Below are 230,686 nucleotides of genomic sequence, written 5' to 3'. Positions count from 1 at the left end.
CTTGATCATTCAAAATGACTTGGGGAATCACTTCAGTCCCACTGTGATCATTGCGGCGATCACGGCAAAAATGGCGAAGCCGAAATTACCAACGCATATTGGGATTTCCGCTTCTTGCACAGGGATTGGCAAAGACTCCGTCATTTTGATGGAACAGATTCGCACGATCGACAAAAGCCGTTTGAAAGAAAAGGTTTGTCACTTAGATGATAAAGTGATGTGTGAAGTCGATGCTGCCTTGATGATCAGTATTGGTGTTGAGCCGACTTTTGCCACATCAACGATCGAGGTGTAAATCTGTCAATGGGGTATGTAGTATTAATAGCAGTTGTCATTTTATTGAGTTTCTTTACGTATAAACATATTAGCCGTTTTCTTTCAGAAACAAAAAAGCGCAACGAAACCATGGAACAAGGATATTATCTTGTGAGTCATACATATGAAGAAAAGCGGGAACAGACACATTATTACGGCGTTTTTCAGCAGGGAGACAAAGAGCTGATACTAGAAATGTCGCTACAACTTTATTTGCAACTGCAGCCGCCGCAACGGGGCATGTTGACCGCCAAAGAAGGCAGAGTGCTTTCTTTTGAAATGTGATCATGTAATGAAAGTAACGCGCACGAGGAAACAGCCCCCTCATGAAAACAAGCAGGAAAGAGCCGCTTTGTTTCGTACATCGGAGCAGGTTCTGTCACTGCTTGTTTTTTTCATGCAGGTCTTTGTGAGAGGTTTCCTATGGCCAAAGATTCAATGAATGGAAGAAAGAGCATCTTCAAAAAAGAGGAATACCACAAAAGCGTGGGGCTAGAATGCTTTGAAGATCAGCCAATGTACGGTTGCTTTTCACAAAGAATTCAGTTATAGTATGTAGCGACTAGTTTGAAAAGAGGGAAAAAAGTGAACCCATCGATTTATGGACTTACCAAATCAGATCTATCTTTGTGGATAACTGAACAAAAAGAAAAGAAATTCCGTGCCAACCAAGTGTGGGAGTGGCTCTATGAAAAACGAGTAACCAGCTTTGAAGAAATGACCAACCTACCGAAACCTTTGATTGAGAAACTGTCGGCAGCCTTTGTGATCAATCCCCTGAAACAGATGGTGGTACAAGAAGCCAGTGACGGAACCGTCAAGTATTTATTCCAATTGCCAGACAATCACATGATTGAAACGGTCTTGATGCGTCAAGAATATGGCATGTCCGTTTGTGTGACGACCCAAGTCGGCTGCAACATCGGCTGTACGTTTTGTGCCAGTGGGTTATTAAAGAAGCAACGAGACTTAACGGCAGGCGAGATCGTGGCTCAAATCATGTTAGTACAACACTATTTTGATGAACGCAATGAGGGGGAACGAGTCTCTCACGTGGTGGTCATGGGGATCGGCGAACCCTTTGATAACTATGACAATGTGATGCATTTCTTACAGATCATCAATGACCCGAAAGGCTTAGCGATCGGCGCGCGGCATATTACTGTGTCAACCAGCGGCTTAGCGCATAAAATTAGAGAGTTTGCGGAGAACGGCTTGCAAGTGAACCTAGCGATTTCGCTGCATGCCCCAAATAACGAAGTCAGAACCTCCATGATGCGGATCAATCGGAGTTTCCCGATTGAAAAGCTGATGGCAGCGGTCGACTATTATTTAGAAAAAACCAATCGTCGGATCACATTTGAGTACATCATGCTGGATCATGTCAATGACCGGCCAGAACATGCCCGTCAGTTGGCTGCTTTATTGAAGGATAAAAAGAAATTGTCCTACGTCAACTTGATCCCATATAACCCAGTGAGTGAGCATGACCAATACGCTCGAAGTAAAAAAGCTGATGTGTTAGCCTTTTATGACATTTTAAAGAAAAACGGCATTAATTGCGTGATTCGTAAAGAACACGGAACAGATATCGACGCAGCTTGCGGACAGCTGCGAAGCAAACAAATGAAAAAAGAAGCCTCCGCTTCTTAAATGCAAAAAGCAAAAGAAGGACTGCACAAGCGCAGTTCTTCTTTTTGTTATTTACTATCTAAGTAATAAAAAAACACCTTAAAGAAAGCGTATTCCTCGAAAGAAAATTCAAAAAACATTGTTTTACAAGAAAAAAATAGATTATACTAAAAGCTGGTATCCATTAAAAATAACTTATCGTGAAAGGATGATTTGATGGAATGGATTAAATTAATTGGTATTCTAGTTATTTTAGTCGGCTTTTTGCTGAAGCTAGATACTATTGCTGTCGTAATCGTTGCTGGTTTTGTCACCGCGCTTGTGTCGGGGATTTCTGTTGTTGATTTTTTAACAATGTTAGGAGAAGCGTTTGTCAATAATCGACTCGTTACACTGTTCTTACTGACACTACCGATGGTCGGCTTGTCAGAACGTTTTGGCTTGAAGCAGCAAGCAGTCATATTGATTGAAAAGATCAAAGGCTTAACACCAGGGAAGTTCTTGAGCTTGTACTTGTTTATTCGAGAACTTGCTGGCTTTTTCTCTATTCGGATCCAAGGACATACACAATTTATCCGCCCGATCGTTAACCCGATGGCGCAAGCTGCTGGGGAAAACAAATTTGGGGAACTGGATGAAAAAGATCAGGAAAAAATCAAAGCTCGGGCTGCCGCTAACGAAAACTTCGGGAATTTCTTTGCGCAAAATACCTTTGTGGCTGCTTCTGGTGTGCTATTGATCGTAGGAACATTGCAATCTCTTGGCTACGATGTGGCAGCTAGTTCGATCGCGCAAGCCTCATTGCCGATCGCATTGATCGTCTTAGTCATTGCTACATTGTCGAACTTGCTCTTTGATCGTAAATTAGCAAAAAAATATGGCAAGAAGGAGGACAAATAGATGGAAGGAATCGTTAACGGATTACTGGAATTCTTTTATATCTTGATCGGATTGCTGTCGATCATGACGGCTGTACGGGTTTTTCGTGAAGCAGACCACCCTACACGATTAGGCACCTCTGCCTTTTGGTTACTGCTAGGGATCGTCTTTGCTTTCGGAAATTTCTTGCCGTATCTTGTGGACGGGATTTTGATCGTTTTGATGGGCTGTTTGACCTTCTTCAAACAAGTGCAGATTGGTAAAATCGTGGACGTGGATGATGAAAAAGCAGAAGCATCGGCTAAACGGATCGGTAGTACGATCTTCGTGCCATGTATCAGTTTAGCATTGATCGCTGTAGTGATTTCTTATACGCCATTAGGGGGCCAAGTTGGGATCGGGATCGCATCGATCTTAGCACTCTTGTTGGCAGTCGTGCTGACTTCCGCTAAACCAAAAACAGTGCTAGACGATTCCGATCGGATGCTTCGTCAAGTCGGAACTGCCGGTATCTTGCCGCAGTTATTAGCAGCATTAGGTGTCATTTTTAACGCTGCTGGTGTCGGTGATGTGATTTCTCAAGGAATCTCTGGTGTCGTGCCAGAAGGCAATCGTTTTATCGGTGTCGTGGCTTACTGTTTAGGAATGATGATCTTTACTATGATTATGGGAAATGGTTTTGCGGCATTTACCGTTATTACTGCAGGCATCGGTGTACCTTTTGTGATGGCGCAAGGCGGCGACCCAGTCGTTGCTGGTGCATTGGCAATGACCGCTGGTTTTTGTGGCACATTGCTGACTCCGATGGCAGCCAATTTCAATGCACTGCCAGTGGCCTTGTTAGAGATGAAAGACCCCAATGGTGTCATTAAAGCACAAGCCCCAATTGCTTTATTATTGTTAGTGATCCACATCGCTTTAATGTACTTTTGGGCATTTTAGTGGTAAAACAAAGAGGGAAGGATGATGGAAATGAAACTATTAATTACTGGATTTGATCCATTTGGCGGAGAAGCAATCAATCCTGCCTTAGAAGCAGTGAAATTACTGCCAGATACAATTCATGGTGCACAGATCGTGAAAGCAGAGATCCCCACTGTATTTGGGAAATCAGCAGCGATCGTCGCAGAGAAAATTGAAGAGATCCACCCAGATGTCGTTTTAAACATTGGCCAAGCGGGTGGACGGTTTGCCATCTCACCAGAACGAGTGGCGATCAATGTGGATGATGCCCGGATTCCTGATAACGAAGGCAATCAACCCGTCGATGAAGCGATCCAAACAGAAGGGAAGCCTGCTTACTTCACACAACTGCCGATCAAAGCAATGGTAGAAAACATGAAAAAAGCAGGAATACCTGCAGCCGTTTCTAATACTGCTGGAACCTTCGTCTGCAACCACATCATGTATCAAGTACAATACATGATCGATACAAAATACCCTGAAATGAAGGGCGGTTTTATCCACGTGCCGTTTATTCCTCAGCAAGTCGTCGATAAAGCAGGACAGCCTGCAATGAGCATCGAAGACATTGCCAAAGGATTGACTGCAGCGGTGGAAGCCATCGTTGATTATGCCGACAAAGAAGATCTAAAAGCAATTGGCGGCGCGATCCATTAATCATTGAAGGACATCCTTTCGGGGGTGCAACAATCGTCTTTAAGGCGAGAAGACCTGATCAGCAAGCATGCGATCAGGTCTTTTTTTGGCCTGTTTTGATAAAAATCATTGGCGATTTCTGTATGTTTACCCTTCTATCAGACATTTCTCATTTTGACGGATCAAATGAAAAAGAAAGACAGAAAACGAATGTAATTTACATTTAACCATGTTTTTTTATTATTTTTTTTGCTTTGTTTCTTATAAATAAAGAAAGGAAAAATAGCATTTAACGAATGTTTGATGAGAGTAAGGTAAGTAAATACCAAGAAAACTTTCTGTCAGAGGTGTTTTTTATCGAAAAAAGGATTGCTTTTTTAATAATTATTAATTAAAATCTTATCTAACTTCAGAAATCGCATGATTATTCTGAAAATTAATTCAATTAAGGGGTAGGACAGGATGAAGAATAAATGGGCCTATGGTTTAGTGGCTGTGTGTGGCGTGGCGTTAGCCGGTTGTACAACGGGCGGAACAAGTAGTTCAAGCAATGACACAGCAGCAAGCGGCGACAGCAGTGCAGAACAAGTGTTTAACGTAGTGGTTTCACAAGAAATGCCAAGTGCGGATCTTTCATTAGCAACCGATACGATCAGCTTCAGTGCATTGAACAATGTATATGAAGGACTGTATCGTTTGGATGCTGACAGCACACCACAACCTGCTGGAGCAGCTGAAGCAGCTGAAGTCAGCGAGGATGGACTGACTTACAAGATCAAATTACGTGAAGATGCGAAATGGTCAAATGGTGACCCTGTTACAGCAGCGGATTATGTCTATGGCTGGCAACGGACAGTCAAACCTGAAACAGCATCAGAATACGCGTATCTATTTTCACCAGTTAAGAACGCAGATGCCATCACAGCAGGCGATACGGATCCATCAGAGCTAGGCATCAAAGCAGTGGGGGATTATGAATTAGAAATCACCCTGGCAAAAGCAACACCTTACTTTGATTACTTATTAGCATTCCCATCCTTCTTCCCACAAAATCAAAAAGTGGTAGAAGAAAATGGCGATCAATATGCGTCAACCAGCGACAATGCTGTCTATAATGGACCGTTTGTCTTGACAGGATTTGATGGACCAGGAACGGATACGGAATGGGCTTATGAAAAGAACGACCAATATTGGGACAAAGATACTGTTAAATTACAAACGATCAACGTAAGCGTCGTGAAAGAATCCTCAACTGCCTTGAACCTTTTCCAAGATGGTCAAGCAGATGATGTCATCCTAACAGGTGAATTAGCGCAACAAATGGCTAACGATGAAGCCTTCGTTTCTCAACCAGAAGCAACGACTTCTTACCTAGAATTGAACCAACGTGATGAAGATTCACCTTTCCGTAACGAAAACTTACGTAAAGCGATCTCTTATGCGATCGACCGTGATGCCTTAGTGACATCGATCTTAGGGGATGGTTCGATTGCTTCAACTGGGTTGGTACCAGAAGGTATGACCTTCAGCCCTGGCGATCATACGGACTTCACGGAAGCAGCTGGCAGCGTCATTGAATACAATGAAGAGCAAGCCAAAGAACATTGGGAAAAAGCCAAAGAAGAATTAGGGATTGATTCATTAGAATTTGATATCTTAGCTTCTGATACAGACTCAACGAAGAAAATCATTGAGTACTTGCAAGATACGATCGAAAAAACATTGGACGGTGTGAAAGTCACGTTAAGTCCAGTACCATTCTCTGTTCGTTTGGATCGTTCAAACGCTGGTGATTTTGATACAGTAATGGGCGGTTGGGGTGCTGACTATGCCGATGCAAGTAGCTTTACTGACTTGTTTACGACAGGCAACTCATACAACCGTGGACAATGGAGCAACGAAGAATACGATGCAGCAGTTGAAGCAGCGGGTACGACCAATGCCAATGACCCTGACAAACGTTGGGAAGATCTAGTCAATGCAGAAAAAATCATTATGAATGAACAAGGTGTCATTCCAGTTTATCAAAAAGCGGAAGCACACTTACGTGCAACAAAAGTCAAAGGTGTTGTTGCTCACGCAGCGGGCGCACAATACGACTACAAGTGGACATCAATCGAATAATCACGAGTAGTTGACTTGAAATGCCGAAGAAAAGGCTGGGACAATTTCTTGTCTCAGCCTTTTGCTTCTCATTTCAATGAGTAAAACTATAAGAATGAAATTAACTAGTAGCAATCATTAAAAAGAGCAATGAAAGGAATAACAAGAAGACACCAGGCCATAACCAAAAGGCGTAGCTCTGTTTGCCGACTTGGGATAATTTCAGATAATCTGTTTTATTTTTGGAAAAAGCTTTCTTCATGGAGTATTGAAAATGGTCAAAGAAACCAGAAGCAAATACCCATAAAAAACCGCCAATGATCAAAAAGAACAGCGCCCACAAGAAAAGGGCATCTGAAAGAGCTGCTATGGAAAATTCATTTTTTATGGCTAACCATCCGCCAGAAATTGCGAGGCATAGGAGGGGTATGAGCCCACTACTTTTTTTTATTTTCATGATCTGACTCCTTTTTAATGATTCGTACTATGTTAATTTACATAATTATTGAATAGAAGTCAAAATACTTAAGGGGGAAACTGCGTGAACAGCTTTTTGAAATATTTATTGAAACGAGTGTTCTACATGGTCTTAACATTATGGCTGATTGCCACGATCACCTTTTTCTTGATGCAATTTTTGCCAGGAACACCATATACGAATGCTGAAAAATTAAGTCCAGAACAAATTGCCTTGCTAAATGAGCAAGCAGGATTGGACAAACCGATCATTACCCAATATTGGCTTTATTTGACCAATTTACTAAAAGGTGACTTTGGGATCTCTTTCCAATTTAAAAACCAGCCAGTTGCGAATTTATTATCAGGAAGAATCGGACCTTCACTGCAACTAGGACTACAAGCGATCATCTTTGGTACGTTCTTTGGGATCATTTTAGGAACGATCTCAGCGATGAAGCAAAATACTTGGATCGATACAACGTCTACCTTAGTGGCGATCTTAGGACGTTCGATCCCTAACTTTGTCTTTGCCGTGTTGCTGCAATACATTTTTGCCATCAAACTAGGGATCTTACCGATTGCTAAGTGGGAGACCTTTGCCAGCACGATCCTACCGACCGTCGCCTTGGCGATGTCGCCGTTAGCGGATTCCGCCAGGTTTATTCGAACCGAGATGGTGGAAGTGCTGCATAGTGATTATGTCGAGTTGGCACGAGCAAAAGGGTTGAGCCGCTGGGAAATTGCCTTCAAGCATGGTTTGCGAAATAGTTTGATTCCGTTATTGACGCTGTTAGGACCGCTAGCTGTCGGTTTGATGACGGGTTCTCTTGTCGTAGAAAATATTTTTGCGATCCCAGGTATCGGTGAACAGTTCGTAAAATCAATCATGACCAATGACTATCCAACGATCATGGCGGTAACAATTCTTTATTCCGCGATGTTGGTCTTTGTTATTCTTGTTGTTGATATTTTATATGGAATCGTTGATCCGCGGATCCGAGTTTCAGAAGGGAGTCGTGGCTAATGGCAGAGAAACCTTACACAGCAAATGATGTTGCTGCCATCGATGCAGCCAAATTTCAACCGTTACAAAAAAATACCAATGAAGAGCGTGAAGCGATCGCAACCCCTTCATTAACGTTTTTCCAAGATTCATGGCGTCGTTTGAAAAAGAACAAAGCCGCTGTTTTCTCAATCATTTTGCTGCTGATCATTATCGCGATCTCAATCATTACGATTTTTGTCTCGCCACATGATCCAACCGCGCAAAATGTAACCTTTACAAATCTGCCACCGAAAATTCCCGGTATCAACATCAATGGCTTAAACGGCTATGCGATGGTGGGAGGCGAGCTAGTAGATAAGTATGCAGCTGCCAATGTTCCTGACGGGACGTATTTCCTTTTAGGAACGGATGGATTAGGTCGTGACTTATTGAGTCGTCTATTCGTAGGGACACGTATCTCCTTATTGATTGCGTTTATCGCAGCGATGCTAGATATCATCTTTGGTGTAACCTATGGCTTGATCTCTGGTCTTTTAGGTGGACGGATCGATAATGTGATGCAGCGTTTCCTAGAAATCTTATCTGGTATTCCCAACTTAGTGGTAATGATCTTGATGCTGGTGGTTTTTGAACCTGGGATCTTCTCGATCGTGGCAGCAATGGCGATCACTAACTGGATTCCAATGGCGCGGATCGTACGGGCCCAAACGATGAAACTAAAAGATCAAGAATTCGTTTTAGCCGCAACGACGCTGGGTGAAAGTCGCCTCAAGATTGCGATGAAACACGTATTACCGAATATTTCCAGCGTGATCATCGTACAAATGATGTTCAGTATTCCCTCGGCGATTTTCTTCGAGGCCTTCCTAAGCTTTATTGGGCTAGGATTAAAACCACCTTCAGCATCTTTAGGGATGTTACTAAGCGATGGCTACAAAACCTTCTTGTTCCTGCCTTACCAAATGTGGGTACCTGCTGTGACCTTGTCTGTGATTATGATTGGGTTCAACTTGCTGGCAGACGGTTTGCGTGATGCCTTTGATCCGAAAATGAAAGAGTGATTGCTATGAAAAAAGTCTTAGAAGTGAAAAACTTAGAAATTTCTTTTGACACCTTTGCTGGGAAAGTCCAAGCGATCCGTGATGTCAGTTTCGATCTATACAAAGGAGAAACCTTGGCGATCGTGGGCGAATCTGGGAGCGGAAAGTCCGTGACGACCCGCAGTATCATGGGGTTGTTAGCCAGCAATGCCAATGTCGATAATGGCCAGATCCTCTTCAATGGGACGGACATTTTAAAAAAATCCGAAAAAGAACTGCAAAAAATCCGTGGCAAGGAAATCGCCATGATTTTCCAAGATCCAATGACTTCCTTGGACCCAACGATGCCGATTGGCAAGCAAGTGGCAGAATCATTGATGAAGCACAACAAAATCAGTAAAAAAGAAGGCTTGCGACAAGCGTTGGAACTATTGAACCTTGTCGGCATCCCGAATGCTGAGAAACGCTTGAAAAATTATCCGCATCAATTTTCAGGTGGTCAGCGGCAGCGGATCGTCATTGCGATCGCGTTGATCTGTTACCCGCAGATCTTGATTGCAGATGAACCAACGACTGCATTGGATGTAACGATCCAAGCACAAATCTTAGAGTTATTAAAAGATATCCAGAAGAAAATCAATTCGTCTATCGTCTTCATTACTCATGACTTAGGGGTCGTTGCCAATGTGGCGGATCGGGTGGCCGTGATGTACGGTGGGAAAATCGTCGAAGTGGGGACCGCAGAAGAAATCTTCTATAACCCGCAACATCCATACACCTGGGGCTTGTTAGGTTCGATGCCGACGTTAGAAGGAACAGGCGATCGCTTGTACGCGATTCCTGGTTCACCTCCAGATTTGTTAGATCCGCCAACAGGCGATGCTTTTTATCCACGGAACGAATTTGCCTTGCAGATCGATGCTGAACAGCAACCGCCATTCTTTGACGTCTCACCGACGCACAAAGCGGCCACTTGGCTGTTAGCGCCGCAAGCACCGAAAGTGACTCCGCCGGATGAGATCTTGATTCGCTGGAAAAAATTCCAAGAAAAAAATACTCAGGCATCTGTCTAAAGGAGGAGAAACGGTTGGAAAAAGTTTTACTTGAAGTAAAGAATCTCAAACAATATTTTAACGTTGGCCGCAAAGACGAAGTCAAAGCCGTCGATGATATCTCCTTCCAAATCTATGAAGGAGAAACCTTTGGTCTAGTCGGTGAATCCGGAAGCGGAAAATCGACGACTGGACGGACAGTGATTCGTTTGAATAACCCTACCGGAGGCGAAGTTCTTTTTGATGGACAAGATGTTATGAAAATCAAAGGCAAGAAACCACTGGCTGATTTTCGTCGAGAAGTTCAAATGGTCTTCCAAGATCCTTATGCTTCCTTGAATCCACGGATGAAAGTTCGGGACATTATTGCCGAAGGGATCGATATCAACGGATTAGCCAAAAATGAAAAAGAACGCAATGATCGGGTGGATGAACTTTTGCGAACCGTCGGACTAAACCCAAGTCACGGGACCCGTTATCCTCATGAATTTTCAGGTGGACAACGTCAGCGGATCGGGATCGCCCGCGCGTTAGCTGTCGATCCAAAATTCATCATCTGTGATGAACCGATCTCGGCATTGGATGTTTCGATCCAAGCCCAAGTCGTCAACTTGCTGCAAGATCTGCAAGAAGAACATAAATTGACGTACTTGTTTATCGCCCATGATTTATCGATGGTCAAACACATCAGCGATCGGATCGGCGTGATGCACAACGGCAAACTGCTAGAAGTAGGCACCAGCGATGAAATCTATCATTACGGGGTCCATCCGTATACTGAAAGTCTTTTATCAGCGATTCCGCTGCCAGATCCTGACCATGAGCGTCAACGCAAGCGGATCAAATACGTCAGCGAACCAAACGATAACCAAGAACGAGCAATGGAAGAGATCGCACCAGGACATTTCGTTTATGCCACGAAAAAAGAAGCCAAGATCTATCAAGAAAAGTTAGCACAAAAAAAGGGGAACTAGCGTCAAAGGTATAGGGAGTGTTAGGAGGAGATGAAACTGGGTGTTTTAAAAGCATACAAATTTCGGATCTATCCTAATGGACAGCAAAAACAGTTTTTCATCGAAACCTTCGGCTGTGTGCGTTTTACGTACAATCAACTGCTGGAGGCAAAGATGGAGGAGCTGGCCAACAATGAAGCAAAGCAAGGGTTGACGCCAGCCAAACTAAAAAAGGAGTATCCTTTTTTGAAGGAGACCGATAGTTTGGCATTGGCAAATGCACAACGGAATCTGGACCGAGCGTTTCGAAATTACTTTCAAAAGCGGGCTGGCTTTCCAAAAATGAAAACCAAAAAAAGTATCTGGCAATCGTATACCACCAATAATCAGCAGCACACCATTTATTTTGAAGACGATCAAATCAAGCTGCCAAAGCTTAAAACATTGGTTCCCGTAAAAAAGCATCGGGCGATCAAAGGGAAGATCAAATCGGCAACGATCTCAGCAAAAAACAACGAAGAGTTTTACATCTCGATCCTTTGTTTGGAAGAGATCCCGCCATTGCCGAAGCAGCAAGCCTCTGTCGCTGTTGTTTATGATCCGCAGCAGTTGGTCAAAGCCAACCAGCCAGTCCCCATCACCTGTGAACATGCTATCCAAACGAAGCAAAAGCTGACGCGAGCAGAACGCAAACTTCAGGTGAAAGCTACGGCGGTCAAACGGAAAAAAATCCTTTTGACTCAGGCGCGAAATTATCAGAAGCTAAAAGGAAAGGTCGCTCGCCTTTATCGTTTTCACTGCTGTCAAAAGCGGGAATTCATCGATCAAGTCAGCTACCATCTCGTAAAACAGTACGATACGATCTATTTGGAACAAATCGCTGAAGATACGGTTTTAAAAGCTGGTCATTACAGCATCAGTGATTGGCATCAATTCGTTCGCAAAATCCAGTACAAAGCGCAGTGGTACGGCAAAGAACTGCGTTTTGTCACGTTGGATACGCAAGACCAACAGAAGCTAGAACGGCTCTCAGGCGAAATGAGCAGCTGAGCCGCTTGAACTGGAAGGAACGCCAGGGATCGCCTAGGGTATAGAAAAAATCTTTCTGATTTTTGTTTCTAGGAACCACGTTCACTAATTATGATTAACCAGCAACCCCCTGCCAAACTACGGTCTGACAGGGGGTTGTATTTTTTTACATTTTGTCACCTAAAAATGCGTCATTTAAGCGATAGATCTTTGAGGGACGCCCGATACCGACGGGCTTTTCGCCAACTTCCGTAAAATATTGGAGCATGGATTTTTTAAAGTTGGAATGATCGATCATTTTAAAATCGATCCCTAAAAACTTGGCGAATACTTTACGGGCTTCCGTGATCGTAAAGTCTTTGCCTAACACGAGCAGCACTTGTGGCTCGTGCTCCATCTTGTTGGCAACCCGTTTGAAAGCTTTGAGGATGATCGCGCTGTGGTCAAAAGCCAACGTATCTTTTCCAACAGAGGCGCCAGTCACTAGGTCAAGAATGATCTCGATCTCGCCGCTGGTCAAATAAATTTGATTGGCTTTTCTTTCTAAAGAGAACCAGCGTACTTGGTTCGCATCGTCACCGGCACTTAAGGGTTCTTCACCGATAAAAGCCAAATAGCTGACGGTGATCACCCAACCGCGAGGATCGCGATCTGGGGTGCTGAAGGTATGCAGCTGTTCGATGTTTTGCTTGGAGATGGTGACCCCGATCTCTTCTTGCGTCTCACGGATCACACTTTGCCCTGTCGATTCATTGGGATTGACGAAGCCTCCCGGCAATGCCCAAGAATTACGGAAAGGGTGGCCTTTTCTTTGGATCAGCGCAATTTTTAATTGTTCCTCTTCTTTGTTGTAACACATCAACACCATATCGACGGTTACGGAAGGTTTCTCGTATTTCGGCTGATCTTGCGCCTGATACCATGTAAGAAACTCTGCTTCTGACGCTTCTTTTTCATAGTAGTGTTTTTCAGCTGATTTTGAGGTAAATTCTTTCATTGGTTTCTCCTGCCTTAGATAAAGTAAGTAGCTGAACGCGACGGTTTTCCTTAACGGAAAAAATAAGGAACGATCAAATTAAGGAAAAATAATGCGAGATAAAGCCAAGAAGATGGCGGGTGTTCTTTGAGTGCTGAATAGCCCCAAAGAGCGATCCAGAGCAAAAAAAGCACACGGAGGACTGCCATCGCTGTTGCAAAGAGCGCAGCATAATCATGGCTATTGAAGTACGCAAACAAAAAGGGGTAACTTGTGGTTGAAAAAAGCAAGTGTCCCACAGAAAGCACAGTTAAAAGCAAAAAATGCTGTTTGTTTTTTCGAGTCATAGCGTTCCTTTCTATAAGTGAAGTCTTCCTCATTATAGCAAAAGAAGTACCTGTTTATCAAAGAGCGACTGTAAGAAGCTTTTTCAGATCCTTTTTCTCAAAAAAAGCAATAAATGACTAGAAATGCTGCTGAAAAGGCACGAAAATAGGTATACTAGAGGAAAGAAGGAGAGCCGCAGAGAATTCTTTCGAGAGGGGGAAAAAAGGTGAAGACGATCAAGTTTCTCGTTTTTCTATTGCTGTTGTTGATCATTAGTGGCTGTACCCGTTCCAGTCAGCTGCAAGAGCAGCCAACGGATTTGATGGTTGGGCAAAGTGTCAATTGAATTCCTGCCGATACGTTTATGGGGCCCCCATTCCCTCAACAAGCAACCCTTCGTCTGGAAGTGGAAACCAGCACAGCAACTTCCGGACGCTTCAAACTGTACAATCATTCCGATCAGAGGGTGATCTATGACAACTATTTTGCAGTGGATGTTTTCGAGGGGGATGAATGGCGGGAACTCCTTTTTAAAGAAGACGTGGTTTTTCAAGACATCGGTCTTTATGCCTCTGCCCACAGTCAAACAACTTTACTAATCAATTGGTCGGAGTATTTTGGCACCTTGTCGAAAGGAACCTATCGCTTGATCAAAGAAGTGACCATTGAAGAAGAGGGACCACAAACGCTGATGATAGAATTTATGATCGAATAATCGCTAGTTGCCGCTTGGAAGACACAAAACGATCAGAAAAAGAAGCAACTCCCTCACTAGCACCCTTTCTATCTAAGCAAGATTCTTCCCCTAGAACATTGAAGTGAACGGCTATCTGCGCTATGATAACTAGTAGAAAAGAAATGCTCAAATCTGCTGCTTTATTTGCTGCGTGTTAAGGACCAAAACGATTCCTTTGTTCCTTGTAGACCATGGAAAAAGGTCTTAGGTTATCCGCTTTTTTGATTAAAATTATAGCATTTTTGGGTTGCGAACTGTATACTACCTAAGTATACACTTTACTAGTGAAAAGGAGGACTTGCGTCCATGGCTGAAAAAGAAACATTCTATATTACGACGCCAATTTATTATCCAAGCGGCAAGCTACATATCGGGAATTCTTACACGACGATCGCTTGTGATGCGGTAGCACGATACAAACGATTGATGGGCTTTGATGTCTTTTATTTGACGGGTGTCGATGAGCACGGTCAAAAAATCGAGAAAAAAGCAGAAGAACTTGGCGTAGATCCGCAAGAATACGTCGACAAAATGGCAGCTGACGTCAAGAAACTATGGAACACACTAGACATCAGTTACGATAAATTTATCCGCACAACGGATGATTACCATAAAAAAGCCGTTCAAAAAATCTTCCAGCAATTGCTTGATCAAGGAGATATCTATCTTGGTGAATATGAAGGGTGGTATTCCGTTTCTGATGAAGAATACTTTACTGAAACGCAATTAGCAGAAGTTTATCGAGATGAAGAGGGCAAAGTCATCGGCGGCAAAGCGCCAAGCGGTCATGAGGTAGAATTGGTGAAGGAATCTTCTTATTTCTTCCGCATGAGCAAATACGCCGATCGTTTGGTTGAATACTATGATGAGCACCCAGAGTTCATTCAACCAGAATCACGTAAAAATGAAATGCTGAATAATTTCATCAAACCAGGCTTAGAAGACCTGGCTGTTTCCAGAACGACCTTTAAATGGGGCATCCCAGTCACTGCTAGCCCTGAACACGTGGTGTATGTGTGGATCGATGCGTTATCCAACTATATTACGGCATTAGGCTATGGCTCAGACGACGATTCCTTGTTCCAAAAATACTGGCCAGCTGACGTGCATATGGTTGGGAAAGAAATCGTGCGTTTCCATACAATCTATTGGCCAATCATGCTGATGGCATTAGACTTGCCATTGCCGAAAAAAATCTTTGGTCATGGCTGGTTGATGATGAAAGACGGCAAGATGTCGAAATCTAAAGGCAATGTCGTTTATCCAGAAATGTTAGTGGAGCGCTACAGTTTAGATGCGTTGCGTTATTATCTATTACGGGCGGTTCCTTTTGGTAGCGATGGTGTATTTACACCAGAAGATTTCGTTTCTCGTTTGAACTACGATCTAGCCAATGACTTAGGCAACCTGTTGAATCGGACGATCGCTATGATCAATAAATATTGTGATGGCTTAGTCCCAGATTATGCCTCAAAAGTGACGCCTTTTGATAGCGAGCTGTCAACGACTGCGGCCAATGTGGTTGGTCGTTACCATGAAGCCATGGATAAAATGGAATTCAGTACGGCATTGTCAGAAGTTTGGACATTGATCTCCCGTGCCAACAAATACATTGACGAAACTCAACCATGGGTATTAGCCAAAGAAGAAGAAAAGCGTGCTGAATTAAACAGTGTAATGGTTCATTTAGCGGAAAGCTTACGCATCGTTGCGATCTTATTGCAACCGGTGATGACAGAAACACCAGCCAATATTTTCCAACAATTAGGACTGGCTTCTGTTGCCATGGATCTGAAAGATTTACGCTTTGGTGAATTTCCAAGCGGCACGAAAGTCGTTGCCAAAGGCACACCGATTTTCCCTCGTTTGGAACTTGAAACAGAAGTAGCCTACATCCAAAAGAAAATGGCTGAAGGGACGCAAAGTCCAGAAGAAACAGTCAAATGGAATCCAGAAGAAACCACATTGCAATCCGAAAAAGCCGAGATCAAATACGAAGACTTCGACAAGATCGAATTAAAAGTGGCAGAAGTCGTTGACTGTCAAAAAGTCAAAGGCGCCGACAAGTTGCTGCAATTCCGCTTAGCTGCGGGAGATGATCAAGATCGTCAAATTTTATCGGGGATCGCTGAATTTTATCCAGAACCGCAAGATTTGATCGGTAAAAAAGTCGTGATCGTTGCTAACTTGAAACCGCGGAAAATGCGGGGACAAGTCAGCCAAGGAATGATCCTTTCAGCAGAAGACAATGACGGTCGTCTGCAAATCGTGGAAGCACCAAAAGGCATGCCAAACGGCTCGATCATCGCCTGATTCTTAGGAGAAATCCTTCTGCTAGTTTCAGCAAAAATAAAATTGCCAGACCTGAAAAGTTTTTGTATAATGTAGGTTATTGACATGAACATGAGGGAGTAATTGGCGGATTTCATCTGCGGCAGTATCACCATCCTGAAAGAAATTTCTGGTGCTGTCTTAAACAGTGAGACTTATGTATGCTTACACAGTGCATACATAAGTCTATTTTTTTTCATATCATGTACAATAAAGGAAGAGTAAATATAAAAGGAGGAGAAACATGTCAGAAGAAAACAAAAAGGAACAGCTATCGCAGGCGTTTTATGCGCAAGAAGCGCAGCATGTTCTGGAAGAAATGCAAACAGATGCCAATGGATTAACGAACGATGAAGCACAAAAACGCTTATCTGAGTATGGTCCCAACGAATTAGAAGAAGGCAAAAAGAAATCGATGGTACAAAAATTCTTTGAACAATTCAAAGATTTGATGATCATCGTTTTGCTAGCGGCGGCGATTATCTCAGCAGTCGTTTCCCATGAAGTCGTGGACTCAATTATTATTTTAGCAGTTGTCATTATCAACGCGATCATGGGTGTCGTTCAAGAGGCGAAGGCGGAGCAGGCGATCGAAGCACTAAGAGAAATGTCTACACCAAATGCCAATGTGTTGCGTAATGGTCATACCGTCACCATCAAGAGCGATGAATTGGTGCCGGGGGATATTGTCCTGTTAGAAGCTGGCGATGTCGTACCGGCAGATTTACGCCTTTTAGAAGCAAGTTCTTTAAAAATTGAAGAAGCTGCTTTGACCGGTGAGTCCGTACCAGTCGAAAAAGAATTGACCGTCATCGAAGGGACGGATGTCGGGATCGGCGATCGCGTCAATATGGCGTACTCAAACAGTAATGTGACCTATGGCCGCGGAAAAGGGGTCGTGGTCAATACAGGGATGGGAACTGAAGTTGGGAAAATCGCTGGCATGCTGGCTAGCGCCCAAGAAACCGAAACACCGTTGAAGCGTAACTTAAATGAACTAGGAAAATTCCTGACGATCGCCATCATTATCATTGCAGTGGTCATGTTCTTTGTTGGAACGATCTTTAACAATACCTCATGGGTCGACATGCTATTGACGTCGATCTCATTAGCAGTAGCGGCGATCCCAGAAGGGCTACCAGCGATCGTAACGATCATCTTAGCCTTAGGTACGCAAGTAATGGCGAAACGAAATGCAGTGATCCGTAAATTACCAGCGGTTGAAACCCTTGGGGCAACCGATATTATCGCTTCTGATAAAACTGGTACGTTGACCTTGAATCAAATGACTGTGGAAAAATTGTATGTCAATGACAAGCAACATGCTGCTTCAGAAGATATTCCGTTAGACAACATGGCATTAAAAGTCATGAACTTTGCCAATGATACAAAATTTGGTGAAGAAGGCAACTTGATCGGTGATCCGACCGAGACCGCATTGGTGCAATTCGGGATGGATCAAGGATTCCATGTGCGGGATCTTGTCAATCAAGAACCACGGGTAGCAGATCTGCCATTTGATTCTGACCGAAAACTTATGAGTACGATCCACCAACAAGAAGACGGTCGCTATTTAGTTGCTGTCAAAGGCGCACCAGATGTCTTGCTGGGCAGAACCTCAAAAGTACTATTGGACGGCCAAGAGCTGCCGATGACCAATGAAGAAAAAGAAAAAATCTTATTCAACAATACCGATATGGCGAAACAAGCACTGCGGGTATTGGGGATGGCCTACAAATATGTAGACCAAGTGCCAGAAAACTTAGAATCAGAAATCGTCGAAAATGATTTGGTCTTTGCTGGCTTAGTCGGAATGATCGACCCAGAACGGGCAGAAGCAGCCGATGCGGTACGTTTAGCCAAAGAAGCTGGGATTCGTCCAATCATGATCACCGGAGACCACCGCGATACAGCTGAAGCCATTGCGGGACGTTTAGGGATTATCAAACCGGGCGATGATGATGCCGTCTTGACTGGCGCTGAACTCAATAAAATGAGCGAAGAAGAGTTTGCCCAAAAGGTAGCGAACTACTCAGTCTATGCACGGGTATCACCGGAACATAAAGTTCGGATCGTCAAAGCTTGGCAACAAGAAGGCAAAGTCGTTGCCATGACTGGTGACGGGGTCAACGATGCACCATCACTGAAGCAAGCCGATATTGGTGTCGGCATGGGGATCACAGGTACCGAAGTTTCTAAAGGTGCTTCCGATATGGTCCTAGCAGATGACAACTTCGCTACGATCGTCGTAGCAGTGGAAGAAGGACGAAAAGTCTTCTCCAATATTCAAAAAGCGATTCAATACTTGCTAGCCGCTAACCTAGGGGAAGTTTTGACCTTGTTCTTAGCAACTTTGTGGGGTTGGGACTCGCTATTGCCGATCCACTTGCTTTGGATCAACCTAGTAACGGATACCTTCCCAGCAATTGCTTTAGGAATGGAGCCTGCTGAAAAAGATCTAATGAAACATGCACCGCGGGGACGCAGTTCCAACTTCTTCTCTGGTGGTGTGATGAGCAGTATCATCTACCAAGGGATCTTAGAAGCGGCAACCGTGCTGTTCGTTTATTGGTCAGCGATCCAATGGCCCGTTCACAATACGTACGATGCGATCCATGCCGATGCCTTAACGATGGCCTTTGCCACGTTAGGATTGATGCAGTTGTTCCATGCCTTCAACGTCAAATCGATCCATCAGTCGCTCTTTAAAGTAGGGGCATTTAGAAACAAAGCCTTCAACTGGGCGATCCTGTTGTCCTTTGCGTTGATGCTGGTGATCTTCATCGTGCCAGGATTAAATGATATCTTCCGTGTTGCACACCTTGACTTGTATCAATGGGGCATCGTTTTAGGCGCCTCCTTTGCGATCATTCCAGTCGTTGAGATCGTCAAAGCGATCCAACGAGCAATGGGACGCAAATGAGCCAAAAATAAACGGAAAAACAATCAATGGTCTGCTGTCCTTCTCCCTGGGCAGCAGGCCTTTTTTGCTGGCTTATTTTCGATAAACCCTGCGGCTGTTACTTGACCTTTTCATTTGCAGTAAGAAACGGTAAAATAGGAGATAATAACAAAGAAAGTAGGGGACCCACTGTGCGACCAAACTTAGGTTTTTATGTACAAACAATCAACGATCTTGTCAAAGAAACAGAAGCGATCGGGGAGAAAATGAATCCCAATTATGAAGAGATCCGCAAAGCGATCGACGAGAAGAAAGAAGCCGAGGTAACACCTGAGCGGCTAGCTGAGATTACCAGAATTTTTAAAGAAGGCACGGACAAATACCGCTTGATGCTGGAAAAAATCAGCAAATTGCGTCCCCCAGCGAATGTGATGGGGATCCATAAAAAATTCGAACGGGCGTATATGAAATATGTTGCTGGCTGTGATGAGATGATTTTGAGTCTGGATAACAAAATCGACCAAGAAGCATTTGATGCGGCAGAAGCCAAACAAGATGAAGCAACGGACGAAATTTCTTTTGCCATCCAACGGATGACGGCTTTATTGTTAAAAAAATGATAAACATTCAAGTTAAACAAGAGTTATTTAATTTAACTGTTATGTTTTTCACATGTAAAGTTTTTTTATCGGAGGTATAATGAATTCACAACCAACAACCTTTTTATTTTTCATTTTACTCCTTTTGCCATCAGGACTAACCAACCTGATGGTTTTTTTGTGTTTCAAGTGTTTTTTAATGTAACGTTTCCAGCGATAACGGGTTTAGTTTGTGAATAAAATATAAAGGAAAAGCAGCAGGGGGTACTGAACTTGCGCTTTTTTGCCGATCAATGCTATACTTAGGGCACTATTAAACGAAATGAGGGATCCTCCATTGAAAAATTAACCAATTTGTTGAAAGCTGCATGAAACTGTTCCTCCAAGGGGATAGTCTGCAGATTTTCAGGATTGGTTGACTTTTTCGATGGGGGATCTTTTTGTGTACCTCTAAAAACTGATTCTGAAAATAACTTTAGGTCTACTCTATTCCGTGAATAGAGACGAGGTATATTTATGTCGAATATCAGTATTAATCATTTAACTTTTGGCTTTGACAGCCAAGAACGGTTGCTTTTTGAGGATGCCAACTTGAACCTTGATACACAATGGAAATTAGGGTTGATTGGCAGAAATGGTCGCGGCAAAACGACCTTGCTGCGTTTGCTGCTCAATGAATTGCCTTATAGCGGCTCGATCACCCATGAGCAGCAATTCGTTTATTTTCCCTTAACCGTCTCTGACGATCAGCAACTGACGCTTTTTGTTTTACAGGAATCTGGCGAATTTGAACAGTGGCGTTTGGAACGGGAATTGAACCTGCTACAACTTGATCCAGAAGTGCTTTGGCGGCCCTTTGCCACTTTATCTGGCGGCGAGCAAACGAAAGTCCTATTGGCGCGGTTGTTCGTTGATGAAGAGAATTTTCCTTTGATCGATGAACCGACCAACCATTTGGATGTGACCGCTCGCGAACATGTTGCCCGCTATTTGCAGCAAAAAACCGGGTTTATCGTTGTGAGCCATGATCGACAGTTTGTCGATGAAGTCGTCGATCATGTATTGGCGATCGAAAAAAGCCGCTTGGTGCTGTACAAAGGGAATTATTCAGTCTATGAGCTGCAAAAGCAGCAAAAAGATGCGTATGAGCAAGAACAAAACAGCAAGTTGAAAAAAGAAATCGGTCGTTTGAAGCAGACGGCAGCCGAGAAAGCGGAGTGGTCCCGAGGACGCGAACGGGACAAATTAGGGTCGCCGACCAAAAAAGGCAGCGGGGCAATCTATGATACGGGGGCGATCGGTGCCCGAGCGGCACGGACCATGAAGCGCTCGAAAGCGATCGTTAAACGGATGGAAGATCAAATTCAAGACAAGTCTGCGTTGTTAAAAGACATTGAGTGGATTGATCCTCTGAAAATGACTCCGCTTGTTAGCCATCATGATGTGTTGCTGGAAGCAGAGCATTTTCAGCTTGGCTATGAGCAGCCTTTGTTTAAACCGCTGACGTTTGCGATCCGTCAAAAAGAGCGCTTGGGGATTCAAGGGGCCAACGGATCTGGCAAGTCCAGTTTGATTGCGAGTATTTTAGGTACTTTCGATGGACAGCAGTCAGGGACGATCAAAACAGCCCATGGGATCACCATCAGTTATGTCCGACAAAACTACGAGGACAACTGTGGGATGCTGACAGAATTTGCCCAAGAGCATGGCTTGAATTATCAAGATCTGCTAAATAACTTAAAAAAGCTTGGCTTGGAAAGAGCTGTCTTTCAAACGCCGATCCAGCAAATGAGCATGGGGCAGCGTAAACGCGTGGAACTAGCCAAATCATTAGCAACACCAGCAGAATTGTTTATCTGGGATGAACCGCTAAATTATTTGGACGTCTTCAATCAGAAGCAATTAGAGGAAGTGATTCATTTGGTGGAGCCTTCTATGCTGATCATTGAACACGACCGTTATTTTCTTGAGCAAGTTTCAACGAAATTGCTGACGCTAACGATCGATGAAGTCGAATAACTGAAGGAAAAAAAGGACGATTGTTTTCTTTGGAAAAAACGCCTTTTTTTTGTTATTTTAATCAGAGAAATACTGGCTTTTTTAATAAACAATTAATAAGGTGTTTTTTGATAAAAAAGAAGTGTAAAAATAGTGTTATTATACACAGCTACGTATATTTGATAAAATTCATTCATTTTTTCATGAAAATTTTCGAAAATTGAAGAAATGTTCGGGATTAGCGGGTAGATTTCCCTTTGAGTCACTCATCGTTTTCTCATTAAAAGGTAAATTAATTAAAAATTCTTTCATAATTCCCATTGGTTTTTACAAAACATTTACAATAATGGTATCGAATAAAAACATTCGTTTGTTATGATTAAAATCGAATTTCTTTGAGCGTTTGACCGAAACATCAAGAGTTCGTTTTTTTTGTGACTTGAAATGCCAGTCAACTATTCGGAGGAAAAAGAGAAAATGGAGGGGCAGTTTTGATAGAAGTAGTCGGGTTGAAGAAGGTTTTCGATAATAAGTTTGAAGCCTTGAAAGCAGTAGATTTTACAATAGAAAAAGGCGATTTGGTTTGTTTGTTGGGACCAAGTGGTTGTGGGAAATCGACGATATTGAATTTGATCGCGGGGTTGTTGAGTCCCACCGATGGCGATATCCGCTTTAATGGTTCTTCCGTTGTTAAGACGGAGCCAAAAGACCGCAATATCGGGTTTGTTTTTCAGAATTATGCCCTTTATCCCCATATGACTGTGTTAGAAAATGTCATGTTTCCACTGACAGTCGGAGAGAAAAAGATCAAGAAAAACGAAGCGCAGAAAATTGCTGAAAAGTTCATGAAACTGACCAATATTGAAGAATTAAGTCAGAAAAAACCAGGAACCCTTTCTGGCGGACAGCAGCAACGGGTAGCGATCACGCGTGCCTTGGTGCAAAGTCCAGAAGTCTTACTGCTAGATGAACCATTAAGTAACTTAGATGCCCGTTTGCGCTTGAAGATCCGTGAAGAGATCCGTCGATTAGTCAAAGAAGTAGGCATCACCACGATCTTCGTGACTCATGACCAGGAAGAAGCTCTTTCTATCAGTGATAAGATCATTTTGATGAACGAGGGGATCATTCAGCAAAATGATGATCCGCAAAACCTTTACTTAGAACCAAACAATCTTTTCGTAGCGAAATTTATTGGTAATCCAATCATCAACATCTTGCCAGTAGAAGTCAAAGAGGGCCAAATGATCCATCCAGCGTTTACGATCCCGGTTGACCGCTTTACTGACATTCGCTTCAAAAAACCATTGACAGACGGCCAATATACGTTAGGTATTCGTCCAGAAGATGTGCTGACCACCTTGCAAGCAGGTTTGTTCCAAACAGAAATCAAGAGTGTAGAGCTGATCGGACGAGAACGAATCTTGAACTTTGATCTGGCTGCAAAACATATGAAATCGATCGTTAGTATTGAAGAGATCATTGAAGAAGGCGCGCAAGTGTCATTTGATTTTCATTACAAAAAAGCCTTTATCTTTGATGAAAAAGGAGAGCGGGTCTACTAATGTTCAAAAAAAATTATAACCCTGAGAATCAACCAAAGGCGTGGCTGTTTTTACTGCCTTCATTGGTCATTATTTTCTTATTCAGTGTATATCCGCTGTTTCGTTCCTTCATCATGAGTTTCCAAAAAGGAACCTTGATTAACCAACAGTATGCTGGGCTTGAGAACTATCAAAGGGTTTTAACGGACCCCGTATTCTTTCGAGCACTGCAAAACACAGCGCTGTTTGCTTTTGCGGTCGTGCCGATCTCGCTGGTTCTCTCATTAGCGATTGCTTGGATCATTTTTGAAAAAGTCAAATACAAAAGTTTTTTTGAAACGATCTTCTTTATGCCTTATGTCACAAGTACGATTGCCATCGGGATCGTGTTTCGTTACTTTTTCAACGGCTCTTACGGGATCATTAATTATCTACTAGGTCTTGTCGGCATTGCGCCAGTCAACTGGCTAGATAATGTCAATATGAGTATGACGACCTTGATCATCTTTGGCGTTTGGACGAGCCTCGCCTTCAACATTATTATCTTGTTGGCAGGAATGCGCAACATCGACAAAGAACACTACAAAATCGCAAAAATGTTTGGCGCCACCGATGGCGAGATTTTTCGGAAAATCACCTTTCCGCAATTGATCCCAACCTTTGCTTTCTTGTTGACGGTCAATCTGATCAGTGCCTTTAAAGTCTATACCCAAGTATATGCCTTGTTTGGCGGCCAGCCAGGGATCGCCCGCAGTGCAACCACGGCAGTCTTTTATATTTATGACAAATTCCATATCGCCGGACGTCCGGGGATTGCAATGGCGGCAACCGTGATCTTGTTCATCATTATTTTGCTCGTCACCTTTATCCAAAATAAACTTTTGAAGAAAGTGGGCGAATAAACGAATGAAAAAAATTGTCACGATTGTTTCGATGCTGTTTTTAGCAATTTTAGCAGTGATCACGCTGTTTCCCTTTGTCTATATGATTTTAGCTGGTCTAATGACCTACAGTGAAGCAACCAGTATTCCACCGACGATCATGCCAGAGTCTTTCCAGTGGAGCAACTACGGGGAAGTTTTTACCCGAGCACCGTTTTTACGCTACTTCTTTAATACGGTCTTCGTTTCCGCGGTGACGACTATCGCGACGCTGATCACTGCGATTCTAGCTGCCTTTGCATTGACTAGTCTTGAATTCAAATACAAACGGTTAGTTATCGGATTGATGATCTCGTTATTGATGGTTCCTTATGAATCGATCATTTTCACCAATTACAATACGATTGCGCGAATGGGCTTATTGAATACGTATAGTGCGTTGATCATTCCCTTTCTGACCAGTATTTTTTACATCTATTATTTAAATGGTTATTTGCAAAGTATTTCCAATACCTTTTACAAAGCGGCCAAAATCGACGGTGCTAGCGATTTGGCTTACATTCGGCGGATTTTGATCCCCATGTCAAAACCAGCCTTAGTGACAGTCGGGATCTTGACTTTCATCTCTAGCTGGAATTCCTTCTTATGGCCGTTGCTAGTAACCAATGAGAAAAAATACCGCCTCTTAAATAATGGGTTGGCTGCCTTTACCACAGAAAGCGGCAGCGATGTTCATTTACAGATGGCGGCAGCGACCTTGACCGTCATTCCAATTCTGATCATTTACTTGATCTTTAGAAAAGAAATTATCAAAGGAGTGGCTAAAGATGGCATCAAAGGATAAAACGACGATTACCTTTCATAGCGGGATCTTAACGATTGGAGGGACCGTCATCGAAGTTGCGTACAAAGATGCCCATATCTTTTTTGACTTCGGTTCGGAGTATCATCCAGAAACACCCTTACCAGATGAAGAATTACAAACGTTAGTTGCGCATCGCTGGATACCAGAACTGAAAAATGTCTACGATCCACGCTTAGACTACACGTACCAAGGAAGCGAAACGAAAGAATACCAAGAAACAGCAGTTTTTCTTTCCCACGCCCATCTGGATCATTCCAAGATGATCAACTTTTTAGACCCAAATATTCCTATGTACACCTTGAAGGAAACCAAAGCGATCCTCGAAGTGTTGAATCAAAAAGGGGACTTCTTGCTGCCCGTTCCTCATGAAGAAAAAAGCTTTGTCCGTGAATTGATCGGCTTAGAACCCCATGATGTGATTCGGGTCGGGGAAATCAAAGTCGAGATCATTCCAGTCGATCATGATGCGTACGGTGCGGCAGCTTTGTTGATTCGCACGCCAGATCATTTTATCGCTTATACCGGTGATTTGCGTTTGCATGGCTATCATCCAGAGCGTACCAAAGAATTCTGTCAGTTAGCCAAACACACGGATCTATTGATGATGGAAGGGGTCAGCATCAGCTTTCCAGAAAGAGAACCGGACCCCAAAGCGATCACAGTGGAAAGTGAAACAGAATTGATCGAGACCTTCGTGCGTCTGGTCAAAGAAAATCCCCAACGACAAATTACTTTCAATGGCTATCCAGCCAATGTCGAGCGCTTTATGGCGCTTGTTGAAGCCGCGCCGCGGACGGTTGTTTTAGAGGCGAAGCAAGCTGCTTTGTTGAAAGAAATTTTCAATAAAGATGTACCGTTCTATACGATCGATGATCAAGTACCAGCGACGCTCGATCCAGCCTTCGCCATTTCTTATCAGGCATTATGTGCCGACACGAGCCAGTACCTTTGGCAAGCAGTCGCGCATTTTGAAAACTTGCAGACGGGTGGTTTGTATATTCACAGTGATGCGCAGCCGTTAGGCGATTTTGATCCAGCTTATCAAGTCTTTTTGGATCAATTGGCAGCACTGGACATCGAATTTGTCCGTTTGCCAAACTCGGGACATGCGAAACCAGCTGATTTAGATCAGATCATTGCATGGATCGAGCCCCAACGATTGGTTCCAATCCATACGCTGAAACCAGAAAATCTGGTGAATCCGTATGGTGAAAGAATATTGCCGCAACGCGGTGAAAAAATTATTTTAGAGTGATAGAGGAGAGGAAAAAATGAAAACAAAGAAACTTGCATTTGCAGCAGCTGCAGCCGCGACATTGGTATTAGGGGCTTGTGGAAACAACAACGATTCATCTGGTTCTACGGAAAGTGATGAAATCGTTACAGAGCTAAGCGAAGATACGACTGTCACCTTTTGGCATGCAATGAATGGTGCGCAAGAAGAATCATTGACGAAATTGACCGAGCAATTCATGGACGAAAATCCAAACATCAAGATCGAATTGCAAAACCAATCAAGCTATCCTGATTTGCAAGCAAAGGTGAATTCAACCTTGCCTTCACCAAAAGATCTGCCAACTATCACCCAAGCATATCCTGGTTGGTTATGGAATGCTGCCCAAGATGACATGCTAGTTGACCTTGGCGAATACATCAACGATGATACTATCGGTTGGGGTGACCAAGAAGAGATCCGCAGTGCCCTTTTAGATGGTGCACAAATCGACGGCGTGCAATACGGGATTCCTTTCAACAAATCTACAGAAATGCTGTTTTACAATGCAGACATGTTAGACGAGTATGGTATTGACGTACCAACAAACCTTGAAGAATTAAAAGAAGCTTCTCAAGAAATCTATGAAAAATCAAACGGTGAAGTCGTAGGTGCTGGTTTTGACTCATTAAACAACTACTATGCCATCGCAATGAAAAATCAAGGCGTTGATTTTGACAAAGACTTGCAATTAGACAGCGATGAATCAAAAGAAGTCATCAACTACTACCTAGATGGTGTTAAAGACGGCTACTTCCGAATCGCTGGTTCTGACAAATACTTGTCTGGTCCATTTGCCAACGAGCAAATCGCAATGTATGTCGGCTCAATCGCAGGGGAAGGCTTTGTTAAAAAAGATACCGAAGGCAAATTTGAATATGACGTAGCAGCTCGTCCAGAACCAATCAACTTGCAACAAGGAACTGACTTGTATATGTTCAACAGCGCAACACCAGAGCAACGCACCGCTGCTTTTGAATACATGAAATACTTAACTTCGCCAGAAGCGCAAAAAACATGGGCGATCGATACCGGCTACATGCCAGTTGTTGAATCTGTTTTGGAAAGCGATGAATACAAAAACAATCCTGAAACAAAAGTCGCTGCCAAATTAGAAGATGCAACCAAAGAATTGTTCTCGATCCCAGTGATTGAAAATGCTGATCCTGCTTACAATGAAATGCGTTCAATCATGGAAAACATTTTGTCTAATACAGATCAAGATGTCGATCAATTGATTGAAAACGCGAAACCACAATTAGAAGATGCTTGGAACCAATAATTCTGAATTTCTTCGTCAAAATAGGGTATAATCAGGGAAACACCTGAGAATGAAAGACAAAAGGGTTTGTGCCATAAGGTTTGAAGACACAAGGAAGCAGAAAATGCTGGCTTTCGAGGGTTTTCGACTTATGCGCATGCCCTTTTGGTCTATTGAGGGGAAAAGGAGTCTTTTGAATGAAAATCACGTTTTTAGAAACGAGCGATATGCATGGCTATGTCTATCCAACCAATTTTGCCGATGACACGGAACAAGGATTCGGCGTGGCAAAAGTTGCCACCAAAATGAAAGAACTGCGCCAAGCAGCCTCCGGGCCGGTCGTAACGATCGAAAATGGCGACTTTATCCAAGGCTCGCCCTTAAGCTATTACATCGCCAAAAGCCAGCACTCCGTTGCCGCATTGACCGCTGTCGTCAACCACCTAGACGTTGATGTCCATGTTTTAGGCAATCATGAGTTCAACTACGGTCTGCCTTATTTGCAAGAAGCGATCGCCAGCTACGAAACGCCGGTGCTTGCAGCGAATATTTTAAATGAAGCGGGAGAACCATTCTTTGGCCAAGCCTACACCATCATTGAAAAAGAAGGGGTAAAGATCGCGATTTTAGGAATGGTGACGCCATATATTCCTCATTGGGAACAGCCTGCGACGATTCGAGGGATGCAGTTTGTCAGCATCGTTGAGACAGCGAAAAACTATGTGCCTTACTTAAGAGAAAAAGCCGATATCGTTGTCGTCAGCTACCATGGCGGCTTCGAGCGTGATTTAGTCACTGGAGAACCGACCGAATTATTGACCGGCGAAAATGAGGGCTATCAATTATTGCAGGAAGTCTCAGGAATCGATGCGTTCTTCACAGGACACCAGCACCGTGAGATCGCCACAAAAATCAATGGTGTCTCCGTTGTACAGCCCGGTTATCGTGGAAGCTTTATCGGCGCCATCGAATTGACGGTTGAAAAAAATCAGACAGGGGTTCATGTCACAAACAGTACGGCTGCGTTGATCCCTGTTGCAGATGCTGTCCCAGATCAAGAGACGTTGGCTTTGTTAGCACCCATCGAAGAAGAATTACAAACCTGGCTAGATCAGCCGTTAGGCAAAGTCAGTGGGGATATGCGAATCACCGATCCGATGGGGGCACGCTTGAAAGAGCACCCTTATATTGAATTTATCAATCGTGTTCAGATGGCTGCCAGCGGTGCCAAAATTTCTGGTACTGCTCTTTTCAACAATGAGGGCAAAGGCTTTGGCGCAACCATCACGATGCGAGATGTGATCACTAATTATATTTACCCAAATACGTTAGCTGTAGTCAAAATAACAGGTGCCGAATTAAAAGCCGCTTTAGAACAAACGGCGGATTATTTAGCCGTTGTTGACGGTCAGATCGTCTTCAATCCTGCTTTTATTGAGCCAAAACCGCAATATTATAACTACGATATGTATGAAGGCATCGAGTATACGATCGATCTTAGTCAACCCGTCGGTCAGCGAATCACCCGCTTGGACTTTGAAGAAAAAGCCATTGCGATGGATCAAGAATTAGAGATCGTCATTAACCAATACCGTGCAGTAGGTGGCGGCAACTACGCCATGTTTTCTGCCGAAAAAATCGTTCGTGAGATTCAAGTCGATATGACGGAACTGATTGCTGACTATTTAAAACAGCATCCTCAAATCGAAGCTACGACGAATCAAAACTTTCTAGTGACGTTATAACAGTAAAACAGCCTGCGATGAAGGAATCATCGCAGGCTGCTTCTTAATTTTCTACATTGCGTACATAGTCATCAAAGTATTTTACCAAATCCGCTTTGACTTGTTGATAGTCTTCTTCGGAATACTCTTTGTCTTCTAGTTTTGCTTCGAAAAACGGCATGGTCAATTCTTCTCGTAAACGATCCAACACTTGTTCTTGGTTCATAACGTCACCTTTTTCACATTTGATTTGATTTCATCATAACAAATGAAATGAGGCTGTCAATGCTTCGTAAGTGTCTTTCATTTTTTCTAAACGATTTTTTAAAGAAACAAAATCATCGTCATCATGAAAAAGGACTTGTTTTAATTCAAAATAATAGATCTCAAAAGCATCAAAGAAAGCAATGACTTCCGCTGTTTGCAGCTCTTTGGCAGTATCGCAGCGAATATAGGCTTTTTCAGCGATCGCATACGTTTCTGCAGTCGTTAATAGGACCAATGATTCATTGTATTTGCGGCTCGTCACTAGTTCAAAGGTTGATTGACATTTATTGTAGATATTAGAAAAATCTTTGAGCACAAGTTCCTTTGGTGTTTTATCAAACATGGGGGAATCCTCCAAAACTTTATTTTTTGAATAAGACGCAGACACATTCTGGTGCGTAGATGTCTTTTTCTAAGACAGTCAATTTGCCAGTGGCTTCATCGCGTTTGTATAACGTTAGGTTATCAGAATTTTGGTTGGCACAAACGAGATAATCGTTTGTCGGGTCCAAATCGAAATCGCGAGGGAAGTCGCCTTCAGTCGAGATTGATTGAACAAAAGTCAGGCCAGCGCCTTCATCGGTTACTTCAAAAACAGCGATTGAATTATGGCCGCGATTTGAGCTGTAAACAAAACGGCCATCGTTCGAGATACGTACCGCAGCGCCACTGTTGAAATCCGTAAAGTCCGCAGGGATCGTTGGCACCTTTTGGATTTTCTCAAAACTGCCATCTGCTTCATTGTAGCGTAAAACAGTCAATGAGCTGTCTAATTCGCCCACTAAGTAAGCGTATTGGTTATTTGGATGGAAGACCAAATGACGTGGACCAGTTCCGTCTTCTGCCACGTAAACGGAAACTTCTGTCAGTTTGCCATCTTCTGAAATATCATAAGTATATACCCGGTCTGTTCCAAGGTCACAAACTGCTAAACGTTGGTCTGGTGTTAAGTCAGTATAGTGGACATGAGGTTTGTCTTGGTTTTCATGAGAGCCGACGGGTTCATCATGGTAGATGCTGTCCGTTGCTTCGATGCTGCCATCCTCTAGAATTTTATAAACATTCACTTCACCTTTATGGTAGTTGGCACCATATAAAAGCTGACGGGTTTCATCAACTGCTACATAGCAAAGTGGTGCGCCTTCTTCCGTTGCGGTATTCAGCAAGGTAAAGTCTGGGGTATAAGCAGCTGCGCCGCCGTTGCCATCTACTTCTGTGACGCTGTAAACTGCTTCTTTTTTACTGCGGGCAAGATAAGTCGGACTTTTTTCTTCCGCGCATAAGGTCAAATCGGTCAGTGTTCCTTTTTCCGTATCTAAAGCGATCGAATAGATCCCTTTACTTTCGCGACGAGTGTACGTACCTAAATAAATCGTTTGCAACATAAAAAAACCTCCTAATAGTTTCATTCCTATTTAATTCTACCATAGAATGCGGTTTTGGGCGGGTAGAAAAACTCTTTATGTTATAATAAACAAGAAGATAGAAAGGGGAGTTTGTCATATGAAAAAAGGGACGATCAAAGAAATCGGTCCACAAGCGATCGATTCGCAAGAAAGAATGATCATCTTTTTTGGTGAAGAAGCGACCGACACACTGCGAGAATATTCAGTCATTCAAACGATTCCAGATTCGCAAGCGTTAGTCGTCACAAAAGGGGACCAGATCACTTTTGGTGATCAGACCTATCAAGTCCAATATGTAGGGACGGTCGTAAACCAAATCCTGCAAACGATCCAGCATGTGACCTTTGTCTTTGACGAAGTGCCGGCTGAAGATCAGCTTTCAAGTGCGATTTATTTAACGCCAACTGTTCTGCCGAAACTAGAAGTCGGCATGCAGGTGACGTACGACTAGGAGGCAAAGAATGTCATGAAAGAAACGCAGAAAAAGCCGCATTCCTGGTTTTGGAAATGGTTTTTAAACAATCAAGCAGTGACCAGCTTGCTGGTCATTTTATTGATTCTCTTGATTTTGCTGCTCTTTACGAAAGTGTCGTATTTGTTTGAACCCGTCTGGCAATTTTTAGCCATCGTCGGATTGCCAATCATTTTGGCGGGGATCTTGTATTACTTGATGAACCCCACCGTCGACTACTTAGAACGCAAGGGAATCAAACGAATCTACAGTATTTTCGGTCTCTTTATTTTAGTGGTTGGTCTGATCGTCTGGGGTGTGGTGGTGATCATCCCTAAGATCCAAGAGCAATCCATGAGCTTTGCGGATAATTTGCCAGGCTACTTGACGATCATCGAGAATAAGGTGAATGAGATCCTCTCTGATCCAATCTTCTCACAAGTCCAAGAGCAGATCGAAGCCTCCAATGAGAAGTTGATTTCTTCTTTGACGGATATCGTCCAAAACCTTTCCCGCAGCACGATTCAAAATCTAGGCAGTTTCTTCGGCGCCGTTGCAACGATCGTTTTAGCGGTCATTACCATGCCATTTATTTTGTTCTACCTACTGAAAGATGGCCGTAAACTAGCCCCTTATTTTGTTAAATTTCTGCCAACCAAAATGCGCCAGCCATCACTGGTCGTCTTAAAAGAGATGAACGATCAAGTATCCTCCTATATTCGGGGACAACTGACGGTGGCGTTTGCGGTCGCAGTGATGTTTATGATCGGGTTTAGTATCATTGGCTTAGATTATGCCATCACACTGGGGATTGCAGCGGGATTTCTAAATTTGATCCCTTATTTAGGATCTTTTTTGGCCATGATCCCTGCGGTCTTTTTAGGAATCGTCGGTGGACCCGTGTTACTGATCCAAGTGCTGATCGTCTTTGTCATTGAGCAGACCATTGAAGGCCGCTTGATTTCGCCATTAGTTCTAGGAAACGAGTTGTCGATTCATCCTGTCACGATCCTGTTAGTCCTCTTGACTTCAGGAAAACTGTTTGGCCTTGTTGGGGTCATTTTAGGGATTCCTGTGTATGCGGCAGCTAAAGTGGTCATTACCCATGTGTTTGAATGGTATACGCGGGTTTCCTCCTTGTATGAAGAGGAAGAACCGATCCCCGAAGCGCCACCAGAGGACACCCCAGAAGTGTAGCAGCTTCGAGTGTAAAAGAGCCCATACGTATTATCTACGGTACAGCCTTTTTCTGTGGGCTGTACCTTTTTTATGCGGATAAAAGAGCCAGCAATCATTGGAAAGTAACGGAAGATTTACAACCTATGAACGATGATTTTTGAGAAATAGACAGCTCTTTATTCAATAGAAAGAGCGAGGGATAGTGGCTTGGATCCAATTGACTTCGAAGGAACAAAAGAATATAATCGATTTATATAAAGAGTTTATATAACGAAACTTGTGCTTAAGGAGGACAATGAATGCCGAAACAACGAATAACAAAGGAAATGGTGGTTGATGCCGCCTTTGAGATTGCTCGAAAAGGCGGTATGGAGCACGTGATCGTCAAGAACATTGCCGAGAAGTTAGGCTGTTCAGTCCAGCCCATCTATAGTTACTGCACCAATATGGAGGGCCTGCGAACAGAAGTAGAGCAGAAAGCACGGCAATTTTTACAAGCGTATCTAGAAGCCCATAGCGACCCCCAGGATCTGTTTCGCAGTACCGGACACGCGTATTTGCAATTGGCGAAAGAAGAACCCCATATTTTGAGTATTTTTGTCTTACAAAAAAGAGCGAATGTTTCGTCATTAGAAGATCTGTATCAGTTGGAGACGAATCCTCAAGTAGCCCAAAGGATTGCCGCCGATTTGACTATCAGTATAGAAACCGCCAAACAGCTACACATGCATATGCTCATTTACACGATCGGAATCGGTACGATTTTCTCAGTAACGACACCTGGTATTCCACTAGATGAAATCTATGCACAACAGGAAAAAGCGTACGAAACGTTTTTAGAACAAGCAATAGCTGGCACAAAACCATAAGGTGCAGTCCTAACTGCAGAGAGGAGTTCCCCCATGAAAAACGGCATGATTGTTTATCAATCGAAATACGGCGCTGTCAAAAAGTATGTCCACTGGCTTCAAGATGCAACAGGTTTTTCCAGCCTAGAAACCCCAAAAGCGAAAATAGCTGAAGTAATGGATTATGACACAATTATCTTCTGTGGGGGAATCTATGCATCGGGTATTGCTGGACTGTCCTTTTTAAAAAAGAATACCAACCAGCTAAAAGACAAAGAGATACTTATCTTTTGTGTGGGAGCCTCTGCTCCTGAAGAAGATGTTGTGAAAAAACTCAGAGAACAGAATCTCACGGGTCCAATAAAGGACATCCCCCTTTTTTACGGCAGAGGACAATGGCAGGAAAGCAAAATGAATTTCTTTGATCGAAACTTAGTGAAAATGTTAAGAAAAGCTGCGGCTAAGAAAGCGCCGCACACCTATGACCCACAGACGAAGGCACTCATGGAAGCCAACGGACAAGATTGTGATTGGACAGATAAAAAGTACTTGGGTCCGTTGGTGGATTATTTGGAGCAGGGACTGTATTGAACGAGCACAAGCGTTTATTGAGGTTTTATGACTCAAATGAGCAATAAGTGTCCAGAGTGTAAGAACAGAACAAAGTTAGTTTATTGCTAATAGATTTTCTGTTGTGACACCCAGAGTCAGCAACTAAGTTCTAAAAAATCGTTCGATCTATTTCTAAAAGCAATGACTAAGTAGAATGCCGATCACGCATGAGAGGATGTCTTATGCGTGACGGTTTTTTGTTTTATAAACTAGATAGCTTATCTCAAAAAAAGGGTAGCTGTTTCCTTTGCTGACAAAATTCTCAGGCACCGTATCTAATGGATTTCTTTTTTGCTTTGCAGGATGAACAGTTTTGTGAAGCTGAGCGTTAAACCTGATCTTTTTAGTGTTTTAAAAATAAGCAGATAAGCTATCACTTTCTGTACAACGTATATTCTTTCTAAATGCAAGATATCTTTCGTTGCGGGGTTTTTTATGGCTTGGGCGGATTTGACACACTGTTGCAAGAAATACATATGGTCGCCGAAAACATTGGTTGCGTATACTGAATGCAAGATAAAAGAAAGCCTTGTGAGGTCAAGAAAATGTGGATTTTAGCAATTGATATTGGCGGTACTGCTATTAAATGTGGGTTAGTGAATAGTCAAGGGGAACGCAGACAATTGACTCAATTTCCTATGAACAAGGAATATGCCACAGTCACGCAACGCATATGTCGACACATCGATGCATTCTATGCCGCAACATTTGATGGTATTGCTATTAGCTCAACGGGACTGGTTGATCCACGAAGCCAAGAAATCGGGATGACATCACCTTTGTATGAAGGATTTGGCAAAAGACTGGTTAGGCATTTGCGAAGCACATACCAATGTCCAGTGGCTGCCGAAAATGATGGCAACTGTGCGTTATTGGCAGAAAAGTGGTTAGGTCACGCTCAAAATTGTGCGTCCTTTGCGACAATTGTCCTAGGTACATCCGTTGGCGGTGGCTTAATGATTAACCATCAATTGGTTCGCGGCAAACACTTACTAGCAGGAGAGTTTGGCTATATGCTTTTTCCGACCGAAACGAAGGATTGGGAACTTTGGAGCATCGCAGGGTCAACCAGAACTCTTGTGGAAGAAACAGCAGAGCGTATCGGAGATCCAACAATCAATGGGCAGCGCATTGATACACTGGTTCAAGAACAAGATCCGCGATGTCTGCCAATGGTCGCTGATTTTGTCGATAAGCTGGCGGCAGCTTGCTATAGCCTGCAGTACATGATTGATCCGGAAATTATCTTGATTGGTGGTGGAATCAGTGCTAGCCGTTTCTTGATCCCTCAAGTAAACGCACGATTGGCTGTGATTGCTGAACAGATTCCAAGTACTGTTATCGTGCCAAACATTTGTGCCTGTCGTTTTGGCAATGAATCAAATTTATTAGGCGCTTGTTATAACTGGTTAAGAAAATACAAGCCTGATAGCTAACTTGTAAAAAAGCATTGTTTTTTATTAAAATAAAGCGTATTTTATTAGAGTATCATACATTCTTTTCTCCTAAATAAGTACCGATAAATGAAAGCGTTTTTGAGCTTTTGAAATAACAGAGAATAGGTGATGCAAGTGAGAAAGTACACGGAACAGAATCGTCAAAAACTATTTAGGGGAATCATTCGTGCCATCAGCTCTTATTTAATCGTGTTTTTAGTGCCTTTTTTAGCCGTGTCATGGATTTGGTATGATACATCTGTCAAAAGTATCAATGAACAAGTACTGCTGACGGCCAGAAATCAATTGATCCAATTGAAATATTCATTAGAAAATACATTTATTCAATTGAATTATCTGACCCAAAAAATGACCAATGATCATGTTGTTTCATTGAAATACCTACAGCATCCTTACTTGACTAAAGAAGCAAAAGAAGCGATGCAGACATATAAAATCACTAACGATCTAGTCGAAGAAGTCTATTTATATTATAAAGAAGCCCCGGCGACCCTTTATTCAACCGTTGGCTCACTGTCAGTCGACACATTCTTGAATAAGGTACTGCCAAAAAACGATATGGACCAAGTTCAATTGGTCGCACAATTGGACTCTCCAGCGCCGACGTTACTGACATTGGAAGGTGCTGGTGGAGAACAGCGATATTCGCGTTTCTTTTATATCGTTCCAATTCAAAGTGAAGAAATGACCGTTTACGGCGCAGCAATCTACGAAATCAAAGAAAACAATTTGAAGAGAATCCTTGATTTAAGCAATAGTGATGGGCTCAGCAATACCTATATCATCAATGATGAGTATCAGTTATTAGCCAGTACCACCAATGATGAGTTAGCACGCTTTTTAAATCATCCTGAGCGAATGAAAAAAGGCATTCAAACAGGACGAATGCGGTTTGAACAATCGACGTATTTTGTTCAAGCAATTGCCAACAAAGAATTGAATATTTCGGTCGTAGCTGTCGCCAATCCGAATCAAGCATTGGCTTCAGTTAACCGTGTGCAAGAACAGTTCGTCCTAGTATTTATCGCCATATTGTTTACGGGGATCACCGCAGTCGTGATGCTTGGTTTACGCAGTTATCGGCCGATTCGCAAAATAGAAAATCTGGTTCAGGAGTTTCATCGTGATCCAAAAATGACTCTTCATTCGATGGATGATGTCCATAATACGCTAGCGGCATTTTTGGTAGAGCACCAAGAACTGCATCAGGAAGTTCGTTTACAAACACCCCATGCGAGAGAACAAGTATTGCGCAAATTAATGAGTGGACGTTTCCGTTCAGAACAAGAATTGGCTCTGCTTTTGGAAGCTGTCCATGTTTGTTTCCCTAAGTCGAATTATTTTGTGATCGCCATTGATACGAAAACTGTTGATACCAAAGCCAAGCAAGGGGATAAGAAATTTTTAATTGATTATATCGAAGAAATCAAAGAGGCTGATTATACGGCATATGCCACTGAAATTTTGTCCACAGAAATGCTGGCATTGACCGTTGGCTTTGTTGATGGCAAAAAACAAAAAGAAATTGTAGATGCTATCGCGGAAAAAATTACCCAAGCGATCTCCCTAACACCCGCAATGGGTGTCGGGATGACGGTGGATCAACTAACGGCTATTAATGAATCGTATATCGAAGGATTGGCGGCACTGGAAAATCAAGGAAGTCAAGGGAAGCAAATCAGCTACTATGCGGAGCTTTCCCAAGAGACCAAACATTTACCGATCAATTATCCAGACAATCAAAAATTAAAATTGATCCAAGCCTTGAATCAAGGAAATATTGAAATTGCCAGTGAAACGATCCAACGTTTGATTGAAGAAGGCGAGAGCAAGCAGACCTCGCCTCGTGTCCAAAAAATGTACGGCTACTACTTGTTGAATACGATCGCGCAAGTCGGCGGTGAATTGGTGGGGGCAGAGGTACTGCATACTGCTTCTGAAAGTGCCGATTTCAACAGCTTGAATCAATTGCAGACGGCCTTGTTAACGATTGCCCAGCAGATTTGTACAAAGGTGCAGAAACAGCCGCTGGATGACGAGTCGGAAATGAATGAGAAAATCTTCAGTTTTATTCAAGAAAATTATCATTCCTCTCAGCTATCGCTAGAATCTGTGGCAGAGGAAGTAGGTGTATCTGTCTCTTATGTCAGCCGTTTTGTAAAAAAAGAAAGCGGCAAAACCTTCTCCAAATATATTCAAGAATTACGGCTGAAAAAAATCAAAGAAGAACTGATTGAAACAGATTTGCCGATCAAAGAAATTATTCGTAACAATGGGTATTATGATGTTTCCAACTATACGAGAAAGTTCCGAAAAATAGTGGGTGTGACCCCAGGGCAATACCGTGAAATGAACCAAAAAATGAGAAATTATTGAAAGTAAGAGGAAGAATGAGATGAATAAACCAGTTGATTTGAAAGAAGCTCAGCAACGAGCTGCCGTCTTTTTTGAGGAGATAGGTTGGCAGTCGGCGAAGGATCCGCTCCCGCAAATAGTGGTCGATCCGCAGCTGGATGCTGATTTTCGATTTGAAAACCAAACAATCAGTGTGTTCTCGCCAGAACACGTCTTTTACGCGTTAACCAAATATGGCCGAGATCAAGCGACAGGTCAATTAGCACAGAAAAGCTATCTAGCAGCGCTTAAAGAACGCTGTCTGATGATCGATATCGGGCGTAAATTTTATTCTCTAACTGATTTGAAAGCAATCGTCCGCAGTATGGCTTGCTTCCAATTTACGCATCTGCAACTTCATTTTTCGGAAAACGAAGGCTTTCGGATTGAATCCCAGCAATTTCCAGAAATCGTTTCGGAAGAATATTTGACCAAGCAGGAAATTCGTGAATTGATTGCGTATGCTCAAAACCATTCAATTGCCATTATCCCTGATTTTGATTCTCCTGGTCATTTGCGGCAAGTATTGGCTCAAAAACCCGAGTGGCAATTACCGACAGCCGATGGCACGCGTGATGATCGAGCACTGAACATTTTGGATTCAGAAGCGGTAGCTTTTATTCAGGAAGTTTATCGGGAATATGCGCAACTGTTTGAAGACAGCACCTATTTTCATATTGGTGCCGATGAGTTTATTGATTTTGATCATTTAGAAAACTTTCCGCAAATGATCGAAGCAGCCCGCGAGCGCTATGGGGAAAAAGCTAGCGGAATCGAAGTCTTTATTGATTATGTCAATGAGCTGGCGGACTTTGTTGAAAGTCTCGGCTTTGTTGTGCGGGTCTGGAATGATGGATTTTACCGCTTGAATCGCCAAGAGCAGACAACATTGACGGAGAATTGCCAAATCTCCTATTGGACCCGTTGGAACCAGAATATGGCGCCGGCAGATGTCTTTTTTGAAAAAGGCTATACCATGATCAATCACAATGATAATTTTTTCTATTATGTCTTAGGAGAAGCGGCAGGCTATACTTATCCAACCTACGAAAAAATCAGCAATGAATTCCAGTTGACGACGTTTGCCAATGGACAACAAGTTGCACAGGAACAGCTTGCACAAACACAGGCGATCGCTTTGTCCGTCTGGGCGGATGTACCTGAGGCTCAGACTAGTCGTGAAGTGATCCAAGCGATTTTTTGGCTCCAAGCGGCCATTAGCCAAAAAGTTTATAATGAACCCAATCGGCCAAAAGAGACAGTTCAAAAGCTCTATGATGGGTGGGAAGCGACATTCAGCTGATTGCTAGAGGAATTGGGTGAAGCAGCAATCCCTGATAATCCCTATTATTTTTTTATGATGAATAAGTTTAACAATAAGGCAAATCAATGCCAGCGGCACACTGTATAGAATGAACATAGCCCCGAGTGAGGGGGAGAAAGGGAGCAAATAAGTGATCATAGATATTCAACCGTTGAAGAGAAAAGATATCCTTGAAATGGATCAAATGTTTTTAAAGCAAGGGTGGCCTTCTCGCCAGCAGCTCTTGATTGATTATTTAAACGAGCAAGAAGCGGGGGAGAGATACGTTTTGCTTGCCAAAATAAACAACAAAACTGCCGGGTATTTGACCTTGATCCCTCTAGCAAAGCACGGACCATTTAAAGGCTTGTATCCAGAAATTGTGGATTTTAATGTTTTTGAATCCTATCAAAATCAAGGGGTAGGCAGTCAGCTTTTAAAAGCAGCCGAAGAAAAGGCACGAGAAATAGCTGCCGTGGTGACATTGGGGGTAGGCCTGCATAATGGTTATGGATCGGCCCAGAGACTGTATGTAAAACAAGGCTATATTCCAGATGGATCTGGTGTTTGGTTCAATAATCAGAATTGTGCGATGAATGCGCCTTGCTGCAACAATGACGATCTTGTTCTTTATTTGTCTAAGGAACTTTGAACCTCCTGTGGTAAGTACCGTTAAGAATGGATTAAGCACGCAACTCGTTTGGATGTTCTCATCACCTGTTCAACAAGCTGGTTGGCTACTTTCGTATAGGCAAATTTGTAGGAGTTCTTGAACAAATAGCCATAAAAAATGACTAAAAGCGATCCGCTTCTAGTCATTTTTTTGTAAAGAAAGTAAGGGCAACGTCTTTATATAAATAAATTCTTCATTTAGGACAGTGCAACGGGTGCTTACATTTCTCTTAAAGTGATCTCGACCACTGGTACCAACACATCTGGTGGGCAGACGGGTAAGCTGAGAACAAGGTCCTCTTTGTTGATGATGGCTTCCGTTGAAGTTAGCACTTCCTCGGGATCAAATCCTCGATAAAACAATTCGGAGCCATCATGTAAGAAACGGATATGCTTTACGCGTCCTGCAAGCCCTGGAAGATGCAAGGATTTGTATGGATAAGAAAAGAGGTGCAAGTAAAGTTTATTCCCGTTTTGGGTGTAACGACTGTCAATAGGCGGTTGAAAAGAGCTGGCATCACAGCCGATAATCGCTTGTTGATGATAATGCATCCATGAACCTATGGCTTCTAAATGGCTGCGAGTTGGTAAGCTGATTTCTCCACGAGCATTTGGGCCGATATTTAAAAGAAAGTTCCCATCTTTTGCCACTGTGTCAATCAGCATTTTGGTCATCATTTCACTGGATTTCCAGTGCTGAGCATCACGATCATAGCCCCACGTTTCGTACATCGTTTGGCACGCTTCCCATATCAAAGGCAATCCATCCGCTTCTAATGGTTTGTCTGGTTGGAATTGCTCAGGGGTGGTAATCCCTCGGCCCAAATCCAGACGGTCATTCAGCAGCATGTTCGGCTGCAGGTTTCGACAAATTTTTTCGATCCGCTTACTATCCCAATCGGCGGCACCTTTGCCTTTAGACCATCCCCAATCTCGATGACTATATGGAAAATCAAACCACATATAATCGATGGTTCCATAGTTAGTCAATAGTTCAGTGACTTGACCAGCTAAAAAATCTTGATAGCGGCGCATGTCACGCTGGTTATTCGTCTGACGGGCTTGAATAGTCTCTCGTTGCGGATGCAGGCCGTCGAGCGTGAAATCTGGATGATACCAATCGATCAGCGAATGATACAGCCCAATCTTAATGCCGACCTTACGAAATGCCGGCAGCAGTTCTGCTAAGAGGTCACGCTTGAAGGGGGTATTGGTCACTTTGTATTCGCTGAGAGCGGTATCCCAAAGGGCAAAGCCTTCATGATGTTTCGTCGTGAAGACCATGTATTGAAAACCGGCCTTCTTTGCGGTTTGAGCCCATTCCTCTGCATTGAAAAGATCAGGATCAAACTGAGAAAAATAGTTCTCGCGATAGGTGGTGGGTTCAATTTTTTCTGTCGTCATAAACCATTCGTGTCGAGCGCCAATACTGAATAGGCCGAAATGGATGAATAAGCCAAACCGATCATGGAGGAACCAGTTTGGGTCAGGGTAGTCGGCAGGCCAATTTTTATACGTTCTCATTAAAAATAACTCCTTTTTCAATCACTTAAAGAAATTCTGTATTCGTCATGACTGTTTCTTGAATTTTCCAGCCATCTGCTTCCTTGACAAAGGTATGGTAAGCCTCTGTGATGTGGTCACGGTAAGAAGAGTCTTTTGGGCTGATCGTTTTCTGTTGAGCCGCGACCAGCATGGATCCTGTCTCTTGTTTAACAACTTCAAAAGAAAGCAGCGTGTGCTGCAGCTGTTCTTCTGCAAAAAAATCAGCTAATTCTTGGGTCGTCTCTGCTCGTGCCGCTGCCACTAGCGTTGCGGCATAGGCTGTCGCGTCTTGGTCAGAGGCTGCTTGTAAATTTTCTTTCAGCACTGCCAAACAAGCCTCCGCCGCTGCTTGATTTGTAATATTGCCTGTCATCTCCAGTTTTTCTGAAGGTTGGGCATGAACTGGAGCAGAAGAATCGGTTGTTAGAAAATAGAGAAAGAATAGGCTAACAATAGCCAGCAGACTCACGATGACGGTTCGGCGCAGCAAGGATGTTTTCATAAGTTCTCACTCCTTCTTTTAAACATCAGAAATTTTCCCCGCACTATAGATTCCATGAAATAAATTGCGACCCACAGAAGTACTGCCGCTGAAAGGGGTCACCATTGGTAAGGACGGTTGAGTCAATTCTTCTAACGTATCGAGCTCCCCGTCCAAGAAGGCAGTAAGCCGCCAGAGTGTCGTATCGCAGCGCATCAGCAAGGCGCCGTATCGCAGATCGATAATTTCAAAACCGAAAGGTCGATTCCAGTCAAACCAGACTTGACGATGGGCTTCATAAAGGGATTGCAAGGTGGATTTATAGACACTGAGCTTATCTACTGCTTGGTGCAGTCCGGTGCGATCTTTGCTTTTATAGGCACTAGTGATCTGGTTGGTAATACAGGCTTTTTGTGCCAAAACATCAGCCAGCTGCTGATAAAAGGCAAACATCGTTTGTGTGTCCCGTGTTGTTTTCACAGCAGCCAACTCTTGAGCCAATGTTTGATAGTGGGATGCTAAAGAAAGATCAGTTAAATTTTCTTGATACAAGCCATACAGCAAGTCTTGGTAGAGCAACAGCTTGCTGGGGTTTTCTCCGTGAGGATTGTTTTTTGGCACACCTGTAGTTTGATCAAAGCGATCAAGCAGTAAAAAGTCGTTGGCTATTGATTGATGAAAAAGCTGAAATTTTTTAGTTAAATTCTCTAACGAAAGGTCGTTTCCAAACTGCACTTCACTGAAATATTGCAAACCTAGTAGCGCAGCAATCACTGGTGTTTCAGCTCCGTCGTCGCCCCAAAGTGTGGCATAGACTTCTTGGACATCGTTTTCTTTGGCGGCTTGCAAGGCGTGACGCATGGTGGCGAAACTTTTGCCGTAGTTCGGCGCCAAACCGTTCCACGTCCAGATACCTCCAGCAAAGACGATCGGCTGTTTTAATTCCCGATGTTTCGCAAACATTCGCTGATAAGAGGCATGATCATGGTGATAATAATCCCAGTAAACCATTTTGACAGCAGGAAGGTCAGAAAATAATTCTGTCGGAAAACACACGTCTGAATCGTAGTAATCACCCGTAGGCGCACCGATTCTAAAAAACATATCGCTCCACATCATCGGCTCAAAACCTATGTTTTGACAAAGCGCAGCTACCTGCTTTAGGTGTGCGGCCATAATCGTGAAACGGTCTTTTAACCCGTGTATTTCTAAATACTTTCCTTTCCCCAATTGGTGTGCTTCATCCATACCGATGTGCAGTTGATCAGTTGCAAAACACGAACGGATCGAACGGATCGCTGCTTCCAAAAAAGTATACGTTTCTTCTTCTCCCACCAGTAGAATATCTTCTGTGTCCCGAATATTTCCAGCGAACTGCCACTTTAAAGGATTCGTCAAATGTGCCAATGTTTGAATCGCTGGAATCAAAGTTACTCCTACGGCTTGGGCATAGGTATCTAGAGCCTTTAACTCTACTTGGGTATAACGACCGCGCAAATGTCCGAAATAAGGGTACTCTGGAATTTCATAAGTATCTTCCATATAGAGCATGAGGCGATTGAGACCCATCTTACTTGTTAATAAAATGAACCGTTCCAGCTGTTTCACGGTCATCACCGCATTGCGGGACAGATCGATCATTGGTCCAATTGCTTCAAAATGCGGCTGTTCTTCTAAGACATAGACTGGGCGGTCTTCATGCACCCATAAAGTTAATGCCCGAAACAAATGCGCTTTTTCTTGATAGTAAATGATCGTTTCTAGTGGGCCGTGGCAAATTTTCAGGGAACCGGGTCGATGAATCAAGCGCAAGGGATGGCCATTCGGCGTTTCCCTCAATTCTAGTTCTTGCAGTGCGTGACTAAAAAAATCATCGAGGTTTTCATTACTTTGGATAAAAATGTCCTTCATCACGAGCGTCCTTCTTTCATCAGTGATTCCGAGCGCTGAATCGCTTGAAAAGAGAACCAGCTACTGGGGAATAGAAAAAAGGGAACAAAGCCGATAACTAATAAGATTGGTAAAAAAGTCAAAATGATAGTAGTCAGTAAGATTCCCAAAATCATCGCAATTGTTTGGGGAACACTGATAACCATTAGTAATATTGCTTGTTTAAAATAGTGAAGAAGCGTCAAATCATAACGTAAATAGACCGGCAGAAGGTACAAGCTGATCAAAAGGGCACTGATAAATAGCAGCAGCAAAAAAAAGTGAATCAAGCTATTTTGGATAAAAGTACTAGAGATACGTAATTCCAACCATAAGAACAACAACAAACCCGCTTGCATGGCGCCTAATTGATTGGCACGACGGAAATTTTTTTTCACGATAGTTTTGAACCAAGTCTTCAAAGACGCTGGTCGTTCCTTTTTTTGGAAGCTATCGAAAAAAGCTTGGATAATCGTAGCGGTGGCAGGAAAAATACCTAAAAATATCCCGTATCGAAATACCCAATAAAACCAGAGTAACTGCAACTTCAGGCAATGAAGTAACCAATCGCCGACTTGATAGGAAACATGATAAATACCATTCGTTTGTTTCATAAGCCCCTCACTTTCTTACGGATACAAGTTTTGTTGTATCCGCTTTATTTGTTGTTCTAATCGTATCATTGATATATAGCCAGTGGGAGTAAATGGAAAAATCACACATCGAAAACAAGAAAAACACAGCAAATGTATTTGAAACGCTACATTTCTCCAAAAACGTTCATCGAAATCAAGCTTTATTCCTTGCACCTTTTATAGACGAAGTTGTTCGTTTTAACATAGCGAAAAAACTTACATATTGTTATAGGACATTTTTTTCGCTTACATTTAGAACAAAGAAAGGAGTGCAAATGAATGACAAATATTCGCGGTGATATTGAAGAAGCCAAAGGGAACATTCAAGAAGAACTAGTCCCAGAAACAGAAATGCTCAAGCAACGTCTGGAATGGTTTCAAGACTTGAAATTCGGAGTAATCTTCCATTATGGGCTGTATGCCGAAGCGGGGATCGTTGAGTCTTGGCAATTATCTGAAAAAGATGAATGGGCTAGAGAAAACCACCCTTATCGAGAAACCATCGAAGCACTGCGTTTGGATTATTGGCAGTTGATCAATCAGTTTGAACCGAAGAAGCTGGATACCCGCAAATGGGCAAAAATCTGTAAGGATGCAGGGTTTAAGTACTGTTTATTCACAACAAAGCATCATGATGGGTTTTCGATGTTCAATACAATGGAATCAGAGTTTAAAATCGGCGGGAAATTAAGTCCCTTTAAACGCGACATATTGCAAGAAGTGTTTACGGCATTTCGAGAAGCAGGGATCGCCACAGGATCCTATTATTCTAAAGCTGACTGGTATTCTCCTTTTTACTGGTTGGATGATGATACCGTCAAAGGCCGTCATGCCAGTTACGATACCCATCTTCATCCAGAAATTTGGGCACGCTATGTGTCGTTTGTGCATCGCCAGATTGCGGAGATTACCTCCAATTACGGAAAAGTCGATTTTCTTTGGTTAGATGCCGGTTGGTGCGGACAAGGCAAAGAAGACCTACAAATGGATCGTTTAGCTGAGATTGCGCGTGAGAAACAGCCGGAATTGATCATCGTTGATCGGATGATGGGGGGCCGTCATGAAAATTATGTGACACCAGAACGCAAAATTCCTGCATTAGCGGAAATTCCTAAAAAAGTTTGGGAAAGCAATATCCCGATTGGAAATGATTGGGGCTATGTGCCGAATGATACTTTTAAGAGCAGCCAAGAACTGCTGGAAACCTTGATTGAGGTAGTCAGCAAAGGGGGGAATTTGATTTTAGGCGTCGGACCAACACCTGATGGCGAATTTACATTCGAAGAGACCCAACGCTTAGAAGAAATCGGCCATTGGTTGGCGCTATATGGTGAAGGCATCTATGAAACGCGGGCAAGACCAACAGCTTGGAAAAATGAATGGTATTTGACCTATCAAAAAGACGGTAAGGCTCATTTTGCATTTCGCAGTATCGCTGCAGTCGCTTGCGAACAGATTCCTTTAACAGAGATCGGAGCAACTGAAGAAGACGAGCTAATTGATCTAGCCACTAAAAAACCGTTACCAGTCTATAAAAATGCGGATGAACCGTATCTCTTATGGTCGGATATCAGTCACCCGAACGTTGGGGCAGTTGGGATTCGCGTTTCGACACATAGGGAAAAAAATACACATTGATTTGAAAGCGAATACAATTCATGATAAGGCTAACACCAAGCAAGGAGGAGGAAGAATGGAAACAGCGCCAATCAGACAAACCGTTTCAGTACCTAAAACAAAGAAACAAGATATAAAAATGAAGATCAAGAAAAATCGGCAATTGTACTTGTTTGTGTTGCCAGCGTTTTTGATTATTTTGATTTTCTCGTATGGACCGATGTATGGAATCATTATTGCATTCAAGGATTATATGCCTTCATTAGGGATTATGGGCAGTCCTTGGGTTGGGTTTAAACATTTTCAACGTTTCTTCGATTCCTATTATTTTTGGGAACTCATCAAAAATACTTTAGGAATCAGTATCTATTCATTGGTTGTCGGTTTTCCGCTGCCGATCATCCTGGCATTGGCTTTGAATGAGATCAAAGACGGCCCGTTTAAAAAAATTACCCAAACAGTCACGTATGCTCCAAACTTTATTGCTGTGGTGGTCATGGTAGGTATGGTCATTGCTTTCTTATCTCCCTCAACAGGGATCATCAATCACCTATTAGAATTTTTGGGTTTCGAGCGGATCAGCTTTATGACCAATCCCCGCTGGTTTAAAACGATTTATGTACTGTCGGGCGTTTGGCAAGGAACGGGATGGGGGTCTGTGATTTATCTGGCAGCCCTATCTGGAGTTGATACGCAACTGCACGAAGCGGCAACGATCGATGGCGCTTCTCGTCTGCAACGCGTTTGGTATATCAATATTCCAACGATCATGCCCACGATGGTGATCTTATTGATCATGAGCTTCGGCAGCTTGATGTCAGTTGGGTTTGAAAAAATCATCTTGATGCAGAATCCTTTGAATATGCAATCCTCGAATGTGATTGCGACCTTTGTTTACCAGCAAGGGCTGTTAGATGCGCAGTACAGTTTTGCTGCGGCAGTCGGCCTATTTAACTCATTGATCAATTCAGTCTTGTTGATCGTAGTCAATCATATCGCCAAACGTTTAAGCAACTCTAGTTTATTGTAGAAGGGAGGACCAAAAGTGAAAACAACGTCTTTAATAAAAGATACCCGTGCTGATAAAATCTTTTTGATCTTTGTTTATGTGTTTTTAGCAATTTCTTTGCTGATCGTTTTGTATCCACTGATTTATATCATCAGTGCTTCAATCTCAAATCCGCATCTGGTAAACTCTGGTGAAATGTGGCTTTTGCCAAAAGGAATCACCTTTGAAGGCTATCGAACACTACTAGGCAATAGCAGTATCTGGCGTGGCTATTTGAACACGATTTATTATACGGTTTTAGGGACATCGATCAATCTCTTAGTGACCTTACCTTGCGCTTACGCCTTATCACGAGAGGATTTTTATGGGCGACGCGCCTTCACCAATTTTATGTTGGTCACCATGTTCTTGTCCGGTGGCTTGATTCCCAGCTACTTGTTGATTCGCAGCTTAGGCATGCTGAATACTGTCTGGGCACTAGTGATTCCAGGAGCCGTCTCGGTTTACAATGTCGTTGTCACGCGAACATTTTTTCAATCCACGATTCCACGGGAGATGGAAGAAGCAGCAATTGTGGATGGTTGTTCTGATTTTCGGCTATTCATGCAGATCGTTTTACCACTATCAACGCCGATCATTGCGGTAATGGCTTTGTTCTATGGCGTCGGACATTGGAACAGCTTTTTTAGCGCATTGATCTATCTTTCTGATCGATCAATGTATCCGTTACAAATGATTTTAAGAGAAATATTGATTCTTCAAGATATGTCATCAAATACCGTCAATAATGTGACTTCAGAAATGGCGAATATGCTATATAGCAAACAACAACTTGCTCAAGTCATCAAGTACGGCGTCATGATCGTTTCTTCATTACCGGTAATTATCGTCTATCCGTTCTTACAAAAGTATTTTGTCAAGGGCATGATGGTTGGTTCAATTAAAGGATAAAAAACTTAAAGGAGGAAGAAAATGAGAGTAAAAAAGAAACTTTTAGGAATAGCAGGTGTTGCTTTGTGCAGTATGCTCGTCTTAGGTGCGTGCGGTAATTCTTCAGATGAAGGTACTGGGGAAAAGAAAGAAGTGGCCATCAATCATGACAGTCAGTTTCCGATCATCAAAGAAGGGGAAGAACTGACACTGAATATCATGGCACCTGGTGTAGGGTTGGCGGAATGGGAAGACATGCCGACATTACAGGATTATCAGGAAAAAACTGGCATCAAACTGACCTATACGACACCGCCATCCGCTGACTTTAGTACGAAACTGAACTTAGCCTTTGCTTCTGGAGATTTACCGGATATCGTTTACGGTGCTGGTTCGCAAGCATTGACTGCTTCGATGGAGATCGATTACGGTTCACAAGGGATCTTGCTTCCCTTAGAGGAGTATATCACGCCGGAAATCATGCCAAACTTGTATGCACTGACGCAAGAAGATCCCTCAATCTTGAAGTCGATCACAACACCGGATGGGCACATCTACTCTCTGCCGATGATCTCACGGAATGCGACATCGATCTGGTGGCAAGGTCCGATGTGGTACAACGGCACGTGGCTCGATAATTTAGGTGTATCAGAGCTGCCAAAAACCACAGACGAATTGCAAGAGCTTCTGACACGTTTTAAAAACGAAGACCCTAACGGCAATGGTCAAGCAGACGAGATCCCATTGACGGATGTTGATATGAACTCGACACGAGTTTGGTTGATGGCTGCCTTTGGCTTACGGACCCGCGGCATCCAAGTGGATGATGATGTGGTCTCCTACACACCGACTTCAGAAAACTACAAAGCATTCTTGGAATATATGAATACATTGTACGATGAAGGCTTGCTGGATAAAGAAGTTTATGGACAGTCAGATGAACAGAAAAAAGCGAAGGGTGAAAACAATCAACTTGGGCTTTTTGCCGACTATTTCAGCTTCTTTACTACTGGTCGCAGTGAGGAAGAGGCTATGAATGATCCAATGTTCCAACCAGTGACTTCTGAATGGGCTCCAGAAGCTAAGATTCCCGGTAGTCCAAGAATTTCACGAGGGACCTTTGCTTTGACCAATGTCAATCCTTCTCCAGAAGCTTCTATGCGCTGGGTGGATTACTTCTATTCAGAAGAAGGCTCAAAATATATCGAACAAGGACCAGAAGGGTTTTTATGGGAGTACCAAGAAAATGCGGACGGTGAAAAAGTTCGTGTCTATGCAGACGGCATCGATACCAACAATACCGAAGACGAACGTGGCAAGATCACACCAGCATACGGATTGACAACGCCAAACCTTGTTATCGATACAACCGGCGAATACCATATCCGTAAAACGGCGAATGAAGAACCGGATACTCGTTTCAACGATTGGGTTGCCAAAGAAACAGCTGAGAAGATGGAAGACATCGCTGAAGTACCATTTCCGCTACTGTATTTAACGATTGAAGAAAACGATAAGGTAGCAGCAACTGCCACTGATTTGACAACTTATGTAGAACAAATGGAAGCCAAGTTTATCACAGGTGTCGAACCGTTAGATAATTGGGACGACTATGTGAAAACGATCGAAGCAATGGGCATTGACGAATACGTCGAAGTCTACCAAGCGGCTTATGACCGTTGGAAAGCAAACTAAATAAAGTGATAAGTGGAAAACGGGCCGAGATGATCAATCTCAACCCGTTTTTTTCAAAAATCTGCTAGAGGAGTCCAAAGAAAAATGAGAGTTATGCAGCCTTATGAGTTTGAACGCATTCGAAAAATTTTATACAAATTAAAACAATACCGCGTACGCCATCAGCAACCGGTAACCCCACTTTTTTTAAAACGAGAGACTTGGGTACCGTATGAGCAAGGGACCTATTTTGGAGAAAAAAATTCCTATTACCAATTGCAAGGTAGCCTTCAAGTTCCCGCTGACTGGGTGGAAAATCTTTGTGTCCTGCAAGTGTACTCAAGCCTTTCAGAGTGGGACAATACCACCAATCCCCAAATAAAAATCTATTTGGACGATACCTATGTCCAAGCCATCGATGTCAATCATCGAGAAATTACATTGACAAAACAATTTCTACAAAAAGAAGTCAAACTGAAGATCGATTTGTTCTCCGGCCGATCCGAAAAACCATTCCCGCTGCAGGTCAATTTATTGGCGTTGGATCCTGCAGTTAATGATGTCTGGTATGATTTTTATACGCTGTTTGATAGTTGGCGTGCCATTCGTGCGTTTGGCGGTGACGAAGCATTTTATCAACAAGTCCTTGGTCAAGTCGCCAATGTCTTGGATTTTCGTACCCCCTACTCAACGGCATTCTATGAAAGTCTCACAAAAGCAAAGCAGCTGCTTTCATCGTGTTACCTACCAGCGCATACACCAAAACAAAAGGTGACGGCTGTCGGCCATACCCACATCGATCTGGCGTGGCTTTGGACGGCGCAGCAAGCAATTGAAAAAGGCGAGCGCAGTTTCCAGACGGTCTTGAAATTGATGGAGGAGTATCCAGATTACACGTTTTTTCAAAGCCAACCACAACTGTATCTCTCCATGAAAACCCATTATCCTGAACTTTACGCTGCAATCAAAGCAAAAATTCGAGAAGGAAGATGGGAAGTTGACGGGGCGATGTGGGTAGAAGCCGATTGCAATTTGACTTCAGGGGAATCGCTGGTTCGTCAGATCCTTTATGGCAAACGGTTTATGAAAGAGGAATTTCAAGTCGATAGCCGCATCTTATGGCTACCGGATGTCTTTGGTTATTCAGCCGCCTTGCCGCAAATTTTACGCAAAACAAATACGCCCTACTTTATGACGACGAAGCTGTCATGGAACCAGTTCAATCAAATTCCTTATGATTCCTTCTATTGGCAAGGAATTGATGGCAGCCGCGTTTTGACGCATTTTATTACCACCATCAGTGAAGGATACAGTCCAAGAGATTATTATACGACGTATAATGGATTGCTAGATCCGTATACGATTAAGGGGAGTTTTGAACGTTATCAGCAAAAAGATCAGCACGACGAAATTTTGATTGCCTATGGGTACGGTGACGGTGGCGGAGGCCCGACGAAAGAGATGCTAGAAGTCCAGAAACGGCTGCAAAAGACACTGCCAGATATGCCGACGATTACTGGCAATCATGTGGGGGGCTTTTTTGATCGACTGGCAGATTCTTTTAAGGAAAAACCTGGCCCGGTCTGGTACGGCGAATTGTACTTTGAATACCATCGTGGAACACTGACTTCGATTGGCAAAAACAAGAAGGCCAATCGCCAAGGAGAATTTTTCTTACAGACGATCGAAAAACTTTATAGTATCTGTGGGATGAATCGCTATCCACAAGCTGAATTAGAACAACTTTGGAAACAGCTGCTGTTCAATCAATTCCACGATATTCTGCCGGGAAGCTCGATCAAAGAAGTCTATGATCAGACGGATCAAGAGTATCGGCAGCTCTTTGAAAAAGGCTGCGAGCTGATCCAAGCTTTGCTTCCAGAAACACAAGCACCCAAAGCTACTCCATGGCATGTCTTTAATCCGCTGGGACAAGAGCGGACGGGTCTGGTCTATTTAGACGATCAAACAGGGGTCAAAGAAGCTTACTCGACTCAGCGGACCCATGATGACCGGCTTTTAGTCAAAATTCCCGCCATGGCTGGCTTGAGCTGCAAAACACTGACCCCTGTCTCAGCTGTGCCTCAATCAAAGCAAGTGGCAATGCGGCTGACGGAATCGTTTGAAACGGTTGATTTTAAAGTGATTTTTGACGAACACTTTGTCATCATCTCTTTATTTGACAAACGGTATCAACGAGAGATCGTACCAAAAGGCGAGCGGTTGAATCAGTTAGTGGCTTATGAAGATCTGCCGATGGATTATGATGCGTGGGATATTGATATTTATTACCAGAAGAAGCCTTATCCTTTGAAGCAAGTTCTCTCAACTGAGGTCGTTGAGCAAGGTGAGATTCGTGATACCTTGAAAATCAAACGTCAGTTTGAAGATTCTTTTATTACCCAATGGCTACATTTTTATCATGGCACCGGAAGAATCGATTTTGAAACAGCGGTTGATTGGCAACAGCATCAATTGCTGCTGAAGGCATTGCTGCCGATTGATGTCAACACATTGGAAGCGACATTTGATATTCAGTTTGGGCAGGTAAAACGACCTGTGCATCAAAACACGACATGGGACCAAGCACGTTTTGAGAGCTGTGGTCAAAAATGGGTTGATCTCTCAGAAGGAAATTATGGGGTTAGTATTTTGACAGATTCGAAATATGGGTTCAATACGGATTATCAAAAGATCGGGCTTTCTTTGATCAAATCGCCGATCGATCCGTATCCAGAAGCGGATCAAGACTTTCATGAGTTTACCTACTCCTTGTACGCCCACGAAGGGACTTGGCAAGAAGCGCAAACGATGGAAGAAGCTTTGGCATTGAATGTTCCCGTTCTAACCGTTCCAGGTGTGCCACAACTATCAACAGAAGCTTTTCTAGCAGTCGATCAAAAGAATGTCTTGCTGGATACGGTGAAAAAAGCCGAAGATGAAGAGGCACTGATCGTGCGGTTGTACGAATATCACAATCAAACCACCGCCTGTCAATTGCGTTGCCAAAAAAGAATCAAAAAAGCGGTTTTAACGAATCTTTTGGAAGAAACCGTCGCTGAACTGCCGATCGAGCCGCTGGATGCCCAAAGCATCACAATCCATTTCCAGCCATTTGAAATCCAGACCATCATGCTTTATTTAGAAGACTAAATAGAAATGGAGAAGCATATGATTGAGACACTTTTACGGCAAATGACGTTGAAAGAAAAAATCGGCCAGCTGAATCAGCGTCTGTATGGTTGGGAAGTTTATGAAAAAACTAACGGAAAAATTATGTTGACTGAAACCTTTAAAAAAGAAGTAGCTCGTTTTGGCAGTCTTGGCTGGATCTACGGCGTGTTTCGGGCTGATCCTTGGTCAGGTAGAAATCAGCAAACAGGCCTGACGACCGCGGAGTCCTATGAGCTATCCCTTATGATTCAAACTTATTTGCAGGAGCACACTCGGTTGGGGATTCCAGCCTTTCTCAGTGAAGAGTGTCCCCACGGGCACCAAGGTTTGGAAGCCACGACATTTCCGGTCAATTTTAGTGTCGGTTCTAGTTGGAATCCCGACCTGTATCAAGCGGCCCAAACTATCACTGCTCAAGAGATTCGAGCAAAAGGGGCCCATGTCGGCTTAGTTTCCGCATTGGACATTACTAGAGATCCGCGTTGGGGACGAACTGAAGAATGTTTCAGTGAAGATCCATTTTTAACCAGCAGCTTTACCAAAGCGGCCGTCAGAGGATTGCAAGGATCAAAAACAACGATAGAAAAACAGAACGTTTTAGCGGTGTTGAAGCATTTTGCTGCCCAAGGTGCAGGAATGGGGGGGCACAATGCAGGACCAGTGGCGATCGGTGATCGGGAATTCCGTGAAATTCATCTGCCACCAATGAAAGCGGGGATTGCTGCTGGGGCTTTGGGGTGTATGGCTGCATACAATGATCTAGATGGCGTTCCTTGCCATGCCAATGCGTATTTGCTGCAAGATGTTTTAAGAGAAGAAAGTGGCTTTGCGGGAATCGTTATGGCTGATGGGTGTGGGTTGGATCGGATTGCTGACTGGCTGGGAAGTCGCTCGCAAGCAGCCGCCAAATCCTTGACCAGCGGTGTAGATGTTAGTTTATGGGACGAAGTTTTCCCTGTATTGGAAGAAGCTGTCCTTGACGGATTGATTGCGGAAACGGTTATCGACGAGGCGGTCCGGCGTGTGCTTCTTTTGAAAGAAAAACTTGGCTTGTTTAAAGAAGCAACGCCCCACGTTTCATTGCCAGACAAAGAAAAGGCCCGACAAGCTTCCTTAAAATTAGCAGAAGAATCCGTCGTCTTACTAGAAAACAATGGCATTTTGCCTTTGAAGAAAACGCGACAAAAAATTGCTGTCATTGGTCCTCACGTTAAACAGCTGTATCATCAGCTGGGGGATTATACCCCATTTAAGGAGGAAGCAATGTGTATGACTCTTTGGGAAGGGTTGACCAAATTAAATACGCATCAAGTGGATTTCGCCTACGAAAAAGGCTGCGAAATCGCCAATGGAACAACGGCGCAACGACGGCAGGCTTGTCAGATCGCAGAAGACGCTGATGTCATCTTAGTGACGATTGGTGGCTCCAGTGCCCGTGATTTCACAACGGATTTTGACAAGAACGGCGCCGCCTTAAGGGGATCTCAGGAAATGACCAGCGGAGAAAACATCGACTTAGCTACCCTCGATTTGCCGCAATGCCAGTTGGATTTACTGTTTGCGTTGAAGAAGAGGAAAAAGCCGCTGATTGGGATCGTGATTTCTGGACGACCGCATTGCTTAGCTCCGTTGAAAGAAGTATTCGATGGACTGCTTTACGCTGGCTATCCCGGCCAATATGGAGGGGAAGCGATTGCTCGGATTCTTTTTGGCGAAACGGTTCCTAGTGGGAAATTAGCAGTTTCTATTCCTGATACGGTTGGACAGCTGCCAGTCTGTTATAATTATCGCAACACAGCGTTTCAAAAAGACTACCTCGATCAAAACGGCGCACCAGTATATTCTTTTGGTTATGGTCTTAGTTATGCCTCTTTTACTTGCAGCGCGGTTTCGGCTGAATATGCAGGTGAAGGCATTATCGTTAGCGGCACACTCGAAAATCATTCTGCAGTTTCTGGCAAAGAAGTCATTCAATGTTATCTAAAAGAGTACACAAAAGCATATGTGCCGAGAAAAAAAGTCCTGTGTGGCTTTCAAAAAGTATGGGTGCCTAATCAAGGGCAAGTAGCTTTTCAACTCGTGATCGATGAAGCATCATTGCAGCAGCTGGCAATTTCTTTGAAAGATACTGCATCGTTTTGTCTGGAAGTCGAAACAGCAGGTCAGCAGTATCGATTTTTATTTCAACGATCCAACCCTGACCGTACGTGGCAGGTAACTCAGAAAGGAGCAAAAGAATGATTCACTTTCCAAAAAACTTTTTATGGGGAGCGGCCGCGTCAGCACCGCAAACCGAGGGGGCTGCGGCTGTTGACGGCAAAAGTCCCTCTACATGGGACAAATGGTTTGAGTTAGAGCCGTCACGCTTTTACGATGGTGTCGGACCAAGCGACACTTCAAATACCTACTATCAATACCGTGAAGACGTGGCAAACATGAAGGCCATGAACTTAAATTCCTATCGGACATCGATTGCATGGACCCGCTTATTACCAGACGGAAAAACATTGAATCAGACGGCAGTAAAGTTTTATCGGGCATATTTTCAGGAAATGCTGGATCAAGGCATCGAACCGATCATTAATTTGTTTCATTTTGACATGCCTTGGTGGCTGATGGAGAAAGGAGGCTGGGAAGCCAGGGAATCCGTTGACCATTTTGCATTTTATGCAAAAACTGCTTTTGAACAATTCGGCGATTTAGTGAAAAAATGGGCGACCTTTAATGAACCATTGGTGCATATTGAATGTGGGTATTACGGAGATGCTCATTGGCCGCAAGTGCGTGATTTCAAGCGGGCGATCCAAGTGGGGTATCATACTTTGCTAGCTCATGCGAAGGCAGTTGCTGAGTTTCGTAAACTCGCACTTCCTGATGGAGAAATCTGTATCATCTTGAATTTGTCACCTGTTTATCCAAAAAGCCAAGAAGCGGCTGATCGAGAAGCCGCTGAATGGGCGGACCTCTTGTATATTCGCAGTTTTTTGGACTGTGTCGTTTATGGACAATTTCCTGAAAAACTAACGAGCTTGTTCAAGGAGCATCAATTGACCCCTGAATATGAGGCAGCAGATGCGGAAATTTTTCGTGAGGATACCGTAGATTTTATCGGTTGCAATTATTATCAACCGTTGCGGATCCAAGCGCCCCTTCCGCAGAATGCAGCATCCCATCCCTTTGAGCCGCGTCAGTTGTTTCGTGGGTACGATTGGCCAGAGAAAAAAATCAATCCTCATCGTGGCTGGGAAATCTATCCAGAAGGGATCTACGATATTGCGATGCGTCTGAAGAATGACTATCAAAACATGCCATGGTTTATTTCCGAAAATGGCATGGGGGTGTCAGAGGAAGAACGGTTCATGGACGCCACGGGACAGGTCAATGATACGTACCGGATTACCTTTGTTGAAGACCATTTGCGTCAGCTGCATCGCGCGATCGAAGATGGGTCACCTTGTTTCGGCTACCATATGTGGACCTTTATGGATTGCTGGAGCTGGTTGAACGCTTATAAAAACCGCTATGGTTTTTATCGAGTAGATTTGAAGAATAACTTCGAGCGTTATCCCAAAGCATCCAGTTTTTGGTTGGCAGAAGTAGCTGCTAAAAATGCCATTGATTGATCAAAGTGTCCGATTAGAAGCAAAAATACCGCAGGAACATGTTCCTGCGGATTTCTTTTGGGTATGAACATTTTACAAATACTTCTCACGAAAATCAGCGATGGCTTGGCGTGACGCATAGATATTTCGTGCCAACTTTTCATTTTTACTTAAAAAGACATAGAAAAGGACATCGACCGCCAATAGGTGGGCGATGATTGAATTGGTAGCGGCACTCCGCTGGTTGGCTTCTTTGGAACGGGACACTTGTAGGGGAACATCCGCCAACTTCGTCAACGGGTTGCTGCCAAAGCGGGTGAGTGACAGGATCGGAACGCCAAGATTTTTAGCGATTTCGGCTAAGTGAACCATCTCAGGCGTGTGTCCACTGTTGGAAATGACCCAGACCAGACTTTTTTTCTCGTTTTTGACAAGTTGCGGCAACAAGAGATTGTAGTCATTTTCAAACACGACGATCTTGCCTAAACGAGTCCATTTTTGTTGGATATCTTGTGCGATCAATGAGGAAGCACCGATCCCGCAGACAAAGATGCGTTCACGAGTCGCGATCAGTTCAGCGGCAGCCAACATCAGCTGTTCTTCTAATAATTGAGCCGTCTCATTCATAGTCACCTGGGCATTGTGGCTCAATTTTGAGGTGATGGCATGAAAGGGCTCGTTTAATTCAACATCGGCATAGCCTAAATGCTCATTGGCATTGTGGCGCAAGCCGGATTCGGCAGATAATTGTATTTTTAAATCTGTCAAACTAGCAAAGCCGGTTTTTTTCGCAAAACGGACAACGGTTGGTGCACTGATCCCAGTGGCTTCTGCTAATTGACTCGCAGTCATCGACGGCACTTTTTCAGGATTGGCCTCCATGAATGCGAAGAGTTTCTTCTCAGAAAGCGATAATTCATTTTTCATGCTCTCGATTCGGGAAAGAACGCTCATCCTTACACTTCCTTTAGATAGAGTAGTATCCTAAGTATAACATAAGTTTTGGAGGAGCTTTCAAAAGAAACGAAAAGAATAGGTAGATAAACTTGCTTTTTTACTTAGAATCAAGTAAAGTAATTACGTGTGAAAAGCACAGTACCTGTTACTTGGTTTAACGAATCACCAACGTTTTACTCAGTCGCAGGGGAAAAAGAAAAAGAGGTGAAAAACATGGCAATTTCAAAAGAACGCAAAAACGAAATCATCAAAAAATTTGCACGTCATGAAGGAGATACTGGTTCTCCAGAAGTTCAAATCGCTGTTTTAACAGAAGAAATCAACCATTTGAACGAACATGCACGTATGCACAAAAAAGACCACCATTCATACCGTGGGTTGATGAAAAAAGTTGGACATCGTCGTAACTTATTGGCTTACCTACGTCAAAAAGACGTACAACGTTACCGCGAATTAATCCAAGCTTTAGGATTACGTCGTTAATCAAACAAAGAAAAGTGAGGTTCAACCCGAATCTCACTTTTTTGCTATGAATCACTGCGACTGGGCGGCGCAAGCCGCACAGAGCAGATGATGAATAGTACTAGGCGAGAGCAGCGAGCGTAGTGACCAAGCAGCGGAATCACTGCGACTGCATTGTCGGCTAAAACAGCTGATGCAGTCTGACAGGTGATCTCGAGCCATCTAAAAAGTGAAACACCGAAATAGCGGCCTTTTGACTGGTGAATCAAAAAGCGCAGCCAAAAAGAATTTTGGGTCCTTGTAAGCAGCATCCTACTAACCAAATGAAAGCAGCGGAACGACATTCCGATTTTTTCATTTGTTTAGTAGTGACTTGCTGGGATCCGATGAAAAGGAGCAGAACATGACAGAAAAACAAGTATTCAAAACAACTTGGGGCGGCCGCCCATTAGAAGTAGAAGTTGGCCAATTAGCCAAGCAAGCAAACGGAGCTGTATTGGTTCGTTATGGCGACACGGTTGTCCTAAGTGCAGCGGTTGCATCTAAGGAAGCAAAAGATACCGACTTTTTCCCATTAACGATCAATTACGAAGAAAAAATGTATGCCGTAGGGAAAGTACCTGGTGGCTTTATCAAACGTGAAGGACGTCCAAGTACGGAAGCAACATTGACTGCCCGCTTGATCGACCGTCCGATCCGTCCAATGTTTGCGGAAGGCTTCCGTAACGAAGTACAAGTTACAAACATCGTAATGAGTGTTGAACAAGATTGTACGCCAGCAATGGCAGCAATGTTAGGTTCTTCTTTAGCGTTATCTATTTCAGATATCCCGTTTGACGGACCGATCGCTGGTGTCGATGTCGGTCGGGTCAATGGCGAATATGTCTTGAATCCAACAGTAGAACAAGCAGAACAAACTGATATCGAATTGACAGTAGCTGGAACGAAAAAAGCCATCAACATGGTTGAATCAGGAGCGAAAGAAGTTTCTGAAGAAGACATGTTAGGTGCGTTATTATTCGGTTTTGATGCTATCAAAGAATTGGTTGCCTTCCAAGAAGAAGTTGTCGCAGCTGTGGGCAAACCAAAAATGGAAGTCAAATTGTTACAAGTAGATGCTGACTTGAAAAAAGAAATTTTCGACGGCTACTACCAAACAATGAAAACTGCTGTTATGACGGAAGAAAAATTGGCTCGTGAAGACGAGATCGATAAAGTCAAAGACACAGTGAAAGAAGTATATGCAGAAAAATTTGCTGGACATGAAGAGGAAGCACAATTCTTGAAAGAAGTGAAACAAATCGCAGAAGATCTTGAAAAAGATGTGGTACGCGAATTGATCACCATCGACAAGATTCGTCCGGATGGCCGTCAATTAGACGAAATCCGTCCATTGGCATCAGAAGTTGGCTTATTGCCACGTGTTCATGGTTCTGGTCTATTTACTCGGGGACAAACTCAAGCATTGTCTGCTTGTACGTTGGCACCTTTAGGTGAACACCAAATCATTGATGGATTAGGGGTTGAAGAATCAAAACGATTCATCCACCATTACAACTTCCCTCAATTTTCTGTTGGTTCGACTGGTCGTGCTGGCTCACCAGGGCGTCGTGAAATCGGTCATGGTGCATTAGGCGAACGTGCCTTAGCACAAGTGATTCCTGATGAAACAGACTTCCCTTACACAATCCGTCTTGTTGCAGAAGTATTAGAATCAAATGGTTCTTCTTCTCAAGCAAGTATTTGTGCAGGAACCTTAGCATTGATGGATGCAGGGGTGCCAATCAAAGCACCAGTTGCAGGTATCGCAATGGGACTTGTATCTGATGGTGAAAACTACACGATCTTAACGGATATCCAAGGCTTAGAAGATCACCTTGGCGATATGGACTTTAAAGTTGCTGGAACCAAAGATGGGATCACTGCGTTACAAATGGATATCAAGATCCAAGGAATCACTGAACAAATCTTGACAGAAGCATTAGATCAAGCGAAAAAAGCACGGATGGAAATCTTAAATGAATTGACATCAACATTGGCTGCTCCTCGTGAAGAGTTAAGCCAATACGCACCGAAGATCGAAATGATCCAAATCGATCCTGCGAAGATCAAAGATGTAATCGGTAAAGGCGGCGACACCATCAATGGCATCATTGATGAAACTGGCGTGAAAATCGATATCGATCAAGACGGAAAAGTTTCGATTGCTTCTGCTGATGCAGAAATGATCCAAAAAGCCATCAAGATCATTGAAGAATTGACGAAAGAAGTAAAAGTTGGCGAAGTGTACCTTGGGAAAGTTGTCCGTATTGAAAAATTCGGTGCGTTTGTCAACTTGATCAAAGGCAAAGACGGCTTAGTTCATATTTCACAACTTGCGAACGAACGGGTCAACAAAGTGGAAGACGTTGTCAAAGAAGGCGACGAAATCTTAGTGAAGGTTACAGAAATCGACAAACAAGGTCGTGTGAACCTTTCAAGAAAAGCACTATTGAACGAAGACAAAGCAGAGAAAAAATAAGCTGCTACTTCTAAATCATAAGCAAAGTCTAGGAAACTGGACTTTGCTTTTTTTGTGTCTAAGTAGCAGCTCTTCAAGAGGGTCTTACTTGACAGGAGTTATTTTTTGCGTTACCGCGAAAAATAAGAGATAATTCAGAATATTGTCTTTGCTATGCAAGCAATAATTCTAAGATGTCAAACGCATCTTATTTAGGATAAGGAGTACGATATGAAACAAACATTTCCAACCGATTTTTTGTGGGGAGCATCGATTTCCGCGCACCAAACCGAAGGGGCGTATCAAACCGACGGTAAGGGGCTGAGTGTCCAAGATACTCGTCCAAGAGACAACCATGAGATCGCAGATTTTACAGTGGCTGTCGACCATTACCACCAGTACAAAGAGGATATCGCCTTGTTAGCAGAAATGGGGATCAAAATTTTCCGCTTTTCGATCGCTTGGTCGCGAATTTTTCCAGAAGGGCGCGGTACCGTCAATCAAAAAGGATTGGATCATTACAGCGATCTCATTGATGAATTGCTGAAACACGGGATTCAGCCCTTTGTGACGTTGAACCATTTTGACTTGCCGCAAGCATTGGAAGACGAAGGCGGCTGGACAAAACGCAGCACCGTTGAGGCATTTGCCGCATATGCCAAAACGCTGTTTACGGCCTATGGGGATCGAGTGACGCACTGGCTGACGATCAATGAACCAAATATCATGCTGCTGGTGGATCAAAAAATATTAGGGAAAAAGATTCCATTATCAGAAAAATACCAGCAATTTCATCACCTGATGATCGCTGAAAAATATGCCTTCGAAGCGTGTCATGAAATCGTTCCAAATGGCAAAATCGGACCGGTGCCAAATATTTCGTTGGTCTATGCGGCGACTAGTCGACCAGAAGACAACCAATCAGCGTTGTACTTCAACAGTGTCCGGAACTGGGCTTACCTTGATTTTGCCTGCTTCGGTCGTTACAACACGGTCTTTCAAGATTATTTGAACCAAAACGGGCTCACGATTGACTTTGGTCCGGAGGATGAGGCGTTGATGAAACGGGCTTTGCCTGACTTTGTCGCGATGAACTTCTACACCACGGTGACAGTGGAGCAGCCGACGGAAGCTGGGGACATGAAAAACGGCATCAGCGATCAGCAAAGTGAAGACATTATGGAACGTGGTTTTTACAAAGGGTTCACCAATACGTTCTTGAAGAAAAATGCCTTCAATTGGACCATCGATCCCTTGGGACTGAAAACGACGTTGCAGACTCTTTATGATCGTTACCACTTGCCGATCATCATTACCGAAAACGGCTTAGGGGCAGAAGATCATCTAGAAGCAGATGGCACGGTTCATGATCCGTACCGTATCGATTATTTGTCGCAGCATATCAGCCAATGCTTAGCCGCGATCAATGCTGGGGTGGATCTGATCGGATACAGTCCGTGGTCTGCCATTGATTTGATCAGTGTACATGAGGGGATTCGAAAACGGTATGGTTTTATTTACGTGGATCGCAATGATGCACAGGAAAAAGAACAAAAACGAGTGAGAAAAGACAGCTTTTATTGGTATCAAAAGCTGATTGAAGAAGGGGCGATCCCTTCGTTGGAGGAGTAACGATGACAAGTGTTTTTACCTTTTTAGAAACGCGTTTGATGCCGCCTTTGAATAAGTTGGCGAATTTACGCTTTATTCGCGCAATCATGCAAGCAGGGATTATTACGGTCCCTTTTACGATCGTCGGATCGATCTTTTTGATCATCAATAATTTACCGCAGATCATTCCACCACTGGCTGGCTTTTTCGAACAAACGATTTTACGATTTTCACCGCTTTATAGTGTCGTGACCACGATGTCTGTCGGCTCGATTGCTGTTTTTTATTGTTTAGCAACAGGGTATTATTTAACTGAGATTTATCATAAAGAAGATCATTTGACTATGAGCAGTTTTGTAGGGGCGTTATTAAGTTTGTTTGCCTTTTTAATGACGATCGTCCAAGTCGACATTACCGATGGGGCAGCTCAATTGCTGCAGTCAGACAGCGAAACTGCCATTGTTTACAATGGAATCGCCATAGGCGGTTGGATCACACGCTTTAGCGGGGTAGGCATCTTTATTGGGATTATCACCGCAGTGCTTGCTACGTCGGTCTATCGTTTTTGTGTAAGAAGAAAGATCACCATCCAGATGCCTGAAGGGGTTCCTGATGGAGTCAGCAAAGCATTTGCGTCATTGATCCCAGCGATTTTGATCGCCTTTTTGATGGTGGCGATCAACGGGGTACTGGCGGTTTTCCACACGGATCTTCACGGATTGCTGTCCAAACCATTTGAATTCGTGAAAGAGTTGACGGGTTCTTGGTTAGGAATCATCGTGATTATGCTCCTTATCCATCTCTTATGGGCAGTGGGGGTTCATGGGACGGCTGTTATTAAAAATAGTTTCATCAATCCCATCCTGTTGGTGGCTCTAACGGAAAATATCGATGGTGCCAATAATATTTTTGCTGGGGATTTCGTGAACATGTATATTTTTATGGGCGGCGCAGGCAGTACGCTTGGATTGGTTTTATTGATGCTGTTTGTGGCAAAATCACAACAGCTCAAAGTCTTAGGAAAAGCAGCGATCTTACCAGGGCTTTTTAATATCAATGAACCAGTGATCTTCGGGGCACCGATCGTCTACAATCCGTATTTGATCATCCCCTTTATCATAACCCCTTTGATCAACGTCACGATTGCTTACTTTGCTAGCTCATTTGGCTTTGTCGATAAAGTCATTACTGGCATTCCCTGGATCTCGCCAGTCGGAATTGGGGCGTTTTTAGGAACTGGCGGTGATTTCCGAGCCATCCTGATCGCTTTGATCAACTTAGGGGTTTCCATTCTCTGCTATTATCCATTCTTTAAGATGTACGATGGCAAACTCTACACGGAACAACTTGCCAATCACGCATAAATAGGAAAAAACAGCAAAACGCCCGTTGATGGACTTCTAGTGAAGTGCCAACAACGGGCGTTTTTTCTAATGCAAGTAGTGATCACGTATGCAAAGACTGTTGATACAAAACGCAATCATCACAATCTTTGCGAGTTGGTTTGGCTTGCTGGGGTGTTTCTTTGTGTAATGGCAAAAGCATACGCAACCCGTTTAAGATGACTAAGATCGTGCTTCCTTCATGACCCACGACCCCTAGAGGCAGCGTGAGAAATTCAAGGAAGTTTGAAGCAATCAGCAACAAGATGACACTGATAGAAAAGACGATGTTTTGTTTGATGATCCGCTGTAATTTTTTAGCCAAACGGTGACTGTCGACCAAGCGCAGCAAATCATTTTTCATCAAGACGATGTCCGCCACATCCATTGCGACGTCAGTTCCTTCGCCCATCGCGATTCCTACACTTGCGGTCGCTAAGGCGGGGGCATCATTGATCCCATCACCGACCATCGCATTGATTTTGTAGGTTTCTTTCATTTCTTTGATCCGAGTGGTTTTCTCATCAGGCAGGCAATCACTTTCGTAGTCAGACAAGCCGATTTCTGCTGCGATCACTTTAGCAGTACCTAAATGATCACCCGTCAGCATCGTCGTGTGAATCCCCTGCTCATTGAAGTAGGCAAGACTCTCACGAGCTTCAGGACGGGGCTGATCCAATAGCGCTAAATACCCTGCTAACACACGGTCACGATTGATATAAATCAAGGTTTTTCCAGCTGCTTTCAATTCGTGGATGCGAGTTTGCTCATTGGCAGCAACAGATGTTAGATCGACTTCTTTTCCAATCGTCCAATGGGCAGCTTGGTAAGTGGCGGCTAGACCGACCCCCGCTTGTTCTTCCACGGCTAATTCCAATGGCTTTTCATCGTGAAAATACGCCAAGATCGCTTCAGCCAATGGGTGATTTGATTGTTTTTCCATCCCGACGATCAGTTGGGGAATAAAGGGTTCATCCAGCAACAGATGGACATCAGTGACAGCAGGTTTGCCACGAGTCAGCGTTCCGGTTTTGTCAAAAGCGATCGCTTTGACATTGGCAAAGGCATCCAAGGCTTGTCCGCCTTTGCATAAAACGCCCAAACGAGCAGCGTGAGAAATGGCTGCTAAGGTCGCAGGAGTAGCAGAGGCGACTAAGGCACAAGGAGATGCCACCACCAGTAAGACCATGCCGCGATAAAAGCTTTCTTGGAACCCCCAATTCGTGAAAAACGTACACAAAACGATCATTAGCGGGACGGCGATCAAGACGATCGGCACATAGATCCGTTCGATTTTTTCAATCAGGGTCGCCGTTTGACTTGGCATTTGCTGTGCTTCTTCCACCAATTGAATGATTTTTGCAAAGCGGGTGTTTTCACTCGTTTGGGTAACTTCAATGTACAATGGCTGACCGAGGTTGATGGTTCCGCCAAATACTTCACTGCCCAAACGTTTCTCGACAGGAATGGATTCGCCACTGATGGCCGCCTCATCAACGCTGCTGTTTCCTTGGATCACGATACCGTCGATCGGGATCGCACTGCCTTTTGCCACCATAATCGTATCTTTTAACTGAAGGGCTTCCACTGGTACTTCGACGAGCTCTCCACTTTCAATCATTTTTAAGGCAGTCGTTGGTTGCAGTGCCATTAATGAACTAATTTCTCGCGTACTTTTGTTGGTCGTATATTCCTCAAGGGCACCGCTCAAACAAAAGATAAAGGTCAACATCGCCCCTTCAAACCAATGACCAATGATACAGGCACCAATGGCGGCTAATGCCATCAATAGATCGACGTTTAACCGTTTGTCGTGCACCAATTCTTGCGTGCCTTCCCAGGTTTGTTTCCAACCACCAGCAAGAATCGCTAACAGATAAGGGACAAAGCTATAAGGAATGGAAAAAGATGCCATAAGAAAGCCAGTTGCCATCAATAGCAAACAAGCGATCGTTGAAAAAACAGCCGACGATTCTGATTTACTCATAAGAAACGCCTCCTTTTGAATGTAGTCTAGGAATGAAAAACCGATCCTTTTCTCAAGAAATAATCGATTGTTCCTCCCTCAACTTGAGCATAGCACATTCGAAAACAAGATGGTAAAAAAACAACGTACCTGATAATGAAAGTGATTATCAAGTAGCGATTAAATAACGCTACTATCCAAATGATAAATGGAAACTTACTATTATAGAAAAAAGAACACAAAAAAAGCAGCACAATAAAAAACGAATTGTACTGCTTTTACTTATTTGATGTGGTAGTCAGCGATTGGATCTCTCAACGCAAACTATACTTTGCTAAGGGAATTTGACGTGCTTCACACCACTCTTTGACAGCGCCAGAAAAAATCAGCTGAACCTTGGTGAGGTCTTTAGTGCTTGTCTGTCCTGCCATTGTGTAGAGCAGCTGCAGCTGTTCCTTCCATGATTGTAAGGTGGCGATGGTTTCTTCTTTGCCTTTTGACAAAAGCAGCACGAGGATCGTGGCGGATAGTCCTACGCTATCCGCACCAAGGCAAAGTGCTTTGAAGATATCGTAAGCATCCCGAACGCCGCCTGAAGCGATGCGGGTAAAGGGCTGTTGGATCTCATTTGCTTCCAGCAAGGAAATCACGGTGGATTGGCCGAAGGTATCAAGATACGCCAATTCACGTTTTTTTCGACGAGCATTTTCGATTTGCGTAAAACTTGTGCCGCCGCTACCAGCAACATCAATCGTTTGTACGCCGATCGCCAGTAACTGCTGGATCGTTTCACGGGACATCCCAAAGCCGACTTCTTTGATGACAACCGGAACGGCAACGGAAGCAATCGTTTTTTCCAATAAGGACAGCCATTGGCTAAATTGACGATCGCCTTCGGGCATCACTAATTCTTGTGGTGCATTAAGATGGATCTGCAAGGCGTCGGCGCCAAACAGTTCTACTGCCCGTTGTGCATTTTCAACGGGACTGCCCGCACCAATATTGGCTAATAAGAAGCCGTCAGGATTGGCTTTGCGGACGATGCGGAAAGAATCGGCGACACTTGGGTCTTTTAAGGCAGCCGAAACGGAGCCGGTTGCCATCATCAAATCACAGGCTTGCGCGATCTCTGCTAACTCTTGATTGATTTTTAAGGTTTTTTCACTGCCGCCTGTCATGGCATTGATGAAAAAAGGGCTGGAAAATGAGCGGTCAAAGACAGTCGTCGTAATTGCCACATCAGCCACGTCAATTTGCGGAAAGGACTGGTGGACCAAGCGAACTGCATCAAAATCGTTGCTGTGTTCTTTATGAAACGCTTTTGCTAAGGAAACATGTTCATCTTTTCGATTCATGATAGGTCCTCCCGGTAATGGTAAACATGCAGCGGCAATGGGGTGATCTCGGCTTTTTCCCACGCACTCATCAATGGTAAAATACCGGTTTTCTGGTCAACGATCACGATGCCGCAATCGCCACCGCCGGCACCAGAAGATTTGGCTGCGCCACAATAATTTTCTGCTAGATCACAAAGCTTTTTAAGTGCGGGGGTTTCAATCGGTACACCAGTTAGTGCAGACAACTCTCGCAGGAGCTTTCGATTTTCCGTGATCATTTTTTTGATCGTGCGACTGTCTTCATTTAAGAAGCCGTCGATCAATCGATTGACGCAGTCTTTGCTGGCTGCTAAAAAGGCAGCATAGGCGTTTTCTTTTTCTTCTTTGGATTGATAGACTTGATCCACTAAATCAGAGGTGGAGGCAGGAGAGCCTGTCCAGCCAATCAGCAGTCGAAGAGATTTCGGAACCGTCAAGGGACGGATCGATAATCCTGGCCAATCGAAAGCGATCAATTCTGTTAAGGTATGGTCTTTTTGTTTGGCTAAGACCCAGTCGTGATCGAAGGTTGAAAAAGCGATCCAGCCGCCATAGCAAGAGGCCGCAATATCACCGCACGACCCATTGCCTTGAACAGCGAGATGGGCAAGAGCCGCAATTTTGAATTGGGTCAACCGATCCATTTCCATTTGATAGTACAGATTCAATGCTTTGACCGTGGCAACAGTCACGGCACCGCTGGAACCGAGGCCATATTTGCGACCATTCGAGTTATCCAGTTCACTGGTCACTTTTAAATCGTAAAAGGAAAGGGGGATGCCTTTTTCTTGGGCATATTTTTCCGTCAGACGAATGGCTGCCAAAATATAGTGGAACGGGTTATCCCGGTGGTCTAAGACTAATTCGCCTTTGCGACGCGTCCAGCGAATCGGCAGGTCGCTGTATTGGGCAGACTGGATGCTGCCGTTTTTACGGGCCTCTTCAACAGTGACCGTGATAAATTGGTCAACGGCAACGATGATTGCAGGATGACCAGGTTCGACAACGGCGTATTCACCAGCAATAAATAGTTTTCCAGGAACGGATAGTTCAATCATTTCGACACTCCTAATCGATGGCTTCTTAATGGCTTCTTAGTTGATAGGGGAAGATTCTTCCACCGGTAAAAAGGCTAATCCTTTGCCCGCATGAGCAGTTACTAATTGTTCTGAGGCAAAGTGAGCACTTAATTCACGTAAAATCGTTTGTTCTTCTTGTTTTTGGCATAAAACTTTGACATTGGGACCAGCATCCATCGTGAAATAGCAAGCCAATCCTTTTTTTCGCAGCATTCGGACACATTCCATGGCTCGCAAAGATTCAGAAGACCAATAAGTAAAAGGTGGTTCGGCGGCTAAGGTCGTTCCATGCATTTTCAAGGCGTTGGCCTCGGTCGTTTCACCTAAAGCAGTAAAGTCTTTTTCGGCAATCGCTTGTTTCATTTTCACGAGATCGCTCGCAGTGGCAGAAAGCCAGCCTGGATAAAAGCTAGAGGTTTCAACGGTTCGACGCATCCCCTCACGACTGGAAACTTCTTTGGCTTGTGCGTTGATCAAAATAAAGATCATACTCAATTCTTCTTCCCAGCCATTCGACGGCACTTGGGTGGCAAAAGAAGTCTCATCGGTGCCTTGATGCCATTCAGCAAAGCCACCGTAGATACTCCGACAAGCCGAACCAGAACCGCGACGGGCCAAACGGGATAGCTCTTGCTCCGACAAGTTTAAGTCCAGTGCTTCACTACAGGCACCCGCCAATGCCGCTAATCCGCTGGCAGAAGAGGCAAGTCCAGCAGCGGTTGGGACGAAGTTTTGACTTTCCACCGTGGCATACCACGGGCAGTCCGCTTTTTTTCGTACCAGATCCAAAAAGTCCGCAACTTTTTTTGTGGCAGCGTCTGTTTGCACCACGCCATCCAATGTAAAGCGATCTTGCGTAAAATCGGGTGAAAAAGCCACCGTTGTTTCTGTGTAAAAAGCATCGAGGGTCAGGGACAAACTATTGTTCATCGGTAAAATGAAGGTTTCGTCTTGTTTTCCCCAATACTTGATCAATGCGATATTCGTGTAGGCACGAGCCTTTCCCTTATACATGTTCATAAACTCCTAATCCTTGTATCCATGCCGCACGAGCGCCATCGGACAATAAAATACGGCTGATATTTTCAGCCTGTTCCTTCGTTTTGGTTAGTGCGATCATACAGCCGCCTCGGCCCCCGCCGGTCAGCTTCGCCCCATAAGCCCCGTGTGCCAATGCTGAGGAAACCAACTGATCCAGTTGCTGATTGCTGACCCCTAACTGCTGCAGTGCCTGATGGGCATTGTTCATGCTTTCGCCTAATATTTCTAATTGATTGGCTATGATGGCCTCTTTGGCTCTTTTGGTTTCGATCCCTAAACGCTGGATCGCTTGACTGGCCAGCTGCTTGCTGGTTTCAAAAAGATGGGCGACACTTTTGACAGCTTCTCTCGTTTGCCCTTTGATACCAGTATCAGCGACGAGCAAATAACCGTCGATCGTGAGGGGAAACGAAGTGATGGGATGTCCTTTGATAAAGTAAATGGCATCCGTCCCGCTAGCTGCTGCAGCATCGATCCCGCTAGGATTGCCGTGAGCGATTTTTTCAGAAAAGTTGACATAGGTCATCAATTCTTCTTTTGTAAAATCTTTTTTGATCCAATCAAAAAAAGCGCGAGTCAGTGCAACAGCGACCGCCGCGCTAGAACCCATTCCCCGTTCAGAAGGGATGGTGCTGACGATGGAGGTTGCAAAAGGACCCGTGTGGAAATCTTGTTGCAGACGATGCAGCAAGTCTTTGACATTTTTTAAGTGGCTGGGGACTTCTTCAAGTAGACCGTGATAGTAACTTGAAATCAAGGTGTTTGTTTCATTTGCTGTGATCTCGACTTGTACTTTTGCTCCCGCAAAAGGGAAAGCAATTGCTGGTTCACCGTAAACAACTGAATGTTCACCCATTAAGATGATTTTTCCTGTAGCTATGCCAGTACCAATTGACATTATTTTCCTCATTTCTCTAGGGAGCTTACCCCACATGATTCATTTATCGTTTGTCAGTCAATTGTAACTATCTCCTGACAAAAACACAATTTAATTAAAGATCCTTTCCTATTTTACTAGAAGAAGGCTCTTTCGTTAAGCATTCCGTATGAGATTTCAAAAAAAAGCAAAAATCTTTAAACTTTTATTGAAAAACTTCTTGATCTGTGCTTCAAAAGTTTCAGTTGACGGCACAAGATATAGTATTGTATAGTTGATATCGCAAGTGCAACATACAATATTTAGTGATGAGTGAGTTGGGGGATATGAGCGTGATCGTATTAGCAGGAACGATTGGTGCCGGTAAATCAAGTTTGACCGCATTGATCGCCAATCATTTTGGCAGCCAAGCCTTTTATGAATCGATCGATGACAATGAAGTGTTACCATTATTTTATGCAGATCCAAATAAATATGCGTTTTTACTGCAAATCTATTTCTTAAATAAACGATTTGAAAGTATCAAGCAAGCTATGAAAGACGACAATAACGTCTTGGACCGTTCCATTTATGAGGATTCACTGTTGTTCCATTTAAATGCGGACCTTGGGCGAGCAACCGATACCGAGGTCAAAGTCTATGATGAATTGTTAGCCAATATGTTGGAAGAGCTGCCGTATGCAGCCCACAAAAAGCATCCAGATCTTTTGGTGCATATTCGCGTTTCTTTTGAAACGATGCTAGAGCGTATTGAAAAACGTGGGCGGGAATATGAGCAGTTGACCTTTGATCCTTCGTTATACGACTACTACAAAGAGTTGAACAAACGCTACGATCAATGGTACGAAGAATACAATGAGAGTCCAAAGATCCAGATCGATGGCGATCAATTCAATTTTGTCGAAGACCCGCAAGCGGCACAGGCCGTTTTAACAATGGTGGAAGATGCTTTGAAAGACGCCCGCAAATAGCAATAGCCGATACAGCCAGAAAAGTCCTTTGATTGGGCTTCTGGCTGTTTTCTTTTATAATAGAAGAAAGCAAGAGTGGAGGATGGACTGTGGAAAACAAACATGTCTTTTATGATGGAAACTATGAATGGATTCAAGTCGACCAGCAAGACGCAAAAAGCGTGATGGCACTACAAAAACAATATCATCTGTCGGATGAGATGCTTACGTATTCTCTAGATAAAAACGAACGCGCACGAGTCGAATACGATGCCGAAGAAGAAGCATTGCTGCTGGTTTTCAACGTACCTCAGCAAGAAAAGCGAGACAATCATTTTGAGACCAGCCCAATGACGTTTATTTTAAAAAAGAAGCAGATCTTTACTTTTGCCTCCCATGATACCCGCTATGTGATTCCGATGATGGAGCGCTTGATCCTGCAAAAGCCGCAGCAAACACCGCTGCACTTTTTGTTTCAAAGCTTATTCTTGATTTCAGGCACGTTTTTTCCGCTAGTCGAAGAAGTCAATAGTGAACGGATTCGCTTGAATCAGCGACTACGGGAAAAAACCACCAATAAAAACCTGCTGCAAATGTCCGATTTGGAAGTCGGTTTAGTCTTTTTAGTGTCTGCCACGAAACAAAATGCGGTCCTCTTGGAGCAGATCAAAGCGTTATCCATTTATCGCTTGATGGATGATGACGAGCGGGAACAGCTGGATGATGCCCTGATCGAAGCCAAACAGGCAGTGGAAATGACGTTGCTGGCTTTTCAAATTTTAGAGCAACTATCTGGAACCTACAATAATCTGTTAAACAATAACTTGAATGATACCATGAAGTTTTTGACCGTTTGGTCCCTCTTGTTGACTGTGCCTTCCATCGTCACCAGTTTCTTTGGCATGAATGTTCCACTGCCTTTTACCAATAGTATTTTCGGTTGGGGGATTGCCTTATTGATCAGTTTAGTGTTATCCATCTGGATGTTGATTGCTTTATGGCGCAGAATTCGTTAATCGATCACCAAACCTAGACCGGCGGCGATGACCAAGGCTTGTTCTTGATCGACCGTTAGCCCCCGCAATTGTTCAAAGGACAACGCGATCTTTTGAAATTGATTGGTCCGAAAATCTAAAGTTGCTAATTTTGTGTGAAACCAGTTGCTATTGTTCAACTGGTTTTCTTGTAGCGTCAAGTGTTTCCAATCCATTTCATAAAACTCACTGTCGTTTAGTTGGCACTGACGAAACAGCATCGTCCGTAAATTGGTGTTGCTAAAAGAAGCAAAGTTTGCCACGCAATCTTCAAAGGTGCAGTCACGGAAATAGCTTTCCGCAAAATTGGTGCCAGTCAATTTGCACTGTTTAAAGTGAACCCGATGAAAGCTGGCGCCAAAACATTCCAGATTAGAAAAATCGCAATTCTCAAAAAGAACGTTTTGGCATTCCCATTGACTCAAGCGTGTTTTTTGCATCGTCACTTTCTTGAAATGACATTGCTTCAAGATGAGATTTTTGCAAGCATCATAGCTATAGTCACCGCCTTCGAAGAAAGCACCTTCGAAAAGCAGTTCTTCTTCTAAATAAAAATCCTGTGGCTCTAATGCCGACAATAAGGGCGGTAGTGGCAATACGATTTTTTTCTTCATCAAGATCCCATCCTATCTGTTTTTCTCTTCAGTATAACACGGCGAATCGCTGCCGCAATAGGTACGAAAAAGCAGTAGAATATTGTGAAATTTATTCAATCGGTTTGCAGAATGCTTTTATAACAAGGAAAATTCTTAGGTTTAAATACATAATTTCTCACAATCTTTTTGCTTGCAAGACGAAAATAATTTTGATATAGAAACTTAACCCGCTGAAAGTGACGTATATCAACGAAAAACTGTCATAAATTTTTAAAATCGCGAAAAAGTTGATAGTTTTCAAATTCACAAGCAAGCTATAATGACAATGTAAACAAAAGGAGGAAATTTTCCATGACAAAAACAGTTATTATCGGTGCAAACCACGCGGGGATTGCTGCTGCCAATACACTATTAGATAACTACAAAGACCAAGAGGTCGTAATGATCGACCGTAATACAAACTTAAGCTACCTAGGTTGTGGGACTGCTTTATGGGTTGGACGTCAAATCGATTCATACGAAGGCTTGTTCTATACAAAACGTGAAGATTTTGAAGCAAAAGGTGCAAAAATCAATATGGAAACAGTGGTTGACCATATCGATTTTGAGAAAAAAGAAGTGCACGCTGTAACCAATGACGGTGAAACGATCGTTGAATCTTATGATAAAGTTGTCATCGCAACTGGTTCTGTACCGATTTCACCAAAAGTACCTGGACGTGACTTGAAAAACATCCATTTCTTGAAAAAATTCCAAGATGGACAAACGGTTGATAAAGAGTTAGCCTCAGAAGACGTGAAAAACGTTGCCGTTATCGGTGCTGGTTACATCGGTGTTGAAATTGCGGAAGCAGCAAAACGCCGTGGTAAAAATGTGTTGCTTTTTGATGCAGCGACACGGGCATTGCCAAACTACTACGACAAATGGTTCACAGAAGATATGGACAAAAACTTAGCTGACAATGGCATTGAATTGCATTTCGGTGAATTAGCACGTGAATACAAAGGAACAGAGAAAGTAGAAGCAGTTGTAACAGACAACGGCGAATACCCAGTTGATCTAGTGATCAACGCGATCGGTTTCTTACCAAACAACGAGCTAGGCAAAGATCATTTGGAATTGTTTGCTAACGGCGCGTACTTAGTGGACCGCCATCAACGGACAAGCGATGCAGATGTTTACGCAGTCGGTGACTGTGCAACGGTGTACTCAAATGCTTTGCAGCAAACAACGTATATCGCATTAGCAACGAATGCCGTACGTTCAGGGATCGTCGCAGCCCATAATATCGGCGGAACGTCTCTAGAATCAACAGGTGTTCAAGGATCAAACGGGATTTCGATCTTCGGCTACAACATGGTTTCAACTGGCTTGTCAGTCGAAGCTGCCGAACGTAATGGCATGAAAGTGAAATACTCTGATTACGAAGATACCCAAAAACCAGGCTTCATGAAAGAAAATGCGACAGTTAAGATCCGCATCGTCTATGAAGAAGAAACACGCCGTATCGTTGGTGCACAAATGGCGTCACGTACATCTGAAATCGCAATGGGCATCCACATGTTCTCACTAGCGATCGAAGAAGGCGTAACGATCGACAAGATGAAGCTATTAGATATCTTCTTCTTGCCTCACTTCAACCAACCATACAACTACATCACGATGGCTGCATTGAAAGCAGAATAAGAAACGCGAAAGTCGGAGCGTATGCTCCGGCTTTTTTTGAAACAATCATGAAAACTGTTGACAATAAAAGAAAAAAGCAGTATACTATAAAAGTTGAGAAATAAAAGCAGAAGCACCCGCTTCTCGCCTGAGTGAAGATATCGCTGGGCAGAATAGGATTCCTACCATTTATTTGTGTGGAGTACGTGCGGGTTCGTGAAGAACTCGTTTTTTTATTGTCTGATTTCGAATCGACAAGCTTTTCTTTCTCTCAAAAAACTCGGAGGTGAATGACCATAGCAAAGGATATGATGGTAAACGACGGCATTCGTGCACGTGAATTGCGTTTGATTGATCAAAACGGCGAACAACTTGGTGTAAAGAGTAAAGCTGAAGCATTGCAAATTGCAGAACGAGCAAACCTTGATGTGGTATTGGTGGCACCAAATGCTAAGCCGCCAGTAGCAAGAATTATGGATTACGGGAAATTCCGCTTTGAGCAACAGAAAAAAGACCGTGAAGCTCGTAAGAAACAAAAAGTAATCAACATTAAAGAGGTTCGTTTAAGTCCAACGATCGACGTCAATGATTTCAACACAAAATTGCGTAATGCACGTAAATTCCTTGAAAAAGGGGACAAAGTGAAAGCTTCGATCCGTTTCAAAGGCCGTGCCATTACCCATAAAGAAATTGGTCAGAAAGTGTTAGATCGTTTGGCGGAAGAAACTGCTGATTTGGCAACTGTTGAGCAAAAGCCAAAAATGGATGGCCGCAGTATGTTCTTAGTATTAGCACCAAAAAACGATAAATAATGACTCACTGAGTTTCAGTTTAAAGTCAGATAACGAAAGATTTTGAGGAGGAAATTAGTTATGCCAAAACAAAAAACACACCGCGGATTAGCAAAACGCGTAAAACGCACTGGCGGCGGCGGATTGAAACGCTTCCGTGCCTTTACCAGTCACCGTTTCCACGGCAAAACAAAAAAACAACGTCGTCAATTGCGTAAAGCTTCAATGGTTTCAGCTGGCGATTACAAACGTATCCGTCAACAACTAGCACGCATGAAATAATTGCGTAACCCAAGCTTCACGTATACAAACAATTATCGATTTTCATATTAGGAGGAATTATACATGGCACGTGTTAAAGGTGGAACAGTAACTCGTAAACGTCGTAAAAAAGTGCTTAAATTAGCAAAAGGTTACTACGGTTCTAAACACACTCTATTTAAAACAGCAAAAGAACAAGTAATGAATTCATACAACTACGCATACCGCGATCGTCGTCAAAAGAAACGCGACTTCCGCAAATTGTGGATCGCTCGTATCAACGCAGCGGCTCGTATGAATGGCTTAAGCTACTCAAAATTGATGCACGGCTTGAAATTAGCTGAAATCGACATCAACCGCAAAATGTTAGCTGACTTGGCTGTAAACGATGCAACAGCATTTACTGCATTAGCTGACCAAGCCGCAAAAGCCCTAGAAAATAAGTAATAGGTGACTTTTGAATACCCTGAACCCACTATAATCAGTGGGTTTTTTATTTTGCATTTTGTTAAATTTCATTCATGAATTCAGCAAAACGATTAGCTGTCTTATCTCTTTGGTCTTTAGATAAGTGAGTGTAAATGTTCAGTGTGGTTTTCACATTTGAATGTCCAAGTCTTTCTTGAGCTTCTTTAATTGGGATATTTGCTTTGTATAATAGACTTGCATGAGTGTGTCTAAAACCGTGCATTGTGATTGTTTTGATTTCTTTGCCAGTCTTTTTACTATATAATCTCTGAATTGTTAAAAACCACTCTTTAGTTATACCTGATTCGAGATAAGTATTTTTGTAATTAGAAAAAATAATCTGATTAGGGTTTAGCTTAGGTAAATCAAATTTTATTGCTTGTTTTTCCTGCCATATTTTTAGAGATTCTAATGTGGTATTGTCCAAGCTTATTCTTCTAAAACCAGCCTTTGTTTTTGGTGGGTGAATTAGGGTTTTATTCCTTTCGCCTTTGGCAACAGTTTTAGTTACTTCCAAATACTTCTTGTCAAAATTAATATCTTCCCAAGTTAACGCAAATGCTTCTCCTTTGCGTAATCCAGTAAATGCCAATGTTCTAAAAAAGGCATATCTTTCAGAATCAAAATTTTCTTTTGTAAATCTCAGAAAATCGATTAATTCTTCTTTAGTAAAAAAATTTGAAAATTCTTCATACTGATTTAAATTAAGATTGTTTACTGGTTTTTTAACATTAGCCATTGGATTTTGAAAGATTAATTCTAAGAACATAGCATGTTCCATTACTCTGTTGAAATAGTAAATAAATCTACTAGCTCTGTTTGGTTTATCTTTATACCATTCATTTACTATTTGCTGACAATAAATTGGAGTAATGTCTTGGATTCTCATTTCTTGAAATTTTGGCAATATAGCATACTTGAATTCACATTTAGCTGTAACTGCCGTGCTTTCCTTGACTAAGTTACAATATTGCTTATACCATAGTGTAAAAATTTCATTAAAGGTATGATGTTTCTTAGGCACATACTGTTCAGTTGCAACCAAAAGACTTAATTTCGCTAATGCTAAACTAGCTTCGTCCTCTGTTTTAAATCCCCTTCTAGTTGTTTTTTGTTTCTTCCCAGTTTTAGGATTGATGCCTACATAAAAATCAAACATATAATTGATAGTGCCATCTTGCTTTTTGTATGGTTTAATTTGTGCCATAAAAATTCTCCTTTTTATGGCATAGGATAAAGTTGAGACTATTATATGATATCGAGTAGTAGAATTCTATAAGAAGTATAACTGGATTTTTCTCCTTTTTCCAAGAGAAATAGGAATTTCCTGTTTACTAATGAAAATTTATTGTATAATAAATAATGAATATACCATCAAAATTTAGGAGATGTTTTTATGGAATTTGCTAAAATTTTTAAAAAAGTAGACCGTAATTCATGTGAATTTTTGCTGATTCCATATGATTCTTCTGAGATTAATTATTCTGATTTTATCAAGTCGCAAAGAAAAAGAGGATTTAGACAAGTTTTATTTAATACAGAACTGATGCTTTTTTTATTAAAAGCTACTTCTGAAAATTCTGATATTATTTTAACCAAGATAAAAATGTCTGAAGATGCAGAGGAAGGTATTCAAGAAGAGCTTAATCATTGGTTACTGCAATTGAGAACGGAACCAAATAATATTTATAAAATCGTTTCAGAATTAGAATGGATTTCAGATAAAGAATCTATAGATATTATGGAACTTAGATTTTTAAATAAAAATACTATTTCTGAAATTACTATTAAATCAAATGGTATTTGTTTCGGACGAAAAATTGAGAAAGTTTTTGATAGCTTTGTTTCTAAATGTCTTCTGAGGTACTTTTATGAAGAATGAAATATTTAAACAAATAAAGCAGTTAATAATCGTTATTATTTCAGGAGTTTGTTCTTATTTTATACCGATTGCTCATTTTTTTGTTAATATCCCAGACACAAAAATCCTTACAGGATTTGATATTGCTATATTTAGTTTTATTGGGAATATTTTATTCTCCGCTATAGACTATTTTTATAAAAAAAATAAGTTGATGATTAGAATTTCTATAGAAGCGATAGAACAAGAATCTGACAAACTAATTCTTTATGAGAAAGATATAGATAAACAATGGGAAGTTAAAGCTAACATTAAAATAGAGGGTAAAAAGAGGAAATGCCCATTGATTTCATTAAAAGTTCCTGATTGTTACTTATTACAAGTGCAGAATAATAAGAGTTCTTCTTTTGTAAAAGAAATTTCTACTTCTGAAGAATATGAAATTGATTTAAATGAAATTTTACAGAAAAGCCCTAAAGAAGGAATATCGATTACAAGAGAAATTAAATTTATTTTATTATTAGAAGAACATAATAAAGGAAATAATGATTATCTTGTTTGTGAAAAAGAAAGCGGTTGGAAATATCTTGGTTTGACGAATATAGAGAGTAAGAGACTTCAATTGTTGCAAAAGTAGGAGGAGAGTTTTAAGTTATGATTTATTCTAAATGGATTGATAATTCAAATGTTTCTTTGGATGATTTAATTAATAATATAAAAGTAAATAAACAAAATCATATAAGAGAGATTGATGCTTTTGATAATACTCCTCTGAATTATGAAGTTGACTTTGTATATGAAGAAAACCAATTTACGATAATAAATGGTAAAGATGTTTACTATAATTATTTGCAATTTAACTATGAATACGTTAAGAATCATGAAGCTGTGAATCCACGTCGAGAAAAGCGGATTTCTACATATGCGATGAATGTGATTATTTTTAACTATGAAGGTAAAAATCATTACATATGTAATAAAAGATATAATAATAGTACCCTAAAAAACTTAAGAAAGTTAGTTGGTTATAAAAAAGATTTAACAATAACAGAACAACGAGTATTGGGGATAAAAACAGATTTATTTATTTGGATGACACATTATTTAATAGATAATCCAGATGATTTTTTGGAAAAGGACAGTGAAACTAAATTACTAAAGTTGACTAGTTTTAAGGGGCAAACTAAAGATAAATTAGCAGAAATTTCGGGTTCTGGAGAGAAAATTTTAAACATGCTAACAACTCTCTTATTTTTATTTGAAAATAAGGAAATCTCAAGTGTTAAAGTAGAGTTAACCAGATTTCAAGAGTATTTTTCTTTAACTCTAGGTGAGAAAAGTTATGTGGATATAGATGTTAATGAATATAGAGGAGCAGAATACTTTGAAATGGCAGAAACAATAGAATCTATTGTTGTTTTGAAATGCTTTATAGACGTAATTCCTTCACTAATAATAATGTTTTCTGATGAATTAGATAGTAAGAAATGGACACCTAGAAAAGAAAATAAATTCTTTACAGGTATAGGAAGAACTTTGTCAAAAAAAATAAATGAAAGTTTGAGAAATAAATAACTGTATTTTGGAAAATATCGCTAATGTTTATTGGTGATATTTTTTGTTCTACAAATTTGCAACTTCCAAATTATGATGCTATAAAGGTCCTTAGCAGGGATACTTTTGTAATTAGTATCCATCACCAATCCTATTCTATCAATCTTTCATTTTTGATTTATAGGGAGATGGATACTTTTATATTGAAATACACTATAAGTATCCATAAATAGTGCATATTTGGGAGGTAATTTATGGGACAAAAAATGATTAATGTCAAACCGATAAAAAATAAAGAAACGCTAATTCAATTTGGAGAAGAATTACAAAAGGGCAAACATGGAAAAAGAGATTATTTGATTATGGCAATTGGAATAAAGATAGGGTTACGGATTTCAGATATATTGAACCTGAAGGTATCTGATGTGAAAAACAAGACGCAAACAGAAATTATTGAAATAAAGACTGGTAAAAAAAGAACTCTTCATCTGAAATCATTAACATCAAACATTATTGATTATTTAAATACAGAACATAGTGCGGAATCTGAGTGGCTATTTCCAAGTCCAACAGATAGTAGTAGACATTTAGCCAGTCATCAGTATTATAAAATCCTACAGAAAATTGCAGATAATCTAGGTTTAGATTATATTGGCACACATACACTTAGAAAAACATTTTCCTACTTCTTTTTAAAGCAAAACAAAGGGGATATTGTTACGCTGATGAAGATTTTAAATCATAGTAGCCAAGCAGTTACGCTTAGATATGCAGGGATTGAAGAGGAAGATATAAAAGCTAAGCTTGAAGACTTTGACCCATTTAAGTAAGTAAAAGCACAATCATTTAAGATTGTGCTTTTTGCTTGCCTTTTTTTAATTGAACAGTATTATACTTTTCCTTGTTCAAATAACTTTGAAAATACAAGTTATCTGCATTATCATACTCAGTTTTATTATCAGAAATATAAATGGCATCTTTAGAATTCTTGTGCAGGGTTAAATAATAGAAGAAGTCAACTACTGAATAAATTGCTTGTAATGTATATTGATTATTTTCTTTCACAAAGTAACAAAGTTCATTAGAATCATTCAGAAAAATCAAAATATCATTTCTAATGAGAGTGCTATTATTTTCCAAATTTCTAAATGATACATCTGCTAAGTTGGATTGTATTGCTGGGATAAATTCTTTATTAGGTAGTGCAAGAATATCTACAGTATCTATAGAAGTTGTATAGTATTTTTCTTGTAGTATATCTGAAAAAGAAGCTACTCTAATTGGGAATTTAGTCAATTCGTTGACGATAAAATGGGCAAAATATTTTCTGTCTTGTTCATGAATTAATTGATTGACTCTCATATTTGCAAGTTTTTTTATAGATTCATCATTTTTATAGTTATATTTACCTGAGGCATATACTGAAAGATAGAGCTGTTTGTTCTTATATGGTGAATCAATTACTTGAATTTTATTGGTATACAAGCCAATTGTAACCAAATATTGAACAACCATTGCCTGCAAGTCTAAATCTTTCATATGTTTCAAGTCATAGTTATTAACATAATAGAAGTGTTTATTTAATTTTCCTCTAGATATTATTTTATTCTTTTTTAAGGTCTTTAATCGTGACTCTAAGCTGATGCGATTACATTGTAACAGCTTAATCAAGGTGTTTTCATATATTCCGTTCGATTGAGCAATGATATCTAATAATTCCTCATAATCAATAGCCCGATTGTTTACAATAAGTGTGTTCATGTTCACTCCCTCCTATAGTTTTATCTGTTTTATTTTTAAAAGTATCCATTCTCGTAACTATCCATTAGTAACCCAACACTCATAACTATTCATTTTCATTTCTATCCATCATTTGGTGATGGTATTCAGATAGAAAATTTTTCCATTTTTTGCTTATGCAGCTGTTTTGAAAATTCACGGAGGTTTCCATTGTAATTTCTCCGAATTCACCTCATAAATGACATAGTTTTCAAAAAGTTATCACAAAAGTTATCATTTTGTTATCATTTGATTTTTTGAAAAAACCTCTTTTTTAGGGTTGATGTAGGGATTAGGTAGGGTATGAAAATCAATAGATGTAGGGGTTATGAAGGGGGGCATAATTTAGTAAAGTATCCCTGGTTTACGAAAATATCTATCTCATAAGTATCCTTTAAAAATTATCCCACCCCTACATTACCCCTTAATTATACCATCCGTTTCTTAGTACTTGAAATTTGAGTGATGTGTGTAATTCTACTTGTCTATAAAAGTGATGTGTGATTAATAAATTAGTGTTATTTAGATTTTTGTGTATTCTAATTCTGTAACACTTATTATTTACAGACACAAAAATAATTTATTTGGAAGTAGAAATTGTATAATCTTGGTATCAAAAAGAATCTAGGTGAAAGTATGAAAGAAATGGTCCTCAGGGGATACACTTAATTAAAGATTTACAGCAATTGAGGTATTACGACCGATTAGTTACGATTACAACAACTACTGAAAGACCAAGCCTTGTTCTGTTTGTCATAAAACAGTCTCCTTTATTAGTTATTTTATTGTTTTCCGAAAATATATCTATTTCAAACTGTTTTACAAATCCTAGCGTCTCTTATTGGTTAAAAGACATTACTATAACAGTGTTTTCTACTGACTTTAAAGGTAAATAATAGAAAAGTAAAGGCATAAGTTATTTGCTGGACAATCGTTATATTTGATGTGATAATTAAATTACCTTAACGAGAAGTATTTTAAATCATTTCTGTCTACTGTTTATTTACCCTGACTTCTAAGAGAAGTCAGGGTATTTTTAATATTTCAAAATAATCATTACACTAATATGGAGGAAAGGAGGAGTATATAATGGTAAATAAAATTATTGGTTATATTCGAACATCAACATCTTCACAAGATTTGGGGTTAGAAGTGCAAAGAAGAGCTTTAATCAGATTTGAACCAGAGAAGATATATTCAGAACAAGTAAGTGGTAGGAAAGAAGAAAGAAGAGAATTAGCTAGAGCTTTATCAAGTTTGAATAAAGGAGATACTCTTTTGATATACAATTTATCAAGGCTGAGTCGTTCATCAAAACAATTAGTAAATTTAATGTCTGAGCTTAATCAAAAAGGGATTCACCTAAAAAGTGTCCAAGAGTCAATTGATACCTCATCGGCGACTGGGAGACTGTTTTACACGGTATTGGCTGCTATTGCTGAATTTGAAGCAGAGAACATTAGTATACGGACAAAAGAAGCACTTGCTAATACGGATAAACGATTAGGGAGACCACCAATTAAAAATAACGTAAAAAAGAAAATTATCAAATTATATATAAATAAAGAACTATCATTAGAAGAAATTTCTGAAAAATGTAATGTTAGCGTGAAAACTGTTTATAATGTAGCGAAAAATGAGGGTCTATCGAGAAAATAATCCTTGATTATTTATTAAACTGAAGGTAACATATAAGAGGGAAGCAAGATTATGACCGGTAAGAAATCAAGGTTTTTTACCGATGAACAGATAAAAAAATAACGAACAGGCAAAGGCTGTCTTATCAATGATTTGAAGTTGATAAAGCAGGCTTTTTTTGTCATGGCAAAAACCTTGATTTATTACCTTATACAAATTTATTAAAAGGACTGATTCTGTGGCTTTAAAAGATGGGATAAAAATAATTATTCAAGATGTAGTAGAACCTGAGCCAGAAAAAGAGGGGTGTTTAACAAAAATAGGAAGTTTTATTATTGCAATGGTTGTTATCATTGGGTTATTGATTTTGCTCTTTAAATTTATTATGAATCACTTATTATTATTCTTTATATTGGTAGTGGGATTTGTTTTTGTTGTGACAAAATTTGGAAAGTAAATGATAAAAACGAATCAGTTGGCAATAAAGAAATATGTAATTAACAAAGTGAAAAGAACTTACGTAAAAGCAAATGTAACAATTCCTAAAAAAGTGATTAATGGAATGGGTAATGCGTTATACAAAGAATTTCAAGAACTATCAGAGAATGAACAAAGTAATCTTTTATTCAGTGATGAATTGTTGCTTATTTTAACCCAAAAGCATGTGGAGCGAATGGAGCGAGAATTTGAGATAATAAATTTTGAAGGAGAAGAAGAATGAATCGAATACAGAAAAGAAAGAAAAAGATACAAAGCAAGGTGTTCAGAAAATCGGCAGTTGTAGCTACTTTGGCAACTGTTCTGATTGCACCAACCGTCTTAGCGGCTACAAATGGGTTAAATGAATTGGATGGAGATAAAATCGTTCAATATGCCAATGAATCAGCTAATTTCACATGGAATGATAATACTGATAAATGGACTCATGGTAATATCAGCTCTGCAAAGACTATAACGATTGGTAATGCTAAAATTGGCATCTATTCCCAACAAGATGGTGTTTTAACAGTCGCAGCTGGTGAAGCACAGTATGGAAACGACTATATGGCAGCTCCAATGGCAACTATTCCTGTCGTTGCAGGAACTACTCAATACGCAACAATCGATTTATCTGATACTGGTTCAGGCGATATCTTATCAGGTAAAGTAACTGTTACAGTTACTTTTTCAGAGGGAGAAGACCCTACACCAACACCAGTAAAACCACAAGCACCTACCAATGTTACATTTAATGATGCAGGTAATTTTGTTACTGCTTGGGTAGGAGCAAATACTTCAACTTCTGTCTATGATGCGAGGGGTAATAAAATTGATGATGGCTCTATGTATACAGCAGAAGCTGGACGTGTGTCATTGGATTTAATCCGTTCTTTGAATTCTAATGAACAAATTTATGTAGTATCTATTAATCCTGATACACAAGTAGAATCAGATAAAACTTGGGCGACATTTATGCCCGTAACTGCTAAAACTGCAGTAATTGTAATGGGTATGGATAGAGATAGTGGAGAAACACTATGGTCTACTGTTCAGGAATTAGATGCAGATACTATACATACATTAACTGCTGATACAGTTGAAGGATATGAGTTAGTATCACCTGCAAGTGAAGATGTCTATGTAACTGGTGACTCTATGACACATGTATTTTATTATGTGAAAAAGGAAGTATCTCCAGAGGCAAAAACAGGCACCATTCGTATGAATTATGTTGATTTGGGAAATAATTCTATCGCTGAATCAACATTACATGAAGCGACATTAGGTGAAGAAGTATCTATAAATGCAAAAGATATAGAAGGCTATATGTTACTAGGAGATTCAACTTGGACAATTACCCTTGAAGAAGAAGGGATTTCGGATTACTACTTTGTTTATGGTAAAAATGAAGAACAAGCAGTGGAAGTTACTCCTGCTTCAGATGTTCAATTTGTTGAAGAATCCAAAGGTAGCCAGATTTCAGCTAAAGTTGAGCAAACTTTATTCTTGGTTATAGTAAAAGATGGTGAAATTCTAGCTCAAAAACAAGCTATATCAAATGAACGAGCAACAATTCTTGATTTAACAGTAGATTTATCGAGAGAAATCGCTGAAGGGGATTCTGTTGAGTATTACACAATGGACTCTGAGGGGAACAAATCGTCAACTGAAACTTTGACTCGTGAAGTTATCGATACCGATACGGATACAGATACAGATACGGACACCGACACAGATACAGATACAGATACGGACACCGACACCGATAACGACACGGACACAGATACAGACACAGACACTGATACTGATACCGATAACGACACGGACATAGATACTGATACTGAAACCGATACAGACACCGATACGGATACAGGCACTGATACCGATACGGATGCCGATTCAGATACTGATACCGGTTCTGAATCAGAAAAAGAATCTTCTAAAGATAAGAATACTAATAAAGATAAAACATTGCCGAAAACTGGGTCAGAAATAATGAATAGTGCATTAATGACAAGTGCCGGATTAGCAATTGTTTTGAGTGCATTCGTTCTTTATAGAAAAAAATAAAAAAGGGTACTGGAAAATAATAGTTTTTTATAGCTTAATTTAAAAAGGAAGGCTGGAATAAGCCTTCTTTTTTGGTTTGCAAAGTTTTTAATACAGGAGTCCTAGATACCACGTAATAATAAAAAATATATTTGACCAAATTTATCTCAAAATATTAGATAAAAACTACTTAAAAAATGACCCTTAAAAAAGCCTTATTTATCAGGGGTTTTATACTTGTTGACAGAAATACAAGATTACTGTTATATCAACGATTTTTATGTCTATTTTCGAAAAAACACCTCTCAGATTAAGCGAAAATTTTTTTATGGGGAATTACCCACTAGATTGAATCTGAGAGGTATTTTTTAAGTTGGATTTAAGATGGAAAATATAATAAACATTGATATATCAATGTTTTTAATAGTTTTGGTATATCTAAGAACGGAACAAGAAAACAAGAGTATTCTTTTAATAAAAATACACTAATTTTTTTTATTATCCGAATACGATATTCATTCTTGACTTCAGTTGATAATTGATGATATAGTCCGGCAGCAATGATTAATAAAATAATTTGTGGAGGATAATTAAATGGATTCAAAAAAATTAACAGAAGAGGAATTGACTGAGAAACAAGAAAAGGTAAAGGCTTGGCTACATATATTGGACAAAATCTATGGGGTAAAAATGACCGTTTTTTCTAAGGCGATTGGTATCCACAATCAAAACCTACATAATTTTCGAAAAGAAAAAAGAGGACTGACAGAAGAAAAAACAGTATTATTAGAGAAAGTAATCGTTTTAAAATACGGTAGATTACTAATGTTGGAGGACAGTGACTATGAAAGTTTATCTAAGTAATATTCCGAATAAAGAAAAACCAGACCAATACAAAGTAAAGAAGATTTCTAATACTATTATGAATAATCTAAGAGAAGTAACAATACAAGAATTTGCAGAAGAATTAGCAGTAAATGGAAAAACAGTGGTTTTAGCTGAATTAAAAGAGCCTAAGCTGTCTAAGTATACAGAGATTATTGGTCAGGAACTAGTGATGTTGGATTTTGATAACAAGGATGAGAAGAATTTATATACGATTGAAGATTTGGAAGCTGATTCTTTTGTGCAGAAAAATGCTAGTTTTATCTATCGAACATTTAGCGATATGTATTCTGAAATTGATAAGTTCCGAGTTGTCTTTCAATTGAATACAACCGTGACTGATAACCATGAGATAGAACAGATTTATCAAGGTTTATTTAAAAAATATCCTCAAGCAGATAGTAGTGTTGGACAAACAAGTAGAATGTTCTTTGGGAGCAATAGTGGATATGAAGTGATTGATTGGGATAATCGGTTAAATGTTTCTGAGCTGTTGGGAAACATAAATGTTGAAAATTCTCTGCTAATAGAAGATTCCAACAATGAAATAGTGGATGATTCAATACCAAATTATGAACTATTAAAATTAGGAAAATTCGATATTATTGCAGAAAAACTAGGAAATAATTTTTCTGGTGAATTTTCTGACCCTATTGTTGCAGGGAACTTTTTTAAAACTATAGATATGGTAGAAATATTGGAACTTCCAGATACGAATCCATTTTTAGATATTTTCCATGAAGAAACAAACCCAAGTGCAAGTGTCTATCTAAATGAAGAATACGATATTTATTTATATAAGTGCTTCAGTGAACAATCTCCTTTTCAAGGAGATATTATAAGAGTTATAAGGAAGTTGCTCAATATTAAATCCTATACAAAAGTTATTGAAGTTCTGATAACAATTACAAATAGTGAAATAAATTGGAAGAGTGAAATTGGAGAAGCAAGATATAATGCAATGGAACTACAAAAAGCATTAAAACGTAATACTTTAAGGTTGAACTATCCTGATTTAAATAAATATTTGTATAATTACAGACAAGAAATAGATTTACTTTTAGACTTAATTTTTGATTATACGTATATGGATAAAGTGACTGGGGAAGTGAAATACATGAATTTCATTTCTTTAAAAACGTATGCTAAGTTAGTAAAAGAAAATTTGGGGTATAAAATATCCGAAGGGAAAATGTGGAATATTTTAAATGTAGTGACCGTCACAGAACTGATTCGTAAGGCAGAGTCAAAATCCATACCTATAGACTTGAAGGAAAAGTTGATTTTAAATCAACAAGAGAATTCTGGGCAAATAAGAACAAGTAATGTATATTATCCAGTGGTAAATATTGAAAACTCTCAAATATTAGCTAAGGAAATGGTGAAAAATAATGTTACGATTTCAGGATTAGGTTATAACTTGGTTTATAGATTATTTGGAGAGGAAAAAGCAAACCAAGACTTTCCACAAGCATATAAACCACTGGAAGACAGAGGTTTAGTGAGCATGAGTAAAAGAGATAGGAATTTAACTAAGGCTAGTGTGGCATTAGAGAAATCAGCTGTAAAAATTCTTATGACTCAGATTGAAGAACAAGGATATATGTATGAATCAGATTTAATATCTAAACTTGCTAGAGTGAGGAAAACAAAGAAGAGCATCACTCAAAATAACTTTCAGAAAATTAGAGCTGATATTTATAATAATTATGGGATTAAAAGAGAACGATTGACGAAAGAATTATATTATGAATTGGGTATAAAAGAGAAATATTCATCTAAAGTTGTTCTTTATAAAAAAGTAAGCTATTAAACAGGTAGAATTATATACCTGTTTTTTCTATGTCTTGTATAGCTATTATCAGACATATCTTTATTGTAAATAGGTTATAGTGTAAATAATAGTGTGAATATGTATAGAAAGTTCCCATAAATACTGTCTTTTTTTAGCTAATTCATTTTACACTAATATAATTAATATATACTAACTCTATTAGTGTAAAACGATTTGATTTAAAAAAGTCAATAAAATCAAGGGTTTTTCATAGGTATTTTCAAAGGATTTGTTCCATTTTTACATACTAATTCTATTAGTGTAAAACAAATTAGTTGAAAAAAACCAATAAATTCTAGGGCAATCTGCTTGTTTTCACACTATTATTTACGCAAAAAACTATTTACAGTTGATAATTGTGTGATAAGACAGCTATAAAACGTTGATGTATCAATATTTTATATTTTTGAGTTCTAGCAAGATGAAATCTTGCTTACTTAATATATGTGCTTATGTTTAGCAATATAGCCAAAAGTTGTTCTCTAGTTTTTTAAATATAACGAATTAGTGATAATTAATCACAAATCCTAGTTTAAATATGTTTTTAGGAAATCAGCCTTAAACATCATCATACCAATAATATATCTTTAATGATATATTTTATTTTTTATTACATGTCCAATCGTTTAAATAACATTCAGTGTGTTTTGAGCAGTCTACCTTCATCCCTGAGTGTCTTGAAAATGATTTTCGATGAATTATACTTAAAAATTTATAATCGCCTAGAACGCAATTTAAGCAGCATAAAATTGATTTTGAATTTTTAGCAAAGAAATTACTAATGATTTTAATAGTCAATAAGATTTGAGAAGTATTAATCTGTGATTTGACCATCAGAATTCATTTTTTCAATTTCAAGCATTTGTTGTTCATAAAACGGCGATGTAGCTATTTTAATCTTTTTATCTGTTGAAATCGTTAAAGATGAAATATAGTGAGGAGTTACTGCCACTTCAGCAGATGTTTCTGATAACGTAATTAATAATGATTGATTGTCGCCAAAAGTAGCATATTCTGAAACAATAGCAACTAAGCCATCTTTATTAGTTAGTATCGACAAATACTTAGGAGCTTCTATAATCCATCCAAATTGCATCTTGTGACTATTCATTATATGTTCCAACTCTCTATTTGTTTTTTGTTAATATAATAGTAACTTAAAAAGAGAAAAAGTGCGAGATAAGAAAATATTTATAGTTTATCTCTAGAAACACTGATAAAAATGGTAGGATAATAAAAGTCAATAAAACTAAGGGGAAACTATCTGTTTTCACACATATCTTTTCGCAAAAGTTTATTTACGTTTGATAATAGTTTGGCAAAAATACTATTATCAAACGTTGATACATCAGTATTTGTACTTTTCAGTTCCAGCAAGATGAAATCATACTTACTTATAGCTATCCTTATGTTTAGTGATGTAACTAAAGTTTGCTATTTATAGTTTTAAATATAACAAAATAGTGATAATTAATCATGGATTCTAGTTTGAATATCTTTTGAGGAAATCAACCATAAACATCATCAAAATAAGAATATATCATAAAGTATATAAATTATTCTAAACTATTAGTATTGTATTAAAATAACTCGAAATTTATTTTAAAAAGGTCTGATATTGTTCCTTAGAGCCTTGGGAATCATTTCCGATAAATTATACATAAAAGATTAGAAACGCTTAGAACGCAATTTAAGCAGCACAGGATTGATTCTAATTATAGAGCAAATACTTCGGAGCTATTAAATATTAAAATTATTGTTATTCATGGTCAAATAGGTAACTATAATATTTTAGTTGTGCTAGATTTAGACTTTGAGAATTTACATATAGTCATTGATATATAAGTGTTCAATCAGTATTCATGATTGTAAATGCAAAAAAACATTTCTCAGATGAAAGTTAGTGGTTAATTCCCCACATTTTTTTATTCAATGAATCTGAGAGGTGTTTTTTTTAAAATACATTGAAAAATCGTTAATATTACAGCAATCTTGTATTTTTGTCAACAAGTATAAAACCCTTGATAAATAAGGCTTTTTTAAAGGTCATTTTTTAAGTGATTTTTATCATAAAATTTGAGATAAAAAAGAATCATAATTTTGAATAGCCAAGCTGATAAAATATTTTGATGTTTGGCTATGCTAAGGAGTATTTGTCAAAAATTTAATAGGTTTTGTTGTGAAATATTCATGATATAATTACTTGATAAATTATTCGTATTAAAGTAGGAACATACTTGAGTTTTCTTAAAAGGATTATTAACTAGGAGGGTATTATGAACGGATTGTTCGGTGATAATATATTTTTTTTATTTTTATTTGCCTGTATAACAATTATGAACTATTCAAGAATGACAGAAAATCAAAAAATAATTCTATTTTATTTGCTTACCTTTGGGTTAGCTATTTTGAAAGTTATCAGTATTATGAATAGTATTTTTTATTTATCAATTGTTTCTTTCTTTTATCTGGAATTTTTAACAGAAGACACCGTTAAAATAAAGTTTGTAAAAAAATTAAGATATAAAATTGTAGATTTTCTCTTTTTAATGGTGGCTCAATATAAGTTTTTCCTCTTTTTTATGACTCTAGTTTTTACAAGCACAAGAGTGCAAAATTTTGTTGTAAGCTACTTAGAATTTGATAAAATGCTTGTGAATTCTTTTATGGATTTATTTGCAATTTTATTATTCTTTATTACTGTGTTTGAAATTTCAAAAGAAAAATTTAAAATTAAAACATTTACGAGACTTTTAAATGAAGTTTTTATTCCACCCATTAACGATAGTGAGTTAGATATCTATGAAGAATACTTAGATATATTAGTGAGGATAGAAGATAAAACATATTTCATAAGAGAAAATAGTTATAATGTTTTTACTAAAGAGTTCATTCTTGTAAAGCTAAAACAATATGCTAATCAAAATAGAAAACAAGGAATCAGAATTAGGATTAAAAACTATGTTCTTGCCTCGCAGCATTTGAGGGGATATTCTTCACTTGAAATGCAGTTATTAAGAACAGTAGCTCTCGATGAAGGTTATTATAAAACAATAACTAGAAAAATATATGAAATTTTGTATACAAATATCATTTTTAAGAGTATGAAGGAATATTATGAAAAAAATGATTATGTTAATCACGAAAGGTTCAAAGAATACTTGTTGAGTATATATGTTAGTAATGTCAGAACTAAAATTGATGGTGTAGTTTTTACAAAGATGACAAAATACCTAGGTGAAAATCCTATGGAATGGAATAAAGAAAAATTTTATTTAGCATGTTTAGGGCTAACTTTTCAACCAGAATTTACGTATTTTTATGTTCATGAATTATATAGTGATTTTATCAAGGAATTAGAACTTGACATCAAATTAATTAATCAAGAACTTGTGGGATTGTCTAAGTCTGATAGAAATTATTATGGAGGAGACAAGTAGTGAATGTAGACTATATCCTAGATGAAAATGTTGATTTTTTAATGGGTTTTTCCAATAAAGTCATGGAGCAATTACCAGAAGAACGTTTATATGAAAGTGTAGAAGATAATCGCCTGAGATTTTGTTTCGCAGTATTCCATAACCAGTTTAATTCTCTATTTTCTTTCTTAAATGAAAAAGCAAATTATAATAGTCATTTTAATGCAGACCCGAGTAGAGAATTAATTATACTGGTTGATAAATATGAAGAATTTGAACGTGCTTTATCTAGAACTGATTATGCTTTTAAAATGATTGATAATTATGTAGACACTATTCGATTCATTCAACCACACCTTAGTAATTCTGGTGGGTCAGCTATTCCAGAAGACTATCAGTTACTGAACATTGTTAAATATGAACCAATCATTTGTTTTGAAAAGCAAATTGAAATTGTAAAAGAAAACACCAGTTTATTTTCCTCTTTAAAATTGGTTAATTCTGGTTCTTATGCTATGGTTTATAAGTTTAAAGATACTTTTTATAATCAAATATTTGCTTTAAAAAGAGCAAGAAAAGAACTAACATCTACTGAGTTAATACGATTTAAAAAAGAGTTTGAAAATATGAAAAATATGGATTCTTTATATGTATTAAAAGTTTATAGCTATAATGATGATGCGAATGAATTTATTATGGAATATGTGAAACAAACGCTTAAAGATTTTGTTGATTCAAATAATACCAAATTAGAATTATTTGAAAGAAAAAGGTTAGTTACTCAACTTTTTAATGCGTTTAAATACATTCATTCTAAAGGAATTTTTCATAGAGATATTTCTTTATCCAATATATTAGTAAAGGAATACGATGATAAAACCGTTATCTTAAAAGTTTGTGACTTTGGTTATCTAAAAGAATCAGATAGCACACTGACTCGTCAAAACACTGAATTTCAAGGAAGTTTAAATGACCCACAGTTGAAAATTATGGGAGCGGATAAATACACTATTCAACATGAAATTTATGCGTTAACTCAGGTGATTTTTTATGTAATGACTGGGAGAAAGAATCTGAATAATAATAAAAATAAAGAAGTAGAGAAGTTTATAGATTCTGGTATGAATGCAGATTTATCTAAAAGAGTAAAATCGTTAGAGGAATTGAAAGAAGTATTCTCGAAAACAGACTGGAGTAGATAAGTTTGAATATCCAGAAAGCTTTAATAGAACTAACGATAAATGGAGTAGTTACTTGTAAACAGCTTGTCGATTTTTACGATACTTACCACAAAAATAAAGAATTTAAGGATGCAGTTGATTTTCTAAGTGGAAGTATTGTAATAGATATGGGGCAATTAAAAGATGAATTGTATGTTTCTGAAGATTCACATGAGTTAGTTGCTGTGGAATATATGCAAAAGCATTATCCTTCAGCAGTTTTATTAATAAATTTAATCCCTAAAAATAAACGACATTTCATTCATTAAACTAAATATATATGTTATTTAATAACTAGATATTTATCTTGATTATAAGAATTAACTTTATCCTATGCCTATTTGTTTTTTTGACTGAATACCCCATTGAATACCCCGCAATGTAGATAAAAATGAGGATTTTCGTATCAACGCAGCGGCTCGTATGAATGGCTTAAGCTACTCAAAATTGATGCACGGCTTGAAATTAGCTGAAATCGACATCAACCGCAAAATGTTAGCTGACTTGGCTGTAAACGATGCAGCAGCATTTACTGCATTAGCTGACCAAGCAAAAGACGCTTTAAACAAATAATCCATCGTTGGCAACAACGTTAGCCCCGCTCTTGAGCGGGGTTTTTTGTTTTTTCTCGATGACCGAAGAATGGTTTCTCACTATCTTTCATATGTTTCTTTCCATTAAGCGAAAAATAGATTATACTTTTGAAAACGTTTGTTTTATTTATCTTACGATTTTTCCACGAACACTGCAGCAAAAGGAGCATACGATGGCAATTGATTTATGGCGGCATTTTAAAAAAGGATTGACGGTATATGTTGGGATTGGAATTGCGGTCTCATTTTTGAGTGCCGCGAATGTTTTTTATTTTCAAAAACTACTCGATTCATTTGGCAAGACACTTGATTGGCCAGTTGTTTTTATCTATGGGTTAACGCTAGTACTGGTACCGCTTTTGTCCTATCTCGAGCAGAAACCAAAAACAACATTGTACAACAGCATGTATTTCTATCTCAAAGAACAAGCTTTAGTAAAAATCAGCAAGATTGCCTATTCCGAGTACTTGCAGATCGGCTCTGGAGCACTCTTACAGAAAACCGAAGCGGGAGCAGCGGCTGGCAGAAATATCCATTTGAATTTTTATGGACGCTTGTTTAAAGAATTGCTTCCCGAAACACTGTTTAACTTAGCTTTTATTGCTATGATCGATAAAAGATTGATTCCAGCGATCCTTGTGGGCTATCTAGTGGTGTTTATCGTGACCAATCTGCTTTTGAAAGTTTTACGCTCTCTCAAAGAACGTGCGCTAGTTTCAGAAGAAACCATGAATAGCACCTTTATTCGCGGACTAACGGAAATGGTTACGTTTCGAATCAATAAACGGTTTGAAAAAGAGATCGCACAATATAAAAACATGGCTGCTGACACAACAGAACGTTTGACGAAAATGACGATGATCCATGAGTTTTTCTTTGGTTTTTTTGCAGTCTTAGTCGCATTGATCAAAGTCGCAATTGTGGTATTGGCATTTACAAATCAGATTACGGTCAGCTTGGGCGGTTTAGCAGCATTGATTATTTATGTGGATCGAATCTACACGCCTGTTGCAATATTTAACGTGATTTTTGTTCAATACAACTTAGATAAAGTTGCCTTTGCACGGTTAAACGAATTTTTCTATCTGTCAGAGGACAAAGCATTAACACAAGGCGATGCATTGTCTGAGACCATCAACTGCATCACAGTTAAGGATCTATCCGTCACACTTCAAGAAAAGCAAATCTTAACCAATAGCACACTGGAGCTGAAGCGGGGAGCAATTTATGGGTTAGTAGGAGAAAGCGGCGCGGGAAAATCAACGCTGGTCAAAACGATTTTAGGCTTGTATCAGCCGACGACCGGTGCGATCCTGATCAATCACAAAAATTTAGCTGCTTATAACTTAAATGATTTCTATGAGCATATCTTTTATCTATCGCAAGATGCCCCAATCTTCCAAGGAACGCTGAAAGAGAATATTATTTTTGATAAGGAAATCGCAGACGAGGAAATCATAGCGGTATTAGAAAAATGTCAATTAGGCGCATTCTATCAGGTACTCAAGGGAGGACTATCTGCTGAAATTGGAGAAAAAGGAGCCAACCTTTCTGGTGGGGAAAAACAGCGAATCGCTTTTGCCCGATTGTTTTTCTCAGACGCAGAAGTCATTGTTCTTGATGAAGCCACATCTGCTTTAGACGTAACAACAGAAGAAAAGCTTTTTGCAGCGATCAAAGACCAATTGAAAAATAAACTAGTCATTATGATCACCCATCGCCCGAAAAATTTGATTTATGTAGATGAGATCATTGAATTGAAAAAAACACAGGTTGTAGCGGCTTCATCATAAAAGCAGCTTCAACCTGTGTTTTGATCAGCGCATCAGTAAATGCGGCAGTGTACTAAGCCATGCGATGATGCCGACGATCAAGGTAAAGACCACGACGATGAATGCTGTTGAAAGGAAATCTTTTTTGACGTCGCGCTTTTTTCTAATGGCATCGAGGTCTTGATTTTCCATGAAGGCAACGATCTCTTTATACGTTTTGATATTTTGGGTTTTCTTGATTTTTTCGATCTTTAATGCGGCATACATGGAGACGAGCCAAAAACATAGAGGCGGGACAATCCACCAGTATCCGGGTAAATAAAGAGCAGGCCCAACAGAGAGTGCGGTCAATAGTATAAAAAGCAGCATCATTTTTGTGTAACGATCCATTTCTGTTTTCTCAATCGTTTCTTTCATTTGTTCAACATCCCCTTTGACTAATTCATCTAAAGAAACATCAAATAGAACACTGAGCAATAATAAATTGTGAACATCAGGATAGCTTTTTTCATTCTCCCAATTGGAGATCGTTTGTCGGGAGACATAGAGTTTTTCTGTCAGCCCTTCCTGAGAGAGACTTAATCGTTCCCGATGTTTTTTTATTTGTTTGCTTAAGTTCATTTTATCCGCTCCTTCTACCATTAGTTTAGGCCAATGTCTGCATTCTAACGATCAAATGTCTTTGACAATGCCTTGAAATCAAGTGTCAAAATGTTTTTACAGTTGGGTTTATGCTGTTTACACAGCAGTACAGCGTTGATTTTCTTCAACGAATAAGCGACAGTCAGCTTTCTTATTGTTTTTTTATAGAAGCACCTGCTGGTTTCTTAATAAAGAAAATGATGAAGAGTCTGTGCTGATTTTTAATGTTTGTCTTTATCTATTATTCATTAATTTCGCAAAGATGGGAAGAGGAGAAAACAACTAAGCGTGTGAAAGCATCATTTTTCCATTAGTGGATTTTTAAAGGTCCCTGTGTGTTGAAATGGAGCCATTCAGAAGTGACGTCTGTTTGTTGGTTCTGTTCTAGAAGAAAATCGACTGTTGATAAGCATATCTCCCCATAAAAACGTCTGCTTTGTGCTATACTGAGGCTTTGTAAAAATAAGTTTGTACAAGCAAGCAGCAACGGTTTTTTCATTGATTGCTTGCAAGAAGGAGCGTATACGCAGTGAAAAAACTAAAGGTTCAAGATTTAATTGCAGTGGGGATCTATACAGCGATCTATTTTCTTTTAATGAGCGTCTGTCTATTGATTTTGCGTTTTGTGATCCCAGGTTTTCATAATTTATTTATTCCAGCAGTCACCGCTTTGTTTTCTGGCATTATCTATCTGATTTTATTGAATAAAGTACCGAAATTTGGCGCAATCACCATTATGGGTACCGTGGTAGGGCTCTTTTTTTTGATTTCAGGACATTTTCCATTGGCCTTTTTGCCCAATATGATTTGTGCCTTAACAGCTGATTTGATTCAATACAAAACAAAGCTCAAAGAGAACGTTCGCGTACTGGCGAGTTATATCGTCTTTAGTTTTGGCTTGATGGGCCCGATCTTGCCCCTGTGGTTTATGAAAAATGCCTACATCGATTCATTAGTGGCTCGCGGAAAAGATGAAACCTACATTGCCGGTGTGTTTGCTCATACCTCCAATGTGATGTTGGGGCTTTGTGCATTGGCCGTTTTGATTGGTGCGGTGGCTGGTTTAGGCATTGGTAGCCGCTTGATGGAAAAACATTTTCAACCAACGATCCAATCGCATAAAGGGTGAGGAATGTGTCGAAAACAAGGTTTGATCCCCGCAGCAAATTGGCGGTGATTCTCTTTGCTAGTTTTACTATGATGGTGTCCATTAGCTGGATCGATGAGTTTGTCTTTGTCACGTTCTTGCTGCTGCTATTTTTAGTCAGCGGCTTTTGGAAAAAAGGCCTGATGTTCTATGGCGTGTTTGTCTTGCTGACACTGGCAGATAGTTTTTTGTTTCGCCAAGGAAACCACCTATTGATCGTGTTGCTGGATTTCTTTTCCGTCGGTTATCGCCGCTTATTGCCAACGATCATGGCGGCGGCTTTTGCCATTAGTGGGACGAAGAACAGTGAGTGGATGGCGGCGTTGCAAAAAATGCATGTGCCCAATGTATTATTAGTCCCGCTGGCAGTCTTATTTCGTTTTTTTCCCACATTGGTACAAGATTTCAAAAGTATTCGCCAAGCGATGCGCTTTCGCGGCATCTCGCTGTCGGCAGGATCGATCTTGCTTCATCCACTGCAAAGTGCGGAGTATTTTTTGATCCCATTACTGATGTCGGCTGAAAAGACCGCAACCGAACTGTCGGCTACGGCGCTGGTTCGCGGGTTAGCATCAGAAACTCCCCATACCACCGTCCACGAACTGAAGCTGCGCTGGTGGGATGGCTTGGTCTTTTTAGCATTATGCGGCTTTATCGTGAAAAGGATGTGGCTTGGATGATCACACTAGAACAAGTGTCAGTGAAACGAGAAAATCGAACCGTATTATCTGAGCTTTCTTTGACAGTCGCAGCTGGGGAAGTTATCGTTTTGTGCGGCGCTAGCGGCAGCGGAAAATCGACCTTGCTCAATGTTTTGAATGGCTTGATCCCTGAGCTGTATCCCGCCGAAGTGCAAGGAAAGATCCGTGTCGGAGAAACAGACTTGCCAGTTGCCGATTTCTCCCATTATGCCCAGACGATTGGCGTCGTCTTTCAAAACCCCAAGACTCAATTTTTCACCACGGATGTCTATTCGGAGTTAGCTTTTTCGATGGAAAATGCGGGCGTCGCACCAGAAAACATTCGGCAGCGAATCACCGAAGTAGCACAGCAGTTTTCCCTGACCCCGTTGCTTGATGCTAGTGTCTTTGACCTATCTGGTGGGGAGAAGCAGCTGATTGCTCTCGCTGCAGCCACGATGCTGCCCCATGATGTGTTCTTATTGGATGAGCCTTCCAGTAATTTGGATCAAGAAGCGATCCAAAAGTTGACTCAAGGATTGGCTTCTTTAAAACAACAAGGGAAAACCATTGTGATCGCCGAACACCGCTTGGCGTATTTGGCGCCACTGGCAGATCGCTTCTGTCTATTAGAAGCAGGACGATTGCGGGCGTCTTATCCAGCAGATCAGCTGTTGTCACTGCCCGAGGAGGCAATTCACGAGTTGGGATTGCGAAAAGTAGGCGAGGCGGCATTGGAAAATCAGCACTGCCGAGAATCTTTGCCAGAAAAGTCTGGATTAAGGGCAACGCATCTGCAGATCAAGCAATCGAAACGCTCAGCAAACAGCAGAAATTGGGCGCTTAACTTGCCTGAACTACAATTGCCGACGAAGCAAGCTGTGGGGATCGTTGGACCAAATGGTGCTGGCAAAAGTACGTTGGTGCAAGTCCTGTCAGGATTGAAAAAATGCCCAGAAGCAGTATTTGCCATCAATGGACAAAAGCGGACCCAAAAGCAGCTGCTGCAGGAAAGCTTTCTTGTGATGCAGGATGTTAACTTGCAGCTGTTTTTTGAAACGGTGGAAAAAGAGCTGCTGATCAAAGCCCAAAACCCAGCGCGTTTTGAAGAAATTGTCTCATTGTTGCACTTAACACCACTCCTTGCCCGACATCCGCAAAGCTTGTCGGGTGGGGAAAAACAACGAGTTGCCATCGGCAGTGCCCTGCTTTCTGGTAAACGCTTGTTGTTTTTCGATGAACCAACGAGTGGGTTAGATTTGCAGCAAATGGAAGAAGTCGCAAAACTGTTGCGAACAGTCGCTAAAGAAGTTGATCTGCTAGCGGTGATCAGTCATGATCGCGAGTTTTTGGCTGAAACATGTCCTTACGTGCTTCAACTCCAACAAGGGGAACTTGTTGGCACGTATCAGCTAGCAAAAAATATGGAATAAATGAAAGACGGAGTGGACCTTGGTTCATGCCGTCTTTTTTGGTTGAACATGAAAAAATCTTCATGATTTTTTTCTTTCAATCAGTTAGGAAGTTTCGAAAAAATCCGTTATGATAGAAGCAAAACAGGAGGAGGAGCGCATATGGCCTTGAAGATCTTGCTAGTAGAAGACGAAGAAAGTTTAGCCAGTTTTATTCAGACCGAATTGACTTTTGAGGGATATGACACGGTCTGGGCCAAAGATGGGCAAGAGGCATTGACCTTGTTCAATCAGCAAGCAAATGCCTTTGATCTGATTTTATTGGATTGGATGCTGCCAATCTATGACGGCATCACAGTGGCGCGGCGGATACGCAAAGAAAGCGACATCCCGATTTTGATGATGACCGCCAGAAATCAAACCGCCGATGTGGTGACGGGGCTTGATGTCGGATTAGATGATTATTTAACGAAACCTTTTGAAATCGAAGAACTGTTTGCCAGAATTCGGGTGATCGAGCGGCGTTTGCAACGAGAAGCCAAACAACAAAAGAACCAGCAAAACCAATTAGTGGCGGGGGAGCTGATGATGGACATCGCCAAGCACTTGGTTCAGGTTGCCGGTGAAACCATTGAGTTGACGCCCAAAGAGTTTGGGATTTTATATGAATTGATGAAAGAACCCGAGGTCGTCAAAACGAGAGATGACCTGTTGAATGAGATTTGGGGCTATGAATACGACGGCCAAACAAATGTTGTAGATGTCTATATCCGCACACTGAGGAACAAGCTGGATGTTTGCGGCAAAGGCAAAATGATCGCAACCGTTCGTGGATTAGGCTATGTCTTGAGGACCGATCATGAAGAATAAGTCAGCCAACCAACGTAGAAAAACAGCCCAGTTTCAATTGACGAGCCGCTTTTCCTTGATTCTCTTTGGTCTGCTGATTCTCTTCAATCTGCTGTTTATTTTATTATCCGTAGGTTATTTGTTTGAACATATCGAAAATCGTGCCAGCAACATCCTTGAAGCCATCGAAAAAGGTGAGGCATCAGGGGATGCCTGGGACTTTCTCGTCAATGCCTATGTCTCGGCAGATGAAGAAGACGCCCTGCAAGTGATCTTAGCCGATGGCAGTGTCGTTTCATCAGAAGATGCGGAAGAGATTTTTGCCGATATCAATCAAGGGCGAGTGATTCCTTTTCTCGAAGACATCGTTTTTACAGAGGAGGGCATCTATTACACGAAAACCCAAGAAGTCGATGGGGATCAGGTGACGATCGCTATCAATGGGGAGGATAGTGTGGAATTAGCCTATGGCCTCTTTATGATCAGCAGTTTCTTGAATCTGATCGCTGTTGTCGTGGGCAGTCTGCTGATTTATTGGAGTGTCGGGAAATGGAGTCAGAAGCTTACGGGTATGGCGCAAGAAATTGCTGCCATTGAACAAAGTCGAACAGGAGAACTGACGGTTTCTGAAGAGCCCATCGAGATTCGTTCAGTGGCATTGGCCTTTAATAAATTATTGAAAGAACAGCGAGAGACGATCGAGCGGGAAAAACGGTTCGTTGCCGATGCTTCCCATGAGCTGCGAACACCTTTAGCTGCGATTCGCGGACATGTCCAATTGATCCAGCGGCGTGGAACCAAACATCCCGAAGTCATTCCTTCCTCAATGGCGTTTATCGACAAAGAGTCGAAGCGTTTGGAAACATTGAGCAATCAATTGTTGGACCTAGAAAAAAATCAATCCCAAGATGAAATGACCTTTGTTGATGTTTCCCAGATCGTCCGAGAAGAGTGTGAAAAACAAGCGACGATCGTTCCGCAATCGATTGAATATTTTGTGGAGAACCAATGTATGAAACGTGGGCATAAACGTGACTTCCAGCAAATCATCCAAAACCTGTTAGAAAATGCCGCGAAGTATTCACCTGCCGATCAGCCGATTCATGTGACCTTGACGCAAGAGCAGAGACAGATGTCTTTGACCGTCGCCGATTTTGGCATTGGGATTCCCGATGATAAGAAAGCCTTGATTTTCGAACGGTTCTATCGAGTAGAAGATTCTCGTTCCAGCCAGATTGCTGGTTCAGGCATCGGGCTTTCACTGGTAAAACAGCTGGCAGACAAGTATCATGCCAAAATTACCGTGACAGACAATCAACCGCAAGGCAGTATCTTTAAACTTGCCTTTCCAAATGAAAGAGAAAGATGAAGATTTTTTTAGATTTTCTTCAAGCATTTTTGATTCTTTTTCATGAGGAACTTGTTATTCTAAATATATAGAAAAAAGGAATACACAAACAATTGGAGGAATGAAACATGAAAAAAACAACTATTTTATTCGGAATTGCCGCATTAGGATTATTGGCAGGATGTACACAAAACAACACTGGAAATTCAGAACCTGTGCAAAACAGCAGCTCAAGCACAGCAGTTGCCTCATCAAGTGAAACAACGTCGTCACAAGCAACAGACAGCTCTTCAAGCAGTGCAGCGATCGCCAATGGCGGCTTACCTACGGTGACCGTAGAAGAAGCGATCCAAATATTCCAAGACAAATACCCAGATGCAGCGATCACTTCGATTGATTTGGATACTTCTTTTGGCAATTACTTCTACCAAGTAGAAGGCGTGGATGACACGAATGAGTTTGAATTAAAGATCGATGCAGAAACCAAAGAAACTTCTGAAGAAAGAACGGAAAAATTGGATGCCGATGAACAAAACGGTGTCAAAAAAGATGCCGATCAATTGGACCTAACCAACTTGCTTTCATTGGAAGAAATTTCTGATATTGCCGTGAAAGAAGCTGGCGGTGGTCAAGCAACAGATTGGTCATTAGACAAAGAAATGAATGTAACCTATTGGGAAGTCAAAGTAGAAGATGGCAACAAACAAACAGATGTGAAAATCAATGCCCAAACAGGTGAAGTACTAGAAACCGAATTGGATGACTAATCCTGTTTCGCAGTAAAAAAGATAAGCCGCTATCGTCTATGCGCAAAAGACGATAACGGCTTATTTTTTTACGTATGCTGTTTGACTTCAGTTAACGGTTTGACGCGACCACCAATTTTATCTGCAAATGCTTCGGACTGCTTCCGATCTTCAAAGACCCATAACTTGTCTGGAATTTTTTCACGAGTGCGACGACCATCTTTGCCAATGTAACCATGCAAAACTTTAATCACGTACATCGCCATCATCCTTCCCTGAAATTACTTTTGATTATACGAAAGCCGTTTCAAAAAGCAAGGATTTTGACTTAAATGAGTGATCAGAATTGATTATTCCCCTGACAGGGTAGCATAATCAGCAAATCGTTGATGGATTTCAGGAAAACTACGCTTCAGCTGCACGATGCGATTGGTCTCTTTTGCTAAAAAACAATGCTTTGAAGTCCCCGTCGTTGCCAACTGACCATCGCTAGTTTTGTAGATCTCATAGCGAAAATCCAAACGCGTGCCAGTATATTTGTCGACCAAAACATCGATTCGCACCTCATCTTCGTAACGAATCATCGTTTTGTATTGCGCACTGACTTCCAGCACGGGAACGATCAAGCCCGCTTCTTCGATGGTATGATACGGTAAATCCAAAAACGCGAGTAATTCCACGCGGGCCTCTTCAAACCAGCGGATATAATTGGCGTGATGGATGATCGCCATTTGATCGGTCTCATAGTAGTGTGGTTGACGGATATAGCCTGAATATAAAGACATAAAAACAGCTCCTTTCATAGAAACAAAACCTTCGTTATTCAGCATAACGCAAAAAGGAAGAAAAGCAAACAGAAGGAGAGCTTCTTTGTGTTGAACACTTGAGAAAATGCTACTAGAGAGCAGCGGAGTGAAAAAGACAGTGAAACACCTTGACTTTTTCATAGCTTTCTTGTAGTTTATAGATAATATCAAAAATCAGTGAAGGATCGAGTACTTTATTCTACTCCTTAAAAGAGAAAACTGCCCCGGCTGAAAGCAGTTTAGGACGTGTAAAGGAAAGACAATCTGGAGATGAACAGAAGAAAAGCTGTTCCGTGACCGAGCGTTAATCGAGCGAAGGAGAAGAACATTTCTCGAATTTAGGTGGTACCGCGTGTAATCAAAACTCGCCCTTGTATAAAAAAACAAGGGCGAGTTTTTTGCTGTGAATCACTATGATTGGCTTGCGGAGCAAGACAGAATAGATGATGAACAGTACTAGGCGACCGTAGGGAGCGAAGTAACCAAACTAGGAATCACTGGGATTGTCTTTTGGAGCAAGACAGAATAGATGATGACCAGCAGCAACCAACCACTAAGAGCGCAATAACCCAAAAGCCAAACACGCGAACAACCCACCCACATCAACGAGCAACAAGCAATAGGTGAATAAGCAAACAAGCAATGAAAGCAAAGAACATGGGCAACCATGAAACAAATAGGAGGATGCATACGATGAGTTACCAACGTCCAAAAGGAACCAACGATATTTTGCCAGGAGAATCCGAAAAATGGCAATTTGTAGAAGAAACAGCACGTTTAGTGTTTCGCGATTACCAATTCAACGAAATTCGGACACCGATTTTTGAGCACTTTGAAGTGATCGCCCGCAGTGTCGGGGACACAACGGATATCGTTTCAAAAGAAATGTATGATTTCTACGATAAAGGAGAGCGTCATGTGACGTTGCGTCCAGAAGGCACCGCACCGATCGCTCGTTCTTATGTCGAAAACAAACTATTCGGACCAGAACATACGAAGCCTTATAAAGTGTTTTACATGGGACCAATGTTCCGTTATGAACGTCCGCAAAAAGGCCGTTTGCGTCAATTCCACCAAATCGGTGTCGAAGTTTTCGGTTCAGCAAATCCAGCGACCGATGTTGAGACAATGGCGATGGCAATGGATTTTTATCGTCAATTAGGACTGAGTCAATTGCGCTTGGTCATCAATTCATTAGGCGACAAAGAAACACGCCAAAACTATCGGCAAGCGTTGATCGACTATCTAGCGCCCCATGAAGCGGAGCTTAGTGAGGATTCAAAACGCCGCTTGCATGAAAATCCTTTGCGGGTCCTTGACAGCAAGGACAAGCGAGACCAAAAATTCGTGGCGGATGCACCATCGATCCTAGACTACTTAACACCAGATGCCAAGGCACATTTTGAAACCGTAACGAGTATGCTGGATGCGTTGGAGATCCCTTATGAGATCGATTCAAATATGGTGCGCGGTTTGGATTATTATACCCACACGATTTTTGAAATCATGAGTGAGGCACCAAAAATGGGGGCGCAAGCCACCATCTGTGCCGGCGGTCGTTACAATCATTTAGTGGAAGAGCTAGGCGGACCAGAAACACCTGGTTTTGGTTTTGCTTTGGGGATCGAACGTTTATTGATCACTATGGAAGCTGAAGAAGTTGTGATTCCTGCTTTGAATGAGTTAGATGCGTATGTGGTTGGTTTGGGACAAGAAACCAATTTAGAAGCGCTGAAAGTCGTGCAAGCGATTCGTAATTTCGGTTTTTCTGCCGATCGTGATTTCATGGATCGTAAAGCCAAAGCCCAGTTTAAATCTGCTGATAAACAAGGAGCACGGTTGGTTCTGACTCTAGGCGAAACAGAATTAGCAGAACAAGTGATCAATATCAAATCCATGGCAAGCCGTGAAGAAAAACAATTTCCGTTAGCGGATCTTTATGCCCGCTTCGATGAGATCTACGATGAAATGACAACCAAAATGTTTGAGTGAGGAGAAAAAGAATGACAAAACGTACAGTATATTGCGGGTTAGTAAATGAGACCCATTTAAACCAGACAGTAACTCTAAAAGGCTGGGTGCAAAAGCGCCGTGACTTAGGGGGCGTGATCTTTATTGACTTGCGCGACCGAGAAGGGATCGTGCAAATCGTCTTCAATCCTGAGGTTTCGAAAGAAGCCTGGGAAATCGCGGACAAATGCCGCAGTGAATATGTGTTAGAAGTAATAGGTCAAGTCATCAATCGTGCACCAGAAGCCATCAATCCGAAAATGGTGACAGGTGCCTATGAAGTGATGATCAGCGAAATCACGATTTTAAACACTGCAAAAACACCAGCCTTTTTGATTGAAGATGATCAAACCGTTGGCGATGAGATTCGCATGAAATACCGTTATTTAGACTTGCGTCGTCCAAAAATGACGAACAACATCGTGATGCGGGCGAAAACGACGCAAGCAATCCGCAATTTCTTAGATACGAACGACTTCTTGGATATCGAAACACCTTATCTAGGAAAATCAACACCAGAGGGTGCGCGGGATTATTTGGTTCCTTCACGGATCTATCCAGGTCATTTCTATGCGTTGCCGCAATCACCACAAATTTTTAAACAGTTATTGATGGGTGCTGGCTTCGATCGCTACTATCAAATCGTACGTTGCTTCCGTGACGAAGATTTGCGGGGCGACCGTCAACCAGAATTTACCCAAGTCGATATCGAAACCTCTTTCTTGACGGCAGAAGAAATCCAAACCTATACGGAAGAGCTGTTGGCAAAAGTGATGCGAGAAGTCAAAGGCATCGAAGTTACCTTGCCATTCCCACGGATGACCTATGATGAGGCAATGGGACGCTACGGCAGTGACAAACCAGATACACGGTTTGACATGGAGCTTATCGACTTATCAGAAGTTGTGAAAGACGTTGATTTTAAAGTCTTCCAAATGGCTCTTGAAAAAGGCGGCGTTGTGAAAGTCTTGAACGCCAAAGGGGCTGCAGACAAATACTCCAGAAAAGATATGGACAATCTAGGCCATTACGCTGGTCAATTTGGTGCCAAAGGATTGGCATGGGTCAAAGTTGAAGAAGATGGATTGAAAGGACCGATCGCTAAATTCTTGACAGAAGCGACCGACGCGATCATTGCAGCAGCCAATGCGGAAGTTGGCGATATTCTGATGTTTGGTGCCGATTCCTTTGCGATCGTTTCAGCAACATTGGGGGCGATCCGTAATAAATTAGGAAAAGAATTAGGCTTGATCGACGAGAGCAAATTCAACTTCCTATGGGTCACTGATTGGCCGCAATTTGAATACGATGAAGAAGCAGGCCGCTACGTTTCTGCTCACCATCCATTCACATTGCCAAAAGAAAGCGATCTGCCGTTGTTAACGACAGACCCTTCAAAAGTCTATGCGCAAGCCTACGATATCGTGCTAAACGGTTACGAGCTAGGTGGCGGATCATTGCGTATCCATACACGGGAAGTGCAAGAGCAAATGTTTGAAGCGCTAGGCTTCTCACGTCGCGAGATGCAAAATCAATTTGGCTTCTTATTGGATGCTTTGGATTATGGGTTCCCACCACATGGCGGCATCGCCCTTGGGTTAGACCGGTTAGTGATGCTCTTGGCTGGTGAAGAAAACATTCGCGAAGTCATTGCTTTCCCTAAAAATGGGAAAGCAGCTGATCCAATGTCTCAAGCGCCAAGTACCGTTTCGCCAATGCAATTGTTTGACTTGAACATCGATGTAACAACGGTTGAAGAAAACGAATAAGCGTTAAACCATGATGAAATGAGTGATGAAATAGAAATTGGTGAATGAATGAAAAAAGTTCATGAGAATTCACCCATTTCTTTCATTGCTCGTTTCTTTTTTTATGAGCTGAAGTATAATAAAGGCAAATCAAAAAAGTGAGGCTATGAAATGCAATGACTCCTCTGTTTAAATGGCTCCCGCATCCAGAATACGCCAACAAACTTTCGTTTTCGATCGTCTATGCGCTGCTGGCATCGATTGCGGTCAATTTCTTCTATCAACCAGGTAATATTTATTCCAGCGGCATTACGGGTGTCGCTCAGATCATCACCACGATCTCAAGAGAAGGGCTCGGGTTTTATATCCCCTTATCTCTTGCGCTATTATTGTTGAATGTGCCATTATTTTTTCTAGGTTGGTTTAAGATCGGCCACAAGTTTACGATTTTTACTGGAATTACTGTTTTACTCACCTCCTTATTCGTGCAAATTTTACCCGAAGAAACCGTTACGACGGACCCGATGATCTGTGCGATTTTCGGTGGTGCCATCAACGGGGTGGGGATCGGCTATGCTTTGAAGAATGGTCTTTCTTCAGGAGGGCTGGATTTTGTCAGCATTGCCATCCGCAAACGGACAGGGAAGACGATCGGCTCGATATCGATTTTCTTTAACATTGTTATTTTGTTCGCCGCAGGGATCTTGTTTGGCTGGCAATATGCGTTGTATAGTGCGATCGCGATTTTTGTCAGTGGAAAAGTGACGGATGCGGTCTTTACGAAGCAAAAGAAAATGCAGGTGACGATCATCACCCGCAACCCAGAAGAAGTCATTCAAACGATCCAAAAACATATGCGGCGAGGGATTACCATCATCAATGAAGCCGAAGGGGCGTACAAGCATGACAAACAAACGGTTTTGCTGACGGTAGTGACACGCTTTGAACTGCCGATGCTGCGCAGTGCCATGAAAGAAGCCGATCCAAAAGCCTTTGTCAGTATTGCAGAAAATGTCCAGATTTTGGGTCGCTTTTATGAAGAAGAACTGTGAAAAAGGAGTTGAAAAAAGTATTTCTTTATAGAAGTACTTTTTTTTCGCCAAAAATTAATTTTTTTGAAATATAGCAGATGTTGCTAGCTTTATATGGGGGATTTCTGGTAAATTATGAGAGTATGGAATCAATAGCGTTCATGCTGAAATTGTTTTTTTATGAAACAATTGGATCAATTAGAGAAAAGTGGTTGAAAAATGAATAAACGTTTAAGCACAAGCCGCTATATTACCGGGTTTGACGGCATTCGAACCTTGGCAGTCATCGGCGTTATTTTATATCATTTACTACCTACTCATATGCGAGGCGGGTATTTAGGAGTTCCAGTATTCTTTGTCGTATCAGGTTATTTAATCACTGACTTGCTGAGGCAAGAGTGGGATCAAAACGGCAAAATCAAAGTCAAAGATTTTTATGTTCGGCGGATGAAACGGCTCTATCCAGGAATGGTGATGATGCTGCTTATCTCAGCAGCATATATCACGTTGTTCCAGCGAAACCTGTTGAATAATTTGCGCGGGGTTTTTGTTAGCTCGTTGCTTTATTACAACAACTGGTGGCAGATCAATCATGGGTTATCCTATTTTGATCGGTTCGGTAATGAATCCCCCTTTACCCATCTGTGGTCGCTGGCTGTGGAGGGACAGAACTATCTGATTTGGCCTTTAGTATTTATTTTGCTGATGAAAATCGGCAAGCAGAGGCATCGCGCCTTTAAATTTACTGCCGCAGTCACGATTTTGTCGGCAATTCTGTTAGCAGTCCTTTACACACCAGGCGCTGATCCGACACGGGTCTATTATGGAACGGATACGCGGCTCTTTTCGATCTGGATGGGGAGTGCCTTAGCATTCATTTGGCCAAGTACCCATTTGAAGAAAGAGATACCGCAAAAAGCCAAACGGGTCTTGAATATCTCTGGCTTTGCTTCCTTGGCTGGTCTGATCGCAGCGTTCTTTTTCTTAGATGATCATTTGACTTTTGTCTATTATGGCGGCATGTTCTTGATCAGTATCCTATGTACGATTCTTGTGGCAGTCACCGCTCATCCCGGAGCCAGCTTGAATCGGGTATTGAGTAATCCGATTTTCAGTTATATCGGCAAGCGCAGTTATGGGATTTATTTGTATCAATTTCCAGTGATGATTTTTTACGAAGCAAAAGTGGGGAATATCGGGGAGAACGTGCTGATGCACACGTTAGTGGAACTATTCTTGATCTTGTTTATCAGTGAATTGTCCTATCGGTTTATCGAAAACCCAATGCGTAAATTCCAGTACAAAGATACATTCAGAACGGTCCGCGGTTGGTTCAGTAAACCAATTTTTAGTTGGAAAAAACCGTGGTTAGTGCCCAGCTTACTGATTACCCTCGTTGCTTTGTTTGGCGTCGTGACCGCACCGACGAATTATGTCGATGCCCAGCAGCAGCAGTTGAAAGACAACATTGCGGCCAATAAAAAAGCGGCAGAGCAATCGCAAAAGAATGCGAATGCTGAAGGCAATGAAGCAGACGATGAGGCGAACACAAGTGAAGATGAAAAAAATATCATGGAAAAATATGATTTAACAGCAGCCCAAGTGAAAAAAGCAGAATCTCTTGAAATCACGGCTTTTGGTGATTCCGTGATGCTGGATGCAACGGCTGACTTGAAAGAAGTCTTTACCCAAGCGGTAGTTGATGGGGATGTTGGGCGCCAGCTGTATGCGAGTCCTGAATTGATCAAAGACTTGAAAGAAAAAAATCTTTTGCGGGATACCGTCCTTGTGGGGCTAGGGACGAATGGTTCCTTTACAGAAGCCCAATTTGACAGCTTTATGAATGAGATCGGTGATCGCAAAGTCTACTGGATCAATGTGCGGGTACCGACACAGCGTTGGCAAAATGAAGTCAATCGGATGTTGGAGCGCATGGCGGAAAAATACGTCAATATGACCTTGATCGATTGGTATGATTTGAGTAATGACCAAGAGTCATGGTTCTATGAAGATCGGGTCCATCCAAATCCAGATGGCATGGATCAATACGTGAAGCTAGTTGCCCAAACGATTTTACAAGAGGAATAAACAAGAAAAAGACAAACCTTACGCAATCATAAGGTTTGTCTTTTGTCTTAAACGGTGCTTTTTAAGAGCATCGTTTTTTCTTTAATCCTTTTCTATCACCGTTAATAGTGAGTCAAACAAAATCGCACTAGAAGCCGATCCGGGATCGATATGACCGATGGCACGTTCACCAACATAAGAGGCGCGGCCTTTTTTAGCAACGAGTTCTTTGGTATGTTCTTTCGCTGCTTCGATCGTGTCTTTGGTCAATTCACCTTTTTTCAAGGCTTCTGCGACAGGTTGCCAGACATCGATCATGGTCTTATCCTCAAACTCAGCTTTTCCCCGCATTTTGATGCCCGTCAAGCCTTCTTCAACGATCGTACCTAATTGTTCAAAGGAGTCGATCGTTTCTAGTTCCTTCGTTGCTTTAGTCATATTCATAAACGCCGAACCATAAAGGGGACCTGAAGCGCCGCCGACTTTTGAGATCATTGCCATCGAGAAGACTTTAAAGGTATCACTGATCGTCGTTGGCTGTTGTTTGGCATAAGCTTCTTGATAAGCAGCTACGCCGCGTGCCATATTGTTGCCATGGTCTCCGTCGCCGATCGGTGTATCTAAATCGCTCAAATAGGCTTTGTTTGCTTCGATTTCTTTTGTGAAGGTATCTAACCATGCTTGCACCGTTTCTGTTGTCAATTGCATCTCTATTCGCTCCTTTACCAGGCTATTGTTGTGACGGCTTCATTTAACGCATCGGTGTGATCCGTTTCGCTGAAGTCGATCAAGGTCAGTGAAAGTCCCTGCATATCGATGGAAGTCATGAAATTGCCGACTTTATGGAAGGAGACAGGGATGTCTTTTTCTGCGAGTAATTTCGCGACATCATTGGCAAAAACGAATAACTCCATTTGCGGCGTACCACCCATACCGTTGATCAAGACACCGACTTTTTCTGGGGTCTTTTCATAATCCGCCAAGATTTTTTCCACCAACTCTTGTGCTAGTTCACGTGAGGGTTTCAGTTTTTCTCGACGGTAACCAGGTTCGCCGTGGATACCCACGCCATACTCGATCTCATCATCGGCTAAGTCAAAACCTGGTTTCCCAACTTCAGGAACTGTTGCCGCTTTTAATGCGACCCCAATGGTTTTGATCGATGCAACCAAGGCATCGCCCAGTGTTTTTAATTCACTTAAGCTGGCACCATTACGAGCAGCTGCGCCTAAAATCTTGTGGACTAAGACCGTACCGGCAACTCCTCGTTTTCCAGCCGTATAGGTGCTATTTTCAACAGCGATATCATCATCAACGACCACGATCTCCGTTGTGATCTCTTCCATTTCTGCCATATCTTTGGCCATCTCAAAGTTCAAGATATCGCCAGTATAGTTTTTGACGATCAACAAGACGCCTTGTCTTTGATCAGAATCTTGGATAGCCGTCAAAATCTGGTCGGGGGTAGGGGAGGTGAAGACATCGCCTAAAACGGCGGCGCTAAGCATCCCATCACCGACAAAGCCAGCATGGGCCGGCTCATGTCCGCTCCCACCGCCAGAAACAAGACCGACTTGTTCTTTTTGATTATTCTTAGCGATCACCCGTGAGTCGGCGACTTGATGGACCAGTTCAGGATAACTGCCTACGATACCAGCCAACATTTCTTCTACGATCATTGAGGGATCATTAATGATTTTTTTCATGCTTCATGCCATCCTTTCTCGGCTGCTTTTTTTGCTTCTGCAACGATTTGCGCCAAATCATCACTAAAACCAGCGGTGATCGCTGCAGCAAAGGCACCTTCCACCAGCGGCGCGTCGATCAGGTGATAGCGTTCTTGTTGCTGAGGTTCCAGCATGTCGTAAGCAAGTTCGGCATTCAAAACGGCACTGCCTAGATCGGCAAAGACTAAGATCAGTTCAGCATCTGCGGATTCGTTGACGGCATCCACGATTTTCGTGGCGTCAGAACCCAGCTCTCCTTCTGCTGTCCCGCCTAAAGAATAGATCGTGACTGACTCGCCATCAGCCATTTCTTCGATCATCTGTTTTAATCCTTCGGTGAGTTGCTGACTGTGAGAAACGAGTAAAATACTTTTTTTCATCCAATTTCACCAACACTTTCTGATTAAATTTGGCTGTTTGACAAGAGGGTTGCCTTTTCCAAAGAAACACCGTCCTTGTTGAAACCGCCTACAGGTTCAGTATACCAAATTTCTTTCTTCTTGTATGGTTGCACCTATGGAGAGGACAAAAAAACAGCATCGTCTTTCTGGACAAAGCAAGAAAGAGCGATGCTGCAAAATCAATTAGGATTGTTTAACGAGCATTTTGGCTGAAAAGCGCTTCGTTAGGAAAGAAAGCCCAACGTACAGACAGATATTTAATGCCATCATGCCAAGGAAATAAGGCAAGGTCACAGCGGTCAAGAAACCGACTTCCAGCAGACCGTGGAAGAGCATTGCTGCAACATAGATCCCCACGGTAGTGGTAATCGCTAAGAACAATCGCAATGGATTTAATGGCAAGCAAGCGCGAATCACAGCGATACAGCTGATCCCGATCAACAAATAGTACAACAAGGTCGTCGTATCAAATTGCGACCAACCGTAGTCGGTTTGTAAAAAGCGGATCGCAAAGTAATTGACTAACACCAACAAGGCATTTGGCAACGCATTGAGCAAGACTGTCGGCAAGTAACGACCTTTGATCGGTGCTTTGTTTTCTTCAAAGGAAAGGAAGAAAGATGGATAACCTTCAATTGCTAAGTCGATCAATGTGATTTGGATCGGCAAGAACGGAAAGGCGCTGGATGTCAGGATACAAACCAAAGAGAGCAAGAAGCTGTAAATCGTCTTGATAAAGAAGATTCCCGACGCTTTGGTCACGTTATTGACGACGCGGCGTCCTTCAAATAAAACATCTGGCAACGTAGTAAAGTCAGAATCCAATAAGACAAAGTTAGCGATTTGACGAGCCGCACTGTCGCCAGCAGCCATTGCAATGCTGACGTCGGCTTCCCGTAGTGCCAACACATCGTTGACGCCATCACCCGTCATGGCAACGGTCCGTTGATTGGCTTTTAATTCTTGAACGAGTAGTTTCTTTTGTTCAGGAGTCACACGACCAAAGACCGTATAGCGTGTCGCAGCTTCTCGGACTTCTGCTTCGGTCGTTAAGGTAGAAAGATCGATGGCTTGATCGGCATTCGCTAGGCCTGCACGATGGGCGATCGCTGCGACAGCTATTGGATTATCGCCAGAGATCACTTTTAGATCGATGCCTTGATCCGCTAAGTAAGCCAAGGTTTCTTCTGCGTTTTGGCGGATGATATCGGATAAAATCAAGACAGCCACCGCTTGTGCGTTGGTTGGGTCAAAGGATGTCGGCGTTTTTGGATCAGTTTCTACGGCTAAAATCAACACCCGTAGACCCGCTTCTTGCGCTTCTATGACTTGCGGCAAGGCAGCAGAGCCGGCGACTTTTTCAGGTGCACCAAGATAGACATTTCCTAGATGTTCAAAAGCCACAGCACCCCATTTGCGCTGTGAAGAAAAGGCAGCGACGTCGATCGGCTGATGATCCGTTAGCTCAGGACAGCCTTGACGCAATGCTTGCATCGTCAAATTGTTATCCGTACTGGCTGCCAAATAATTCCCTAAGAGCATGTTAGGGTCGCTGTCGGCTTGGAGAGGAACGATCGATTCGAGAACCATATGGCCTTCCGTCAACGTCCCCGTCTTATCCAGACAAAGGGTATCGACATGCGCTAAGGTTTCAACGGCATACATGTCTTGGACCAAAATCCGTTTTTTTGCCAATTTAATGACACCTGTCGTCAAGGCGATACTGATCAGCAGGACAAGTCCTTTTGGTAACATTCCTAATAAGGCAGCGGCAGAAACGACGACGGATTCCTTGATCCCAGCATCTCGCATCATAAAGGCTTGGAAGAACAAAATCACCCCTAAAGGAACGATTACATAGCTGGTGAATTTGGATACACTACGGATCGAAGCAAGCAGCTCAGAGCGGATCGGTTTGTGGACCTTTGCCTCATTGCTTAGTTTCGCTGCGTAGTTTTCTGCACCGACATGAAGGACTGTTCCTGTCATTTCACCGCTGACGATGAAACTCCCTGAGAGTAAGGAAGCACCTGCTTCTTTGACAACCAGATCGGCTTCACCAGTCAGCATCGCTTCATTGACTTCGACTAGTCCAGAAAGCACCGTCATATCAGCGGGGATTTGGTCCCCAGCACCAAGAATAACTACGTCCTCTAAGACCAATTCTTTGGCTGAAATCTCATGGATTTGGGCATCTCGAATCACTCGTACCGTTTGCGGTGAAACAAGTGAGAGTTTTTTTACTAAATTACGCGCGTGCAATTCTTGGCTGATCCCAATGGTGATATTCACAAAAATAATCGCTAAGTAGAACATGTTGGAATAGGCGCCTACGGCAAATAAAAAAACGCCAATCAATAGATTGAGAAAATTGAATAATGTCAGTAAATTGTCTTTGATGATCGCAGCAGTTGATTTACTGGTTTTTGTTTCATAATCATTGTGCAACCCCTCTTGGGTTTTCTTGGCGACTTCTGCTGCAGTCAAGCCGGTGGGTAATTGAGTCATAAGCATCTCCATTTCATTTGTTCATTTCTTTCTAATTCCTTTATCTAGTCTAGCATTCGAAAAAGGCAATGCAATCGTTGCGAGGAAAATAACGATAAAATTAATTAAAATCTTAAACAATCAACACGTGTTCTTTTAAAGAAAGAAAAAAACTGGGGGAACAAACCGCACCATCGACTTTTTTCAGGTGCTTACGTATAATAGGGGAAGAGAAAAAGCCGAGAAGCAGATGCTTAGCGGACAAAAGAGGGTAGCGAGCATGTCTTTAAAAGAAAAAATTATTGCAGAAAGCAAGCGGCTTGGCATTGACAAGATCGGGTTTGCTTCAGCGGAGCCGTTTTTGGCATTGGAGCCTTCCTTGTGGGAACAAAAAGCCAAAGGTCATACGTCTGGTTTTGAGCATCCCGTGATCGAAGAGCGTATCTATCCTGAACGGACATTTGAAAATCCGCAAACGATCATTGCGATCGCTTTAGCTTATCCGACAAAAATCAAAGAGAAAGTCCCGCGGGATGAAAAACGCGGCATGTTTGCCCGTGCCTCGTGGGGCATCGATTACCATGATATTTTGCGAGAACGATTGGATCGCTTGATCGCCTTTATCAAAGAACAAGCGCAAACGATGGAAGAACAAGTCGAATGGCGTTTCGCACCGCAAGTCGATACAGGGGAATTGGTGGATGTGGCGGCAGCGCAGCGGGCGGGTCTTGGCTTTATCGGTCGTAATGGCTTGCTGATTACGGAAGAATTTGGTTCGTTTGTTTATCTAGGGGAGATCGTCACTAATATCTCTCTTGAACCAGATGAAGAAGTCCCGTTTGGTTGTGGTGATTGCATGCGTTGTGTGACGGCTTGCCCCACCAAAGCGTTATTGGGCGATGGTCGAATGAATGCCCAGCGCTGTTTGTCCTATCAAACCCAGACGAAGGGTATGATGCCAGAAGAGTACCGCAAAAAGATGCATAACGTGATTTACGGCTGCGATATTTGTCAGCTGGTCTGCCCTTATAATCGGGGGAAAGACTTCCATTTTCATCAAGAGATGGAGCCTGAAGTCGATACCGTTTATCCAAAACTGCAACCGATGCTGTCTTTATCAAACAAAGCCTTCAAGGCACAATTTGGCCATCTATCTGGCTCTTGGCGGGGGAAAAAACCGTTGCAGCGTAATGCCATCATCGCCTTAGCCAATGTAGGGGATCGCAGTGCCTTGCCAGCGATTTGGCGCTGTGCGACAGAAGACGTGCGCCCAGTGATTCGAGGAACGGCTTATTGGGCCATTGGCCAGTTGGGCGTCAAAGAACCAGAAATGTGGTTAGAGCGACTGCAACGGTGTGCAGAGTTAGAACCCGAAGAAGAGGCGCTACAAGAATTGCAGCCTGCCATCGAACGATTGCAAGCAGTCATTACCAAAAGGCAAGAAAAAGAGCTATAAAAAAAGCAAAACGAGCCCGGGGCCGTTTTGCTTTTTTATTTAATCTAGTACGTCATCACTTTCAACGATTTCTTCTGAATCCAGTTCAAAATCAGGTGCTGGATGCACACGCTCAGGCAGCTCCATTTCTAACTCGCCTTCTTCGGTGTATTGGTTGTCGGTATCGGCAACGTCAACTAAAATTTCTTCAGGAAGCTCTTGTTCTAACCGATAGCCTTCTGCATGACGCGCATCGAGTAATTCCAAAAGATGTTGCCACTCGTCTTTCGAGATCACTACAACGTCAATGCCGTCTTTGTTTTGTACCTCCACAACAGAGGAAAGATCGGTGCCGACCGTTTTAATGATCGATTCCAACGACCATTTACTCGTTTCTAAGTCAATTTTTTGTGCCATAAGAATTACCCCTTTTTTGAGAAAAATTTTGTCCTACCTTAATTGTAACGGGAAAGTTGCAGAAAACAAAATAGCTTGATTGGGAATCGTCGCTGATATGCGCAAGAACATTTGCACAGCGGCTTTAACCAAGGTAAGATAAGAGCAAGAAGGGAAGGAATAAAAATGACAGAAAAACAGACATTTCATGTGAATGGGTATTTAGCACTGGTTGTGCTGATCGGGTTATTGGTTGGCGGCGGTTATTTGTTTTATCATGGGTTCGTAAATGAGAGCGTTCTCGAAATCGTTCTCAGCATTCTTTTATGGATCGTTTCGTTTCTTTTCCTTAGTTCGTTAACGATCGTACAACCCAATCAAGCCAAAGCGATCCTCTTTTTTGGGCAATATTTAGGGACCATTAAAGACAACGGCTTGTTCGTGACAACCCCATTAACCCAAAAAATCAATGTTTCATTGAAAGTCCGCAACTTTAACAGTTCGCTGTTGAAGGTCAATGATTCAGACGGAAACCCGATCGAGATCTCGGCGGTGGTGGTTTTTAAAGTCGTAGATACGGCGAAAGCATTGTTTGATGTCGATTATTACCAAGATTTCATTGAGATCCAAAGTGAAACAGCGATTCGTCATATTGCGACGCAATACCCGTATGACACGTTCAATGACGATGATCTGACGTTGCGAGGCAATACAAGTGAAGTCTCGGAGGAGCTGGCAAAAGAATTGCAAGAACGATTGGCTGTTGCTGGGGTCGAAGTCTTGGAGACTCGCTTAAACCATTTGGCGTATGCGACTGAGATCGCTAGTGCGATGCTGCAGCGCCAACAAGCCAAAGCGATTTTATCTGCACGACAAATCATTGTTGAAGGGGCCGTCTCCATGACACAAATGGCGTTAGAACAAATCGAAGACGGACAGGACATCAATTTCACGGATGACCGCAAAGTCCAACTGATCAATAATTTATTGGTATCGATCATTACCGATAAAGGCACGCAGCCGGTGATCAATACGGGCGATGTCAAAGAGAAAGGAGTTTAGCATTTGAAGAAACTTTACATCAAACAGAAGGTTTTCAGCATCGGTGAAAAATTTACCGTCACTGATGATTTACAAAACCCTCGCTATTATGTCGAAGGCAGTTTTTTTAAGATCCCGAAAAGTTTTACGATCTTCAATGAGCAGCAGCGACCGATCGCGGAGATCACCAAAAAAGTGTTCAGTTTATTACCGAAATTTTTTGTGGAAGTCCACGGCCAAGAAGCGATCGTTTTAGAAAAACATTTCACATTTTTTAAAGCCCGCTATTCCATCAGTGCAGAAGGCATCGATGTGGACGGCAATTGGTGGGATATGGATTTTGTGGTCAACCGCAACGGCAAACGGATCGCAGAGATCCACAAAAAATGGATCTCTTGGGGCGATACCTATGAAGTTGTGATCTATGAAGAAGATCTAGATGACCTGATCATTGCATTAGTGGTAGCCATCGATCGCGTCAAAGCAGATGATGCCGCAGCGTCAAGTTCAGCAAGTAGTTAGAAAAAAAGGAGCGATGTGCATGTTATACGGTTCGATTGAAGCAGGCGGCACAAAATTTGTGTGCGCCATTGGCGATGAAGAAATGACAATCAAGGAAAGAGTGAGCTTTCCGACAACGACACCTGAGGAAACAATGCCTTTAGTCATTGGTTTCTTCAAACAATACCAAGCAGATTTAGCAGGGATTGGGATTGGCTCATTTGGGCCCATCGATATCCATCGCGATTCTGCCACTTATGGGTACATTACCTCGACCCCGAAATTGGCATGGCAAAATTTTGATTTCATCGGTACCATGAAAAAAGAATTTCCGATCCCGATTTCTTGGACAACAGATGTCAATGCGGCTGCCTATGGTGAGTATGTCTTCGGCAGTGGCAAAGGATTGAGTAGTGTCGTTTATTACACGATCGGTACAGGTGTTGGCGGCGGTGCCTTACAAGAAGGGCGCTTTATCGAAGGCTTTAGTCATCCAGAAATGGGGCATATGCTGGTCGTCCCTCATCCAAAAGATGACTTTGCTGGCAGCTGTCCATTTCATGGCAACTGTTTAGAAGGGATGGCTGCTGGACCCGCCATCGAAAAACGCTTAGGGAAAAAAGGTCAAGAGGTTGCAGAAGATGATCCTTATTGGGAAATCGAAGCCTCCTATATTGCTCAATGTGCCTACAATACAACCTTGATGTTTTCTCCAGATGTGATCATTTTTGGCGGTGGTGTGATGAAACAACGCCATATGCTGCAAAATGTCCACGACGCATTTGCAAAATTGGTCAATGGGTATGTCGAAACACCTGAGTTAAGCAAATATATCGTGACCCCAGCATTGGAAGACAACGCTGGAACGCTCGGTTGTTTGGCATTGGCTCGAGAAGCGGTCTTACATTCATAAATAAAAAAAAGATCATACTCTTCGGGTATGGTCTTTTTTTACAGCGTATCAGTGGCACTTTTGGCGACTTTTTGTATACTTAAGCTGAGGTGGAAAAGAATGAAATTAGCTGTTCGAAAAAGAAAAATCGGGAATATTCCGGTCTTAGAAGTCGTACCAGAAGAAATGATTTATGAGCCGCTGCCATTGATTATTTACTACCATGGCTGGCAGACGAGTAAAGAATTAGTGTTGACACAAGGCAGAAAGTTGGCTAGAGAAGGTTTTCGGGTGGTCTTGCCAGATGCAGCCAATCATGGGGAGCGCAAGACCCAACTATCGGAGATTCCTTCTCTAACTTTTTGGCAAAGTATCCAAACCAATCTATTTGAGTTTTCTTACTTAGTCGATTTTTTTGAAAACCTTGGTTTGGTCAACGGTCAGATCGCAGTTGGCGGAGTCTCCATGGGAGGGATGACCACGTGCGGTTTATTGTGCCAGCATCCAGAAATCACAGCGGCAGCTTGTATCATGGGTTCTCCTTCCATGTTGAAATACCGTGACCGCATCCAAATGCACGCTGGCGCTGCTGGGTTCTTTGTACCCGAGGATTATGGTCAGCTTTTAAGCTGGATGGATGCTTACGACCTGTCTTCTCAACCAGAGAAATTGGGACAGCGTCCTCTTTTGTTTTGGCATGGTACCCAAGACGAGAAAATTCCTTATGGTGATGTGGAAGCCTTTGTGGCAGAAAATCCAGAAGCAAATTTGCAGTTTATCTCGCGAGAAGAACGCCATCTGGTACGTGGAGAAACGATGGATCAAGTCACAGCTTTTTTCGTGGCAGAGCTCAATCAAACCAATCCATGACACGGTTTGCGCAAGGAAAAAGATTGTGTGAAAAGGTACAAGCATAAAACTCGTTTTTTGTCACGTGATAACCTATACTGTAGGGTGCAAAAAAAGGAGGAATTGGTTTGACATACCGCGTTTTATTATTTTATAAATACACAACAATTGAAGATCCGGAAAGCTTCGCCAAGGAGCATTTAGCATTTGGAAAAGAAATTGGCATCAAGGGCCGTATTTTAGTAGCCAATGAAGGGATCAATGGCACACTTTCTGGAACGGTTGAAGCAACGGATCGCTATATGGAAAAAATGGAAGCTGATCCCCGTTTTAAAGGGATTTTTTATAAGATTGACGAAGTAGAAGAACATGCGTTTAAAAAGCTATTCGTTCGTCCGCGTAAAGAATTGGTTTCATTGAACCTTGAAGACGACATCGATCCATTAGAAATGACTGGAAAATATTTAGATCCTAAAGCGTTCAAAGAAGCGTTGTTAGATGAAGATACCGTGGTGATCGATGCCCGTAACGATTATGAATATGATTTAGGCCATTTCCGAGGAGCCGTTCGTCCCGATATCCGCAGCTTCCGTGAGTTGCCGCAATGGTTCATCGATAATAAAGAAAAATTCATGGATAAAAAAGTCGTTACTTATTGTACTGGTGGTATCCGTTGTGAAAAATTCTCAGGCTGGCTGCTGCGAGAAGGCTTTGAAGATGTGGCCCAACTCCATGGAGGTATCTTTGCTTATGGGAATGACCCAGAAGTTCAAGGTGAGCTTTGGGATGGGAAAATGTACGTCTTTGATGAACGCATCAGTGTGGAAATCAATCATGTAGATAAAAAAGTCATCGGCCGCGACTGGTTTGATGGGACACCTTGCGAGCGCTATGTAAACTGTGCCAACCCAGAATGCAATCGCCAATTCTTAACTTCTGAGGAAAATCAGGCTGCCCATTTAGGTGCCTGCAGCTATGATTGTGCCATCCACGAACACAACCGTTACGTGGAGCAACATGGAATCACAGAAGCAGAAAAAGCTGAACGGTTAAAAAACTTTGCAACAAAAAATGAAACAGTCACTGCCTAAACCGACAACTGTTTCACAGGAAATGAAGGATTAAAAGAGTTGCACGTGAGTCCGAAAACTGGCTTAGCTCAGTCAGTCTTTCCACCTTCCGTGCGGCTTTTTTGAATGGACAGAATTGGAAACGATTGTTTTTTAATTATCTGAAAAATCTAACTATTCCAATTGTTCTTTTTTCTTTCCTATCGAGAAAAAACGCAAGGCTCTCGCATATTTCACGATTTTAGAGTAAACTATACCTAATTGTGGAAGAGGAAAGAGGAATTCAGATGAAAATTGTTATTGCTGGTGCAGGTGCTATGGGCAGCCGTTTTGCTATTATGCTAAAAAGAGGCGGAAATGACGTCACGTTAATCGACGGCTGGCCTGCGCATATCGAAGCGATCCGTGAACACGGATTACGAGCGAACTTAAACGGTGAAGAGATCGCAGTCCCTTTTTCGATCTATTCGCAAAATGAGATCCCAACGACTGTACAAGCAGACTTGATCCTGGTCTTTACTAAAGCGATGCAACTGGATCAAATGATGCAAACGATCAAACCGATGATCGGAGAGCAAACGAAAGTCTTATGCTTATTAAACGGGATCGGTCATGAGGACACGATTGAAAAATATGTCAGCACGGATAAAATCTTTTTAGGAAATACCATTTGGACGGCGGACTTGATTGGTCCTGGTAATGTTCGCTTGTTTGGGGATGGTTCTGTAGAACTGCAAAACATCGAACCGGGGAAAGAAGAAGATGCCCGTCAATTGGCGGCAGTCTTGGCTGATGCTGGGTTGAATGCGTCTTATTCTGAGAACATCCGTTACTCCATCTATCGCAAAGCCTGTGTCAACGGCACCCTAAATGGCTTGTGTTCGATTTTAAATGTGAATATTGCCCAATTCGGACAAACCTCAACGGCGCGTGCGATGGTCCAAATGATCGTGGAAGAATTTGCGGCAGTTGCTGCCCATGAATCTGTTGAACTGGATGTATCCGAAGTAGTCCACCATATTGAAGAAACCTATGATCCAGAAGGCATCGGAATGCACTATCCATCCATGTATCAAGATTTGATCAATAATCATCGCAAAACCGAGATCGATTATATCAATGGCGCAATCTCGCGAAAAGGCCGCAAGTACCAAGTGCCAACGCCTTATTGTGACTTTTTGACTCAAATGATCCATGCTAAGGAAGATATTTTAGCAGCAGAATAACCTAAGTAAATCTATTCTAAAAATACAAAAACGGCGTATCCTTTTAGGGTTCGCCGTTTTTTTGTCCATTTATTGAAAATGTGTTGTTGTAGAGTGCATTCAAAGGTGACGCTATTGAGCAGGCAGATCCGCCATAAACCGTTCGCTACCTTGAAAGACCGCTAATTGATTGACACCAAAGGAACGCAATAGATCGCTCATCGCTGCAAAATCTAACCGATAGTCACTGGCTTTATGGGCATCAGAGCCGAGGGTGAACAATTTACCACCGACACTTTGATACAGCGGGATAGCATATTGATAAAGGTGGGCATTTTGATAGGGGCCAAAGCTCTTCGCGTTGATTTCCATCGCTAAGTCACGGGCAACGATTTTTTTGAAGATCGTCGTTAACTCTGTTTCAAAATGGGCGGCCAATTCCTCAGCTGTAAATTGGAAACGACGCAAGCCATAATCAAAGTGGGTCACGATGTGCCCGTCAGAAAACGAGTCCAACACGTGGGCCATTTGATCAAAGTATTGTTTGGCGACTGCAAATTTGTCCTTGTTCAACACGGCATCGTCCATATAATCAAAGGTACCGTTTTGATGGATACTGATCAATTTCAAGTCATAGGGATGGCTTTCAAGATAGCGCAAGATTTCTTGTTCTTGACCAGGCACGACACCAATCTCGATGCCTTTTAAGAGTTTCGTCGCTGTGGTCTCTTGCAGCTTCTGGTGGGTATTTACTAGTAATTCATAGTCAGGAATGTCATCACGGAATCCCGAATAGGGGTTCTTCAAATCGAAATGATCTGTCGCAACGAAGTAGGCAGGCTGGTAAGCAAGATAATTCTCAAACTGTTCATCTGAATCAAAAGACAAAAATGTATGCAGATGTTGATCATAATAATTCATAAACAAGACTCCTTTTCTTGAATACGATACCACAAAAAAGCAGAAGAAACTATGATTGGCTGAGAAAAGGTTTTCTCTTGGACAATTTTTCGCTTATAATAAATAAGAATAGAGCGAAGGAGTCGGTCAGCCATGAGTATGTACCTTGAAATTCCTGAATTTGAAAGTGAATTTCGTTTTCGAACGTTTCTAAATGATGGGTTGACCATCGTTTACCCCCATGTCCATAAAGAAATCGAGATCATTTACGCTAAGCGCGGCACGGTCAATATTGGTGTTGACGATACGATCATTGAGTTGGAGGAAGGGGATCTGTATCTTTTTTCCAGCGGGCAACCCCACTATTTTCTAGCATCGCCTGAGAGTGAACGCTATGTCTATCAATTTGATATGAAGCTTTTTGAAGAGCCGTTGCTTCGAGAAAATGAAGTATCCTTGATGACACTCTTTGAAGAAGGGGAGCCCCACAGCAAAAATTGGCCAACGAGTTTTACGGAAAAAATAACAGGTCTCTTGATCGAGTTGTATCAGTTGGAAGAGGAAAATGTTGTTGGGAAGCGTTATTTGACTCTCGGGCTGCTTTACCAGTTGATTGGGGAGTGCTATCAAAGTTTGCCAAAGCGCAAACAAGCCGTCAATCCGCTAAAGCGAACAGCCGCGCAATACAAAGAAACCTTGCAGCGTCTGAATGATGTCTTTGAGTACATCGAATCTCATTACCAAGAAGTCTTGACGATGGAGGACACCGCAAGACATGTAGGGTTTAGTCCCCATTATTTCACGCGTTTCTTTAAAACCAATACTGGCAAGACCTTCATGCAGTTTTTGACGGAATATCGCATCAATCAAGCCAAATTTATCTTGGCCAATGAAAAGATCCCCATGGCAGAAGTCGCTGAAAAAGCAGGTTTTGCCAGTGTCAAAACATTTCACCATGTCTTTAAGGAAGCCGTTGGTCAATCACCGTTGCAGTACCAGAAACAACTGAATCAAAATTGATAGAAACAGCCGATGAGCCTTTGCTTGTCGACTGTTTTTTTGTCAATTTGGCACTATTTTTTTCTCTATAGTGTTTTTTTAAGCGCTTTTCATAAATTGTGGAGTGGTTCTTTTTGTTAAAGTTTCATAAGATAATTTTCGGGAATTTTTTCAATGGAAACTGGGAAGAACTGCTTTCGATGTTTCGCTATAATGAGGAGGTAGAAAATAATAAGCGTTTTCAGGAGGAAAGATATGACAGTTAAAGTTGGAATCATTGGGTGCGGTGGGATCGCAAACGGCAAGCACATGCCTGCCTTGTCTCAAGTAGAAGAAGTAGAAATGGTTGCCTTTTGTGATCTGCTGGTTGAACGTGCAGTTGAAGCGAAATCAGCATTTGGGACCGAAGATGCCCAAGTATTCAGCGATTATCAAGAAATGTTGGCACAAGCTGATCTAGATGTGATCCATGTGTGTACACCAAACGCCTCACATGCTGAGTTGACGATTGCCGCACTAGAAGCGGATTGTCATGTCATGTGTGAAAAACCAATGGCAAAAACAGCGGCAGAAGCCAAAGCAATGATCGAAGCAGCTAACCGAACAGGGAAAAAACTCACGATCGGCTACCAAAACCGTTTTAGAAAAGATTCTCGTTATCTTCATGAAGTGTGCGCCGAAGGACAATTAGGAAACATTTATTTTGGGAAAGCTCATGCGATCCGTCGTCGGGCTGTGCCAACTTGGGGTGTTTTCCTTGATGAAGAAGCGCAAGGCGGCGGTCCGTTGATCGATATTGGTACCCACGCATTGGATCTGACCTTATGGATGATGAACAATTACAAACCAAAATTTGTTGTCGGAAAAGCGTATCATGAGTTGTCGCAAACCAAAAATGCCGCAAATGCTTGGGGTCCTTGGGATCCAGAGAAATTCTCAGTAGAAGATTCGGCCTTTGGTTTTGTGGTCATGGAAGATGGCGCAACGATTTTCTTAGAAGCTAGCTGGGCGCTCAACAGCTTGGATGTGAAAGAAGCCAAAACGACACTGATGGGCAGCAAAGCGGGTGCAGATATGAACAACGGTTTGACCATCAACGGAGAAGACCACAGTTTGCTGTATGAAAAAAATATCGAACTTGAAACAGGCGGCGTTGATTTTTATGAAGGAAACGGTGAAACGCCAGAAATTTTAGAAGCACAATCGTGGATCCATGCGATCATCAACGATACCGAACCAGTGGTCAAACCTGAAGAAGCAATGGTCGTGACGGAGATTTTAGAAGCGATCTACAAATCATCGCAAACCGGTGAGCCAGTCTACCTATAAGAACTGCTGGAAGAAAAGGAGCGAGCATAAATGACAAAACCGAAAATCGCTTTACAGCTTTGGAGTATTCAAGAGGACTGCAAGACAGACCTTTTTGAAGCGTTGAAAACAGTAAAACAAAACGGCTATGACGGTGTTGAATTTGCCGGTTATCATGGACACAGTGCTGCTCAGATCAAAGAAATGCTGGAGCAGTTGGATTTGGCGGTCGCGGCTTCCCATATCCCGTTTGAAGCATTGCAAGATCGTTTTGAAGAAACCGTCGCTTTTGAAAAAACGATTGGCAATCAACGGATCGTCATTCCGTATGCCAGCTTTGATTCTTTGGAAAAATGGCAAGCCTTTGCTGCGGAGCTGACCCAGATCACCCAAAAATTGCAAGCCGAAGGGCTGACTTGCTACTACCACAACCATGCCCATGAATTTACTGAAGTTGCTGGAGAATCTATGATCGATGAACTGATCAAAGACAATCCGCAACTGCGTTTGGAAGCCGACCTTTACTGGTTAGCTTTTGCAAACGTGGCTGTTTTACCTTGGCTAAAGGAACGCGAAACGAAGGTCGGCTTGGTTCATATCAAAGATATGCAAGAGCAGCCGCAGGAAAGCACCGAGATCGGCAATGGGATTTTACCAATCAAGTCGTATGTAGAAACAGCTAAAGCATTAGAACTACCATGGTTGATCGTTGAGCAGGAAGCGTTTCAAAAATTCGCTCCTTTAGAAGCCAGCGGGATTGATTATCTGCAATTAAAAAACATCGTAGAGGAGGTCTACCAATGATCCATGTTACGGTATGGAACGAGTTTCGTCATGAAAAAACGAATGAGACCGTCCAAAAAATGTATCCAGAAGGAATCCATGGTCAAATTGCCAAGTTTTTAGAAGAGGATGATTTCCAAGTGCGAACGGCGACCCTTGATGAACCAGAACACGGGTTGACGGAGCAAGTATTAGCTGACACGGATGTATTGGTTTGGTGGGGCCATATGGCGCACGAAGAAGTCGATGAGGCTATCGTTGCTCGTGTGCAGCAGCGTGTATGGGAAGGAATGGGACTGATCGTCTTGCATTCTGGTCATTTTTCGAAAATCTTTAAAACCTTGATGGGAACGTCGTGCGATTTGAAATGGCGAGTAGACGATCAGCATGCGCGGATCTGGAATGTCAATCCAAGCCACCCAATCGTTGAAGGAGTCGGCGAATGGATCGAACTAGAGCAAGAGGAAATGTATGGCGAGCACTTTGATATTCCAGCGCCGGACGAATTGATCTTTGTCAGCTGGTTCCCTGGTGGTGAAGTTTTCCGCAGCGGCTGTACATTCCGCCGTGGGAATGGCAAGATCTTCTATTTCCAGCCTGGTCATGAGACATTCCCAAGCTATTACAATCCCAAAGTGCAAAAAGTGATCCAAAATGCGGCTCGCTGGTGTGCACCAACAGAAAATCGTTACCCAACATATGGGCATTTTCAAGCAATTGAGGAGGAAAGAAAATGAAATTAGGTGTTTTTACCCCGTTATTCAATCAACTTAGCTTTGAAGAAATGATCGATGAAGTAGCGAAAAAAGGGCTGCAAACCGTCGAGATCGGTACCGGTGGTTCTCCCGGCAATGCCCACTTAGACATTGACCGTTTACTAGCAAGTGAAGCAGAGCGAAAAGAATACTTAGCGAAATTAGCTGATAAAGGATTGGAAATCTCAGCTTTGAGCTGTCACAACAACCCAATCTCTCCATTAAAAGCAGAAGCGCAAGAAGCCGATGAACTTTTGCGCAAAACCATCAAATTAGCCAGCTTAATGAATGTACCTGTTGTGAACGGATTTTCAGGCGTTTCAGGCGGAAATGCAACAGATACGCAAGTCAACTGGCCAGTATTGCCATGGCCAACGGAATACGATGACAATTATAATTATCAATGGGAACTAAAACTGATTCCTTATTGGAAAGGCATCAACACGGAAGCGGAAGCGGCTGGTGTTAAAATTGGGATCGAACTTCATGGCGGCTTTTTGGCACATACCCCTTATACGATGTTGAAACTGCGGGATGCTGCGGGTAAAGCCATCGGCTGTAACTTGGATCCAAGTCATTTATGGTGGCAAGGGATCGACCCAGTGGCAGCGGTCAAAATCTTAGGGGAAGCCGATGCGATCCATCACTTCCATGCTAAAGATACGTATTTGGACCAAGACAATATCAACATGCATGGCTTGACGGACATGCAGCCATATAGCAATGTCAAAACCCGAGCTTGGACCTTCCGTTCAGTCGGTTGCGGCCACAGCTTACAAGTCTGGTCAGATATTATTTCTGCACTTAGAATTTATGGGTATGATTATGTCTTGAGTATTGAGCATGAAGATCCAATCATGTCCATTGATGAAGGACTGAATCGTGCCATCAGCAACTTGAAGACGATTATGATCCGTGAAGAAGCTTCATCCATGTGGTGGGCATAAGAAGAAAACCGAGGAGTGTCAGACATGAGTGCAATCAATTTTGCAGTAATCGGATATGGCGGCATGGGTGCGTACCATGTCCACAATATCTTACCAAATGAAAACGAACGAATCCACATCGTAGGAACTTACGATATCAATGAAGAACGTCAAGCGATCTCACAAGAAAAAGGCCATAAGATCTTTAAAAGCTATGATGAAGTCTTAGCCGATGAGACGATCGAAGCAGTATTGATCGCCACACCTAATGACTTGCATAAAGAGTTATCGATCGCTGCATTGAGAGCAGGCAAACATGTTGTTTGCGAGAAGCCTGTTGCGCTGAATACTGCGGAACTAGATGAGATCGTGGCGGTTGCCCAAGAAACCGGCAATACCTTTATGGTTCACCAAAACCGCCGTTGGGATCCTGATTTTTTACTTGTACGCGAACTGTACCGTAATGGACAGATCGGCGATTTGTTCCAATTAGAATCACGGGTCCAAGGGGCAAACGGCATCCCAGGAGACTGGCGTCATGTGAAAAAACAAGGCGGGGGAATGCTCTTAGACTGGGGCGTTCACTTGCTGGATCAAATGCTATGGCTGATCGACAGTCCAGTGAAAGATGTTAAAGCGGATCTTAGCTTTGTGTTGGGGGAAGAAGTCGATGATGGGTTCTTCGCTTTGATTACCTTTGAAAATGGGGTCAAAGCAATCGTGGAAGTTGGAACCTCCAATTACACGCAATTGCCTCGCTGGTACATCAAAGGAACAGAAGGAACAGCCACCATCACCGATTGGGATTTAAATGGGGAAATGGTGCAAGCAACAGGTCGCGAAGATGTGGCAGCACCAAAACCAGTCCAAGCAGGCGTCGGCTTGACGAAAACGATGGCACCCCCATCGGAATTGGCAGCCAAAGAAATTCCTTTCCCGAAAGCCGAAGCAGATTTTGAACCTTTCTACAAGAATTTTTACAACGTTGTACGCAACGGTGCCGAACCTATCGTTAAAAACGAAGAAGTCCGAGCAGTGATGCAGTTGATCGAACGCATTTTTGCCACAGCGTAAGAGATAAAGGAAGCAGCTCTTTATCCATGTAACCGAACGAGTGCGAGAAGCAAAAACTGGGAGAGAATGATGTTCATTCTGTCCCAGTTTTTTTATTTCTTGACATCATAAGTGACCCATAACCATGTGAAGGGGAAACAATTTTCAAAAAGAAGCTTTGGTTAAGGTACTTGATGTTCAGTTAAAGAATACTGTTTTGAATGGTTTGGGTTAGTAGGATCACTCGAGGTACCTCGATCTATACGCTTATTGGTTAGATAAGCGAGGCGATAGCTAGGCAAGTTGTCGCTAACCCACACGCTTGGAGTTGCAACAAGCGCACAATAGTCACTCTTACCGCAAATAGGGGTGGCTATTGTGCTACATATGTTTGAACTTCTCACGTTTTGCGTGGTTTTTTATCCTTGAAAATTCCCAACTCCTACCGCCATAGCCTAAAATTCCACGTATAATAAAGAAAACGACCGTTTTATTTGGCGAAGGGAAAAGAAAAAGCAAAAGAGGTGCGAACTATGAGGATGAATCAAGAAAAGCTGACTTCATCAAATGGGAAGGATCAGCTTTTTGTCAAAACGTGGCTGCCAGAAGAACAGCCGAAAGCAGTCGTGCAAATCGTTCACGGAATGATCGAACACATTGAACGTTACCACGAGTTTGCGGAGTGTTTGACTACGCAAGGCTATGCGGTGGTCGGTCATGATCACTTAGGGCATGGGCAATCCGTGAAAGAAACACAGGCCTATGGGCATTTTGGTGAAAAAGAGGGCGCCAACTATTTAGTGGCAGATGTGGGAGTGGTCCATCAGTACGCAGCTGCTTGCTACCCAGACCGACCATACTTTATCTTAGGGCACAGTATGGGGTCGCTGGTGTTGCGGAATTATTTGTTTAGTCAGCCACATCCATTGTCAGGAGCGATCATCATGGGCACCACGATGGAAAAAGCCGTGCTGATGCAAGGAGGCAAACTTGTCACGAACTTGTTGCGGCCGTTTGCCGCTCAGCAATGGCCTTATCACGTAATGGAACAGCTGGTTTTTGGCCAGCACAACCGGCGTTTTCGTCCCAATCGGACCGCCAAGGATTGGTTGACCAGTGATCCGCAACAAGTGGATCGCTACTTGAAGGACCCTTACACGCAATTTCATTTTTCCTTACCGGCTTACAAGGATCTCTTTACATTGACGCAAGCTGCCAGTGATCCGGATCAACTGCGCAGGATTGATCCAGAATTGCCGCTGCTCTTGATTTCAGGTGTAGATGATCCTGTGGGGCACTATGGCAAAAGCGTCCGCCAATTGGCTCAGCAGCTGAAGCAAAATGCTGACGTGACGATGTATTTGCTTGAGCAGGGACGTCATGAGATTTTGAATGAGCGCAACCGCGAGATCGTTTACAATGAAATTTCTCGCTGGCTGTTTGAAAAAATGCCGAAATGACGAACGTTAAGAAATTGGTAGTCTTTTCTGAAAATTCAAAATTATTTTCTCTTTTAAGGCTTTTTTCATTTTCGGCTATCTGTTATAATGATTTTCACATCTAACATAAAGGAGAGATTTTTTGTATGACAGTTTATAACTTTTCAGCTGGTCCTGCCGTATTGCCCCGTCCCGTATTGGAGAAAGCACAATCCGAACTTTTGAATTACCGCGGAAGTGGGATGTCCGTTATGGAGCTGAGTCATCGGTCCTCCTTGTTTGAAGCGATCATTAAAGATGCAGAAGCACTTTTACGAAAATTGATGGGAATTCCTGAAAACTATCAGGTACTGTTTTTACAAGGCGGCGCGAGTCTCCAATTCAGTATGATCCCTTTAAATCTTGCACAAAACAAAAAAGCCTTATACGTAAATACCGGTTCTTGGTCGAAGAAAGCTATTGAAGCAGCAAAAGCGCTTGGAAACGTGACGGTGGAAGTTGTTGCCTCTAGTGAGGATCAAAACTTTACCTATATTCCAGAAATTTCAGAAGATGCGATCGATCAAGAAGCGGCTTATTTGCATATCACCACGAACAATACCATTGAAGGGACGGCCTTTCAAACGATTCCGCAGGCTGGCAACGTGCCGATCGTAGCAGACATGTCCTCAAATATTTTAGCCAATGACTATCGTGTAGAAGACTTCGGTGTGATTTATGCTGGGGCCCAAAAGAATATTGGCCCTGCAGGGTTGACGGTAGTGATCATCCGAGAAGATTTACTCAATGATGATGCTGTCTTCGCTCCAATGCTGGATTATCGTCTACAGGCTAAAAATGACTCATTGTACAATACACCACCAACGTATGCTATCTATATTGCTAAATTGGTGTTTGAATGGTTGGAAGAATTAGGCGGCATTCCTGCTTTTTTAGAACAAGACCGCCAAAAAGCGGCGCTTTTATACGAAACGATCGAAGCCTCTGCTCTTTACAGTAGTCCTGTGGCTGTTGACAGCCGTTCATTAACGAATATTCCTTTTGTAACAGGGGATAAAGCATTAGATCAGCGCTTCAATGAAGAAGCTGTTAAAGCTGGTTTTGAGAACTTGAAAGGGCATCGTTCCGTCGGAGGAATGCGAGCAAGCTTGTACAATGCCTTTCCATTAGCTGGCGTTCAAGCGTTAGTCGACTTTATGAAATCATTTGAAGCGGAGGTCAAATAAATGTTCCAAATCAAAACATTCAATGCGATCGCACCAGAAGGATTACAGCGTTTAGAAAAAGAAAAGTATGTCATCAACGAAAGCGACCAACCGCAAGGGATTTTGCTGCGCAGCCAGAAATTGCACGATTACGCTTTTCCTGAAAGTGTCTTAGGTATTGCCCGTGCAGGGGCTGGGACCAACAACATTCCCGTCAAAGCATGTACTGAAAAAGGGATCGTCATCTTTAATACGCCAGGCGCCAATGCCAATGCGGTCAAAGAATTAGTGATCGCTAGTCTGCTCTTAAGTGTCCGTCCGATTTTACGAGGTGCCCAATGGGTCCAAACCTTGAGCGGTGATAATGTGGAAGAACAAGCAGAAGCGCAAAAAAGTCAATTTGCTGGAACAGAGTTAGAAGGCAAAAAGTTAGGAATCATCGGCCTTGGTTCTATTGGAGCGATGGTCGCCAACGATGCTTATCGTCTAGGGATGGAAGTAGTCGGTTATGATCCTTACGTGTCAGTGGATACTGCTTGGACGATCTCTCGTCGGGTCAAGCGTGCCAATGATATTGCGGAAGTCTTTTCAACCTGTGATTTTATTACGGTTCATGTGCCGCTAATGGAAAACACGCATCATCTCGTCGGGGAAGCCGAACTTGCGAAAATGAAACCAACAACGAAGCTATTCAACTTTTCTCGTAAAGAAATCGTCGATACAGATGCCGTTTTACGTGCGTTAAAAGCCGACCGTTTAGCGGGCTATACGACTGATTTTGCGGATGAACAATTGCTGCACAATGAAAAAGTCCTCGTCTTGCCGCATTTAGGTGCATCAACAGAAGAAGCTGAAGTCAACTGTGCCAAGATGGCAGCCCGAACATTGAAAAAATTCTTGGAATTTGGAACCATCAAGCGCTCAGTGAATTTTCCAACTGTTGAGATGGCTTTTCATTCGCCTTATCGTCTGACGATCATCAATCGCAATGTACCGAATATGTTAGGTCAGATTTCATCGATCATTGCGGAATCTGGAATCAATATCGACAATATGCTGAATCGTGGACGGGAAGACTTTGCTTACACCCTAGCCGATGTCGCTTCTGAAGATGAAGCCTTATTGAATCAATTAGCCGATAAACTGCGGGAGAACGAAAACATCGTTCGTGTACGGGTCATCAAGAATCAGGAGGTTGGGTATTAATGGTTCAAGTATTTCCGTTTAAAGCCATTCGTCCAGAAGCCTCATTGGCAGAAAAAGTGGCCGAGCTACCGTATGACGTGGTCAATTCACAAGAAGCCGCAGCGTTTGCGCAAGGCAATCCTTACAGCTATTTCCACATCGACCGTTCGGAGATCGACTTGCCAGGAATCGATCCTTATGATCCACAGGTGTATCAAAAAGCGGCGGAAAATCTTGCATCTTTTCAAGAAGAAGGCTGGTTGATTCAAGAAACGGCGCCCGCATATTATTTGTATGAATTGACGATGGCTGGTAGAAGCCAAACGGGGCTTGTCGCCTGTACCTCGATCGATGATTATGTCGCTGGGAAAATCAAGAAACACGAGTTTACCCGTCCAGAAAAAGAAATCGATCGGATCAATCATATTCTGGCATGTGATGCCAATACAAGTCCGATTTTCTTGAGCTATCGCCAACCAGCAGCAGTCAAAGAAGCGGTCGATGCGTGGCAAGCAGAGCATGCGCCAATCTATGATTTTGTCAGCTATCATGAGGTGCAACATCGTGTTTGGCTGATCGATGATCCAGCGCTAGTCGCCTCTTTTGCCCAGCAGTTTCAAGCTGTAGATGCCCTTTATATTGCGGATGGGCATCACCGCACAGAGTCAGCAGTCAAAGTCGGCTTGCAAAAGCGAGCCGATGGCCAAAGCCGTCAAGAAAGCGACCGCTTTTTAGCGATTTTATTCCCAGAAAATGAATTAGCGATTTGGGAATACAATCGGGTTTTGCGGGTACCAGTGCCAGAAAACTTTTTTGAGCAGGCAGCCCAGCATTTTACGATTCGAGAAACTACAAGGAAGAAACCAGCGCAACGTGGTTCGATTCATCTGTACCTAAACCATGCGTGGTGGGAGTTGACCATCAAGCCGGAAGCTGTGCCGCAAGATGCGGTAGGACAGCTGGATGTGTCGCTTTTACAACAATACGTGCTGGCTGATATTTTCGCGATCCAAGATGTGCGGACAGACAAACGCATTGATTTTGTCGGCGGAATTCGTGGTCCAGAAGAATTGGAACGTTTGGTGGATAGCGGAGAATGGACATTGGCCTTTTCCATGTATCCAACGCAAATGGCCGATCTTTTGGCAGTCGCCGATGCGGGAGAAATTATGCCACCAAAATCAACTTGGTTTGAACCAAAACTGTTGAGCGGTCTGTTTTTACATGATTTAGAAACGAATTAACCAAAAAAAGCTTACGAGGCTAGCTCGTAAGTTTTTTTTCTATTAGAAGTTGCCGAGTGTTTCGATGATCAAGCGGACATTCAAGACCGTCAGTGCAATGGCACAGATCCAGCCTAAGGTAGAGACCCATAGCGGATTCTTGAAGCGTTCCCCCATGATTTTTTTTGAGCTGGTAAAAAGAACCAACGGAATCATCGAAACGGGTAAGGCGATGCTTAAAAAGACTTGCGAATAAATCAGCAGATCGTCCAAGGCTTGTTCGTTGCCGCCAAAGTAAATCGTACAAAGCAAGACGGGGATCACCGATAAGCCACGGGTGATCAAACGTCGCGCCCAAGTAGGGATCTTCATATGGATAAATCCTTCCATCACGACTTGCCCCGTCAGTGTCCCAGTGATCGTTGAATTTTGACCAGATGCCAAGAGCGCCACGGCAAACAGAACGCTCAAGACTGGACTGGCGACAGCACCAGCAATGGAGGAATCTTGCAAAGCATCAAACAGCGCGGAGAAGGTGCCGACTTCTTCACTATGACCAAAGAACAAGGCGCTTCCTAAGATCAAAAGCAGGCAATTGACCAAAAACGCAGCGGATAATTGGATATTGGAATCCCAAGTAGCGAACCGCACGGCCGTTGCCACTTCTTGGGTATCGCTGCGATCGATTTTTCGTGATTGGGAGATCGAAGAATGCAGATAGAGATTATGCGGCATCACAGTCGCACCAACGATCCCCAACGCCATTGTCAGCTGCCCATGGTTCAAGACTTGCTTTTGGGGAATAAAGCCTTGCAAGACAGCAGGCAAATTTGGTTGAGCAATAATGACTTCGTAACAAAAGACCAGCATAATGACCAAAATCAGTGTCATGACGATCGCTTCGATTTTTCGGAAACCCAATTTCATTAAAAAGAGCAGAAGCAGTACATCGAAAATCGTTAAGATGACCCCAACTAATAAAGGTAAGCCGAATAGTAGATTGAGAGCGATCGCTCCTCCGATCACTTCCGCGATATCCGTTGCCATGATAGCCAATTCGGTGACGATCCACAAAACAAAGCCTAAGCCTTTGCTGGTGTGTTTACGAGTTGCTTGCGCAAGGTCCATCTGGGTCACGATCCCTAGCTTGGCTGCCATGTATTGCAGCAGCATAGCGATCAAACTGGAAATCAAGATCACAGAAAGTAAGAGATAGCCATATTCAGCACCGCCACCGATCGAGGTGATCCAGTTTCCTGGGTCCATATAGCCCACGGCTACCAATGCCCCAGGACCAGAAAACGCTAAGAGATTGCGCCAAAAGCTGCCGTTTTTTGGAATGGCAACGGTATTATTTATTTCTTCCAAGCTAGGACCGTTGGCCGCTTGAATCAATTTTTTTTCTTCCTTCATCGTTTCACGTCCTATCTTTTTAGGTATACCTAAAAACAAATCTATTGTATTCCTCATTTGTGAATTTTTCAAGAGAAACCTTTTGGAAGTCAGAAGGAAGGACAAAAAAACAGTAGCCAAAGGAATGGCTACTGTCTGTTGGGTTTTTTTATAAAATTAGTCGGCGCGTAAAGCGATCGCTGCATCTTTTTTCGCTGCCATTCTAGCTGGAATGTGGCCGCCGATCATAGTGAGGACGGTGCTGACGGCAATCAAGATCAGGCCGTGGACCGGATTTAATTGAGCAACATTTTCGAGATCAGTCATACTATATAAGATCGCGTTGATCGGGAATGTAGCTAACCAAGCAATTAGGACACCTAAAGCTCCTGAAGCGATCCCTAAAATACAGGTTTCGGCATCGAAGACGCGGGTGATGTCTTTTTTACGAGCACCTAGTGCTTTTAAGACCCCAATTTCTTTCGTACGTTCTAGCACAGAGGTGTAGGTGATGATACCGATCATGATCATGCTAGTTACCAAGGAGATCCCTGCAAAAGCGATCAAGACGTAGGTGATGGCATCCATCAAGCCACCAGTCAATTGAGTCATCGTACCCGCTAAATCGGAATAAACGATTTGGTCTTCTTTGTCTTTGCCTTTGTTGAAGTCATCCAAGTAATCAAGGATTTTTTCTTTGGCACTGAAATCATTCGGATAGATCATAATGCTGTTTGGTAAATCACTGCCGCCAAGATAAGCGATCAATGAATCTTTAGCACTTTCGTCAACGGGTTCATTCGTCATCACGTTGGTGTCGCTGTCTTTTTGTGCTTGGACGATCGCTGAGTCTTGGTTTTCTTTGATGACTTCTTGCGCGAGGGCATCACTGTAGGCAATGCCAGTTGACAGCAAGTTCATCGTAGAGTTTTGCTTGATACGTAAGATTCCGCTGATCGTTAATTCTTTGTTGTTACTGTTATCGAAAACTTCATTTAAATCTTGATTTGGAATGAAGTTTCCAGTTGGTAATTCGGTGTAAAAGGCATCATTAGACGCCAATGTGATTTTTGTTCCCACGATATCGTCGAAGGAAACCGTGTCACCATCTTCAATATCAAAACCGAGATTGATCAATGCATTGACATTCGTTACGTTGTTTTCATCGACGATCAAAACGACATCTGTGCTGGCACTTGGGTAGCTGCCTTCTAAAAGGTCATAGTTGTCTTTTAAGAAATTGCCGTTATCCTCTGATAACTGCTCAGGGAAAGTCGAAACCCCAATACCGGTTGAGGCACTCATGGCAGACATCATGGCATTGGTCTGTTCATTGTCAGGCGACGCGTTGGAGAAGCTGACTTGTTCCACATTGTCATCGATCTTGCGGAAAAGATTCAATGAAGTTGAACGAGTGTAGCCGATATTGTTACTTAACTCAGGATCAATGTCGTTGATGTAATCGAGAAACTCTTGATCGATTTTGTTGATATGGGTTGCACGATCCGCATCACTTAATTTAGCAGTGACCTCTTTATCTGAAGGGAAATCTTCCGATTTATCCCGCGTCCCCATCGCTGATGGATCTTGTTCAGTGGCTACTTGCGAGATCGTAATCGGAAAACGAGCTAATGTTTCTGACTGGGTATTGTCGATTTGTTTTTGGAATCCCGTTGACAGTGACAAAACAATGGCGATTCCGATGATCCCGATACTAGAAGCAAAGGCTGTCAAGAAGGTGCGCCCTTTTTTGGTGCGGATATTGTTAAACGACAAACGTAAGGCAGTCATGAAACTCATTTTTGTGTGCTTTAATTCGAATTGGTCTTTCTTTTGTCCTTCGACATGAGGGTTCGAATCTTTAATGATTCGTCCGTCTTTGAACTCAATGATCCGTCCAGCGTATTTGTGCGCCAATTCAGGATTATGGGTAACCATGATGACCAATTTTTCTTTTGATAGTTCTTGGATCAGTTCCATGATTTGGACACTGGTCTCTGAATCCAAGGCACCTGTTGGTTCATCACAAAGAAGGATATCAGGATCATTTGCTAAGGCACGAGCGATCGCTACCCGCTGCATTTGACCACCAGAAAGCTGATTTGGTTTTTTGTGCATATGCTCAGCTAAGCCCACACGCGTCAAAGCATCGGTTGCTTTTGCGCGTTTTTCTTCTTTTGACACACCGCTCAAGGTCATCCCAAGCTCGACGTTGTCGATGATGCCTAAATGACTGATCAAATTGTAGCTTTGGAAGACAAAGCCGATCGAATTGTTCCGATACGCATCCCAGTCACGATCTTTAAAGGATTTCGTTGATTTGCCGTTGATGATCATATCACCAGAATCGTAATTGTCTAAGCCGCCGATCACGTTCAACATGGTTGTTTTCCCAGAGCCGCTTGGCCCTAAAATGGCAACAAACTCTTGTTTACGAAAGGCGACGGAGACACCATCGAGGGCTTTTGTAGTACTGGCGCCAACCGTATAATACTTCTTGATATCTTTTAATTCTAACATGCTGTCACTCTTTTCTTGCCGTTTTCACGATTATTTTCATTATGTAACCACGCTATCATAATGGTTAACAAAAATCAACGATTATCATTGTTTAAACAAATAATTTATAATAAACTAAAGACAGAAAAGAGGGAGAGTATGGAAAAAGCGTTAGGAACATTCAATATGGCGGTATTTGCGGAAATCTTTTCGCTGATGGGAAACATATTGTTTGAAGAAATCGGTCTGGAAGATTTAAAATTGACCAAAATGGAAATCTTGGAACTCGTGGTGATCTCTAGTAATGAAGGAATCACGATGTCCGAGTTGGCCCAGCAAATCGGTACGTCAAAAGTCCAAATCAGTCGTTCGATCTCGGGGTTAGAAAAGGCTGGCTTTGTGGTCCGCAAAACCAACGGCGTCAATCGCCGCAACGTCAATGTTTATTTGGAAGAAGCTGGGAAGCAGTTGTTTGTCCAAAAGAAAAAACAAGTGGAAGACCGCTTGAATGCCAAAACCGCTCAAATGGCTGCAGAAGATATCCAGCAGTTGAGTCAGTCGTTGACGGAAGCAGTGGGGATCTTGCGGAAATATGACATTTTACGGACTGGCAATCAATGTGAGAAAAATACGCCGTTTGATTAAAAAAGGGCGAAGCAATCGTTTGCTTTTTAATTACTGAATTAATTTCATATTAACTTATATTATCGATTTTTTAGATAAAGCAACCGATTGCGTTTTTCTCTTGTTTTGACTTCTGATTTGTGCGACAATGAGTATATCAAACAAGTTAAAGGAGTCTGCTATGAATACTACTGCCATTTATCATCGTCCCGAAAGTGAATTTGCGTATTTGTACGAGAAGGATAAAATGCATATCCGTTTACGTACCGCCCGTCAAGACGTCCGCCATGTCCAGCTGCTTTGCGGCGATCCTTACACACTGTATAAAGAAGCTTGGTACCAGCAAAGAATTGAAATGAAAAAAATTCTTTCCACGGACTTGCATGATTATTGGCAAGTATCGGTCGGAGCAGAATTCCGCCGTTTGTCTTACGGCTTTTCCATCGAAAGTTACGATGGGTTGCATGTCTTTTATGGAGACCACGGGGTCTATCCTTTTGAGCAGCAATATTTAGAAATGAACAACAATTATTTTCGGATGCCTTACTTCCAAGAAGCCGATCGTTTCAAAATTCCTGAGTGGGCAAAAGAAACCGTTTGGTATCAAATCTTCCCTGAACGCTTTGCAAATGGGGACCCATCAAATGATCCAGAAGGTGTATTGCCTTGGGGCTCAAAAAATCCCGATCGCCAAGACTTTTTCGGCGGGGATCTGCAAGGGGTCATCGATCATTTGGATTACCTCGTCGATTTAGGCATCAATGGGATATACTTCTGTCCGATTTTTGAGGCCTATTCGAATCACAAGTATGATACCATCGATTATTTAGCCATCGATCCAGCGTTTGGGGATAACGACACCTTTAAACGCTTAGTGGAGGAATGCCACAAACGCGGCATCAAAGTCATGCTAGATGCTGTGTTCAATCATATGGGGGATACTTCGCATCAATGGCTAGATGTCATCAAAAACGGCAAAGATTCGCCCTTTGCTGATTGGTTCCACATCAATGAGTTTCCTGTCAACTACAAAGAAGGGGAAAACTTTGAAGATGCCTATGACATCACCTATGATGTGTTTGCCTTTACGCCGCATATGCCAAAACTCAATACAGAAAATCCCGACGTGCAAGATTATTTGTTGAAGATCGCTCGTTATTGGATCGAAGAGTTTGATATCGATGCTTGGCGCTTGGACGTTGCAAATGAAGTCAGTCACCACTTCTGGAAAAAATTCCGCCAAGTGTGTGATGATGCCAAAGATGATTTTTATATCCTTGGGGAAATTTGGCACTCTTCTCAACGGTGGTTACAAGGCGACGAGTTTCATGCAGTAATGAATTACGCCTTTACGGATGCAATCATTGAATATTTTGTCAAAGACGAGATCTCCATGACGAAAATGGTCTCGGAATTAAATAACCAGCTGATGTTGTATCGGGAGCAAACCAATCAAGTGCAGTTCAATATCTTGGATTCTCATGATACCCCGCGCTTGTTAACTTTGGCTCGAGGAGACAAAGACTTGATGCGCCAAGTGATGGCCTTTACGTATCTGCAACAAGGCGTCCCTTGCCTGTATTACGGTGATGAGATCGGTTTGACCGGCGATATGGACCCGGATTGCCGTAAATGTATGATTTGGGAAGAAGAAAAGCAAGATCGTGATCTCCTGCATTTCACTCGCTCATTGATCAGCATTCGCAAAGACAACCAGAAAGTCTTATCAGAAGGTTCCTTGAGTTGGAACTGGGTTTCGGAAGAGGATGGACTGATCATTTTCGAACGAGAGTTAGGGGCACAGCGGATCATCGGTATTTTCAATACGGGCGATGACCAAATCACTCTTTCTCGTCCTGATTCGATCCTGATGGAACAGTTTGTCCAACTGGAAGATGAAACGATGATTATTGATAACAAAGGCTTTGCTATCGTGAAAGTAAACAACGAAGAATCGAATGAAGCATAAAAATGAGGCAAGAATTGCATATGCAATTCTTGCCTCATTCAATGTTTTGGGTATTTTTAATTTCCCCATGCACGTTGGAAAGAATCTTCCCCAAAATTCCTTCTGTCGGTATTATATCCTATAACACCTGAATGTGACAAATGATAACCCTTAAATATAGGTAGAATTTTTCTACAAAGGGGAAAAAGATTGAAAATTTAGACAGTATTGCCTTCTTTTTGCGCTTCTTTCCACGAAAGGTCTTTTCTTTTTTACAAGATATGATAAACTAGTAAAAATGTATTTTTATTCGAGGAGTGATTTGATGAGTACGGGGTATCACGTAGCAGTTGTCGGGGCTACCGGCGCAGTAGGAACAAAAATGATTGAGATGTTGGAGAAGACCACGTTGCCGATCAAAAAAATAACGTTGTTGGCATCCAAACGTTCTGCTGGGAAGACCCTTGTGTTCAAAAATGAACCGCTCGTTATTCAAGAGCTGACCGCAGATTCCTTTGCAGGCGTCGATATTGCATTGTTCAGTGCCGGTGGCGGCATTTCAAAACAATTTGCTCCAGAAGCAGTCAAACACGGTGCAGTCGTGATCGACAATACCAGTCATTTTCGGATGGACCCGAATGTTCCTCTAGTCGTTCCTGAGGTGAATCCTCATGTATTAGCGCAACATAAAGGAATCATTGCCAATCCGAATTGTTCAACGATTCAAATGATGGTGGCGTTAGAACCAATTCGTCAAAAAGTCGGTTTATCGAGGGTCTTGGTTTCGACGTATCAAGCAGTTTCAGGTGCTGGCGCCCAAGCCTTGGCTGAATTGACTCGTGAATCTCAAGAATTATTAGCTGGCAAAGCCGCTGATGAACTAAACCCTGAGATTTTACCAGCAGGCAGCGACAAGAAGCACTACCCGATCGCGTTTAATGCCTTGCCGCAAATCGATGTTTTTGCCGAAGAGGATTATACTTACGAAGAGTGGAAAATGATCAATGAAACGAAGAAGATCATGGAAGATACGCAGATCAAAGTAGCAGCTACGTGTGTGCGGATCCCTGTGTTTAGCGGTCATTCGGAGTCGATTTATATCGAGACCAAAGACCATGCTAGTGTTGAGGAAGTCAGACAGTGGATCAGCGAAGCGCCAGGAGCTGTCTTGCAAGATGATCCGAGTCAACAAGTGTACCCGCAAGCTTTGACCAGTGTGGACAAAACAGAAACCTTTGTTGGTCGGATTCGCAAAGATTTGGATGTCGAAAACGGCTTGCATTTATGGGTCGTTTCTGATAATTTGCTGAAAGGGGCGGCATGGAACTCCGTTCAAATCGCCGAAAGCCTGCATCAGCAAGGATTAGTTCATGTGTAAACCATAAGTTTTTCAGAAAAGTGTGGTGAATGCCACGCTTTTCTTTTTTTTGTTGTATAATAATAGGGACGGCTTATGCTTGGGAAATAATACAGTAGAAAAAAATTAAGAGGTGAATAAAAGTGGAAACGATAAAAATCATTCCTCTTGGCGGTGTACGCGAAAACGGAAAGAACATGTACATTGCTGAAGTTGGCGAGGATATATTTGTGCTGGATTGCGGTGTCCGTTATCCAGAAAATGAATTATTAGGGATCGATACAGTGATTCCAGACTTCACATATTTAGAAGAAAATGCCGACCGTGTGGCGGGTGTCTTCTTGACCCATGGGCATGCAGATGCGATTGGTGCATTGCCTTATTTCTTGGAGAATATCCAAGTACCGGTCTTTGGGACCGAGTTAACGATCGAACTAGCAAAATTGACCGTGAATAAAAATGAAGCTACCAAGCGCTTCAAAGATTTTCATGTGATCGATGAACATTCGGAGATCGACTTTGGTCATGCGACCATCAGCTTTTTCCGTACGACCCATTCTATCCCTGATTCTGTTGGGATCAGCGTCAAAACAGAAGCTGGCAATATCGTTTATACAGGAGATTTCAAGTTTGACCAAACAGCGATCCCTATGTATCAAACCGATTTTGGCCGCTTAGCGGAAATTGGAAAAGAAGGCGTCTTAGCATTGCTAAGCACGTCTTCAAATGCCGAAAATCCAACGCCGATCGCTTCTGAATTGACGATCCAAGATGAAGTTTATGACAATATCCGTTACTGGGAAGGTCGGATCATCGTCGCTAGTGTTGCCAGCAATTTGCAACGGGTGCAACAAGTATTAGATGCGGCGTTTCGTTCTGATCGCAAAGTCGTTTTGACCGGGCAAGATTTTGGTCGGATCATCAAAACGGCCATGAAGTTAGGGAAATTAAAATTACCTGCCGAAGACTTGCTGATCACCCAAAAAGAAATGAAAAAATACTCAGACGAACAGTTGCTGATTTTAGAAACAGGTCGTATGGGTGAACCAATCAAAGCGTTGCAAAAAATGGCCAACGGCTCTCACCGGACGCTGCGCATCAAAGAAGGAGATCTTGTTTACATCACAACAACGCCGACAACGGCAATGGAAACTGTGGTTGCGAAAACGGAAGATATCATCTATCGCGCTGGCGGTACCGTGAAACAGATCTCGGATAATTTCCGTGTTTCTGGTCATGCCAACCCGAATGATCTGCAGCTGATGTTGAATATGATGAAACCGAAGTACTTTATCCCTATTCAAGGTGAGTACCGCCAATTAGCCGCCCATGTGGACTTGGCGCAAGAAGTCGGGATTCCGATGAAAAATATCTTCATTACTGCTCGTGGAGATGTGTTAGAATACAAAAAAGGCGAAATGATCGCCGCAGGTGCGGTTCCAGCTGAAAACGTCATGATCGATGGGATCGGTGTCGGTGACATTGGGAATATCGTCCTGCGAGACCGCAAAGTCTTATCTGAAGACGGAATCTTCGTTGCGGTAGTGACGATCAATCGTCGCGAAAAGAAAATTATTTCTGCACCACAAATCACTTCTCGCGGGTTTGTCTATGTGAAAGCCAGCCGCGATCTGATTCGTGAAAGTGGCGAGATCGTGGAAGAAATCGTAGAAAAACACCTTCATGATGAAGAGTTTGAATGGAGCAAATTGAAACAAGATATCCGTGATCGTTTGAGTCGTTTCTTGTTTGAACAAACCAAACGCCGTCCCGTCATCTTGCCGGTCATCATGGAATCAAGCCAAAGAAATCGCAACCGTAAATAATTCGTTTTGACCTACTGACAAAAGCAGGTGAAAGAATAGCCGTTTGACGGCCGATTTCTTTTCACCGAAGCTTTTGTCTTTTTTTATGTAAGAAAACAGGTGGCGTTTTTTTTATAAAATGCCCCTTATTTTGGTCGTGATGAGCAGATAAGGATTGACGGCGAATGGATTTCGATCAATAATACAAAGTTGTCCCCCTAAGACTAGAGGAACAAAACAAGCAAAGAGAGGATGGTCGATTTGTGAATAGTTATCAAGAAAATCCCGTAGTACAACAGAGAAAGTGGTGGATTCTCATTGCTGTTTCGATGTTTACCTTTATGTCAACACTGGATGGGAGTATCGTAAATATCGCTTTGCCCACGATCTCGGCAGATATGGGTGTCCCTATGAATCAAGCGGAATGGGTCGTATCCGTCTACTTGATGATCGTTTGTGCCTGCCTTTTGTTATTCGGTAAGGTAGGGGATAGTTGGGGTAAGATCAAAGTATTCCGCTTGGGGATGCTGATCTTTATTATCGGTTCGCTGTTATGCGGGTTTAATCATTCCTTAGCATTTCTGCTATTTGCCCGAGTCGTGCAAGCGATCGGAGCCAGCATGACGATGGCGACGAATACCGGAATCATTACTGAAGTCTTTCCTATGAGTGAACGAGGACGCGCCTTAGGGATGATTGGTGCCTTTGTTTCGTTAGGCTCCATCGCCGGTCCTGGATTGGGCGGAGTGATTTTGGCGCATTTTTCTTGGCCGTTTATTTTTTGGATCAATGTTCCAGTCGGTATTCTGACAATGATTGCTGGAGAAAAGGTGTTGCCAAAAGATATCACCATGAGTCATGATTCCATCGATAAAACCGGGTTTGTGCTGTTTTCAATTGCAATTATCAGCTTCTTCGGCGGCATTTTTCTTGGACAAGAGCGTGGCTTTCTAACGTGGCTGCCGCTGCTGTTGGTGGGGATCGCCTTAGTGGCATTCATCGTCTTTTTGCGAGTAGAAGCGCGTGTGAGCAAACCGCTGATTACCTTTGGGATCTTTCGTAATAAAATTTTCACCATGAGCCTGATCACGGCGTTGCTGATCTTTTCTGCAAACTTTTTTGTCAATGTCGTGATTCCCTTTTACTTGCAAAGTGCCCGAGGCTTAACGCCGAGTGTGGCAGGAATGCTGATGATGGTCTTTCCTTTGATGATGGTCATCGGTTCACCACTTAGCGGCTATCTGACGGACCGTGTAGGACCGGAGATCTTGGTCTTAGCTGGCTTAGCGTTGCTGTCCATCACTCAGCTGATGTATATGTTTATGAATCAGCATACGCCGATTTGGTACTATGTCGTCGCTACTGCCATCATGGGGTTAGGCAATTCGTTGTTCCAATCCCCCAACAATACGATGGTGATGAGCAGCGTCACCAAAGAAAATCTTGGGGTGGCAGGTAGTCTAAATTCCTTTGCCCGTAACTTGGGCATGGTCTTAGGGATATCCTTAGCAACGACGATTCTTTATGCCGCAATGAGTCAAGCCTATGGGAAGCATGTGACGACCTATATCGCAGGTCGGGCAGATATTTTTGCCTATGGCATGAAAATCACCTTCTTTGGGGCGTTCCTTCTTTGTATCACGGCGTTATTCTTAACAGTCTGGCGCATCTATAAACAAGGTGGACGTAAGAAAACGCTATGATCGCTTGAAGTCATCAGGTCGAACTGTTCTATTCCTTATTCAGAAAGGGTAGAACAGTTTTTTTATTTTTCTTGATAAGAACCAGAAAAAGGACGGATGTAATAAAGCTGCCAGAATTTGTGCTTTTGGATTTCTGGCGTTATCTGTTATAATGAAAAATATTAGACTGTATTACTTAGATGGAAAGGGGAATGTTGTATGAAACTTACGTATCACGGACACTCGGTGCTTGCTATCCAATTAGCGGATGGCCAAAAATTGTTGTTTGACCCTTTTATTACTGGAAATGCTCTGACTGATTTGGATGCAGACACAGTGGAAACCGATTGGCTTTTGATCACGCATGGTCATAGCGATCATATTGGGGACATGGTGCCGATCGCCAAAAGAAATGAAGCACCAGTGATCAGTGTCGTTGAAATTTGCCGCTATGCAGCCCGCAAAGGCATTGCTGAGACGCATGGCATGAATATGGGAGGCTCTTTTGAGTTCCCGTTTGGCAAAATCTCAATGGTGGAAGCGAAACACAGCTCTGGTCTTGAAGAAGACGGAACGATGATCTATATGGGCAACCCAGTGGGGATCATTTTAGAAGCAGAAGGCAAAACCATCTACCACGCTGGCGATACTGCCCTCTTTAGCGATATGGCGATGATCGGTGAACGTTTCGATATCGATGTGGCGTTTTTACCGATCGGGGATAATTTTACGATGGGCGTTCAAGATGCTGCAACAGCAGAGGCGCTTTTAAACGCGAGCAAAGTAGTACCGATCCATTACAATACGTTTCCAATGATCAAGCAAGATCCGCAAACCTTCGTGAATTTATTGCCGGCAGGTGTGGGCCAGATCCTTGCAGTCGGTGAGACATTAGAAGTTTAAGCAACAGGAAGATTCGTAGTAGGAATAGGGGATAATTATGGCGACAAAACACGACTTGATTTTAGCGCATATCGAGAATCTGCCTGTAGGCGATCGCATCTCGGTGCGGGGAATCGCAAAAGACTTGAATGTCAGTGAAGGAACAGCCTATCGGGCGATCAAAGATGCGGAAAATATCGGCTTGGTTTCAACGATACAACGTGTGGGAACCATTCGGATTGAACGGAAACTAAAGAAACACATTGAAAAACTAACTTTCGGCGAAGTCGTCCAAATCATTGAAGGCGATGTTTTGGGCGGCGCAGCCGGTTTAGACAAAGACTTGAACAAATTTGTTATCGGCGCCATGAAGGAATCGGCAATGGAACGCTACATCACTCCTGGTTCCTTAGTGATCGTCGGAAACCGTAACGAAGTCCACAAGTTGGCACTGGAAGATGGCGCAGCCGTCTTGATCACGGGGGGCTTTGAAACCTCAGAGGAAATCTGTCGCTTAGCAGACGAATTGGAGCTGCCGATTTTACAAACGACCTATGACACCTTTACCGTGGCAACGATGATCAACCGTGCCTTGAGTGACCAGCTGATCAAAAAGGACATCATGCTGGTGAGTGACATTTATATGCCATTGGAAAAAACCAAGTATCTGCACACCTTTGATACGGTCAAGGATTACAAACTGCTTTCGGAGTCTACCAACCACTCCCGCTATCCAGTCGTCAACAAGAATATGCGGGTCGTTGGGATCATCACAGCCAAAGATGTCCTAGAAAAGCCTGACACGCAGATCATCGAACGAATCATGACCCGGGAACCACGGGTCGTAAAAAAAGAGATGAGTGTGGCCTCTGCCAGCCATCAGATGATTTGGGATGGCTTAGAAGTGATGCCCGTCGTAGCAGATGACCTTTCTTTGATTGGGATCGTTACACGCCAAGACATCATGAAAGCGATGCAGATGGTCCAACGACAAACACAAATTTCAGATACGATTTCAGACCAAATCTCGGGACAGATGCAAGTCATCGAACAAGATTTTGAAGGGAACAAATTGCCGCAGCCGCATTTCAGCTTTGCGGTGACGCCTCAAATGGTCAATGAAGTCGGAACGATCTCTTTTGGTGTCTTGAGTGAAGTGATCGCGAATACGGCAAAACGTACCATGCAGTTGAATCAACGGCGCAATAGTTGGATCGAGCAAGTCAATCTGCATTACTTCCGTTTGATCCAATTAGAAAGCGAGATCATCATTCAACCGAAGATTCTAGAACTGGGGCGACGTTCGGCGAAAATCGATATCGAAGTATCGATCGAAAATTCCTTAGTGGCAAAAGCGATCGTGGTATGCCAAGTAATGGAACGCCCATAAATCATCGAAAACGGCACTTATGGAAAAATTTTAGAGAGAAAGTTGAGACCATTCATGAAGGTACAAGAAGAAATACTTGCAACAATCAAAGCATTCGACCGAATCATTATCCATCGGCACCAGCGCCCTGATCCAGATGCATTAGGATCACAAGTGGGTTTGGCAGAAATTTTACGAGCTAGTTTTCCCGAAAAAGAAATCTATCAAGTCGGCGGACCTGTTGAAGGATTGGATTACTTGGCGCTGATGCAGACGATCCCTGATGATTTGTATAAAGGAGCGTTGGTGATCGTTACAGATACGGCCAATGCACCACGGGTCAGTGACCAACGCTATGATCAAGGGGCGAAATTGATCAAAATCGATCATCACCCTAATGATGAGCCTTACGGAGAGCTGGTCTGGGTCAATACAAAAGCCAGCAGCTGTAGTGAGATGATCGTTTCGTTTTGGCAAATGTTTCAAAACGAGCTGACGATGACGCAAGAAGCGGCTCGTCTGCTATATGCAGGCATTGTTGGTGATACTGGACGGTTTTTATATCCGGCAACGACAGCGACAACGCTGCGCTTAGCGGCTGAACTATTGGATTACGGTTTTGATGCACCGAAGATCAATCGGCAATTGGATCAAGTCTCTCGCAGTGTTGCTCGCCTTTCAGGGTATGTCTACGAAAACATCGAGATCGATGAGATTGGTGCTGGCAAAGTGATCCTATCACAAGAATTGCAGCAGCGTTTTGGCGTAGTGGATTCGGAAACCTCAGCAGTCGTTTCCTTACCAGGGAAAATCGACGAAGTGATGGCTTGGGCGATCTTTGTCGAACAACCAGAAGGCTATTACCGGGTGCGGATGCGTTCGAAAGGTCCAGTGATCAATGAGATCGCCAAACGCCATCATGGCGGCGGACATCCCCTTGCCAGTGGAGCAAATGCAAAAGACCTTGAAGAAGTTGCAGTGATCTATCAAGAGATCCAAGCAGCGATCAAAGAATTTCAAGCAGAATAAACACTTTTACAAGCACATTTGCCAATAGAAAAAAGGCGTGCCAAAAGCTTTCGGCACGCCCTTTTTTAGACAAAACGCAGCGCAGGCTCATCACTGAACCGGCACTGCGTTTTTTTGTTGCGTATTTACGAGAAAATAAGAAGTTTACCCCCGTAGATCGTCTAAAAATTCGGTTTTGCTTTTCGTTTTCTCGTCTTTCATTTTGATGACTTTAGCTGGTGAGCCAGCAACGACTGCTCCAGCAGGGACATCTTCCGTCACCACAGAACCGGCAGCAACGACTGCACCTTCGCCGACACGGACGCCTTCAAGGACGACGGCATTTGCGCCGATCAAAACATTGTCTTCAATGATGACTGGGCTTGCTGAAGGTGGCTCAAGAACGCCAGCCAAGACAGCACCAGCGCCAATATGGGCTTTTTTCCCAACGGTTGCCCGGGCACCTAAAATCGCCCCCATATCGATCATGGTTTCTTCACCAACCACAGCACCAATGTTGATCACTGCCCCCATCATGATAACGGCATTTTTTTCAATGATGGCTTGGTCCCGGATAAAGGCACCTGGTTCGATACGGGCATCGACTTTCGTCAAGTCCAACAAAGGAATCGCTGAGTTGCGGCGATCATTTTCCAGATAGTGATCGGTGATTTTGTCTTGGTGCGCGGTTAAAAACTCAGCTACTTTTTGACTGTCACCAACCACGAAATAGAAGGTGCCGTTACCAAACAATTGGATGCCATCTGCTTGGACGTCGCCAAGATCTCCATTGATATAGACTTTTACAGGTGTTTGTTTATTTGCTTCTTTGATATATTTTGCTAATTGATAAGGATCGGAAAATTGTAATTCTGTCATGAGAGACCACCTTTACTTGTCGATTAGATTTTGCATGGAATAAAAACCGGCTGGTTGATCGGCTAAAAATTCCGCTGCTTTTAGTGCACCATTGGCGAAGATTTCGCGGGAGAGCGCAGTGTGTTTTAATTCAATGATTTCATCCTGCCCAGCATAGATGACAATGTGTTCCCCAGGGATCGTTCCGCCGCGAACGGCATGGATGCCCATCTGCTTGCGGTCATTTACTAGATCACTGCCTTCACGCCCGTAGAGATACTCTTTTTTTGTTTCGCAGCTGTCATTGATACTATCTGCCAACAGCAAAGCTGTACCGCTTGGTGCATCAAGTTTTTGATTATGATGCTTTTCGATGATCTCAATGTCAAAGTCAGCTTCTAATGCGGGGGTGATACTTTGTAGTGCTTTGATCAGTACATTGATCCCCAACGACATATTGGCAGAATAGAAAACCGGAATCACTTTAGCAGCCAACGGCAGCATCATCTGCGTGTCTTCCGTCAAACCAGTTGTAGCAACCACGATTGGCAGCTGCTGTTCGACACAATAGTTCAACAAGGCAGGCACATTGCTATAATGAGAAAAATCAATCACCAAATCGATCGGTTGCGTGATTTTTTCTGGACGATCATAGATTGGAAAAGGACCATCTAATTGCTCGGTACGATCTAAGCCGGCGGCCACTTCTAACTGAGGGTGCTTTGCGATCAGGCTTTGCAACACTTTGCCCATGCGACCGTTTGCACCACTTAATAAAATTTGTTTCACCAAAAACTCCTCCTTACAGCAATCCGTAATTGGTCATTTCTTCTTCTAAATGAACGAGGGTCGCATCTTCCGGGACACCCAAAGGCAAACGATAATGCAATTCGCATTTGCCTAGCAAGGAGACCGCTGCTTTGATCGGCACAGGATTTACTTCACTGAAAATCGCATCGATCAACGGTTTTTGTCGCAACTGCTCTTTGATGGCTGCTTTTACATCACCATTTAAGAAATCAGCAACGAGTTGTGCCGTTTGTTTCGGAGCGATATTGCCGATCGTTGAAATCACGCCAGAGCCACCTAAAGCTAAAATTGGGGTTACTTGATCGTCATTTCCTGAATAGATCGCAAAGTCATCATCCGCAAGACGAGCGATTTCTGCGATTTGCGAAATATCACCGCTGGCCTCTTTGATGCCTTTGATATTAGGGATTTTTTTTAGTTCTGCCACGGCTTCAGGTGTTAAATTTAAGCCGGTTCTTGAGCTGACGGAGTATAAGATCACTGGCAGCTCAACGCTTTGACAGATTGCTTCATAGTGAGCGACTAAACTTTTCTTGGTCGCTTTGTTGTAGTAAGGTGTTACAACCAATAATGCGTCAGCACCAACGCGCTGTGCTTCTTTTGAAAGATGGATCCCATGTTGGGTATTGTTGGAGCCTGTTCCTCCGATAACGGGGATTCGACCAGCAACTTGTTTTACCACCGCTTCGATCACCGCGATATGTTCTTCATCGTCTAACGTGGATGCTTCACCGGTCGTACCGCATGCAATGATTGCATTCGTTCCTTGCTGCACATGCCACTCCGCTAACTCCTTCAGCTTATCGAAATCCACCGAACCATCTTGAAGCATAGGGGTAATCAACGCAACGCCAGAACCTTTGAATATTGTCAAACTACGACACATCCTTTCAACCAATTTATTTTTCGTTACTCTACGTATAAGTGTACCAAAACGAGGGGTAAAATTTTCAATAAAAATCGAAACATTTCGACAATTTATACTATAGATTATTCGAATTATATACTATAATATTAAACAATATCAATGAAAAACTGAATATTCGCTGGTTTTTATGGATATTTTTAAAAGGAATGTATAGAAAGGTGTTTTAACATGCAAGTATCGCAAACAGTCACAGAATTAACCGAAGACGTGGTTCGTTTTCGTCGTGAATTACATACAATCCCTGAATTAGGGTTAACTGAGTTCAAAACAAAGGAATACTTGCTGCGTCAGTTGCAATCCTTTGGGATCAAAGAAATCTATCCAGTGATTGAAACCGGCTTGATTGCTGTCTTTCGCAGTGAGCGTCCAGGAAAGACACTGGCCTTTCGAACGGATATCGATGCACTACCGATCAAAGAAGAGACCGGTGTTTCTTTTGCTTCCAAACATGAAGGAAAAATGCACGCCTGCGGGCATGATGGCCATATGGCAACGATGCTAGGGTTTGCCAAATACTTAGCGACGCATCCTGAAGTGATTCGTGGAACGATCGTTTTGATTTTCCAACCAGCCGAGGAAAGCCCCGGTGGCGCTCAACTGATGATCGATGAAGGCATCTTACGAGATTTTGGCGTGGAAAAAATCGTGGGGCTGCATGTCTTCCCAGACTTTCCCGAAGGAGTCATTGCGAGTCGGAAAGGTCCGATGATGGCCCGTAACGGCGAGATCAATCTAACGATCAACGGCACGAGTGCCCATGGTGCCCAGCCTCATCAAGGACATGATGCCATTTTAGCCGCGGCTGCGATTATTCAAGGATTGCATTCGATCATTTCACGCAATATCAGCCCGCTTTCTGCTGGGGTCATCACTTTTGGGAAGATCCATGGGGGAGATGCGGAAAATATCATTCCCGGCAAGGTCGTTTTAAAAGGAACGATGCGGGCGTTTGAAGATGAAGTCTATGAAACGATGACGCGCAGAATCACCACCGTCGCACAAGAAATCGCCAAAGGATATGATTGCACGGCGGATGTCGAATTCGAGCACCTTTATCGTGTCGTGGACAATGATCCTGAGATGGTGGAAGTGTTGGAAAAAGTGGTCGGGGAGAGCTACCGAGAAACACCGCCATATATGTTGGCAGAGGATTTTTCGATGTACCAAAAGGAAATCCCCGGTGTCTTTTTCTTTGTCGGCACCCGAAATGAAGAAAAAGGCTATGTCCACCCTTTACACAGCAGCAAAATGAATTTTGACGAAAAAAATCTATTGCAAGGCATCGAATGCTACGTTCGTTTGATCGAGGCGTTGAACGAGCCGACAGACAAGGAGTAAAGCGATGGCAAAAGAAATCAAGAACAATCACTTATACATTGACGGTTGTGATACCGTTGAGCTGGCAAAAACCTTCGGAACCCCCCTTTACGTGTATTCCGTTTCGGAGATTCGCGAAGAATGCCAAAAGATTCAGGCGCAGTTTTTGACGCGCTACAGCAAGACACGGGCAGCCTATGCCGCTAAAGCTTTCTGCACCACAGCAATGCTGCAAGTGATCAAGTCAGAAGGACTCTCATTAGACGTGGTTAGCGGTGGAGAGCTTTATACAGCGATCCAAGCTGATTTTCCAGCAGAACACATCGAGTTTAACGGCAATAATAAATCGATTGAAGAATTAGCAGCCGCCCTTGATTATGGCGTAGGACGGATCATCGTTGATGGCATTCAAGAAGTCGGCTTGATCCGCGCGTTATGTCAAGAAAAGCAAGTCGTTGCTAAAATTTTGTTGCGCATCACACCCGAGGTTTCGGTCAGCACCCATCAATTTATCTCGACCGGACAAAAAGATTCGAAATTCGGGATTCCTTTAGATGAAGAAATCTTATTTCCGTTAGTGGAAGAAGTGATTCAAGCACCTGAATTGGATTTCTATGGCCTGCATTTTCATGTCGGCAGTCAATTGTCGGACAATCGCTCACATCTAGCGGCAGTTGATGCGGCTTTGGCCCTTGTCCAAACCATTCATGAACGCTTTGATTATTGGATCAAAGAACTAAATGTTGGCGGCGGCTTTGGCGTTCGATACACAGATGCAGATATTCGCCAACCCTACAGCTACTTTTTAGATCCTGTGATGGAAAAAATCGACGCCTTTTATGCGCAGCACCAGAGCGAACGTCCGACCATCGTTATTGAACCTGGGCGTAGTATCGTCGCAGAAGCAGGTATCAGTTTGCACACCATCGGCAGTATCAAGACATTGCCAGGAATCAGAACATACGCCAGCATTGACGGGGGCATGACAGACAATATTCGTCCAGGTCTTTATCAAGCAACATACACTGGAATCTTAGCCAACCGCGCTTCCGAAGCTGCGACACAAAAGATCACCATTTCTGGCAAAGCTTGTGAGAGCACGGACATCTTAGTAAAAGATCTTGCATTACCGCCCGTTGAAACTGGGGATCTGTTTGCTACGTTCGCAACAGGAGCTTATGGCTATTCGATGGCCAGCAGCTACAATAATTTACAGATTCCTGCAGTCGTCTTTGTGGAAAACGGCCAAGCGGAATTAGCCGTTAAACGCCAGTCCTACGAGCAAATGCTGCAAAATGAAGTGGTTCCTTCGTTTCTAAAAGAGGGAGCTTCCAGCAAGTAAAATTTTGAAAAGCAGGTGACAACATGACGATTCCTTATACAAAAATGCAAGGTGCAGGAAATGATTTTATCGTAATCGATAACCGCACATTGAAATTCTCCCATGAACAACTGTCGCAATTTGCTGCTCAGGTTTGCCATCGGAAATTTTCTGTTGGCGCGGATGCAGTCATGGCAGTGGATTTTCCCACAGGAACCGCTGATTTTCGGATGCGGTTTTACAATGCTGATGGGACCGAAGCAGAAATGTGCGGCAACGGCGCTCGCTGTATTGCCCGCTATGCCTTTGAGAAGGGAATTGCTGGCGAGCAGATGACCATCGAAACAGTTGCTGGCGATGTCCCCGCATGGCGCTTGTCGGCAAAACACTACAAAGTAACCTTGAATCCACCGACCGTGACTACATTTGATCAAGCGTACCCGAATCCAATGGTTTCTTTCGTGGACTATGTGGAATTGGGTGATCCAGGAATTCCTCATGCGGTGGTTCACTATCCTGGTCTGGCAGAAACTGAGTTGGAACAGCTGGCTGAACTTGCCAAAGAGATACGCTATTGGGAGGTTTTCCCCAAAGGGGCGAATGTCAATTTCTATGAAGAAGATGACAAGGGTGATCTGATCGTTCGCACGTATGAACGAGGGGTGGAAGGTTTTACCTATGCGTGCGGCACAGGTTCTGGTGCCACTGCGTATGTCGTGACCAAACGTCACCAGCAAGCGGCAGCGAATGTCTTGCTGCACGTGTTAGGTGGCGAGTTAACGGTAGAAGTTGATGTTGATCAGGGCGCATTAGAATTGATCGGTGATGCGGTTATGGTCTCTGAAGGCTTGATTTTAGATGAGAATTTGACTGTATAAACGCTGTGAAAATCATTGTAAAAAGATGGTTTTTTCGTGAAAAAAAGAATTGACATTCATTTGAGGCTATCGTATAGTTAAACACAACTTAAAAACACGCGATGATAAGAAGAGTAAGTCAGTTTCGATTGGATCAGAGAGCTCGGATTGGTGAGAAAGAGCACAGCCGTTTGACTGAAGATGGCCTTGGAGCGTTTGGACGTGAGCAAAAGCAAGCGTGCAGCGGGATTGCCCGTTACAGCAAAGCAGTTGATAAACTGATAAGGTTGGCAGCTTGTGCCAATGAATTAAAGGTGGTACCACGAACATGGTTGTTTCGTCCTTTCTCTATGATGGAGAAAGGACGTTTTTTTATTATAAAAAGGGGGAACTAAAAAATGAAACAGTTGAAAAAGGGAATCGTTGGGTTAGTTGCTGCTGCTGTCTTAATTACATTGGCAGCTTGTAGCAATACTAGCAGCACGGAGGATACACAGTCTGGTGAAAATAGTGTAGATGCAGTGGAAGAAAAAGTCGTTGGAGTGGCACCTGGACCATATGGGGATATGGTGACAGAGGTGATCTCTCCATTACTGGAAGAAAAAGGGTATCAACTAACGACCAAAGTGTTTAATGATTATATTCAGCCGAACAATGCCTTGGCGAATGGACAAATCGATGCCAATTTGTTTCAGCATACGGCCTATCTAGAAAAATTTTCGGCAGATAACCAGTTATCTCTTACGGCATTACAAAAAGTGCCAACATTGGGAATGGGCATCTATTCGAAGCAACTGTCCAGCTTGGATGAGTTAGCAGACGGGGCGACTGTTTCGATTGCCAATGATGCCTCAAATTTAGCTCGGACCTTGCAACTGTTAGCTGCCAATGAGTTGATCACCATCGCAGACAATATCGACGAAACGAAGGCAACGGTGAATGATATCGAAGAAAATCCGAAGAATCTGACATTTAAAGAATTAGACGCAGCCCAATTGGCTCGTTCGTTAGATACAGTCGATTTAGCTTTAGTACCAGGAAACTTCGCTTGGGCGGCTTCTCTTGATCCTGCAGATGCTTTGGCGTTGGAGTCGTTGAAAGAAGAATATAAAAATGTCTTTGTGGTGTCCACCGAAGAAGAAGACAGTGATTTTGCTAAGGCAGTTACGGAAGTATTAGAAAGTGACGCATTTAAAGAAGCGATTGCCGAATCACCGTTCAGCAACTTTGATCAACCGAAATTTTGGACTGAGTAAGAAGGGCATACCTTATGGCAAAAATAGAAGTAAAACAAGTATCAGTGACATTCACTCATAAAAAACAAATCAAAAAAGCAGTGGATTCCGTTGATTTTTCCGTTCAAGCTGGAGAAGTATACGGGATCGTCGGATTGAGCGGGGCTGGGAAAAGTACCTTGGTTCGTACGTTGAATCTACTGCAGGTGCCCTCTAGCGGTCAAATTCTGATTGATGGTCAAGACATCACGCAAGCCAAAGGCAAACACTTGCGTGAAGTACGACAAAAAATCGGGATGATCTTTCAGCATTTCAATCTGATCCATAATCGAACCATCAAGGAAAATTTAGCCTTTGCTTTGCGCGCTGGTGATTATCCGAAAGATCAGCAAGAAGCGAGGATCAAGGAACTGTTGGAAATGGTGGATCTGCCTCACAAAATTCACGAGTATCCGAATAATTTGTCTGGGGGAGAAAAGCAACGGATCGGCATTGCACGAGCGATTGCCAACGAACCTGAGATTTTGTTGTGTGACGAAGCTACCAGTGCGTTAGATGTTGAAACGACTGAAGAAATTTTGAAATTGTTGATCCGAATCAAGGAACAGACAGGCATCACCATCGTCTTTATCACTCATGAATTGGATGTTGCCCGTAAGTTTTTTGATCGGGTGGCAGTGATGGAAAAGGGGCGCATTGTTGAAGAACAAACGACCTATGGCTTGTTCAGTCAGCCTAAACAGCCTATTACAAAAAAACTGGTAGGCCGCTACTTGGATCTGACGCTTCCTGAAGAGATTCTAGCATCTTTCACGCAAGGCGACTTGCTGGAATTGCGCTACCAAGGTGAGTATACGTTAGAACCGCTGATTTCGACTGTAGCGAAAGCCTACGATGTGTCGATCAATATCATCCATGGGAAAATTGAGTATATCAAAAAAGATGTGATCGGTATTTTGTATATCTATTTGACGGGACCCGACGAAGAAGCAGCAAAAGCCCGAGAACATTTAGCTGCGAACGTCTTTTCTCTAAGAAAGATAGGTGAGAAAAATGGCTGAAACGATTGAGATTTTAAAAACAAACCTGCCTCAAGCACTATGGGAAACATTCTTTATGGTGGGGACCTCAGCAATTATAGGAGTAGTTTTCGGCTTATTGATTGGATTAGTCCTGTTTTTAGTCGGCAGTAACCTTTTTCATAAAAATATTTTCTTGCATCATCTGGCCGATTTTGTCGTCAATGCAATCCGTTCGCTGCCATTTTTGATCTTATTGATTACGCTGATTCCGTTATCAGCGATGCTGATCGGTGATCCTTATACCCCAGCGGGTGGTGCGATTGCTTTATCGATTGCCGCGATTCCTTTTTACGCCCGAATCGCTGAATCCGCATTTGCCGAAATCGACTATGGCGTCCTTGAAGCCAGCGTCGCTTCTGGAGCATCGACGAGACAGATCGTTCGCGAAGTGATTTTACCAGAAAGTCTGCCAGCTTTGATTCGCGGATTTGTGCTAACTTTGATCAGTCTTTTAGGCTACTCAGCGATGGTGGGAACAATTGGCGCAGGCGGCATTGGCGATTTAGCAATTCAGTATGGTTATTATCGCTATGAAACGGCGATTTTGATTGTGGTGATTCTCCTGCTGATTCTTCTGGTACAAATCATCCAGTGGGTCGGCGATGCTTGTGCGAATCATTTCTCAAAATAATACCCAACGCTTTGTAGTTCCTTTTCGAATACACTTGAGTTATCGCTTCTGTTATTACTCTACAGAAGCGATTTTTTTTACTTACAGGTCACTGATTTTTGGTTGCACCGCTAATGGTTTTTCGGTATGCTGATGGTGAGTTGTTTTTTTACAGCGAAAATTATATTTTAAAGGAGCAACACTATGACTCAAATTCCTAACTGTCCAAATTGCCAATCTGAATACGCTTATGAAGACCGCGGGCTGTTTGTTTGTCCTGAATGCGGAAACGAATGGCAAGAGCAACAAGCGATGGAAGAAGCACCCGTATATAAAGATGCCAACGGCAATATTTTAGTCGATGGCGATACAGTAACGGTCATCAAAGACTTGAAAGTCAAAGGCGCATCTGGCGCCATCAAACAAGGAACGAAAGTGAAAAACATCAAATTAGTCGAAGGCGACCACAACATTGATTGCAAGATCGATGGCTTCGGCGCAATGAAACTAAAATCAGAATTTGTAAAAAAAGGTTAAAAACAAAATCTTCCAGTCATCTTCATAATTTTTTCACCACTTTAATGGTAAAATAAGGTCAAAGATTAAAAGGGGGAATTTTATCGTGTATGGTATGGGCGGATACGGGTTCGGCTTTTTTTATGACCCGACTTTCATTCTTGTAATTATCGGTATGGTGATTTCACTAGCAGCGTCAGCGTACGTCAAAAGTACCTTTAACAAATATGACAAAGTCAGAAGTAAAAATAATATTACCGGCACAAAAGCGGCGCAGTACATCTTGCAAAGCCAAGGAATCAATAATGTGGGTGTGCAAGCGATCGCTGGTGATTTGACGGATAATTACAATTCTGGCAACAAAATGCTGAGTTTATCGCAATCCACTGCACAATCAACTTCGGTAGCAGCAATCGGTGTTGCGGCCCATGAGTGTGGACACGCAGTCCAAGATGCCAAAGGTTATTTTCCTTTGCGTTTGCGTCATGCGATCGTACCGATCGCTAATATCGGAACCAGCATCTCGATCCCATTGATTTTGATTGGGGTCCTATTACGAGGATCGTTTCTGATCAACTTAGGCTTGTTGGCTTTCTCATTGGCGTTTATTTTCCAATTAGTGACCTTGCCAGTCGAGTTCGATGCCTCAAAACGGGCGATCCGTATTTTGGCAGATGGTGGCTTGTTAACAGAAGATGAAGTACCACAAGCAAGAAGAGTGCTCTTTGCCGCAGCGTTGACGTATGTCGCAGCTGCCGTAGCAACCTTATTGCAGCTCTTACGTTTGATTATTTTATTCGGTAATAACAACCGTCGGAATTAGAAAATGGAAACAAATAATAACAAAGTGGCTCAATCAAGATTTCTTGGTTGAGCCGCTTTTTGTATGGAATATTATGATTTAACGAAAACTTTTGACAGGTGCTCTGTCCAAAAATCAGTAAAATCTTTGATGGTTCCATCTTTATTTAGCTGTGCCTGTTCAAATACTGATTTATTCTTACCGAATGGATCAATTGCGATAATTGTTCCAATCCCAGCACGCTTGGCAGCAAGCAAACCTGAATAAGCATCTTCGATAACAAGACAATCTGCAGGAGCTAAGCCCAATTTGCCAGCCGCTTTAAGAAAAATATCCGGTTGCGGTTTTCCAGGAAAAGAGCCATCGTCATAGACGATCTTATCCCAATCAAACCAGCGAGCTAAATCGAAAGTATCAAAATAAAAAGCAACATTCTCTTTAACAGTAGCGGTGGCGATCGTTAATGGAATCTGCTGGTCAGTCAGCTGATCAAGAGTCGCTTCAAGCCCCTTTGTCAATTGGAGATCGTTCTTATTTTGCAAGCAAAGCATACGATAATAGCTTTCTTTTTCTTCTGACAATACGGCGATCTCAGAGGCGGTCAAATGTTCTGAAATGAAATGTTTTAAAATCTCCGTATTCGTTCGACCATGGATATTTTTTAAAATATCCTCATCTGATAAACCATCTTTTGTATGATCATGAATCATGTGCAGCCAAGCAGCTTCATGTAGATGAGAGTCCAAAAACATTGTTCCGTTGAAATCAAAAATAATCCCTTTCATAGTTACGCTCCTATAGTGGTATTTTCGGTTGAATCAGCAATTTGCAGATCGACATATTGTGCATAGTGCTCTTGAACCTCTCGCGAGATCTGGCGATCCGTAATGAGTAAATCGAAATCATGTAAATTATAAAACACATAAAAATCATCCCGATTGAACTTTTTGTTATCAACGAGCAGATATTTCTTGCGAGAATTATTTAATGCGATCTGCTGCGCTTCTCCTTCTTCTGTACTGTAAGTAGAAATTGCTTCGTTGTGAACGCCATTTGAACTGATAAATGCTTTTGTAAACTTTAGTCTTCTTAAATTGTCGTTGGTGATTGGTCCAACAAATGCGCCGGTATTTTTACGGAAATCACCACCAATTAGTAAAATTTCTGGTCCATCTGCTTGCGCAAGAATATCAAAAACCGGGTAATTGTTTGTAATAATCCGAATTTTCTTGTTCAGTAAATGGGTCGCCAAAAGTTCGATTGTTGTACCTGGTCCTAAAAAAATTGTTTCGCCTTCTTGAATTGAGGAGGCTGCTGCGGCAGCAATTTCTTTTTTTTCTTGAATCTGCAGAGTGGCTTTTTCGGTGTGAGAAAGTTCTTGATCTAAAGTGTAGGAAAGACTTTGCGCCCCTCCATGGACACGTAGCAGCTTGCCCGATTTTTCTAATTCATCTAAATCTCTGCGAACGGTCATATCAGAAACATCTAATTGATTGATGATTTCATTAACGGTAAGGATTCCTTTTTTATTGACCATTTCTACGATAGTAAACAATCTTTCTTTTTTCAGCATCGTCTTCACCTCTAATTTAAGGATAATCTACCATATAATCGGATAACAGTCAATCTGTTTCGAACAAAAACAAACAATTATTTGCGTGATACATGTTTATTTCAATGGTTTTTATCATTTTTTTTCGATTTTTGTGATTATTTATGTTTGTTTTTGTTGACAAATGTTTTGGATGCGATTACAATTCAATCAGTTAGAAAGTGTGGAAACTGATTATAGATTTGAGGAGAGATGTACATGCTTAAATTACCAGAAGATTTTATTTTTGGTGGAGCCACAGCAGCCTATCAGGTTGAAGGAGCCACTAAGGAAGGCGGCAAAGGCGCTGTTGCTTGGGATGATTTTTTAGAGGAACAGGGTAGATTCAGTCCCGATCCGGCAAGTGATTTTTATCATCAATATGCAAAGGATATTGAATTGTGTGAACGATTTGGTGTGAATGGGCTAAGATTATCCATTGCATGGAGTCGAATTTTTCCTGATGGTGATGGGGAACCGAACCCAGAAGGAATCGCTTTTTATCATCGTGTGTTCGAAGAATGTGCGAAAAGAAACGTAACGCCGTTTGTGACATTGCATCATTTTGATACCCCTAAACGTTTGTTTGACCAGGGAGATTTTTTGAATCGAGAAACAATAGAAGCATTCGTTTCCTATGCCATTTTTTGTTTTCATGAATTCAAAGAAGTGAAAGTGTGGAGTACCTTTAATGAAATCTATCCTGTTGCGACCAATCAATATTTGTTAGGCGTTTTCCCGCCAGGAATCAAATATGATTTTACAAAAATCATCGCCTGTCTTCATAATATGATGGTTGCCCATGCACGTGTAGTGAACTATTTCAAAGAAAACGAACTTCCAGGCGAAATCGGTGTCGTTCACTCATTGGAGACGAAATATGCGGCAACAGATGCTCCAGAAGATAAGCATGCAGCCTTTTTAGACGATGCATTGTCGATCCGCTTCTTATTAGATGCTACTTATTTAGGCTTCTATTCAACTGAAACCTTGACTGCTCTTGATGAGATATGTGAAGCAAATCAGGCCAGCTATCATTTTCCTGAAGAAGATTTTGTCGAATTGAAAAAAGCCTCCACGCGTAATGACTATTTAGGGATCAATCACTACCAATGCCATTTTGTCAAAGCTTACGATGGAGAAAACGCGATCCATCATAATGGCACGGGTGAAAAAGGGACCTCTGTTTATAAAGTGAAGGGGATCGGAGAACGCATTTATAAAGAAGGAATTCCTCGAACAGATTGGGACTGGCTGATTTATCCAGAAGGGCTTTATGACTTGTTGTTGCGAATTAAAAGCGATTACCCGCATTACAACAAAATCTATATCACTGAAAACGGCATGGGGTATAAAGACCAGTTTGAAGATGGCATCATTATGGATCAGCCGAGAATCGACTATTTGAGAGTCTATTTGGAATCCTTAAGCAAGGCGATAACAGCTGGGGTAAATGTGAAGGGATATTTTTTGTGGTCGCTTATGGATCTTTTCTCATGGACAAATGGGTATAACAAAAGGTATGGCTTGTTTTATGTTGATTTTGAAACCCAGAAGCGTTACCCGAAAGAGTCAGCATACTGGTACAAATTAGTTAGTGAAACCAAAACGATTATTTAATAAGTAATAATGGAGGAAGAAAAGATGAATAAAGAGGAATTACAAATGCTTGGTTTTGAGATCGTTGCTTATTCAGGGGACGCTCGCAGTACATTATTGAAATTATTGAAAGAAGTAAGACAAGGGAACTTTGAGCATGTTGATTCAGCACTGAAAGAAGCCGACGAAAATTTAACCCTTGCACACAATTCGCAAACGAAAATTTTAGCGGAAGAAGCATCGGGAAAAGAGATGGAGATGGGATTCATTTTTATCCATGGACAGGATCATTTAATGACCACTTTGTTGCTGAGAGATCTGATTCAAGACTTTATTGCACTGTACAAGCAGAATCAAGGATAGGAGAAGAACGCTATGGATGGAATCATTAAACAAATCGAAAAAGGGAAACCGTTTTTTGAAAAAATCTCACGCAATAGTTATCTGGGAGCCGTTCGTGACGGATTTTTAACAGCGATGCCGGCTATTTTATTCTCAAGCATATTCATTTTGATTGCTGCGGTTCCTGAGATTTTTGGTTACCAATGGCCTGAAGCTGTCTCCACTTGGTTGTGGAAAGTCTATAATTATTCGATGGGGGTTGTAGGGTTACTTGTTTCAGCAACCACTGCTCGCTGCTTGGCTGATTCGATGAATCGCCGCTTACCGAAAAACAAAGTAATCAACACGACTTCTGTGATGCTGGCTTCTGTGGTAAGTTTCCTGTTGTTAAGCGTCTCTCCAATCGAAGGCGGATTTTCAACGGAATACATGGGGACAAAGGGGCTTTTGGCGTCCTTTGTCGCTGCATTTTTAACAGTTAATTTATATAAGTTTTGTGTGCTGAAAGATATTACCATTAAGATGCCTAAAGAAGTTCCTGGTACGATTTCGCAAACCTTCCGAGATATTTTTCCTTTCTCTTTTTCAGTATTTGCGGCCGTTTTAATTGATTTAGGTATTCGGCAAATTTTCCAAATCTCATTTGCAGAAGCAATCATTACTGTGCTGCAGCCATTATTCACAGCAGCCGACGGTTATTTAGGAATCGCTATTATCTGGGGAGCGATGGCGCTATTTTGGTTTGTCGGTGTTCATGGACCGTCGATCGTGGAACCAGCAATTGCAGCAATTATCTATGCCAATGTGGAAACCAATCTGCAATTGTTCAATTCCGGTGAGCAAGCTTCAAAAGTACTGACAGTCGGTTTAGGAAATTTTGTAGGAACTATGGGAGGAACTGGGGCCACATTGGTCGTTCCTTTTATCTTCTTACTCTTTGCTAAGTCTAAACAATTGAAGGCAGTCGGGAAAGCTTCCTTTATTCCAGTAAGTTTTGCTGTCAATGAACCATTGTTGTTTGCAGCACCCATGATTTTGAATCCTTATTTTTTCATTCCGTTTTTGTTAACACCAGTTGTAAACGTTTGCTTGTTTAAGTTTTTTGTCGATGTGCTAGGCATGAACAGTTTTATGTACGTTTTACCTTGGGCAACTCCGGCACCGATCGGTTTGGTTCTAGGAACAGGCATGGGGGTGTTAGCCTTTGTTTTAGCAGCGGTTCTAATCGTCGTTGACTTCCTGATCTATCTACCATTTTGTAAAGCATACGATGCTGTTTTAGTAGAGCAAGAAGCACAAAAAGCGGAAGTGATCGCAACCGAAGAAGGTGCTTCTGCTGCTATACGTGAGGAAGTACCTGTGGCAGCGAGACAAATTATCAGCGATACAAATAAAGAAATCAATGTGTTGGTGCTTTGTGCTGGAGCAGGGACAAGTGCGATGTTAGCTAATGCTTTAAAAGAAGGTGCATCTGAATCGAAAGCACCGATCAGTGCAATGGCGGGTGCTTATGGTTCTCATTACGAAATGCTGAAGGATTTTGATATGGTGGTCTTAGCACCGCAAGTCAATTCTTACTATGATGATATCAAAGAAGATACCGATCGCTTAGGAATCAAGCTGGTTGCGACAAAAGGAGCAGAATATATCGGATTAACGAGAGATCCTGAAAAAGCCGTTCAATTTATTCTGAGCCAATTTCAATAAAGGAGGAGCAAATGAATGAAAAAGGGAGCTTGGTTGCGTAAAGTCGCTTTATTTGCAGCTGTGATAGGGACTTTGGGGGCTGTTTCAAAAACAGTTGAAGCATCTGCCAGCGAGTTTATTCGCGGAGCAGATATTTCAATCTTGTCAGATATGGAAAAATCTGGTGCAAAATATTATGAAGATGGTATTTCAAAAGATGCCTTAGAGATTCTAAAAAATAATGGTGTCAACTATGTTCGACTGCGTTTGTGGCAGGATCCTTATAATAGTAACGGAGAAAGTTATGGGGCAGGGACAAATGATCTGGAAACGACGATTGCCCTTGCAAAACGAGCAAAAAGTCTTGGACTCAACGTGTTGCTAGATTTCCATTACAGTGATTTTTGGGTTGATCCTGGGAAACAGAATGTTCCTAAAGCGTGGCAAGATCTGACCTTTGAAGAAATGAATACGGCATTGTATGACTATACAAAGAACGTTCTGTCGGAAATGAAGCAGCTAGACGTTTATCCTGATATGGTTCAGATCGGCAATGAACTGAATAGTGGCATGCTCTGGCCTTATGGCAAGTCTTGGGGAGAAGACGGGGGAGAGTTTGATCGATTGGCTACTTTTTTGAAGTCTGGTGTCCAAGCTGTTCGAGACACTCAACCTAAAACAACTCCAGTAATGCTCCACTTAGCTGATGGTGGCGATACAGGAGCATTTACTTGGTGGTTTGATGAAATCACCAGTCGGGGTGTGTCATTTGATTTAATTGGAGTATCGTATTATCCGTATTGGCACGGTTCAATGAATGAACTTCAAACCAATATGAATACGATCAGTCAACGGTATGGCAAAGAAGTGATCGTAGTTGAAACAGCTTATGGGCATACAACAGCGAATGCAGATACTATGCCAAATGCCTTTGGCGAAGCCGAAGCAGCGGCGGGGGGATATGAACCAACGCCGTCAGGACAAGCAGAGTATTTGCTGGATCTAGCCGATCGTATTCAAGCGGTGCCGAATGATCGCGGGGCGGGCTTCTTTTACTGGGAACCTCTTTGGTACAACGGAAACGTGAGTTGGGCAACACAAGCAGGTATGAATTATCTCGGTGTTCAATCCACTATGGGAAACGAATGGGACAACCAGGCGATGTTTGATTTTGCTGGAAACGCCTTGCCAAGCTTGCGTGCGTTTAAACAAGCAGGGACGCAAACAAATCTGGTTAAAAATGCAAGTTTCGAGAGCGATGGACCAACGACCAGTCCTTCCGATTGGCAAACGTGGTTTCAACAAGGAACAGCTGAAGGTACGATCAAAACGGAAGCAGGGACTTTTTTTGGAGACTACAAATTAACTTTTTGGAAGGACCAAGCTTACGAGGCATCAGCTTATCAAAATATTAGTGGCATCAGCGATGGAACTTACACATTGAGTGCCTACGTAATGTCTGGGGGAGAGTTTGATACCAATCAGTTATATATCAAAAATTATGGTGGAGCGGAACTAAATACTGCGGTTGATAAAACCAGTGAATGGACAAAAATTACAATCAAAGACATTCCAATTACAACAGGTGTTTGTGAAATCGGGGTTTATAGCAAGGCTTCAGCAAATGCTTGGACGAACGTTGATTTTGTTTCGTTGGTGAAACAATAGTCTAAGGATTGCTGCGATTGATCCTCAGAGCTCCCTTTCAACCGCATCACTAGCGTAGAAGGCAGGAATCGAACCTGCACCTCGTCTTTGCCAAAAATAACCAGAAATACGTTCCGATCATTTTTACCAAAACGAGTAAAGCGCCAGACTTCATCTACACTTTGTATTATGCCAAAGAGAGTTCAACGATTTCGTAAGAAGCAATGAAAAATTTGCAAAAAGTTGTGCAGAAAACATGAAGGTTGTTTAAGAAAGAATAACCATAGAATTTAGTCGAGAAAAAGAAGGAACCAGCTGTATCAATAAGTAAAGCGGTTTGTCTGGAAACTTCGTTTTTTTCTGAAAAAATCAAATAAAGTTTTCTTGACATTTGCTAGGTGAGAATGTATCATTCTGTTTGGGCACTCTTTACAAGAGTCAGAAAGTGATTTAGAATTTTCGCTCCCTATTCATTTATGGATAGGGAGCTTTTATTATTTTCTAAATGCTTTTCCTGTAAAATAGATTAAAGGAGTTTTTCAGTTTATGACAAAATATATTTTTGTAACCGGCGGTGTGGTTTCTTCTATTGGTAAAGGGATCGTAGCAGCATCATTAGGACGTCTGTTGAAAAATCGCGGCTTGAAAGTAACGATTCAAAAATTCGATCCGTACATCAACGTCGATCCAGGAACGATGAGCCCATACCAACATGGTGAAGTATTCGTAACCGATGATGGAGCAGAGACCGACTTAGACTTAGGTCACTATGAACGCTTTATCGATATCAATTTGAACAAATACTCAAATGTAACAACTGGAAAAATCTATTCAGAAGTTTTGCGGAAAGAGCGTAAAGGAGAATACTTAGGCGCGACTGTTCAAGTGATCCCGCATATCACCAACGAGATCAAAGAAAAAATCATGCGGGCAGCCAAAATGACTGATTCAGATGTGATCATTACAGAAGTCGGCGGTACAGTAGGGGATATTGAATCATTACCATTTCTAGAAGCTTTGCGTCAAATGAAAGCAGACGTAGGTTCAGACAATGTGATGTACATCCATACGACGCTGATTCCTTATTTGAAAGCAGCAGGCGAAATGAAAACCAAACCGACACAACATAGTGTGAAGGAACTGCGCGGCTTAGGGATTCAACCAAATATCTTGGTCGTTCGGACAGAACAACCCGTAGGACAATCAACGAAAAACAAATTGGCACAATTCTGTGACGTGGCACCAGAAGCCGTGATCGAATCTCGTGACGTTGAGACCCTTTATTCGATCCCATTGGCACTGCAAGCGCAAGGCATGGATCAAATCGTGTGTGATCATTTGAAACTGACTGCACCAGCTGCTGACATGACCGAGTGGCAAGCATTGGAAGAAAAGGTACTGAATTTGAAGAAAAAAGTACGCATCGCATTAGTCGGAAAATACGTGGAATTGCCAGATGCTTATCTATCAGTTGTCGAAGCTTTGAAACATTCTGGTTTTGCCTTTGATGCTGACATCGAGATCGATTGGATCAAAGCCCAAGAAATCACACGAGAAAACGTGGATTCTTACTTAGGTGAAGTAGACGGTATTCTCGTTCCTGGTGGATTCGGTGATCGCGGGATTGAAGGAAAAATCGAAGCGATCCGATATGCTCGGGAAAACGATGTGCCATTCTTAGGGATTTGTCTAGGGATGCAAATGGCTTGTGTGGAATATGCCCGCAATGTCGTTGGCTTGGAAAATGCCAATTCCGCAGAAACCGATCCTGAAACAGCCAACAACATCATTGATTTGATGGCTGACCAAGAAAACATCGAAAACTTAGGTGGGACATTGCGCTTAGGCTTGTACCCATGTAAAGTGAAAAAAGGCACCAAAACAGCTGCAGCTTATGACGGAGAAGAAGTTGTTCAAGAACGTCACCGTCATCGTTATGAATTCAACAACAAATACCGTGAAATCTTTGAAGCAAACGGGATGGTTTTCTCAGGTGTATCACCAGACAATCGTTTGGTTGAGATCGTTGAGATCCCAGAAAACAAATTCTTCGTGGGTTGCCAATTCCACCCAGAATTGATTTCTCGTCCAACTCGCCCACAACGCTTGATCAAAGCCTTTGTTGGAGCTTCATTGGATAACCGCCAACCATAATAATCGCTAGCTGCAAACCAAGCAATGAATGTGCGAAACTCCTCATCTCAAGATGGGGAGTTTTTTTGAGTTGCGCCATCCCAGTAGTCCGTAAAAGGTTGAAACTTGCATGAGCGTTGGTAGAAGGTATCCATTTCTGCACACAAAAAACTTCCGTCAAAACGACCGGAAGTTTTTGGCTGATGCATTATTTTTTTCGCTAGCAGTTTGAATGAAATCCGCCAGCGGGAAACCCATGTTGATTTGCTGGTGCCTAGAGAGGATTATTCTTTTAGCTTATACCCTTGATCTAAGAGCATTTCCTCTGTACGTTCCATGCTGATCCCATTTTCGGTGTTTCCTTCGAAACTAACCCCAGGCAATTGTTTCGCTGAATCATAATCCAACTCATCATAATTGATGGTCAATGATTCAGTCGCTTCACTATCTGTATAGTCGAGGGAATAGTCCAACCCTTTGACTTGCTGATACTGTTCTGCAATCGGATCAAGCACGGTTTGTGTTTCTTCTTTAGTCGTTACCCCGATCGCTGAATAAGGCATGACATTGTTCGCAGTCTGAGTTTTTACTTTATCGCCTTCATAAGTGAAGACCAGTTCCATCGAAACCCCATTTTGATCCATTGTGAATGTTTTGGTTTCTTCCTTGGCCCCCGAGCTACAGCTTGCCAAGAAAAGAACTCCGATGACTGCCAAAAATCCAATAAGCGCTTTTTTCATTTTATCCCTCCTTTTTTACATAATAATATGCCCGCTTTCACAAGGCTATTCTTATGCTCAAAAGAGAAGAAGAAAGGATTTGCTGGAAGATTATGATAAAATAACGAAAAAATATGTGAAATTTTTCTCGAATTTTCACATGCCGATTTGTTATCTAACGACCACAGACAGAAGAGCAAAACCTTACAGAATCCTAGACTTTCAGAAAAGATGATGAAAATGCTGGATTTTTATATTTGTGCAATCTTTTTTTGAAAAGAGAAATTCCTCTTTTTAGTAGCAAATACCGCAAATCTTTGCTAAAATAGCATTGTCGGTTAAGCATTGCTTAACAAATAAAGTTTTTCAAAACTTAGGAGGAATTTTTTATGCCAGTAGTATCAGGAGCTGAATTCTTAAAAGCTGCTCGTCAAGGCGGATATGCAGTCGGCGGATTCAACACAAACAACTTAGAATGGACACAAGCGATTTTAAAAGCTGCTGAAGCGAAAAAAGCGCCAGTTCTAATCCAAACTTCAATGGGTGCTGCCAAATATATGGGCGGATACAAAGTTGCTAAAGACATCGTTACAAACTTGGTTGATTCAATGAATATCACTGTTCCAGTTGCAATCCACTTAGACCACGGTGATTATGATGCAGCAATGGAATGTATCGAAGTTGGTTACACTTCTGTTATGTTTGATGGCTCTCACTTACCATTTGAAGAAAACTTGAAATTGGCTAAAGAAGTTGTCGAAAAAGCACACGCAAAAGGCGTTTCTGTTGAGTGTGAAGTTGGTTCAATCGGCGGAGAAGAAGATGGAATCATCGGTTCTGGCGAATTAGCTGACATCGAAGAATGTAAACAAATGGTTGCAACTGGTATTGATTACCTAGCTTGCGGAATTGGTAACATTCACGGTCAATACCCTGAAAACTGGAAAGGCCTTGCTTTTGACCACTTACAAGCAATCGCTGATGCAGTAGGTTCTGATGTACCATTAGTATTACACGGTGGTTCTGGTATTCCTCAAGACCAAATCGAAAAAGCAATCTCAATGGGTGTTTCTAAAGTAAACGTAAATACTGAATTCCAATTATCATTTGCTAAAGCAACTCGTGAATACATCGAAGCTGGCAAAGATAAAGAAGGTAAAGGATTCGACCCTCGTAAATTATTAGCACCAGGTGTTGCTGCAATCGTTAAAGATGCAGAAGAACACATCGACTGGTTCGGTTCAGCTGGTAAAGCTTAATCTTAATCAAAGATCAAAACTCTTAGAATCACCGATTCTAAGAGTTTTTTTGCTTTCCAAGAAAATATTCTTGATGCGGGGATCAAAAATATCCTGCATCTTTTTTCTTTGAGTGATCTGTGCTAAAATTGGAATGATACACATAAATTAAAAAAGAGTATAGGTGGAATTCCATGAAAAAAATTGTCATCAACGGCAATCGTCCCTTAAAAGGTGAAGTCACCATTAGCGGCGCAAAAAACAGTGCAGTCGCATTGATCCCGGCAGCGATCTTAGCTGATTCACCGGTCATTTTAGAAGGAGTGCCTGACATTCAAGATGTGCACTCATTAATTGAGATTATCGAAATCATGGGTGTGAAGACCCATTTTGAAAACAATACGCTAGAAATCGATCCGACAAACATCGTTTCGATCCCGATGCCTAACGGAAAAATCAATAGTCTACGAGCTTCTTACTATTTCATGGGGGCATTGTTGGCGAAGTTTGGTGAAGGCGTCGTTGGGTTGCCTGGCGGCTGCTTCTTAGGTCCGCGACCAATCGATTTGCATATTAAAGGCTTCGAAGCACTTGGCGCAAAAGTCACCAACGAACATGGTGCCATGTATTTGCGTACCGAAGAAGAAGGCTTGACTGGCGAACGTATCTTCCTAGATATGGTCTCCATCGGAGCAACCATCAATGTGATGCTGGCAGCAGTAAAAGCCAAAGGCAAAACGATCATTGAAAATGCCGCACGAGAACCTGAGATCATTGATGTTGCGACCCTTTTAAATAATATGGGAGCGAAAATCAGAGGTGCAGGTACCAATGAAATTCGTATCGAAGGCGTGGAAGAATTGCACGGTTGTCGTCATTCCATCATTCCAGACCGGATCGAAGCAGGAACCTACCTTTCTTTAGCCGCAGCAGCGGGGGAAGGCATTACTGTCAAAAATGTGATTTATGAGCATTTAGAAAGCTACATTGCGAAATTGGAAGAAATCGGCGTGCGAATGGATATCAGCGAAGATGAAATCTATGTGCATCCCTCAAAAGACTTGAAACCAGCGACTGTGAAAACTTATCCTTATCCAGGATTTGCCACAGACCTGCAACAGCCGATCACACCATTATTGCTAAAAGCAAAAGGAACGTCGGAGATCATGGACACGATTTACGCCAAACGGGTCAACCATATTCCTGAATTAGCACGGATGGGCGCACAAGCAACGACAGAAGGCAACATGATTTTTGTTAGCGGACCGAGCCAATTGCACGGAGCAGAAGTTGTCGCTTCTGATTTGCGAGCAGGAGCTTGTCTTGTCATTGCCGGATTGATGGCGACTGGCACGACCAGCGTCTTTAATGTCGAGTATATTTTGCGCGGCTATGATCATATCATCGAAAAACTAACGGCTCTTGGAGCTGATATTCAAATGATAGAGGAGTAATTATGAGCGATTATCTTACGATGGCAGAGTTGGAAAACAAAACCTTAAAAGAGATCTACACCTTTGCCAAAGAGTTTCGAATTCCTTATTACAGCCAGATGAATAAAAAAGAATTGTCATTGGCTGTGATACGGGCGCAGGCGGAAAAACAAGGCTTCTTTTATATGGAAGGAATCTTGGATATCGTAGGCCAAGAAGGCTACGGTTTTTTACGCCCAATCAACTACGGACCGAGTGCAGAAGATATCTATATTTCTTCATCACAGATTCGTCGGTTTAGTTTGCGTAATGGTGATAAAGTCGCCGGTAAGGCGCGCCCGCCCAAGGAATCTGAGCGCTATTATGGATTGATGCACGTTGAGTCTGTTAATGGCAAAGATCCAGAAGATGCCAAAGAGCGTCCGCATTTTCCAGCGCTGACGCCGCTTTATCCGAATCGTCATTTAAAATTAGAAACAACGTCAGGACGCCTTTCTACGCGGATGATCGACATGCTGTCGCCAGTGGGTTTTGGCCAACGGGGACTGATCGTTGCTCCGCCTAAAGCTGGGAAAACCAGCATCTTGAAAGAAATTGCCAATGGGATCACTGACAACTATCCTGAGGTGGAATTGATCGTTCTTTTGATCGACGAGCGCCCAGAAGAAGTGACTGATCTGGAACGCAGTGTCAAAGGCGATGTTGTTTCTTCAACCTTTGACCTGCAGCCTAGCAACCATACCCGTGTTTCTGAATTGGTACTAGAACGGGCGATGCGTTTGGTAGAAGACAAGCGTGATGTCGTGATTCTGATGGATAGTATCACTCGTTTGGCAAGAGCCTACAACTTAGTGGTACCGCCAAGCGGACGTACACTAAGCGGCGGGATCGATCCAGCTGCTTTGTACAAACCAAAGAAATTTTTTGGTGCTGCCCGTAATATTGAAGAAGGCGGCAGTTTGACGATTCTTGCCACCGCACTGGTGGATACCGGCAGCCGCATGGATGATGTCATCTATGAAGAGTTTAAAGGAACCGGCAATATGGAGCTGCAGCTTTCTCGCAGCTTAGCAGAACGTCGGATCTTCCCAGCGATCGACATCAAGAAATCTGGTACCCGTAAAGAGGAATTGCTGATGAGCAGCGAGCAATTGGAAGAAACCTGGCGCTTACGCAACAACATGTTGGGGGATTCCTTGGAGTTCACAGAACAATTCATTCAATTCTTGCGTAAAACGAAGAACAATGAAGAATTTTTAGCGGCTTTTCATGATGTCCATTTCGGAGACAAACGGCAAAAAAGAAATATAAAAAGATAATTGCATCTAAAAACCAAACATGGTAAGATAGTCATGTTGTAAAATCGACAAATCAACTCTGGTGAAGCAAATGAGCCAGGGCAAAGGAGAGAAGAAGAAATGAAACAAGATATCCATCCAGATTATCATCCAGTTGTATTCATGGACTCAACTACTGGTTTCAAATTCTTATCAGGTTCTACAAAGAATTCTCAAGAAACTGTTGAGTGGGAAGACGGCAACACGTATCCATTGATCCGTGTCGAAGTAACTTCTGATTCACATCCATTCTACACTGGACGTCAAAAATTCACACAAGCAGACGGACGTGTGGACCGTTTCAACAAAAAATACGGTCTCAAAGACACAAACGCTGCAGAATAAGACAAATAACTGCAAATGTTGTTTCGGCAACATTTCTGAGGTTTCCCTTTTACGAGGGAAACCTTTTTTTATTTTTATAGGTAATAGACACTCAACTGCTAAAGCGAAAGAAACCATTCAGAATCTGTTACAAGTAAAGTAAGAGGACTCAATAGATCAGTAAGACAAGAATGTGGAAATTAGCACTATAACGAATCCTATCTAAAAATTTTCTTAAATGAAGCAGTGATCAAGAGTGATTTGATTTAACCTTCGATTGTTATTGAATATTCAAGCTTCAATTGACTTTTAGCTTAAATAAAATTATCATTAAATTAATAATATCCCTATATAAGTTTCTTATTTTGACTTATTTCACCGGATTCAAACGATTTTTTGAGAAAAGTAGATTTTTCCTCTCTTAGAACCAGTTTTATTCTACATAATCAAAGACCACTTACTAGCTAAGCTTTAACTAATCACATCCAAAACAATCAAGAAAGGAAGAGGCATGTTTTCATTTAAGAAAAAGAAGGAAGTTATTAATTTACCAGAACTAAGCAACTTTAATGAACGTACATACCCGAAAAAATTGAAAAAGATTGTGGCTCAATTAGAAACCTGTAAATCTGAGGATTTGAATTATATTGCTGAATGTATTTTACAAAAGATGGGATATACCGTCCAAAACATCGATGGTTACAAAGATGGTGGTATTGATGTGTATGCTTTTTCTAATAATAAAAAGGCAATAGCGGTCCAATGTAAAGCTTGGAATCCGCAAAAGACAACGGAGCGGATCAGTAAGCCACTCGTTGCCGCATTTAAAGGGATTTTTCCAGACAAAGGGTTTCCCAATGGGCTTTTCATCACTACACATTTTTTTACAGATCAAGCATTAGAAATAGCCGGTGATAATCTACTGTTGGTTGACAGAAAAAAGCTGATTGAGCTGCTTGCGCATTTTTATCCAGAAATGATCAGTGAGTTATTTTATTATAAAACCTTGACTGAATTAGAAGAATGCAAGAGTTGTAAAAATGGGAAGAAGTTGAAACTTTATAATAAGAAGAAACGCAACTATTACTATATCTGTGAAACATGTGGAGAGTATAGCTCGTTTAATTATTCATCATGAAAAAAAACAAGAGAAAAGCGTAATGAATGAACGGATATAAGTTATTCATTACGCTTTTTTCGCGACTTATGTCACAGTCATTTTTTTCTCAAATTAATTTTAACAAATGTGTCCTATACGTCGGGTGTAATGACTAAAACAGCCTCGTTTGTTTCGGTAGGTTCGTAGCCAGCTTCCCGTGTTTTTGACGACTTAAAGTGTATTTGAATAGAAGAAAACGTAAGAAATGGCAATCAAGCAAACCAACAATAAACCAGAGAGTGACAGAAAAAGCAGCATGATTCGTTTCTTCTTCAATCCAAGTACAAGTATCACTACATTCAATAGAAAGAAAACAAGTAAAATCGCTAAATATTCCATAACTGGTCCTCTTTTACGTTTTTATTTATCTTACCAGAGATTGGCTGCTTTTCCTAGCAGAAATTGGCTGAAAATGGCTTATTCAAGCGTCTTTCAAAATACTGTAAGTTAAATGAATTAAGGAAAACCAAGAGAACTTTTATGGCTCTGAGACGCTTGCGGCTTGTTTTTGCCAAGCATCATATTTTAACAATAAGTACTCGATCACAAAGAAAAGTGTGGCGGTCGTTTGAAAGGGAGCGATCGCATTTTCGGTTGACTGGATCTCTGGATTTAAAAAGAAAATCGTTTCAGAACAGAGTTTAGAAACCGTTGAGTTTCTCAGCTTCGTGATCCCGATCGTGTTGATATTGCGCTGTTTCAGTTGCTTTGCTAGTTTGACAACGGTGGGTGACTCACCGTTTAAAGTAATCAAAATCACTAAATCATCTGGCTCGATGATGCGATAAAATTGTTCATTGACTGAGATCGCACCAAAATCGTAGACAAGTAGTCCATTAGGCAAAAATAAGAGTTTCATATAATTGGAAACAAGGTTTTGAATGTCCCCTGAACCATAGACAAAGATTCGTTTGGCATGAGCCATCATCTTGCACAATGCTGTAAAATCTTTCTTTTTTAAATTTTCAATCGTTTGAATATGATTGTCTAGAATTTCGCCTTCAATCTCAGAGAGTAGGGCATTTTCTTGTTGTACCTCGTTCTTTAAATGGTATTTGAATTCTGAAAAGCCATCAAAGCCGATTTTTTGACAAAAGCGCATAATCGTCGTCCTAGAAACGATGCACTCCTTGGCTAAATCATTGATGGACATTGCCAAGCAGTGCTTTTTGTGAGTGGTGATGTAGGACCAGATCAAAAAGTCATTCTCGGTTAATCTTGACTGGTAGGTAGTGATACGGTCTTGCAGCATAGGCTATCTCCTCATTTTATCTCTCCATTGATTCTGTGTGACAATTCACATTTTATGTGAAAAAAACCTTTCAAATGTGAGAAACTTTTAAACAACGGAAAAGGGTTTCATAGCATCATTTTAATAGTAAAATGAGAATCAGTAAAGCGCTTAACTAAAAAACGTGAAGGACGAAAAACTATGATGAAAAAAATTCAAAGGTTCGGCGGAGCGATGCTGGCACCGGTCATGCTGTTTTCCTTTTTTGGGATCGTTATCGGCTTTTCTCTGCTATTTTCGAATCAGACGATTATGGGGGATATCGCAGCACCAGATACCCTCTGGTTCAAATTTTGGAATGTGATCGCAGCAGGAGGCTGGACGCCCTTCTTCCAATTACCGCTTTTATTTGTAGTAGGGCTGCCGATCAGTCTAGCTAAAAAATACGCCGCTCGCGCTACGATGGAGGCACTCGTTACTTATATCGCTTTTAATTATTTTGTAAATGCAATTTTAACTTTGTGGCCAGAATCATTTGCGGTAGATTTAGCTCAAGGGGCAACTGCTGGTTCTGGGTTGACCTCGATTGCAGGAATCATCACCTTAGATACCGGCATGATGGGCGGCTTGCTGATTTCGGGAATCGTTGTCTATCTCCACAATCGCTTCTATGAAAAAGAATTGCCAGAAATGCTATCGAATTTCAGCGGCTCAGTTTTTGTAACCATGATTTCCTTTTTTGCCATGGTTCCTTTGGCAGTACTCATGTGTTTTGTCTGGCCAGTTATCCAAGAGGGAATGAGAAGCATGCAAGGCTTTTTCATTGAATCAGGAAACTTCGGTGTCTTTATTTATCAGTTCTTGCAAAAAATACTGATTCCAACAGGCTTGCATCACTTTGTTTATGCACCGTTCGCCTATGACAGTGCGGTTGTCGAAGGGGGAATGGCCGTTTATTGGGCCTCCCACATTGGCGAGTTCCAAACTACTGCATTTTCGCTGAAAGAACTCTATCCGTTTGGCGGTTTCTCACTATCAGGAATGTCGAAAGTCTTTGGAACGGCAGGTCTGAGTTTAGCGATGATCCAAGCGGCTCGGCCTGATAAAAAGAAAAAAGTGATCGCATTGATTGCACCGGCAGCATTGACGGCTATTTTGACCGGAATCACTGAACCAATCGAGTTTACTTTCTTGTTTGTTGCACCAGCATTATGGTTCGTTCATGCTTTACTGGATGCTTCGATCGCCACAATCTCCTATGCTTTCGGGGTTGTCGGGGACTTTGGCGGCGGATTGATCAACTGGTTAGGTCTAAATTGGCTGCCCTTGTGGAAATTTCACAGTTCAACTTATATTACCCAAATCATTATCGGGCTGATTTTTACCGCTATCTGGTATTTTGTGTTCTCCTTTATGATCAAGAAGTTCAACTTAAAAACGCCTGGACGTGAGGATGATACTGCAGCAATGCAGTTGTATACAAAAGCAGATTATGACAACAAAAAGCAAGATGAAAAATTACCAAAACATGTGCGGCAAGCACAGGCCTATATGCACTTGGTAGGTGGGAAAGACAATGTCATTGATGTAACGAATTGTGCGACACGGCTGCGTTTGACTGTTAAGGATGCCGACAAAGTTGCAGATAGTACGCAGTTTCAAGAAGCAGGTGCCTCAGGATTGGTCAACCCTGGAAATGGCGGCATTCAAATCATTGTAGGATTAACGGTACCAACGGTTAGAGAATCATTCGAAGAACTAATGGCCGAATAAAACAGAATCACAAGGAGGAACAAGTACCATGAGTAAGAAAAAAAGTTCAATTTTAATTGCAGGTGGCGGAAGTACCTATACACCATCGCTAGTTATGATGTTATTAGAAAGTCAAGAGCGCTTTCCAGTTAGAAAAATCAAATTTTATGACAACGATGAAAAGCGACAAGAAACCGTAGCAAAAGCTTGTGCGATCATTATTGCTGAGCGAGCGCCAGAAGTACAGTTCGAATATTCAACCGATCCAAAGGAAGCTTTTACGGATGTCGATATCGTAATGGCACAGCTTCGTGTCGGCAAATATGCTATGCGGGAACAAGATGAGAAAATTCCTTTCAGGCATAATGTTGTCGGACAAGAGACATGCGGACCTGGTGGTTTAGCTTATGGCCTGCGCTCGATTGGACCGATCTTAGAACTAGTCGACTACATGGAAAAATACTCGCCAGATGCCTGGCTTTTGAACTATTCCAACCCAGCAGCAGTCGTTGCCGAAGCGACCAGAAGATTCCGACCAAATTCAAGAATCATCAATATTTGTGATATGCCAGTTTGTTTGGAAGATATCATGGCGCGAGTGATTGGGTTGAAGGATCGGAAAGAATTTGAGACGAGCTATTTTGGCTTGAATCATTTTGGCTGGTGGACCAGCATCAAAGACCATGACGGCAATGACTTGATGCCTCAAATCAGTGCGCATGTTCAAAAGTACGGCTACACCGAACAAACACAAAAAGGCCAGCATAAAGAAAGCAGTTGGTTGGAAACGATGTGGGCGGCTAAAGATCTGCACGAAATTGAACCAGAATTTTTATCGAATACCTATCTGAAATATTATTTGATGGCTGATGAAACGGTGGCTCATGCGGACAAAGAGTATACCCGTGCCAATGAGATCATTGACGGACGAGAGAAGTATGTGTTTGATGAATGCCGACGAATCGTTGCAAACAACACAGCAGTTGATACAACATTTGCCTCAAACGAACATGCGTCCTTTATTACAGACCTTGCTTGCGCACTAACCTTTAATACGAAAGAACGCATGATTCTTATTGTTGAAAACAACGGCGCAATTGCCAACTTTGCCCATGATGCAATGGTGGAACTGCCTTGTCTAGTTGGAAAAGATGGCTACGAAGTCTTGTCGATCGGTGATATTCCAACATTCCAAAAGGGATTGATGGAGCAGCAGATCGCATCTGAAAAATTGGCAGTTGATGCTTGGGAACAAGAGTCTTACCAAAAATTGTGGCAATCCTTCACTATGAACAAAACTGTACCAAGTGCGAAAGTCGCCAAAGAAATATTAGATGAAATGATTGTGGCGAACGAACCATATTGGCCAGAACTAAAATAGGTCCAGCAGGTAAAAGGAAAGGGATCGGCTGTAGGAATTTCCTTCAGCCGATCATAAACAAAGAATGGAAATCAAACACAAATTTCAAGTAATCTATTTTGTTCAATATGCAACGATGGCGATTTTGATGACACAAATCGTTCCTTTTTTAACTGAGCAAGGCTATGATGCGCTTGAAAGAGGCTGGTTTTTAGCCTCCTACAGCATCACGACAATTCTTTTTCAGTTAGTGATCGGCTATTATTCGGACAAGAGCAAACGATTAAAACGTATTTCGATGCTTCTGATGATCTTTCTGGTTTTCTTCTCCATTAGTTTTTATTGGTTAGGAAAAGACCACTGGCTGATCCATCTTCTGGTATTGGCTATTGCGGGTGGATTAGCCAATACAACAGCAACGGTGCTCGATAACTGGGTATTATCTGAGTCCAGTACTTCAAAAAGAATTGCTTCAATCAAAGCAAACGGCTCTTTAGGGTGGAGTATGATGAGTGTCTGCGTGCCATTCTTTTTATTTTCCAATAATTATCGCTGGTTTAGTTTGCCGCTGCTCCTCTTTTTGCTTATCAATTATACATTTTCACGAACGATCCCAGAGAAAAATGCCTTACCGCAAAAGCAAGGAACAGCAACAAACAGCGGTGTCTCGCTGGCAGACATTCTTCTGTTATGCAAAGACCGACGCTTTTTGGTTTATACGGGACTGTTCTTTCTCTTGTACTTGACGATCGTTGCGAACAATACGGTCGTTATCGACAAGCTGATTACAATGGAAAGAGGCAGTGAATTTGTTGGTCTGAAATGGTCGATCCAATCCTTTTGTGAAATTCCAGCGTACCTTTTGCTGAATCGCATGATTGCTAAATGGAAAAATGAGCGCTTGATTTTGATTGCAGGTATATTTTTAACCTTACAATTTTTTGTCTATTGGCTTGCTAGTAGCCCATTCTTACTTTTGGCAGCCAGTTTTCTGCAGTTTTTCACTGTACCGGCATTTACTATCGGCAGTCGAATGATTATCAGTGCTATTACACCGCCAGCTGTTTTTTCTTCTGGACAATTGATATCGATCAGTGTGTACATTGGTGCGGCATCGTTTCTTTCGCCATTAGCTGGCGGCTTTCTTTCTCAGGTGCTGTCCCTCGATACTGCCATCTTTATCTTTGGTTTATTGCCCTTCGTAGCTTTTCTTATCTATTCTAGCTGTCAGAGAACACTGTCGGCAATCTAAGGAGGAATTACGGATGCTTTTTAAAAGAAAAATAGAAATTTGTGCACCGGCAACAGGCCGACTGCTACCGATCGAAGAAGTACCAGATGAGGTATTTTCGTCTAAAATGATGGGAAATGGATTTGCCGTTTCTCATCATCACGGAAAAATCTATGCACCAGCAGCCGGGACGGTTCGAACGATTTTTCCAACACAGCATGCCTTAGCCGTTGAGTTGGTGGATGGCCGTTCCCTTTTGATCCATATGGGAATTGAAACAGTGGCGTTAGCAGGGGAGCCCTTCACGATCGCGGTCCAAGAAAACCAGTCAGTCACGACAGGTGAGCTGCTGGCAGAAATGGATGTAGCAGCAGTTGAGGAAATGGGCAAAGAGACCATGGTGATCGTTGTCTTCATGGAGGAACAAGGCGGGAAGTGCCTGCGAACTGACGGCGATATTCAGCAAGGAGAGGCTGTTTTTCACTTGAAATAACCGAATAAAAAAGGAGCGCATTCTCTTAGTTTCAAAGAGAGGCGCTCCTTTTTATTTACGAACCCGTAGAAATATAGTTCTTCAAACCTACTCGCCAAAAGAAGAAGGCGGGAAAGGCAAAGAGTAGACAAACCAAGGGTGATAAGATCCACCAAGGATTAGTTACGCGACCAATGACATACAGAAACGGATAATACTGAAACCAAGCCATCGGCACGACGTAGGTCAATAAACGCAAGACGTGTTTTCCGTAGATACTGAAGGGGTAGCGGCCGAACTCGCGGGCACCATCGGTAAAAATATTCATAAATTCAAGTCCTTGGATCGTAAAGAAGGAAATGGCGGCATACACTAAGAACAATAGGGCGAAAAAGAGGGCGCCGCAGACGATCATTAGAAAAAGAGTCAGGACATTTCCAAAATGCCAAGCAATTCCACTATTGGGAATCGCATAAGCAAACAACAGCAAGGCTTGAATAAAACGGCCGAGACGCGAGAATTCCATTTTGGAAGCTAAGACTTGAAAAATCAAGGAGCGAGGGCGCACGAGTACTCGATCGAACTCGCCATTACTGATCATTTGCGGAAAAAGATCGAACCCGCGAAAGAAGCATTCCGCAATCGAAAAGGCAAACAAAACCGTCGCAAAGGAAAGCAGGACTTCCTCAAAGGTGAAGCCATTCACTTGATGAAAACGGGTAAACATAAACCAAATGCCTAAAAAAGCAGTAAAGGAACCTAAAAATTGTCCCAAAGCGGTTAACACAAAGGAAACTTTATACTGCATCTGACTTTTGAGATGAATACAAAAATAATGCCAATAAACCATATTCCTTAACCTCCTTGCACAACGACGCGTTTGAGCGCCTGCTGCAGCCAAATTTTTCCGATCACGATCAAAAGTACGAGCCAAAACGCTTGTAAGAGCAATGCGGAAACAAGCGCAAAGCCAGTCAGATCCCCGTTGTAAATTCGCAGCGGGACGTTTTGCATGGAAGCAAAAGGCAATAGTTCCACGAATTGGCGAAAAGGCTGCGGAAAGAAAGGCAGAGGAATGACCCCGCCAGCTAAAAATTCACCGATGGAGCTGATGACGATCCGCACCCCGATGGAGGATAATGTATAAAAAGTTGAGATGTAGACCAGCTGCGACATAGCGATCACTACACCTAAACTCAGCGCCATAGACAAGAGAAACAAGAACAAGGCAACGATGTTTGCTGGCAGAATTAAACGATAAGGTGCTGGCAGTAAAAAGGCAATCACAAAAATCGGTCCGCAACGCAAGACGGCTTTTGCTAAGCGATTGGCAGCCGATTGGCAAAACCAGCGATTGTATAGATTCATCGGCCGCACAAGTTCATAGGCGATCGACCCTGTGGTGATGGTATTGAAAATTTCTGCCTCAAAGAACCACAACATAAATAAGGATAAGAAGGCTTGCTGGAGCCAAACATAGGAGACGGTTTGTTGAAAGGTCATGGGAAAGGCACTAGGATCTGCTTGGTAAAAGGCGTGGAATGCCAGAATTTCCATCAAGCCCCAAGCTAGTTGCGTAGCCATCCCGGCAATCGCCGCCGAGCGGTATTGCAAGGTATTGATAAAGCGGATGCGGAAAAATGCCTGATACTTCCTCATATTTGATACTCCTGATACAGCTTAGCGACCATTTCTTCGGCGGTGATACTGGCAACGGCCAAATCAGTGATCTCGACTTGATTGCTGAGCAGACTGAGCAGCTGAGCGACCGACACTTCTTTGGGATCAAGCTTCAGAACAAGGCGACCGACGTCTTTTTGAAGCAGCTGGACGTTTTCTGGCAGATGGGGCTCATTCCCTTGATAGTCGACCTCCAGCGTTTTGACATCAGAAAAACGGTGCTTTAGTTCATCGAGGCGACCATCTAGCAAAATTTGCCCTTTGCCGATCAACAGAATTCGTTGTGTCAGCGCCTCTATATCTTGCATATCGTGGGTCGTCAGGATGACTGTGGTACCTTTTTCTTGGTTTCTTTTTTTGATGAACTGACGCACGGCGATTTTTGATACAGCATCTAAACCGATGGTGGGTTCATCAAGAAATAAGATTTTGGGGTCATGGAGTAAGGAGGCTGCGATCTCACAGCGCATACGCTGACCGAGACTCAAGGAACGAGCAGGGGTTTTTAAGATCTCACCTAAATCTAGTAAGGTGACTAATTCTTCTAGGTTGCGTTGATAACTAGCAGCGTCGACTTTGTAGATATCACGAATCAAATCAAAGCTGTCATTGACGGGGACATCCCACCAGAGTTGACTGCGCTGCCCGAAGACGACGCCGATGTCTTTGACATGTTGGATACGTTCTTGCCAAGGCGTACGACCATTGATGTGACAAACGCCTTGATCAGGGGTCAAAATCCCGCACATGATTTTGATGGTGGTACTTTTTCCAGCACCATTAGGGCCGATGTAGCCAACCATTTCGCCTTCATTGATGGTAAAGCTGATGTCTTGCAACGCATGGACGGTGGTGGTTTCACGAGAAAGAAAGGCTTTGGCTGCTTGGCGAAAGCCGCTTTTTCGCTTGGATACTTGGAAGGTCTTGCTGAGGTGTTCTACTTGGATCATTTGGATTCACTCACTTTCTTTTGACAAACGCGACAAAAAGAGCATTCGAAATCGAATACTCGCAACGAGTTGGTCCAAACGAACATGGTTGGGGCAGCGGTTCGTCAGCCAAACAAAAGTAGGAACAGTGTAGCATAAGAGAGCGTTTTTTTCAAACATTACTTATATTTTTTTTGAAAAGAATGGGAATGAAAAAGCGAGGTTTATTCGATAAAATGAGCAAAATAACTATTTTTATTTTTTATTAGTTGTAAATAATGAGGAAACTAAGTATCATTATAAGCAGCCGATAGTGGCTAAGCATTTTCTGGAAACATGGGGAACCAAATGATGGGCTGTGTCATGATCTGTCGTAACCCGATCCTGAAAAATGCAATGAGCAAACAATGGAGGAGAGTATGAAAGCAGTAAAGAATGTCTTTATTTTGATTGGCTTATTCTTACTTAGTCAAGTAGGGATGACCGCATTTAGCGTGGTAAAAATCTATTATTTGGAAGCAGGAGAACCGACGATTCCTGCGATGATCAGCTATGGGTTGATTGCCTTGCTTTTGGCAAACATTGGTCTACTGATGTTTTTGGCTAAAAAGTTAGGACTTGCCACCTTTGACTTTGGCTGGTCAACGAAGAAAAATTGGCTATGGATCGTCGGAGGGTTTGTTTTAGGTCGAGTCGTTGCAGTTGGCGGAACGCTCTATCTGCAGCATATATCCGATCAAGAGGCGACCGCCAATGATGCATTGTTAGGGGAACTGTTTACAGGCGAAAATCCGCTTTTGATCTTTTTATTGATCGCTGTTGCTGCGCCAATTATGGAAGAGATCGTTTTTCGTGGTGGGTTTATTGGCCTTTTATTCGAGAAATACCCAATAGTCGGGATCATTTCAAGTGTAGCGGTTTTTAGTATCATCCATTCCGTCACCAATCTGGTCGAGTTTTTGATTTATGGTGCTATGGGATTGATCATGGCGTTGATTTATGTTAAAACTAAGCGTCTAGAAACAGCCATCGCCATGCATTTTCTCAACAACGCCTTGGCGGCGATCGCAATGATCTTGCTAGGATAAGAAAGTCAGCAAAAACCACCAAATCAAAACGATTCGGTGGTTTTTGTTTACTCTGGCAGCTGTCCTTGTTCAAAGGGCAATTGCGCCAGTTCTTCTGCAGTAAAGAGGAGGTCGCCTTCGTCTTCGATAGAAAATGCGACACCAGCTGCAGATTTTTGATAGACGCGCGCTTTATTCATATTACGAAGATAAAGATCCTTGCCTGCATTTAATTCTGGTGCAGCTAAATTGTCTTCGCGATTGCTGCGAATGACGATTTTGCTTGTTTGCGCGCCAAAATGAAAACCGCGATGACCCAAAGCCGTTAATTGGCTGGCATTTTCGCTGCTGTATTCTTTATAACCCGACAGACGATCCGTTTTTACCAGCGGCCGATCGATCGTATAAGTGATCAAGTATTCCGTATCTTCAGGCAGTTGAATCACTTGTCCGGTTGCCTCATTCGTTATCTCAGTGGCAGGCAAGCGATACTTTTTTATAGAAGTGATCGTTAGGTCTTCTTTTGTAAAAAAGACTGGATCGATCCAAAATGCTGCCAACAAAATCGTACTTAAGCTAATACTGAGAATAGTCAAAAGGGCGATCAATACGAGGCCAATTCGTTTGCGGTGGGTGGTCAAATTAAGTTCTTGGACCATCTGCTGATCTTCTTTTAATAAATAGTCCAAGGTCAATTCAAAATAGTTGCTCAGTTTGACTACTTGGTCTAGATCAGGATAGCTCTTGCCGTTTTCCCATTTTGAAATCAGTTGCCGAGTGACAAAAAATTCCTGTGCCAATTGTTCTTGTGTGAGATTTCGTTTGGTGCGTTCTTCTTTGATAATTTTCCCAATATCCATGTGTCTGTTTTGCCTCCATCATTCTTCTTATATTATAGCAAACTCTTTTCTATGCGAACGAGGATCTATGAAATTAGCGATGCAACAAAGGGTAACATCCTTTATTTATCAATGTTTCTACTTGTTGCGCTGCCTTTCTATCTTGGAAGCTTTCCGTGCTGGTCACAAAAAGAAAGGACCAGTAGAGTGAAGTATGTTTGAGCAAATTTGACGGAGAAAGGAGAAACGATCGAATGAAGACAAAACAACCTATGGTTCCAATTGGCTACATCCAATTCATCGCTTCCTTATTGGTGATTCTCGTTCATTGTGGCCGACTGGCAGAAAACAGTGGCCTTCATTTCCTATTAAAGAGTCTCCTATGTCGTTTGGCGGTTCCTTTTTTTCTGCTGCTGAATGGCTATTTTTTTCAAAAGAGTACCCGTTCATGGCAGCAATGGTGCAAACGACAACTCAAGCTTTATTTGCGTTGGTCGATCGTGTATCTTCCCTTAGGCTGGTTTTATTTAGGGCAGCAAAATCTTGCTGATTCATTACGGGTCATCGGTTTGGCTACTGGCTTTTTTACAGTAGGGGTCTGGTACCATCTTTGGTATTTTCCAGCGTTGCTCTTTGGCATGTGGTTAGTACGAAAAACTCGCTTTCTTGGCTATCGGCGGCAGTTTTTACTGGCGATCAGTTTGTATGTGATTGGCTGTCTTGAAACGTACAGCAGTTATTTAAGTGGACCTTTATTGGTATGCTATCAAAGCTATCGGACACTATTTTTTACAACGAGAAACGGACTCTTTTATGGGTTTTTATTTTTACTGTGTGGGGTTTGTTTAAGAGAACACCAAAAACACCCTTTTTTTACGAAGCATCTTGGTAGAAAACTCGCGGTCTCTCTTTGCTTATTAGGCATTGAAGGTCGACTGGTGTATCTCAATCAGGGGGACGATAAGAATTTCATGCTGTTTTTTGTGCCGACGACTCTTTTTTTCCTTGCTTGGCTGATCAAGCAGCAACCCCCAAAGCGGACTTGGCAAGCAAAACAAGCAGCTGAGGCTAGTCGATTGATCTTTCTGAGTCACCCGCTGTTTCTAGAAACCGGGAAGGTCTTTTTTTCACTCGCAGGGTTTCCGTTGTTCTTTTATACGATAGCTTTAACGGGAGCCTTTCTTGGTTTGAGGAAAGTGGGCAGCCGTTTGAAATCCTATACTGTTGGTTTTGCTAAAAAAACAGTTGATGAAAAGAAAAGCGTCTAAAGTATTGCTGTACCAAGGATAATACCAAATTACGCCTTTTTTAAATAGCACCAGAGTTCTAAGTTTTTCTTCATTTCAGACCCTAGACGTAGGCTTTGCAAGAAAACCTATAGTACAATAACAGCAGTAAGAGGGAAAAATCCCTGAAAAAGAGATCAACACTTGGAGGATATAGTGATGAAAAAACAGACTCGAAAACCAGCGATGATTTTAGCGACTCTCTTGGTATCTAGCCAAGTTTTATTAGCAGCACCACAAGTTTTTGCTGACGAAACCAATTCAACGACCAGCAGTTCCACTGCAACAAGCAGTTCTACCGCAACGACAGCCACTACCGACAGTCAAACAAATACCTCTGACAGCAGTTCAGATCGTTTGCAAGTCAATGCCGTGGCGATCGGAAATGCCTTGACGAAAGCACAAGAAGACTACACACTTGAACGCCTGGGCATTCAAGGCGAAACACCGATTTATACGACAAACGGTACTGACTTGATGAAATACATTCCCGATGGTGGCTTTACCGCAGATTGGGCGGTCTATAGCTCGGTCAGAATGCAGACGCTAGAAAGCGGAGCAGGAATCACTGTCGATATCGCGACACCAGATAACATTACCCGCATCACCGCAGCCCAATATCAAAATGCAGCGCTGACGGCAGGGATCACTGATGCGAAGCTAACGGTCGCTTCTGCTGTACCGATCGACGGTTCCGGTGCTTTAGCTGGGGTATACAAAATCGTTGAAGAATCAGGCGGCGTCATCAATCAGAATCGAGTAGCTGTAGCTCAAGATGAGATGGATGTGCTTTCGACGATCACCGAAGAGAACAAAGACAAAGAAGGCTATTCCGATGAAGCATTGAATGCAGCACAAGAACAAGCGAAAACCGATTTGGCTGCTCAAACCGCAGATGGTACGGAATTAACCCAAGCAGATATTCAAGAGACAGTAGAAAAAGCCTTGAAGGACAATGGACTGGAAGGAATCGTTACGGAAAATCAAATTTCTGAATTGACCTCTTTAATGAGCGACATGCGAGACAACAATATCTTCGATGACTTCATCAAAGAATTGGATCTATCAGAAGCCCGCAAGCAAATCGAAGAAACCTCTAAGGGACTTTGGGAAAATATCAAGAGCTTCTTTAGCGGCATCTGGTCTTCGATCACCGGTGTCTTCGGAAATGACTCAAATGAGTCCAACAATAGCAGCGAATCAACCGTTGATTCTGGGCAATAAGCATTTTACAAAATAACACATTTCGCTTGTATTAAGAAAAAAGAGAAGCGCGCAGGGGAAGGAGCATCAGACGATAGCGCATGTCTGAGTGCTAACGATGTCCTCTGCTTTCTTTGCTAAAACAGGAGCAGTCTTTATTAAAAAAAGAAGGAGGGCAATCAGATGAATTTTTTAGGCAACGTGATTTGGTTTGTCTTTGGCGGCTTGATCGGTGCGATCTCATGGTTTTTGGCTGGGTGTTTATGGTGTATCACCATCATCGGCATTCCCATTGGTTTGCAATGTTTTAAGTTTGCGACGTTGTCACTCGCACCATTTGGGAAAGACATCGCTTACCGTGGCGGTGGCGTGTCCGTGATTCTAAATATTTTATGGTTGATTTTTTCTGGTATACCACTGGCTTTAGGACATTTAGCTAGCGCAGTCATTCTAGCCATCACGATCATCGGCATTCCATTTGCGGCGCAATCATTGAAGATGGCGCGCTTAGCGTTGATGCCCTTTGGAGCAGAGATTGTGTCTAGTCGTTATTGATTTACCTAAAAAAAGATAGTCTTAAAAAACCACATTACAGAGCGGATAGCTTTGTGATGTGGTTTTTTTGCGAACATTAGCAAGAGTAAGGGACAAGATTTTTGGCAGGCTCAGCGCATTTGAGATTCAGAACTGAAAAAGTTGATAAGAAACCAACGAAGAGTACAGAAAAAACGCACAAGTTTTTTTGCATATCAACTGTGATTCACAAAAGAATTAGCGAAACGCAGAAAAATGTAAGTTTTTTCTTCCCTTCTCAGGGTTCTTTGATTTTTGAAATGGAGCGTCGAATTTTGGCAATCGATTGTTGCGCTTTGTCTCGATTAATAAACATTAAGATGACATAGAGGGAATCCATGATGCTCAGTTGAGCGATTCTGGATGCCAATGCCTCTGAGCGAAACTCAGTTTCTTCGGAAATAGAGATGAAAACCACGTCGCCGAGTTTGGCTAAAGGGGAAGCAGCATGGCTAGTAATGACGATAATTTTGGCCCCATTGTTTTTGGCAACTTGAGCTAGTTCAATGGTTTCTCTTGATTTTCCAGTATGAGAGATAAAAATGCCGCAATCATCTGGCGTCAACAATGAAGCCTCCATCAGTTGGATGTGATAATCACTGCTGTGAAAAACAGTGATCGGCGAGCGCAAAAATTTGTGATAGGCATCGGTTGCCACGATCTCTGAACCACCAACGCCGAAGAAAAAAAGTCGTTTAGATTGATTGATCATTGCAGCAGCAAGCTTTAAATCTTCTTCTTTCAAAAGATTTTTGGTATCAGTCAATGTGGTCATATTGGAATCAAATACTTTTTGAGCCATAGTCAATTCATTATCAGACTTCTGGATATTTTCATGGATCGAAATGGCAGAAAAATCATTTTCCTGCATCAGCATTGCCATTTTGAAGTCTTTAAATCCGTTGTAACCGAGTTTTTTTGTGAATTGAAAAAAGGTCGAATCAGCGATGCCTAATTCATTGGATAAATCACTGATTGAACTGTGGCTGACTTTACTAGGATTTTCCAAAATGTAGTCGGCAATCGCTTGTTCTTTGAGACTTAAGTCTTTATAAAGCGTTTTTATTTGCAGGCGAATCGAAACAGTCAAAGACGGTTACCTCCTTTATATGAACATTATTATCTTTGTATTGTTACGTTACCTCTTTTAAAGAAAAAAAGCAAATAAAAATTATTTTTATTTTTTATGTTTACAAAAAAATATTTTTTTGTATAATGAAAGTATGAAATGGAGGCGCTGTCATGGAGATAGGAATTATCGGACTTGGAAAAATGGGATTGAACTTGGCCCTCAATTTAAAAGATCAAGGTTATCAAGTAAAAGGGCTGGATCTTTCGATACATGCGCAGAAAACAGCGCAAGAAGCTGGAATTACACTCTACCAAACGCTAGCTGATTTGACGAATTCTTTTAGCGGCCGACGGGTTTTATGGTTGATGCTTCCTGCGGGAACTGTGACTGAGGGGATTCTTGAAGAACTATGGCCCCTTGTATCAGCGAAAGACATCGTGATTGAAGGCGGAAATTCTAATTACAAAGATTCGATTCGCCGAGCAGCCTGGTTTAAAGAAAAAGAGGTGCATTACTTTGATTGTGGGACTTCTGGTGGGGTTTCCGGAGCTAGAAAAGATGCATGTTTGATGATTGGCGGGAATGAAGTCGCTTTTTCAGAGGTGGAATCTTTGTTTGCAGATGTGGCTGTTTTAGGAGGCTACCTTTATGCAGGGGAATCAGGAAGCGGTCATTTTCTAAAGATGGTCCATAACGGTATCGAATACGGAATGATGCAAGCCATCGGTGAAGGCTTTCAATTGATTGAACAAAGTGCCTATGACTTTGATTTGGCTTCCGTCGCAGAGGTATGGAATCATGGATCGGTTATTCGCAGCTGGCTGATGGAAATCGCAGCGGCCCAATTTAATGAGAGCCCTAAGTTGGAGGAATATCGCGGGGTTGTTGCAGCTTCTGGTGAAGCTAGGTGGACAGTGGAAACGGCTTTGGAGATGAATGTTGCTGTACCGACGATCGCTATGAGTTTGTTTATGAGAAATTTGTCCCAAGAAGAAGACAGTTTCTCAGCAAAAGTCGTCTCTGCGCTAAGGAATGGTTTTGGTGGTCACGAGATTGTTGCAAAAGAGTAAGGAGGAAGAACATGGAACAGTTTAAGATCGCTATAGTGAATTCCAGCAGCTTTGGAAAAATCTTTCCGCAACATATCGAGCGGTTGAAAGCAATCGGAACTGTCAGTCATTTCACGTTCGATAGCGAAATCAATGGGAAAGAATTGGCAGAAAAGCTTAAGGGATACAACATCATTATAGCAAGTGTTACCCCATTTTTTACCAAAGAGTTTTTTGAGTACAAAGATGAATTGCTACTGATCACACGCCACGGGATCGGCTATAACAATATTGATTTAGAAGCAGCGAAGGACCACCAAACGATTGTTTCGATCATTCCAGCTTTGGTCGAGCGAGATGCAGTAGCAGAAAATAATGTGACCAATCTATTGGCGCTTCTGCGCTGTACAGTTGAATCGAATACAAAGGTCCGCGAAGATCAATGGGAAAAACGAGCGGACTTTGTCGGACGCGCATTATTTAACAAGACGGTAGGGGTGATCGGTGTCGGCAATACTGGAAGTTGTGTAGTAGAAATATTGAGAAATGGTTTCCGCTGCGAGGTTTTGGCATACGATCCATATAAGTCCGCTTTGCATATTCAAAGCTATGGCGGAAAAAAAGTCGAGCTAGACGAGCTGCTAGCAAAATCAGATATTATTTGTCTATGTGCTAACTTGACGGAGGAAAATTATCATATGATTTCCTTTGAAGAAATTTCAAAAATGAAAGATCAAGTATATCTCTCCAATAGTGCCCGTGGCGCGCTTTTGAATGAAGAGGCAATTGTAAGCGGATTAAAAAATGGGAAAATCGCTGGTCTTGCCACCGATGTCTTAGAGGAAGAGCCTGGTCATAAAGATCATCCGTATTTAGCTTTTGAAAATATAGTTATGACACCGCATACATCGGCTTATACTATGGAATGCTTAGAAGAGATGGGAAACAAATGTGTAACGGATATTGAACGAATCGTTAAGGGGCTGCTGCCAGACCGTGCTGTTCAAGCGGAAAGTCGGTTTTTGGCTGTATAAAGGAGAGTGAAACTCGTGCTAACGGATTTAAAAGTAAAGGTTGGACCGCAAGTTTATCGTTACCATGAAGGCGCGATCGACTATGTGCCGGAAGTATTAAAAGAGTACAAAGTAAAACGACTGCTGCTCGTACATGGAACGGTTTCATGGGAAAAAGCGAAACCAAAATTACTCTTTTTAGAAGATGCGTATTTGGAAATTTTTTATCATCGCTACACGGGAGAATGCAGCTATTATGGCGCTGGGCTGATTGCTGATCTTGTTGAAGAACTGGCGATCGATTTTATTCTGGGGGTTGGCGGCGGGAAGTTAGCCGACTTAGTGGGATATGCAGCACATGTAGTCAATCGACCCTTTGGACTGATCCCAACATTGGCCAGTAATTGTGCACCATGGACACCCTTGTCTGTCATGTATAAAGAGTCGGGAGAATCTGAAGGAAAGTCGGAACACTATTTAAGACAGGCTGCTTTTTTGATTACCGATCCGACTTTAGTGATCGATGCACCAGTCTCCTACTTCATCGCCGGTTTAGCAGATACGTTGGCAAAGTGGATTGAATCGGAAGCAATCTTAGCCCAACCACATTTGAAAAATGAGCCCTTCTTGCAAATGGCAGGCTATACAGCAAAATTATGCGAAACAGCTATTTTGACACAATCGAAACAAGCGATTGAAGATATGAAGCGGCAGGAAGTGACAGACGCCTTTTGTCACTTGTCGGAGATCGTTATTGCAGTTGCTGGAATGGTAGGCGGGCTAGGCGATAAATATGCCCGCAATGCAGCAGCGCATGCGATGCATGATGCCATCAGTAAATATCTGCCTGAAAGTCATCGTTTTCTTCACGGGGAAAAGGTTGCCTATGGGATGTTTTATCAATTAGCCCTTGAAGAAAAATGGACGGTCATCGATCAGTTGATCCCCTTTTATCAAGAATTGCACTTACCAATGAGTTTACATCAAATGGGTATTTTTCCTGAAGATGCACAAGTCATCGATCAGTTGGTGCAGTTCATAGATTCGAAAGAAAAAGTACACTTGATTCCAGTCTTAATCACCAAAGAACGCTTGAAAGAAGCTGTTCTTGATTTAGAAAACTATTTGAAAGAAGTTTAGGAGGAGGAAAAATGGATACATTAAGTGTTACACAAAGTTTACTGATTGCGCTATGGGTTGCAGCAGTCATGTCTCGTTGGCTCGGCGGAGGCGCCACACTGACTTTACGTTTTTCACCATTGATGACGGGATTAGTTGTCGGACTGGTGATGGGAAATGTGGCTCAAGCCATGATCGTTACTGCCGCTTTACAAATGATTTACATGGGGGTATTTTCTCCTGGCGGATCCATGCCGGCGGAACCTTCGATTGCTGCGGCGATTGCCGTACCGGTAGCTTTGCTAGGAAATCTGCAACCAGAAGCAGCGATTGCTGTTGCCGTTCCTGTTGGGTTGCTAGGGAGTTATTTGTATCAGTTCCGTTTCTTTATCAATACCTTCTTAGGAAAGTATACGGATAAAGCAGTAGAAGATCTTAATGCCAAGGCAATGACGCGTTCAATTATTTTATACCCAACGCTGGCTTCATTTATTTTATTTGTTCCGCTGGTATTTATTGCACTTTATTTAGGCGCTCCACTGATTGCTGATGTCATCAATGCTCTTGAGGGGACAGTCGTTATTCATATTTTAGAAGTAGTCGGAGGAGGATTGGCAGCGATCGGGATTGCAACTACCGTCTATGTGATCGGTCGAAAAGATTATATGGTCTTTTTCTTCTTGGCCTATTTCATGAGTGTAGTTTTCAGTTCGCTGGAAATTACCATGGTCACCTATGCGATTTTTGGCATTTTGATCGCGTTGATTTTTGTTCAGTCACAAAAAGGAAAATTGGTCCCAGCCCCAGAAACGAATACAGCATCACCATCCTTTGATGATGACGATGACTATGATGACGGGTTCTAATCGATAAGGAGGAGCAGTAATGACCGAAATAATTCAAAAAGCGCAAGGCGCACCAGAAGAAATCACGAAGAAAGATGTCACAAAAGCATACCTAAGATGGCATTTCGCCAATGAGATCCCGCATTCATTTGAACGGTATTTATCACCCTCGCTTTTATACGCCATGATGCCGATTTTGCGCAAACTTTACAAAGACGATGAGGCACTGAAAGCTGCCTACAAACGCCAACTGCTGTTTTTCAATACCCAGCTGAGTTGGGGGGGCGGAGTCATCACTGGGCTGATGTCGTCAATGGAACAACAGCGGGCCGAGGAAGAGCATGAGAAAAAAGAGATTTTGATGCAAGATGATCTAATGTACAACACGAAAGCTGGTTTGATGGGTGCTTTAGCAGGAATCGGGGATGCCATCGACTCAGGAACCGTTCAATATATCTTTATTGCGATTGCTGTTCCTTGGGCACAGCAAGGAAGTCCACTAGGTGCGTTGTTCCCATTCATTTGCTTTGCACTGTATCAAGTTTCTCTAGGAATGTTTTTCGCCCGTCAAGCATTTTCGATGGGGCGCAATGCAACTGGTTTGATGCAGAGTACAGGCGTCCAAACCGCCATTGAAACACTGTCGGTTCTCGGTTTGTTTATGATGGGGGTTCTGGCTGGAAACTATGTCAAAGTCAGTTCTTCGCTGCAGTTTGATATCTCTGGACGAGAATTTATTATCCAAGATATCCTTGATCAGATTGTACCAGGGATCTTGCCGTTAGCAGTTGTAATGGGCGTCTACTGGTTCTATACAAAGAAAGGATTAAAAGTCACGCAAGCATTACTATGGCTGACCTTGATTCTGATTATTTTAGCCGGTGTCGGTATTTTATAAGAAAAGGAAGTGGAAAAAATGGGTGTAGTAAATTTAGCACGAGTAGATGAACGATTGATCCATGGGCAGGTCATGATGACCTTGTCACAAAAAAGCGGAGTCAACTCGATTTTTGTAGTGGATGAGGTAGTAGCTAAGGATAAGTTCATGCGGGAATTATACAAAAATGCCGGTAGCCGCACAGGGCAAAAAACGATCGTCGTTACACCAGAAAAAGCCAAATTTTACTGGGATGAATACAACTTCAAAGATTACAACTGTATTTTGATCGCTAAAACTGTTAGTGTGATGTACGACTTAGTCAAACACGGCGTGCCAATGAAAGAATTGAACATAGGCGGTATCGCCCAAAAAGATCCCGAGAAAGATCTCTTAGTAACGAAATCTGTTTATTTAAATCAAGCTGATGCGCAAAAACTCAAAGAAATGAACGAAGCGTACGGTGTGGAATCAATCTATTTTCAAGCAACACCTTCTGCACCGAAATCAACGCTTAAAGATGTGTTGAAGCAGTTCAATTTGTAATCATTGAGCGAGTTCGTCATCTGTTGAAGAGGAAGGCGGAGGATTTTATAAAAATAGAGTTCCTCCTTCCTTGTCAGTAATTTGTGAATAGGAGAATTCGCCATGAATCAAACAGAAACATTTCGTGATTGGCTTTTTCGTTATCGGTATGTCTACCGATCGCGTTCCACGGATAAAAGCAAACAAATATTTTTGAAGGCACTCATCGCGGATATCATTCCATTTCGCAAAGACCTTCAGGTGATCGAGTATGATCACACGAAAAAAAACGCCTCACGCAATTTGTATGTTGGTGATCTGACCAAAGCAAAACGGATCATCTGCACATATTATGATACACCGCCAGAGCATTTCGGCGATTACCATTTTTTTGATCGGCAGGAGCAAGGTCGTAAAACAATCAATTTATTCTGACTGCTTCAGCAGTGATGATTCTTTTAGGGTTGTTGGGGACTTGGCTTTATATCCACTTTGCCTCAGGGAGATTTCCCTTATTGTCTTGGCAAACAGCGCTTTTTGCTTCAGGGGTCGGTATTTATTTTCTGCTATTAAATCGCGTAAGCCGCGGGGCAGGATTTCAGCAAAATCTAACCCGCAATACCTCCTCTATCTTAGCGCTGCTGTCCCTAATCAGTCAAAACAGTCAAACAACGACGGCCTTCGCATTTCTTGATGAAGGAAGTTACGGAGAACGCGGGTTGGAAGTGTTACGTGATTCAGTAGGGCCGAATGCGAAGATTTATTATTTAGATTCTATCGGCGCCGATGCTCCGGTTCGAGCTATCGGCAAGCAATTCAATGAAGGGCAACTGCAGCAGCTGGCGATCGAACACAGTAGTGAAGCGATGGGCAGCATCAACTATCTGTTTTGTGCAGAAAAGCAGCAGGATCAGACGTATGTGTTGCCTAGAAAACAATTAAAGCAAAAAGAGCTGAATAGTAGGAATATGCAAAAAGTCCTTGCGTTATTTGGTTAGGAAGCGAAAAAGGAGGAACAACATTTGTTAGGAATCGTATTGGCAACTCACGGACAGCTGAGTACTGGTTTTAAAGATGCTGCAGAGGTGATCATGGGCAGTGTCGAAAATATTGCGGTCGTTAATTTGAACCACGGAGAGGATATTCAACTTCTGGGAAACAAAATCCATGAAGCGATCCACGAAACAGATCAAGGGGACGGTGTAGTGGTGTTTGCTGATCTATTGAGTGCGAGTCCCTACAATCAGTCGGTTGTAACGATCAATCAATTAGAAGAACCTCTTCAGGAAAAGACGTATGTGATCGGCGGAGTGAATCTGCCGATGGTATTAGAAGCGATCAATCACCAATTTTTGGCAACACCGATTGAACAGGCGGTGGCAGCAGTGATCCAGCAAGGAGAAAATAGTGTAGCGCTTTGGCACAATTCTTCAGCAGGTGATAGTAGCGAAGAAACTGATGAGGACGATGATTTTTAAAAACGAAAGGATGACAGCAAATGCAATGGGGGTTTCGATGGTACGGGGAAGGGGATACGATCCCGTTAACGAATATTCGACAAATTCCAGGAATGCACGGCATTGTAGGAACACTTCTGAATAAAATGCCCGGAGATGTCTGGGAGATTTCCGAAATCAACGCACTAAAAGCATCAATTGAAAAAGAGCATCTTTCGCTATTAGGGATTGAGAGTGTGGCGATCCACGATGCGATCAAAGCTGGAACAGAGGAACGGGATCACTACATCGATCAATATATTCAAACGATTCGGAATTTAGCAGCTTGTGATGTACATATGATCTGCTATAGCTTCAAACCAATCTTCGGCTGGGCCAAAACAAATCTATTTTATCAAAACGAGGATGGCAGCTTCTCCTTGCTCTATGATCAAGCCGTTGTGGATGATATGGAACCTAGTGAGATGTATACGCTGATCCATAGCCAATCAAAAGGCTTTCAATTGCCAGGTTGGGAAGAAGAACGACTGAAAAAGTTCCAGCGTTTGATGGCAACTTATGAAGGGGTCACTCAAGAGATCCTCTTTGATAACTTAAGCTATTTCTTAAAGCGGATCATTCCTGTGTGTGAAGAAGTAGATGTGAAAATGGCGATCCATCCCGACGATCCACCTTGGGAAATTTTTGGCTTGCCACGAATCACCAAAAATTTAGAGGACTTGAAAAAAATCATGGCCATCGTGGATTCGCCATATAATGGGGTAACGTTGTGCACCGGTTCGTTAGGTGCCGATCCAGAAAACGACATGGTGAAGATCGTTCATGCCTTAAAAGGACGCATCAACTTTGTTCATTTCCGCAATGTGTTGTTTATGGGGGAACGTAAATTTAAAGAGTCCGCCCATCTGTCCACCGAAGGATCATTAGATATGTATGCCATCATGAAAGCCTTGGTTGAGGTCGGTTTTGATGGCGTCATCCGTCCAGATCACGGGCGGACGATCTGGGGGGAAGTGGCGATGCCAGGCTATGGTCTATATGATCGCGCGATTGGGATCAGTTATCTTCAAGGGCTTCATGAAGCCGTCTTGAAAGAGCAAATGCAATCGAAGGAAACGAAGGGAGGAAAGAGTGTATGACACTCGATGAACAATTGGCAAAAACAAGGGTATTGCCTCTTTACACTGCAACGGATCTTACCTATTTGCCAGTAGTAGAATCACTGTTGATCGAACATGAACTACCCTTTATTGAAGTGACCTTCCGCAGTGACCTTGCTTTAGCAGCGATTGAAAAACTCTCTCAATCAGGTAAATTGATCGTAGGCGCAGGCACGGTGCGCACCTTAGAACAAGCGAAAGCAGCAGTTGAGAAAGGGGCGCGCTTTATTGTTTCCCCTGCTCTTGTACCAGATGTGGTGGAATTTTGTCTTGCCAAAAACATTCCAGTGTTTCCAGGAACAGCTACCCCAAATGACATTCAACGAGCAGCGGCTTATGGCTTATCAGTTGTGAAATTTTTCCCCGCGGATATCTACGGGGGCTTGCCGGCGATCAAAGCCCTCAGCGGTCCATTTTATGATATTCGATTTGTCCCAACTGGCGGAATCAACCTCGAAAATATGCAAGACTATTTATCTGATCCGCAAGTGCTAGCAGTTGGCGGCTCCTTCATTCTTTCAGAATCATTAGTAAAAGAAGGTCGGGAAAAGGCTGACAGCCATTTGGCGCATGTAAAATCATTGCTAAGTTGAGCAGTCAGCTGTAAATAAACAAGGTGAAGCAATGGGGGCCAAAGGATTTTGGTACCATTGCTTTTTTATTCGCAGAAAAGTAAAGGAGGCTATAGGATGAAAAAGATAAAACTGGTGATTTTTGATATGGACGGTTTGATGTTTGAAACAGGTCGTCTAGCTTACCGCGCTTATTTAAGAGCCGCGGAGGAATATGATTTTGAAGTTTGCCAAGAAGTTTATTATTACCTGACTGGCAGAACGGAAGCAGATATTCGTAAAGGGATGCAGGAACTTTATGGCAGTACGGTACCAACGAATCGGTGGCGAGCAGCGATGAATCGTCAGAAAGAAGTGATTTTAGCTGAAGAAAAACGGGTATTTAAAAAGCCCGGCCTTCTTGAACTGTTGGAAGCATTAAAAAAACAAGATTGCTTGATAGCCGTGGCATCCTCTTCATCGAAAGAAAAAATCAAGGCGTACTTTGAAATGGAACAGATGCCAGATTGGTTTGATACGGTGGTTTCTGGGGATCAAGTGCGAAAGGGCAAACCTGATCCAGAAATCTTTCTAACAGCCTGCCAACAATTAGGCGTAAAGCCTGAAGAAGCCTTGGTATTAGAAGATTCTCTAGCTGGCATAAAAGCCGCAAAACAAGCCGAGATCCCAGCTTTTCTGATTGCGGATGATTTGAGTACTTTGCCAGTCAAGAAAAATGGGAAGTATCCTTTGCTTAAACAGCCAAAACTTGAGCAAGAAGTAGCTGCACAGGTGAAAACATTTTCTGATCTGACGAAAGTCAAAGACTGGCTCGTCGTGAATCATTTTTCTTGGGATTGATCGATATTCCAAGAAGTATCAACAAAGCAAAAGGGTATGAAGCAAGAAAGTACGGTGTTTTAAAACAGGCATAGTTTTGTGGAATCAGTAAAACAACAAAGGTTCATTTTTGCAATTGGTTTTTTCCTGCTCATTTCTCTATGAAGAAGGGGAAGTTAGAGCGTTTTTCACTAGTTTCTAGGAATGAGGCAAAAGGCTGACTAGAAAAACGAGTAAGATTGTAGCAGCTCACTTTACAGCTAAGTGAAGCTGCTTTTTTTACGCTATTCCTTCAGCAACGAAAAATGAGCATTGTGTTTTAAACGGTATTCTTTTGGCGTCAGTGAGGTCAATGCTTTGAAATTTCGATTGAAGGTTCGCACATTTTGAAAGCCTGCTTGTTCTGCTACTTCCGTAATCGGCAAGAGACTATGGGTCAGCAAAAAAGAGGCATGGCGTATTCTTGCTTGATTCAAAAGCCGAGGAAAGGTGCTTTTCAATTTATCGGTGATCATTCTGGAAACGTAGACGCTGCTATAACCGATACTGCTGCTTAGTTTTTCGAGCGTCAGTTCTTCTTTGAAATGGGATTCGATGTAAACAAGTAGCTGGATAAGGATATCCTCTTGATTTTTGGCTGGTAATAAAGTCGTTTGGTGTTCAAAAAGGTAAAGGACTTGATACAGTGCCGATTTTCGTAAATAGAGGGAATCCGTTTCAAATAAAGGATAGTAGAGCTGCTTGGCAACAGATGAATCAATGGTGATCACCGGATCTGACAAAGCGAAATCTTTCGTTTTGGCGTAAAAATCTGGAATATACTCAGGTGAAAACACAAGAATATGCAATTGTGATTCCTTAGGGGTTTCAATGGCATGAGTCTGATAAGGCATGACTAATAACACTTGGCCTGTCGTAAGGACATAGGGACTTTCTTCGATTTTGACAACCGCTTCGCCATCACTACAAAAAAGCAATTCAAAGGAACGATGAAAATGTTCCATGTAATTAAGCGAGTAGGGATGGTAACTGGAAACGCCTAGGTATTCGCCGAAATGGTATTCTTCTAAAATGGTCACGCGATCTATCCTCCATTTTTTGTCTATCGATGTGTGGAAATCGTCCTGTGAATGATAGCGATTTCATTCTATAATTATGACAGTTCAGCTGAAGAAAGTAAATAGAACAATGATTAGTGAATATTTTTAAAATGAGCTGCAGCAGCAAGTTTCTTTTTTTTGTTAGGTATATTAGTAAAGAAAACTTACTAACTGGATGAAGCTCATTCTTACTGACACTCAGTTGAATCACAAAATGCCAAAAAGGGAAAGAGGAGGAAATTTTTTTGATTACCAATCCAATACTAACAGGCTTTCATCCAGACCCGAGTATTTGTCGTGCAGGAGAAGATTATTACATTGCTACGTCGACCTTTGAATGGTTTCCAGGTGTGCGCATCTTCCATTCGAAGGATTTGAAGAACTGGCGCTTGATCAGTACACCAGTCAATCGTGTCAGTCAGTTGAATATGCTAGGAAACCCTGATTCCGGGGGCGTTTGGGCGCCAAACTTAAGTTATAGTGATGGTCGTTTTTGGTTGATTTATTCAGATGTCAAAACACAATCTAATAGTTGGAAAGATGTGAACAATTATTTGATCACCTGTGAAACCATTGATGGGGATTGGTCAGAACCAATTTATATGAATTCTTCTGGTTTCGATCCCTCGTTATTTCATGACGACGACGGCAAAAAATATTTTCTGAACATGGTTTGGGATTATCGCCCGACAAACCATTCCTTTTACGGGATCGCTCTCCAAGAGTTTGATTGGCAAGCCAAGAAATTGGTGGGGCAGCCCAAAATAATCTTCAAAGGAACAGAGCGCAAATTGACGGAAGCACCGGTTATGTATAAAGTGAACGGCTATTATTATTTATTGACGGCAGAAGGCGGCACCAAGTTTGAACATGCAAGTACCATCGCTCGTGGGACACACATCGAAGGGCCTTATGAAGTTCATCCTCAAAACCCTCTGATCAGTTCATGGAGACAGCCAGAGATCCCGCTACAAAAAGCTGGTCATGGTTCATTTGTGAAAACGCAGACTGATGAATGGTATTTTGTTCACTTAACAGGGCGAGCGCTGAAGTATCCAGAAACGCCCCTCTTAGAAAATCGCGGCTATTGCCCGCTCGGACGAGAAACAGCGATCCAGTCTGTTTATTGGGAAAATGATTGGCCGTATATCACAGGCGGAAACTTTCCAAAAGAGGAAGTCCCACAGCCACAGCTGCCCGAACATCCGTGGGAAACAGAATCAGGCTTTGATGATTTTGAAGAGGCGTCGTTGGCACCAGTGTTTCAAACCTTGCGGATTCCTTTTTCTGAGGAAATCGGTAGTTTGACCGCACGACCAGGGTACTTGCGCTTGTATGGGCGAGAGTCGTTCAATTCCTTGTTCCATCAAGCACTGGTGGCAAGAAGATGGAGCGATTTTCGTTTCGAAGCAACGACTGCCGTCGAATTTTCACCGACCTCGTTTCTACAGTTAGCAGGCATGACGAATTACTACAATACACAAAACTGGTCGGCAATCTACATCACTCATGATGAGACGAAAGGCAGAATCATCACTGTATTGACAAGCGAAAAGGGCCAACTGAAGAGTCAAAAAGCACCAGAAGTTGTGATACCAGCCGATGTACAAACAGTCTACTTCAAAACGATCGTTAATTATGCCCACTATCAATACGCGTACTCGTTTGATCAAAAAGAGTGGCAGGTCATCGATCAGCTATTTGACAGCTTGCAATTGTCTGACGACTATGTAGCAGAACATTACGGTGGGTTCTTTACAGGGGCTTTTGTAGGGATGTTTGCGATCGATACGACCGGCAATCGTTTGGCGGCTGATTTTGATTCATTTGACTATCAAAAAATCGAGGAGGAAGAAAGATGAAAAATTGGAAACGGGTCTTACAAACAGTGTCATTGGCGGGCTTAGCAGCTTTTATGCTTAGTGGCTGCGGGAATGGTTCTGGAAACAGCAGCTCAGATAATAGCGCAACGGGAAGTAGTGGCAAGGATGAACTTGTGGTTTGGACCTTTACTTCAGAATTATCAACGATGATCAATGATTACTATTTGCCGGCGCATGACGACTTGGCCTATGACATTCGGATCGTGGAGATTCCTTCTGACCAATTCGAGACCAAGCTCGATCCGATTATCGGTTCCAAAGATGCACCAGATGTGATTGCTTTAGAATCTGCCTTTGTCAAAAAATATGTGGAATCAGGCATGATGGCAGACCTTGGTTCACTGGGGCTTGATGAAGCCGCGGCAGATACGTATCAATATGTCAAAGACGTAGGGACTTCAAAAGACGGGGTTCTTCATGCCTTGGCTTGGCAAGCTGCTCCTGGCGGGTTTTATTACCGAGCATCGATGGCAGAAGAGCTGCTAGGAATCGATGATCCAGCGGCTGCGCAAGCGGCATTGTCAGACTACGACAAGTTCTATGAGCAAGCCAAAGCAGTCAAAGAAAAAAGTGGTGGAACCACCTATATGATCTCTAGTGTCCAAGATTTGGCAAAGCCTTTTTATGGTCAACGCGAACATGGCTGGGTTGAAGACGGCAAATTAGTGATCGACGACAGTTTGTATGACTTGTTGGATGTATCACGAAAATTTGTAGAAGAAGGCCTGACACAAGATACAGAAGGACAATCAGAAGCTTGGTTTGCTGGAATGAATGGCGACAATGTATTCGGTTATAGTTTGCCGACATGGGGACTGCACTATTGGTTAAAACCAAATGCGACAGCTGCCGATAACTCCAGCTCAACAGAAGGCGACTGGCGCATGATCCAAGGACCTTCGTCGTGGTTCTGGGGCGGCACATGGATCGGTGCTACGGCAAATTCTGAGATGCAAGAAGAAGCTGCGCAATTGGTGGCTTACTTGACCACAGATCAAGCATTTTTAAAACAATGGGCCGAAGATACCGGTGATTTTGTATCGAATGAGCGAGTCGTTGAAGAAATTAAAGGCGAATATCAAGAGGAATTTTTAGGCGGTCAAAACCACTATGCAGAATTTGCCGATATGGTTCAAGACATCAACGCGAAAATTCTGACCGAGTATGACCAGACGATTGAAACCCTCTTTACGGATAGTTGTTTGACACCATATTCAAAAGGTGAAGTGGATCAGGAAACGGCGATCCAAAACTTTAAAGATGCGGTCGTCAATGCTTATCCAGATGTTCAAGTAGATTAGGTGTTGTTGAAACCGACACCGAAGACGGGGTCGGTTTCAACCTTTTCTAGGTACTATGCGCTGCTCAAATGGCTTGTCTTTACAGGCAGAAGTTGGCAGTAGAAGAAATAAATATCAGGGGGATTACGATGCAGAATAAGAGAAGATTTGAACAGTATCATCGCTATGGGCTATTATTTATCGCACCATTTTTTCTAGCATTCTTGGTTTTTCAGCTTTATCCAATTCTCTATACGATTTACCTAAGCTTTACGGATCTAAAAGGGTGGAATCCAGCTGCCAATCTTGTCGGACTGGATAACTATTTTGCGATTTTTCGCAACCCGTTATTTTTAAAATCAATCAGCAATACATTTATTTTGTGGGGCGTAAACTTTGTCCCTCAAATTGGCATGGCTCTGTTGCTGGCGGCATGGTTTACCAATATCAAGTTGCGCTTGCGGGGGAAAGGCTTCTTCAAAGTCGTTTTTTACTTACCCAACATCATTACTGCCGCTTCAGTAGCAATCTTATTTTTCGTTTTGTTCAGTTTTCCGTTAGGTCCGATCAACCTAGTCTTGCAGCATTTCGGTGTTTTGGACCAGCCCTATGACTTTTTCCGTAGTGAAACGGGCACTCGGCTGATCGTTTCCTTTATCCAATTTTGGATGTGGTATGGTCAGACAACGATCGTTTTGGTTTCGGGCATTTTGAGCATTGATGATGCTCTTTTTGAATCAGCAATGGTCGATGGAGCCAATGATGGTCAAATTTTCCGCAAGATCACGCTGCCTTTGTTAAAACCAATCTTGCTTTATACATTGGTGACGTCTTTGATTGGCGGCTTGCAAATGTTCGACATTCCTTTTTTGCTGACAAACGGCAATCCCAACAATAGTGTCTTAACGATCACGATGTTTATCTACAACCAAGCCTTTACCGGGAGTCGGAATTTCAACGTTGCCGCAACCGCGTCGGTGCTATTATTGGTACTTTCGATCGTATTAAGCACGTTATTGTTTCAATTTTTCAAAGAAAACAGCAAAGTGGGGCGAAAATAAATGGAAAATAGCTATCGAGCAAAACGATTGTTGATCTATGTCTTTTTGGTGTTGCTGACCATCTTAAGTATTCTGCCGTTTTGGGTCGTCTTAGTCAATGCGACCCGTTCAGCAGAACAGATCCAGCAAGGGCTGTCCTTGTGGCCTGGCGGTAATCTCCAATACAACTGGTCCGTCTTAATGGGCAGAGGCTTCAATGTTTTCAATGGATTTAAAAATAGTTTCTTGATTGCGGCTGGCGCTACCGTTCTCAATGTATATTTTTCGGCATTGACAGCTTATGGCGTGATCGCCTATGAGTTTCGTGGCAAGAAAGTCCTGTTTGCTGTCATTCTTGGGCTGATCATGATTCCTCAGCAAATTAGCATGATCGGTTTTTATCAATTTATGAATCGCTTAGGGCTCTTAAATAATTTTCTGCCATTGATTTTACCAGCGATCGCATCACCTGCTACCGTTTTTTTCTTAAAGCAATACTTAGAAACGATCTATCATCCTGATTTGGCAGATTCTGCTCGTTTGGACGGAGCCGGCGAAATCAAAATTTTCCATCGCATCATGTTGCCCTTGATGAAACCGGGCTTAGCCACCATGGCGATTTTCTCGTTCGTGACCTCGTGGAATAATTTCTTGATGCCCTTGATCTTGATCAACGATACGGAAAAGTATACGTTGCCGATGCTGGTCCAATTGCTGAAAACTGATGTTTACCGTACTGAATTTGGCAGTATGTATCTAGGGATTTCATTAAGTATTATTCCTTTGCTACTGATTTACCTGTTTCTATCGAAATACATCGTGGGCGGTGTGACGGCTGGCGGAATCAAAGGATAGCGATACCCTTTTACCAAAAGAAAACGCTGGACTGAGTTTTCAGTCCAGCGTTCATTTAACGGATCGCACGGGAGAGATCAAGTGCCGCAAAGCGCAAATCGTTGATATTCAAGAAATGTTTCGCGACTAAAACGTTACCGCCAAACAGCGGGGCTTGATCGCCTAATCGGCTGTTTTTGATCTTCGTGTTTTTGGTGAACTGGCTGGTCAATTTTTGTTGCAGCGCCAGTAATAAATCAGGAATTTTGCGATAGACCGAGCTGTTGATATAGACTTCTTCGGGATCAGAAAAAGTGATGACATTGTTTAGCCCAATACTAAGAAACTCAACATTTTGTTGCGCCAATTCGACTGCTGATTTTTCTCCGGCATGATAGGCTTGTGCAAAGGTATCCGAATTAACGAACGCTGTTTTTGTATAGTGACTGTAGGTGTCAAACAAGACTTTGTTCGACGCATATTGCTCTAAGCAGCCTCGATTGCCGCAAGGACACAAGTTGCCGTGAGGAAAGAGCGTAGAATGGCCAACTTCCCCCGCCATGCCGTGAGTACCGGTTTGTAGCTGCCCATCAACGATGATTCCGACACCGATCCCACTATGGACGCTGACGCTCAGTAAATTCGTGGAATCAGAAGAAAAACAGTACTCGCCTAAAGCCGTCAGATTGGCTTCGTTTTCTATATAGACCGCCGTATTGTATTTTTGGCTCAAAGGGGCGATCAAATCAAAGTGTTCCAAGTCGTAGTAGGGGGCAAAGGTGACCGTCTGATTATGAACGATGCCGTGGATCGCCAAACAGATTCCTACTAATCCATGAGTGGTTTGCGGCATTTGCGGCCAAAACTCTATCATCATGGAATCGATCGTCGCTAGTACATTTTCTTTGGTGATCAATTCATGGGAATGGTCGGCAGAGGCGATCATCTCGCCATTGATATAAGAGAGCATCCCTCTAACATAGTTATAGCCGATGTCAAAGGTAACAGCTAAGCTGCTACGGTGATTGAATTGCAATTGAATCGGTTTGCGACCACCGATCGAAGTGGAATCACCAATGCCGACTTCGCGCACGAAGTCCGTGTCGATCAGTTTTTTGGTTATTTGAGAAACAGACGCTTTATTGAGATGGGTCAAATTTGACACTTCCGCTCGTGACACATTTTCATTGTCAATGATCGTCTTCAATACAGCCGCTTCATTTTGTTCGCGTATGCCCATTTTATTGATAATCATGTGTACTCCTCTTCGTAGATGTGATTAGTGTTAGTTTACCGTGCAAATTAATATTGTGCAAGCTGAAGAATAAAGAAAAGACGAAGAATGTAGGAGCAGCAGTTTGAGAAGGAAAAACCATGAAAGATTCGTTGAAAGCGCTTGACAGGAATGCGAGAATCGTTTACTATTCGATTAGTTAGTTTTGAATGCTAATTAACCGTTTGAGAGTCAATGGTTAACTGCTTCAAACAGAGGAAGGAGAGAAGAGATGGCTTATTTTTTAGGGTTGGATCTGGGAACAAGTGCGTTAAAAGGCTTAGTTTTTGATCAAACCGGGGAACTCCAAGGAACAGCAAGTGCTGACTATCCATTGTCATCCCCTAGACCGGGGTTCAGTGAGCAAGAGCCGGTGCATTGGCAAGAGGCGGCAGATAAGGTGATCAAAACCTTGATCCAGCAGCTTCCAACGCTGCAAAAGGAATTGATCGGCGTCAGCTTTTCTGGGCAAATGCATAGTCTTGTTTTATTGGATGAAGAAAACCGAGTCATTCGTCCGGCAATATTATGGAATGACGTTCGGACCACCAAACAATGCCAAGCGATCATGGCATCCTTTGGAGAGGAAATAAAAGCAATCACCAAGAATGTTGCTTTGGAAGGGTTCACTTTACCAAAAATTTTATGGGTCCAAGAACACGAGCCTGAACATTGGCAACAAGTTCGTCACATGATGCTGCCAAAAGACTACTTGGCTTTTTGGCTGACTGGGAACTATTCGATGGATTATTCCGATGCAGCGGGTACGTTACTGCTGGATATCGAAAAGAAGTGCTGGTCTGAAGCCATTCTAGAAAAATTCGCAATCGCATCGGATTTACTGCCGCCGCTTTTTGAATCAGCAGCGCCTGTGGGGCAAATGCGAAAAGAGCTGCAAGAAGCCTTTGGGTTTGAACAAGAGGTGACGATCTATGCAGGTGGCGCAGACAATGCCTGTGCTGCATTAGGTTCAGGGATCATCGCCGAAGGTGTCGGCATGGTGTCGATTGGCACGAGCGGTGTGTTCTTATCCTTTGAAGAAGCGCAAGAGGTTGATTATCAAGGAGATCTACACCTTTTCCGTCATGCGATCAAAGACAAGTTGTATTCAATGGGGGTCACGTTAGCCGCTGGAAATTCCTTAAGCTGGTATCGTGATACGTTTGCCCCCAACCAATCGTTTCAGGAATTGCTTTCAGCGATCAGTGAGGTAAACCCAGGGGCAGAAGGCCTGCTGTTTACGCCTTATATCGTGGGTGAACGCACCCCGCATACCGACAGCCAAATCAGGGGTAGTTTTATCGGCATCGACACACGGCATCGCGAAAAGCATTTCAGTCGTGCGGTCTTAGAAGGGATCACCTTCTCTTTGAAAGATTCCCAAATGATCATGGAAGAACGGGCACAGCGGAAATTCACCCAGATCGTTTCTGTGGGGGGCGGTGCGAAAAATGCCGAATGGCTGCAAATGCAAGCCGATATTTTTAATGCAGAAATGCTGAGTTTGTCTACTGAGCAAGGTCCAGGTATGGGTGCAGCAATGCTAGCAGCAATCGGCAGCGGCATTTATCCAGATGCAACTGCTTGTGTTAACGCCTTTGTCAAATACGGCAAGGCCATTGCACCAATTCCTGAAAATGTCGCCAAATACCAAGAAATTTATGCGATCTACCGGACCGTCTACCAACAAACCGCACCTATCTGCCATGCATTGGCGCAAATCGAGTAGCGTAATGGCAGCAGGCAATCTACCTGATCAAAGCGAGGAATCGTTTTTGGTTCTAAATGATTGGAAACAAGTAAGTTAGTTTATTACACTAAAAAACATAAAATGGAGGCAACAACAATGACTTATTTCCCAGAGATCGAAAAAATCCGCTACGAAGGTCCTAAAACAGACAATATGTTTGCATTTCGCCACTACGATGCCGAAGAAGTTGTTTTAGGCAAGAAAATGAAAGATCATCTACGTTTTGCAATCGCCTATTGGCATACGATGACGCAAGACGGCTCTGATCCTTTCGGCGCACCCGTCAACAAACGGACGTGGATTGGTGACACCGAAATGGAAACGGCGAAAAATCGAGTAGAAGCCTTCTTCGAGATTTGCGAAAAATTAGGGGCAGAGTTCTTCTGTTTCCATGATGTTGACGTGGCACCTGCAGGAGAAACGTTAGAAGAATTTTTCCAAAACTTAGACGAAATCACCGATTTAATCAAAGAAAAAATGGAACAAACGGGAATCAAACTATTATGGAACACAGCAAATATGTTCTCACATCCTCGTTTCAATAACGGCGCTGCTTCCACCAATAATGCGGAAGTTTATGCGTATGCGGCAGCCCAAGTCAAAAAAGGCTTAGACATCTCGAAAAAATTAGGCGGCGAAAACTATGTCTTCTGGGGTGGTCGTGAAGGCTATGAAACCTTGTTGAACACAGACATGAAATTTGAACAAGACAACATCGCCCGTCTATTCAAAATGGCGATCGCTTATGGCGAAAAAATCGGTCATAAACCGCAGTTCTTATTAGAGCCGAAACCAAAAGAACCATCAAAACATCAATATGATTTTGATGCAGCGACAACGATGGCCTTCATTCAGCACTACGGCTTAGAAGGAGATTTCAAATTAAACCTAGAAGCCAATCATGCAACATTAGCTGGCCATACCTTTGAACATGAAATCGCCGTTGCCCGTAGCTATAACGCATTAGGCTCACTGGATGCCAACCAAGGAGATATGCTGTTAGGGTGGGATACGGATGAATTCCCAACCAACGTCTTTGACTCCACACTCGCTTTATACGAAGTCTTAGAAAACGGCGGCATCGCACCGGGAGGAATCAATTTCGATTCTAAAGTCCGTCGTTCGTCATTTGAAATGGAAGATCTGTTGTTAGCCCACATCGCTGGTATGGATACGTATGCCCGAGCGTTGAAAGCAGCAGCGAAACTAAAAGAAGACCGCTTCTTAGACGAGTTGAAGGAAAAACGGTATGCCTCTTTCCAAGAAGGCATCGGAGCGAAGATCGTTGCTGATGAGGAAAACTTAGAAACACTGACAGATTACGCATTGGCGCATGATCAAATCGAATTAGAATCCAGCCACATTGAATATGTGAAATCTCGTTTGAATGATTACCTGTTTTAATAAGAAACGACTGTCGTTCTGAGGAGCGGCAGTTTTTTCACCTAAAAAATATCTTTTGGCAATTGTTACGAATCAACCAAATTATGATACGATAAAATGTAACCGATTTATTTCGGTTTAGGAAATGAAGGAGGCAACTTGATGTTTCACACAAACTTAGATCCTTTCCCAGAAAACTTCTTATGGGGGGCAGCTTCGGCGGCCTATCAAATTGAAGGAGCATGGGCAGAAGACGGCAAAGGTCCGTCGATTTGGGACACCTATGCCCAAATTCCTGGCAATACTTTTGAGGAAACCAACGGCAAAGTGGCGATCGATCACTACCATCGGTACAAAGAAGATGTTGCCTTGATGAAGCAAATGGGCTTGAAAGCCTATCGCTTCAGCGTGGCGTGGTCGCGAATCTTGCCTGATGGCGAAGGCGCGGTCAATGAAGCGGGTGTGGCGTTTTACGAAAAGCTGGTGGATGAATTGCTTCGGCAAGGAGTAGAGCCGATTTTGACGCTGTATCATTGGGACCTTCCCCAGGCTTTGCAAGACAAATACCAAGGATGGGAAGGCCGAGAAACAGCAGAAGCATTTGAACGGTATTGCCGGATCCTTTTTGAACGCCTAGGAAAGAAAGTCACCTATTGGGTCACCATGAATGAACAAAATGTCTTCACTTCTCTTGGGTACCGTTGGGCGGCACATCCGCCGGGCTTGAAGGACTTAAAACGGATGTATGCAGCCAATCATATCATCAACCTTGCTAATGCTAAGGCGATCAATTTGTTCCATGAGCTGGTTCCTCAGGGCAAGATCGGTCCAAGTTTTGGCTATGGACCGATGTATCCGTTTAGCTGTGACCCAGAAGATGTGCTAGCAGCAGAAAATGGCGAAGCCTTCAACAACGCATGGTTTTTAGATGTCTATTGCAAAGGCGAATACCCGAAATTTGTGTACAAGCAATTAGCCAAAGTTGGCTTGGCTCCTGAAGTCACTCCAGAAGATCAAGCACTATTAAAACAGGCAAAACCTGATTTCTTAGGAATCAATTACTATCACGGTGGGACGGCCCAGCAAAACAATTTGCAAAAGCAGTCAGCTGAAAAGAAAGAATTTTCTAAAGTCGATCCGTATTTGATGCAAGCGGCAGCTGGTGAGTTCTCACCCGAAGAAACCATGTTTGCGACAGCAGAAAATCCTCACTTGAAAAAAACAGATTGGGGCTGGGAGATCGATCCCGTTGGTTTCCGTGTAGCCTTGCGGCGCATCCAAGCCAATTATGACTTGCCGATTTTTATTACTGAAAATGGGTTAGGCGCTATCGATCAATTGACAGAAGACAAACAGATCCATGACCCATACCGCATCACCTATTTGCAGGAACATCTGGTGGAACTGCAAAAGGCCATCACGGATGGGGTTGAGCTGATCGGCTATTGTGCTTGGTCCTTTACAGATCTACTGAGTTGGTTGAATGGATACAAAAAACGCTATGGGTTTGTTTATGTCGATCGCGACAATCAAAGCGAACGTCAGTTGGCGCGCATCCCGAAAGATAGTTTTTATTGGTATCAAGAGGTGATTCGCACCAACGGGGCAAGTTTGACAAGTGAAACATGATGTAACGAAGGAGTAGCTGAAAATGGAGGTTGGAAAATGCGTAAAGTGTTGATCGTTGACGATGAAGCATCGATCCGAAATGGACTGCCTCTGATCATCGATTGGGAACGTCTGGGGTATCAAATCGTCGGGTCGGCGGAAAACGGCGAAGCTGGCTTGGCAATGATCCACGAATTGAAGCCAGACGTTGTGATCGCTGATATCCGTATGCCGGGAAAAAATGGTCTTGAGATGGTGCAAGCAGCATCGGAGGAAGGGCTTTTGTTTTTTGCCATTATTTTATCCGGCTACTCAGATTTTGATTATGCCAAACAAGCGTTGCAACTGGGCGCTGTGACCTATTTGCTGAAACCAGTTGACGAAGAAGAGCTGATCGGTATTTTGACGAAAATCGATCAAAAAGCCAAGACCGATCAGCAGAAAAATCAGAAGAGTCAGTTGATGGAGAAATTGTTTGGCGGGGATCAAACGGGAATCAAAGACGCACAAGCCATCAAGCTATTGCGTCTTTCCGAGGAGGCAGATGCCCAAAAGCTGGTTGAGAAATTGCAGGAGCAAGTGGCGCAAGTCGTCACCTTGATCCATCGACATCATCGGTATTTGGTTCTGTTAAACGAGGAGCGCTTTCCCGACGAGGCGATCGATGCGTGGTGCCGTAAAAAAATGGCTCACCAAGAAATCTTGATCTCCCGCTGGTTTGCGGCGCAAGATAACTTGAAGCCATTGATGATCGATATCCAGACATTAAGTAAATTGATTTTCTTATTTCCCAATCAAGTCATTTCTCACCATGTTTTGGATACGACGCAAGAAGCAGAAGAACGAAGTGATTTGCGTGAAGAATTAGTTAAGGCGATTTTGGCAAACGATCCGTTAGAACAGCCGTTATCCCGCTATTATCAAACCTTTTATCATTCATTGGCATTGGAAGAAGAGATCAAATGGCAAATCAATGGTGACATCGAATGGCTGCAGCATCAAATCAGTGAAAAAGTAGCCTTAGCAATCGAATGGTCGACAGACGAAGTGCATCAGCAGATTTTTCTCGCCCAGACGTTTCCAATGCTGCAAGAGGTGATCACCGCAAAACTAACAGACTTGCAAGCAACCGTCGCCAGCAGTTTGAACCAAATCGATATCATTGCAGAATTGATCCAATACACGAAAAAGCATTATCAAGAAGATTTGACCTTGAAAAAAATCGGGGAACGTTTCAATTACAATAGTGCCTATCTAGGCAAGAAGTTTCGCAAAGAAACTGGGAAAAATTATTTGGCGTTCTTGGATGAAGTACGAATGGAAAAAGCGGTGGAAATCTTGCGTCATTCCAATCTAATGGTCTACGAAGTTGCTGAATTGGTGGGCTACAGCAATGTTGATTATTTCTACAAAAAGTTCAAACAATACCATCAGGTTTCACCGAATGAGTTTCGGAAAACATAAGAAAATTCGCTGATACATGAGCAGCTATTTTTCAGGAAAACAGTCCATCGCATAGGCAATGAAAAGAGAAATTTGTGAAAAGAAAAAGCGGCATTACAGGTTCGCATGGCGGCAGCAAGAGACAACACGTCTTTTTTGTCGCCATTTTTTTGAATAATCTCGTCAGAAGCTCATACAAGAAAATGCTTTAAAAAAGCTATTGACGTCGTTTTCATTTTGAAGTATAGTAAGTGCATCGGATCGTTACTGATAATGCAGGCGTGACCACAGGTATGAGATTTTCTCCATTCGTTTATTTTGGAAAAAGATCATAGCTAGTTGGTGACGTTATTTTTTTGTTTTATTTTAGGAGGTGTTGACCATGGAAATCGTCAAAGTATTTAATAATAATGCTTCATTAGTCCTGAACGACAATCACCAAGAAGAAGTTGTGATGGGGAGTGGCATCGGCTTTGGTTTGAAGCCAGGCGACACTGTCGATCAAAAGAAAATAGAAAAGCGATTCATCATTAACGACCAAAAAAGCATTGCAGATTTGGAACAGCTGCTTAAACGGATTGAATATCGTGATCTGCAACTGGCCAGCGATATTTTAAAATTGTTTGAGGAAGCGTTTCAATGCGAAAGCAATCCTGCACTGCTAGTGGCACTTGCAGACCATATCGGTTTTGCTCTGACGAGAGCAAGAGAAGGGATGAAAATTCAAACACCCCTAGAATGGGAATTAAAGCAGGTGTACCCGAAAGAATATGAAATTGGTCTTCAAGCGGTTGAGCTGATGCAAAAGCGAACACATCTGAATATTCCGCAAGATGAGGCTGCTTTTATTACGCAGCATTTCGTGAATTTTTTAGGCGATAACAACGGAATGGAAGAAACAATGCTGATTTCCAAAGTCATGAAAGATATTTTGACGATCATCAATTATCATTATGGCAAAGAATTCAGACAAGACTCTATTTATTTTTCCCGATTCATCACTCACATTCGCTACTTTGTTAAACGACAGATGAGCAATGAGCTACCAGCTCAACCAGCGTCTAGTTTATTAGATGTGATTCAACTGAAATATCCGTTGGATTATGAGTGTGCTATGAAAATCAAGCAATTTCTGGAAAATAGGTATCAGTGGGAAATCACTGAAGATGAAGTGTTGTATTTAACCTTACATTTAAATCGATTGGCATCTTAACGGATCGTTACTGATAAAGCAGGCGTGACCTAGAGTGAGCACTCAAACGAGTCTTTTGTTTGAGGTGTCTTCTAGATCACGCTTTTTATTATACGCAAAAGGAGAATAACTATGAAATTTGAAAACGAAAGTGCCGCGATCATTCGCTTGATCGGTGGTGAAAAAAATATCGACAGCTTGGTTCATTGTGCAACGAGATTGCGTTTTGGCTTGAAGGATGACGCCAAGGCCAATAAAGGGGAACTTCAAAAACTGCCCTATGTGATGTCTGTTGTACAAAGCGGAGGACAATATCAAGTCGTAATCGGCAGCAATGTATCAGATTACTATGCGACGATCTCAGCTATGGCTGGGTTATCAGATCAAGAAACAGGTTCTTCGAAAAAAACAGGTTTTAATTTGAACGCCGTATTTGAAATTATCTCAGGTGCTTTTTCTCCTTTAATTCCTGCTCTAGCAGGTTCGGGGATGCTAAAAGCACTGCTGACGGTTTTGACCCAATTTAATTGGTTATCAGCAGAATCTTCTACTTATGTCATTTTGAGTGCTGCGAGTAATGCAATATTTTATTTTTTACCGATTTTCTTAGGGATCACGTTGTCGAAAAGATTAGGTGCCAACATGTACGTTGGCGGCGTGATTGGTGCAGCATTGTTGGAACCTCAGTTTACTGGGTTGATTGGCGTGGAAAATACAAATTTCTTGGGGATACCAGTTCAAGCCGTGGACTATGCCACAACCCTATTTCCGATTTTTGCGGCTATTTTTATTTATCAATTTGTAGATAAATTTTTGAAAAAGATTATTTATAAAGACATTCAATTGTTTGCCGTACCAATGCTTAGTTTGATGATCATGATTCCATTGACCGTTATCCTTTTTGGTCCATTCGGCACCTTTTTCGGGGATCTTTTATCAGGAAGTGTAATGTGGTTATTTGAAAAAAGCCGGATCCTTTCAGGCATCGTTTTAGGCGGCGGGATGACCTTCATGGTTATGTTTGGTTTGCACTGGGGCTTTACACCTGTAACGTTAGATAATCTGACAAGATTAGGTGGAGACCCTATTGAAGGAATGGCATTGGCCGCTGTTTTTGCTCAAATCGGGATTGCAGTTGGCTTCTTCTTACGAGCGAAAAAACATTCGAAAATGCGGGCTTTGGCAGGCCCAGTTGCCTTGACTGGCTTCTTTGCCGGCGTGACAGAGCCCATCGTCTATGGGATTATTCTTCGTTACAAAAGACTTTTGCCGATCGTAGCTATTTCCGGTGGTTTAGGCGGAGCAGTGTTAGGCGCTTTTGGTGTGACGATGAATGCGTATGTTTTCCATAATATTTTTTCCTTGCCTGTTTACAGTCCTTTGGTGGGTTATCTGATCGGAATCACCGTTTCATTGTTGTCAGGAGCTTTACTGGCTTATTTCTTTGGCGTGAAGGAAAGTGAACTAACAGAATTTGAAGCAGAGCCTGAATCAGAGGTAGAAAGTATCTTAACCAATGCAGCAACTCCGATTTATTCACCGGTAAAAGGACAAGTGATGCCTTTAGCAGAAGTGGAAGACGATGTCTTCGCCAGCGGAATCGCTGGACAAGGAATTGCGGTCATCCCCGATGAAGGAATCATTCGGGCACCTTTTGCAGGTACTGTTGTTGCTGTTTTCCCTTCTAAGCATGCGATTGGTATTAAATCTGATCAAGGGGTTGAATTATTGATCCACGTCGGATTGAATACCGTGAATCTAAATGGTGAGTTTTTTGATGTTAACGTCGAAAATGGTGCGACAATTGCACGAGGAGATCGTTTGTTGACCTTTGACCGGCAGGCGATTCTGGATAAAGGCTATCAATTATCGACACCCGTGATCGTTACAAATTGTGGGCCAGATACAGTAATCGAGTACGAAACAACGGCCGGAACAATTGAAGCAGAAGGGATTCTGTTTACCGTAAACAACGAAGGATAGGAGTTTGAAAATGAAAGAAAACTTTTTATGGGGCGGTGCGATCTCCGCTCATCAAGTGGAAGGTGCTTGGCAAGAAGGCGGGAAAGGGATCAGTATTGCCGATGTGATGACAGCAGGAACGAAAGATCGGCCTCGGAAAATTACCAACACAATCTTGCCTGAGGAATATTACCCGAATCATGAAGGCATTGATTTTTACCATCGTTACCCGGAAGATATCAAACTTTTTGCGGAAATGGGTTTCAAAGCTTTGCGAATCAGTATCGCATGGACACGAATTTTTCCTTTAGGAGATGAACAACTACCGAACGAAGAAGGGCTGTATTTTTACGATCAGGTCTTTGACGAGATGCAAAAATATGGAATAGAACCTGTTGTGACGTTGTCTCATTTCGAGATGCCCTATCATTTAGTTGAAACCTATGGGGCTTGGCGCAACAGAAAGATGATCGGATTTTTTGAACGTTTTGCGCAAACTGTAATGGAACGCTACAAAGAAAAAGTGCGGTATTGGCTAACATTTAACGAGATCAACAATCAGCGGATCATCGATAATCCAATTTACAGTTTTACCAATTCTGGTGTGATCTTTGACGAGGATGAGGAGAAACTAGCAGGCATGTACCAAGCCGCTCACTATCAGTTTGTTGCTTCAGCTCGGGTCGTCACAGCTGCGAAAAAAATCAATCCTGAGTTTCAAATTGGCTGCTGTTTAGCTGCCACACCTAATTACCCGCTGACTTCTGATCCTCGTGATCAATTGTTAGCACAACAAGAAGATAATAATCAACTCTATTTCACAGATGTACATGTCCGTGGACACTACCCAAAAAGAATACTCAATGAATGGCAGAAAAAAGGGTACACGATCGATGTGACAGAAGCCGATCTTGATGATTTGGCAAACGGCACCGTTGATTATATCGGTATTACTTATTATTTAAGCAATACAGTATCTACCCGCTCAGATGCAAACTATCTACATGATCCTTTGTTGGGCAGCAGTGTGCTAACAACGAATCCTTATGCAACGATGACGGAATGGGGCTGGACGATTGACCACATGGGATTGCGCTATATGCTGAATCTCTTGCAGGACCGTTATGAACTGCCGATTTTTATTGTGGAAAATGGCTTTGGTTTTAATGACCAAATGACAGAAACCGGCATTCATGATCCCGAACGGATTGACTATTTAGCTGAACACATCAAACAAATGATGCTTGCCATCGAGGAAGACGGCATTGATGTGATTGGGTATACAGCATGGGGCTGTATTGATCTCATCTCATTTACTACAGGTGAAATGCGAAAAAGATATGGGTTCATCTATGTAGACCGTGACAATGAAGGGAATGGTTCGTTTGATCGAATCAAGAAAGATTCTTTTGATTGGTATAAGGAAGTCATTGCTTCAAATGGAGCAATGCTGAAATAAAAAAGAAGTATCCTATTGCCTATCGGAGACAGAAAAAAGCTAATTTTTATAGTAAGAAAGTCTATTCTAAGAAGTAGGCTTTCTTTTTTTTCTTTTATATAATTTAAATGAAACTGTAAGCGCTTTTCGAACGGAGGAGGAGAAATGACAGATGTACGCCTGTGCTTTGATGTAGGGGGGACCTATATCAAATTCGGGGTTTTTACCGAGAAGAATCAATGGCTGGACCGAGGCAAAATCAAAACCCCGAGTAATACGCGGGATGAATTTTTTGCTGCCTTAGCTGCCAAAATAAAAGAAGTCGAGCAAGTGCATATCATCGAAGGGATCGGGCTGAGTTTTCCTGGTTTCATTGATTCAGTCAATGGCCGAGCGATCATGGCGGGGGCGTTGGCTCCTTTACACGGCTGTGCTGTCGTACAAGAGCTGCAGCAGCGTTTAACCAAGTCTTATCCGATCTGGATCGAAAATGATGCGAAATGTGCTGCTTTAGCAGAACTTTCTACCGGCAATGCTGCTGACGTACAAGATTTTGTCATGATCACATTAGGCACCGGTATTGGTGGCGCGCTCGTTCATCAGCGCCAGTTGATTCACGGCAATGGGTTTCGGGCAGGAGAATTCGGAATGATGATCACTGATTTTCAAGCATCTTCTTTTGCGACCCTCCATGATCTAGCTTCAACGAGAGGACTGATTGCTGCCTATCGGCGGGCAAAAGCGATTCCTGAATCAGAGGAGATTTTAGGTGAAACCATCATGCAGCAGTGGTCGAGTGATCCTGAAACGCAGGAGATCCTGAAACAGTGGGCACGTTATGTCGCACTTGCGATTTACAACCTAGCTGTCACGATGAATCCCGAAAAAATACTGATCGGCGGCGGCATCAGCCAACACCCTGATCTATTAGCTATAATCAAACAAGCAATCAATGAGAACCCCCATTGGCCAGATTTCCAAGTGCCGATCGAGACTTGTCGTTACTATAATGATTCTGGTCTGTTAGGGGCGTTGACATTGATCCAACAAGGAGGAAAAAAATGAAATTTTCAGATGGCGGTTGGTTATTTCGTGAAGGATTTGATGTGAAATTTGCGGTGCATGTCTACGATGCCCGTAAAGAAGAAAACAAATTGGTTTTATATCTGCCTTATAGCTATGTCGGACATAAAGGGGCAACGCTGGATGGCGGATTGTTAACGATGGAAGTCACTACCCCTAGAAGCAATATCATTGGGATCACCCTCTATAACTATAAAGGGGTCCAAGCCAAAGCCCCCGATTTTGAATTGATGACAGAAGAGATCACTCCTGATATTTCAGAAGACGAGCAATCCTATGTTTTTCGCTCCGGAGACTTGCAAGTCGTGATCAGCAAAGAGGAAAATGTGACAGCTTCGTTTTATTACAAAGAACAGCTGATTACCCAAAGCAAGCCTCGCAGCAAAGCCCTAGTGATCGATCCGCAAGCAAATACCCATATTAGCGAACAGTTGACTCTGGATGTGGGAGAAACGATCTATGGTTTAGGGGAACGCTTTACTAGTTTCGTGAAGAATGGTCAAAGTGTTGATATTTGGAATGCCGACGGGGGCACTGGTACAGAGCAAGCTTATAAAAATATTCCTTTTTATGTAAGTAATAAAGGGTATGGCGTCTTTGTCAATTCACCAGATCGGGTGCAATTCGAAGTGGGGAGTGAAAAAGTTTCGCGTGTTCAATTCAGCAATCCAGGACAATCGCTACAATACTTTGTGATTGCTGGTGATGAGCTGAAACAAGTGATCCAGCGCTACACTGATTTGACGGGAAAACCGTCGCTGCCGCCTGCATGGTCCTTTGGGTTATGGCTAAGTACCTCGTTCTTGACGGATTATGATGAACAAACCGTGACGTCTTTTGTAGGCGGTATGGCAGAACGTGATATCCCTCTTGAGGTCTTTCATTTTGACTGCTTATGGATGAAAGAATACGAGTGGTGCAACTTCACATGGGACGAACGAACTTTCCCAGAACCTGAAAAAATGCTGCAGCGCTTGAAAGCCAAAGGATTGAAAATCTGTGTATGGATCAATCCTTACATTGGGCAAAAATCACCCTTGTTTGATGAAGGGATGGCGAATGGCTACTTTTTGAAACGCGCCAATGGAGATGTCTGGCAATGGGACAAATGGCAAGCTGGTTTGGCGGTCGTCGACTTCACCAACCCTGAAGCGATCGCTTGGTACAACAGCAAGCTGCGTGCCTTATTAGACATGGGTGTGGATTGCTTCAAAACGGATTTTGGTGAACGGATTCCCACCGATGCGGTGTACTATGATGGCTCTGATCCAGAAAAAATGCACAATTATTACGCCTATCTATACAATAAGGTCGTCTTTGACTTGCTGAAAGAAGTCAAGGGAGCAGAAGAAGCCATCGTTTTTGCGCGGGCAGCTTCGGTTGGTTCACAACGCTTGCCTGTACACTGGGGCGGCGACAGCACCTCAGATTATCCATCGATGGCAGAGTCGCTGCGGGCAGGTCTGTCCTTTGGGTTAGGCGGCTTTGGGTATTGGAGCCACGATATCTCAGGGTTTGAAGCTGGCTCAACTCCAGACCTCTACAAGCGCTGGACACAATTTGGTCTGCTGTCTTCCCATAGCCGTTACCATGGCAGCTGGGAATACAAAGTGCCATGGGTCTATGACGACGAAGCCGTGGCGGTAGCTAAAGCCTTTACCAAGTTAAAACTGTCCTTGATGCCTTACTTGCAAGCCCAATCGGTGCTAACCGCTCAAACGGGGATTCCGATGATGCGGGCAATGGTCTTAGAGTTTCCTGAAGACGAGATGACCCATCATTTGGATCGCCAATACATGCTGGGGGAACACCTTTTAGTGGCGCCCATTTTTAATGATCAAGGAACAGTCTCCTTTTACGTACCGAAAACGAAGGGGCATTGGATCGACTATTTATCTGGCAAAGCCTACGAGGGCGGACGCTGGTACCAAGAAACCTATGACTATTTCCACTTGCCACTGTTAGTCCGACCAAATCAAGTCATTATCGAAGGCCATGAACAAACCAAAGCAGTCTATGACTATGCCCAACATCCAACGATCCATCTCTTTGATCCGCAAGACAAGACCGCTGCCGCTATCTATGATCACCACGGTGAGTGGCTTGGCGAGGTGGCTGTCGAAAGAGTCGATCAAGAACTGATCGTCAAGCTGACTGGCATCCAGCAAGCATCCTTGCAGATACACACGACTTCTGGAAAAACGAGCCATGAGCTAACGGCTGACCAAACCACGATAAAGGAGTTCTAGATGCCCATGCGAACCATTACGAATCCAATTTTGCCTGGATTTCATCCCGATCCCAGTATTTGCCGTGTCGGTGAAGACTTTTATCTGGTGACGAGTACCTTTGAATATTTTCCTGGATTACCAATCTATCACAGTAAAAACTTGGCAGACTGGCAGCTGATTGGTCATGGACTTTCGCGACCTGAGCAGCTGCAGCTATCGACGAAAAACCCCAATGCTTTTGGTCTATATGCCCCAACCTTGCGTTTTATCAAGGGCCGCTTTTACCTCGTTTGTACCAACGTTGGCGCAAGCGAAGGAGTAGAAGGCAACTTTCTGATCTGGACGGATGACATCACTGGTGAATGGTCTGACCCGATTTGGCTGGACACCCCTGGGATCGACCCGACGATTTTCGCAGATGACGATGGACAGACCTATTACTTAGGCACCCATAAGGAGATCTATCTGCGGACGATCGATTTGGCTTCTGGAGAACTAGGCCCGCGCCAAAACATTTGGACGGGCAGCGGAGCGGCTGATCCAGAAGGCCCCCACTTGTATAAAAAAGACGGTTATTACTACCTGTTGATTTCCGAAGGCGGAACGTCCTATGGGCATATGCTGACCATGGCCCGCAGCCGTTCCTTGACGGGACCCTATGAAGCATATCCCCACAATCCAGTGATGACCAATCGCAGTACGAATCTGCCACTGCAAGCCGCAGGGCATGCGGATCTCGTGCAAGATACTAAAGGCAACTGGTGGGCAGTTTGTCTAGCAGTACGCCCCATCAGCTATCCTTTGAGGCATTTGTTAGGGCGGGAAACATGCCTGCTACCGGTGGACTGGTCAAACCAATGGCCGGTGTTTGGCGAGGAAGGTCACTTGCCAGAAACCATTCAGGTAGACACAGCGGCGACACCAAAGGAAACACAAAAGAAGAGCAGCAAGCCTGATTACGTGACTTTATTCGAATGGGACTCTGCGTTGATTGAAGAAGAGCCACATGGCTTCTTGCTGCATCCTAATCAGACGGGTCTGTCTGATCAAGGCAAACTCGCCGCAGTGTTCCAACGGCAAACCGCCTTTGAGCAACAATTTCAGGCAACCTTTGATTGTCGGCAACTAACGGATGGACAAGCGGGATTGACGGTTTTCTTAAATGCCACCCATCACTATGAGGGCTACTTGGAAAAAACGGCGTCCAGTCAGCAGCTAGTTTTCCGTCGACAAATCGGTTCCCTATGGAAAGTGGAAAAGAAACTGCCTTATGCAGCAGATACAGTCACCTTGCAGCTGAGCGCCGATAAAGAAACTTATCGTTTTTCTGTTGTTGATGAGCAAGGACAAGCACAGCCTTTAGGTAGGGGAGAAACAAAATATCTGACTACTGAAGTTGGCGGTGTCTTTACTGGGATCATGGTAGGCTGCTATGCCAGCGCCTCTTCACCACAACAAACCGTTCATGTGCGGGATTTCTAATCAATGAAAAGCCCCTCTTCGATTTCTGAAACAGGAATCGAAGGGGGGCTTTACTGTTTTAGTGAGGAGAAAATGAATCTTGGCTTAGATCGTGGATCCGCAAGGTGACTTGTGTGCCGCTGCCCAGCACACTCTCGATCGTCAAGCCGTATTCAGGTCCATAAAACATTTTGACCCGATGATTGACGTTGGCTAGTCCAATGTTCTTTTTGGCATGGGTGGAGGGCGTCTTGATTTTTTGCTGCAAGTGTTCGAGTTTTTCTGGCGGTATCCCGCTGCCGTTGTCTTGTACCACGATCACCAGATCATGGCCGTCTTTGGTGATCGTCAAACGGACAAACCCTGGATAGGTGATGCCTTCCAAGCCATGGGAGATGGCATTTTCCACCAATGGTTGAATCAGGAGGGGCAATATTTGGACTTCTTTTTGGTCGATCTCATTGGAGACTGAATAGGAAAAGTTGACTCGATCGCCAAAGCGCATCCGCTGGATCTTGACATACACGTGAACCGCGTCTAAGGACTCTTCTAAACTCGTTCGCTTGGTTCCGTGGGCTTCTAGCGTATAGCGCATCGATTTTGCCAGTAACTTGATGGCATAAACGACGTCAGAATTGCCAGAAGTCATCGCCATCATGCGAATCGTTTCTAACGTATTGAACAAAAAGTGGGGATTGATCTGCCCCGCTAAGATATTAAATTCCATTTGCTGCTGCTGAGTCAATAGCTCTTGCTGTGCCAGACGCGAACGGTAGATCTCTTCTTCTTTTTTCTTGATTCGTTGAATGATCTTATGGAAATCAAGAGAAATCTGTGAAATCTCGTCTTCGCCGCTAATATTTTGAAAGAAATCATAATCCTCGATCGAGGCAAAGTAGACCGCCTGCTGCAGTTGAGAAATTCGTTTGGTAAAGAATCGAGCAAAGAGAAAGACGATGATGAAAGTAGTGATCAAAATCACCAAAACGATCGTGCTCCAACGGATCAGATTGGCGCGTAGATTACGATAGGCATTTGTATCCGCACTATAAATCGTGATGATATCTTCTTTGTTACTCATGGGTAAGGTGCTTTTGGTGAGCATCACCTTGGTACCATCATTTTTTAAAAAGGCAGCACTCGTTTGCGGCTCAGAAAGAGCTGTCAGCTGTCCCGGTTCCCCAACTTGATTGATTTTGTCACTATAAAAGATGACATCATCATTTAACTGTAATTCCAATTCATAGGATGAATTACGAAGTCGGTTACTGAGATAATTGTAATCGACTTGGATCTCCAAAACGGCTGTTTCTTTTGATAAAGGCAAAGGCAACGTCTTATAAAGACTCAAACGATTTGCTTTGTAATCCTCTGGCATCGTCATCAAAAAAGCATCGGGTTGCTTGAGAGCTCGTTGGTACCAGGCGGTCGCTTGAATCGTGTCATCTGCCTGTTGAAAATATTTATAGTTCGGAATGGTTTGATTCGTCGTATAGATAGTTAATTTCGCAATCGAGGTTTGAAGATTTCTGATCTCATCTAGTTGATCATAGCTATTGATGTCCACAATCGCTTCTTGGTCGTCAAGGTAATTGGCAGTTAAAAGTTGACGTAGATGGGTATCGTTTGATAAGGAACTCGCCGTGTTTGTCAGCGTGTTTGTTGTATCAAAAAGAACAGATTTGACACGCTGAGCATTCAACTCTGCCAAGTGTTGGTAATTGCCTGTCAGCTGTTTGGTTGAATCGTAGACCAATAAGAGACCTATAGTCACTGTGGATAAAAAAACAACAGGTAGATAAAGAATGAACAATTGTCGCCGAATGGAAAACTGACTCAGACGACGAAAAAGTGAGAGATGACTGATTCTTTTCATGCTTGTTGATTACGAAAGATAGAAAGCAACAGGAACGAACTACAATAAATAACAAAAGAAAAGCCAAAAATCAACAAGAGAAATTTAAACAACGGAAATAAAATAACAAAACAAAACGCAGCGATAGGAATAAGTGCGAGGGCTAACGAACGGATAGGGTCCGCGATCGGTAACAGAAACGCATTTTTTAGTGTTTGCCTAAAGCTGTTTTCATAACGTCCAATTAAGGCAAGGCAATAGACTAACACAATAAACAGATAAATAGCTGTAACAATTAGAACGAAAGCAAAAATACTGGCAAGAATGGTTTTTGAGGAAAACCAAAACAAGCTACTATACAGTAGTGCTACCATGGGGAGCCCAAGAAGGAGAAAACTACCGGTGGATTTCATAAAGTTTGCACGTAGCGCTCGCACATAGCCTACAATCAATTCACCACGCTCCTCATCCGCATAACGAATCGTCACTTCATAAAGGGCAGCTGTCGCAGCACCAATCGTAATAATTGGCAAACAGCTAATGATATATAGTAAATTTAACAATGTGAATTGTGAAAAAACGGTGGTTATTTTGTACAGTTGACCATCAGGATTGTACTTCATTTATATCCCTCCAAAATTGATATATTCCTATAGTACTCGCAAAAAACAAATTTTGAAAGCCTTGCCATTCGAGCGGTTTCTAGCGAAAACATTGATAGATCAACGTTCTTTATAAATAAAAGAAAAATGAAGTCTAAAATGTACGGATTGACCTCTATTTTTCACAGGTGGCAAATAAGCATTCAGGTGCTAGTATTAAAAATGTAAAAGCGGTTACAAAAAAGGGGGAGGAAAATGGAAAGTAAACTAAGCAGTGTCCCAAGAAAAAATAAGCGGGTGACACGAGAAGGGAAGATTTTGTTTTTATGTATCGTTCCCTTTCTGATTCTCGTGTTTTTGTTCTCTTATTTTCCTTTGCACGGATGGATTTATTCACTTTATGATTACAAACCAGCATTAGGTTTAGCGCGCAGCGAGTTCGTAGGCTTCAAATGGTTTCGACTTCTTGTCTCTAGTCCAACACAAGTGGATCAGATCGTACAAGTAATGAAAAACACCTTTGCCATGAGTTTTTTAGGGATCGCCACTTCGATCCTACCAGTAGGCTTCGCCATTTTACTGAACGAAATCAAGTGCAAATGGTTTAAAAATTTGGTCCAAACGCTGACCACGCTACCGAATTTTATCAGTTGGGTTTTGGTGTATACGATTGCCTTTAGCTTGTTTTCTTCAACAGGGCTGGTAAACACGTTGCTGCAAGAATGGGGCTTCGTTACCGATCCAGTCAAATTTTTGGATAGCGGCAATCATACGTGGCTGATGATGTGTCTTTGGAATATTTGGAAAGGCTTGGGCTGGGGTGCCATCATGTATCTTGCAGGCATTTCAGGAATTGACCCCGAATTGTATGAATCGGCACGAATCGATGGGGCGAATCGTTTCCACCTGATGCGTCATATCACACTACCTGCCTTGATGCCGACGTTCCTTGTGATGTTGATGCTGTCTATCGCCAACTTGCTGAACAACGGAATGGATCAGTACTTTGTCTTCCAAAACGCATTCAATCGAAACACGATCCAAGTCCTCGATTTGTATGTCTACAATTTAGGGATGGGCGGAAATAGTCTATCGCTAGCGACCGCGATCAGTATGCTAAAAAGTGTCATTTCTGTTGCCTTGTTAGCCATCGTCAATATTGCTTCGAAAAAAATTCGGGGGACATCCATTATTTAGAAGAGGAGGATATCAATGGAACTATCGATTAGTGAAAAGAAAAAGGCGAAAAAAGTACGCAAACGTGAAAACCTGACGTTTAGTATCCTCAATTATACCTTTTTCTTTTTGATTACGTTGATTTGCGCGTATCCCTTTTATTACTTGATCATTAATTCAATCAGTAATAATGAGTTGAGTGCGTTAGGCCAAATTCGCTTTTTTCCACAAGAGATCCATTTTGAAAACTATAGTCAAGTGTTACAGCTAAAAGGATTGCCTCTAGCCGCAACGGTTTCGGTGGCTAGAACGGTGATTGGTACCGCCGCGACTGTCTTAGCTTCAGCCTTCTTAGGCTTCATGTTTACCCAAGAAAAAATGTGGAAACGAAAATTTTGGTATCGCTTTGTCGTGATTACAATGTATTTCAATGCAGGGTTGATTCCATTATTCATCACGATGAAGACATTAGGTTTAACGAATAACTTTTGGGTCTATATTTTGCCGGCTGTCGTTCAGCCCTTTAATATCATCTTGGTGAAAACCTATATTGAGTCGATCCCCAAATCATTGCAAGAAGCAGCTGAAATGGATGGAGCTGGCATCATTCAAGTATTCTTTCGGGTAATTTTACCCAACTGTACACCGATTTTAGCAACAGTAGCGATTTTCTCGGCAGTGGGTCAATGGAATTCCTTCCAGGATACACTGATTTACATTACGGATCAAAGTCTCTACTCCTTGCAATACCTTCTTTATACGTATATCAATCAAGCCAATTCGTTGGCACAAATGGTCAAAAATACCTCGGGATCACTTTCCAGCATCGCTTCAGCAGCAACAACGCAGACGCCGACGTCGATCCGCATGACCGTTTCAGTCATTGTTGTTTTACCAATCATGTTCATTTATCCGCTATTCCAGAAGTATTTTGTCAAAGGAATTATGTTGGGTGCGGTGAAAGGTTAATAAAAAGAAAGAGGGAAGAAAATGAAAAAAATGTCGAAATATGTAGCAACAGGTTTGTTAAGCATGACATTGCTAGGTAGTTTAGCCGGCTGTGGAGGAGCAGCTGAATCTGACACAGATGCCGCTTCTAGCGAAAGTGGCTACGATGAAACGATCACGATCGATGTCTATAATGGGCTAGCCAACTATATGGGGATGCAAGAAGGTTGGTTTGCCAAAATCGTGCGGGATAAATTCAATATGGAATTGAACATCATCGCACCAAACGTTGCTGGAAACGGTGATACCCTTTATCAAACGAGAACAGCAGCAGGCGATTTGGGTGATTTGATCATTGTTGATAATGGCCAACAATACAACGAACTGGTTGAAGCTGGTTTGTTGACCGATGCGAGCGAGTATTATGAAACTATGGAAAACGTTCAGCGCTTCGATGCGGCTGTTCAAAATCTAAACAAAGATGCCGATGGTCTATATGGCTTTCCAACTTCCGTTTCTACATTAAAAGCCACCGATCCTTCAGAAGGATTAGATCCTACATTTGGTGCTTACGTGCGTTGGGATCTTTATGGGGAGCAAGGATACCCAGAAATCGGTACATTGGAAGACCTGCTTCCTGTGATTCAAAAAATGCAAGAAGACAATCCAACAACAGATTCTGGGAAAAAAGTTTATGGGTTTTCTCTATTCAGCGATTGGGACGGCAACATGATGAATGCAGGCAAACAGCTGGTCACCTACTATGGGTACGATGAATCAGGATTTGTCTTGGCAAAAGCGGATGGTTCTGATTATCAAAGCATTCTCGATAGTGACTCTGAATATATTCGTGCACTTAAGTTTTACTTCGAAGCCAATCAAATGGGCTTAGTTGACCCAGAATCAACGACGCAAAATTACGATACACTTTTTGCAAAATTCCAAGAAGGACAAGTGTTATTCTCATGGTGGCCTTGGTTAGGTCAAGCGGCCTTTAATACGACCACGAACTTGACTGAAGGAAAAGGCTTTATGTTGGCACCGATCCAAGATCAAAAAATCTTCTCTTATGGTGCGGAAGTATACGGTGGCAAACAATTTATCGGGATCGGTTCTAATGCCGAAGACCCAGAGCGAATCGCAGCCTTCATTGACTGGCTCTACTCATCAGAAGGTGTGTTAGCAAATTCTTCTCAAACAAGCGGCAGTAGTGGTCCAGAAGGGTTGACTTGGGAAATGAAAGACGGCGAGCCTGTCTTAACTGAGTTCGGAAAACAAGCATTGCTAGATGGTGATGGGGATGTGCCAGAAGAATACGGTGGCGGAAGTTACAAAGATGGCGTATCTGCACTCAACGTCAATACGGTATTACCGATCGATATCAATCCTGATACAGGCTTCCCTTATGCTTATACGATGTGGGAAAGCTATCAAAATGAAACAACCGATCCTGTAAAAGAAGATTGGTCAAAAAATATGGGTGGTGCAGAATCCACCATTGGCTATTTAGAGGAGAACGACCAATTGTTAGTTGCCCCTGGTGCCAGCTATGTAGCGCCAGAAGATAGTTCAGAGATCTCTACGTTGCGGAACCAAGCCAAAGCGACAATCATCGAGTACTCTTGGCGAATGGTTTTTGCCAAAGATGAAGCAGAATTTGACCAATTGCTAAAAGAAATGCAAGAAACAGCAGATGGTCTTGGCTATCAAACCGTTTTGGAATTTGACATGAACAATGCAAAAGATCAAAACGAAAAACGGATAGAAGTAGCGAAAGAATTTGGGGACTAATCAAAAACAAACAAAGAATCGCTCGAGTGATTTGCCAACGGTTCCTTGGCAAAAGTGAGTATACAGCCTTTGGATAAGCAATCACTTAAGAAGATTGATCCAGCACCAGCGGATCAGTCTTCTTTCTTTAAGGAGGAAAACAATGATAGTGGATAAAAAAGATCGTTTGCTTTTTATGGGGGATTCGATCACAGATAGCAATCGAAATTATCAAGCGATACCCGCAGGTTGGTCTTCATGGGGGGACGGCTATGTTCATCTGATCAACGCCTATACCACAGCATTACTCCCGCAAATGGAATTAATGATCGTCAACCGGGGTGTCAGTGGGGATACGGTTGTCGATTTGAAGAAGCGCTGGAAGGATGATGTGTTGGCATTTCATCCAGATTGGGTAACGATCATGATCGGTGTGAATGATGTGTGGCGGCATTTTGATGGAACCTTTGCTCAAACGGAACTAGTGGGGATCGAGAGATTTGAATCAGAGCTGCGTGATTTGATCGAGCAGACCTTGCCAAATGTCAAAGGGATGATTCTTTTGAGCCCGTTTATGGTTGAAGCCAACAAAGAAGATCCATTAAGAAAAATGCTTGCCAATTACCAACAAGTGCTTGCCAAAGTAGCGCAAGAGTATGGTATCCTTTTAGGGGATACGCAGGAAAAGTTTGATGATTTTTTGCTTTATCAATCATCCTATGTCTTAAGCAGTGATCGCGTGCACCCCTCGACTGCAGGACATGTGTTGATTGCAAAAACATGGCTGGAAACAGTCGGTATTTTGGAGGAAAAACAATGATCACAGTAGAAACGATCCAGCAAGTCGCACATCAAGGCCCCTTTTTTCCAAATTGGCAGTCATTGGGCGCTTTTGTTCTACCGGAATGGTTCCGCAAAGCAAAATTTGGGGTCTTCATTCATTGGGGACTGTACAGTGTTCCAGCCTTTCACAATGAATGGTATTCAAGAAATATGTACATCAAAGGCCATCCAGAATATGATCACCATATTGAAACCTATGGTCCACAAAAAAACTTTGGCTACAAAGACTTTATTCCGATGTTTACCGCAGATAAATTTGATGCAAATGAATGGATTCGCTTGATCAAACAAGCCGGTGCCAATTATCTTTTTCCCGTTGCAGAACATCATGACGGGTTTCAGATGTATAAAAGCGAACTGTCTGAATGGAATGCGTCAGTTATGGGGCCGAAAAAAGATATTCTTGGGGAACTAAAAGAAGCCGCAGAGGAGCAAGGCCTGCATTTTTGTACCTCATCTCATCGTGCCGAACATTGGTTTTTTATGGGACACGGTAAGGATTTTGACAGTGATATCAAGGAGCCGTTGGCAAAAGGCGACTTTTACTGGCCAGCGATGCCAGAGCCAGACCATGAAAGTCTCTTTAGCGAGCCATACCCGTCAAAAGAATTTTTAGATGATTGGCTGCTTAGAACCTGTGAACTCGTCGACAACTATCAACCAGAGCTGCTGTATTTTGATTGGTGGATCCAACATGAAGCCTTCAAGGAGCATTTGCAACTTTTCGCTGCTTACTATTACAATCGTGGGGCTGAATGGGGCAAACAAGTTGGTATTTGCTACAAGCACGATGCCATGATGTTTGGTAGCGGTATCGTGGAGATTGAACGGGGGAAATTTGCCGAACCACAACCTTTTTACTGGCAAACAGACACAGCAATCGCTCGTAATTCATGGTGCTATACCACGACATTGGATTATAAAACAACACGTGAGATTTTACAGGATTTGATCGAAGTCGTCAGTAAAAACGGCAATCTCCTTTTGAATATCGGGCCGAAAGGGGATGGTTCGATCCCAGAAAAAGATCAAGCGATCTTAAAAGAAATCGGTGCGTGGCTGGATGTAAATGGTGAAGCCATTTATGAAGCGAAACCATGGCGCAAAGCAGGGGAAGGGCCCACGACCGTAGTTTCGGGCCAATTTCAAGAAGCACAGGCGACGACATACACGAGCCAGGATTTCCGCTTTACGGTTCAGGGGGATGCGTTGTATGCGATTGGCATGGCAAGTCCTGAGAATGGACACGCAAGGATCCAAGCACTGGCACAATCCAAAGACCAAAATTTGCCAGAATTTCACGGCATCATCCAAACCGTGACGATTCTAGAACACGAAGAACAGCCTATTGATTGGCAAGTGACCGATGAAGGCTTGCAACTAACTTTTGAACCAATTGAAACCGACCAACCAATCGTCTATAAAATTACAATGAAATGAGGCGCAATCCGTGATACATGAAAAAAGAACCGCACTTTTACCAGAAAGCCAAGCCAGTTTAACCACGTATGTCATGGAAAATTCTCCTGAAATGGAACCAGATCGTGTCCGATCAGCTGTCATCATCTGTCCTGGCGGCGGCTATGAAATGTTGTCGGATCGTGAAGCGGAACCCATCGCCATCAAAATGATGAGCTTTGGTTTCCAAGCCTTTGTGTTGCATTATAGTATCAAACCGGCTGTCTATCCGTTAGCCTTAAAGGAATTGGCGGCTGCCGTTCGTCTTGTGCGCACCAATCATGAGGTCTGGCACGTCGATCCTGAAAAAATCATTGTTGCCGGTTTTTCAGCTGGCGGTCACTTAGCTGCTAATCTGGGTGTGTCTTGGCAGCAACCTTTTCTAGCAGAGGCTTTACAAGGAGCCAATGAAGAATGGCGACCTAACGGGTTACTGTTGAGTTATCCGGTCTTATCTAGTGGTGAACTTGGGCACCAAGATTCCTTCCGTTCATTATTAGCAGATCGTTACGAAACAGAAAAAGCCGCCTTGTCTTTAGAGACTTTAGTCAATGAACAGACACCACCAACGTTTCTTTGGCATACGTTAGAAGATGGATTAGTCTTGGCGGAAAACAGCCTCCTTTTTGCCGAACAGCTGCGCAAATTTAATATACCTTATGAGCTACACATTTTCCCTCGGGGCGGTCACGGGTTAAGTTTAGGAACGCCAGAAACCGCCAACAGCGATCAACATGGGACGGAAGCGTCGGTTGTCCGTTGGCCAGAATTATTTGCTGATTGGGTAAAATGGAATTTTTGAGAAACGTTTAATGATCGAAAGAAATAAGCCATTGTCTGCTGAGTTCAGACAATGGCTTTTCTTTTCGTTGTTATCAGATAGTTTAATCAGCTGAAAAGACAACCGTTCCTTGATAAAAACTTTTGCTGACGAAGCCTTTGCGGGCAACGAATTCTGCCGTACAAGCAGCTGGTGTCAGCAAGAAATCAGCCGAATCACCAACCTTAGGCCATTGCTGCGCACCGTTTTTATCTAAGGGCACTTTGCCATCAGTAACCAGACCTAGGGCTTGCGTCAAGTCTTCCTGACTTTTGACGGCAAAAATCTCTAAATAGCGGGCCAGTTTTTCTTGTAAAGAACCGTCGCCAAGAGAAGACCAAGAATCATAGACATTGTCGCAACCGATATGAACAGCCACGCCATAGCTTTGCAATTCCTTCAGTGGCGGGATCGTTCCTGGGCTGATGGGAATACTTGAAATGATATGGATCTCTAAGTCTGCTAAGGCTTGAAAGACTTCTTTGCGTTCTTCTCCCTCAAAGTCATTTAGACCAAAGGCGTGACTAATCGCTACTTTTCCTTGCATATTGAATTCCTTCGTCAAACGAATCATTTCTTTGACGGTCGCTCTGCCAGCTTCTTGCCGATCATGAAGATGGAGGTCAATACCGACATGCCCTTTTTGAGCAAGTTCAAAAGTTGTCCGTAAGGAAGTTTTATAATCTTGATCGAGTGTATAAGGATCAACACCGCCAATATAAGAAGCTTTGCCCGTTGCTAAGGCTTCTTCAATCAAAGAAGCTGCATTTGAGCGCAATAAGCCATGTTGTGGGAATAAGACCAACTCCGAGCCAAAAGGTTGTTCGGCGACTAATTCAGTGATCGCATCAAAATAACGCAGCTGAGTCATTGGTTCAATATCGATATGTGAGCGGAACATCACCGCACCGTGAGGTAGTTCTAAATCAATCAGCGCTTGTCCGCGTTCTTTGATTGATAACGGTAAGGCATCTAAT

Annotated in this window: 204 protein-coding genes, 1 pseudogene and 3 other annotated features (2 of these 208 running past the window's edge); of the genes and pseudogenes, 157 read left to right on the top strand and 48 right to left on the bottom strand. The window is 42.4% G+C overall.

Going from position 1 to position 230,686, the window contains the following annotated elements:
• The 7 genes from ECA1_RS01540 to ECA1_RS01510 all read left to right on the top strand — a co-directional run.
• Positions 1-295: the 3' portion of a type II toxin-antitoxin system PemK/MazF family toxin gene (locus tag ECA1_RS01540; RefSeq protein WP_005227961.1), read on the top strand. Its footprint begins 77 nt before the window's first position; only the last 295 of its 372 coding nucleotides appear in the window; its start codon lies beyond the left edge, outside the window; it ends in the stop codon at positions 293-295.
• Between the two features lie 8 nt (positions 296-303).
• The gene (locus ECA1_RS01535; protein ID WP_060791545.1) at positions 304-600 is read left to right on the top strand and encodes a hypothetical protein; all 297 of its coding nucleotides are present in this window, start codon (positions 304-306) and stop codon (positions 598-600) included.
• A gap of 300 nt (positions 601-900) precedes the next feature.
• A complete protein-coding gene (rlmN, locus tag ECA1_RS01530) occupies positions 901-1,968 on the top strand; it encodes a dual-specificity RNA methyltransferase RlmN (RefSeq protein WP_231435901.1) in 1,068 nt (355 codons plus the stop codon).
• A 195-nt stretch (positions 1,969-2,163) separates the two neighbouring features.
• On the top strand, positions 2,164-2,847 hold the full coding sequence (locus ECA1_RS01525) for a DUF969 domain-containing protein (protein ID WP_010749105.1): 684 nt from the start codon (positions 2,164-2,166) through the stop codon (positions 2,845-2,847).
• A complete protein-coding gene (locus tag ECA1_RS01520; RefSeq protein ID WP_005227977.1) occupies positions 2,848-3,768 on the top strand; it encodes a DUF979 domain-containing protein in 921 nt (306 codons plus the stop codon). It begins immediately after the preceding gene.
• 30 nt (positions 3,769-3,798) lie between these two features.
• Positions 3,799-4,446: a pyroglutamyl-peptidase I gene (gene pcp / locus ECA1_RS01515; protein ID WP_005227979.1), complete on the top strand. Its 648-nt coding sequence runs from the start codon at positions 3,799-3,801 to the stop codon at positions 4,444-4,446.
• Between the two features lie 441 nt (positions 4,447-4,887).
• Positions 4,888-6,549 (top strand): peptide ABC transporter substrate-binding protein, encoded by a 1,662-nt coding sequence (locus ECA1_RS01510; protein ID WP_016609887.1) that lies wholly within the window; start codon positions 4,888-4,890, stop codon positions 6,547-6,549.
• Between the two features lie 100 nt (positions 6,550-6,649).
• Here the strand turns inward: ECA1_RS01510 and ECA1_RS01505 are convergent, their stop codons facing one another.
• Positions 6,650-6,985, bottom strand: coding sequence for a DUF3899 domain-containing protein (locus ECA1_RS01505; RefSeq protein WP_005227990.1), 336 nt, complete (start codon positions 6,983-6,985; stop codon positions 6,650-6,652).
• An 84-nt stretch (positions 6,986-7,069) separates the two neighbouring features.
• Here ECA1_RS01505 and opp3b point away from each other — a divergent pair, with 84 nt between their 5' ends.
• Genes opp3b through ECA1_RS01480 form a run of 5 tightly spaced genes read left to right on the top strand, consistent with a single transcriptional unit; the run spans position 7,070 to position 12,088 of the window.
• Positions 7,070-8,011 (top strand): oligopeptide ABC transporter permease, encoded by a 942-nt coding sequence (opp3b, locus tag ECA1_RS01500; protein WP_005227991.1) that lies wholly within the window; start codon positions 7,070-7,072, stop codon positions 8,009-8,011.
• Positions 8,011-9,054, top strand: a complete 1,044-nt coding sequence (locus ECA1_RS01495) for an ABC transporter permease (protein WP_005227994.1) — start codon at positions 8,011-8,013, stop codon at positions 9,052-9,054. Before opp3b ends, ECA1_RS01495 begins: the two co-directional genes overlap by 1 nt.
• Complete coding sequence (locus ECA1_RS01490) at positions 9,054-10,106, top strand: ABC transporter ATP-binding protein (RefSeq protein ID WP_216593164.1); 1,053 nt, start codon at positions 9,054-9,056, stop codon at positions 10,104-10,106. The genes ECA1_RS01495 and ECA1_RS01490 overlap by 1 nt, the downstream gene beginning before the upstream one ends.
• Positions 10,107-10,120: 14 nt before the next feature.
• Complete coding sequence (locus ECA1_RS01485) at positions 10,121-11,059, top strand: ABC transporter ATP-binding protein (protein ID WP_005227998.1); 939 nt, start codon at positions 10,121-10,123, stop codon at positions 11,057-11,059.
• Positions 11,060-11,089: 30 nt separating this feature from the next.
• Entirely contained in the window at positions 11,090-12,088 is a 999-nt protein-coding gene (locus ECA1_RS01480) for an RNA-guided endonuclease TnpB family protein (RefSeq protein ID WP_016609882.1), read from the top strand.
• Positions 12,089-12,233: 145 nt separating this feature from the next.
• On the opposite strand, the gene ECA1_RS01475 is transcribed toward ECA1_RS01480, so the two are convergent.
• The gene (locus ECA1_RS01475) at positions 12,234-13,064 is read right to left on the bottom strand and encodes an NUDIX domain-containing protein (protein WP_005228002.1); all 831 of its coding nucleotides are present in this window, start codon (positions 13,062-13,064) and stop codon (positions 12,234-12,236) included.
• A 50-nt stretch (positions 13,065-13,114) separates the two neighbouring features.
• Positions 13,115-13,390 (bottom strand): hypothetical protein, encoded by a 276-nt coding sequence (locus ECA1_RS01470; protein ID WP_005228003.1) that lies wholly within the window; start codon positions 13,388-13,390, stop codon positions 13,115-13,117.
• A 344-nt stretch (positions 13,391-13,734) separates the two neighbouring features.
• On the opposite strand from ECA1_RS01470, the gene ECA1_RS01465 reads away from it, so the two are divergent.
• The 11 genes from ECA1_RS01465 (at position 13,735) to ECA1_RS01415 (ending at position 29,505) form a co-directional block, all read left to right on the top strand.
• The gene (locus tag ECA1_RS01465) at positions 13,735-14,085 is read left to right on the top strand and encodes an immunoglobulin-like domain-containing protein (RefSeq protein WP_228077329.1); all 351 of its coding nucleotides are present in this window, start codon (positions 13,735-13,737) and stop codon (positions 14,083-14,085) included.
• A 327-nt stretch (positions 14,086-14,412) separates the two neighbouring features.
• The gene (gene metG / locus ECA1_RS01460; RefSeq protein ID WP_005228005.1) at positions 14,413-16,419 is read left to right on the top strand and encodes a methionine--tRNA ligase; all 2,007 of its coding nucleotides are present in this window, start codon (positions 14,413-14,415) and stop codon (positions 16,417-16,419) included.
• A gap of 262 nt (positions 16,420-16,681) precedes the next feature.
• Positions 16,682-19,360 (top strand): cation-translocating P-type ATPase, encoded by a 2,679-nt coding sequence (locus ECA1_RS01455; RefSeq protein ID WP_016609880.1) that lies wholly within the window; start codon positions 16,682-16,684, stop codon positions 19,358-19,360.
• A 170-nt stretch (positions 19,361-19,530) separates the two neighbouring features.
• On the top strand, positions 19,531-19,959 hold the full coding sequence (locus ECA1_RS01450) for a hypothetical protein (protein WP_005228008.1): 429 nt from the start codon (positions 19,531-19,533) through the stop codon (positions 19,957-19,959).
• 495 nt (positions 19,960-20,454) lie between these two features.
• The gene (gene abc-f, locus ECA1_RS01445; protein WP_060791543.1) at positions 20,455-21,957 is read left to right on the top strand and encodes a ribosomal protection-like ABC-F family protein; all 1,503 of its coding nucleotides are present in this window, start codon (positions 20,455-20,457) and stop codon (positions 21,955-21,957) included.
• A 470-nt stretch (positions 21,958-22,427) separates the two neighbouring features.
• Complete coding sequence (locus tag ECA1_RS01440) at positions 22,428-23,501, top strand: ABC transporter ATP-binding protein (RefSeq protein WP_060791542.1); 1,074 nt, start codon at positions 22,428-22,430, stop codon at positions 23,499-23,501.
• Positions 23,501-24,382, top strand: coding sequence for a carbohydrate ABC transporter permease (locus ECA1_RS01435; RefSeq protein ID WP_060791541.1), 882 nt, complete (start codon positions 23,501-23,503; stop codon positions 24,380-24,382). Before ECA1_RS01440 ends, ECA1_RS01435 begins: the two co-directional genes overlap by 1 nt.
• 4 nt (positions 24,383-24,386) lie before the next feature.
• Positions 24,387-25,205, top strand: a complete 819-nt coding sequence (locus ECA1_RS01430; RefSeq protein ID WP_005228015.1) for a carbohydrate ABC transporter permease — start codon at positions 24,387-24,389, stop codon at positions 25,203-25,205.
• Positions 25,189-26,481 (top strand): MBL fold metallo-hydrolase, encoded by a 1,293-nt coding sequence (locus tag ECA1_RS01425; RefSeq protein WP_060791540.1) that lies wholly within the window; start codon positions 25,189-25,191, stop codon positions 26,479-26,481. Before ECA1_RS01430 ends, ECA1_RS01425 begins: the two co-directional genes overlap by 17 nt.
• Before the next feature lie 16 nt (positions 26,482-26,497).
• Complete coding sequence (locus tag ECA1_RS01420; protein ID WP_016609876.1) at positions 26,498-27,781, top strand: ABC transporter substrate-binding protein; 1,284 nt, start codon at positions 26,498-26,500, stop codon at positions 27,779-27,781.
• A gap of 176 nt (positions 27,782-27,957) precedes the next feature.
• On the top strand, positions 27,958-29,505 hold the full coding sequence (locus tag ECA1_RS01415; RefSeq protein WP_060791539.1) for a bifunctional metallophosphatase/5'-nucleotidase: 1,548 nt from the start codon (positions 27,958-27,960) through the stop codon (positions 29,503-29,505).
• A gap of 43 nt (positions 29,506-29,548) precedes the next feature.
• On the opposite strand, the gene ECA1_RS17595 is transcribed toward ECA1_RS01415, so the two are convergent.
• The 3 genes from ECA1_RS17595 to ECA1_RS01405 are packed head-to-tail and all read right to left on the bottom strand — an operon-like array spanning position 29,549 to position 31,136.
• Complete coding sequence (locus ECA1_RS17595) at positions 29,549-29,710, bottom strand: hypothetical protein (protein ID WP_086295756.1); 162 nt, start codon at positions 29,708-29,710, stop codon at positions 29,549-29,551.
• A 33-nt stretch (positions 29,711-29,743) separates the two neighbouring features.
• Complete coding sequence (locus tag ECA1_RS01410; protein ID WP_005233740.1) at positions 29,744-30,094, bottom strand: hypothetical protein; 351 nt, start codon at positions 30,092-30,094, stop codon at positions 29,744-29,746.
• Between the two features lie 19 nt (positions 30,095-30,113).
• Positions 30,114-31,136 (bottom strand): lactonase family protein, encoded by a 1,023-nt coding sequence (locus ECA1_RS01405; protein ID WP_060791538.1) that lies wholly within the window; start codon positions 31,134-31,136, stop codon positions 30,114-30,116.
• 118 nt (positions 31,137-31,254) lie between these two features.
• On the opposite strand from ECA1_RS01405, the gene ECA1_RS01400 reads away from it, so the two are divergent.
• The 8 genes from ECA1_RS01400 to ECA1_RS01365 all read left to right on the top strand — a co-directional run bounded on the left by ECA1_RS01400 (position 31,255) and on the right by ECA1_RS01365 (position 40,053).
• Positions 31,255-31,608 (top strand): PTS glucitol/sorbitol transporter subunit IIA, encoded by a 354-nt coding sequence (locus ECA1_RS01400; RefSeq protein ID WP_005228025.1) that lies wholly within the window; start codon positions 31,255-31,257, stop codon positions 31,606-31,608.
• A 15-nt stretch (positions 31,609-31,623) separates the two neighbouring features.
• A complete protein-coding gene (locus ECA1_RS01395) occupies positions 31,624-32,805 on the top strand; it encodes an AI-2E family transporter (RefSeq protein ID WP_005228027.1) in 1,182 nt (393 codons plus the stop codon).
• A 281-nt stretch (positions 32,806-33,086) separates the two neighbouring features.
• Entirely contained in the window at positions 33,087-33,656 is a 570-nt protein-coding gene (locus tag ECA1_RS01390; RefSeq protein ID WP_010749120.1) for a TetR/AcrR family transcriptional regulator, read from the top strand.
• Positions 33,657-33,689: 33 nt separating this feature from the next.
• Positions 33,690-34,226: a flavodoxin domain-containing protein gene (locus ECA1_RS01385; protein WP_060791537.1), complete on the top strand. Its 537-nt coding sequence runs from the start codon at positions 33,690-33,692 to the stop codon at positions 34,224-34,226.
• 530 nt (positions 34,227-34,756) lie between these two features.
• Complete coding sequence (locus tag ECA1_RS01380; RefSeq protein ID WP_060791536.1) at positions 34,757-35,683, top strand: ROK family protein; 927 nt, start codon at positions 34,757-34,759, stop codon at positions 35,681-35,683.
• A 129-nt stretch (positions 35,684-35,812) separates the two neighbouring features.
• Positions 35,813-38,080, top strand: coding sequence for a helix-turn-helix domain-containing protein (locus ECA1_RS01375; protein WP_060791535.1), 2,268 nt, complete (start codon positions 35,813-35,815; stop codon positions 38,078-38,080).
• 19 nt (positions 38,081-38,099) lie between these two features.
• The gene (locus ECA1_RS01370) at positions 38,100-39,401 is read left to right on the top strand and encodes a beta-N-acetylhexosaminidase (protein ID WP_060791534.1); all 1,302 of its coding nucleotides are present in this window, start codon (positions 38,100-38,102) and stop codon (positions 39,399-39,401) included.
• A gap of 151 nt (positions 39,402-39,552) precedes the next feature.
• A complete protein-coding gene (locus ECA1_RS01365) occupies positions 39,553-40,053 on the top strand; it encodes a GNAT family N-acetyltransferase (protein ID WP_060791533.1) in 501 nt (166 codons plus the stop codon).
• 239 nt (positions 40,054-40,292) lie between these two features.
• Here ECA1_RS01365 and ECA1_RS01360 read toward each other — a convergent pair whose 3' ends face one another.
• Genes ECA1_RS01360 through ECA1_RS01345 form a run of 4 tightly spaced genes read right to left on the bottom strand, consistent with a single transcriptional unit; the run spans position 40,293 to position 44,642 of the window.
• A complete protein-coding gene (locus tag ECA1_RS01360) occupies positions 40,293-41,597 on the bottom strand; it encodes an alpha-L-fucosidase (RefSeq protein ID WP_060791532.1) in 1,305 nt (434 codons plus the stop codon).
• Between the two features lie 25 nt (positions 41,598-41,622).
• Positions 41,623-42,120, bottom strand: coding sequence for a hypothetical protein (locus ECA1_RS01355; protein ID WP_060791531.1), 498 nt, complete (start codon positions 42,118-42,120; stop codon positions 41,623-41,625).
• 18 nt (positions 42,121-42,138) lie between these two features.
• Positions 42,139-44,010 (bottom strand): beta-N-acetylhexosaminidase, encoded by a 1,872-nt coding sequence (locus ECA1_RS01350; protein ID WP_060791530.1) that lies wholly within the window; start codon positions 44,008-44,010, stop codon positions 42,139-42,141.
• Positions 44,010-44,642 (bottom strand): DUF624 domain-containing protein, encoded by a 633-nt coding sequence (locus ECA1_RS01345; protein ID WP_060791529.1) that lies wholly within the window; start codon positions 44,640-44,642, stop codon positions 44,010-44,012. The genes ECA1_RS01350 and ECA1_RS01345 overlap by 1 nt, the downstream gene beginning before the upstream one ends.
• A gap of 300 nt (positions 44,643-44,942) precedes the next feature.
• Here ECA1_RS01345 and ECA1_RS01340 point away from each other — a divergent pair, with 300 nt between their 5' ends.
• The 7 genes from ECA1_RS01340 (at position 44,943) to ECA1_RS01310 (ending at position 56,690) form a co-directional block, all read left to right on the top strand.
• The gene (locus tag ECA1_RS01340) at positions 44,943-46,301 is read left to right on the top strand and encodes an alpha-L-fucosidase (protein ID WP_060791528.1); all 1,359 of its coding nucleotides are present in this window, start codon (positions 44,943-44,945) and stop codon (positions 46,299-46,301) included.
• A 55-nt stretch (positions 46,302-46,356) separates the two neighbouring features.
• Positions 46,357-47,310 carry an ABC transporter permease gene (locus ECA1_RS01335; RefSeq protein WP_005228058.1) on the top strand — a complete coding sequence of 318 codons (954 nt, stop codon included), beginning with the start codon at positions 46,357-46,359 and terminating at the stop codon, positions 47,308-47,310.
• A gap of 15 nt (positions 47,311-47,325) precedes the next feature.
• Positions 47,326-48,240, top strand: coding sequence for a carbohydrate ABC transporter permease (locus ECA1_RS01330; protein WP_015510401.1), 915 nt, complete (start codon positions 47,326-47,328; stop codon positions 48,238-48,240).
• Positions 48,241-48,261: 21 nt separating this feature from the next.
• Positions 48,262-49,914, top strand: coding sequence for an extracellular solute-binding protein (locus tag ECA1_RS01325; protein WP_015510400.1), 1,653 nt, complete (start codon positions 48,262-48,264; stop codon positions 49,912-49,914).
• Between the two features lie 84 nt (positions 49,915-49,998).
• Positions 49,999-53,046 carry an alpha-mannosidase gene (locus ECA1_RS01320; RefSeq protein ID WP_060791527.1) on the top strand — a complete coding sequence of 1,016 codons (3,048 nt, stop codon included), beginning with the start codon at positions 49,999-50,001 and terminating at the stop codon, positions 53,044-53,046.
• A 6-nt stretch (positions 53,047-53,052) separates the two neighbouring features.
• Complete coding sequence (locus ECA1_RS01315; RefSeq protein ID WP_060791526.1) at positions 53,053-55,308, top strand: glycoside hydrolase family 3 N-terminal domain-containing protein; 2,256 nt, start codon at positions 53,053-53,055, stop codon at positions 55,306-55,308.
• A complete protein-coding gene (locus ECA1_RS01310; RefSeq protein ID WP_060791525.1) occupies positions 55,305-56,690 on the top strand; it encodes a glycoside hydrolase family 1 protein in 1,386 nt (461 codons plus the stop codon). Before ECA1_RS01315 ends, ECA1_RS01310 begins: the two co-directional genes overlap by 4 nt.
• A gap of 72 nt (positions 56,691-56,762) precedes the next feature.
• Here ECA1_RS01310 and ECA1_RS01305 read toward each other — a convergent pair whose 3' ends face one another.
• Complete coding sequence (locus ECA1_RS01305) at positions 56,763-57,623, bottom strand: MurR/RpiR family transcriptional regulator (RefSeq protein ID WP_005228070.1); 861 nt, start codon at positions 57,621-57,623, stop codon at positions 56,763-56,765.
• 216 nt (positions 57,624-57,839) lie between these two features.
• On the opposite strand from ECA1_RS01305, the gene rpsO reads away from it, so the two are divergent.
• The 4 genes from rpsO to celB all read left to right on the top strand — a co-directional run bounded on the left by rpsO (position 57,840) and on the right by celB (position 63,563).
• A complete protein-coding gene (rpsO, locus tag ECA1_RS01300; protein ID WP_060791524.1) occupies positions 57,840-58,109 on the top strand; it encodes a 30S ribosomal protein S15 in 270 nt (89 codons plus the stop codon).
• A gap of 382 nt (positions 58,110-58,491) precedes the next feature.
• The gene (gene pnp, locus ECA1_RS01295; protein ID WP_005231801.1) at positions 58,492-60,609 is read left to right on the top strand and encodes a polyribonucleotide nucleotidyltransferase; all 2,118 of its coding nucleotides are present in this window, start codon (positions 58,492-58,494) and stop codon (positions 60,607-60,609) included.
• 210 nt (positions 60,610-60,819) lie between these two features.
• A complete protein-coding gene (locus ECA1_RS01290) occupies positions 60,820-62,220 on the top strand; it encodes a glycoside hydrolase family 1 protein (protein ID WP_060791523.1) in 1,401 nt (466 codons plus the stop codon).
• Positions 62,221-62,222: 2 nt separating this feature from the next.
• Complete coding sequence (gene celB, locus ECA1_RS01285) at positions 62,223-63,563, top strand: PTS cellobiose transporter subunit IIC (RefSeq protein WP_060791522.1); 1,341 nt, start codon at positions 62,223-62,225, stop codon at positions 63,561-63,563.
• Between the two features lie 82 nt (positions 63,564-63,645).
• On the opposite strand, the gene ECA1_RS01280 is transcribed toward celB, so the two are convergent.
• The 5 genes from ECA1_RS01280 to mvk form a co-directional block, all read right to left on the bottom strand.
• Entirely contained in the window at positions 63,646-65,568 is a 1,923-nt protein-coding gene (locus ECA1_RS01280; protein WP_060791521.1) for a heavy metal translocating P-type ATPase, read from the bottom strand.
• A gap of 293 nt (positions 65,569-65,861) precedes the next feature.
• Positions 65,862-66,902: a type 2 isopentenyl-diphosphate Delta-isomerase gene (gene fni, locus ECA1_RS01275; protein ID WP_060791520.1), complete on the bottom strand. Its 1,041-nt coding sequence runs from the start codon at positions 66,900-66,902 to the stop codon at positions 65,862-65,864.
• Positions 66,899-67,981, bottom strand: coding sequence for a phosphomevalonate kinase (locus ECA1_RS01270; protein WP_016609860.1), 1,083 nt, complete (start codon positions 67,979-67,981; stop codon positions 66,899-66,901). The genes fni and ECA1_RS01270 overlap by 4 nt, the downstream gene beginning before the upstream one ends.
• Positions 67,982-68,017: 36 nt before the next feature.
• On the bottom strand, positions 68,018-69,016 hold the full coding sequence (mvaD, locus tag ECA1_RS01265; RefSeq protein ID WP_060791519.1) for a diphosphomevalonate decarboxylase: 999 nt from the start codon (positions 69,014-69,016) through the stop codon (positions 68,018-68,020).
• Entirely contained in the window at positions 69,009-69,941 is a 933-nt protein-coding gene (gene mvk, locus ECA1_RS01260; RefSeq protein ID WP_015510390.1) for a mevalonate kinase, read from the bottom strand. The genes mvaD and mvk overlap by 8 nt, the downstream gene beginning before the upstream one ends.
• A 305-nt stretch (positions 69,942-70,246) precedes the next feature.
• On the opposite strand from mvk, the gene ECA1_RS01255 reads away from it, so the two are divergent.
• Together ECA1_RS01255 and ECA1_RS01250 are read left to right on the top strand one after the other, a co-directional pair.
• On the top strand, positions 70,247-70,891 hold the full coding sequence (locus tag ECA1_RS01255; RefSeq protein ID WP_010749130.1) for a deoxynucleoside kinase: 645 nt from the start codon (positions 70,247-70,249) through the stop codon (positions 70,889-70,891).
• Positions 70,892-70,980: 89 nt separating this feature from the next.
• Positions 70,981-71,886: a magnesium transporter CorA family protein gene (locus tag ECA1_RS01250; protein WP_060791518.1), complete on the top strand. Its 906-nt coding sequence runs from the start codon at positions 70,981-70,983 to the stop codon at positions 71,884-71,886.
• Here the strand turns inward: ECA1_RS01250 and ECA1_RS01245 are convergent.
• Positions 71,883-72,518, bottom strand: coding sequence for a pentapeptide repeat-containing protein (locus ECA1_RS01245; RefSeq protein ID WP_010749132.1), 636 nt, complete (start codon positions 72,516-72,518; stop codon positions 71,883-71,885). The genes ECA1_RS01250 and ECA1_RS01245 overlap by 4 nt on opposite strands.
• 333 nt (positions 72,519-72,851) lie before the next feature.
• Here ECA1_RS01245 and nox point away from each other — a divergent pair, with 333 nt between their 5' ends.
• From nox to rplT (ECA1_RS01225), 4 genes are all read left to right on the top strand, one after another.
• Complete coding sequence (nox, locus tag ECA1_RS01240; protein ID WP_060791517.1) at positions 72,852-74,186, top strand: H2O-forming NADH oxidase; 1,335 nt, start codon at positions 72,852-72,854, stop codon at positions 74,184-74,186.
• 98 nt (positions 74,187-74,284) lie between these two features.
• Positions 74,285-74,408 (top strand) — a sequence feature (ribosomal protein L20 leader region).
• A 47-nt stretch (positions 74,409-74,455) separates the two neighbouring features.
• Entirely contained in the window at positions 74,456-74,977 is a 522-nt protein-coding gene (gene infC / locus ECA1_RS01235) for a translation initiation factor IF-3 (RefSeq protein ID WP_005228103.1), read from the top strand.
• A 60-nt stretch (positions 74,978-75,037) separates the two neighbouring features.
• A complete protein-coding gene (gene rpmI / locus ECA1_RS01230) occupies positions 75,038-75,238 on the top strand; it encodes a 50S ribosomal protein L35 (protein ID WP_003128650.1) in 201 nt (66 codons plus the stop codon).
• Between the two features lie 63 nt (positions 75,239-75,301).
• Positions 75,302-75,664, top strand: coding sequence for a 50S ribosomal protein L20 (gene rplT / locus ECA1_RS01225; protein WP_060791516.1), 363 nt, complete (start codon positions 75,302-75,304; stop codon positions 75,662-75,664).
• A 61-nt stretch (positions 75,665-75,725) separates the two neighbouring features.
• Here the strand turns inward: rplT (ECA1_RS01225) and ECA1_RS01220 are convergent, their stop codons facing one another.
• Positions 75,726-76,892 (bottom strand): tyrosine-type recombinase/integrase, encoded by a 1,167-nt coding sequence (locus tag ECA1_RS01220; protein ID WP_060791515.1) that lies wholly within the window; start codon positions 76,890-76,892, stop codon positions 75,726-75,728.
• A gap of 189 nt (positions 76,893-77,081) precedes the next feature.
• Between ECA1_RS01220 and ECA1_RS01215 the strand changes: the two genes are divergently transcribed.
• The 4 genes from ECA1_RS01215 (at position 77,082) to ECA1_RS01200 (ending at position 79,930) form a co-directional block, all read left to right on the top strand.
• Positions 77,082-77,567: a hypothetical protein gene (locus tag ECA1_RS01215; protein ID WP_060791514.1), complete on the top strand. Its 486-nt coding sequence runs from the start codon at positions 77,082-77,084 to the stop codon at positions 77,565-77,567.
• Positions 77,557-78,183 (top strand): hypothetical protein, encoded by a 627-nt coding sequence (locus ECA1_RS01210; RefSeq protein WP_060791513.1) that lies wholly within the window; start codon positions 77,557-77,559, stop codon positions 78,181-78,183. The genes ECA1_RS01215 and ECA1_RS01210 overlap by 11 nt, the downstream gene beginning before the upstream one ends.
• Before the next feature lie 17 nt (positions 78,184-78,200).
• On the top strand, positions 78,201-79,121 hold the full coding sequence (locus tag ECA1_RS01205; RefSeq protein WP_060791512.1) for a hypothetical protein: 921 nt from the start codon (positions 78,201-78,203) through the stop codon (positions 79,119-79,121).
• 233 nt (positions 79,122-79,354) lie between these two features.
• Positions 79,355-79,930: a tyrosine-type recombinase/integrase gene (locus ECA1_RS01200; RefSeq protein WP_060791511.1), complete on the top strand. Its 576-nt coding sequence runs from the start codon at positions 79,355-79,357 to the stop codon at positions 79,928-79,930.
• A gap of 16 nt (positions 79,931-79,946) precedes the next feature.
• Here the strand turns inward: ECA1_RS01200 and ECA1_RS01195 are convergent, their stop codons facing one another.
• Positions 79,947-80,861: a hypothetical protein gene (locus tag ECA1_RS01195; protein ID WP_060791510.1), complete on the bottom strand. Its 915-nt coding sequence runs from the start codon at positions 80,859-80,861 to the stop codon at positions 79,947-79,949.
• A gap of 1,107 nt (positions 80,862-81,968) precedes the next feature.
• Between ECA1_RS01195 and ECA1_RS01190 the strand changes: the two genes are divergently transcribed.
• The 6 genes from ECA1_RS01190 (at position 81,969) to ECA1_RS01165 (ending at position 87,744) form a co-directional block, all read left to right on the top strand.
• Positions 81,969-82,538 carry a recombinase family protein gene (locus tag ECA1_RS01190; RefSeq protein WP_060791509.1) on the top strand — a complete coding sequence of 190 codons (570 nt, stop codon included), beginning with the start codon at positions 81,969-81,971 and terminating at the stop codon, positions 82,536-82,538.
• 217 nt (positions 82,539-82,755) lie between these two features.
• On the top strand, positions 82,756-82,974 hold the full coding sequence (locus tag ECA1_RS01185) for a hypothetical protein (RefSeq protein WP_060791508.1): 219 nt from the start codon (positions 82,756-82,758) through the stop codon (positions 82,972-82,974).
• Positions 82,975-83,238, top strand: coding sequence for a hypothetical protein (locus tag ECA1_RS01180; protein WP_081091702.1), 264 nt, complete (start codon positions 82,975-82,977; stop codon positions 83,236-83,238). It begins immediately after the preceding gene.
• Positions 83,235-85,067: an LPXTG cell wall anchor domain-containing protein gene (locus tag ECA1_RS01175; protein ID WP_060791507.1), complete on the top strand. Its 1,833-nt coding sequence runs from the start codon at positions 83,235-83,237 to the stop codon at positions 85,065-85,067. The genes ECA1_RS01180 and ECA1_RS01175 overlap by 4 nt, the downstream gene beginning before the upstream one ends.
• A gap of 573 nt (positions 85,068-85,640) precedes the next feature.
• Positions 85,641-85,910, top strand: a complete 270-nt coding sequence (locus ECA1_RS01170; RefSeq protein WP_060791506.1) for a hypothetical protein — start codon at positions 85,641-85,643, stop codon at positions 85,908-85,910.
• Positions 85,891-87,744: a hypothetical protein gene (locus tag ECA1_RS01165; RefSeq protein ID WP_060791505.1), complete on the top strand. Its 1,854-nt coding sequence runs from the start codon at positions 85,891-85,893 to the stop codon at positions 87,742-87,744. The genes ECA1_RS01170 and ECA1_RS01165 overlap by 20 nt, the downstream gene beginning before the upstream one ends.
• Positions 87,745-88,579: 835 nt before the next feature.
• On the opposite strand, the gene ECA1_RS01160 is transcribed toward ECA1_RS01165, so the two are convergent.
• On the bottom strand, positions 88,580-88,861 hold the full coding sequence (locus tag ECA1_RS01160; protein ID WP_240189693.1) for a hypothetical protein: 282 nt from the start codon (positions 88,859-88,861) through the stop codon (positions 88,580-88,582).
• A gap of 1,180 nt (positions 88,862-90,041) precedes the next feature.
• On the opposite strand from ECA1_RS01160, the gene ECA1_RS01155 reads away from it, so the two are divergent.
• From ECA1_RS01155 to ECA1_RS01135, 5 genes and pseudogenes are all read left to right on the top strand, one after another.
• A complete protein-coding gene (locus ECA1_RS01155; protein WP_060791503.1) occupies positions 90,042-91,205 on the top strand; it encodes a hypothetical protein in 1,164 nt (387 codons plus the stop codon).
• Positions 91,205-92,386, top strand: coding sequence for a protein kinase family protein (locus ECA1_RS01150; protein ID WP_060791502.1), 1,182 nt, complete (start codon positions 91,205-91,207; stop codon positions 92,384-92,386). The genes ECA1_RS01155 and ECA1_RS01150 overlap by 1 nt, the downstream gene beginning before the upstream one ends.
• Positions 92,387-92,388: 2 nt before the next feature.
• A complete protein-coding gene (locus ECA1_RS01145; RefSeq protein ID WP_060791501.1) occupies positions 92,389-92,673 on the top strand; it encodes a hypothetical protein in 285 nt (94 codons plus the stop codon).
• Between the two features lie 133 nt (positions 92,674-92,806).
• Positions 92,807-92,977, top strand: a pseudogene (gene rplT, locus ECA1_RS01140) (50S ribosomal protein L20); the annotation flags it as partial.
• Between the two features lie 193 nt (positions 92,978-93,170).
• Positions 93,171-94,790: an ABC transporter ATP-binding protein gene (locus ECA1_RS01135; RefSeq protein ID WP_060791500.1), complete on the top strand. Its 1,620-nt coding sequence runs from the start codon at positions 93,171-93,173 to the stop codon at positions 94,788-94,790.
• A 24-nt stretch (positions 94,791-94,814) separates the two neighbouring features.
• Here the strand turns inward: ECA1_RS01135 and ECA1_RS01130 are convergent, their stop codons facing one another.
• Positions 94,815-95,390: a helix-turn-helix transcriptional regulator gene (locus ECA1_RS01130; protein ID WP_060791499.1), complete on the bottom strand. Its 576-nt coding sequence runs from the start codon at positions 95,388-95,390 to the stop codon at positions 94,815-94,817.
• A gap of 550 nt (positions 95,391-95,940) precedes the next feature.
• On the opposite strand from ECA1_RS01130, the gene ECA1_RS01125 reads away from it, so the two are divergent.
• The 6 genes from ECA1_RS01125 (at position 95,941) to ECA1_RS01100 (ending at position 101,614) form a co-directional block, all read left to right on the top strand.
• Complete coding sequence (locus ECA1_RS01125; RefSeq protein WP_005233871.1) at positions 95,941-96,540, top strand: MptD family putative ECF transporter S component; 600 nt, start codon at positions 95,941-95,943, stop codon at positions 96,538-96,540.
• Positions 96,537-97,238 carry an energy-coupling factor transporter transmembrane component T gene (locus ECA1_RS01120; protein WP_016612886.1) on the top strand — a complete coding sequence of 234 codons (702 nt, stop codon included), beginning with the start codon at positions 96,537-96,539 and terminating at the stop codon, positions 97,236-97,238. The genes ECA1_RS01125 and ECA1_RS01120 overlap by 4 nt, the downstream gene beginning before the upstream one ends.
• Positions 97,235-98,671: an ABC transporter ATP-binding protein gene (locus tag ECA1_RS01115; protein ID WP_060791498.1), complete on the top strand. Its 1,437-nt coding sequence runs from the start codon at positions 97,235-97,237 to the stop codon at positions 98,669-98,671. Before ECA1_RS01120 ends, ECA1_RS01115 begins: the two co-directional genes overlap by 4 nt.
• Before the next feature lie 141 nt (positions 98,672-98,812).
• The gene (locus ECA1_RS01110; protein WP_008379528.1) at positions 98,813-99,520 is read left to right on the top strand and encodes a response regulator transcription factor; all 708 of its coding nucleotides are present in this window, start codon (positions 98,813-98,815) and stop codon (positions 99,518-99,520) included.
• Entirely contained in the window at positions 99,510-100,868 is a 1,359-nt protein-coding gene (locus tag ECA1_RS01105; protein ID WP_060791497.1) for a sensor histidine kinase, read from the top strand. The genes ECA1_RS01110 and ECA1_RS01105 overlap by 11 nt, the downstream gene beginning before the upstream one ends.
• Positions 100,869-100,975: 107 nt before the next feature.
• On the top strand, positions 100,976-101,614 hold the full coding sequence (locus ECA1_RS01100; RefSeq protein ID WP_060791496.1) for a PepSY domain-containing protein: 639 nt from the start codon (positions 100,976-100,978) through the stop codon (positions 101,612-101,614).
• Positions 101,615-101,682: 68 nt separating this feature from the next.
• On the opposite strand, the gene ECA1_RS17590 is transcribed toward ECA1_RS01100, so the two are convergent.
• Both ECA1_RS17590 and ECA1_RS01095 read right to left on the bottom strand, forming a co-directional pair.
• The gene (locus tag ECA1_RS17590; RefSeq protein ID WP_008379536.1) at positions 101,683-101,853 is read right to left on the bottom strand and encodes a hypothetical protein; all 171 of its coding nucleotides are present in this window, start codon (positions 101,851-101,853) and stop codon (positions 101,683-101,685) included.
• Between the two features lie 90 nt (positions 101,854-101,943).
• Complete coding sequence (locus ECA1_RS01095; protein WP_060791495.1) at positions 101,944-102,378, bottom strand: acyl-CoA thioesterase; 435 nt, start codon at positions 102,376-102,378, stop codon at positions 101,944-101,946.
• 189 nt (positions 102,379-102,567) lie between these two features.
• Positions 102,568-102,775 (top strand) — a binding site (T-box leader).
• Positions 102,776-103,092: 317 nt separating this feature from the next.
• On the opposite strand from ECA1_RS01095, the gene hisS reads away from it, so the two are divergent.
• From hisS to ECA1_RS01075, 4 genes are all read left to right on the top strand, one after another.
• Entirely contained in the window at positions 103,093-104,391 is a 1,299-nt protein-coding gene (gene hisS / locus ECA1_RS01090; protein WP_060791494.1) for a histidine--tRNA ligase, read from the top strand.
• 11 nt (positions 104,392-104,402) lie between these two features.
• Positions 104,403-106,178 carry an aspartate--tRNA ligase gene (gene aspS, locus ECA1_RS01085; protein ID WP_060791493.1) on the top strand — a complete coding sequence of 592 codons (1,776 nt, stop codon included), beginning with the start codon at positions 104,403-104,405 and terminating at the stop codon, positions 106,176-106,178.
• Between the two features lie 155 nt (positions 106,179-106,333).
• The gene (locus ECA1_RS01080) at positions 106,334-107,209 is read left to right on the top strand and encodes a YitT family protein (RefSeq protein WP_010750004.1); all 876 of its coding nucleotides are present in this window, start codon (positions 106,334-106,336) and stop codon (positions 107,207-107,209) included.
• Between the two features lie 198 nt (positions 107,210-107,407).
• Complete coding sequence (locus ECA1_RS01075; protein WP_060791492.1) at positions 107,408-109,276, top strand: acyltransferase family protein; 1,869 nt, start codon at positions 107,408-107,410, stop codon at positions 109,274-109,276.
• An 81-nt stretch (positions 109,277-109,357) separates the two neighbouring features.
• On the opposite strand, the gene dhaL is transcribed toward ECA1_RS01075, so the two are convergent.
• From dhaL to ECA1_RS01055, 4 genes are all read right to left on the bottom strand, one after another.
• Complete coding sequence (gene dhaL, locus ECA1_RS01070; protein WP_060791491.1) at positions 109,358-109,963, bottom strand: dihydroxyacetone kinase subunit DhaL; 606 nt, start codon at positions 109,961-109,963, stop codon at positions 109,358-109,360.
• 14 nt (positions 109,964-109,977) lie between these two features.
• Entirely contained in the window at positions 109,978-110,961 is a 984-nt protein-coding gene (gene dhaK, locus ECA1_RS01065) for a dihydroxyacetone kinase subunit DhaK (RefSeq protein WP_060791490.1), read from the bottom strand.
• On the bottom strand, positions 110,958-111,362 hold the full coding sequence (gene dhaM, locus ECA1_RS01060) for a dihydroxyacetone kinase phosphoryl donor subunit DhaM (protein ID WP_005228160.1): 405 nt from the start codon (positions 111,360-111,362) through the stop codon (positions 110,958-110,960). The genes dhaK and dhaM overlap by 4 nt, the downstream gene beginning before the upstream one ends.
• 204 nt (positions 111,363-111,566) lie before the next feature.
• Positions 111,567-113,891 (bottom strand): HAD-IC family P-type ATPase, encoded by a 2,325-nt coding sequence (locus ECA1_RS01055; protein ID WP_034878322.1) that lies wholly within the window; start codon positions 113,889-113,891, stop codon positions 111,567-111,569.
• A gap of 259 nt (positions 113,892-114,150) precedes the next feature.
• On the opposite strand from ECA1_RS01055, the gene queG reads away from it, so the two are divergent.
• Positions 114,151-115,326: a tRNA epoxyqueuosine(34) reductase QueG gene (queG, locus tag ECA1_RS01050; protein WP_060791489.1), complete on the top strand. Its 1,176-nt coding sequence runs from the start codon at positions 114,151-114,153 to the stop codon at positions 115,324-115,326.
• Between the two features lie 39 nt (positions 115,327-115,365).
• On the opposite strand, the gene ECA1_RS01045 is transcribed toward queG, so the two are convergent.
• Positions 115,366-115,722 carry a hypothetical protein gene (locus ECA1_RS01045; RefSeq protein ID WP_005228172.1) on the bottom strand — a complete coding sequence of 119 codons (357 nt, stop codon included), beginning with the start codon at positions 115,720-115,722 and terminating at the stop codon, positions 115,366-115,368.
• Positions 115,723-115,887: 165 nt separating this feature from the next.
• Between ECA1_RS01045 and ECA1_RS01040 the strand changes: the two genes are divergently transcribed.
• From ECA1_RS01040 to ECA1_RS01015, 6 genes are all read left to right on the top strand, one after another.
• On the top strand, positions 115,888-116,763 hold the full coding sequence (locus tag ECA1_RS01040; RefSeq protein ID WP_060791488.1) for an SPFH domain-containing protein: 876 nt from the start codon (positions 115,888-115,890) through the stop codon (positions 116,761-116,763).
• 3 nt (positions 116,764-116,766) lie between these two features.
• Entirely contained in the window at positions 116,767-117,264 is a 498-nt protein-coding gene (locus tag ECA1_RS01035) for an LURP-one-related/scramblase family protein (RefSeq protein WP_005233908.1), read from the top strand.
• 19 nt (positions 117,265-117,283) lie between these two features.
• Complete coding sequence (gene scrK / locus ECA1_RS01030) at positions 117,284-118,156, top strand: fructokinase ScrK (protein WP_010749999.1); 873 nt, start codon at positions 117,284-117,286, stop codon at positions 118,154-118,156.
• 99 nt (positions 118,157-118,255) lie between these two features.
• Entirely contained in the window at positions 118,256-119,005 is a 750-nt protein-coding gene (locus ECA1_RS01025) for an alpha/beta fold hydrolase (RefSeq protein ID WP_010749998.1), read from the top strand.
• 107 nt (positions 119,006-119,112) lie between these two features.
• Positions 119,113-120,075, top strand: coding sequence for an oxygen-dependent tRNA uridine(34) hydroxylase TrhO (gene trhO / locus ECA1_RS01020; protein WP_060791487.1), 963 nt, complete (start codon positions 119,113-119,115; stop codon positions 120,073-120,075).
• 266 nt (positions 120,076-120,341) lie between these two features.
• Entirely contained in the window at positions 120,342-121,280 is a 939-nt protein-coding gene (locus ECA1_RS01015) for a 2-dehydropantoate 2-reductase (RefSeq protein ID WP_060791486.1), read from the top strand.
• A gap of 111 nt (positions 121,281-121,391) precedes the next feature.
• On the opposite strand, the gene ECA1_RS01010 is transcribed toward ECA1_RS01015, so the two are convergent.
• A complete protein-coding gene (locus ECA1_RS01010; RefSeq protein WP_060791485.1) occupies positions 121,392-122,180 on the bottom strand; it encodes a PHP domain-containing protein in 789 nt (262 codons plus the stop codon).
• Positions 122,181-122,312: 132 nt separating this feature from the next.
• Between ECA1_RS01010 and ECA1_RS01005 the strand changes: the two genes are divergently transcribed.
• From ECA1_RS01005 to ECA1_RS00960, 10 genes are all read left to right on the top strand, one after another.
• Positions 122,313-123,179 (top strand): AraC family transcriptional regulator, encoded by an 867-nt coding sequence (locus ECA1_RS01005; protein WP_060791484.1) that lies wholly within the window; start codon positions 122,313-122,315, stop codon positions 123,177-123,179.
• A gap of 234 nt (positions 123,180-123,413) precedes the next feature.
• Positions 123,414-124,487 carry a Gfo/Idh/MocA family protein gene (locus ECA1_RS01000; protein ID WP_005228203.1) on the top strand — a complete coding sequence of 358 codons (1,074 nt, stop codon included), beginning with the start codon at positions 123,414-123,416 and terminating at the stop codon, positions 124,485-124,487.
• A gap of 30 nt (positions 124,488-124,517) precedes the next feature.
• Positions 124,518-125,270 carry a sugar phosphate isomerase/epimerase family protein gene (locus ECA1_RS00995; protein WP_060791483.1) on the top strand — a complete coding sequence of 251 codons (753 nt, stop codon included), beginning with the start codon at positions 124,518-124,520 and terminating at the stop codon, positions 125,268-125,270.
• Positions 125,267-125,986 carry a ThuA domain-containing protein gene (locus ECA1_RS00990; RefSeq protein ID WP_060791482.1) on the top strand — a complete coding sequence of 240 codons (720 nt, stop codon included), beginning with the start codon at positions 125,267-125,269 and terminating at the stop codon, positions 125,984-125,986. The genes ECA1_RS00995 and ECA1_RS00990 overlap by 4 nt, the downstream gene beginning before the upstream one ends.
• The gene (locus ECA1_RS00985; RefSeq protein ID WP_060791481.1) at positions 125,983-126,951 is read left to right on the top strand and encodes a sugar phosphate isomerase/epimerase family protein; all 969 of its coding nucleotides are present in this window, start codon (positions 125,983-125,985) and stop codon (positions 126,949-126,951) included. The genes ECA1_RS00990 and ECA1_RS00985 overlap by 4 nt, the downstream gene beginning before the upstream one ends.
• 24 nt (positions 126,952-126,975) lie before the next feature.
• Positions 126,976-128,004 carry a Gfo/Idh/MocA family protein gene (locus ECA1_RS00980; RefSeq protein ID WP_060791480.1) on the top strand — a complete coding sequence of 343 codons (1,029 nt, stop codon included), beginning with the start codon at positions 126,976-126,978 and terminating at the stop codon, positions 128,002-128,004.
• Positions 128,005-128,516: 512 nt separating this feature from the next.
• A complete protein-coding gene (locus ECA1_RS00975; RefSeq protein ID WP_060791479.1) occupies positions 128,517-129,443 on the top strand; it encodes an alpha/beta fold hydrolase in 927 nt (308 codons plus the stop codon).
• A gap of 125 nt (positions 129,444-129,568) precedes the next feature.
• Positions 129,569-130,648 carry a 3-phosphoserine/phosphohydroxythreonine transaminase gene (gene serC, locus ECA1_RS00970; RefSeq protein WP_060791478.1) on the top strand — a complete coding sequence of 360 codons (1,080 nt, stop codon included), beginning with the start codon at positions 129,569-129,571 and terminating at the stop codon, positions 130,646-130,648.
• Entirely contained in the window at positions 130,649-131,833 is a 1,185-nt protein-coding gene (locus ECA1_RS00965; RefSeq protein WP_060791477.1) for a phosphoglycerate dehydrogenase, read from the top strand. It begins immediately after the preceding gene.
• Positions 131,833-133,056: a DUF1015 domain-containing protein gene (locus tag ECA1_RS00960; protein WP_060791476.1), complete on the top strand. Its 1,224-nt coding sequence runs from the start codon at positions 131,833-131,835 to the stop codon at positions 133,054-133,056. Before ECA1_RS00965 ends, ECA1_RS00960 begins: the two co-directional genes overlap by 1 nt.
• Before the next feature lie 42 nt (positions 133,057-133,098).
• On the opposite strand, the gene ECA1_RS00955 is transcribed toward ECA1_RS00960, so the two are convergent.
• Both ECA1_RS00955 and ECA1_RS00950 read right to left on the bottom strand, forming a co-directional pair.
• A complete protein-coding gene (locus tag ECA1_RS00955; RefSeq protein WP_060791475.1) occupies positions 133,099-134,448 on the bottom strand; it encodes an Nramp family divalent metal transporter in 1,350 nt (449 codons plus the stop codon).
• Between the two features lie 156 nt (positions 134,449-134,604).
• Positions 134,605-136,947 carry an ABC transporter ATP-binding protein/permease gene (locus tag ECA1_RS00950; RefSeq protein ID WP_060791474.1) on the bottom strand — a complete coding sequence of 781 codons (2,343 nt, stop codon included), beginning with the start codon at positions 136,945-136,947 and terminating at the stop codon, positions 134,605-134,607.
• Positions 136,948-137,085: 138 nt separating this feature from the next.
• Here ECA1_RS00950 and ECA1_RS00945 point away from each other — a divergent pair, with 138 nt between their 5' ends.
• The 8 genes from ECA1_RS00945 to ECA1_RS00910 all read left to right on the top strand — a co-directional run bounded on the left by ECA1_RS00945 (position 137,086) and on the right by ECA1_RS00910 (position 147,622).
• Positions 137,086-137,571, top strand: a complete 486-nt coding sequence (locus ECA1_RS00945; RefSeq protein WP_010749984.1) for a MarR family winged helix-turn-helix transcriptional regulator — start codon at positions 137,086-137,088, stop codon at positions 137,569-137,571.
• Positions 137,572-137,731: 160 nt separating this feature from the next.
• Positions 137,732-139,519, top strand: coding sequence for a glycoside hydrolase family 13 protein (locus ECA1_RS00940; RefSeq protein ID WP_005228237.1), 1,788 nt, complete (start codon positions 137,732-137,734; stop codon positions 139,517-139,519).
• 304 nt (positions 139,520-139,823) lie between these two features.
• Complete coding sequence (locus ECA1_RS00935; protein ID WP_060791473.1) at positions 139,824-140,876, top strand: aspartate-semialdehyde dehydrogenase; 1,053 nt, start codon at positions 139,824-139,826, stop codon at positions 140,874-140,876.
• Between the two features lie 122 nt (positions 140,877-140,998).
• The gene (locus ECA1_RS00930; RefSeq protein WP_005228243.1) at positions 140,999-142,681 is read left to right on the top strand and encodes a ribonuclease J; all 1,683 of its coding nucleotides are present in this window, start codon (positions 140,999-141,001) and stop codon (positions 142,679-142,681) included.
• Positions 142,682-142,923: 242 nt separating this feature from the next.
• Positions 142,924-144,363 carry an MFS transporter gene (locus tag ECA1_RS00925; protein WP_015510327.1) on the top strand — a complete coding sequence of 480 codons (1,440 nt, stop codon included), beginning with the start codon at positions 142,924-142,926 and terminating at the stop codon, positions 144,361-144,363.
• A 198-nt stretch (positions 144,364-144,561) separates the two neighbouring features.
• Positions 144,562-145,245, top strand: coding sequence for a metal-dependent hydrolase (locus ECA1_RS00920; protein ID WP_060791472.1), 684 nt, complete (start codon positions 144,562-144,564; stop codon positions 145,243-145,245).
• 37 nt (positions 145,246-145,282) lie between these two features.
• On the top strand, positions 145,283-146,614 hold the full coding sequence (locus tag ECA1_RS00915; RefSeq protein WP_005228249.1) for a DRTGG domain-containing protein: 1,332 nt from the start codon (positions 145,283-145,285) through the stop codon (positions 146,612-146,614).
• Positions 146,615-146,668: 54 nt separating this feature from the next.
• Positions 146,669-147,622: a DHH family phosphoesterase gene (locus ECA1_RS00910; protein WP_060791471.1), complete on the top strand. Its 954-nt coding sequence runs from the start codon at positions 146,669-146,671 to the stop codon at positions 147,620-147,622.
• 144 nt (positions 147,623-147,766) lie between these two features.
• On the opposite strand, the gene dapD is transcribed toward ECA1_RS00910, so the two are convergent.
• From dapD to dapA, 3 genes are read right to left on the bottom strand one after another with little or no spacing between them, the layout of a single operon-like run.
• Complete coding sequence (gene dapD, locus ECA1_RS00905) at positions 147,767-148,480, bottom strand: 2,3,4,5-tetrahydropyridine-2,6-dicarboxylate N-acetyltransferase (RefSeq protein ID WP_005233952.1); 714 nt, start codon at positions 148,478-148,480, stop codon at positions 147,767-147,769.
• Between the two features lie 12 nt (positions 148,481-148,492).
• Positions 148,493-149,248: a 4-hydroxy-tetrahydrodipicolinate reductase gene (gene dapB / locus ECA1_RS00900; protein ID WP_005233953.1), complete on the bottom strand. Its 756-nt coding sequence runs from the start codon at positions 149,246-149,248 to the stop codon at positions 148,493-148,495.
• A 13-nt stretch (positions 149,249-149,261) separates the two neighbouring features.
• Positions 149,262-150,143, bottom strand: a complete 882-nt coding sequence (gene dapA / locus ECA1_RS00895) for a 4-hydroxy-tetrahydrodipicolinate synthase (protein WP_008380503.1) — start codon at positions 150,141-150,143, stop codon at positions 149,262-149,264.
• Positions 150,144-150,365: 222 nt separating this feature from the next.
• Between dapA and ECA1_RS00890 the strand changes: the two genes are divergently transcribed.
• The 8 genes from ECA1_RS00890 (at position 150,366) to ECA1_RS00850 (ending at position 157,958) form a co-directional block, all read left to right on the top strand.
• Entirely contained in the window at positions 150,366-151,535 is a 1,170-nt protein-coding gene (locus ECA1_RS00890; RefSeq protein ID WP_008380505.1) for a M20 metallopeptidase family protein, read from the top strand.
• Between the two features lie 4 nt (positions 151,536-151,539).
• The gene (lysA, locus tag ECA1_RS00885; protein WP_010749977.1) at positions 151,540-152,856 is read left to right on the top strand and encodes a diaminopimelate decarboxylase; all 1,317 of its coding nucleotides are present in this window, start codon (positions 151,540-151,542) and stop codon (positions 152,854-152,856) included.
• A 23-nt stretch (positions 152,857-152,879) separates the two neighbouring features.
• A complete protein-coding gene (gene dapF, locus ECA1_RS00880; protein WP_005228261.1) occupies positions 152,880-153,713 on the top strand; it encodes a diaminopimelate epimerase in 834 nt (277 codons plus the stop codon).
• A gap of 92 nt (positions 153,714-153,805) precedes the next feature.
• Positions 153,806-154,040: a binding site (T-box leader), on the top strand.
• Positions 154,041-154,090: 50 nt separating this feature from the next.
• The gene (locus ECA1_RS00870; protein ID WP_060791470.1) at positions 154,091-154,948 is read left to right on the top strand and encodes a MetQ/NlpA family ABC transporter substrate-binding protein; all 858 of its coding nucleotides are present in this window, start codon (positions 154,091-154,093) and stop codon (positions 154,946-154,948) included.
• Positions 154,949-154,962: 14 nt separating this feature from the next.
• Complete coding sequence (locus ECA1_RS00865; protein WP_060791469.1) at positions 154,963-155,988, top strand: methionine ABC transporter ATP-binding protein; 1,026 nt, start codon at positions 154,963-154,965, stop codon at positions 155,986-155,988.
• Positions 155,981-156,640 carry a methionine ABC transporter permease gene (locus tag ECA1_RS00860; protein ID WP_016609383.1) on the top strand — a complete coding sequence of 220 codons (660 nt, stop codon included), beginning with the start codon at positions 155,981-155,983 and terminating at the stop codon, positions 156,638-156,640. The genes ECA1_RS00865 and ECA1_RS00860 overlap by 8 nt, the downstream gene beginning before the upstream one ends.
• A 183-nt stretch (positions 156,641-156,823) precedes the next feature.
• Positions 156,824-157,156, top strand: a complete 333-nt coding sequence (locus tag ECA1_RS00855; RefSeq protein ID WP_010749972.1) for a zinc ribbon domain-containing protein YjdM — start codon at positions 156,824-156,826, stop codon at positions 157,154-157,156.
• Between the two features lie 94 nt (positions 157,157-157,250).
• Positions 157,251-157,958: a zinc metallopeptidase gene (locus ECA1_RS00850; protein ID WP_005228270.1), complete on the top strand. Its 708-nt coding sequence runs from the start codon at positions 157,251-157,253 to the stop codon at positions 157,956-157,958.
• 71 nt (positions 157,959-158,029) lie between these two features.
• On the opposite strand, the gene ECA1_RS00845 is transcribed toward ECA1_RS00850, so the two are convergent.
• Entirely contained in the window at positions 158,030-158,722 is a 693-nt protein-coding gene (locus ECA1_RS00845) for an HAD family hydrolase (protein ID WP_010749970.1), read from the bottom strand.
• Between the two features lie 2 nt (positions 158,723-158,724).
• On the bottom strand, positions 158,725-159,510 hold the full coding sequence (locus ECA1_RS00840) for a DeoR/GlpR family DNA-binding transcription regulator (RefSeq protein ID WP_010749969.1): 786 nt from the start codon (positions 159,508-159,510) through the stop codon (positions 158,725-158,727).
• Between the two features lie 237 nt (positions 159,511-159,747).
• On the opposite strand from ECA1_RS00840, the gene lacG reads away from it, so the two are divergent.
• From lacG to pyrG, 5 genes are all read left to right on the top strand, one after another.
• The gene (gene lacG / locus ECA1_RS00835) at positions 159,748-161,148 is read left to right on the top strand and encodes a 6-phospho-beta-galactosidase (RefSeq protein WP_060791468.1); all 1,401 of its coding nucleotides are present in this window, start codon (positions 159,748-159,750) and stop codon (positions 161,146-161,148) included.
• Between the two features lie 24 nt (positions 161,149-161,172).
• Entirely contained in the window at positions 161,173-161,490 is a 318-nt protein-coding gene (locus ECA1_RS00830) for a PTS sugar transporter subunit IIA (RefSeq protein ID WP_010749967.1), read from the top strand.
• A gap of 12 nt (positions 161,491-161,502) precedes the next feature.
• Complete coding sequence (locus ECA1_RS00825; protein WP_010749966.1) at positions 161,503-163,176, top strand: PTS lactose transporter subunit IIBC; 1,674 nt, start codon at positions 161,503-161,505, stop codon at positions 163,174-163,176.
• A gap of 15 nt (positions 163,177-163,191) precedes the next feature.
• The gene (locus ECA1_RS00820; protein WP_060791467.1) at positions 163,192-164,823 is read left to right on the top strand and encodes a glycoside hydrolase family 53 protein; all 1,632 of its coding nucleotides are present in this window, start codon (positions 163,192-163,194) and stop codon (positions 164,821-164,823) included.
• Between the two features lie 525 nt (positions 164,824-165,348).
• Positions 165,349-166,956: a CTP synthase gene (gene pyrG / locus ECA1_RS00815; RefSeq protein WP_060791466.1), complete on the top strand. Its 1,608-nt coding sequence runs from the start codon at positions 165,349-165,351 to the stop codon at positions 166,954-166,956.
• Between the two features lie 263 nt (positions 166,957-167,219).
• On the opposite strand, the gene ECA1_RS00810 is transcribed toward pyrG, so the two are convergent.
• Positions 167,220-167,675, bottom strand: a complete 456-nt coding sequence (locus ECA1_RS00810; RefSeq protein WP_060791465.1) for a YehR family lipoprotein — start codon at positions 167,673-167,675, stop codon at positions 167,220-167,222.
• 368 nt (positions 167,676-168,043) lie between these two features.
• Here ECA1_RS00810 and ECA1_RS00805 point away from each other — a divergent pair, with 368 nt between their 5' ends.
• The 6 genes from ECA1_RS00805 to ECA1_RS17545 all read left to right on the top strand — a co-directional run bounded on the left by ECA1_RS00805 (position 168,044) and on the right by ECA1_RS17545 (position 173,596).
• Positions 168,044-168,913 (top strand): class II fructose-bisphosphate aldolase, encoded by an 870-nt coding sequence (locus ECA1_RS00805; protein WP_005228297.1) that lies wholly within the window; start codon positions 168,044-168,046, stop codon positions 168,911-168,913.
• 173 nt (positions 168,914-169,086) lie between these two features.
• Positions 169,087-170,346, top strand: a complete 1,260-nt coding sequence (gene murA, locus ECA1_RS00800; protein WP_060791464.1) for a UDP-N-acetylglucosamine 1-carboxyvinyltransferase — start codon at positions 169,087-169,089, stop codon at positions 170,344-170,346.
• A gap of 2 nt (positions 170,347-170,348) precedes the next feature.
• Positions 170,349-171,644, top strand: a complete 1,296-nt coding sequence (rho, locus tag ECA1_RS00795; RefSeq protein ID WP_005228301.1) for a transcription termination factor Rho — start codon at positions 170,349-170,351, stop codon at positions 171,642-171,644.
• A 99-nt stretch (positions 171,645-171,743) separates the two neighbouring features.
• Entirely contained in the window at positions 171,744-172,007 is a 264-nt protein-coding gene (locus tag ECA1_RS00790) for a type B 50S ribosomal protein L31 (RefSeq protein ID WP_005233979.1), read from the top strand.
• Between the two features lie 490 nt (positions 172,008-172,497).
• Positions 172,498-173,124 (top strand): restriction endonuclease, encoded by a 627-nt coding sequence (locus ECA1_RS00785; RefSeq protein ID WP_005228410.1) that lies wholly within the window; start codon positions 172,498-172,500, stop codon positions 173,122-173,124.
• 226 nt (positions 173,125-173,350) lie between these two features.
• Positions 173,351-173,596 carry a hypothetical protein gene (locus ECA1_RS17545; RefSeq protein ID WP_016608418.1) on the top strand — a complete coding sequence of 82 codons (246 nt, stop codon included), beginning with the start codon at positions 173,351-173,353 and terminating at the stop codon, positions 173,594-173,596.
• A 27-nt stretch (positions 173,597-173,623) separates the two neighbouring features.
• On the opposite strand, the gene ECA1_RS00780 is transcribed toward ECA1_RS17545, so the two are convergent.
• Positions 173,624-174,397 carry a MurR/RpiR family transcriptional regulator gene (locus ECA1_RS00780; RefSeq protein WP_060791463.1) on the bottom strand — a complete coding sequence of 258 codons (774 nt, stop codon included), beginning with the start codon at positions 174,395-174,397 and terminating at the stop codon, positions 173,624-173,626.
• A gap of 180 nt (positions 174,398-174,577) precedes the next feature.
• On the opposite strand from ECA1_RS00780, the gene ECA1_RS00775 reads away from it, so the two are divergent.
• From ECA1_RS00775 to ECA1_RS00760, 4 genes are all read left to right on the top strand, one after another.
• On the top strand, positions 174,578-176,149 hold the full coding sequence (locus ECA1_RS00775; RefSeq protein WP_016612789.1) for an alpha-glucoside-specific PTS transporter subunit IIBC: 1,572 nt from the start codon (positions 174,578-174,580) through the stop codon (positions 176,147-176,149).
• A 28-nt stretch (positions 176,150-176,177) separates the two neighbouring features.
• Complete coding sequence (locus tag ECA1_RS00770; RefSeq protein WP_010749959.1) at positions 176,178-177,509, top strand: 6-phospho-alpha-glucosidase; 1,332 nt, start codon at positions 176,178-176,180, stop codon at positions 177,507-177,509.
• A 64-nt stretch (positions 177,510-177,573) separates the two neighbouring features.
• Positions 177,574-178,740 carry an MFS transporter gene (locus ECA1_RS00765; RefSeq protein ID WP_010749958.1) on the top strand — a complete coding sequence of 389 codons (1,167 nt, stop codon included), beginning with the start codon at positions 177,574-177,576 and terminating at the stop codon, positions 178,738-178,740.
• A gap of 13 nt (positions 178,741-178,753) precedes the next feature.
• Positions 178,754-179,212 (top strand): PTS sugar transporter subunit IIA, encoded by a 459-nt coding sequence (locus ECA1_RS00760; protein WP_016608416.1) that lies wholly within the window; start codon positions 178,754-178,756, stop codon positions 179,210-179,212.
• 55 nt (positions 179,213-179,267) lie between these two features.
• On the opposite strand, the gene ECA1_RS00755 is transcribed toward ECA1_RS00760, so the two are convergent.
• The 3 genes from ECA1_RS00755 to ECA1_RS00745 are packed head-to-tail and all read right to left on the bottom strand — an operon-like array spanning position 179,268 to position 181,821.
• Complete coding sequence (locus ECA1_RS00755; protein WP_060791462.1) at positions 179,268-180,041, bottom strand: ABC transporter permease; 774 nt, start codon at positions 180,039-180,041, stop codon at positions 179,268-179,270.
• 5 nt (positions 180,042-180,046) lie between these two features.
• A complete protein-coding gene (locus ECA1_RS00750) occupies positions 180,047-180,850 on the bottom strand; it encodes an ABC transporter permease (protein ID WP_060791461.1) in 804 nt (267 codons plus the stop codon).
• The gene (locus tag ECA1_RS00745) at positions 180,847-181,821 is read right to left on the bottom strand and encodes an ABC transporter ATP-binding protein (RefSeq protein ID WP_060791460.1); all 975 of its coding nucleotides are present in this window, start codon (positions 181,819-181,821) and stop codon (positions 180,847-180,849) included. Before ECA1_RS00745 ends, ECA1_RS00750 begins: the two co-directional genes overlap by 4 nt.
• Positions 181,822-182,219: 398 nt before the next feature.
• Here ECA1_RS00745 and ECA1_RS00740 point away from each other — a divergent pair, with 398 nt between their 5' ends.
• Positions 182,220-182,888, top strand: coding sequence for a CPBP family intramembrane glutamic endopeptidase (locus ECA1_RS00740; RefSeq protein WP_060791459.1), 669 nt, complete (start codon positions 182,220-182,222; stop codon positions 182,886-182,888).
• Positions 182,889-182,935: 47 nt separating this feature from the next.
• Here ECA1_RS00740 and ECA1_RS00735 read toward each other — a convergent pair whose 3' ends face one another.
• The gene (locus ECA1_RS00735) at positions 182,936-183,727 is read right to left on the bottom strand and encodes a helix-turn-helix domain-containing protein (protein ID WP_060791458.1); all 792 of its coding nucleotides are present in this window, start codon (positions 183,725-183,727) and stop codon (positions 182,936-182,938) included.
• A gap of 233 nt (positions 183,728-183,960) precedes the next feature.
• Here ECA1_RS00735 and ECA1_RS00730 point away from each other — a divergent pair, with 233 nt between their 5' ends.
• From ECA1_RS00730 to ECA1_RS00720, 3 genes are all read left to right on the top strand, one after another.
• The gene (locus ECA1_RS00730; protein WP_060791457.1) at positions 183,961-184,974 is read left to right on the top strand and encodes an acyltransferase family protein; all 1,014 of its coding nucleotides are present in this window, start codon (positions 183,961-183,963) and stop codon (positions 184,972-184,974) included.
• Positions 184,975-185,151: 177 nt separating this feature from the next.
• A complete protein-coding gene (locus tag ECA1_RS00725; RefSeq protein WP_060791456.1) occupies positions 185,152-186,216 on the top strand; it encodes a DUF1002 domain-containing protein in 1,065 nt (354 codons plus the stop codon).
• 162 nt (positions 186,217-186,378) lie between these two features.
• Positions 186,379-186,750 carry a YccF domain-containing protein gene (locus tag ECA1_RS00720; RefSeq protein ID WP_060791455.1) on the top strand — a complete coding sequence of 124 codons (372 nt, stop codon included), beginning with the start codon at positions 186,379-186,381 and terminating at the stop codon, positions 186,748-186,750.
• Between the two features lie 256 nt (positions 186,751-187,006).
• Here ECA1_RS00720 and ECA1_RS00715 read toward each other — a convergent pair whose 3' ends face one another.
• Positions 187,007-187,858 carry a MurR/RpiR family transcriptional regulator gene (locus ECA1_RS00715; RefSeq protein ID WP_005228428.1) on the bottom strand — a complete coding sequence of 284 codons (852 nt, stop codon included), beginning with the start codon at positions 187,856-187,858 and terminating at the stop codon, positions 187,007-187,009.
• 152 nt (positions 187,859-188,010) lie between these two features.
• Here ECA1_RS00715 and gnd point away from each other — a divergent pair, with 152 nt between their 5' ends.
• The 12 genes from gnd (at position 188,011) to ECA1_RS00660 (ending at position 197,297) form a co-directional block, all read left to right on the top strand.
• Positions 188,011-188,910: a phosphogluconate dehydrogenase (NAD(+)-dependent, decarboxylating) gene (gnd, locus tag ECA1_RS00710; RefSeq protein WP_060791454.1), complete on the top strand. Its 900-nt coding sequence runs from the start codon at positions 188,011-188,013 to the stop codon at positions 188,908-188,910.
• 11 nt (positions 188,911-188,921) lie between these two features.
• Positions 188,922-189,923 carry a D-isomer specific 2-hydroxyacid dehydrogenase family protein gene (locus tag ECA1_RS00705; protein WP_060791453.1) on the top strand — a complete coding sequence of 334 codons (1,002 nt, stop codon included), beginning with the start codon at positions 188,922-188,924 and terminating at the stop codon, positions 189,921-189,923.
• 15 nt (positions 189,924-189,938) lie between these two features.
• Positions 189,939-191,042, top strand: a complete 1,104-nt coding sequence (locus ECA1_RS00700; RefSeq protein WP_060791452.1) for an iron-containing alcohol dehydrogenase family protein — start codon at positions 189,939-189,941, stop codon at positions 191,040-191,042.
• Between the two features lie 11 nt (positions 191,043-191,053).
• Positions 191,054-191,887, top strand: a complete 834-nt coding sequence (locus ECA1_RS00695) for a PTS mannose/fructose/sorbose/N-acetylgalactosamine transporter subunit IIC (RefSeq protein WP_005228432.1) — start codon at positions 191,054-191,056, stop codon at positions 191,885-191,887.
• Positions 191,888-191,906: 19 nt separating this feature from the next.
• Positions 191,907-192,764, top strand: coding sequence for a PTS system mannose/fructose/sorbose family transporter subunit IID (locus ECA1_RS00690; RefSeq protein ID WP_008380577.1), 858 nt, complete (start codon positions 191,907-191,909; stop codon positions 192,762-192,764).
• An 18-nt stretch (positions 192,765-192,782) separates the two neighbouring features.
• Positions 192,783-193,289 (top strand): PTS sugar transporter subunit IIB, encoded by a 507-nt coding sequence (locus ECA1_RS00685; protein WP_005228434.1) that lies wholly within the window; start codon positions 192,783-192,785, stop codon positions 193,287-193,289.
• A 102-nt stretch (positions 193,290-193,391) separates the two neighbouring features.
• Positions 193,392-193,703: a hypothetical protein gene (locus ECA1_RS17725; protein WP_236596114.1), complete on the top strand. Its 312-nt coding sequence runs from the start codon at positions 193,392-193,394 to the stop codon at positions 193,701-193,703.
• Positions 193,704-193,783: 80 nt separating this feature from the next.
• Positions 193,784-194,266 (top strand): hypothetical protein, encoded by a 483-nt coding sequence (locus ECA1_RS17720; RefSeq protein ID WP_236596115.1) that lies wholly within the window; start codon positions 193,784-193,786, stop codon positions 194,264-194,266.
• Positions 194,267-194,290: 24 nt separating this feature from the next.
• Positions 194,291-194,746: a PTS sugar transporter subunit IIA gene (locus tag ECA1_RS00675; RefSeq protein WP_005228436.1), complete on the top strand. Its 456-nt coding sequence runs from the start codon at positions 194,291-194,293 to the stop codon at positions 194,744-194,746.
• Between the two features lie 20 nt (positions 194,747-194,766).
• Positions 194,767-195,864: a mannonate dehydratase gene (gene uxuA / locus ECA1_RS00670; protein ID WP_060791451.1), complete on the top strand. Its 1,098-nt coding sequence runs from the start codon at positions 194,767-194,769 to the stop codon at positions 195,862-195,864.
• The gene (locus tag ECA1_RS00665; protein WP_060791450.1) at positions 195,861-196,478 is read left to right on the top strand and encodes a bifunctional 4-hydroxy-2-oxoglutarate aldolase/2-dehydro-3-deoxy-phosphogluconate aldolase; all 618 of its coding nucleotides are present in this window, start codon (positions 195,861-195,863) and stop codon (positions 196,476-196,478) included. The genes uxuA and ECA1_RS00665 overlap by 4 nt, the downstream gene beginning before the upstream one ends.
• A gap of 96 nt (positions 196,479-196,574) precedes the next feature.
• Complete coding sequence (locus tag ECA1_RS00660; RefSeq protein ID WP_060791449.1) at positions 196,575-197,297, top strand: HAD family hydrolase; 723 nt, start codon at positions 196,575-196,577, stop codon at positions 197,295-197,297.
• A 263-nt stretch (positions 197,298-197,560) separates the two neighbouring features.
• Here the strand turns inward: ECA1_RS00660 and ECA1_RS00655 are convergent, their stop codons facing one another.
• Positions 197,561-198,355 (bottom strand): helix-turn-helix transcriptional regulator, encoded by a 795-nt coding sequence (locus ECA1_RS00655; protein ID WP_005228440.1) that lies wholly within the window; start codon positions 198,353-198,355, stop codon positions 197,561-197,563.
• A gap of 266 nt (positions 198,356-198,621) precedes the next feature.
• On the opposite strand from ECA1_RS00655, the gene ECA1_RS00650 reads away from it, so the two are divergent.
• The 4 genes from ECA1_RS00650 (at position 198,622) to ECA1_RS00635 (ending at position 203,434) form a co-directional block, all read left to right on the top strand.
• A complete protein-coding gene (locus ECA1_RS00650; protein WP_060791448.1) occupies positions 198,622-200,238 on the top strand; it encodes a glycoside hydrolase family 43 protein in 1,617 nt (538 codons plus the stop codon).
• Positions 200,235-201,560: an ABC transporter substrate-binding protein gene (locus ECA1_RS00645; protein ID WP_060791447.1), complete on the top strand. Its 1,326-nt coding sequence runs from the start codon at positions 200,235-200,237 to the stop codon at positions 201,558-201,560. Before ECA1_RS00650 ends, ECA1_RS00645 begins: the two co-directional genes overlap by 4 nt.
• Positions 201,561-201,688: 128 nt before the next feature.
• Positions 201,689-202,600: a carbohydrate ABC transporter permease gene (locus ECA1_RS00640; protein ID WP_060791446.1), complete on the top strand. Its 912-nt coding sequence runs from the start codon at positions 201,689-201,691 to the stop codon at positions 202,598-202,600.
• Entirely contained in the window at positions 202,601-203,434 is an 834-nt protein-coding gene (locus ECA1_RS00635; RefSeq protein ID WP_005228444.1) for a carbohydrate ABC transporter permease, read from the top strand. It abuts the gene before it with no gap.
• Between the two features lie 55 nt (positions 203,435-203,489).
• Here the strand turns inward: ECA1_RS00635 and ECA1_RS00630 are convergent, their stop codons facing one another.
• Complete coding sequence (locus ECA1_RS00630; RefSeq protein ID WP_060791445.1) at positions 203,490-204,668, bottom strand: ROK family transcriptional regulator; 1,179 nt, start codon at positions 204,666-204,668, stop codon at positions 203,490-203,492.
• A 250-nt stretch (positions 204,669-204,918) separates the two neighbouring features.
• On the opposite strand from ECA1_RS00630, the gene xylB reads away from it, so the two are divergent.
• The 10 genes from xylB to ECA1_RS00580 all read left to right on the top strand — a co-directional run bounded on the left by xylB (position 204,919) and on the right by ECA1_RS00580 (position 220,258).
• Positions 204,919-206,415: a xylulokinase gene (gene xylB / locus ECA1_RS00625; RefSeq protein WP_060791444.1), complete on the top strand. Its 1,497-nt coding sequence runs from the start codon at positions 204,919-204,921 to the stop codon at positions 206,413-206,415.
• 117 nt (positions 206,416-206,532) lie between these two features.
• Entirely contained in the window at positions 206,533-207,840 is a 1,308-nt protein-coding gene (xylA, locus tag ECA1_RS00620; RefSeq protein ID WP_008380597.1) for a xylose isomerase, read from the top strand.
• Between the two features lie 141 nt (positions 207,841-207,981).
• Positions 207,982-209,448: a glycoside hydrolase family 1 protein gene (locus ECA1_RS00615; protein WP_060791443.1), complete on the top strand. Its 1,467-nt coding sequence runs from the start codon at positions 207,982-207,984 to the stop codon at positions 209,446-209,448.
• Positions 209,449-209,484: 36 nt separating this feature from the next.
• Positions 209,485-210,891, top strand: a complete 1,407-nt coding sequence (locus ECA1_RS00610) for a response regulator (RefSeq protein WP_060791442.1) — start codon at positions 209,485-209,487, stop codon at positions 210,889-210,891.
• A gap of 361 nt (positions 210,892-211,252) precedes the next feature.
• A complete protein-coding gene (locus ECA1_RS00605; RefSeq protein WP_060791441.1) occupies positions 211,253-212,083 on the top strand; it encodes a PRD domain-containing protein in 831 nt (276 codons plus the stop codon).
• Positions 212,084-212,194: 111 nt separating this feature from the next.
• Positions 212,195-214,045, top strand: coding sequence for a beta-glucoside-specific PTS transporter subunit IIABC (locus ECA1_RS00600; protein WP_060791440.1), 1,851 nt, complete (start codon positions 212,195-212,197; stop codon positions 214,043-214,045).
• 10 nt (positions 214,046-214,055) lie between these two features.
• Positions 214,056-215,483 carry a 6-phospho-beta-glucosidase gene (locus ECA1_RS00595; protein WP_060791439.1) on the top strand — a complete coding sequence of 476 codons (1,428 nt, stop codon included), beginning with the start codon at positions 214,056-214,058 and terminating at the stop codon, positions 215,481-215,483.
• A gap of 144 nt (positions 215,484-215,627) precedes the next feature.
• A complete protein-coding gene (locus tag ECA1_RS00590) occupies positions 215,628-216,527 on the top strand; it encodes an ROK family protein (RefSeq protein WP_060791438.1) in 900 nt (299 codons plus the stop codon).
• Positions 216,524-218,794 (top strand): alpha-xylosidase, encoded by a 2,271-nt coding sequence (gene yicI / locus ECA1_RS00585; protein WP_060791437.1) that lies wholly within the window; start codon positions 216,524-216,526, stop codon positions 218,792-218,794. Before ECA1_RS00590 ends, yicI begins: the two co-directional genes overlap by 4 nt.
• Complete coding sequence (locus ECA1_RS00580) at positions 218,795-220,258, top strand: glycoside hydrolase family 43 protein (RefSeq protein ID WP_060791436.1); 1,464 nt, start codon at positions 218,795-218,797, stop codon at positions 220,256-220,258.
• 58 nt (positions 220,259-220,316) lie between these two features.
• Here ECA1_RS00580 and ECA1_RS00575 read toward each other — a convergent pair whose 3' ends face one another.
• Positions 220,317-222,113, bottom strand: coding sequence for a sensor histidine kinase (locus ECA1_RS00575; protein ID WP_060791435.1), 1,797 nt, complete (start codon positions 222,111-222,113; stop codon positions 220,317-220,319).
• Complete coding sequence (locus ECA1_RS00570; RefSeq protein ID WP_060791434.1) at positions 222,110-222,715, bottom strand: YesL family protein; 606 nt, start codon at positions 222,713-222,715, stop codon at positions 222,110-222,112. Before ECA1_RS00570 ends, ECA1_RS00575 begins: the two co-directional genes overlap by 4 nt.
• Before the next feature lie 234 nt (positions 222,716-222,949).
• Here ECA1_RS00570 and ECA1_RS00565 point away from each other — a divergent pair, with 234 nt between their 5' ends.
• The 6 genes from ECA1_RS00565 to ECA1_RS00540 all read left to right on the top strand — a co-directional run bounded on the left by ECA1_RS00565 (position 222,950) and on the right by ECA1_RS00540 (position 229,691).
• Positions 222,950-223,891, top strand: a complete 942-nt coding sequence (locus ECA1_RS00565) for an ABC transporter permease (protein ID WP_005228459.1) — start codon at positions 222,950-222,952, stop codon at positions 223,889-223,891.
• Between the two features lie 15 nt (positions 223,892-223,906).
• Positions 223,907-224,839: a carbohydrate ABC transporter permease gene (locus ECA1_RS00560; protein WP_005228460.1), complete on the top strand. Its 933-nt coding sequence runs from the start codon at positions 223,907-223,909 to the stop codon at positions 224,837-224,839.
• Between the two features lie 21 nt (positions 224,840-224,860).
• On the top strand, positions 224,861-226,609 hold the full coding sequence (locus ECA1_RS00555; protein ID WP_060791433.1) for a type 2 periplasmic-binding domain-containing protein: 1,749 nt from the start codon (positions 224,861-224,863) through the stop codon (positions 226,607-226,609).
• Positions 226,610-226,751: 142 nt separating this feature from the next.
• A complete protein-coding gene (locus ECA1_RS00550) occupies positions 226,752-227,408 on the top strand; it encodes an SGNH/GDSL hydrolase family protein (protein WP_010749930.1) in 657 nt (218 codons plus the stop codon).
• The gene (locus ECA1_RS00545; RefSeq protein ID WP_060791432.1) at positions 227,405-228,871 is read left to right on the top strand and encodes an alpha-L-fucosidase; all 1,467 of its coding nucleotides are present in this window, start codon (positions 227,405-227,407) and stop codon (positions 228,869-228,871) included. The genes ECA1_RS00550 and ECA1_RS00545 overlap by 4 nt, the downstream gene beginning before the upstream one ends.
• A 10-nt stretch (positions 228,872-228,881) precedes the next feature.
• Positions 228,882-229,691 (top strand): alpha/beta hydrolase, encoded by an 810-nt coding sequence (locus ECA1_RS00540; RefSeq protein ID WP_060791431.1) that lies wholly within the window; start codon positions 228,882-228,884, stop codon positions 229,689-229,691.
• A gap of 82 nt (positions 229,692-229,773) precedes the next feature.
• Here the strand turns inward: ECA1_RS00540 and ECA1_RS00535 are convergent, their stop codons facing one another.
• Positions 229,774-230,686 carry the 3' portion of an amidohydrolase family protein gene (locus tag ECA1_RS00535; protein WP_060791430.1) on the bottom strand. Its footprint extends 305 nt past the window's final position, so the window shows 913 of its 1,218 coding nt (coding positions 306-1,218); its start codon lies beyond the right edge, outside the window; its stop codon occupies positions 229,774-229,776.

This window comes from Enterococcus casseliflavus NBRC 100478 (genome assembly GCF_001544095.1).
Classification (GTDB): Bacteria; Bacillota; Bacilli; order Lactobacillales; family Enterococcaceae; genus Enterococcus_D; species Enterococcus_D casseliflavus.
This window is presented reverse-complemented; position numbering and strand designations above follow the sequence as displayed.

Bases quoted from the DNA above. Each gene is read 5' to 3' on its own strand.
- ECA1_RS01535 (WP_060791545.1), top strand. From the start codon at position 304: ATGGGGTATGTAGTATTAATAGCAGTTGTCATTTTATTGAGTTTCTTT.
- ECA1_RS01525 (WP_010749105.1), top strand. From the start codon at position 2,164: ATGGAATGGATTAAATTAATTGGTATTCTAGTTATTTTAGTCGGCTTT.
- ECA1_RS01520 (WP_005227977.1), top strand. From the start codon at position 2,848: ATGGAAGGAATCGTTAACGGATTACTGGAATTCTTTTATATCTTGATC.
- pcp (WP_005227979.1), top strand. From the start codon at position 3,799: ATGAAACTATTAATTACTGGATTTGATCCATTTGGCGGAGAAGCAATC.
- ECA1_RS01510 (WP_016609887.1), top strand. From the start codon at position 4,888: ATGAAGAATAAATGGGCCTATGGTTTAGTGGCTGTGTGTGGCGTGGCG.
- ECA1_RS01505 (WP_005227990.1), bottom strand. From the start codon at position 6,985: ATGAAAATAAAAAAAAGTAGTGGGCTCATACCCCTCCTATGCCTCGCA.
- ECA1_RS01495 (WP_005227994.1), top strand. From the start codon at position 8,011: ATGGCAGAGAAACCTTACACAGCAAATGATGTTGCTGCCATCGATGCA.
- ECA1_RS01480 (WP_016609882.1), top strand. From the start codon at position 11,090: ATGAAACTGGGTGTTTTAAAAGCATACAAATTTCGGATCTATCCTAAT.
- ECA1_RS01475 (WP_005228002.1), bottom strand. From the start codon at position 13,064: ATGAAAGAATTTACCTCAAAATCAGCTGAAAAACACTACTATGAAAAA.
- ECA1_RS01470 (WP_005228003.1), bottom strand. From the start codon at position 13,390: ATGACTCGAAAAAACAAACAGCATTTTTTGCTTTTAACTGTGCTTTCT.
- ECA1_RS01465 (WP_228077329.1), top strand. From the start codon at position 13,735: ATGGGGCCCCCATTCCCTCAACAAGCAACCCTTCGTCTGGAAGTGGAA.
- metG (WP_005228005.1), top strand. From the start codon at position 14,413: ATGGCTGAAAAAGAAACATTCTATATTACGACGCCAATTTATTATCCA.
- ECA1_RS01455 (WP_016609880.1), top strand. From the start codon at position 16,682: ATGTCAGAAGAAAACAAAAAGGAACAGCTATCGCAGGCGTTTTATGCG.
- abc-f (WP_060791543.1), top strand. From the start codon at position 20,455: ATGTCGAATATCAGTATTAATCATTTAACTTTTGGCTTTGACAGCCAA.
- ECA1_RS01435 (WP_060791541.1), top strand. From the start codon at position 23,501: ATGTTCAAAAAAAATTATAACCCTGAGAATCAACCAAAGGCGTGGCTG.
- ECA1_RS01430 (WP_005228015.1), top strand. From the start codon at position 24,387: ATGAAAAAAATTGTCACGATTGTTTCGATGCTGTTTTTAGCAATTTTA.
- ECA1_RS01425 (WP_060791540.1), top strand. From the start codon at position 25,189: ATGGCATCAAAGGATAAAACGACGATTACCTTTCATAGCGGGATCTTA.
- ECA1_RS01420 (WP_016609876.1), top strand. From the start codon at position 26,498: ATGAAAACAAAGAAACTTGCATTTGCAGCAGCTGCAGCCGCGACATTG.
- ECA1_RS01415 (WP_060791539.1), top strand. From the start codon at position 27,958: ATGAAAATCACGTTTTTAGAAACGAGCGATATGCATGGCTATGTCTAT.
- ECA1_RS17595 (WP_086295756.1), bottom strand. From the start codon at position 29,710: ATGAACCAAGAACAAGTGTTGGATCGTTTACGAGAAGAATTGACCATG.
- ECA1_RS01410 (WP_005233740.1), bottom strand. From the start codon at position 30,094: ATGTTTGATAAAACACCAAAGGAACTTGTGCTCAAAGATTTTTCTAAT.
- ECA1_RS01405 (WP_060791538.1), bottom strand. From the start codon at position 31,136: ATGTTGCAAACGATTTATTTAGGTACGTACACTCGTCGCGAAAGTAAA.
- ECA1_RS01400 (WP_005228025.1), top strand. From the start codon at position 31,255: ATGAAAAAAGGGACGATCAAAGAAATCGGTCCACAAGCGATCGATTCG.
- ECA1_RS01395 (WP_005228027.1), top strand. From the start codon at position 31,624: ATGAAAGAAACGCAGAAAAAGCCGCATTCCTGGTTTTGGAAATGGTTT.
- ECA1_RS01390 (WP_010749120.1), top strand. From the start codon at position 33,087: ATGCCGAAACAACGAATAACAAAGGAAATGGTGGTTGATGCCGCCTTT.
- ECA1_RS01385 (WP_060791537.1), top strand. From the start codon at position 33,690: ATGAAAAACGGCATGATTGTTTATCAATCGAAATACGGCGCTGTCAAA.
- ECA1_RS01380 (WP_060791536.1), top strand. From the start codon at position 34,757: ATGCAAGATAAAAGAAAGCCTTGTGAGGTCAAGAAAATGTGGATTTTA.
- ECA1_RS01375 (WP_060791535.1), top strand. From the start codon at position 35,813: ATGCAAGTGAGAAAGTACACGGAACAGAATCGTCAAAAACTATTTAGG.
- ECA1_RS01370 (WP_060791534.1), top strand. From the start codon at position 38,100: ATGAATAAACCAGTTGATTTGAAAGAAGCTCAGCAACGAGCTGCCGTC.
- ECA1_RS01360 (WP_060791532.1), bottom strand. From the start codon at position 41,597: ATGAGAACGTATAAAAATTGGCCTGCCGACTACCCTGACCCAAACTGG.
- ECA1_RS01355 (WP_060791531.1), bottom strand. From the start codon at position 42,120: ATGAAAACATCCTTGCTGCGCCGAACCGTCATCGTGAGTCTGCTGGCT.
- ECA1_RS01350 (WP_060791530.1), bottom strand. From the start codon at position 44,010: ATGAAGGACATTTTTATCCAAAGTAATGAAAACCTCGATGATTTTTTT.
- ECA1_RS01345 (WP_060791529.1), bottom strand. From the start codon at position 44,642: ATGAAACAAACGAATGGTATTTATCATGTTTCCTATCAAGTCGGCGAT.
- ECA1_RS01340 (WP_060791528.1), top strand. From the start codon at position 44,943: ATGACAAATATTCGCGGTGATATTGAAGAAGCCAAAGGGAACATTCAA.
- ECA1_RS01335 (WP_005228058.1), top strand. From the start codon at position 46,357: ATGGAAACAGCGCCAATCAGACAAACCGTTTCAGTACCTAAAACAAAG.
- ECA1_RS01325 (WP_015510400.1), top strand. From the start codon at position 48,262: ATGAGAGTAAAAAAGAAACTTTTAGGAATAGCAGGTGTTGCTTTGTGC.
- ECA1_RS01320 (WP_060791527.1), top strand. From the start codon at position 49,999: ATGAGAGTTATGCAGCCTTATGAGTTTGAACGCATTCGAAAAATTTTA.
- ECA1_RS01315 (WP_060791526.1), top strand. From the start codon at position 53,053: ATGGAGAAGCATATGATTGAGACACTTTTACGGCAAATGACGTTGAAA.
- ECA1_RS01310 (WP_060791525.1), top strand. From the start codon at position 55,305: ATGATTCACTTTCCAAAAAACTTTTTATGGGGAGCGGCCGCGTCAGCA.
- ECA1_RS01305 (WP_005228070.1), bottom strand. From the start codon at position 57,623: ATGAGCGTTCTTTCCCGAATCGAGAGCATGAAAAATGAATTATCGCTT.
- rpsO (WP_060791524.1), top strand. From the start codon at position 57,840: ATGGCAATTTCAAAAGAACGCAAAAACGAAATCATCAAAAAATTTGCA.
- pnp (WP_005231801.1), top strand. From the start codon at position 58,492: ATGACAGAAAAACAAGTATTCAAAACAACTTGGGGCGGCCGCCCATTA.
- ECA1_RS01290 (WP_060791523.1), top strand. From the start codon at position 60,820: ATGAAACAAACATTTCCAACCGATTTTTTGTGGGGAGCATCGATTTCC.
- celB (WP_060791522.1), top strand. From the start codon at position 62,223: ATGACAAGTGTTTTTACCTTTTTAGAAACGCGTTTGATGCCGCCTTTG.
- ECA1_RS01280 (WP_060791521.1), bottom strand. From the start codon at position 65,568: ATGAGTAAATCAGAATCGTCGGCTGTTTTTTCAACGATCGCTTGTTTG.
- fni (WP_060791520.1), bottom strand. From the start codon at position 66,902: ATGAATCGAAAAGATGAACATGTTTCCTTAGCAAAAGCGTTTCATAAA.
- ECA1_RS01270 (WP_016609860.1), bottom strand. From the start codon at position 67,981: ATGATTGAACTATCCGTTCCTGGAAAACTATTTATTGCTGGTGAATAC.
- mvaD (WP_060791519.1), bottom strand. From the start codon at position 69,016: ATGTATAAGGGAAAGGCTCGTGCCTACACGAATATCGCATTGATCAAG.
- mvk (WP_015510390.1), bottom strand. From the start codon at position 69,941: ATGTCAATTGGTACTGGCATAGCTACAGGAAAAATCATCTTAATGGGT.
- ECA1_RS01255 (WP_010749130.1), top strand. From the start codon at position 70,247: ATGAGCGTGATCGTATTAGCAGGAACGATTGGTGCCGGTAAATCAAGT.
- ECA1_RS01245 (WP_010749132.1), bottom strand. From the start codon at position 72,518: ATGAAGAAAAAAATCGTATTGCCACTACCGCCCTTATTGTCGGCATTA.
- nox (WP_060791517.1), top strand. From the start codon at position 72,852: ATGACAAAAACAGTTATTATCGGTGCAAACCACGCGGGGATTGCTGCT.
- infC (WP_005228103.1), top strand. From the start codon at position 74,456: ATGACCATAGCAAAGGATATGATGGTAAACGACGGCATTCGTGCACGT.
- rpmI (WP_003128650.1), top strand. From the start codon at position 75,038: ATGCCAAAACAAAAAACACACCGCGGATTAGCAAAACGCGTAAAACGC.
- rplT (WP_060791516.1), top strand. From the start codon at position 75,302: ATGGCACGTGTTAAAGGTGGAACAGTAACTCGTAAACGTCGTAAAAAA.
- ECA1_RS01220 (WP_060791515.1), bottom strand. From the start codon at position 76,892: ATGGCACAAATTAAACCATACAAAAAGCAAGATGGCACTATCAATTAT.
- ECA1_RS01215 (WP_060791514.1), top strand. From the start codon at position 77,082: ATGGAATTTGCTAAAATTTTTAAAAAAGTAGACCGTAATTCATGTGAA.
- ECA1_RS01210 (WP_060791513.1), top strand. From the start codon at position 77,557: ATGAAGAATGAAATATTTAAACAAATAAAGCAGTTAATAATCGTTATT.
- ECA1_RS01205 (WP_060791512.1), top strand. From the start codon at position 78,201: ATGATTTATTCTAAATGGATTGATAATTCAAATGTTTCTTTGGATGAT.
- ECA1_RS01200 (WP_060791511.1), top strand. From the start codon at position 79,355: ATGGGACAAAAAATGATTAATGTCAAACCGATAAAAAATAAAGAAACG.
- ECA1_RS01195 (WP_060791510.1), bottom strand. From the start codon at position 80,861: ATGAACACACTTATTGTAAACAATCGGGCTATTGATTATGAGGAATTA.
- ECA1_RS01190 (WP_060791509.1), top strand. From the start codon at position 81,969: ATGGTAAATAAAATTATTGGTTATATTCGAACATCAACATCTTCACAA.
- ECA1_RS01180 (WP_081091702.1), top strand. From the start codon at position 82,975: ATGATAAAAACGAATCAGTTGGCAATAAAGAAATATGTAATTAACAAA.
- ECA1_RS01175 (WP_060791507.1), top strand. From the start codon at position 83,235: ATGAATCGAATACAGAAAAGAAAGAAAAAGATACAAAGCAAGGTGTTC.
- ECA1_RS01170 (WP_060791506.1), top strand. From the start codon at position 85,641: ATGGATTCAAAAAAATTAACAGAAGAGGAATTGACTGAGAAACAAGAA.
- ECA1_RS01165 (WP_060791505.1), top strand. From the start codon at position 85,891: ATGAAAGTTTATCTAAGTAATATTCCGAATAAAGAAAAACCAGACCAA.
- ECA1_RS01160 (WP_240189693.1), bottom strand. From the start codon at position 88,861: ATGCAATTTGGATGGATTATAGAAGCTCCTAAGTATTTGTCGATACTA.
- ECA1_RS01155 (WP_060791503.1), top strand. From the start codon at position 90,042: ATGAACGGATTGTTCGGTGATAATATATTTTTTTTATTTTTATTTGCC.
- ECA1_RS01135 (WP_060791500.1), top strand. From the start codon at position 93,171: ATGGCAATTGATTTATGGCGGCATTTTAAAAAAGGATTGACGGTATAT.
- ECA1_RS01130 (WP_060791499.1), bottom strand. From the start codon at position 95,390: ATGAACTTAAGCAAACAAATAAAAAAACATCGGGAACGATTAAGTCTC.
- ECA1_RS01115 (WP_060791498.1), top strand. From the start codon at position 97,235: ATGATCACACTAGAACAAGTGTCAGTGAAACGAGAAAATCGAACCGTA.
- ECA1_RS01110 (WP_008379528.1), top strand. From the start codon at position 98,813: ATGGCCTTGAAGATCTTGCTAGTAGAAGACGAAGAAAGTTTAGCCAGT.
- ECA1_RS01105 (WP_060791497.1), top strand. From the start codon at position 99,510: ATGAAGAATAAGTCAGCCAACCAACGTAGAAAAACAGCCCAGTTTCAA.
- ECA1_RS01100 (WP_060791496.1), top strand. From the start codon at position 100,976: ATGAAAAAAACAACTATTTTATTCGGAATTGCCGCATTAGGATTATTG.
- ECA1_RS17590 (WP_008379536.1), bottom strand. From the start codon at position 101,853: ATGTACGTGATTAAAGTTTTGCATGGTTACATTGGCAAAGATGGTCGT.
- ECA1_RS01095 (WP_060791495.1), bottom strand. From the start codon at position 102,378: ATGTCTTTATATTCAGGCTATATCCGTCAACCACACTACTATGAGACC.
- hisS (WP_060791494.1), top strand. From the start codon at position 103,093: ATGAGTTACCAACGTCCAAAAGGAACCAACGATATTTTGCCAGGAGAA.
- aspS (WP_060791493.1), top strand. From the start codon at position 104,403: ATGACAAAACGTACAGTATATTGCGGGTTAGTAAATGAGACCCATTTA.
- ECA1_RS01080 (WP_010750004.1), top strand. From the start codon at position 106,334: ATGACTCCTCTGTTTAAATGGCTCCCGCATCCAGAATACGCCAACAAA.
- ECA1_RS01075 (WP_060791492.1), top strand. From the start codon at position 107,408: ATGAATAAACGTTTAAGCACAAGCCGCTATATTACCGGGTTTGACGGC.
- dhaL (WP_060791491.1), bottom strand. From the start codon at position 109,963: ATGCAATTGACAACAGAAACGGTGCAAGCATGGTTAGATACCTTCACA.
- dhaK (WP_060791490.1), bottom strand. From the start codon at position 110,961: ATGAAAAAAATCATTAATGATCCCTCAATGATCGTAGAAGAAATGTTG.
- dhaM (WP_005228160.1), bottom strand. From the start codon at position 111,362: ATGAAAAAAAGTATTTTACTCGTTTCTCACAGTCAGCAACTCACCGAA.
- ECA1_RS01055 (WP_034878322.1), bottom strand. From the start codon at position 113,891: ATGACTCAATTACCCACCGGCTTGACTGCAGCAGAAGTCGCCAAGAAA.
- queG (WP_060791489.1), top strand. From the start codon at position 114,151: ATGTCTTTAAAAGAAAAAATTATTGCAGAAAGCAAGCGGCTTGGCATT.
- ECA1_RS01045 (WP_005228172.1), bottom strand. From the start codon at position 115,722: ATGGCACAAAAAATTGACTTAGAAACGAGTAAATGGTCGTTGGAATCG.
- ECA1_RS01040 (WP_060791488.1), top strand. From the start codon at position 115,888: ATGACAGAAAAACAGACATTTCATGTGAATGGGTATTTAGCACTGGTT.
- scrK (WP_010749999.1), top strand. From the start codon at position 117,284: ATGTTATACGGTTCGATTGAAGCAGGCGGCACAAAATTTGTGTGCGCC.
- ECA1_RS01025 (WP_010749998.1), top strand. From the start codon at position 118,256: ATGAAATTAGCTGTTCGAAAAAGAAAAATCGGGAATATTCCGGTCTTA.
- ECA1_RS01015 (WP_060791486.1), top strand. From the start codon at position 120,342: ATGAAAATTGTTATTGCTGGTGCAGGTGCTATGGGCAGCCGTTTTGCT.
- ECA1_RS01010 (WP_060791485.1), bottom strand. From the start codon at position 122,180: ATGAATTATTATGATCAACATCTGCATACATTTTTGTCTTTTGATTCA.
- ECA1_RS01005 (WP_060791484.1), top strand. From the start codon at position 122,313: ATGAGTATGTACCTTGAAATTCCTGAATTTGAAAGTGAATTTCGTTTT.
- ECA1_RS01000 (WP_005228203.1), top strand. From the start codon at position 123,414: ATGACAGTTAAAGTTGGAATCATTGGGTGCGGTGGGATCGCAAACGGC.
- ECA1_RS00995 (WP_060791483.1), top strand. From the start codon at position 124,518: ATGACAAAACCGAAAATCGCTTTACAGCTTTGGAGTATTCAAGAGGAC.
- ECA1_RS00990 (WP_060791482.1), top strand. From the start codon at position 125,267: ATGATCCATGTTACGGTATGGAACGAGTTTCGTCATGAAAAAACGAAT.
- ECA1_RS00985 (WP_060791481.1), top strand. From the start codon at position 125,983: ATGAAATTAGGTGTTTTTACCCCGTTATTCAATCAACTTAGCTTTGAA.
- ECA1_RS00980 (WP_060791480.1), top strand. From the start codon at position 126,976: ATGAGTGCAATCAATTTTGCAGTAATCGGATATGGCGGCATGGGTGCG.
- ECA1_RS00975 (WP_060791479.1), top strand. From the start codon at position 128,517: ATGAGGATGAATCAAGAAAAGCTGACTTCATCAAATGGGAAGGATCAG.
- serC (WP_060791478.1), top strand. From the start codon at position 129,569: ATGACAGTTTATAACTTTTCAGCTGGTCCTGCCGTATTGCCCCGTCCC.
- ECA1_RS00965 (WP_060791477.1), top strand. From the start codon at position 130,649: ATGTTCCAAATCAAAACATTCAATGCGATCGCACCAGAAGGATTACAG.
- ECA1_RS00960 (WP_060791476.1), top strand. From the start codon at position 131,833: ATGGTTCAAGTATTTCCGTTTAAAGCCATTCGTCCAGAAGCCTCATTG.
- ECA1_RS00955 (WP_060791475.1), bottom strand. From the start codon at position 134,448: ATGAAGGAAGAAAAAAAATTGATTCAAGCGGCCAACGGTCCTAGCTTG.
- ECA1_RS00950 (WP_060791474.1), bottom strand. From the start codon at position 136,947: ATGTTAGAATTAAAAGATATCAAGAAGTATTATACGGTTGGCGCCAGT.
- ECA1_RS00945 (WP_010749984.1), top strand. From the start codon at position 137,086: ATGGAAAAAGCGTTAGGAACATTCAATATGGCGGTATTTGCGGAAATC.
- ECA1_RS00940 (WP_005228237.1), top strand. From the start codon at position 137,732: ATGAATACTACTGCCATTTATCATCGTCCCGAAAGTGAATTTGCGTAT.
- ECA1_RS00935 (WP_060791473.1), top strand. From the start codon at position 139,824: ATGAGTACGGGGTATCACGTAGCAGTTGTCGGGGCTACCGGCGCAGTA.
- ECA1_RS00920 (WP_060791472.1), top strand. From the start codon at position 144,562: ATGAAACTTACGTATCACGGACACTCGGTGCTTGCTATCCAATTAGCG.
- ECA1_RS00915 (WP_005228249.1), top strand. From the start codon at position 145,283: ATGGCGACAAAACACGACTTGATTTTAGCGCATATCGAGAATCTGCCT.
- ECA1_RS00910 (WP_060791471.1), top strand. From the start codon at position 146,669: ATGAAGGTACAAGAAGAAATACTTGCAACAATCAAAGCATTCGACCGA.
- dapD (WP_005233952.1), bottom strand. From the start codon at position 148,480: ATGACAGAATTACAATTTTCCGATCCTTATCAATTAGCAAAATATATC.
- ECA1_RS00890 (WP_008380505.1), top strand. From the start codon at position 150,366: ATGCAAGTATCGCAAACAGTCACAGAATTAACCGAAGACGTGGTTCGT.
- lysA (WP_010749977.1), top strand. From the start codon at position 151,540: ATGGCAAAAGAAATCAAGAACAATCACTTATACATTGACGGTTGTGAT.
- dapF (WP_005228261.1), top strand. From the start codon at position 152,880: ATGACGATTCCTTATACAAAAATGCAAGGTGCAGGAAATGATTTTATC.
- ECA1_RS00870 (WP_060791470.1), top strand. From the start codon at position 154,091: ATGAAACAGTTGAAAAAGGGAATCGTTGGGTTAGTTGCTGCTGCTGTC.
- ECA1_RS00865 (WP_060791469.1), top strand. From the start codon at position 154,963: ATGGCAAAAATAGAAGTAAAACAAGTATCAGTGACATTCACTCATAAA.
- ECA1_RS00860 (WP_016609383.1), top strand. From the start codon at position 155,981: ATGGCTGAAACGATTGAGATTTTAAAAACAAACCTGCCTCAAGCACTA.
- ECA1_RS00855 (WP_010749972.1), top strand. From the start codon at position 156,824: ATGACTCAAATTCCTAACTGTCCAAATTGCCAATCTGAATACGCTTAT.
- ECA1_RS00850 (WP_005228270.1), top strand. From the start codon at position 157,251: ATGGGCGGATACGGGTTCGGCTTTTTTTATGACCCGACTTTCATTCTT.
- ECA1_RS00845 (WP_010749970.1), bottom strand. From the start codon at position 158,722: ATGAAAGGGATTATTTTTGATTTCAACGGAACAATGTTTTTGGACTCT.
- ECA1_RS00840 (WP_010749969.1), bottom strand. From the start codon at position 159,510: ATGCTGAAAAAAGAAAGATTGTTTACTATCGTAGAAATGGTCAATAAA.
- lacG (WP_060791468.1), top strand. From the start codon at position 159,748: ATGCTTAAATTACCAGAAGATTTTATTTTTGGTGGAGCCACAGCAGCC.
- ECA1_RS00830 (WP_010749967.1), top strand. From the start codon at position 161,173: ATGAATAAAGAGGAATTACAAATGCTTGGTTTTGAGATCGTTGCTTAT.
- ECA1_RS00825 (WP_010749966.1), top strand. From the start codon at position 161,503: ATGGATGGAATCATTAAACAAATCGAAAAAGGGAAACCGTTTTTTGAA.
- ECA1_RS00820 (WP_060791467.1), top strand. From the start codon at position 163,192: ATGAAAAAGGGAGCTTGGTTGCGTAAAGTCGCTTTATTTGCAGCTGTG.
- pyrG (WP_060791466.1), top strand. From the start codon at position 165,349: ATGACAAAATATATTTTTGTAACCGGCGGTGTGGTTTCTTCTATTGGT.
- ECA1_RS00810 (WP_060791465.1), bottom strand. From the start codon at position 167,675: ATGAAAAAAGCGCTTATTGGATTTTTGGCAGTCATCGGAGTTCTTTTC.
- ECA1_RS00805 (WP_005228297.1), top strand. From the start codon at position 168,044: ATGCCAGTAGTATCAGGAGCTGAATTCTTAAAAGCTGCTCGTCAAGGC.
- murA (WP_060791464.1), top strand. From the start codon at position 169,087: ATGAAAAAAATTGTCATCAACGGCAATCGTCCCTTAAAAGGTGAAGTC.
- rho (WP_005228301.1), top strand. From the start codon at position 170,349: ATGAGCGATTATCTTACGATGGCAGAGTTGGAAAACAAAACCTTAAAA.
- ECA1_RS00790 (WP_005233979.1), top strand. From the start codon at position 171,744: ATGAAACAAGATATCCATCCAGATTATCATCCAGTTGTATTCATGGAC.
- ECA1_RS00785 (WP_005228410.1), top strand. From the start codon at position 172,498: ATGTTTTCATTTAAGAAAAAGAAGGAAGTTATTAATTTACCAGAACTA.
- ECA1_RS17545 (WP_016608418.1), top strand. From the start codon at position 173,351: ATGGCAATCAAGCAAACCAACAATAAACCAGAGAGTGACAGAAAAAGC.
- ECA1_RS00780 (WP_060791463.1), bottom strand. From the start codon at position 174,397: ATGCTGCAAGACCGTATCACTACCTACCAGTCAAGATTAACCGAGAAT.
- ECA1_RS00775 (WP_016612789.1), top strand. From the start codon at position 174,578: ATGATGAAAAAAATTCAAAGGTTCGGCGGAGCGATGCTGGCACCGGTC.
- ECA1_RS00770 (WP_010749959.1), top strand. From the start codon at position 176,178: ATGAGTAAGAAAAAAAGTTCAATTTTAATTGCAGGTGGCGGAAGTACC.
- ECA1_RS00765 (WP_010749958.1), top strand. From the start codon at position 177,574: ATGGAAATCAAACACAAATTTCAAGTAATCTATTTTGTTCAATATGCA.
- ECA1_RS00760 (WP_016608416.1), top strand. From the start codon at position 178,754: ATGCTTTTTAAAAGAAAAATAGAAATTTGTGCACCGGCAACAGGCCGA.
- ECA1_RS00755 (WP_060791462.1), bottom strand. From the start codon at position 180,041: ATGGTTTATTGGCATTATTTTTGTATTCATCTCAAAAGTCAGATGCAG.
- ECA1_RS00750 (WP_060791461.1), bottom strand. From the start codon at position 180,850: ATGAGGAAGTATCAGGCATTTTTCCGCATCCGCTTTATCAATACCTTG.
- ECA1_RS00745 (WP_060791460.1), bottom strand. From the start codon at position 181,821: ATGATCCAAGTAGAACACCTCAGCAAGACCTTCCAAGTATCCAAGCGA.
- ECA1_RS00740 (WP_060791459.1), top strand. From the start codon at position 182,220: ATGAAAGCAGTAAAGAATGTCTTTATTTTGATTGGCTTATTCTTACTT.
- ECA1_RS00735 (WP_060791458.1), bottom strand. From the start codon at position 183,727: ATGGATATTGGGAAAATTATCAAAGAAGAACGCACCAAACGAAATCTC.
- ECA1_RS00730 (WP_060791457.1), top strand. From the start codon at position 183,961: ATGAAGACAAAACAACCTATGGTTCCAATTGGCTACATCCAATTCATC.
- ECA1_RS00725 (WP_060791456.1), top strand. From the start codon at position 185,152: ATGAAAAAACAGACTCGAAAACCAGCGATGATTTTAGCGACTCTCTTG.
- ECA1_RS00720 (WP_060791455.1), top strand. From the start codon at position 186,379: ATGAATTTTTTAGGCAACGTGATTTGGTTTGTCTTTGGCGGCTTGATC.
- gnd (WP_060791454.1), top strand. From the start codon at position 188,011: ATGGAGATAGGAATTATCGGACTTGGAAAAATGGGATTGAACTTGGCC.
- ECA1_RS00705 (WP_060791453.1), top strand. From the start codon at position 188,922: ATGGAACAGTTTAAGATCGCTATAGTGAATTCCAGCAGCTTTGGAAAA.
- ECA1_RS00695 (WP_005228432.1), top strand. From the start codon at position 191,054: ATGGATACATTAAGTGTTACACAAAGTTTACTGATTGCGCTATGGGTT.
- ECA1_RS00690 (WP_008380577.1), top strand. From the start codon at position 191,907: ATGACCGAAATAATTCAAAAAGCGCAAGGCGCACCAGAAGAAATCACG.
- ECA1_RS00685 (WP_005228434.1), top strand. From the start codon at position 192,783: ATGGGTGTAGTAAATTTAGCACGAGTAGATGAACGATTGATCCATGGG.
- ECA1_RS17725 (WP_236596114.1), top strand. From the start codon at position 193,392: ATGAATCAAACAGAAACATTTCGTGATTGGCTTTTTCGTTATCGGTAT.
- uxuA (WP_060791451.1), top strand. From the start codon at position 194,767: ATGCAATGGGGGTTTCGATGGTACGGGGAAGGGGATACGATCCCGTTA.
- ECA1_RS00665 (WP_060791450.1), top strand. From the start codon at position 195,861: ATGACACTCGATGAACAATTGGCAAAAACAAGGGTATTGCCTCTTTAC.
- ECA1_RS00660 (WP_060791449.1), top strand. From the start codon at position 196,575: ATGAAAAAGATAAAACTGGTGATTTTTGATATGGACGGTTTGATGTTT.
- ECA1_RS00645 (WP_060791447.1), top strand. From the start codon at position 200,235: ATGAAAAATTGGAAACGGGTCTTACAAACAGTGTCATTGGCGGGCTTA.
- ECA1_RS00640 (WP_060791446.1), top strand. From the start codon at position 201,689: ATGCAGAATAAGAGAAGATTTGAACAGTATCATCGCTATGGGCTATTA.
- ECA1_RS00635 (WP_005228444.1), top strand. From the start codon at position 202,601: ATGGAAAATAGCTATCGAGCAAAACGATTGTTGATCTATGTCTTTTTG.
- ECA1_RS00630 (WP_060791445.1), bottom strand. From the start codon at position 204,668: ATGATTATCAATAAAATGGGCATACGCGAACAAAATGAAGCGGCTGTA.
- xylB (WP_060791444.1), top strand. From the start codon at position 204,919: ATGGCTTATTTTTTAGGGTTGGATCTGGGAACAAGTGCGTTAAAAGGC.
- xylA (WP_008380597.1), top strand. From the start codon at position 206,533: ATGACTTATTTCCCAGAGATCGAAAAAATCCGCTACGAAGGTCCTAAA.
- ECA1_RS00615 (WP_060791443.1), top strand. From the start codon at position 207,982: ATGTTTCACACAAACTTAGATCCTTTCCCAGAAAACTTCTTATGGGGG.
- ECA1_RS00610 (WP_060791442.1), top strand. From the start codon at position 209,485: ATGCGTAAAGTGTTGATCGTTGACGATGAAGCATCGATCCGAAATGGA.
- ECA1_RS00605 (WP_060791441.1), top strand. From the start codon at position 211,253: ATGGAAATCGTCAAAGTATTTAATAATAATGCTTCATTAGTCCTGAAC.
- ECA1_RS00600 (WP_060791440.1), top strand. From the start codon at position 212,195: ATGAAATTTGAAAACGAAAGTGCCGCGATCATTCGCTTGATCGGTGGT.
- ECA1_RS00595 (WP_060791439.1), top strand. From the start codon at position 214,056: ATGAAAGAAAACTTTTTATGGGGCGGTGCGATCTCCGCTCATCAAGTG.
- ECA1_RS00590 (WP_060791438.1), top strand. From the start codon at position 215,628: ATGACAGATGTACGCCTGTGCTTTGATGTAGGGGGGACCTATATCAAA.
- yicI (WP_060791437.1), top strand. From the start codon at position 216,524: ATGAAATTTTCAGATGGCGGTTGGTTATTTCGTGAAGGATTTGATGTG.
- ECA1_RS00580 (WP_060791436.1), top strand. From the start codon at position 218,795: ATGCCCATGCGAACCATTACGAATCCAATTTTGCCTGGATTTCATCCC.
- ECA1_RS00575 (WP_060791435.1), bottom strand. From the start codon at position 222,113: ATGAAAAGAATCAGTCATCTCTCACTTTTTCGTCGTCTGAGTCAGTTT.
- ECA1_RS00570 (WP_060791434.1), bottom strand. From the start codon at position 222,715: ATGAAGTACAATCCTGATGGTCAACTGTACAAAATAACCACCGTTTTT.
- ECA1_RS00565 (WP_005228459.1), top strand. From the start codon at position 222,950: ATGGAAAGTAAACTAAGCAGTGTCCCAAGAAAAAATAAGCGGGTGACA.
- ECA1_RS00560 (WP_005228460.1), top strand. From the start codon at position 223,907: ATGGAACTATCGATTAGTGAAAAGAAAAAGGCGAAAAAAGTACGCAAA.
- ECA1_RS00555 (WP_060791433.1), top strand. From the start codon at position 224,861: ATGAAAAAAATGTCGAAATATGTAGCAACAGGTTTGTTAAGCATGACA.
- ECA1_RS00550 (WP_010749930.1), top strand. From the start codon at position 226,752: ATGATAGTGGATAAAAAAGATCGTTTGCTTTTTATGGGGGATTCGATC.
- ECA1_RS00545 (WP_060791432.1), top strand. From the start codon at position 227,405: ATGATCACAGTAGAAACGATCCAGCAAGTCGCACATCAAGGCCCCTTT.